At 65.0% G+C, this 213,213-nt stretch carries 194 protein-coding genes, 2 tRNA genes and 3 pseudogenes; 105 read left to right on the forward strand and 94 right to left on the reverse strand.

What is annotated here, in order from left to right:
* Positions 1–102: 102 nt before the first annotated feature.
* Positions 103–1,728 (reverse strand): glycosyltransferase family 39 protein, encoded by a 1,626-nt coding sequence (locus EDE08_RS29920; protein ID WP_131872439.1) that lies wholly within the window; start codon positions 1,726–1,728, stop codon positions 103–105.
* Between the two features lie 114 nt (positions 1,729–1,842).
* On the opposite strand from EDE08_RS29920, the gene lepA reads away from it, so the two are divergent.
* Positions 1,843–3,654 (forward strand): translation elongation factor 4, encoded by a 1,812-nt coding sequence (lepA, locus tag EDE08_RS29925; protein ID WP_061882520.1) that lies wholly within the window; start codon positions 1,843–1,845, stop codon positions 3,652–3,654.
* 220 nt (positions 3,655–3,874) lie between these two features.
* Here lepA and EDE08_RS29930 read toward each other — a convergent pair whose 3' ends face one another.
* Entirely contained in the window at positions 3,875–4,285 is a 411-nt protein-coding gene (locus tag EDE08_RS29930) for an SRPBCC family protein (protein ID WP_131872441.1), read from the reverse strand.
* A gap of 164 nt (positions 4,286–4,449) precedes the next feature.
* Positions 4,450–5,742 carry a serine hydrolase domain-containing protein gene (locus EDE08_RS29935; protein ID WP_165936276.1) on the reverse strand — a complete coding sequence of 431 codons (1,293 nt, stop codon included), beginning with the start codon at positions 5,740–5,742 and terminating at the stop codon, positions 4,450–4,452.
* A gap of 415 nt (positions 5,743–6,157) precedes the next feature.
* Here EDE08_RS29935 and EDE08_RS29940 point away from each other — a divergent pair, with 415 nt between their 5' ends.
* Together EDE08_RS29940 and EDE08_RS29945 are read left to right on the forward strand one after the other, a co-directional pair.
* Positions 6,158–7,696: an FAD-dependent monooxygenase gene (locus EDE08_RS29940; protein ID WP_131872443.1), complete on the forward strand. Its 1,539-nt coding sequence runs from the start codon at positions 6,158–6,160 to the stop codon at positions 7,694–7,696.
* A 138-nt stretch (positions 7,697–7,834) separates the two neighbouring features.
* Positions 7,835–9,055 carry an MFS transporter gene (locus EDE08_RS29945; RefSeq protein ID WP_131872445.1) on the forward strand — a complete coding sequence of 407 codons (1,221 nt, stop codon included), beginning with the start codon at positions 7,835–7,837 and terminating at the stop codon, positions 9,053–9,055.
* A gap of 35 nt (positions 9,056–9,090) precedes the next feature.
* Here EDE08_RS29945 and EDE08_RS29950 read toward each other — a convergent pair whose 3' ends face one another.
* Positions 9,091–10,344 carry an OpgC domain-containing protein gene (locus tag EDE08_RS29950; RefSeq protein ID WP_245524924.1) on the reverse strand — a complete coding sequence of 418 codons (1,254 nt, stop codon included), beginning with the start codon at positions 10,342–10,344 and terminating at the stop codon, positions 9,091–9,093.
* Positions 10,345–10,540: 196 nt separating this feature from the next.
* Between EDE08_RS29950 and EDE08_RS29955 the strand changes: the two genes are divergently transcribed.
* Together EDE08_RS29955 and EDE08_RS29960 are read left to right on the forward strand one after the other, a co-directional pair.
* Positions 10,541–11,695, forward strand: a complete 1,155-nt coding sequence (locus tag EDE08_RS29955; RefSeq protein ID WP_131872447.1) for an acyl-CoA dehydrogenase family protein — start codon at positions 10,541–10,543, stop codon at positions 11,693–11,695.
* Between the two features lie 197 nt (positions 11,696–11,892).
* Complete coding sequence (locus tag EDE08_RS29960; RefSeq protein ID WP_131872449.1) at positions 11,893–13,857, forward strand: methyl-accepting chemotaxis protein; 1,965 nt, start codon at positions 11,893–11,895, stop codon at positions 13,855–13,857.
* 68 nt (positions 13,858–13,925) lie between these two features.
* Here the strand turns inward: EDE08_RS29960 and EDE08_RS29965 are convergent, their stop codons facing one another.
* Positions 13,926–16,091, reverse strand: a complete 2,166-nt coding sequence (locus EDE08_RS29965) for an EAL domain-containing protein (protein WP_131872451.1) — start codon at positions 16,089–16,091, stop codon at positions 13,926–13,928.
* 452 nt (positions 16,092–16,543) lie between these two features.
* Between EDE08_RS29965 and mepA the strand changes: the two genes are divergently transcribed.
* The 5 genes from mepA (at position 16,544) to modC (ending at position 20,642) form a co-directional block, all read left to right on the forward strand.
* Entirely contained in the window at positions 16,544–17,488 is a 945-nt protein-coding gene (gene mepA, locus EDE08_RS29970) for a penicillin-insensitive murein endopeptidase (RefSeq protein ID WP_131872453.1), read from the forward strand.
* Positions 17,489–17,731: 243 nt separating this feature from the next.
* On the forward strand, positions 17,732–18,232 hold the full coding sequence (locus EDE08_RS29975; protein ID WP_165936275.1) for a hypothetical protein: 501 nt from the start codon (positions 17,732–17,734) through the stop codon (positions 18,230–18,232).
* A gap of 250 nt (positions 18,233–18,482) precedes the next feature.
* On the forward strand, positions 18,483–19,268 hold the full coding sequence (gene modA / locus EDE08_RS29980) for a molybdate ABC transporter substrate-binding protein (protein ID WP_131872457.1): 786 nt from the start codon (positions 18,483–18,485) through the stop codon (positions 19,266–19,268).
* Between the two features lie 13 nt (positions 19,269–19,281).
* A complete protein-coding gene (modB, locus tag EDE08_RS29985) occupies positions 19,282–19,977 on the forward strand; it encodes a molybdate ABC transporter permease subunit (protein ID WP_131872459.1) in 696 nt (231 codons plus the stop codon).
* A 2-nt stretch (positions 19,978–19,979) separates the two neighbouring features.
* Positions 19,980–20,642 (forward strand): molybdenum ABC transporter ATP-binding protein, encoded by a 663-nt coding sequence (gene modC, locus EDE08_RS29990; protein ID WP_131872461.1) that lies wholly within the window; start codon positions 19,980–19,982, stop codon positions 20,640–20,642.
* Positions 20,643–20,702: 60 nt separating this feature from the next.
* Here modC and EDE08_RS29995 read toward each other — a convergent pair whose 3' ends face one another.
* Both EDE08_RS29995 and EDE08_RS30000 read right to left on the reverse strand, forming a co-directional pair.
* Positions 20,703–20,963 carry a PepSY domain-containing protein gene (locus tag EDE08_RS29995; protein WP_131872463.1) on the reverse strand — a complete coding sequence of 87 codons (261 nt, stop codon included), beginning with the start codon at positions 20,961–20,963 and terminating at the stop codon, positions 20,703–20,705.
* 245 nt (positions 20,964–21,208) lie between these two features.
* Positions 21,209–23,002, reverse strand: coding sequence for a potassium/proton antiporter (locus EDE08_RS30000; protein WP_131872465.1), 1,794 nt, complete (start codon positions 23,000–23,002; stop codon positions 21,209–21,211).
* Positions 23,003–23,434: 432 nt separating this feature from the next.
* On the opposite strand from EDE08_RS30000, the gene EDE08_RS30010 reads away from it, so the two are divergent.
* Together EDE08_RS30010 and map are read left to right on the forward strand one after the other, a co-directional pair.
* The gene (locus EDE08_RS30010; protein ID WP_165936274.1) at positions 23,435–24,751 is read left to right on the forward strand and encodes a mechanosensitive ion channel family protein; all 1,317 of its coding nucleotides are present in this window, start codon (positions 23,435–23,437) and stop codon (positions 24,749–24,751) included.
* A 111-nt stretch (positions 24,752–24,862) separates the two neighbouring features.
* Entirely contained in the window at positions 24,863–25,681 is an 819-nt protein-coding gene (gene map / locus EDE08_RS30015; RefSeq protein WP_131872471.1) for a type I methionyl aminopeptidase, read from the forward strand.
* A gap of 313 nt (positions 25,682–25,994) precedes the next feature.
* Here the strand turns inward: map and EDE08_RS30020 are convergent, their stop codons facing one another.
* On the reverse strand, positions 25,995–26,588 hold the full coding sequence (locus EDE08_RS30020) for a bifunctional transcriptional activator/DNA repair enzyme AdaA (protein WP_131872473.1): 594 nt from the start codon (positions 26,586–26,588) through the stop codon (positions 25,995–25,997).
* Positions 26,589–26,719: 131 nt separating this feature from the next.
* Here EDE08_RS30020 and EDE08_RS30025 point away from each other — a divergent pair, with 131 nt between their 5' ends.
* Both EDE08_RS30025 and radC read left to right on the forward strand, forming a co-directional pair.
* Positions 26,720–27,640 (forward strand): DMT family transporter, encoded by a 921-nt coding sequence (locus EDE08_RS30025; protein WP_131872475.1) that lies wholly within the window; start codon positions 26,720–26,722, stop codon positions 27,638–27,640.
* A gap of 55 nt (positions 27,641–27,695) precedes the next feature.
* A complete protein-coding gene (radC, locus tag EDE08_RS30030) occupies positions 27,696–28,409 on the forward strand; it encodes a RadC family protein (protein ID WP_131872477.1) in 714 nt (237 codons plus the stop codon).
* A gap of 90 nt (positions 28,410–28,499) precedes the next feature.
* Here the strand turns inward: radC and EDE08_RS30035 are convergent, their stop codons facing one another.
* Entirely contained in the window at positions 28,500–28,874 is a 375-nt protein-coding gene (locus tag EDE08_RS30035; protein ID WP_131872479.1) for a hypothetical protein, read from the reverse strand.
* A 250-nt stretch (positions 28,875–29,124) separates the two neighbouring features.
* On the opposite strand from EDE08_RS30035, the gene EDE08_RS30040 reads away from it, so the two are divergent.
* Complete coding sequence (locus tag EDE08_RS30040) at positions 29,125–30,516, forward strand: peptidoglycan-binding protein (protein WP_131872481.1); 1,392 nt, start codon at positions 29,125–29,127, stop codon at positions 30,514–30,516.
* Between the two features lie 201 nt (positions 30,517–30,717).
* Here EDE08_RS30040 and EDE08_RS30045 read toward each other — a convergent pair whose 3' ends face one another.
* From EDE08_RS30045 to EDE08_RS30065, 5 genes are all read right to left on the reverse strand, one after another.
* Positions 30,718–31,440 carry an AprI/Inh family metalloprotease inhibitor gene (locus EDE08_RS30045; RefSeq protein ID WP_131872483.1) on the reverse strand — a complete coding sequence of 241 codons (723 nt, stop codon included), beginning with the start codon at positions 31,438–31,440 and terminating at the stop codon, positions 30,718–30,720.
* Positions 31,440–32,429, reverse strand: a complete 990-nt coding sequence (locus tag EDE08_RS30050) for a 2-hydroxyacid dehydrogenase (RefSeq protein WP_131872485.1) — start codon at positions 32,427–32,429, stop codon at positions 31,440–31,442. The genes EDE08_RS30045 and EDE08_RS30050 overlap by 1 nt, the downstream gene beginning before the upstream one ends.
* Positions 32,429–33,247 (reverse strand): ABC transporter permease, encoded by an 819-nt coding sequence (locus EDE08_RS30055; protein WP_131872487.1) that lies wholly within the window; start codon positions 33,245–33,247, stop codon positions 32,429–32,431. Before EDE08_RS30055 ends, EDE08_RS30050 begins: the two co-directional genes overlap by 1 nt.
* Entirely contained in the window at positions 33,244–34,074 is an 831-nt protein-coding gene (locus EDE08_RS30060; RefSeq protein ID WP_131872489.1) for an ABC transporter ATP-binding protein, read from the reverse strand. Before EDE08_RS30060 ends, EDE08_RS30055 begins: the two co-directional genes overlap by 4 nt.
* A gap of 209 nt (positions 34,075–34,283) precedes the next feature.
* The gene (locus tag EDE08_RS30065) at positions 34,284–35,306 is read right to left on the reverse strand and encodes an ABC transporter substrate-binding protein (protein ID WP_131872491.1); all 1,023 of its coding nucleotides are present in this window, start codon (positions 35,304–35,306) and stop codon (positions 34,284–34,286) included.
* Positions 35,307–35,456: 150 nt separating this feature from the next.
* Between EDE08_RS30065 and EDE08_RS30070 the strand changes: the two genes are divergently transcribed.
* From EDE08_RS30070 to EDE08_RS30085, 4 genes and pseudogenes are all read left to right on the forward strand, one after another.
* Complete coding sequence (locus EDE08_RS30070; RefSeq protein WP_245524925.1) at positions 35,457–36,266, forward strand: creatininase family protein; 810 nt, start codon at positions 35,457–35,459, stop codon at positions 36,264–36,266.
* 139 nt (positions 36,267–36,405) lie between these two features.
* Entirely contained in the window at positions 36,406–36,669 is a 264-nt protein-coding gene (locus EDE08_RS30075) for a hypothetical protein (protein ID WP_165936273.1), read from the forward strand.
* A 189-nt stretch (positions 36,670–36,858) separates the two neighbouring features.
* Positions 36,859–37,695, forward strand: a pseudogene (locus EDE08_RS30080) (DUF1194 domain-containing protein); the annotation flags it as partial.
* A gap of 548 nt (positions 37,696–38,243) precedes the next feature.
* Positions 38,244–40,166 (forward strand): carbohydrate porin, encoded by a 1,923-nt coding sequence (locus tag EDE08_RS30085; RefSeq protein WP_245524927.1) that lies wholly within the window; start codon positions 38,244–38,246, stop codon positions 40,164–40,166.
* A 183-nt stretch (positions 40,167–40,349) separates the two neighbouring features.
* On the opposite strand, the gene EDE08_RS30090 is transcribed toward EDE08_RS30085, so the two are convergent.
* Entirely contained in the window at positions 40,350–42,425 is a 2,076-nt protein-coding gene (locus EDE08_RS30090; RefSeq protein ID WP_131872500.1) for a methyl-accepting chemotaxis protein, read from the reverse strand.
* 246 nt (positions 42,426–42,671) lie between these two features.
* On the opposite strand from EDE08_RS30090, the gene EDE08_RS30095 reads away from it, so the two are divergent.
* Positions 42,672–43,967: a hemolysin family protein gene (locus EDE08_RS30095; protein WP_131872502.1), complete on the forward strand. Its 1,296-nt coding sequence runs from the start codon at positions 42,672–42,674 to the stop codon at positions 43,965–43,967.
* Positions 43,968–44,247: 280 nt separating this feature from the next.
* On the opposite strand, the gene EDE08_RS30100 is transcribed toward EDE08_RS30095, so the two are convergent.
* Positions 44,248–45,960 (reverse strand): FMN-binding glutamate synthase family protein, encoded by a 1,713-nt coding sequence (locus EDE08_RS30100; RefSeq protein WP_207913138.1) that lies wholly within the window; start codon positions 45,958–45,960, stop codon positions 44,248–44,250.
* A gap of 415 nt (positions 45,961–46,375) precedes the next feature.
* Positions 46,376–47,149 (reverse strand): ferredoxin--NADP reductase, encoded by a 774-nt coding sequence (locus tag EDE08_RS30105; protein ID WP_131872504.1) that lies wholly within the window; start codon positions 47,147–47,149, stop codon positions 46,376–46,378.
* A gap of 385 nt (positions 47,150–47,534) precedes the next feature.
* On the opposite strand from EDE08_RS30105, the gene EDE08_RS30110 reads away from it, so the two are divergent.
* The 6 genes from EDE08_RS30110 to EDE08_RS30135 all read left to right on the forward strand — a co-directional run bounded on the left by EDE08_RS30110 (position 47,535) and on the right by EDE08_RS30135 (position 53,724).
* Entirely contained in the window at positions 47,535–48,353 is an 819-nt protein-coding gene (locus tag EDE08_RS30110) for an ATP-grasp domain-containing protein (RefSeq protein WP_131872506.1), read from the forward strand.
* Positions 48,354–48,463: 110 nt separating this feature from the next.
* Entirely contained in the window at positions 48,464–49,465 is a 1,002-nt protein-coding gene (locus tag EDE08_RS30115; RefSeq protein WP_131872508.1) for an NADP-dependent oxidoreductase, read from the forward strand.
* 145 nt (positions 49,466–49,610) lie between these two features.
* Positions 49,611–50,456 (forward strand): hypothetical protein, encoded by an 846-nt coding sequence (locus EDE08_RS30120; protein ID WP_131872510.1) that lies wholly within the window; start codon positions 49,611–49,613, stop codon positions 50,454–50,456.
* A gap of 113 nt (positions 50,457–50,569) precedes the next feature.
* Positions 50,570–50,785 carry a hypothetical protein gene (locus EDE08_RS30125; RefSeq protein WP_131872512.1) on the forward strand — a complete coding sequence of 72 codons (216 nt, stop codon included), beginning with the start codon at positions 50,570–50,572 and terminating at the stop codon, positions 50,783–50,785.
* A gap of 189 nt (positions 50,786–50,974) precedes the next feature.
* Positions 50,975–52,114 carry an FAD-dependent monooxygenase gene (locus tag EDE08_RS30130; protein WP_165936272.1) on the forward strand — a complete coding sequence of 380 codons (1,140 nt, stop codon included), beginning with the start codon at positions 50,975–50,977 and terminating at the stop codon, positions 52,112–52,114.
* On the forward strand, positions 52,111–53,724 hold the full coding sequence (locus EDE08_RS30135) for a benzoate-CoA ligase family protein (RefSeq protein WP_131872514.1): 1,614 nt from the start codon (positions 52,111–52,113) through the stop codon (positions 53,722–53,724). Before EDE08_RS30130 ends, EDE08_RS30135 begins: the two co-directional genes overlap by 4 nt.
* A 224-nt stretch (positions 53,725–53,948) precedes the next feature.
* Here EDE08_RS30135 and EDE08_RS30140 read toward each other — a convergent pair whose 3' ends face one another.
* Together EDE08_RS30140 and maiA are read right to left on the reverse strand one after the other, a co-directional pair.
* On the reverse strand, positions 53,949–54,461 hold the full coding sequence (locus tag EDE08_RS30140; RefSeq protein ID WP_131872516.1) for a MarR family winged helix-turn-helix transcriptional regulator: 513 nt from the start codon (positions 54,459–54,461) through the stop codon (positions 53,949–53,951).
* Positions 54,451–55,083, reverse strand: a complete 633-nt coding sequence (gene maiA, locus EDE08_RS30145) for a maleylacetoacetate isomerase (RefSeq protein WP_131872518.1) — start codon at positions 55,081–55,083, stop codon at positions 54,451–54,453. The genes EDE08_RS30140 and maiA overlap by 11 nt, the downstream gene beginning before the upstream one ends.
* 206 nt (positions 55,084–55,289) lie before the next feature.
* Here maiA and gtdA point away from each other — a divergent pair, with 206 nt between their 5' ends.
* Complete coding sequence (gtdA, locus tag EDE08_RS30150) at positions 55,290–56,330, forward strand: gentisate 1,2-dioxygenase (RefSeq protein WP_131872519.1); 1,041 nt, start codon at positions 55,290–55,292, stop codon at positions 56,328–56,330.
* 197 nt (positions 56,331–56,527) lie between these two features.
* On the opposite strand, the gene EDE08_RS30155 is transcribed toward gtdA, so the two are convergent.
* The 4 genes from EDE08_RS30155 to EDE08_RS30170 all read right to left on the reverse strand — a co-directional run bounded on the left by EDE08_RS30155 (position 56,528) and on the right by EDE08_RS30170 (position 60,710).
* The gene (locus tag EDE08_RS30155; RefSeq protein ID WP_165936271.1) at positions 56,528–57,352 is read right to left on the reverse strand and encodes an ABC transporter permease; all 825 of its coding nucleotides are present in this window, start codon (positions 57,350–57,352) and stop codon (positions 56,528–56,530) included.
* Positions 57,345–58,118: an ABC transporter ATP-binding protein gene (locus tag EDE08_RS30160; RefSeq protein ID WP_131872523.1), complete on the reverse strand. Its 774-nt coding sequence runs from the start codon at positions 58,116–58,118 to the stop codon at positions 57,345–57,347. Before EDE08_RS30160 ends, EDE08_RS30155 begins: the two co-directional genes overlap by 8 nt.
* 185 nt (positions 58,119–58,303) lie before the next feature.
* The gene (locus tag EDE08_RS30165) at positions 58,304–59,308 is read right to left on the reverse strand and encodes an ABC transporter substrate-binding protein (RefSeq protein ID WP_131872525.1); all 1,005 of its coding nucleotides are present in this window, start codon (positions 59,306–59,308) and stop codon (positions 58,304–58,306) included.
* A 34-nt stretch (positions 59,309–59,342) separates the two neighbouring features.
* Positions 59,343–60,710, reverse strand: a complete 1,368-nt coding sequence (locus EDE08_RS30170) for an FAD-dependent oxidoreductase (protein ID WP_131872527.1) — start codon at positions 60,708–60,710, stop codon at positions 59,343–59,345.
* A 111-nt stretch (positions 60,711–60,821) separates the two neighbouring features.
* Here EDE08_RS30170 and EDE08_RS30175 point away from each other — a divergent pair, with 111 nt between their 5' ends.
* The 3 genes from EDE08_RS30175 (at position 60,822) to ybiA (ending at position 62,753) form a co-directional block, all read left to right on the forward strand.
* On the forward strand, positions 60,822–61,706 hold the full coding sequence (locus EDE08_RS30175) for a LysR family transcriptional regulator (protein ID WP_131872529.1): 885 nt from the start codon (positions 60,822–60,824) through the stop codon (positions 61,704–61,706).
* 189 nt (positions 61,707–61,895) lie between these two features.
* Positions 61,896–62,159 (forward strand): hypothetical protein, encoded by a 264-nt coding sequence (locus EDE08_RS30180; protein WP_131872531.1) that lies wholly within the window; start codon positions 61,896–61,898, stop codon positions 62,157–62,159.
* Between the two features lie 30 nt (positions 62,160–62,189).
* Positions 62,190–62,753 carry a riboflavin biosynthesis intermediates N-glycosidase gene (gene ybiA, locus EDE08_RS30185; RefSeq protein WP_131872533.1) on the forward strand — a complete coding sequence of 188 codons (564 nt, stop codon included), beginning with the start codon at positions 62,190–62,192 and terminating at the stop codon, positions 62,751–62,753.
* Here ybiA and EDE08_RS30190 read toward each other — a convergent pair.
* Entirely contained in the window at positions 62,750–63,544 is a 795-nt protein-coding gene (locus EDE08_RS30190; RefSeq protein WP_131872536.1) for an enoyl-CoA hydratase-related protein, read from the reverse strand. The two genes, ybiA and EDE08_RS30190, sit on opposite strands and share 4 nt — an antisense overlap.
* Before the next feature lie 152 nt (positions 63,545–63,696).
* On the opposite strand from EDE08_RS30190, the gene EDE08_RS30195 reads away from it, so the two are divergent.
* A complete protein-coding gene (locus EDE08_RS30195; RefSeq protein ID WP_131872538.1) occupies positions 63,697–64,671 on the forward strand; it encodes a ketopantoate reductase family protein in 975 nt (324 codons plus the stop codon).
* A 3-nt stretch (positions 64,672–64,674) separates the two neighbouring features.
* On the opposite strand, the gene EDE08_RS30200 is transcribed toward EDE08_RS30195, so the two are convergent.
* From EDE08_RS30200 to EDE08_RS30210, 3 genes are all read right to left on the reverse strand, one after another.
* Positions 64,675–65,349: an alpha/beta hydrolase family protein gene (locus EDE08_RS30200; RefSeq protein ID WP_502700650.1), complete on the reverse strand. Its 675-nt coding sequence runs from the start codon at positions 65,347–65,349 to the stop codon at positions 64,675–64,677.
* A 113-nt stretch (positions 65,350–65,462) separates the two neighbouring features.
* On the reverse strand, positions 65,463–67,019 hold the full coding sequence (locus EDE08_RS30205) for an acyl-CoA synthetase (RefSeq protein WP_131872542.1): 1,557 nt from the start codon (positions 67,017–67,019) through the stop codon (positions 65,463–65,465).
* The gene (locus tag EDE08_RS30210) at positions 67,016–67,759 is read right to left on the reverse strand and encodes a TetR/AcrR family transcriptional regulator (RefSeq protein WP_131872544.1); all 744 of its coding nucleotides are present in this window, start codon (positions 67,757–67,759) and stop codon (positions 67,016–67,018) included. The genes EDE08_RS30205 and EDE08_RS30210 overlap by 4 nt, the downstream gene beginning before the upstream one ends.
* Positions 67,760–67,847: 88 nt before the next feature.
* On the opposite strand from EDE08_RS30210, the gene EDE08_RS30215 reads away from it, so the two are divergent.
* Genes EDE08_RS30215 through EDE08_RS30235 form a run of 5 tightly spaced genes read left to right on the forward strand, consistent with a single transcriptional unit; the run spans position 67,848 to position 71,906 of the window.
* On the forward strand, positions 67,848–69,029 hold the full coding sequence (locus tag EDE08_RS30215; protein ID WP_131872546.1) for a lipid-transfer protein: 1,182 nt from the start codon (positions 67,848–67,850) through the stop codon (positions 69,027–69,029).
* Between the two features lie 7 nt (positions 69,030–69,036).
* Positions 69,037–69,492, forward strand: a complete 456-nt coding sequence (locus EDE08_RS30220; protein WP_131872548.1) for a MaoC family dehydratase N-terminal domain-containing protein — start codon at positions 69,037–69,039, stop codon at positions 69,490–69,492.
* Positions 69,489–69,899 carry a MaoC family dehydratase gene (locus tag EDE08_RS30225; RefSeq protein WP_131872550.1) on the forward strand — a complete coding sequence of 137 codons (411 nt, stop codon included), beginning with the start codon at positions 69,489–69,491 and terminating at the stop codon, positions 69,897–69,899. The genes EDE08_RS30220 and EDE08_RS30225 overlap by 4 nt, the downstream gene beginning before the upstream one ends.
* 20 nt (positions 69,900–69,919) lie before the next feature.
* Positions 69,920–70,747, forward strand: a complete 828-nt coding sequence (locus EDE08_RS30230; RefSeq protein WP_131872552.1) for an SDR family NAD(P)-dependent oxidoreductase — start codon at positions 69,920–69,922, stop codon at positions 70,745–70,747.
* Positions 70,748–70,760: 13 nt separating this feature from the next.
* A complete protein-coding gene (locus tag EDE08_RS30235; protein ID WP_131872554.1) occupies positions 70,761–71,906 on the forward strand; it encodes an acyl-CoA dehydrogenase family protein in 1,146 nt (381 codons plus the stop codon).
* Between the two features lie 269 nt (positions 71,907–72,175).
* On the opposite strand, the gene EDE08_RS30245 is transcribed toward EDE08_RS30235, so the two are convergent.
* Positions 72,176–73,156: a helix-turn-helix domain-containing protein gene (locus EDE08_RS30245; protein WP_131872558.1), complete on the reverse strand. Its 981-nt coding sequence runs from the start codon at positions 73,154–73,156 to the stop codon at positions 72,176–72,178.
* A 140-nt stretch (positions 73,157–73,296) separates the two neighbouring features.
* On the opposite strand from EDE08_RS30245, the gene EDE08_RS30250 reads away from it, so the two are divergent.
* A complete protein-coding gene (locus EDE08_RS30250; protein WP_131872560.1) occupies positions 73,297–74,022 on the forward strand; it encodes an alpha/beta fold hydrolase in 726 nt (241 codons plus the stop codon).
* Between the two features lie 36 nt (positions 74,023–74,058).
* Here EDE08_RS30250 and EDE08_RS30255 read toward each other — a convergent pair whose 3' ends face one another.
* The 3 genes from EDE08_RS30255 to EDE08_RS30265 form a co-directional block, all read right to left on the reverse strand.
* A complete protein-coding gene (locus EDE08_RS30255) occupies positions 74,059–75,198 on the reverse strand; it encodes an amidohydrolase/deacetylase family metallohydrolase (RefSeq protein ID WP_131872562.1) in 1,140 nt (379 codons plus the stop codon).
* A 151-nt stretch (positions 75,199–75,349) separates the two neighbouring features.
* Positions 75,350–76,810: a catalase gene (locus tag EDE08_RS30260; RefSeq protein ID WP_131872564.1), complete on the reverse strand. Its 1,461-nt coding sequence runs from the start codon at positions 76,808–76,810 to the stop codon at positions 75,350–75,352.
* Between the two features lie 67 nt (positions 76,811–76,877).
* On the reverse strand, positions 76,878–77,519 hold the full coding sequence (locus tag EDE08_RS30265) for an HD domain-containing protein (RefSeq protein ID WP_131872566.1): 642 nt from the start codon (positions 77,517–77,519) through the stop codon (positions 76,878–76,880).
* 105 nt (positions 77,520–77,624) lie between these two features.
* On the opposite strand from EDE08_RS30265, the gene EDE08_RS30270 reads away from it, so the two are divergent.
* Positions 77,625–78,608, forward strand: a complete 984-nt coding sequence (locus EDE08_RS30270) for a GlxA family transcriptional regulator (RefSeq protein ID WP_131872567.1) — start codon at positions 77,625–77,627, stop codon at positions 78,606–78,608.
* 429 nt (positions 78,609–79,037) lie between these two features.
* Positions 79,038–79,637: a hypothetical protein gene (locus EDE08_RS30275; RefSeq protein ID WP_131872569.1), complete on the forward strand. Its 600-nt coding sequence runs from the start codon at positions 79,038–79,040 to the stop codon at positions 79,635–79,637.
* Between the two features lie 472 nt (positions 79,638–80,109).
* Here EDE08_RS30275 and EDE08_RS30280 read toward each other — a convergent pair.
* Positions 80,110–80,186 (reverse strand) — tRNA-Arg (locus tag EDE08_RS30280).
* 142 nt (positions 80,187–80,328) lie between these two features.
* Here EDE08_RS30280 and EDE08_RS30285 point away from each other — a divergent pair.
* Entirely contained in the window at positions 80,329–80,682 is a 354-nt protein-coding gene (locus EDE08_RS30285; RefSeq protein ID WP_131872571.1) for a VOC family protein, read from the forward strand.
* Between the two features lie 106 nt (positions 80,683–80,788).
* Complete coding sequence (locus tag EDE08_RS30290; RefSeq protein WP_131872573.1) at positions 80,789–81,082, forward strand: GYD domain-containing protein; 294 nt, start codon at positions 80,789–80,791, stop codon at positions 81,080–81,082.
* A gap of 68 nt (positions 81,083–81,150) precedes the next feature.
* On the opposite strand, the gene EDE08_RS38665 is transcribed toward EDE08_RS30290, so the two are convergent.
* Genes EDE08_RS38665 through EDE08_RS30305 form a run of 4 tightly spaced genes read right to left on the reverse strand, consistent with a single transcriptional unit; the run spans position 81,151 to position 83,922 of the window.
* Positions 81,151–81,321 carry a hypothetical protein gene (locus tag EDE08_RS38665; protein ID WP_245524928.1) on the reverse strand — a complete coding sequence of 57 codons (171 nt, stop codon included), beginning with the start codon at positions 81,319–81,321 and terminating at the stop codon, positions 81,151–81,153.
* Between the two features lie 24 nt (positions 81,322–81,345).
* Entirely contained in the window at positions 81,346–81,717 is a 372-nt protein-coding gene (locus EDE08_RS30295; RefSeq protein WP_131872575.1) for a cupin domain-containing protein, read from the reverse strand.
* 27 nt (positions 81,718–81,744) lie between these two features.
* Positions 81,745–82,383, reverse strand: coding sequence for an RraA family protein (locus tag EDE08_RS30300; protein WP_131872577.1), 639 nt, complete (start codon positions 82,381–82,383; stop codon positions 81,745–81,747).
* A 21-nt stretch (positions 82,384–82,404) separates the two neighbouring features.
* Complete coding sequence (locus EDE08_RS30305) at positions 82,405–83,922, reverse strand: AMP-binding protein (RefSeq protein ID WP_131872579.1); 1,518 nt, start codon at positions 83,920–83,922, stop codon at positions 82,405–82,407.
* A 231-nt stretch (positions 83,923–84,153) separates the two neighbouring features.
* Between EDE08_RS30305 and EDE08_RS30310 the strand changes: the two genes are divergently transcribed.
* Positions 84,154–84,777 (forward strand): hypothetical protein, encoded by a 624-nt coding sequence (locus EDE08_RS30310; protein ID WP_131872581.1) that lies wholly within the window; start codon positions 84,154–84,156, stop codon positions 84,775–84,777.
* Between the two features lie 189 nt (positions 84,778–84,966).
* Here EDE08_RS30310 and EDE08_RS30315 read toward each other — a convergent pair whose 3' ends face one another.
* Together EDE08_RS30315 and EDE08_RS30320 are read right to left on the reverse strand one after the other, a co-directional pair.
* Complete coding sequence (locus EDE08_RS30315) at positions 84,967–85,182, reverse strand: hypothetical protein (protein WP_131872583.1); 216 nt, start codon at positions 85,180–85,182, stop codon at positions 84,967–84,969.
* Positions 85,183–85,201: 19 nt separating this feature from the next.
* Positions 85,202–86,200, reverse strand: a complete 999-nt coding sequence (locus EDE08_RS30320; protein ID WP_131872585.1) for a 2-dehydropantoate 2-reductase — start codon at positions 86,198–86,200, stop codon at positions 85,202–85,204.
* A 166-nt stretch (positions 86,201–86,366) separates the two neighbouring features.
* Between EDE08_RS30320 and EDE08_RS30325 the strand changes: the two genes are divergently transcribed.
* On the forward strand, positions 86,367–86,945 hold the full coding sequence (locus EDE08_RS30325; protein WP_131872587.1) for a YidB family protein: 579 nt from the start codon (positions 86,367–86,369) through the stop codon (positions 86,943–86,945).
* Between the two features lie 90 nt (positions 86,946–87,035).
* Entirely contained in the window at positions 87,036–87,308 is a 273-nt protein-coding gene (locus EDE08_RS30330; protein ID WP_007599301.1) for a GlsB/YeaQ/YmgE family stress response membrane protein, read from the forward strand.
* Positions 87,309–87,510: 202 nt separating this feature from the next.
* Here EDE08_RS30330 and EDE08_RS30335 read toward each other — a convergent pair whose 3' ends face one another.
* Positions 87,511–88,296, reverse strand: a complete 786-nt coding sequence (locus tag EDE08_RS30335; RefSeq protein ID WP_131872589.1) for an SDR family NAD(P)-dependent oxidoreductase — start codon at positions 88,294–88,296, stop codon at positions 87,511–87,513.
* Between the two features lie 247 nt (positions 88,297–88,543).
* Between EDE08_RS30335 and EDE08_RS30340 the strand changes: the two genes are divergently transcribed.
* The 3 genes from EDE08_RS30340 to EDE08_RS30350 all read left to right on the forward strand — a co-directional run bounded on the left by EDE08_RS30340 (position 88,544) and on the right by EDE08_RS30350 (position 91,796).
* Complete coding sequence (locus tag EDE08_RS30340) at positions 88,544–89,608, forward strand: acyl-CoA dehydrogenase family protein (protein ID WP_131872591.1); 1,065 nt, start codon at positions 88,544–88,546, stop codon at positions 89,606–89,608.
* Positions 89,609–89,626: 18 nt separating this feature from the next.
* Positions 89,627–90,787: an acyl-CoA dehydrogenase family protein gene (locus EDE08_RS30345; protein WP_131872593.1), complete on the forward strand. Its 1,161-nt coding sequence runs from the start codon at positions 89,627–89,629 to the stop codon at positions 90,785–90,787.
* A gap of 196 nt (positions 90,788–90,983) precedes the next feature.
* Complete coding sequence (locus EDE08_RS30350) at positions 90,984–91,796, forward strand: enoyl-CoA hydratase/isomerase family protein (protein ID WP_131872595.1); 813 nt, start codon at positions 90,984–90,986, stop codon at positions 91,794–91,796.
* Between the two features lie 199 nt (positions 91,797–91,995).
* Here EDE08_RS30350 and EDE08_RS30355 read toward each other — a convergent pair whose 3' ends face one another.
* The 3 genes from EDE08_RS30355 to EDE08_RS30365 form a co-directional block, all read right to left on the reverse strand.
* Positions 91,996–92,748, reverse strand: coding sequence for a VOC family protein (locus EDE08_RS30355; RefSeq protein ID WP_165936270.1), 753 nt, complete (start codon positions 92,746–92,748; stop codon positions 91,996–91,998).
* A gap of 2 nt (positions 92,749–92,750) precedes the next feature.
* On the reverse strand, positions 92,751–93,542 hold the full coding sequence (locus EDE08_RS30360; protein WP_131872599.1) for an enoyl-CoA hydratase: 792 nt from the start codon (positions 93,540–93,542) through the stop codon (positions 92,751–92,753).
* Positions 93,543–93,738: 196 nt separating this feature from the next.
* On the reverse strand, positions 93,739–94,944 hold the full coding sequence (locus EDE08_RS30365) for an ABC transporter substrate-binding protein (RefSeq protein WP_131872601.1): 1,206 nt from the start codon (positions 94,942–94,944) through the stop codon (positions 93,739–93,741).
* A 279-nt stretch (positions 94,945–95,223) separates the two neighbouring features.
* Between EDE08_RS30365 and EDE08_RS30370 the strand changes: the two genes are divergently transcribed.
* Together EDE08_RS30370 and EDE08_RS30375 are read left to right on the forward strand one after the other, a co-directional pair.
* On the forward strand, positions 95,224–95,994 hold the full coding sequence (locus EDE08_RS30370; protein ID WP_502700651.1) for a thermonuclease family protein: 771 nt from the start codon (positions 95,224–95,226) through the stop codon (positions 95,992–95,994).
* Between the two features lie 138 nt (positions 95,995–96,132).
* Complete coding sequence (locus EDE08_RS30375; RefSeq protein ID WP_245524929.1) at positions 96,133–97,524, forward strand: M48 family metalloprotease; 1,392 nt, start codon at positions 96,133–96,135, stop codon at positions 97,522–97,524.
* Positions 97,525–97,803: 279 nt separating this feature from the next.
* On the opposite strand, the gene EDE08_RS30380 is transcribed toward EDE08_RS30375, so the two are convergent.
* The gene (locus EDE08_RS30380; protein WP_061882597.1) at positions 97,804–99,132 is read right to left on the reverse strand and encodes an MFS transporter; all 1,329 of its coding nucleotides are present in this window, start codon (positions 99,130–99,132) and stop codon (positions 97,804–97,806) included.
* Between the two features lie 181 nt (positions 99,133–99,313).
* Here EDE08_RS30380 and cyoA point away from each other — a divergent pair, with 181 nt between their 5' ends.
* The 7 genes from cyoA to EDE08_RS30415 are packed head-to-tail and all read left to right on the forward strand — an operon-like array spanning position 99,314 to position 106,254.
* The gene (gene cyoA / locus EDE08_RS30385) at positions 99,314–100,474 is read left to right on the forward strand and encodes a ubiquinol oxidase subunit II (RefSeq protein WP_131872603.1); all 1,161 of its coding nucleotides are present in this window, start codon (positions 99,314–99,316) and stop codon (positions 100,472–100,474) included.
* Between the two features lie 12 nt (positions 100,475–100,486).
* On the forward strand, positions 100,487–102,484 hold the full coding sequence (gene cyoB / locus EDE08_RS30390) for a cytochrome o ubiquinol oxidase subunit I (RefSeq protein ID WP_131872605.1): 1,998 nt from the start codon (positions 100,487–100,489) through the stop codon (positions 102,482–102,484).
* Entirely contained in the window at positions 102,485–103,114 is a 630-nt protein-coding gene (cyoC, locus tag EDE08_RS30395) for a cytochrome o ubiquinol oxidase subunit III (protein WP_131872607.1), read from the forward strand.
* Entirely contained in the window at positions 103,111–103,491 is a 381-nt protein-coding gene (cyoD, locus tag EDE08_RS30400; RefSeq protein WP_131872609.1) for a cytochrome o ubiquinol oxidase subunit IV, read from the forward strand. Before cyoC ends, cyoD begins: the two co-directional genes overlap by 4 nt.
* Positions 103,492–103,504: 13 nt before the next feature.
* Complete coding sequence (locus EDE08_RS30405) at positions 103,505–104,356, forward strand: SURF1 family protein (protein WP_131872611.1); 852 nt, start codon at positions 103,505–103,507, stop codon at positions 104,354–104,356.
* Positions 104,328–105,731, forward strand: a complete 1,404-nt coding sequence (locus EDE08_RS30410) for an ATP-binding protein (RefSeq protein WP_165936269.1) — start codon at positions 104,328–104,330, stop codon at positions 105,729–105,731. Before EDE08_RS30405 ends, EDE08_RS30410 begins: the two co-directional genes overlap by 29 nt.
* On the forward strand, positions 105,721–106,254 hold the full coding sequence (locus EDE08_RS30415) for a response regulator transcription factor (protein ID WP_124162758.1): 534 nt from the start codon (positions 105,721–105,723) through the stop codon (positions 106,252–106,254). Before EDE08_RS30410 ends, EDE08_RS30415 begins: the two co-directional genes overlap by 11 nt.
* Positions 106,255–106,536: 282 nt before the next feature.
* Here EDE08_RS30415 and EDE08_RS30425 read toward each other — a convergent pair whose 3' ends face one another.
* From EDE08_RS30425 to EDE08_RS30450, 5 genes and pseudogenes are all read right to left on the reverse strand, one after another.
* On the reverse strand, positions 106,537–107,343 hold the full coding sequence (locus EDE08_RS30425; RefSeq protein ID WP_165936268.1) for a CarD family transcriptional regulator: 807 nt from the start codon (positions 107,341–107,343) through the stop codon (positions 106,537–106,539).
* Positions 107,344–107,687: 344 nt separating this feature from the next.
* Positions 107,688–108,026, reverse strand: a complete 339-nt coding sequence (gene fdxA / locus EDE08_RS30430; RefSeq protein WP_018643465.1) for a ferredoxin FdxA — start codon at positions 108,024–108,026, stop codon at positions 107,688–107,690.
* 131 nt (positions 108,027–108,157) lie between these two features.
* Positions 108,158–108,421 (reverse strand): annotated as a pseudogene (locus tag EDE08_RS30435) (RNA-binding S4 domain-containing protein); the annotation flags it as partial.
* Positions 108,422–108,431: 10 nt separating this feature from the next.
* Positions 108,432–111,866, reverse strand: coding sequence for a helicase-related protein (locus tag EDE08_RS30440; protein WP_131872629.1), 3,435 nt, complete (start codon positions 111,864–111,866; stop codon positions 108,432–108,434).
* Between the two features lie 815 nt (positions 111,867–112,681).
* The gene (locus EDE08_RS30450; RefSeq protein ID WP_131872797.1) at positions 112,682–113,491 is read right to left on the reverse strand and encodes a DUF3108 domain-containing protein; all 810 of its coding nucleotides are present in this window, start codon (positions 113,489–113,491) and stop codon (positions 112,682–112,684) included.
* A gap of 548 nt (positions 113,492–114,039) precedes the next feature.
* On the opposite strand from EDE08_RS30450, the gene rpmB reads away from it, so the two are divergent.
* The 4 genes from rpmB (at position 114,040) to EDE08_RS30470 (ending at position 117,020) form a co-directional block, all read left to right on the forward strand.
* Positions 114,040–114,348 carry a 50S ribosomal protein L28 gene (gene rpmB / locus EDE08_RS30455; protein ID WP_131872631.1) on the forward strand — a complete coding sequence of 103 codons (309 nt, stop codon included), beginning with the start codon at positions 114,040–114,042 and terminating at the stop codon, positions 114,346–114,348.
* A 171-nt stretch (positions 114,349–114,519) separates the two neighbouring features.
* Positions 114,520–115,041 (forward strand): Hachiman antiphage defense system protein HamA, encoded by a 522-nt coding sequence (locus EDE08_RS30460; RefSeq protein ID WP_131872633.1) that lies wholly within the window; start codon positions 114,520–114,522, stop codon positions 115,039–115,041.
* 21 nt (positions 115,042–115,062) lie between these two features.
* Positions 115,063–115,584 carry a DUF3800 domain-containing protein gene (locus EDE08_RS30465; RefSeq protein WP_131872635.1) on the forward strand — a complete coding sequence of 174 codons (522 nt, stop codon included), beginning with the start codon at positions 115,063–115,065 and terminating at the stop codon, positions 115,582–115,584.
* Positions 115,585–115,655: 71 nt separating this feature from the next.
* Positions 115,656–117,020, forward strand: coding sequence for a T6SS phospholipase effector Tle1-like catalytic domain-containing protein (locus EDE08_RS30470; RefSeq protein WP_131872637.1), 1,365 nt, complete (start codon positions 115,656–115,658; stop codon positions 117,018–117,020).
* Between the two features lie 197 nt (positions 117,021–117,217).
* Here the strand turns inward: EDE08_RS30470 and EDE08_RS30475 are convergent, their stop codons facing one another.
* Complete coding sequence (locus tag EDE08_RS30475) at positions 117,218–118,015, reverse strand: helix-turn-helix transcriptional regulator (RefSeq protein ID WP_131872639.1); 798 nt, start codon at positions 118,013–118,015, stop codon at positions 117,218–117,220.
* 323 nt (positions 118,016–118,338) lie between these two features.
* On the opposite strand from EDE08_RS30475, the gene EDE08_RS30480 reads away from it, so the two are divergent.
* The 4 genes and pseudogenes from EDE08_RS30480 to EDE08_RS30495 all read left to right on the forward strand — a co-directional run bounded on the left by EDE08_RS30480 (position 118,339) and on the right by EDE08_RS30495 (position 120,229).
* Entirely contained in the window at positions 118,339–118,653 is a 315-nt protein-coding gene (locus tag EDE08_RS30480) for a hypothetical protein (protein ID WP_131872640.1), read from the forward strand.
* A 269-nt stretch (positions 118,654–118,922) separates the two neighbouring features.
* On the forward strand, positions 118,923–119,342 hold the full coding sequence (locus EDE08_RS30485; protein ID WP_131872642.1) for a DUF6647 family protein: 420 nt from the start codon (positions 118,923–118,925) through the stop codon (positions 119,340–119,342).
* Between the two features lie 130 nt (positions 119,343–119,472).
* Positions 119,473–119,707 (forward strand): annotated as a pseudogene (locus EDE08_RS30490) (caspase family protein); the annotation flags it as partial.
* Positions 119,708–119,983: 276 nt separating this feature from the next.
* The gene (locus tag EDE08_RS30495) at positions 119,984–120,229 is read left to right on the forward strand and encodes a PilZ domain-containing protein (protein WP_165936267.1); all 246 of its coding nucleotides are present in this window, start codon (positions 119,984–119,986) and stop codon (positions 120,227–120,229) included.
* Positions 120,230–120,489: 260 nt separating this feature from the next.
* Here EDE08_RS30495 and EDE08_RS30500 read toward each other — a convergent pair whose 3' ends face one another.
* The 5 genes from EDE08_RS30500 to cobS all read right to left on the reverse strand — a co-directional run bounded on the left by EDE08_RS30500 (position 120,490) and on the right by cobS (position 126,898).
* Positions 120,490–120,897 carry a hypothetical protein gene (locus tag EDE08_RS30500; RefSeq protein WP_131872646.1) on the reverse strand — a complete coding sequence of 136 codons (408 nt, stop codon included), beginning with the start codon at positions 120,895–120,897 and terminating at the stop codon, positions 120,490–120,492.
* Positions 120,898–121,251: 354 nt separating this feature from the next.
* Positions 121,252–122,364, reverse strand: a complete 1,113-nt coding sequence (locus tag EDE08_RS30505; RefSeq protein ID WP_131872648.1) for an NADH:flavin oxidoreductase/NADH oxidase — start codon at positions 122,362–122,364, stop codon at positions 121,252–121,254.
* A 360-nt stretch (positions 122,365–122,724) separates the two neighbouring features.
* Positions 122,725–123,816, reverse strand: a complete 1,092-nt coding sequence (locus EDE08_RS30510) for an esterase-like activity of phytase family protein (RefSeq protein WP_131872650.1) — start codon at positions 123,814–123,816, stop codon at positions 122,725–122,727.
* Positions 123,813–125,717 carry a cobaltochelatase subunit CobT gene (gene cobT, locus EDE08_RS30515; RefSeq protein WP_131872652.1) on the reverse strand — a complete coding sequence of 635 codons (1,905 nt, stop codon included), beginning with the start codon at positions 125,715–125,717 and terminating at the stop codon, positions 123,813–123,815. The genes EDE08_RS30510 and cobT overlap by 4 nt, the downstream gene beginning before the upstream one ends.
* 182 nt (positions 125,718–125,899) lie before the next feature.
* The gene (cobS, locus tag EDE08_RS30520) at positions 125,900–126,898 is read right to left on the reverse strand and encodes a cobaltochelatase subunit CobS (protein ID WP_061882621.1); all 999 of its coding nucleotides are present in this window, start codon (positions 126,896–126,898) and stop codon (positions 125,900–125,902) included.
* Positions 126,899–127,196: 298 nt separating this feature from the next.
* On the opposite strand from cobS, the gene EDE08_RS30525 reads away from it, so the two are divergent.
* From EDE08_RS30525 to EDE08_RS30540, 4 genes are all read left to right on the forward strand, one after another.
* Positions 127,197–127,856, forward strand: a complete 660-nt coding sequence (locus EDE08_RS30525) for a DedA family protein (protein WP_131872654.1) — start codon at positions 127,197–127,199, stop codon at positions 127,854–127,856.
* A 160-nt stretch (positions 127,857–128,016) separates the two neighbouring features.
* A complete protein-coding gene (locus EDE08_RS30530) occupies positions 128,017–129,027 on the forward strand; it encodes an aldo/keto reductase (RefSeq protein ID WP_131872656.1) in 1,011 nt (336 codons plus the stop codon).
* A gap of 109 nt (positions 129,028–129,136) precedes the next feature.
* The gene (locus EDE08_RS30535; protein WP_131872658.1) at positions 129,137–129,997 is read left to right on the forward strand and encodes a VOC family protein; all 861 of its coding nucleotides are present in this window, start codon (positions 129,137–129,139) and stop codon (positions 129,995–129,997) included.
* A 57-nt stretch (positions 129,998–130,054) separates the two neighbouring features.
* Positions 130,055–130,480, forward strand: coding sequence for a putative quinol monooxygenase (locus tag EDE08_RS30540; RefSeq protein ID WP_131872660.1), 426 nt, complete (start codon positions 130,055–130,057; stop codon positions 130,478–130,480).
* Between the two features lie 46 nt (positions 130,481–130,526).
* On the opposite strand, the gene EDE08_RS30545 is transcribed toward EDE08_RS30540, so the two are convergent.
* Positions 130,527–131,432 (reverse strand): LysR substrate-binding domain-containing protein, encoded by a 906-nt coding sequence (locus EDE08_RS30545; RefSeq protein WP_131872662.1) that lies wholly within the window; start codon positions 131,430–131,432, stop codon positions 130,527–130,529.
* A 105-nt stretch (positions 131,433–131,537) separates the two neighbouring features.
* Entirely contained in the window at positions 131,538–132,767 is a 1,230-nt protein-coding gene (locus tag EDE08_RS30550) for a citrate/2-methylcitrate synthase (RefSeq protein ID WP_131872664.1), read from the reverse strand.
* Positions 132,768–132,844: 77 nt separating this feature from the next.
* Here EDE08_RS30550 and EDE08_RS30555 point away from each other — a divergent pair, with 77 nt between their 5' ends.
* Both EDE08_RS30555 and EDE08_RS30560 read left to right on the forward strand, forming a co-directional pair.
* Positions 132,845–133,939: a citrate synthase/methylcitrate synthase gene (locus EDE08_RS30555; protein WP_131872666.1), complete on the forward strand. Its 1,095-nt coding sequence runs from the start codon at positions 132,845–132,847 to the stop codon at positions 133,937–133,939.
* A 160-nt stretch (positions 133,940–134,099) separates the two neighbouring features.
* The gene (locus EDE08_RS30560) at positions 134,100–134,336 is read left to right on the forward strand and encodes a hypothetical protein (RefSeq protein WP_131872668.1); all 237 of its coding nucleotides are present in this window, start codon (positions 134,100–134,102) and stop codon (positions 134,334–134,336) included.
* A gap of 56 nt (positions 134,337–134,392) precedes the next feature.
* Here EDE08_RS30560 and EDE08_RS30565 read toward each other — a convergent pair whose 3' ends face one another.
* Positions 134,393–135,025, reverse strand: coding sequence for a J domain-containing protein (locus tag EDE08_RS30565; protein ID WP_131872670.1), 633 nt, complete (start codon positions 135,023–135,025; stop codon positions 134,393–134,395).
* A gap of 104 nt (positions 135,026–135,129) precedes the next feature.
* Between EDE08_RS30565 and EDE08_RS30570 the strand changes: the two genes are divergently transcribed.
* Positions 135,130–135,399 (forward strand): BolA family protein, encoded by a 270-nt coding sequence (locus EDE08_RS30570; protein ID WP_131872799.1) that lies wholly within the window; start codon positions 135,130–135,132, stop codon positions 135,397–135,399.
* A gap of 106 nt (positions 135,400–135,505) precedes the next feature.
* Here the strand turns inward: EDE08_RS30570 and EDE08_RS30575 are convergent, their stop codons facing one another.
* The 3 genes from EDE08_RS30575 to EDE08_RS30585 form a co-directional block, all read right to left on the reverse strand.
* Positions 135,506–136,858, reverse strand: a complete 1,353-nt coding sequence (locus EDE08_RS30575) for a hemolysin family protein (RefSeq protein ID WP_131872672.1) — start codon at positions 136,856–136,858, stop codon at positions 135,506–135,508.
* A gap of 67 nt (positions 136,859–136,925) precedes the next feature.
* Complete coding sequence (gene aroB, locus EDE08_RS30580) at positions 136,926–138,068, reverse strand: 3-dehydroquinate synthase (RefSeq protein WP_131872674.1); 1,143 nt, start codon at positions 138,066–138,068, stop codon at positions 136,926–136,928.
* Entirely contained in the window at positions 138,065–138,691 is a 627-nt protein-coding gene (locus EDE08_RS30585) for a shikimate kinase (protein WP_131872676.1), read from the reverse strand. Before EDE08_RS30585 ends, aroB begins: the two co-directional genes overlap by 4 nt.
* Positions 138,692–138,927: 236 nt before the next feature.
* Here EDE08_RS30585 and EDE08_RS30590 point away from each other — a divergent pair, with 236 nt between their 5' ends.
* From EDE08_RS30590 to EDE08_RS30610, 5 genes are all read left to right on the forward strand, one after another.
* On the forward strand, positions 138,928–139,074 hold the full coding sequence (locus EDE08_RS30590; protein WP_035669499.1) for a hypothetical protein: 147 nt from the start codon (positions 138,928–138,930) through the stop codon (positions 139,072–139,074).
* Positions 139,075–139,091: 17 nt separating this feature from the next.
* Positions 139,092–140,051 (forward strand): site-specific tyrosine recombinase XerD, encoded by a 960-nt coding sequence (gene xerD, locus EDE08_RS30595; RefSeq protein WP_131872678.1) that lies wholly within the window; start codon positions 139,092–139,094, stop codon positions 140,049–140,051.
* A 327-nt stretch (positions 140,052–140,378) separates the two neighbouring features.
* Positions 140,379–141,341 (forward strand): acetyl-CoA carboxylase carboxyltransferase subunit alpha, encoded by a 963-nt coding sequence (locus EDE08_RS30600; protein ID WP_131872680.1) that lies wholly within the window; start codon positions 140,379–140,381, stop codon positions 141,339–141,341.
* 457 nt (positions 141,342–141,798) lie between these two features.
* Positions 141,799–143,382, forward strand: a complete 1,584-nt coding sequence (locus tag EDE08_RS30605; protein WP_165936266.1) for a L,D-transpeptidase family protein — start codon at positions 141,799–141,801, stop codon at positions 143,380–143,382.
* A gap of 322 nt (positions 143,383–143,704) precedes the next feature.
* On the forward strand, positions 143,705–144,802 hold the full coding sequence (locus EDE08_RS30610) for a helix-turn-helix transcriptional regulator (protein ID WP_131872681.1): 1,098 nt from the start codon (positions 143,705–143,707) through the stop codon (positions 144,800–144,802).
* A 491-nt stretch (positions 144,803–145,293) separates the two neighbouring features.
* Here the strand turns inward: EDE08_RS30610 and EDE08_RS30620 are convergent, their stop codons facing one another.
* The 7 genes from EDE08_RS30620 to EDE08_RS30655 all read right to left on the reverse strand — a co-directional run bounded on the left by EDE08_RS30620 (position 145,294) and on the right by EDE08_RS30655 (position 153,066).
* On the reverse strand, positions 145,294–145,989 hold the full coding sequence (locus EDE08_RS30620; protein WP_131872685.1) for a branched-chain amino acid ABC transporter ATP-binding protein: 696 nt from the start codon (positions 145,987–145,989) through the stop codon (positions 145,294–145,296).
* Complete coding sequence (locus tag EDE08_RS30625) at positions 145,982–146,716, reverse strand: ABC transporter ATP-binding protein (RefSeq protein ID WP_131872687.1); 735 nt, start codon at positions 146,714–146,716, stop codon at positions 145,982–145,984. Before EDE08_RS30625 ends, EDE08_RS30620 begins: the two co-directional genes overlap by 8 nt.
* Positions 146,703–147,794 carry a branched-chain amino acid ABC transporter permease gene (locus EDE08_RS30630; protein WP_131872689.1) on the reverse strand — a complete coding sequence of 364 codons (1,092 nt, stop codon included), beginning with the start codon at positions 147,792–147,794 and terminating at the stop codon, positions 146,703–146,705. Before EDE08_RS30630 ends, EDE08_RS30625 begins: the two co-directional genes overlap by 14 nt.
* Positions 147,795–147,983: 189 nt before the next feature.
* Positions 147,984–149,201, reverse strand: a complete 1,218-nt coding sequence (locus EDE08_RS30635; RefSeq protein WP_131872691.1) for a substrate-binding protein — start codon at positions 149,199–149,201, stop codon at positions 147,984–147,986.
* Between the two features lie 4 nt (positions 149,202–149,205).
* Positions 149,206–150,063, reverse strand: coding sequence for a branched-chain amino acid ABC transporter permease (locus EDE08_RS30640; protein WP_131872693.1), 858 nt, complete (start codon positions 150,061–150,063; stop codon positions 149,206–149,208).
* 138 nt (positions 150,064–150,201) lie between these two features.
* Positions 150,202–151,716 (reverse strand): amidase, encoded by a 1,515-nt coding sequence (locus EDE08_RS30650; RefSeq protein WP_131872695.1) that lies wholly within the window; start codon positions 151,714–151,716, stop codon positions 150,202–150,204.
* Between the two features lie 165 nt (positions 151,717–151,881).
* The gene (locus tag EDE08_RS30655; RefSeq protein WP_165936265.1) at positions 151,882–153,066 is read right to left on the reverse strand and encodes a substrate-binding domain-containing protein; all 1,185 of its coding nucleotides are present in this window, start codon (positions 153,064–153,066) and stop codon (positions 151,882–151,884) included.
* A gap of 179 nt (positions 153,067–153,245) precedes the next feature.
* Between EDE08_RS30655 and EDE08_RS30660 the strand changes: the two genes are divergently transcribed.
* Complete coding sequence (locus EDE08_RS30660) at positions 153,246–153,689, forward strand: MarR family winged helix-turn-helix transcriptional regulator (RefSeq protein WP_061882645.1); 444 nt, start codon at positions 153,246–153,248, stop codon at positions 153,687–153,689.
* Between the two features lie 401 nt (positions 153,690–154,090).
* On the opposite strand, the gene secA is transcribed toward EDE08_RS30660, so the two are convergent.
* Entirely contained in the window at positions 154,091–156,931 is a 2,841-nt protein-coding gene (gene secA / locus EDE08_RS30665) for a preprotein translocase subunit SecA (protein WP_131872699.1), read from the reverse strand.
* Between the two features lie 352 nt (positions 156,932–157,283).
* Here secA and EDE08_RS30670 point away from each other — a divergent pair, with 352 nt between their 5' ends.
* From EDE08_RS30670 to EDE08_RS30680, 3 genes are all read left to right on the forward strand, one after another.
* Positions 157,284–158,237, forward strand: coding sequence for a peptidylprolyl isomerase (locus EDE08_RS30670; protein ID WP_131872701.1), 954 nt, complete (start codon positions 157,284–157,286; stop codon positions 158,235–158,237).
* A 117-nt stretch (positions 158,238–158,354) separates the two neighbouring features.
* The gene (gene argJ / locus EDE08_RS30675; protein WP_131872703.1) at positions 158,355–159,596 is read left to right on the forward strand and encodes a bifunctional glutamate N-acetyltransferase/amino-acid acetyltransferase ArgJ; all 1,242 of its coding nucleotides are present in this window, start codon (positions 158,355–158,357) and stop codon (positions 159,594–159,596) included.
* Between the two features lie 4 nt (positions 159,597–159,600).
* Positions 159,601–160,011: a (deoxy)nucleoside triphosphate pyrophosphohydrolase gene (locus EDE08_RS30680; RefSeq protein ID WP_131872705.1), complete on the forward strand. Its 411-nt coding sequence runs from the start codon at positions 159,601–159,603 to the stop codon at positions 160,009–160,011.
* Between the two features lie 263 nt (positions 160,012–160,274).
* Here EDE08_RS30680 and EDE08_RS30685 read toward each other — a convergent pair whose 3' ends face one another.
* Positions 160,275–161,123 (reverse strand): methyltransferase domain-containing protein, encoded by an 849-nt coding sequence (locus EDE08_RS30685; RefSeq protein ID WP_131872803.1) that lies wholly within the window; start codon positions 161,121–161,123, stop codon positions 160,275–160,277.
* A gap of 211 nt (positions 161,124–161,334) precedes the next feature.
* On the opposite strand from EDE08_RS30685, the gene EDE08_RS30690 reads away from it, so the two are divergent.
* The 4 genes from EDE08_RS30690 to EDE08_RS30705 are packed head-to-tail and all read left to right on the forward strand — an operon-like array spanning position 161,335 to position 163,809.
* Complete coding sequence (locus EDE08_RS30690) at positions 161,335–162,144, forward strand: ComF family protein (RefSeq protein WP_131872707.1); 810 nt, start codon at positions 161,335–161,337, stop codon at positions 162,142–162,144.
* Positions 162,145–162,179: 35 nt separating this feature from the next.
* The gene (gene grxC, locus EDE08_RS30695; protein ID WP_131872709.1) at positions 162,180–162,455 is read left to right on the forward strand and encodes a glutaredoxin 3; all 276 of its coding nucleotides are present in this window, start codon (positions 162,180–162,182) and stop codon (positions 162,453–162,455) included.
* Positions 162,452–163,330 (forward strand): carbon-nitrogen hydrolase family protein, encoded by an 879-nt coding sequence (locus EDE08_RS30700; protein WP_131872711.1) that lies wholly within the window; start codon positions 162,452–162,454, stop codon positions 163,328–163,330. Before grxC ends, EDE08_RS30700 begins: the two co-directional genes overlap by 4 nt.
* Positions 163,327–163,809, forward strand: a complete 483-nt coding sequence (locus tag EDE08_RS30705; RefSeq protein ID WP_131872713.1) for a DUF1178 family protein — start codon at positions 163,327–163,329, stop codon at positions 163,807–163,809. Before EDE08_RS30700 ends, EDE08_RS30705 begins: the two co-directional genes overlap by 4 nt.
* Before the next feature lie 96 nt (positions 163,810–163,905).
* Here EDE08_RS30705 and EDE08_RS30710 read toward each other — a convergent pair whose 3' ends face one another.
* From EDE08_RS30710 to EDE08_RS30720, 3 genes are all read right to left on the reverse strand, one after another.
* Positions 163,906–164,805 (reverse strand): EamA family transporter, encoded by a 900-nt coding sequence (locus EDE08_RS30710; RefSeq protein ID WP_131872715.1) that lies wholly within the window; start codon positions 164,803–164,805, stop codon positions 163,906–163,908.
* Between the two features lie 202 nt (positions 164,806–165,007).
* The gene (gene ubiG / locus EDE08_RS30715; RefSeq protein ID WP_165936264.1) at positions 165,008–165,775 is read right to left on the reverse strand and encodes a bifunctional 2-polyprenyl-6-hydroxyphenol methylase/3-demethylubiquinol 3-O-methyltransferase UbiG; all 768 of its coding nucleotides are present in this window, start codon (positions 165,773–165,775) and stop codon (positions 165,008–165,010) included.
* A 14-nt stretch (positions 165,776–165,789) separates the two neighbouring features.
* A complete protein-coding gene (locus tag EDE08_RS30720) occupies positions 165,790–166,257 on the reverse strand; it encodes a PH domain-containing protein (RefSeq protein WP_131872717.1) in 468 nt (155 codons plus the stop codon).
* A 153-nt stretch (positions 166,258–166,410) separates the two neighbouring features.
* Here EDE08_RS30720 and EDE08_RS30725 point away from each other — a divergent pair, with 153 nt between their 5' ends.
* The 5 genes from EDE08_RS30725 (at position 166,411) to EDE08_RS30745 (ending at position 173,568) form a co-directional block, all read left to right on the forward strand.
* Positions 166,411–167,667, forward strand: a complete 1,257-nt coding sequence (locus EDE08_RS30725; protein ID WP_028177450.1) for an aspartate kinase — start codon at positions 166,411–166,413, stop codon at positions 167,665–167,667.
* 373 nt (positions 167,668–168,040) lie between these two features.
* On the forward strand, positions 168,041–170,308 hold the full coding sequence (gene ptsP, locus EDE08_RS30730) for a phosphoenolpyruvate--protein phosphotransferase (RefSeq protein ID WP_131872718.1): 2,268 nt from the start codon (positions 168,041–168,043) through the stop codon (positions 170,306–170,308).
* Between the two features lie 56 nt (positions 170,309–170,364).
* Positions 170,365–171,450, forward strand: coding sequence for a peptide chain release factor 1 (gene prfA / locus EDE08_RS30735; RefSeq protein ID WP_131872720.1), 1,086 nt, complete (start codon positions 170,365–170,367; stop codon positions 171,448–171,450).
* Positions 171,451–171,453: 3 nt separating this feature from the next.
* Complete coding sequence (gene prmC / locus EDE08_RS30740) at positions 171,454–172,335, forward strand: peptide chain release factor N(5)-glutamine methyltransferase (RefSeq protein ID WP_131872722.1); 882 nt, start codon at positions 171,454–171,456, stop codon at positions 172,333–172,335.
* Positions 172,336–172,797: 462 nt separating this feature from the next.
* A complete protein-coding gene (locus EDE08_RS30745) occupies positions 172,798–173,568 on the forward strand; it encodes a DUF4167 domain-containing protein (protein ID WP_131872724.1) in 771 nt (256 codons plus the stop codon).
* A 144-nt stretch (positions 173,569–173,712) separates the two neighbouring features.
* On the opposite strand, the gene EDE08_RS30750 is transcribed toward EDE08_RS30745, so the two are convergent.
* Positions 173,713–174,459, reverse strand: coding sequence for a class I SAM-dependent methyltransferase (locus EDE08_RS30750; protein ID WP_061882663.1), 747 nt, complete (start codon positions 174,457–174,459; stop codon positions 173,713–173,715).
* A 108-nt stretch (positions 174,460–174,567) separates the two neighbouring features.
* Between EDE08_RS30750 and gloB the strand changes: the two genes are divergently transcribed.
* Together gloB and EDE08_RS30760 are read left to right on the forward strand one after the other, a co-directional pair.
* The gene (gene gloB, locus EDE08_RS30755; RefSeq protein WP_131872726.1) at positions 174,568–175,335 is read left to right on the forward strand and encodes a hydroxyacylglutathione hydrolase; all 768 of its coding nucleotides are present in this window, start codon (positions 174,568–174,570) and stop codon (positions 175,333–175,335) included.
* Positions 175,336–175,372: 37 nt separating this feature from the next.
* A complete protein-coding gene (locus EDE08_RS30760; RefSeq protein ID WP_061882665.1) occupies positions 175,373–175,795 on the forward strand; it encodes a cupin domain-containing protein in 423 nt (140 codons plus the stop codon).
* A 112-nt stretch (positions 175,796–175,907) separates the two neighbouring features.
* On the opposite strand, the gene yddG is transcribed toward EDE08_RS30760, so the two are convergent.
* The 3 genes from yddG to EDE08_RS30775 form a co-directional block, all read right to left on the reverse strand.
* Positions 175,908–176,777 carry an aromatic amino acid exporter YddG gene (gene yddG, locus EDE08_RS30765; RefSeq protein ID WP_131872728.1) on the reverse strand — a complete coding sequence of 290 codons (870 nt, stop codon included), beginning with the start codon at positions 176,775–176,777 and terminating at the stop codon, positions 175,908–175,910.
* A gap of 184 nt (positions 176,778–176,961) precedes the next feature.
* A complete protein-coding gene (phbB, locus tag EDE08_RS30770) occupies positions 176,962–177,687 on the reverse strand; it encodes an acetoacetyl-CoA reductase (protein WP_131872730.1) in 726 nt (241 codons plus the stop codon).
* Between the two features lie 241 nt (positions 177,688–177,928).
* The gene (locus EDE08_RS30775; RefSeq protein ID WP_131872732.1) at positions 177,929–179,107 is read right to left on the reverse strand and encodes an acetyl-CoA C-acetyltransferase; all 1,179 of its coding nucleotides are present in this window, start codon (positions 179,105–179,107) and stop codon (positions 177,929–177,931) included.
* A gap of 306 nt (positions 179,108–179,413) precedes the next feature.
* Between EDE08_RS30775 and phaR the strand changes: the two genes are divergently transcribed.
* Together phaR and EDE08_RS30785 are read left to right on the forward strand one after the other, a co-directional pair.
* Positions 179,414–180,004, forward strand: coding sequence for a polyhydroxyalkanoate synthesis repressor PhaR (phaR, locus tag EDE08_RS30780; protein WP_131872734.1), 591 nt, complete (start codon positions 179,414–179,416; stop codon positions 180,002–180,004).
* Positions 180,005–180,109: 105 nt separating this feature from the next.
* Positions 180,110–180,730 carry a class I SAM-dependent methyltransferase gene (locus EDE08_RS30785; RefSeq protein ID WP_131872736.1) on the forward strand — a complete coding sequence of 207 codons (621 nt, stop codon included), beginning with the start codon at positions 180,110–180,112 and terminating at the stop codon, positions 180,728–180,730.
* Between the two features lie 16 nt (positions 180,731–180,746).
* Here the strand turns inward: EDE08_RS30785 and EDE08_RS30790 are convergent, their stop codons facing one another.
* Complete coding sequence (locus tag EDE08_RS30790) at positions 180,747–181,634, reverse strand: branched-chain amino acid aminotransferase (protein ID WP_131872738.1); 888 nt, start codon at positions 181,632–181,634, stop codon at positions 180,747–180,749.
* Positions 181,635–181,742: 108 nt separating this feature from the next.
* Here EDE08_RS30790 and EDE08_RS30795 point away from each other — a divergent pair, with 108 nt between their 5' ends.
* Positions 181,743–182,678: an alpha/beta hydrolase gene (locus tag EDE08_RS30795; protein ID WP_131872740.1), complete on the forward strand. Its 936-nt coding sequence runs from the start codon at positions 181,743–181,745 to the stop codon at positions 182,676–182,678.
* A 13-nt stretch (positions 182,679–182,691) separates the two neighbouring features.
* On the opposite strand, the gene EDE08_RS30800 is transcribed toward EDE08_RS30795, so the two are convergent.
* Positions 182,692–182,937, reverse strand: coding sequence for a hypothetical protein (locus EDE08_RS30800; RefSeq protein ID WP_131872742.1), 246 nt, complete (start codon positions 182,935–182,937; stop codon positions 182,692–182,694).
* Between the two features lie 214 nt (positions 182,938–183,151).
* Here EDE08_RS30800 and EDE08_RS30805 point away from each other — a divergent pair, with 214 nt between their 5' ends.
* The gene (locus EDE08_RS30805) at positions 183,152–184,024 is read left to right on the forward strand and encodes a hypothetical protein (RefSeq protein WP_131872807.1); all 873 of its coding nucleotides are present in this window, start codon (positions 183,152–183,154) and stop codon (positions 184,022–184,024) included.
* A 65-nt stretch (positions 184,025–184,089) separates the two neighbouring features.
* On the opposite strand, the gene EDE08_RS30810 is transcribed toward EDE08_RS30805, so the two are convergent.
* The 3 genes from EDE08_RS30810 to EDE08_RS30820 all read right to left on the reverse strand — a co-directional run bounded on the left by EDE08_RS30810 (position 184,090) and on the right by EDE08_RS30820 (position 186,491).
* Entirely contained in the window at positions 184,090–184,650 is a 561-nt protein-coding gene (locus tag EDE08_RS30810) for a carboxymuconolactone decarboxylase family protein (protein WP_131872744.1), read from the reverse strand.
* A gap of 107 nt (positions 184,651–184,757) precedes the next feature.
* Positions 184,758–185,921, reverse strand: coding sequence for a PLP-dependent cysteine synthase family protein (locus EDE08_RS30815; protein WP_131872746.1), 1,164 nt, complete (start codon positions 185,919–185,921; stop codon positions 184,758–184,760).
* Positions 185,922–186,026: 105 nt separating this feature from the next.
* Entirely contained in the window at positions 186,027–186,491 is a 465-nt protein-coding gene (locus EDE08_RS30820; RefSeq protein WP_131872748.1) for an Lrp/AsnC family transcriptional regulator, read from the reverse strand.
* Positions 186,492–186,649: 158 nt separating this feature from the next.
* Here EDE08_RS30820 and EDE08_RS30825 point away from each other — a divergent pair, with 158 nt between their 5' ends.
* Positions 186,650–187,666: a 1-aminocyclopropane-1-carboxylate deaminase gene (locus EDE08_RS30825; RefSeq protein ID WP_131872750.1), complete on the forward strand. Its 1,017-nt coding sequence runs from the start codon at positions 186,650–186,652 to the stop codon at positions 187,664–187,666.
* A 224-nt stretch (positions 187,667–187,890) separates the two neighbouring features.
* Here the strand turns inward: EDE08_RS30825 and recQ are convergent, their stop codons facing one another.
* The 6 genes from recQ to EDE08_RS30855 all read right to left on the reverse strand — a co-directional run bounded on the left by recQ (position 187,891) and on the right by EDE08_RS30855 (position 197,699).
* Positions 187,891–189,756, reverse strand: coding sequence for a DNA helicase RecQ (recQ, locus tag EDE08_RS30830; protein ID WP_131872752.1), 1,866 nt, complete (start codon positions 189,754–189,756; stop codon positions 187,891–187,893).
* Between the two features lie 243 nt (positions 189,757–189,999).
* Positions 190,000–190,743 carry a polysaccharide deacetylase family protein gene (locus EDE08_RS30835; protein ID WP_131872753.1) on the reverse strand — a complete coding sequence of 248 codons (744 nt, stop codon included), beginning with the start codon at positions 190,741–190,743 and terminating at the stop codon, positions 190,000–190,002.
* 105 nt (positions 190,744–190,848) lie between these two features.
* A complete protein-coding gene (metA, locus tag EDE08_RS30840; protein ID WP_131872755.1) occupies positions 190,849–191,850 on the reverse strand; it encodes a homoserine O-succinyltransferase MetA in 1,002 nt (333 codons plus the stop codon).
* A gap of 12 nt (positions 191,851–191,862) precedes the next feature.
* The gene (locus EDE08_RS30845) at positions 191,863–193,164 is read right to left on the reverse strand and encodes an O-acetylhomoserine aminocarboxypropyltransferase/cysteine synthase family protein (RefSeq protein WP_131872757.1); all 1,302 of its coding nucleotides are present in this window, start codon (positions 193,162–193,164) and stop codon (positions 191,863–191,865) included.
* Between the two features lie 321 nt (positions 193,165–193,485).
* Positions 193,486–196,596 carry an efflux RND transporter permease subunit gene (locus EDE08_RS30850; RefSeq protein ID WP_131872759.1) on the reverse strand — a complete coding sequence of 1,037 codons (3,111 nt, stop codon included), beginning with the start codon at positions 196,594–196,596 and terminating at the stop codon, positions 193,486–193,488.
* The gene (locus EDE08_RS30855; protein WP_131872761.1) at positions 196,596–197,699 is read right to left on the reverse strand and encodes an efflux RND transporter periplasmic adaptor subunit; all 1,104 of its coding nucleotides are present in this window, start codon (positions 197,697–197,699) and stop codon (positions 196,596–196,598) included. Before EDE08_RS30855 ends, EDE08_RS30850 begins: the two co-directional genes overlap by 1 nt.
* Before the next feature lie 215 nt (positions 197,700–197,914).
* Between EDE08_RS30855 and EDE08_RS30860 the strand changes: the two genes are divergently transcribed.
* Together EDE08_RS30860 and EDE08_RS30865 are read left to right on the forward strand one after the other, a co-directional pair.
* Positions 197,915–198,493 carry a TetR/AcrR family transcriptional regulator gene (locus EDE08_RS30860; protein WP_131872763.1) on the forward strand — a complete coding sequence of 193 codons (579 nt, stop codon included), beginning with the start codon at positions 197,915–197,917 and terminating at the stop codon, positions 198,491–198,493.
* Between the two features lie 28 nt (positions 198,494–198,521).
* Positions 198,522–199,367 carry an alpha/beta fold hydrolase gene (locus EDE08_RS30865; protein ID WP_131872765.1) on the forward strand — a complete coding sequence of 282 codons (846 nt, stop codon included), beginning with the start codon at positions 198,522–198,524 and terminating at the stop codon, positions 199,365–199,367.
* Between the two features lie 145 nt (positions 199,368–199,512).
* Here EDE08_RS30865 and EDE08_RS30870 read toward each other — a convergent pair whose 3' ends face one another.
* From EDE08_RS30870 to EDE08_RS30880, 3 genes are all read right to left on the reverse strand, one after another.
* Entirely contained in the window at positions 199,513–201,099 is a 1,587-nt protein-coding gene (locus EDE08_RS30870; RefSeq protein WP_131872767.1) for an amidase family protein, read from the reverse strand.
* A 121-nt stretch (positions 201,100–201,220) separates the two neighbouring features.
* On the reverse strand, positions 201,221–202,255 hold the full coding sequence (locus EDE08_RS30875; protein ID WP_131872769.1) for an aldo/keto reductase: 1,035 nt from the start codon (positions 202,253–202,255) through the stop codon (positions 201,221–201,223).
* Positions 202,256–202,270: 15 nt separating this feature from the next.
* Positions 202,271–203,452, reverse strand: a complete 1,182-nt coding sequence (locus EDE08_RS30880; RefSeq protein WP_131872771.1) for an MFS transporter — start codon at positions 203,450–203,452, stop codon at positions 202,271–202,273.
* 99 nt (positions 203,453–203,551) lie between these two features.
* Between EDE08_RS30880 and EDE08_RS30885 the strand changes: the two genes are divergently transcribed.
* The 5 genes from EDE08_RS30885 (at position 203,552) to EDE08_RS30905 (ending at position 207,635) form a co-directional block, all read left to right on the forward strand.
* Positions 203,552–204,505 (forward strand): LysR family transcriptional regulator, encoded by a 954-nt coding sequence (locus EDE08_RS30885; RefSeq protein WP_131872772.1) that lies wholly within the window; start codon positions 203,552–203,554, stop codon positions 204,503–204,505.
* Positions 204,506–204,603: 98 nt separating this feature from the next.
* The gene (locus EDE08_RS30890; protein ID WP_131872809.1) at positions 204,604–205,281 is read left to right on the forward strand and encodes a nitroreductase; all 678 of its coding nucleotides are present in this window, start codon (positions 204,604–204,606) and stop codon (positions 205,279–205,281) included.
* 33 nt (positions 205,282–205,314) lie between these two features.
* A complete protein-coding gene (locus EDE08_RS30895; RefSeq protein WP_245524931.1) occupies positions 205,315–206,430 on the forward strand; it encodes a L,D-transpeptidase family protein in 1,116 nt (371 codons plus the stop codon).
* 158 nt (positions 206,431–206,588) lie between these two features.
* Positions 206,589–207,029: an SMI1/KNR4 family protein gene (locus EDE08_RS30900; RefSeq protein WP_131872774.1), complete on the forward strand. Its 441-nt coding sequence runs from the start codon at positions 206,589–206,591 to the stop codon at positions 207,027–207,029.
* A 3-nt stretch (positions 207,030–207,032) separates the two neighbouring features.
* Complete coding sequence (locus tag EDE08_RS30905; protein WP_131872776.1) at positions 207,033–207,635, forward strand: hypothetical protein; 603 nt, start codon at positions 207,033–207,035, stop codon at positions 207,633–207,635.
* A 24-nt stretch (positions 207,636–207,659) separates the two neighbouring features.
* Here the strand turns inward: EDE08_RS30905 and EDE08_RS30910 are convergent.
* Positions 207,660–207,749, reverse strand: a tRNA-Ser gene (locus EDE08_RS30910).
* Positions 207,750–207,943: 194 nt separating this feature from the next.
* Between EDE08_RS30910 and EDE08_RS30915 the strand changes: the two genes are divergently transcribed.
* Entirely contained in the window at positions 207,944–208,279 is a 336-nt protein-coding gene (locus tag EDE08_RS30915) for a hypothetical protein (protein WP_131872778.1), read from the forward strand.
* A gap of 47 nt (positions 208,280–208,326) precedes the next feature.
* On the opposite strand, the gene EDE08_RS30920 is transcribed toward EDE08_RS30915, so the two are convergent.
* The 3 genes from EDE08_RS30920 to EDE08_RS30930 form a co-directional block, all read right to left on the reverse strand.
* The gene (locus tag EDE08_RS30920; protein WP_165936263.1) at positions 208,327–209,790 is read right to left on the reverse strand and encodes a trehalose-6-phosphate synthase; all 1,464 of its coding nucleotides are present in this window, start codon (positions 209,788–209,790) and stop codon (positions 208,327–208,329) included.
* Positions 209,791–210,031: 241 nt separating this feature from the next.
* Positions 210,032–210,850 (reverse strand): trehalose-phosphatase, encoded by an 819-nt coding sequence (otsB, locus tag EDE08_RS30925; RefSeq protein ID WP_131872781.1) that lies wholly within the window; start codon positions 210,848–210,850, stop codon positions 210,032–210,034.
* A 4-nt stretch (positions 210,851–210,854) separates the two neighbouring features.
* Positions 210,855–212,342, reverse strand: a complete 1,488-nt coding sequence (locus EDE08_RS30930; RefSeq protein ID WP_131872813.1) for an MFS transporter — start codon at positions 212,340–212,342, stop codon at positions 210,855–210,857.
* A gap of 180 nt (positions 212,343–212,522) precedes the next feature.
* On the opposite strand from EDE08_RS30930, the gene EDE08_RS30935 reads away from it, so the two are divergent.
* A complete protein-coding gene (locus tag EDE08_RS30935) occupies positions 212,523–212,897 on the forward strand; it encodes a DUF3175 domain-containing protein (RefSeq protein ID WP_131872783.1) in 375 nt (124 codons plus the stop codon).
* Positions 212,898–213,213 lie beyond the last annotated feature (316 nt).

Consider the following 213,213-nt stretch of genomic DNA (forward strand, 5'->3'; position numbering starts at 1 on the left):
TGTGCCGGCCTCCTCGTCCAGCACACAGGGTGAATCAGATTTTGACTCCCATGGGAATCCCTCCCGATCCAAGTCGGTCAGATTTTGCTCTAGGTTGAACCACTACTTTGCCGGCGCTGCGATATAGACGTTCCAGGTCATCGACGGGCCTGCCTTGCCGTGGGTGAAGCGGCGCGTCGTCATCACGATGCGCTCGGCGTTCGGCGCGGTCTCGGACACCCATTTCTCGAACTTGGGCAGGCGTTCGTCGGTCGCATCGACCACGCCGATGAAGCCGTATCTCTTGACGTCGTCGAGCGAGGTCAGCCCGGAAGCCCAGGCTTCGTTCGGCGTGAACGGGCTGGGGTGATCGGGGCTGTAGAACACCATCGGCTGAATCGTTTCCATCGTTCCCGCGACGACGGCCCAGCGCGAGGCGAAGCGCGCGTGCCAGGCCTGGGTCAGCTCGCGCGCCAGCTCCGAGCGCGCGCCATAGGTCGCGGTGTTGCCGCCATTGGCCGCCATCTCGCGCGCGGCGATCCAGGGCGAAGCGGCGAGCGTGGCAGCGCTGAGCACGAGCCAGATCGCGGCGATGTTGAACAGCACCGCGCTCTGCACCCGCAACGCAGGAATCGCGACCAGCGCGAGCGGAACCAGGAAGAACAGCGAGATGCCCCAATCGGTCTTCATGTAGATGCTGAAGACCAGCGCGCCGAGCGGCGGGCCGAAGGCGACGATGATCTGGATCATCCAGACGTTCAGCGCCTGCGAAAGATTGACGCCGGCATTGCCGCCGCGCGCCCAGGCGCGCGTGACGATGCGTGAGGGCGCGCGCAGCAGCAACTTGATCCACGGCGGCACCAGCGCCATGGCCAGCGCCGCGAGCGCGACCGGCAATGCCAGCAACCCGAAATTATGCAGCACATAGCCGGCGACGAGCCGATGCACCTGACCGCTGTCCTGGAGGCTGTAGGTGTCGCCGGCATAGGTCAGCGGCACGAAATGCGCATCCGCCAGCCAGACGATGTGCGGGATCATCGCCGCGACCATCGTCGCGATCGCCACCCACGGCGCGGGCGACGACAGGAATCGCAACCGGTCGGGATGGATCAGCGCGGCGAGGCCGATGGCGCCGATCATGGTCAGCACCCAATATTTGGTCATCAGCGCCAGTGCGCCGGCGAGGCCGAGCAGGAGTCCGGATTGCCAGGTCCGCTTCTCGAATGCGTTGAGATAAGCGAGCACCAGGAGCGGCAGCGTGACGAGCTGGAGCAGGTCCGGGTTGTACTTGAAGCCCTTGAAATTGAAGATCGGGTAGAGTGCGATCATCACCACGACGAGGAACGCGCGTCGCGCATCCACCACGCGCAAGCTCACGAACCAGCAGATCACCATGCCGACGCTCACCGTCGCCATCGCCAGCGCATAGGTCGCCCAGTCCGCCGCCGGGAACACCTTGAACCACAGGCCGGCCACCCAGCCCGACAGCGGCGGGTGCTTGCCATAACCCCAGAGGAATTTCTGGCCCCAGCCATAGGCTTCTGCGACGTCCATGTGAACGTCCTGCGTCGCCTTGATATTGATCAGGATGAAGGTCCAGAGCACGGCATGCAGGATGGCGAGCTGGATCACCAGCCACAGGCGCGCCTCGGGACGGACCGCGCAGGCAACCAGCCAGGCCCGGAAGCGGTTGGTACTCAAGCGGGTCTTCGCCCGCACTCCGGCGGATGGGATCGAGGTGGTGGACATGAGCCGTTGCGTAGCGCGTTTTGGCCTGCCGTGGAATCAGCTTGGCGTGAAGAAAGGCCCTGAAAATACAGCAATATGGTTGCCGCACGGGGATGTGAGTGGTATCCCGCGCCCATGACGACCGTCCCCATTTCCAACATCCGCAATTTCTCCATCGTCGCCCATATCGACCATGGCAAATCGACGCTGGCCGACCGCCTGATCCAGATGACGGGCGGCCTCTCCGACCGCGAGATGGCGGGCAAGGAGCAGGTGCTCGATTCCATGGACATCGAGCGCGAGCGCGGCATCACCATCAAGGCGCAGACGGTGCGCCTGCAGTACCGGGCCAAGGACGGCAAGGATTACATCTTCAACCTGATGGACACGCCCGGCCATGTCGACTTCGCCTACGAAGTCTCGCGGTCGCTGGCGGCGTGCGAAGGTTCCCTGCTGGTGGTCGACGCCAGCCAGGGCGTCGAGGCGCAAACGCTCGCCAACGTCTACCAGGCGCTCGACAACAATCACGAGATCGTCCCGGTCCTGAACAAGGTCGATTTGCCCGCCGCCGAGCCCGACAAGGTCAAGCAGCAGATCGAGGACGTCATCGGCATCGACGCCTCCGACGCGGTGATGATCTCGGCCAAGACCGGCCTCGGCGTCCCCGACGTGCTGGAGGCCATCGTCACCCGTCTGCCGCCGCCGAAGGGCGATCGCGACGCCACGCTGAAGGCGCTGCTGGTCGACAGCTGGTACGACGTCTATCTCGGCGTCGTCGTCCTGGTGCGCATCGTCGACGGCACCATGAAGAAGGGCCAGCGCGTGCGCATGATGGGCACGGGCGCGGCCTACGACGTCGAGCGCGTCGGCTTCTTCACGCCGAAGATGCAGCAGGTCGACGAACTCGGCCCCGGCGAGATCGGCTTCATCACCGCCGCGATCAAGGAAGTCGCCGACACCCGTGTCGGCGACACCATCACCGACGACAGGAAGCCTGTTACGGAAATGCTGCCGGGCTTCAAGCCGGCGATCCCCGTGGTGTTCTGCGGCCTGTTCCCGGTCGATGCCGACGACTTCGAAACGCTGCGCGCGGCGATGGGCAAGCTGCGTCTGAACGATGCCAGCTTCTCCTTCGAGATGGAAACCTCGGCCGCGCTCGGCTTCGGCTTCCGCTGCGGCTTCCTCGGCCTGCTGCATCTCGAGATCATCCAGGAGCGGCTGTCGCGCGAATTCGACCTGAACCTGATCGCGACCGCGCCGAGCGTCATCTACAAGATGAAGCTCACCGACGGCAGCGAGCTCGAGATCCACAATCCCGTCGACATGCCCGACGTGGTCAAGATCGCCGAGATCCAGGAGCCCTGGATCGAGGCCACGATCATGACGCCCGACGAATATCTCGGCAGTGTCTTGAAGCTGTGCCAGGACCGCCGCGGCGCGCAGAAGGAGCTCACCTACGTCGGCTCCCGCGCGATGGTGAAATACGACCTGCCGCTCAACGAGGTCGTGTTCGACTTCTACGACCGCCTGAAGTCGGTCTCGAAGGGCTACGCCTCGTTCGACTATCACCTCACCGACTACAAGCCGGCCGATCTCGTCAAGATGCAGATCCTGGTCAATGCCGAGCCGGTTGATGCGCTCTCGATGCTGGTCCATCGCACCCGCGCCGAGGGGCGCGGCCGCGCCATGGTCGAGAAGATGAAGGAACTGATTCCGCCGCACATGTTCCAGATCCCGATCCAGGCGGCGATCGGCGGCAAGGTGATCGCCCGCGAGACCGTGCGCGCGCTGCGCAAGGACGTCACCGCAAAATGCTACGGCGGCGACATCACGCGTAAACGAAAACTTCTGGAGAAGCAGAAGGAAGGCAAGAAGAAGATGCGGCAGTTCGGCAAGGTCGACATTCCGCAGGAGGCTTTCATTGCCGCGCTGAAGGTGGACAGCTGAGGCGGGGCTGGGGACTCGCCGGCCCGGTCGCCGGGGCCGGCAGACGGCCGATCTCCGGGCGGCAAACAAGAAGTGCGAAAACAACCCCATGCACAGTAGCCGCCCCCTTGGCGGCATTGTGCTTTTTTGATTTTACGAAATCGATTTGCTTCGTCGGGCAAAACAGGGGTATGGTGGCATGATCGCAGGGTGTGTCAGGTGTCCGTCGGCACCCGATTGATCACACCTTCTTCGCCTCGACATACCGTGCAAAATTGTCGAGGATCGCTTGCCAGCCGCCCTGCTGCTGCTCGACCGAGTGCGTGGTTTCGGCGTCGAAGACGACACGAACGAGAACGCCCTTCGCGCCCGGCAGGAACTCGACCTCCGCCTTCCGATCGCCGAACGCATATTCGATCCGCTCGTGCGCGACGATCCTGGTGTAGGTGCCGGCAAAGTCGAAACCCATGCTGCCGTCCTTGGCTTCCATCCGGGACGAGAAGGCGCCGCCTTCCCGCAGGTCGACCGTCGCCCTGGTCGTATGCCAGTCGTCGGAGGCGGCGTTCCACTTCACGATGTCGGCAGGCGTCGTATAGGCCTGCCAGACCTGATCGATCGGGGCGGCTACGCTGGTTTCGACGGTGATCCTCATGGCATTGCTCCAGTTCGATTCTTGCAGTCGAGATGCGGCATCACGTCCCTGTGTGCCGAGCCGTCCGCTGCACCTTTCGACATTTGTAGACCAAGGACGATCGAACCCCGTCGGCGCCGACATGGTCATCGCGAATATCTGCGGTTCAAGACACGATCAGGTCGTCACTGCCCGAGCTGTTGAAGCACGGCGGACCACAATGCGAGCGGCTCCCGGAGTGCGCCCGGCTCGGTCGGCTTTTTCCGAACGGCCGTGTGCACCATGACGAGCTTGGTGGCTGGATCGACCAGGATGAACTGACCGCGGATGCCGAGCAGGGCAAATCGTCGCTGCTCGCCCGGAAGGAGCCACACCTGATAGCCGTAGCCGAAATAAGGCGTGGCCACGCGCGGCGCGAGATGGCCATCAGCCGGCCTGACGGTCGTGGCATCCAGCAGCCACTGCCGCGGGATCAGCTGCCGACCCTCCCAGGCGCCGTCATGGGCGAGCAACCGGGCCAGGCGCGCGTAGTCGCGCAAGGTCGCGTTGAAGCAGCAGAACGCAATCTCTTGCCCGCTGCCGTCGATCGCCCACGATGCATCCGCTTCGGTGCCGATGGGCTCCCATATCCGGTCGTGGAGATAGTCGGCGACCGGCGTGCCCGTGGCGGCGCGCAGGACGAGGCCCAGTATCTCGGTCTCGACGCTGGCATAGTGCCATTTCGTCCCCGGCGGTGCGGTCCTGGTGTTGAACTGCGCGACGACCGCCGCGGGGTCTTTCGGCTCCCCGGTGAAGAGCGCTCGCGCGAGCCGGGCGATGTCGTCCTTCCCGTCATAGACTTCCGAGAATTCGACGCCCGACGACATGTTCAGCAAGGCGCGGATGGATGTGTTGCCATATTCCGTGCCTGCAAGGCCGGGCACGTAGATCGAGACGAGGTCGTCGATCGACTTGATCCGTCCCTCCGAGACCGCGATCCCGACCAGCATGGCCACCAGCGTCTTCGCCATGGACTGCGAGACAAAGCGGTGACGATCGGTCCGCGCATATTGATAGTGCTCGTAGAGGATGGTGTCGTCCCTGGCGATCAGGAGCCCCGTCGCCGGGTTGCGCTTGAGGTAGTCCGCGATACCCAGCTTTTCGGTACCAAAACTGTAGACGATCGACGGCTCCGGCGCGCGCTTGAATTGCCACAGCGCCGTTGCGCGACGAACCGTGCGCGAGGGGTTGATGTCGTCGAAATGGCTGTAGCTCCCGACGAGCCTGTCGAGCTGAGGGGGCGCGCCCCGCTTGCCAACCGGATAGCCTTCAGCCGCGCCGTAGAGTTCGGCATCGGGGCCGCTATCCGAAAAGACCGGCCCCGGCTCGCCGCGGAGGTCCTGTGCGCAGGCCAGAGGCGCCCAGAGCGCGGAGACGAAAATGACGGGCAAGAACAACTGGCGGCACACGCGTAGCCTGCACAAGGCTCTCGATTTCATGGCGCTTGCCTCCTCGCACGCTCGTGTCTGCGTGCGCTTGCGAGAACGACACCGAGCGGCATGCTACCACTCCAGGCCGACGGCGTCAGCAAGCGCTGACCCATGCTTGCAATTTGAGGTAGATCACGCCCGAGCGATTTCGGCTCGCCCTATCGATCCGACGAGCGGCGACCGACAGCCCGTTGACGAGGCCGCGCTCCCAACGCTAAATGACCACGTCGGAAAAGGCAGACTTGGTCTGGTGAGCCCAAGTCCTTTCGGTAACGAAAGCTCTGGTCTTTGGCCTCGTGCCCGGGATCCCCACGACGAACAACGGTCGCCGTTCAGGCGGCTCATGGTTCGTCCGTGAGGTCCTAAAGGTTCGGGAAACGCTCCGGTCGAACATCGACAGTCGAAGATCGACAACGGAGCATTTATGCAAAGTCCCGACACTGCTCTTTATGACGTCATCATCGCCGGCGCCGGTCCCGTCGGCTTGTTCCTGGCCTGCGAGCTGCGGCTTGCGGGCTCTTCGGTGCTGGTGCTGGAAAAAGCGCCGGAGCCGCATTCGCCGCTGAAGGGCTTGCCGTTCGGGCTGCGCGGACTTTCGGTGCCGACCATCGAGAGCCTGGATCGCCGCGACCTGCTGAACGAGCTCTCGCGCCGGGCGGTCGGCCGCGACACGCCGGCTGCCGCGCACTGGATGCAGCAGCAGCGCCGCCCAGGCGGTCATTTCGCCGGAATCCAGTTCTTCCACGATCAGATCGACAGCACGCGATGGCCCTATCGCCTGCCCGGTCCCATCGGCAGCATCGCGGCCGATATGGCAAGCATCGAGGCTGTCCTCGCGATCCGCGCGGAGACGCTGGGCGTCGAGATCCGGCGCGGGTGTGGCGTCCAGTCTCTCACGCAATCAGACGACAGCGTCACCGTTGAAACAGCTGACGGAATGGCCCGGGGCCGCTGGCTGGTCGGCTGCGACGGCGGACGCAGCACCGTGCGAAAGGCGGCGGGCATCGGTTTTGTCGGCACCGATCCTGAGTTCACCGGCTATTCCGTGCAGGCCGAACTCGCCGATCCGGCCGCGCTCGAGCCCGGTCGCCATTACACGGCGTCGGGCATGTACACCTATGCGGCGCCCGGCACGATCGCGATGGTCGATTTCGATGGCGGCATGGCTCATCGCACCGAGCCGAAACGCGACCAGATCGAGGTCGTGCTGCGCAAGGTCTCGGGCCTGGATGTGACCTTGACGAGCCTTCTGCTCGCCACCACCTGGACCGACCGCGCCTGTCAGGCGACCGGCTATCGCAAGGGCCGTGTGTTGCTGGCGGGTGATGCCGCGCATATCCATTCGCCGCTGGGAGGCCAGGGACTCAACCTCGGCCTCGGGGATGCGATGAACCTCGGCTGGAAGCTCGCGGCGACCATTCGCGGCGACGCGCCGGCCGGCTTGCTCGACACTTATTCTGCCGAGCGGCATCCTGTGGGAGCACAGATCCTCGACTGGTCGCGCGCCCAAGTCGCGCTCATGCGTCCCAGCAGGAGCTCGCGCGCGCTCGAGGCGATCATCCGCGATCTCATCGACACGCGCGACGGCGCGACCTATTTCGCCGGACGCGTGTGGGGCATCTCTCTCCGCTACGATCTCGGCGATACACATCCGCTTGTCGGCCGCGGCGTGCCGGAGTTCACGTTCGCCGATGGCACACGTCCCGCCGAGCTGCTCCGGACTGGACAAGGCCTGTTGCTGGACTTCGACGTCCGGCCATCGCTCGAGGCGCTTGCACGCCGCTGGACCGGCCGGATCAACTATGTCGCAGGCGACGTCGGGAATCGATTCGGCGTGACCGCCTTGCTCGTGCGGCCGGACGGCATCGTGGCGTGGGTCAGCGAGCAGGCGCCTCACCTCGATGACGCAGCTCGAGCCGCGATGCGATGGTTCGGTGCACCTGAAGCGAGCGATTGTCGTTGACCCATCCGTTGCGAGGATGAGTCTGGCGGACCTTCGCCTGGACGAGCGAACAACGCATGGCACCTTGCCCTCCGCCACCCAATGGGTCACCATCCCTCCAGCGCACCGTCAACAAAACCAAGATCGCCGAGGAAACGCATGAGCAAGGCATCACGCTTCGACTATGGCTGGGTCGTCGTCGCCGCGGGTGCGCTGATGACCTGCGTCGGGTTCGGCACGATGCTGTCGCTCGCGGTGTTCCTGCAGCCGATCTCGGAAGCGATGGGCTGGTCGCGCGCCGGGGTATCGGCGGCGGCGACGCTGGATTTCCTCTGTATGGGCGTGGCCGCTTTCCTCTGGGGCGCGCTGTCGGACCGGTTCGGCACCCGCATCGTGGTGCTCGCGGGAAGCCTGCTGCTGGGGCTCGGCCTCGTCACCGCGAGCCAGGCCACACATCTGTGGCAATTCCAGCTGAGCTTCGGCGTCCTGATCGGCATTGCCGCCGGCAGTTTCTATGCACCGATGATGGCGCTCGCGAGCGCCTGGATCGAGAAGAACCGCAGCCTTGCGGTAGCTCTCGTCTCCGCCGGCATGGGCGTGTCGCCGGTGACGATCGCGCCGGCCGCGAGCTGGCTGATCACGACGTATGACTGGCGCACCGCGATGCTGGTGATCGGCTGTGCTGCCTGGGCGCTGCTGATCCCCGCCTGCTTCCTGGTGCGTCCGGCGCCGGCAGCGCCAGGCAACACGAATGCGGACGCCGCTCCTGACGTCGAGCTGAGCGCGGCGCAGGCGCTGCGCACGCCGCAGTTCATCGCGCTCGCAGCGGCGCATTTCGCCTGCTGCGCCGCGCATTCCGGCCCGATCTTCCACATGGTGTCCTACGCGATGGTCTGCGGCATCGCTCCCCTCACGGCGGTGACCGTCTACAGCGTGGCCGGCGTCTCCGGGCTCGGCGGGCGCCTGCTGCTGGGCGCGGCCGCCGATCGCATCGGTGCCAAGCCCGTGCTGGTCGGCGGCCTGTTGGTGCAGGCGCTGTGCATCGCGGCCTATCTCGCGGTGGGGCAGCTCGGCGAATTCTACGCGCTCTCGGTGGTGTTCGGTCTCGCCTATGGCGGGGTGATGCCGCTCTATGCGGTGCTGGTCCGCGAATTCTTCGGCGCGCGCATCATGGGCACGGTGTTCGGCGCGGTATCGGCCTTCGCCAGCCTCGGCATGGCGCTCGGTCCCTGGGCCGGCGGGCTCGTGTTCGACAATTTCCAGCGCTACACGTGGCTGCACGCCGGCTCGTTCGCGATCGGGCTCGCCGCCGTCGCGGTGGCGCTGAGCTTCCCGACCAGGCGCCGGCCATCGCTCGATCTCGGCCGCATCGCGGCCTGACGGCGGAACAATGCGCCTGCACATTCGTGTTCGAGTTACAACGGCCTGAGATTGGGAAACATGCCGCGATCGATGGCGGCGAGCACCATCGCCATGGCGCTCATCAGGCCCAGGCCCAGGAGAGTGATCAGCGTCTGCCATGCCAGGCTGTTCCAGCCCAGGCTGAGCAGTGCATGAGCTGCAAAAGACAGCAGAACACTAGCGCAATAGATCGCGAGCGAATACTCGCCGCATCGTATCAGCGGCAGCAGCGCCCTGGCTTTCAGGATGCTGGCATTGCTCGGAAGAAGGCGCCAGCAGAGCAGCGCGAGCGCGGCAAAATGCAACAATCGCAGGATATCGAGATTGGTCTTGTCTACCGGATAGATCAGGCGCGACAGCCATCCCGGCACATAGGCCTCGATCGCGTGGATCTGCCAGCCCAGGGTGATCACGAACGAGAAAAGCAGGTAGGCCACCGCCAGAACGGCAAGAGCCCCGGAGTTGAGAATGGCCAGCTGCCAATCGCCGCGATTTGCACCCCACCAGATCCCGATCACGAACAGCAGCTGCCAGTTCAGCGGATTGAAATAGAGTTGCCCCCTCGGATAGGCCGGGATGTACCAGTCGAACAGATGGGCGAGAACATAGAGAGCAACGGATCCGGTCAGGGCCAGCGGCCAGGCGCGTATCGTCAGCGGCACGATGAGGATGAGCGCGAAGTGGAGTATGACCATCAGGAGCAGAGGGTCGAGATTGACCGGGGAATAGCGCAGCAGTGCCACCTGAACCAGTGTCTCTGCGGGCTCCTGTAGCAGGATGGCCAGGTTGGCGTGATCGAACATTTCGGGCTGCCATGCCGCGATGTACGCCACCTCCGCCAGCAACAGGACGACAGTCATGATCTGCGCGACGTAGATTTCGAACGAACGCCGCAACATGCGCCAGCTCGCGGCCGCAAAGCCGGACTGACGCATCAGGTCGCCGTATACGATGCCGGACGCAAGGCCCGACAGGAATACGAGAATCTCCGCCGCATCGCTGAAGCCGAAATTCTTGGGCGTGAACCGGTTCAGATAGCTTTCCGGGATGTGATTGATATAGATCCACCATAGGGAAAGGCCCCGAAAGAGATCGATCCGAAGATCGCGCTCCTTCAGGGGGGCCGGTATGCCCGACATCCATTTCACTTCCGCGTACTGCATTTCGTCATCGGAGCGTCTCGCCGCGTCGGCGCTTGCTGGCCCGATCGGCCCGGGTGACCGTGGTCGCCGCCGTATTGTCAATTCAAGCAGCCGATGAAGGTACATTGCGGCGCTGCGATGGTCCAGAACGCCATCGCCGCGGCGCCATCGTCGTCGGGGGACCCACCAGGAATAGCGGCGAAGCCCTCATTCCCGAACGATGGTCTCGGCGGTCAACCGACCGCATCGCCTTGATCCCGTCAGCCAGATGGATCAACATCTGGCTTCTACCGCTCACGGCAGAAGGAGCGAAGAAGCGCGAATGTCCGAGCTTTCCGGATTTGGCCTGGTCGAGCGGGCGCGCGCGATCGCCCCTTTGGTGGCTCGCGAAGCCGACGCGATCGAGCGGAGCCGTCGGCTGACGCCTGCGGTCGTCAATGCCCTGATCGAGAACGGGCTCTACCGCGCGCTGCTGCCGCACAGCCTCGGCGGCGCCGAGGCCCCCATCGAAGCCTTCATGCAGATGCTGGAGGAGATCGCCAAGGCGGATGCCTCGACGGCCTGGTGTCTCGGCCAGTGCGGTGTCTGCGCGATGATCGCGGCCTGGCTCGATCACGACACCGCGCAGGAAATCTTCAACACGCCGCCCGGCATCCTCGCCTGGGGCGCGATCGCGCATGAGGCGCGCATCGTCGAGGGCGGCTATCGCGTCAGCGCGCGCTGGGACTTCGCCTCGGGCTCGCGGCAGGCGAGCTGGCTCGGCGCGCATGTCCGCATCGTCGGGGCTGACGGCGTGCCGCGCAAGAATGCCGACGGGTCGCCGGAGGTGCGCACCATCCTGTTTCCGGTTGCGCGCGCGACCCTGCACGACGTCTGGCAGGCGATCGGGCTCGCCGGCACCGGCACGGACTCCTACGAGGTCAACGAGCTCTTCATCCCCGAGCGCTTCACGACGTTTCGCGACGTGCCGTCGGCGCTGCGTGAGCCGGGCCCGCTCTACAAGATCGGCACCGGCGCGACCTTCAGCCTCGGCTTTGCCGCGGTGTCGCTGGGCGTCGCGCGCGCCACGCTGGATGCCGCCATCACGCTGGCACGGGAGAAGCACCAATCGCTGGCGGCCGGCGCCATGCGCGACAACGGGACGGTCCAGGGGCTGATCGGCCGCACCGAGGGTGATTTGCGTGCCGCGCGCGCCTATCTCTATGCGGCTGCGAACGCGATGTGGCGCGACCTCGCTGCGACCGGCGAATTCAGCGCGGCGCATCGCAGCGCGGTCCGCCTCGCCGCGACCTGGACCATCCATCAATCCGCACGTGTGGTCGACACGGCCTATCACATGGCCGGCGCGACCGCGGTGTTCCGCAGCAATCCGTTCGAGCGCCGGTTCCGCGACATGCACGCCATCGCGCAGCAGATCCAGGCGCGCGACACGCACTATGAGGATGTGGGGAAGACGATCCTCGCCGGAAGCCGGTAGGCGTCGGCAGGAATGACTGCGTCGCGTTGTCTCTGTTCGCAACGAAAAACCAGCTTTCCATGCGCCCACTGCATCGAGTCATGCAAAAGGATGACAGCCGACTCCGTTTAAACACGGAGGCCACCCGCCCTTGTTGTTAAGCAATTTCTGCGACTATTCCACAAAAGATGGAATTTGGAATTGCCCGGGAATTCTTCATGTTCAAGATCAAGTCGATTGCCGCCCGCCTGATCCTCGCCATCGCACTCACCGTGGCGGTGGCCTGCGCCATTCTCTCCGGCTTCTCGATCACCCAGCAGCGGGCGCTGACGCGGATGGCGCTCGATCAGCAGCTCAAGCTGCAATATGAGAGCGTGATCGCGGCGATCGAGTATGAAGGCCGTTCGGCACTGGCGGTCTCCGCCGTGATCGCGGCGCTGCCGCCGGTCGGCGATGCCATAGCCAAGGGCGACCGCGACGGCCTGGCCGCCCTGCTTGGCGAGGCCAACAAATCGCTGAAGGCGCAGGGTATCCCGCTCATCACCTTCCAGGTTCCACCCGCGGTCGCGTTCTATCGCGTGCATGCTCCCAAGGTGTTCGGCGATGACGTCTCCACGCGCCGCGAGACCGTGGTCGAGGCGATCAGGGGCGGCCGGCAGATCGTCGGCGTCGAGCCGGGCCGCGAGGCGCTTGGCATCTTCGGCATGACACCGATCATGCGCGACGGCAAAAGTCTTGCCAACGTTGATATTGGCGCCGCCTTCGGCAAGGAATTCGTGGACCGCGCCAAGAAGCGCTTTGGCATCGACCTCGCGGTCTACTCGCTCGACGGCAAGAACCTGAACAAGCTGTCTTCAACGTTCGGCAGCACGGTCGTCACTCCGCCGGATCAATTGAAGAGCGCAATCGACGGTTCGGCGATACGGCATGAGGCTGAGCTCGACGGTCATCCGGTCGAGGTCTATGCCGGGCCGATCAAGAACTATGCGGGAGCGCCGGTCGGCGTGATCGAGATCATCAAGGACACGACCGAGTATGAGGCCGCGTTCGCCACAGCCGAGCGCAACCTGATCCTCGGCACGGTTGCGATCCTTGCCGTCGCGATCGTGCTGGCGCTGCTGCTCGGGCGCGGCCTGTCGCGGCCGCTCACCGCGATCACTGCGGTCATGAACCGGCTGTCGAGCGGCGATACCAGCGTCACCATCCCCGGAAGTGAACGCCGGGACGAGCTCGGCACCATGGCCAAGGCGGTGGACGTGTTCCGCCGCAACATGCTCGAAGCGGGCGCCCTGCGCGAGGCGCAGGAGGCGGACAAGGCTAACGCCGAGGTGGAGAAGCAAGCACTGCAGCGCCAGATGGCCGACCGCTTCGAGGCCGACGTCAAGGGCGTAGTGGCCGCCGTGGCAAAGGCGACCGAGGGCATGCAGAGCGTCGCCGGCGAGATCACCATCAGCGTCAACGGCACCTCGCAGCGCGCTTCCGCCGCAGCGACGGCGTCCGAGGAAGCCTCGGCCAGCGTCAACGCCGTCGCGGCGGCGACCGAGGAGCTGGCGTCATCTGTCAACGAGATCGGCCGTCAGGTCACCCATTCCAGCGAGGTTGCGAGCGGCGCCGTGGTCAAGGCCGCGGAAACGACCGAGATGGTCACGAGCCTTGCCACCGCCGCCGAGCGTATTGGCGACGTGCTACGGCTGATCAGCGAGATCGCCAGCCAAACCAACCTGCTCGCGCTCAACGCCACGATCGAGGCAGCCCGCGCGGGCGAAGCTGGCCGCGGCTTTGCCGTGGTCGCCGCCGAAGTGAAGGAGCTGGCGAGCCAGACCGCGAAGGCGACCGACGAGATCGCGAGCCAGGTCACCGCAATCCAGGCCGCCACCGGCAATTGCGTCGTCGCGATCTCCGGGATCACCGACACCATCCGCGAGATCAGCGGCATTGCCAACACGATTGCCGCCGCGGTCGAGGAGCAGGGTTCGGCAACGCGGGAGATCGCCCGCAGCGTGCAGCAGGCCTCGGCCGGCACCACGGACGTCTCGGCCAATGTCACCGGCGCCAGCCAGTCCGCCGACCAGTCGCGGACACTGGCCGGCAACGTCATGGTCGCCACGGACGAGCTCGGGCAACATGCCTCGGCGCTGATGCGAAGCGTGGATACGTTTTTGGCCGGACTGCGGGCGGCTTAAGATCTTGAGCTCTCCCCGTAAGAACGGGGCGAGGGAACGCAGCACCTTTGCGGGCGCATGCTGCTGCCTCACGCCACCAACGCCGCGTCCTCGTCGCCATCGATGCCGCGCTGCGCCTGCAAGAGGCCGATGATCTCCGCATTGGGCCGGGCCTTGCTGAACAGAAAGCCCTGGCCCTCGTGGCAGCCTTCGGCGCGAAGACAGCTCAGCTCGGCCTCGGTCTCGACGCCTTCGGCGGTGATGGTGACGCCGAGAGCCTTGCCGAGGCTGACGATGGAGCGGATGATCGCCTGCGCCTCGCGGTTGGCCCCGAGATCGCGCACGAAGGACTGGTCGATCTTGATCTTGTCGAACGGGAAGCTGCGCAAATAGCTGAGGCTGGAATAGCCGGTGCCGAAATCGTCCATCGAGATGCGCACTCCGAGCGCGCGCAGCGCGTGCAGCGTCGCCAGCACCTGTGCGCTCTTCTCCAGGAGCAGCGTCTCGGTGATCTCGAGCTCGAGCCGGCGCGGCGGCAGGCCGGAATGTTTCAGTGCGTCCGTCACCACCGAGAGCAGATTGCCGCTGCGGAACTGGAGCGGCGACAGGTTGACGGCGACGCGAACGTCGTCGGGCCAGGCCGCGGCGTCCAGGCAGGCGCGGCGCAGCATCTGCCCGCCGAGCGGATTGATCAGGCCGGTGTCCTCGGCGACCGGAATGAATTCGGCCGGCGAGACCATGCCCCGCTCGGCATGCGGCCAGCGCACCAGCGCCTCGAAGCCGGTGATGCGGCCGCTCTGGAGATCGATCAGCGGCTGGTAATAGGGACGGAGCACGTCGTTCTGGATCGCGTCGCGCAGCTCGACTTCGGTCTTGCGGCGGCCCTGCGCCTTCGCATCCAGCGCGGCCTCGAAGAAGGCGAAGGTGCCGCGCGCGTCCAGCTTGGCGCGCGACAGCGCCATGTCGGCGCTCTTGAGCAGCTTCTCGGAATCGTCGCCGTCGCCGGGCGACATGGCGATGCCGATCGAGGCGCCGATCACCACGGAATGGCCGTCGAGCAGATAGGGATCGGCGATGGCTTCCAGCAGGCGCTTGGCCAGCATCACCGCGTCCTCGGGACGGGTCAGTCCGCCTTGCACGATCGCGAACTCGTCGGAATTGAGCCGCGCCAGCGCGTCCTCTTCGCGCAGAGTCGAGCGCAGCCGCTTGGCGACACCGCGCAGGAGCTTGTCGCCGACCGCATGCCCCAGCGTGTCGTTGACCGCCTTGAAATTGTCGAGCCCCAGCATCAGGAGCGCGACCTTCTCGGCGCTGCGCCGCGTGTGCAGCAGCATTTCATCCATCTGCTGCCGCAGCAGGCTGCGATTGGGCAGGCCGGTCAACCCGTCATGCTGGGCCATGAAGGCGAGCCGCGCCTCGGCGCGCTTGCGCTCGGTGATGTCCATCAGCGCAAGCAGCACCGCGGGCCGCTCGGCATAGGTCAGTTCGCGGGAGTAGATCGCAAGGTCGATCAGCGTCCCATCGGCCTTGACATGCTTCCAGGTGCGGCCGGCCTGTTCCTCGCTGGAGTGGTCGGCGGTCCAGGGCGGCTCGCTGTCGAAGGCCTGCAGCGAGCGGATCTTCAGCCGCTCGAACTCGGCCCGGCTGTAGCCGTAATGCGCGACCGCGGCGTCGTTGACGGCGATGATGCGCTCGTCATCCAGCGCGCAGACGATCATGGGCACGGGATTGCCGTCGAACAGCAGGCGGAAAGAGGCCTCGCGCTGCTTCAATTCGGTGATGTCGACGCGCAGGCCGACGACGCCGCCGTCCTCGGTCAGGCGCTCGTCGATCAGGATGACGCGACCGTCCGACAGCTTCTGCTCGTGGCGCGCACCGGGCTGATAGAGCTTTTGCAGACGTTCGGCGATCCACTCGTCCTCATGACCGATGGCCTCGGGATAGTCGCCGCGGGCGACGCCGATGCGCAGCGTGTCTTCGAGGCGTGCGCCTTCCTCGAACAGATCGGCGGTCTTGCTGTAGATCTCGGCGTATTTCTTGTTCCAGAGGACGTAACGGCCTTCGGCATCGAGGAACACGATGCCCTGCGGCAGGATGTCGATGGCCTGGCGCAGGCGTTCATGGGATTTGCGCGCTTCCGCAATCGCGGCTTCCGCCTCGGCGCGACTGCGCAGGACTTCGTCGCGCTCGACAAGGTCTCGCGGCGCACACGCGAAACGCGGCTTACGCGCCTTCCTGCCGGTGCGGGCAAGCACGTCTTGCTTTCGCTTTTTCGTCTTTCGAGACCCCAAACTCAACTTCACTCGTCCCAGTCGCGCGCCCGGCGGCCGCAAGTCTTGAGGCAAGTGTCTGAAAAAAAAGTAATCTTGCCCGACCGCGGTCCGCGCGAAGCACACCCTGCTGCCTGTTTGCGCGGCGCGGCCGCGGCGGCAAGCGCCTTCGAACTCGGTCCGGCACCGCAATCAATGGACGATCCGGCGCAAAATTGCGCGCGCGCTTGAATCCGTTCCGAAATCGTGCGCGATTGCATGCGGTCCCCAGATATTCCTCCCTCCGCGCACGAATTTTGGTCAATGCGGGATACGGTTATTGCGGCGTTAAAAAGCGGCCATTTGAGACGCGATTTGGGCCCGTGCGCCGTGATGTGCGGTCCGCTCAATGCCTCGTTGTTAACCCCGATGCCGCATTGGGCTATAAGGACGTCAGCATGAGTCGCCGCAGCATCACACTCCTCCTGCTCTCGCTTGCTCTGCCGGCTGCCGGCGGTGCGCTGGGCCAGGACAAGGGCAGCATCAACCCGAAGCCGCTGCCGCCGCTCGCCAATCCGAACGACCCCGATCTCCCCGCCAAGGAGCTGTTCGCGCGAAAGCTGCTGCCGTCGAAGGGGCCGGCCCATGTCATCGGCTCCTACGCCAGGGGCTGCATCGGCGGCGCGGTGCAGATTCCGGTCAACGGCGACCATTGGCAGGTGATGCGGCTGTCGCGCAATCGCAGCTACGGCCACCCCGACATGATCGCGCTGATCAAGCGGCTCGCAGCGAAGGCGCACGAGGATGCAGGCTGGCCCGGCATCCTGGTCGGCGACATCGCCCAGCCGCGCGGCGGTCCGGCGCTGTCAGGCCATGCCAGCCACCAGATCGGCCTCGACGCCGACATCTGGCTGACGCCGATGCCGAACCGCCGGCTCTCGCGCGAGGAGCGCGAGGACATGTCGGCGGTGATGATGGTGCGGCCGGACCGGCTCGACATCGACCCCAAGGTGTTCACGCCGGGCCACGTGCTGGTGCTGCGCGATGCGGCGCGGGAGCCCGCCGTGCAACGTATCTTCGTCAACGCCGCGATCAAGAAGGCACTGTGCCGCGAGGCCAAGGGCGATCGCACCTGGCTGTCGAAGATCCGGCCGTGGTGGGGCCACGACTACCACTTCCACATCCGCATGCGCTGCCCGCCGGGGGCCGGCGAATGCGAGGGCCAGCCGTCACAGGCCGACGGCGAAGGCTGCAAACCCGCCGACCTCGCCTACTGGTTCTCCGACGCGGTGCTGCATCCCAAGCCGCCGCCGGAGCCGCCAAAACCGAAGCCGCCGATGACGCTGGCGCAGATGCCCGCGGCCTGCAGGGCGGTGCTGCACGCAGGCGACGCGAAACCGTAGCGTAAGCTGCCGCCTCACCTACCGCTGTCGTCCCGGGGCGCGAAGCGAACCCGGGACGACAGCGGTGATTGCGGCGCGCTTGTCTGGGACGGCGAACGAGTTGATTGGTTCGCAACGCCTAAATGCGCTACGATCGCTTTCCCGCCGAGCCGTAAGCCCGCGGCATCCCGGGATGTGATCCCATCTGCCAACAAGCCTGACCGCAAGCCTCGCGCTATCGCGTGGCCAACGATGGGATTTCACATGCGCGCCGTCACCTTCCTCGCTGCGCTCACGATCAGCGCGACTTCCGCCTTCGCCGAGGAGCCCAGCGGCTGCGACAAATTCAAATGGCCGATCGAGCGCGAGCGCGCCGCGCTGACCGCACCCGATCGCGCCAAGCTCGCCTCGGGAAGCGAGCAGACCGCCCTGCCCGCATCGGCCATCACGCTGGGGCTGGTCGCCCCGAGCGAAGCGAAATTGCCCTCGCCGCCGGAGCGGGCGCCGAAGGACGGCACTTTTGCCGGCTTCACCAGCATCAAGACGCCAAAGGCCGGGCTCTACACGATCAGCCTGTCGGCCGGCGCCTGGGTCGACGTGGTCCAGGACGGGCATGTCCTCAAGCCCATGGACTTCAGCGGCGCGACCGATTGCGATGGCATCCGCAAGACCATGAAATACGAGCTGTCGGCACAACCTTTCGTCCTGCAGGTCAGCGGTGCCAAGGAAAATTCGGTCTCCATTGCGATCCTGCCGGCGCAATAGACGGGTACGTTGTTGTTTGCGCATGACCTTTCCGGAAAACCGCTGCGCGTCTTCCGGGTCATGCGGTCAGACCAACGGTCGCCTTTGACCGGAGGCGCAAGCCTGCTATCTTCGCAATTGCGATATCCCTGCCGGTCGTAAGCCGCTGCCGGGCCCCGTGGAGCAGCGCTTCCACCCATCGCATCAACCCACCCAACGCCAGACTTGCGCGTGCATCTTGCCGCGCGCGGACTTGCACGGAGCGCTCCCAATGTTACGCATTTCAGGACTTTTCACCGCCTTCATGATCCTCGCGGGCGCGGCCCTCTCGCCCGCCGCTGCCGAGGACAAGACCATCACCGTATTCGCCGCCGCCTCGATGAAGAACGCGCTGGACGAGATCGACGCCGCCTACACCGCCAAGACCGGCGTCAAGTTCAGCGTCAGCTATGCGGCGAGCTCGGTGCTGGCCAAGCAGATCGAGCAGGGCGCGCCGGCCGACGTGTTCGTCTCGGCCGACACCGACTGGATGGACTACGCGATCGCCAAGAAGACCATCAATGAACCTTCCAGAGTCAACCTGCTCGGCAACAGCATCGTGCTGATCGCGCCGAAGGATGCCAGGATCGACAACGTCGACATCGCGCAAGGCTTCGACCTCGCCAGGCTCGCCGGCGACGGCAGGATCGCGACCGGCGACGTCAAGTCCGTGCCAGTCGGCAAATATGCCAAGGCCGCGCTGGAGAAGCTCGGCGCCTGGCAGGCCGCGGAGCCGAAATTCGCCATGGCCGAGAGCGTCCGCGCCGCGCTGACGCTGGTCGCCCGCGGCGAAGCCAGTCTCGGCATCGTCTACTCGACCGATGCAAAGGTCGAGCCCGGCGTGAAAACCATCGGCACCTTCCCGGCAGCTTCGCATCCCGCGATCGTCTATCCCGTCGCCGCGACCACGACCGCCAAGGGCGAGACCGGCGGCTATCTGGCCTTCCTGCGCTCCTCGGCGGCCAAGTCCATTTTTGAAAAGTACGGCTTCAGGTTCCTGGTCAGTCCCACGACTTGATGCCTGCGGCTTGATGTCCGACATCTCTCCCGCCGAATGGACGGCGATCCTGCTCTCGCTCAGGGTCGCCATCATCGCAACGCTGGTGGCGACGCCATTCGGCATCGCGCTGGCGTGGCTGCTCGCGCGGCGTGATTTCTGGGGCAAGTCGCTGCTCGACGCCATTGTGCATCTGCCCCTGGTGCTGCCGCCTGTCGTCACCGGCTATCTGCTCCTGCTGACGTTCGGCCGCCGCGGCCTCGTCGGCGGCTTCCTCGCCGACCATCTCGGCATCGTCTTTGCGTTCCGCTGGACCGGCGCGGCGCTGGCCTGCGGCGTGATGTCGTTCCCGCTCCTGGTGCGGCCGATGCGGCTGTCGATCGAGGCGATCGACCGCCGGCTCGAGCAGGCGGCCGAGACGCTCGGCGCTGCGCCGTGGAAAGTGTTCTTCACGGTGACGCTGCCGCTGGCGCTGCCCGGCGTGCTCGCCGGCATGGTGCTGGGCTTCGCCAAGGCGATCGGCGAGTTCGGCGCGACGATCACCTTCGTCTCCAACATTCCCGGCGAGACCCAGACGATATCCTCGGCGATCTATTCGCTGATCCAGACCCCGGACGGCGATGCCGCGGCGGGACGGCTGGTGATCGTCTCGATCGTGCTGGCGCTGGGCGCGTTGATCGCCGCCGAATGGTTCGCCCGCCGCGCCACCGCGCGGCTGCACGGAAACTGACCATGCTGCGCGTCGACATCGAAAAGCAGCTCGGCGAATTCTCGCTGCATGCATCCTTCGCCAGCGAAGGCCGTGCCATCGGCCTGTTCGGCGCCTCGGGCGCCGGCAAGACGTCACTGGTCAACATGATCGCAGGGCTGTTGCGGCCGGACCGCGGCACCATCGTGATCGATGGCGAAACCGTCGACGACACCGCGGCCGGCATCCATGTCCCGACCTGGCGCCGCCGCATCGGCTATGTGTTCCAGGACGCGCGGCTGTTTCCGCATCTCAACGTCGCGCAGAATCTCGACTATGGACGGCGGATGAACCGCCTGCCGCCCGATGCCTCACAGCACAAGCGCATCGTCGACCTGCTCGACATCGGTGCGCTGCTCGATCGCCGTCCCGGAAAGCTCTCCGGCGGCGAGCGCCAGCGCGTCGCGCTCGGACGCGCGCTGCTGTCCAGGCCGCGGCTCTTGCTGCTCGACGAGCCGCTCGGCGCGCTCGACGAGGGCCGCAAGCTCGAGATCCTGCCCTACCTGGTGCGGCTGCGGGATGAAGCCAACGTGCCGATGGTCTATGTCAGCCACGACGCCGCCGAGCTGCGCCAGCTCGCGACGCAGATCGTTTTGCTGAAGCAGGGCCGCGTGACGTCGTTCGGCGGGGTCAAGGTGCTGACATGAGGCGGCGGTAGCCCGGATTTCGCTGCTGCGCTCCATCCGGGCCACAGTGCTCCTTTTCAGCTACCAGCCGCGGTCGACATTGCGAACCTCGCCCGTTCGGGCATCGACGTCGACCTCCATCCAGCGGCCGGCGCGGTCGCGCCCTTCGATCTCCCATTCGTCGCCAAGGAAGTTCGTGTGCGAGACCGTCACAACACCGAGATCGCTCGCGACGTCGAGCGCGACCTGCATCGAGATCTGATCCCCGGTGTCATAGGCCATTGCCGGCGCCGCTGCGCCGAGGCCGATGGCGAGAATCGCGGGCAAGATGAACTTGCGCATGGAAATGCTCCTGTCAAAGACGGTGAATGTCACGCGAAAAACGAGCGGCGCCGCGGAGCGTTCCGGGTTCCACGGTCACGAGGCTGCGCGAATCTTCAGCGGTTGCGGCGATTTGGTGGCGGTTGTCCCGTCACATCATTCCGGGGCGCCCGAAGGGCGAGCCCGGAATCCATCTCGCCGCTCGTTCAGAGGATAAATGGATTCCGGGTTCGCGCCGACGCGCGCCCCGGAATGACGAGAGGAGGCTAGACCCCCGCTACCGAGGTCCACAGCTCCGCGAGCTTCTTCCGCAGCGCCTGCGCGCGCGTCAGCGGCTCGGACGCCTCGTCTTCTTCCGGCAGACGCAAGCCGACGAGATTGACGCGACCGCCGGAGATCGAGCGCGCGACAAGGACGATCTCGTCCAGGGCGAGCTCGGCGCCCTCCTTCGGCGCGCGGTCGAGATGGACGTCGAAATAGTCCGCCAAGGTCAGCTTGCCTTCGTCGTCACCGACCTTGATGCCGTAGATCTCGGCAAGCTCGGCGAGCGTGTGGTCGCCGGAGACCATGAAGTCGCCGAGCAGATGCGGATCGGGCGCCGTGCTCGGCTGCATGTCGACGAAGAAGCGGTCGAGCGACTCGGCCTTTTCCGGCGGGGCCAGCAGATAGATGTAGTCGCCGGGCGCGATCGGATCGGCTTCCGCCGGCGTCAGGATGTTCTGGTTGCGGATCACCAGCGTCGGCTTGGACCAGGACGGGATCAGGCCGCGGCGGAAATACAGGCTCTTGGGCCGCACCGGGTAGCCGACCAGCTGCTGCTCGAGCTGGCCGGGCAGATCCAGTTCGACGCGCCGCGGGCCGCGCTCGGCGCGCGGCAGCGCCACGTGCAGCTTGCGTGCGGCGGGCGCCAGCGTCCAGCCCTGCAGCAGGAGCGAGATGATGACGACGACGAAGGCGACGTCGAAATAGAGATAGGCCTTGGACAGCCCGACCAGCATCGGGATCGAGGCCAGGAAGATCGCGACCGCGCCGCGCAGGCCGGTCCAGGCGATGAAGATCTTCTCGCGCCAGTTGAAGCGGAACGGAGAAAGGCACACGAACACCGCGAGCGGCCGCGCCACCAGCATCAGCACGAGCGCGACGGCGACGGCCGGCAGCACGCTGGTGCCGAGCCGGCTCGGCGAGACCAGAAGGCCGAGCAGCACGAACATCACGATCTGCGCCAGCCAGGTCGCCGCGTCGAGGAACGTCACCACCGAATTATGCGCGCGCGTCGGCCGGTTGCCGATGATGATGCCGGCGAGATAGACCGCGAGGAAGCCGGATGCGTGCAGGATCTGCGAGCCGCCGAAGATCACGAGCGCAGCTGTGGTCACGAACGGGGCATGCAGGCCCTGCGGCAGCGCCACCTTGTTGAGGGCGATCACGACCAGGCGTCCGCCGATGACGCCGACGATGGCACCCAGGACCGCCTCCTGAATGAACTCCATCAGCACATGGCCTGGCGAGCTCGAGCCGACCGAGATGTATTCCACCAGCATGAGCGTGAGGAAGATCGCGAACGGATCGTTGGTGCCGGATTCCGCCTCCAGCGTCGCGCCGACGCGTGGGCGCAGGCGCAGGCCCTGGGTGTGCACCAGCAGGAACACCGCGGCCGCATCGGTCGAAGCCACCACGGCGCCGACCAGCAGCGATTCCGACCAGTTGAGATCGAGCGCGTATTTTGCGAACGGCGCCGTGACAAGCGCGGTCAGCAGCACGCCGACGGTCGCGAGCATCACGGACGGGGCCAGCACAGTGCGGATGCTGGCAAAGCGCGTCCGCAGGCCACCGTCGAACAGAATCAGGGCGAGCGCGACGGAGCCGACCAGATAGGTGGTGCGGACGTCGTCGAACTGGAGCTGGCCAGGACCGGAATCGCCGGCGAGCATGCCGATCACAAGGAAGACGAGCAGCAAGGGTGCGCCGAAGCGCAACGCGAGCAGGCTCGAGAGGATGCCGGCCATGACGAGGACGGCGCCGAGCAGTATGGCGATGCTGACGGAGTCGAGGGAAGCCATGCGGTGCTGGGGTTACTCCGAGTGATCGACGAATTCGGGTCGGCGGCCACCGGCCGGGCACTCCCTCGCCCCGCTTGCGGGGAGAGGGTGGGGTGAGGGGGAGTCTCCGCGAGGGTGGTGGGAGTCGGTCTCGTGGAGAGTCCCCCTCACCCGAAATTCAAGCTGCGCTCGAATTTCGGCCTCTCCCCGCAAGCAGGGAGAGGCGAAGCGCGCCGCCCTCGGCGAAATTTCCCATCTCAAAAACATGTGCTTATTCATCCTTATCGTCGGCGGACTCGCGCGCCAACCCATTTTCCATGGTTCGCGGCAATCTGCCTGCATTTTGCGGCCTTAACGCGCTTCACTTGACGGTGTATCGATGGTCCGGCCGCACCCCTTGCGGGATTCAGCGGCTCCCTCGAATCAATTCCTCCCCGCTTGCCGACGAGACCGATGGACATGGACCTCAAAGATTTCACGGAGTTCGTGCAGACGACCGCACGCAGCGTCGGGGCGGAAATCTCCTCACCCTGGTTCTACCTGCAATTCGGTCTCATCCTGGCGGCCGCCGGCATCGCCTATGCCGCGGAGACCGCGATTCGCAGCCGCATCGACATGACCTCGCTGGCGATGCGCTTGCCGCTGCCGCTCCGGCATTTCGTCCGGGTGATGGTCTCCAGCGCCTCGACGGCGGTGTTCACGCTGCTCGTGATCATCTCGCGCGTGGTGATGTACCACGCGACCTGGCCGAGCCGCAGCTATCTCCTGATGGTCGCCGCCAAGCTGGGCTTCGCCTGGCTGGTGATCCGGCTGGTGACCTCGGTGCTGCGCAACGCCTTCATCGTCAGGGTGGTGTCGATCACGGCGTGGCTGGTCGCGGCGCTCTCCATCCTCGGCCAGCTCGATGCGACGGTCGAGCTGCTGGATTCCTTCGCGATCGTGCTCGGCGGCCTCAGGCTGACCCCGCTCCTGGCGCTCAAGGCCGGCGCGCTGCTGCTGATCGCGCTCTGGCTCACCAACATCGCCAGCAATTTCGCCGAGAGCCGCATCAACGCGACCACCGACCTGACGCCGTCGGTGCAGGTGCTGCTGATGAAGATCATCCGCATCGGGCTTCTTACCGTCGCCATCGTGATTGCGCTCGGCTCCGTCGGGATCGACCTGTCGGCGCTCGCGGTGTTCTCCGGCGCCGTCGGCGTCGGCATCGGTATCGGCCTGCAGAAAATCGTGGCCAATTTCATCTCGGGCATCATCCTGCTCGCCGACAAGTCGGTGAAGCCCGGCGATCTCGTCACCATCGGCGACAATACCGGTCGCATCAGCGCGATGAAGACGCGCTATATTTCCGTCGCCGCCGGCGACGGCCGCGAATTCCTGGTGCCGAACGAGGATCTGGTGACGCAGAAGGTCGTCAACTGGACCTATACCGACAAGAACACGCTGGTGAAGATCGCCTTCGGCACCAATTACGATGCCGATCCCCGCCTGGTCTGCACGCTCGCCGCCGAGACCGCCGCCGCCCATCCGCGCGCGCAGAAGGGCAAGCCGCCGACCTGCATCCTGACCGAGTTCGCGGAAGCCGGCATGAAGTTCTCGCTGACCTTCTGGATCGCCGACCCCGACGGCATGGACAAGGTCAAGAGCGACGTGATGCTGGAGCTGTGGGAGGCGTTCAAGCGCGAGGGCATCCGAGTTCCCTATCCGGTCCGCGAAATCCGCATCCGCGGCGGCGCCCTGCCGGTGGAAACCACCGTGGAAGTCCCGAATTAGGACGCTTTCGCACCCAAGGCCGGTAGGCTCGGCTTGCATGAAGGCCGCCAATCATTAAATTGGGGCCTGAAATCAAGCCTTTCCACCGACATCGAGGAAGACCGCATCCGCATGAGCTACGTCGAAGCCACCGAGACCTCCCTGCGCAAGACCGGACAGATCAAGCTGCATGGGCCGAGCGCCTTTGCCGGTATGCGCAAGGCGGGCGCGCTGGTGGCAAAATGCCTCGACGAACTCACCGACATCGTCGGGCCGGGCGTGCCGACCTCCAGAATCGACGAATTCGTCCGCGACTTCGCGTTCAGCAATGGCGCCTATCCGGCGACGCTGATGTATCGCGGCTACCGCTACTCGACCTGCACCTCGCTCAACCATGTGGTCTGCCACGGCATGCCCGGCGACCGGCCGCTGAAGGAAGGCGACATCGTCAACATCGACGTCACCTTCATCGTCGACGGCTGGTACGGCGATTCCAGCCGGATGTATGCGATCGGCCCGATCGCGCGCAAGGCCGAGCGGCTGATCGAGGTCACCTATGAAGCGATGATGCGCGGCATCGCCGCCGTGAAGCCCGGCGCCACCACCGGCGACATCGGCCACGCCATCCAGAGCTTCGTCGAGCCGCAGGGCATGAGCGTGGTGCGCGATTTCTGCGGCCACGGCTTGGGGCGCATGTTCCACGACGAGCCGAACATCATCCATGTCGGCCGACCCGGCGAGGGTGTCCAGCTCAAGCCCGGCATGTTCTTCACCATCGAGCCGATGATCAATCTCGGCAAGCCGCATGTGAAGATCCTCTCCGACGGCTGGACCGCGGTCACCCGCGACCGCTCGCTGTCGGCGCAGTTCGAGCACTCCGTCGGCGTCACCGCTGATGGCGTCGAGATCTTCACGCTGTCGGAGCGGCACGGCGAGAAGCAGATCGGGTGATTCCGATCGCCAGAATTCCCCTGGCGCTGTTGCGATATCATTGATCAAGCGCATGCCGCGCGCCACGGTGGTGGCCGTTCCCGTCCCTCCGCTGTCGTCCCGGACAAGCGCGCTCTTAAGCGCGCGCAGATCCGGGACCCATAGCCACAGGAGCGGGTTTGGCGAAAACTCGTGGTTGTCAGCTCGCTCGAACAATTTTCTCCTGAGGATATGGGTCCCGGATCTGCGCTTACGCTTGTCCGGGACGACACCGGAGTGTGTCGCGATGCCTCTGCCCGCGCTAGCATCGATTCAACCAAGACTCATCGCGCCCCTACCGGCGGCGGAAGGATGATGGCGTCCTCTTGTAGGTCGCGACGAACGCGTCGTTGAAGCGCCGAACGCTGCCGAATCCCGCGGCGAAGGCGATCTCCGCCAAAGTCATGTCAGTCCGGTCGATCAGGCGCTTGGCTTCCTGCACGCGCCGCGTTGCCGCGATCTCGCTGGGGCTCGCCCCGGCATGGCGCATAAAGAGACGCAGGAGATGGCGCGGCCCGACGCCAAGCGCGTCCGCGAGATCCGTCATGGACGCCCGATCCAGAAAACCGTCGTGGATCAGCCGCATGCCGCGCGCAACGGTGGTGGCCGTTCCCATCCAGGCCGGAGAGCCCGGCGCGGCTTCCGGCCGGCAGCGCAGGCACGGGCGAAAGCCGGCCCGCTCGGCGGCCGCCGCGGTCGCATAGAAGGTAACGTTCTCGGAGCGGGCGGGCCGAACCGGACACACCGGCCGGCAATAGATCCGCGTCGAGCGGACGCCGGAGAAGAACAGGCCGTCGAAGGCGCGCGCCCGTGCGAGCCGCGCCCGGTCGCAGGTTGCCCAATCGAGATGCGGTGGCAGCGTTTGCCGATGCGCAGAGCCTGTCGTCATGCCGAAAATATAGTTTCAAGGCGCGCCACCGAGTAGCTGAAATCGGACTCGACCGGGCGATGAGGTCCGAATTCAGCCAGCCTGCATCGCCGCTCCCGATCATGGTGTCGACAGATCCCGGAGCAGATCGCATGAGCATACAGGCGCAACAGACGGCGTCAGGGCAAACCCGTCTCGCATTCGAGATCGGGCTCCTACTGCTGCTGTCCCTGATCTGGGGCAGCTCGTTCACGCTGATTAAGGTCGCGATCCCGACAATTCCGCCTTTCACCATGGTCGCCGTACGGGTGACGATCGCGGCTGTTCTCTTGATCATGATCGCTCTCGCACAGGGGCACGCCCTGCCGCGCCAAGGGCCGGTGTGGGCGGCTTTCGTCGTGCAAGGGCTGCTGCAAAGCGCGCTGCCCTTCACCCTGATCAGTTGGGGCGAGACGCACATCACCAGCGGTCTAGCCGGCGTGCTCAACGCGACCCCGCCGATGTTCGTGCTTGCAATCGCGATGACGACCGGACGCGGACGACAGGCGATCAGCGGCCGCAAGATCATCGGTGTTGCGCTGGGCCTCGCGGGCGTCGCCCTGACCGTGGGGGGTGACGCGTTCTCAGGGATCGGCGCCACCGCGCCGCTGGCGCAGGCCGCCGTCCTGGCTGCGAGCTTCTGCTATGCGCTCGCACCGATCTGGGGGCAGCGGTTCGCGAGCCTTCCCACGGTCGTCACGGCAGCCGGAGCGATGAGCTGCGCCGCCGCCCTGATGCTGCCCATCGCCACCGTCCTCGACCGGCCCTGGACGCTGGCACCGACGAGCCAAGCGATCGCAGCCGTGCTCGGCCTTGCCATCGTCTGCACCGCGCTCGCAATGGTGATCTATTTCCGCCTGATCCGCACGCTCGGCCCGCTCGGCACGACGAGCGGCAGTTATCTGCGCGCGGGCTTCGCCGTGGCACTCGGGACCACGCTCCTTGGCGAGAGCTTCACCTGGTCAATGCTGGCCGGCATGTTGCTCATCGTCATCGGGGTCATAGCGGTGACTGCCCCCATGCGGAAGCCATGAGGCGACTACAATTGCCGATTGAAAAATTCCTCCGACAGGGCAATGCTGGCGGCCGATGCCCGCCAAGTCCGACCACGACAAGAGCAAGCCTGAGGACGCGCCGCACTATCACGGCCATCGCGAGCGGCTGCGCGAGCGCTTCTATAGCGCAGGCGCGGATGCGCTGAGCGATTACGAGCTGCTGGAGATGGCGCTGTTTCCGGCGCTGCCGCGGCGGGACACCAAGCCGCTGGCGAAGGCGCTGATCAAGTCGTTCGGCTCGTTCGCCGAGGTCGTCCATGCCCCGGTTGCGCGGCTGCGCGAGGTCGACGGCATCGGCGAATCCGCGATCAACCAGCTCAAGCTGATCGCCGCGGCGGCGCATCGCGTCGCCAAGGGCGGGGTCAACAGCCGCAACGCGCTGTCATCCTGGAACGAGGTGATCGACTATTGCCGCTCCAGCATGGCGTTCGCCGAGAAGGAGCAATTCCGCCTGCTCTTCCTCGACAAGCGCAACCAGCTGATCGCCGACGAGGTGCAGCAGACCGGCACGGTCGACCACACCCCGGTCTATCCGCGCGAGGTGATCAAGCGCGCGCTCGAACTCTCCGCGACCGCGCTGATCCTGGTGCATAATCACCCCTCGGGTGATCCCTCGCCATCGCAAGCCGACATCCAGATGACGAAGGCGATCATCGACATCGCCAAGCCGCTGGGGATTGCCGTGCACGACCACATCATCGTCGGCAAGAACGGGCACGCCAGCCTGCGCGGAATGCGGTTGATCTAGACACGAGATTCAATGCCCATCACCGGCTGCACCGGCGACGAACAAGGTCCTCGGGACCCCTTTGCGAAACAGAGATGCCACGCCTCCCTCTCACGGCTCGACCCAGCGCTGCACCGCCTCCGCGGTGTCTGCCGGCGTGGTGTTGAAGCAGATCGCGGCGTTCGGCGCCATGCGATGGACGAGGTTGAGCACCTTCTCGAACAGCAGCAGGCGCTCCTTCGGCTCGCGCAGGCCGGCGCCGATGACGATGCAGTCGAAGCGCTCATCCTGCAGCGCCGCCGTGACGGCGGCCTCGGCTGTCGCATCGAGATCGATCAGGCAGCTCGTGACATCAAAGCCGAGATCGCGCAGGCGCAAAAGCTGCGCCTCGATATGGCCGCGCACGAGCGCCGGCGTGATCTGCGGAAACGCGCTGTAGTCCGCATTGCCGGGTTCGATGCCGATCGCGAGGACGCGCTTGGCCATGCAGGATTCCTTGCCGCACCGTCTCATCGCTAACGGTGGGGGGCCGAGCCGGTTCCCCCGAAAGGCGGTCCGCACGCGCTTCCGGTTCTACCGATGATTTCCCGCCGAAGCTGTAAGCCATTTCACATGCGCCGGGCCGGCGACCTGCCAGATTTCGCCAGATCACGGAGGAGTCACGCTGATCACGGCACCTGGTTCACTTTGGCTTGCACGGAGAGGCGATCATTCAGTCAATTTGCGGGAGCGGAAAATGATCTCATTCGAAAGATTGAAAAACGAGTATGAGCGGAATTGGGCCGGTCTCGAGATCCGGGCCGGACGCCTGGCCGAGGCGAATGCAGTCGCCCGCAAGGCCCTCAACGGCAAGGCGACGTATCAGCAGATCGAGCGGTTGACGGGCGTCCCCTGGTTCTTCACCGCGCTCTGCCACTACCGCGAGTCCAACTTCGATTTCGACACGTATCTCGGCAACGGCGAGTCGCTTCATCGCGTGACGAAGCTCGTTCCGAAGGGGCGCGGCCCCTTTGCCACGTTCGTGGACGGCGCCGTGGACGCTTTCAGAATCCAGAACTTCATTGGCGCGAACGATTGGAGCATCGCGCGGATGATGTTCCGGCTCGAGGCGTTCAACGGCTTCGGCTATCACGCCAAGGGCGTCAACTCGCCGTATCTCTATGGCGGCTCGACGCTGTACGGCCCGCCGGAGGCGAGGGCGGGAAAATTCGTTCGCGACCATGTGTTCGACTCCGATCACGTCGATTCGCAGCTCGGCACGGCGGTGATCCTGCATGCGATGATGTCGCTCGACTCCTCGATCACGCTCGACGGCAGCCCGCAATTCGCCGGCCGCGGCGAGCCCGAGGACGACGTGGCCTCGACGGTCATTCTCATGCAGCAGGCGCTCAACAGGCTCGGCGCCAATCCGCCGCTCGCCGAGGACGGCATCAGCGGACCAAAGACCAGGGCCGCCGTCTCGCAGTTTCAGGAACAGAACGGCCTGAGGGATACCGGGCTTCTCGATGCGGCCACGGTCGCCGCGATCACGCGCGCGACGCAGCCTGGAGGCCCGGTGCAGGCGGTCGACCTGTCGCAGATCCTGAAGCGGCTGGAGGACCTCGCGCAATTGCTGCGACCGTCGGCCGGCGGCACGACGCTGCCGGCGACCGTGCCGAGCAGGACATTGCCTGCCACGAATGACCCGATCAGCCTGTTCGAGCGGCTTTTCTCGCTCATCAACCGGACGGCACCCGTGCCGGGACCGGTCGCCCCGGCGAGCCCCGCCCCCGTCGATCAGCTGAAGCAGGTCGTCGACCTGCTCAGCACCCTTCTCAACACGAGCAGCGGCAAGCCCATGCTGGGCCAGGTCAACGGCGCGCTCGGCGAGACCGTCGGCAAGCTGCTCGACGGCAAGAAGACCGCGCTCGGCATCGGCGGCTCGCTGCTCACCGCGCTGCTCTCGTCGGTGACGGCGAGTCCCAGCGCCGGCGGCCTTGCCGGACTGCTCGGAACGATCGTGACCGCCGTGCCCGGCATCAGCCAGTTCGCGATGCCGATCTCGCTCGCGCTCACCGTCTGGGGCGTGCTCGGCAAGATGGAGAAGTGGTCGCAAGGCACCGCACCGCCACCGAGGGTGACGACGTAGAACACGGATGAGGCGCGAGGGACGTCGACAGTTTCCACAGCGTCATGGCCGGGCCTGTCCCGGCCATCCACGCCTGGCTGCACGGCACAAAGAACGTGGATGCCCGGGACAAGCCCGGGCATGACGACCTCTTGTAAGTCTTCATATGCGATTGCCCTGCGCTTGCGGGGGAAGGCCGGAGAGCCTGCGGCTTGCCCGCGCCTACTGACGCAGCATGATGAGGGGATCGGCGGTGTCGGGGACGCGCCGCCACTGCGCGTGGTCGTCGGCCTCGAACTGCCAGGCCTCGCCTGATTTCGACATCAGGATGATCTGGCCGCGTTCGAGGCGCCATTGCGTCGGGTTGAACTGCGCAATCGTCGCGTCGCATCTCGGCTTGAGGAAGACCTGGAAATTGTCCGAGTCCGCTTCGGTGTTGGTCAGCGTCAGCCCGCAGACCGGCTGGCCGTTGCCGCGCACCATCGACCAGTCGCCGATCATCTGGTCCATCGACTTGGCCATCGAACGCGCGGCGGCGAGATCCTGCAGGATATAGACGCCCTCGCCCTGGCGCAGGCCCTCGAAGATGCCGGCCTCGACCTCGGTGAAGTCGATCACGGCTTCGCCGGTCGCGTCCTGCAAGCGGACGATGTCGAGGCCCCTGACGTTCCAGGCGACGATGTCTTTCGTGAAAGGCAGCGCGGTCTTGCAGGCCGGCTCCAGCTCCAGCTTGAAGCCCTGCGCCGCCGCATCGCTCTTGAGCGTGACGACGCAGGTCTTGCTGCGCTCGGTGGTCGAGAGCTCCCATTGTCCGGGCATCTGCTTCTTCAGGCTCGTCGCATCCTGTGCATGCGCTAGGCCGATCGCTGCCAAAAAGGCCGCGACGGCGCCGATCGCGGCCAAGGTGGCCGCGACGGCGAATGCAACGACCCGAAGAGCTCTCATCAACGCCCCTTGACCGGCGTTTCCGCAACCGGCGTCAGCGGCGCCTTGCCGGCAAACCAGGCCTTGAGATTGTCGACCACGAGCTGGTCCATCGCGTTGCGCGTCACCACCGAGGCCGAACCGATATGCGGCAGCAGCACGACGTTCTGCATGGTCTTGAGCTCGTCCGGCACGCTGGGCTCGGCCGCGAACACGTCGAGGCCGGCGGCGAGGATGGTGCCTGATTTCAGCGCCTGGATCAGCGCAGGCTCGTCGACCACCGAACCGCGGGCGACGTTGACCAAAACGCCGCGCGGCCCGAGCGCCTTCAGCACCTCGGCATTGATCATCTTGTTCGTGGCGGCGCCGCCGGGCACGATCACCATCAGCGTGTCCACCGCCTTCGCCATCTCGAGCAGGTCAGGGTAGTGCTTGTAGGAGACGTCCTTGGACGGATTGCGCGAGTGGTAGACCACCGGCACCAGCGAGGCGTCGAGCCGGCGCGCGATGGCCTGGCCGATCCGGCCCATGCCGACGATGCCGACCTTGCGGTCACGCAGCGAGCCGACGCTGAGCGGATAGTTCTGCGTCTGCCAGAGGCCGGAGCGGACGTAACGGTCGGCCTTGATGAACTCGCGCAAGGTGGAGATCAGAAGACCCATGGCGACGTCGGCGACCTCCTCGGTCAGCACGTCGGGCGTGTTGGTGACGACGATATTGTTCTCGGCGGCGTATTTGGCGTCGACATGGTCGTAGCCGACGCCGAAGCTCGCCACCATCTCCAGCTTCGGCAGCTGCGACAGCGAATCCCTGTCCGCGCGCACGGTGTGATAGGTCACCGCGACGCCGCGGATCTTGTCGCGGACCGCCGGCGTCAGGCGCTCGAGATCGCCGCGTGTCTCCGCCTTGTGCACGACGAAATGATCGGAAAAGCCGTTCTCGAGGATCGGCCGCACCGGCCCATAGATCAGAAGGTCGATCTTTTCGGACGAAATCGAACCGGCAGCCATCAGTTTTCCTTTCCAAGCGCGCTCTCGTGCCAGCGCCGTAAAACGAGGTGGGAAACTAGCGCCAGCACCCCATAGATGACAATCCCGGCCAGCGACAACAGAAGCAGCGCCGCGAACATGCGGGGTATGTTCAGGCGATAGCCGGACTCGGCGATTCTGTAGGCGAGGCCGGAGCCGGCGCCCGCTGTTCCCGCCGCGATCTCGGCCACGACCGCGCCGATCAGCGACAGGCCGCCGGCAATGCGCAGGCCTCCGAGAATGTAGGGCAGCGCCGCGGGCAGCTTGAGAAAGCGCAGCGTCTGCTGTGGCGAGGCACCATAGAGCTGGAACAGGCCGGCGAGATTGCGATCCACCGAATTCAGCCCGAGCGTGGTGTTGGACAGCACCGGAAAGAACGCGACGATGAAGGCGCAGACCACGACCGCGGTCTGCTGCTCCAGATAGATCAGCAGCAGCGGCGCGATCGCGATGACGGGCGTCACCTGCAGGACCACGGCATAGGGGAACAGCGAATATTCGACCCATTTCGACTGGTTGAACAGCAGCGCCAGCGCGACGCCGCCGATGCTCGCCGCGAGGAACCCCTCGAGCGTGGTCAGCAGCGTGGTGGCGAGCGATTGTGACAGAACCGCCCAGTCCCTGATCAGCGTCAGGACGATGACGGACGGCGCCGGCAGCACGTAAGGCGGGATCCCTTTGAGGCGGACCACGAGTTCCCAGGCGACGAGGCCGGCCGCGAACACGATGACGGGAAGCACGAAGCGCATCGCGCGCTGCGCGCGGGACGATCCCGCGGTGATGGGAGCTTGCGCGCTCACAGCGTCGACTGTCCCGAATACGACGGCGCCAGCGCGGCCGACACTCTTCGGCAGTAATCGGAATAGGCGGCCGAGGTCCGAAACTCCTCCCCGCGCGGCTCGACCGTCTCGATGCGGATGTCAGCCTGGATGCGGCCGGGCCGGGCCGTCATCACCACGACGCGCTGCGACAGATAGACGGACTCGAACACCGAATGGGTGACGAAGATGACGGTCTTGCGAAGGCGGCGCCACAGGGCGAGCAGATCGTTGTTGAGGCGGAAGCGCGTGATCTCGTCGAGGGCTGCGAACGGCTCGTCCATCAGGAGGATCTCGGGGTCGGTGACGAGCGCACGCGCCAGCGATACCCGCATCTTCATGCCGCCGGAGAGCTCGCGCGGATAGGCATCGGCGAAATCGGCGAGCCCGACGCTCGCCAGCGCCTCGTCGGCGCGCGCGCGCGCGTCTGCCTTCGGCACGCGTGCGAGCCTCAAGGGCAGCCGCACGTTCTCGCGGACGCTGGTCCAGGGCATCAGGGTCGGTTCCTGAAACACGAAGCCGATGCCGTGACCTGGTTGAACATGGCCGGGCTGCGGCACGCCCTCGTGCCGTGCCACCCGCACAGTGCCCGATGACGGCGCACTGAGCCCCGCGATGATGCGCAGCGCCGTCGACTTGCCGCAGCCGGACGGGCCGAGCAGCGAGATGAACTCGCCCTTGCGGACAGCGAGGTCGAACGGGCCGAGTGCCATGACGCCATTGTCATAGGTCTTCGTCACGCCGCGCAGGCTGACGGCGAGATGCGTCAGGCTGGCCTCGACGGCGGATGACGATGAGCTGGCTACCATTGATCACTGGTTGTTGTGAGGCTCGGTCGCGCCGCGTCTTTCACCTCTCCCCAGCGGGGAGAGGTCGGCGCGTAGCGCCGGGTGAGGGGGCGCAGGTCCCACGAGGGAGCGTACCCCCTCACCCGCACCGCATCTGACGATGCGATGCGACCTCTCCCTTCGGGAGAGGTGAGCCCCAGCCGCACCGGCGTGCCTGATCGCAGCATGCGCTACGGCTTGTTCGGGCGCAGCTCGACGCCGACGCCCTTGTTGATGAAGCGCAGCGTATAGGACTTGCGGAAGTCGAGATCCGCCTTCACCACGCCGGCCTTCACCATCTTGTTGAAGAAGGAAGCATAGCGCTCGTCGCTCATCGCACCGATTCCATTCTTGAGCGAGTCGCCGGAATCGACGATGCCGTGTTCCTTCATCTTGGCGACGGAATAGGCGAGCAGATCGTCGGTCATCTCCGGATTGAGCTTCTTGATCAGGGCGTTGCCGGCGGAATTGTCGTGGTAGATGTAATTGTACCACCCGATCATGGAGGCATCGACGAAGCGCTGGACCAGGTCGGGCTTCTTCTCGACGATGTCGCGGCGCGTCTCGATCAGGGTCGAATAGGTGTTGAAGCCGTAATCGGCGAGCAGCAGCACGTTGGGCTTGAAGCCGGCGGCCTTCTCCACCGCGAAAGGCTCGGAGGTGACGTAGCCCTGCATGGCGCTCTTCGGGTTCGCGATGAAGGGCTGCGGATTGAAATTGTAGGGACGGACGTTCTTCTCGCTGAAACCATATTCGGACTTCAGCCACTGGAAGTAGGAGGTCATGCCCTCCTTGGAGACGAACAGCGTCAGCGGCTTGAGATCCTCGATCTTCGTGACCTTGGCGTCGGGATGCGTCAGCATCACCTGCGGATCCTTCTGGAAGATCGCGGCGATGGTCACGACAGGGACGTTGTTGGCGACGGCGTCGAACGACATCAGCGTGTTCGCGGCCATGAAGAAATCGATCTTGCCGGCGATCAGCAGCATGCGGTTGTTCTCGTTGGGGCCGCCGGGGACGATGGTCACGTCGAGCCCGTATTTCCTGTAGGTGCCGTCGGCGACCGCCTGAAAGAAGCCACCATGCTCGGCCTCGGCGACCCAGTTGGTGCCGAAGGTGACCTTGTCGAGCGTTTCGGCGCGCGCCGGTGCAAGGGAGGCGATAGCGGCCAGCAAGCCCGCAATTAACGCTCGCCGCAGATGAGAGGGGGTCATGATGGCACTCCGTGGATCGTGGCTGGCCCAATCGTGTCTGGCTCAAGTGAAGGCAACGCGATAGAAACGCATGACATGAGGGGACGCGAACCGGCCAGGCCCGCGTCCCCTCATACCCCAAATTACGTGACAAATTCGGGCAAAGAAACCTTGAAGACGCCCTCCCGCGACTGGATCGATATCGACTGGGCCGATGCGGGTCCTGCGGAGGTGTCGCGCTGGATCGCGGTGCTGCCGCTGGCGGCGACCGAGCAGCACGGTCCGCATCTGCCGCTCACGACCGACGTGCTGATCGCGGAGGCCTATCTCGCGCGCGTGCGCGAGCTGCTGCCTGAGAGCGTTCCCGCCGGATTTCTGCCGGTTGAGCCGGTCGGGATTTCCACCGAGCATATCGACTATCCGGGCACGCAGACGCTGCCGACCGAAATTGCGCTGAAGAAATGGACGGGGATCGGCGAGGACGTTGCACGCCGCGGCGTGAAGAAGCTCGTCATCGTCACCAGCCATGGCGGCAACAGCGCGGCCATGATGCTGGTCGCGCAAGACCTGCGCGCGCATCACAAGCTTTTCGTGGTGACGACGTCATGGTCGCGGCTCTCGGGCGCGGACAGACTGTTCCCGGCCGAGGAAGTACGCCACGGCATTCACGGCGGCGCGGTCGAGACCTCGATCATGCTGGCGCGCTATCCCGATCAGGTGCGCATGGATGCGATCGCGGATTTCCCTGCGAGCAGCGTCGCGATGGAGCAGCAGTATCGCTGGCTCTCGACGCAGCGGCCCGCGCCGTTCGCCTGGCAGGCGCAGGATCTCAACCCCAGCGGCGCGGTCGGCAATGCGACGCTGGCCGTGGCCGAGAAGGGCGAGCGGCTGATCGACCAGGGTGCGCGCGCCTTCTGCGAGTTGCTCAGTGAAGTCGATAACTTCGACGTGAACAGGCTCGCCAAGGGCCCCCTCGGCTAGCCGGCATCCTCCTGGATTCATTCGGGAAAGGCCTAGTCTTCGCGGCCACATCTGCGATCTTCGAACCGGATGCGAAGAGCCTCCGTCCAACTGGGCATGCGGGCCACAACGGACCGCCTCAACCCGGATGGAGTTTCACATGTCGATCAAGACCAGGATTGCCGCCGCAGCTCTCGCTGCCCTCGCCGTCACCGGCAGCATCGTGTCCACCACCTCTTCCGCCGAAGCCAAGCAACCCGGCTGGGTCTGGGGCGTCGGCGCCGGCATCGCCACCGCCGCCGTCGTCGGCTCCGCGATCGCCGCCACGAACGACCCCTATTACCACGGCTATCACCGCTGCGGCTGGGTCGCCCAGTACAACGCCTTCGGCCAGTACGTCGGCCGCGTTCGTACCTGCTACTGATCTGGGTATCTGAGGCCGATCTCCCGTGGCTCCTGCGTCCGACACGGGCGCCTCATCCACCCCGTGTCGTGCCCCCGACCCCGCCCGGCTGTCCCCCCGGGCGGGGTCATCTGTTTTTGCGCCGCCAATATGCCCTTCCGATTGCACGTTCCGCGTGTCAAGATTCGTATGGGCAGCAGGAGGGCGAGGATGAATTGGCGGGTTTCGATTGGATCGATCCTGATTGCTATACTGGCATCGACGCAGGCGTTTTCCGAGTCAGAGCGGCGGCCGCCAGCGGTGATCCAGGACGAAAATCGCCCCGCCGTGGATGTCGAACTTGTGATCGCGGTCGATATTTCCTACTCGATCGAAATGGAGGATCTGGCAGCTCAACGCGAAGGCTTCGCCAAGGCCATCGTCTCGCAGGAATTTCTTCAGGCCTTGCGGGCCGGTCCGATCGGCAAGATCGCCCTTACCTATTTCGAATGGTCAGCCACGAGGGATCAGAAGATCGTCGTCCCCTGGCGGCAGATCGACGGACCGGAAGCGGCCAAAGCTGTCGCAGATGAACTCATGACGGCACCAATCCTCCGCGGTTCGCGCACGTCGATTTCGAGAGCGATCAAGTTTGCCATGCCGCTGTTCGAGCAGAACCCATACCGTGGCTCACGCCAAATTATCGACATTTCGGGCGACGGGCCCAACAACACCGGCGACCCTGTCGCCACCGCGCGCGACGCAGCGGTGCAGCAGGGCATCGTCATCACCGGCCTGCCGCTGATGATCAATGCAACGCCGAACGGGACGACGGATATCAGCCATATCGACCACATCGACTGGTACTATGAGGATTGCGTCATCGGCGGGCCAGGCTCCTTTGTCGTGCCGATCACCGATCGCGGAAGCTTCACGGAGGCGATCCGGACCAAGCTTGCTTTGGAGGTCGCAGGCCGCACGCCGAAAGGATCAATGGCTCGCTCTGTCGACAAGGAGCCTCGGGTGTCCTGCACGATCGGCGAGAAACTCTGGCAGCAACGGTGGGGCTCGGCCAGTCCAGCGACCAAGGCCACGAACGGTCCAGGCTCGGATACGAACACTCCAGCCAAGGACAAGAGCAGTGCGGCCAGCAATGATGACGCGTTGCTCAACAAGAAGATCAAGGGCATCTGCCACGGCTGCTAAGGTGCTTCCGCTAGCCGGCAACCGACCGTCGATTTACGCGATTCCGCCGCCTCCCGCGCTCGTCCCTGCCTTGGATCGGTCCCAAGCGTCCGCTCGGCTGCCCCGGATTCCAGACGTCCCTGCCATGTAACAGTCCCGTCACAGAGCAGTGCCAACTATTCTCAACGACAGCGCGCTAGTTGCTATTGCGAATTAATTGCAATAAGGAAGAGGTCACGCGGGATCGAGATCATCTTCCGCGGGAGCAGGCGAGACCTGAGACAAAGCCGTTGCGAATCGGCAGGGATCGTGCGGCGAGTTGGACATTCGCGTTTGGGGGCGTGCGTTTGACGTTGAGGGGTTACCGACACCGGTACTTGCGGACGGCCGCGGCAATTGCCACGGGCGTACTGGCTCTGCCGTGTGCAAGCTTGGCAGCCGACCTGCCGCTGAAGGCGCGCGCGGCGAAAACCGTCTATGACTGGACCGGGTTCTATGTGGGCGGTCATTTCGGCTATGGCGACGCCGGCTTCGGACCTGGCACCAACCCGCTTCCCTTGCAGGGCGCGGGCCTGCCGCACAGCGCCACCGGCCTGACCGGCGGCTACCAGCTCGGCTACAACCGCCAGCTTGCGAACCGCGTCGTTCTCGGCGTCGAAGCGGACGCCACGTTCACCAGTCCGCTCGACGTTCCCGCGCACGAGCGCGCACCGGCTCCGTTCAACACCACCATCGACTATGTCGGCACCGTGCGCGGCCGCCTGGGCTATGCCTTCGATCGCTTCATGCCCTTCGTCACAGGCGGCTTCGCCTGGGGGCACACGCATATCAACGTCAACGACGCCGATGGCATCACCGAGCTTTCTCCGGTCGGCCACTACCAGACCGGATGGACGGCGGGACTTGGCCTCGAATTCGCCGTCAGCGGCAATTGGAGCGCGAAGGCCGAATACGACTACGTCGCACTGTCGCGCCGGACCTACGATCTCGGCGGCTTCGGCATGGCCAATGTCAACGTCGATCCGCGCATCCATCTGTTCAAGCTCGGCCTCAACTACAATTTCGGCGACACGCCCTGGATGGCGCCGGTCAACGGCAAGACGAAGCTGCCGGAGTCCGGGGACTGGAACGTCCACGCCCAGACCACCGTGCTGCCGCAAGGCTATGGCCCGATCCACTCGCCCTATGCGAGCCCGCTCAGTCTTCCCGGCGGCGGCCAGTTTCAGGCGACATGGACGACGACGGCCTTCCTGGGCGCGCGGCTTTGGGATGGCGGCGAGTTCTATTTCAATCCCGAGCTCGCGCAGGGCTTCGGCATCAACGGCACGCTCGGCCTCGCCGGCTTCTCCAACGGCGAGGCGCAGAAGGCCGGCGCGCCATTCCCGAAAATCCGCGCGCAACGCTACTATCTCAGGCAGACCTTTGGCCTCGGCGGCGAGCAGGAGGAAGTGCCCGACGCTCCGAACCAGCTTGCCGGCAAGCGTGATGTCGACCGGGTCACTCTGATCGTCGGCCGCTTCGCGGTCGGTGATTTCTTCGACGGCAATGCCTACGCCAAGGACCCGCGCGCCGACTTCATGAACTGGGCGATGTGGTCGTCGGCCGCTTACGACTTCCCCGCCGATCTGCCCGGCTACACCCGTGGCGCCGTGGTCGAGCTCAACCGCAAGGACTGGGCGGTGCGCGCCGGTCTGTTCCAGGTGCCCGATGCGCCCAACAGCGACGTGCTGGTCTTCAAGACCGGCGGCGCCGTCGTCGAGTTCGAAGAGCGCCATTCGATCTTCGACCAACCCGGCAAGCTGCGGGTCGGTACGTTCTACAACAGCGGCAATACCGCCAACTACCGCCAGGTGGTCGCGATCGCCGCTGCCAACCCTGCGCTCGACATCAACGACATCACGATCGCCAACCAGCGCGACCGTTCGAAATACGGCTTCTACGTCAACCTCGAGCAGCAGATCGTCAAGGACGTCGGGCTGTTCGCGCGCGCAAGCTGGAATGACGGCCAGAACCAGATTCTGTCCTTCACCGACATCGACCGCAGCGTATCGGGCGGCCTGTCGATCAAGGGCAGCCATTGGGGGCGGCCGGACGATACGATCGGCATCGGCGGCGCCGTCAACGGGCTTTCCGACGCGCATCGCGACTTTCTCGCCGCAGGCGGCACCGGCCTGCTGATCGGTGACGGGCGGCTCAACTACAGTCCGGAACGCATCCTCGAAGCCTACTATGCCTGGAAGCTCAATTCCTGGACCACGATGACGTTCGATTACCAGTTCATCACGAACCCGGCCTATAACGCCGACCGCGGCCCGGTCTCGATCTTCTCGGGCCGCCTGCACGCCGAGTTCTAAAGCGCGATGCGATTAGGATGAATCGTCATCGCGCTTTAGGTTGTTGTTTAAGCATGAGCTTTTCGGAAAACCGCTGCACACTTTTCTGGATCATGCTTTAGCCCAGCGCGCGAGCTGTTCGCCTACGACGAGCAGTCCGAAACGTTCAGCCTGGAGAATCCGGGCGAAGGCGTCTGATACCGCCTACGCCGCGCGGATCGCGTCGAGGAATTTTCCGACCTCGACCTTGAGACGGCTGCTCTCGCCGGACAGCGATCTGGCCGATGCGAGCACGTTGGAGGAAGCCGATCCGGTCTGGCTCGCGCCGCGCTGCACGTCGACGATGCTGGCGGAGACCTGCTGGGTGCCGCGCGCGGCCTGCTGCACGTTGCGGGAGATCTCCCGCGTCGCCGCGCCCTGCTCCTCGACCGCCGCGGCGATGGCGGAGGCAATCTCGGACATGCGGGAGATGGTGTCGCTGATCGACTTGATGGCGCCGACGGAGTCCTCGGTGGCGGCCTGGATGCCGGAGATCTGCTGGCTGATCTCGCCGGTGGCCTTGGCGGTCTGCTCGGCCAGCGCCTTGACCTCGGAGGCGACGACGGCAAAGCCGCGTCCGGCCTCGCCGGCACGCGCCGCCTCGATGGTGGCGTTGAGCGCCAGAAGGTTGGTCTGGCCCGCGATCTGGCTGATGAGCTCGACGACGTCGCCGATCCGCCCCGCGGCCCTGGCGAGCTCGCCGACGTGATCGTTGGTCCGCACCGCCTGCTGCACCGCCTCGCCAGCGATGCGCGCGGAATCCTGGACCTGGCGGCCGATCTCGTCGACCGACGAAGCCATCTCCTCGGCCGCGGCGGCGACGGTCTGGACGTTGGTGGAGGCCTGCTCGGAGGCGGCCGCGACGGTCGCGGTGACCTTTTCGGACTGGTCGGCCGTGCTCGTCAGCGTTCCCGCCGAGGCTTCCAGTTCGGAGGACGCCGACGAGACGGTGTTGACGACGTCACCGATCAGGGCCTCGAATTCGCGCGCGATCTGGTCCATGCGCTGGCTGCGCTTCAGCTTCGCGTCGGCTTCGGCCGCGGCGGCCTCGTCGGCAGCTTTCTTGGCGAGCAGCGAATCCTTGAAGTGCTGGAGCGAGCCCGCGACCTGGCCGATCTCGTCGTTGCGGCCCGTCGCCGGGATCTCGACCTCGTGCTGTCCGGCGGCGAGGGCGCCGATCACGTCGGCGATCCTGCCGAGCGGCGTCACCACGCGCCTGCGCAGCATCATGGTCACGCCAGCCAGCGTGCCGAGCAGGGCCAACACGGCGACGCCGGCGAGCGCGAGCATCGCCAGCGCGCCGTCGCGCGCGGCCGAGGCACGCTCGGCGGCTTCCGCAAGCGCGGCATCGCGCACGCCGTAGAACATCTGGATGGCCGGCACGATGACCTTCGCCAGTTCTTCGGCGGTGGCAACGTATTTGCCGTCGCTCCGGGCCGCAGGAAGCTCCTTGTCCACGGCAACCGCTGCTTGCCCAAAATAGGAGTCCATTGCCGCCTTGAACGCGGCAGCGATACGGGCGGGCTTTCCGAGCTGGTCGATCCCGGCCTCGATACGCTCGCGGTCGGCCTCCACGCGTCCCTGCATCCGGTCCATCAGCGTCAGTTCAGCAGCGGTGAGCGGGCGGCGCGCGGAGAGCGCAGGCGACAGCGTTGCCGCGCGGCTACCGGCCGACACGCGCAGATCCTGCGCCGTCCGCGCCAGGTTGAGCAGCGCCGCAAGCGAGGAATCGGCGTTGATCACCTTTGCCTCGAGCCGGTTCATGACGGGTTCGAGATTGGCGAGGACCTCGGCAACACCTGGGAGGAAGCCCTTTGTCGCGGCGCTGTCACGCGTGGCGAGGGGAACGTTCATCGCACGATCCGCCGCGGCGGTGATGTCTTTCAGCCGCCGCGCCGCACGGTCGAGATTTTCGGCAATTGCGCTGCCGTCATCCAGCACCATCACCGCCCGCCTTGCGGCCTCGAAGCCCGCCTCGGCCGTTTTCGTAGCCTTCGTGGCAGCTTCGAGCTGCGCCTGCGTCGCAGCGCCTTCCTGGAAGATCGGTCCGATGTAGGGAGCGCGAAGGCTGGCGACGTGCTGGCTGGCCATCAGGGTCGCACCAAAGGCATCGACGGTCTTGATCGCGTCGGAGCGGTTCGCGAAGATGCGCGTCTGGGGTATCAGCACTTCGGCGCCAAGGATGACCGCAAATACCGTCACCGTCAGCATCGACAGCGCAAAGAGCTTCCCGATCCGCATCCTGATTTCCCCGAATTGATTTCTGCAATGTCGAAAATCTAGCGGGCGGCCACTAAGGGGGCGTTAAGCAACGATCCGTAGTTCCGCGGAGCGTCACGTCGTCGCGGACGGGCTCGGGAACACTGCCGGACGCCGGCCCCCTTCGGTGCTCGAATGCCTGGGAATCGCCAGCATCTCCTCACCGAATACCTATATCAATGGCTTGCGCTGTCATCTGCGCCACACTTGCTTACCTCCGGAAGGTCAATGCTCTCGCTCGAACTCGTCATCGTCGTCATCCTGATCGTCATCAACGGCCTGCTCTCCATGTCCGAGCTGGCCGTGGTCTCGTCGCGTCCGGCGCGGCTGTCGCTGCTCGCGGCCAGGGGCGTACGCGGCGCGGAGCGGGCGCTGACGCTGGCCGCCGATCCCGGCAAGTTCCTGTCGACGGTGCAGATCGGCATCACGCTGGTCGGTGTGCTCTCCGGCGCGTTCTCGGGCGCGACGCTCGGGCAGCGGCTGACGCAATGGCTGCTCGAGCTCGGCCTCTCCAAGGGCATTGCCGACATCGTCGGGGTCGGGCTCGTGGTCACGCTCATCACCTACGCCACCCTCATCGTCGGCGAGCTGGTGCCGAAGCAGGTGGCGCTGCGCGATCCCGAAAGCATCGCGGTCCGCGTCGCGCCCGCGATGCATGTGCTGGCGAAGATATCGCTGCCGCTCGTCTTCCTGCTCGACATCTCCGGAAAGTTGATCCTCACGCTGCTCGGCCGCGGCGGCAGAACCGAGGAAAAGGTCTCGGAGGACGAGATCCATCACCTCGTCCGCGAGGCCGAGAGCGCGGGCGTGCTCGAGCCGGGCGAGAAGGAGATGATCGCGGGCGTGATGCGGCTCGGCGATCGCCCTGTCGGCGCCGTCATGACGCCGCGCACGGAGGTCGACGAGATCGACCTGAACGACGATCCGGCCGCCATCCGGGAGATCATCGCCAAGAGCCCGCATTCGCGCTTTCCCGTCTGCGACGGCGACCGCGACAAGCCGATCGGCGTGCTCCAGGCCAAGGACCTGCTGGTTGCCTATATGGACGAACGCACGCCGGACCTGCGCGCGCTCGTGCGCGAGGCGCCGGGCATTCCGGTGTCGGCCGATGCGCGCGACGTGCTGACCATCCTGAAAGCGGCGCCGGTTCACGTCGGCTTCGTCTACGACGAATACGGTGGCTTCGAAGGCATGGTGACCGCCACCGACATCCTCGAGTCGATCGTCGGCGCCTTCCATTCCGAGGCGGGACCGCCGGAGCCGGCCTATGTCAGGCGCGCCGACGACTCGCTCCTGATCTCCGGCTGGATGCCGGTCGACGAATTCGGCGAGCTGCTCGGCGTCGAACTGCCGCCGCACCGCTACAACACGGTGGCGGGCCTGGTGCTGCAACAGTTCAACGCGCTCCCCAGCGCCGGCGATGCCTTCGATTTCCGCGGCTGGCATATCGAGGTGGTCGATCTCGACGGACGGAGGATCGACAAGATCCTGGCGAGCCGGTTGAGTGAGGTCGAGACGGGGTGAATTGAGCGATAGCAAGCTGTCGTCCCGGACAAGCGCGCCTCAAGCGCGCGCCGATCCGGGATCCATAACCACAGGGAGGAGTTTGGCGAAGACTCGCAGTTCGGTACTGCGACCAGCCGCACTCGCTAGATCACGCGGTATGGGTCCCGGATCGGCGCTTACGCTTGTCCGGGACGACAGGTGAGTTGTGGCTCGAACGCGCGTCACACAGCGAGCGTCACCCGAACCTCACCCCGATCCGCACCAGCCGCGATCGCGATGAAATTACGCGACCAGAATCCTACAGCGCCGGCTGGAACGTGTCGGCGCGCGCCATGCGCCAGGCGTCGCGGAAGCGCGGGTCTTCCGTACCTTCGAGCAGCTCGCCCGGGCGCAGTGCCGGATAGAGCTGCGCGAAGGATTGCACCAGGGTCGTCGACGTCCGCTGGCTGAAGTGAATCGGGCGCAATTGCTGCGGATGTTCGAGGCCGGCGGCGGCAATGAGCTCCGTCAGCGAGTGCAGCGTCGCATGATGGTAATTTTGTACGCGGTCGATCTTGAGCGGCACGTAGAGCGCGCGCGCCCGCGTCGGGTCTTGCGTCGCGACACCGGTCGGGCAGCGGTCGGTGTGGCAGCTCAGCGACTGGATGCAGCCGAGCGAGAACATGAAGCCGCGCGCCGAATTGCACCAGTCGGCGCCGATCGCCATGGCGCGCGCCATGTCGAAGGCGGTCGCGATCTTGCCGGAGGCGCCGATCTTGATGCGGTCGCGCGCATTGATGCCGACCAGCGCGTTATGGACGAAATTGACGCCCTCGCGCATCGGCATACCCAGATGATCCATGAACTCCAGCGGGGCCGCGCCCGTACCACCCTCATTGCCGTCGACGACGATGAAATCAGGGTAGATGCCGGTCTCGATCATCGCCTTGCAGATCGCCAGAAACTCCCAGGGATGGCCGATGCACAGCTTGAAGCCGGCCGGCTTGCCGCCGGACAGGCGGCGCATCTCGGCGATGAACTGCATCATGCCTGTTGGCGTGGAGAAGACGCGGTGCGAGGCCGGCGAGATGCAATCCTCGCCCATGGCGACGCCGCGGATCTTGGAGATCTCCTCAGAGACCTTGGCCGCCGGCAGCACGCCGCCATGGCCAGGCTTGGCGCCCTGGCTGACCTTGAGCTCGACCATCTTGATCTGGTCGTCGCCGGCGACGCGCGCGAACGCCTCGGGATCAAACGTGCCATCGAGATGACGGCAGCCGAAATAGCCGGAGCCGATCTCCCAGATGATGTCGCCGCCCATCTCGCGGTGATAGGGGCTGACGCCGCCCTCGCCGGTGTCGTGCGCGAAGCCGCCCTTCCTGGCGCCGGCATTCAGCGCCCGCACCGCGTTCGGGCTGAGCGCGCCGAAGCTCATCGCGGAGATGTTGAACACCGAGGCCGAATAAGGCTTGGTGCAATCGGGGCCGCCGATGCTGATGCGGAATTTCTCCGTGGCATGCGTCTTCGGCGCGACCGAGTGATGCATCCACTCGTAGCCGTCGCGGTAGACGTCCTCCTGCGTGCCGAAGGGACGCTTGTCGAGCTCCATCTTGGCGCGCTGATAGACCACCGCGCGGGTGTCGCGCGAGAACGGCATGCCGTCCTTCTCGCTCTCGAAGAAATATTGCCGCATCTCGGGCCGGATTTCTTCGAGCAGGAAGCGGATATGCGCGGAGATCGGGTAGTTGCGCAGCACCGCGTGGCTCTTCTGCAGGAGATCGCGGATGCCGAGCAGCGTCAGCGCGCCGAAGATCAGGATCGGGACCAGCATGATGTCGAAGATCTTGCGATCCGCGAGGCCGATGCCGATCAGGAGAGCGGTGACCACCGCGCAGATCGTCAGCACGATGTAGCGCGGCGAGAACGGCAGCAGCAGGGTTTCCATGATCCCCTCTTCCGCCAGCGGCAGGCGTTTGGGGGATGAGTGTTCGGGCGATTCTCGCGTCTTGTTGTCGTCGGCCACGATTCCCATCCTCTCGCCCGCATGAGGCGGTACGATACGCCTGCGCCTGTCATACGGATATGACGTGGCCCTTGTTTCAGGCTAGCGAATTCGGCGGAGACAAATCAATCAGCCCGATGGGCGGTTTTGCGGTGCAGCAGAGGGGGGATGGAGGCGGCAGTCGATCCTGAGCAGACGCCGCGATGGGTCGCCAGTGGGACGCACACGCACTTCCACATATTCAGTTGTCGTCCCGGGCAAGCGTAAGCGCAGACCCGGGACCCATAACCACAGGGAGGGATGTTGGGCAAAGCTGGTGATTACCAGCCTTCGCAAAACGGCTCCCTGTGGTTATGGGTCCCGGATCGGCGCGCGCTTTGGGCGCGCTTGTCCGGGACGACAGCTGAGTGGATAATTAAGCGTTCGGCACGATGGCGAACGGCGCTTACCGCTCGACGAAGGCCTTCTCGATCACGAAATGGCCAGGCTTGTTGCCGCTTCCCTCGACGAAGTCGCGGCTCTCGAACATCACCTTCAGCTCTTCCAGCATCGCCGGGCTGCCGCACATCATGATGCGGTCGGTTGCGATGTCGAGCGGGCCCTGGCCGATGTCGTTGAAGATCTGCTCGGAGCTGATGAGGTCGGTGATGCGGCCGCGGTTCCTGAACGGCTCGCGGGTCACGGTCGGATAATAGACGAGCTTGTCCGCGAGCAGCTCGCCGAACAGCTCATCCTCGCGCAAGGTCGCGACCAGCTTCTCGCCATAGGCGAGCTCGGAGACCTGGCGGCAGCCATGCACCAGGACGATCGATTCGAACTGGTCGTAGACCTCGGGATCCTTGATCAGGCTCGCAAAGGGCGCGAGGCCCGTGCCGGTCGAGAGCAGCATCAGCCGCTTGCCGGGAAGCAAATTGTCGGTGATCAGAGTGCCGGTCGCCTTGCGGCCGACCAGGATGGTGTCGCCTTCCTTGATCTTCTGGAGGCGCGAGGTGAGCGGGCCGTCCTGAACCTTGATCGAGAAGAACTCGAGCTCTTCCTCGTGATTGGCGCTCGCCATGCTGTAGGCGCGAAGCAGCGGACGGCCGTCGACCTCGAGGCCGATCATGGCGAACTGGCCGTTCTGGAAGCGGAAGCCGGTATCGCGGGTGGCGCGGAAGCTGAACAGCGTGTCGGTCCAGTGGTGGACGGAAAGAACCTTCTCTCGGTAAAACGCGCTCATGATTTTCGATATTCCGAATAACTGCGGTTTTAGGGCAAAAGCGCTGCCCGGCCCCTGACACGGGGCGGGCACCATCTGCCATGGCGGAGGATTTCGCGTGTGTGATCTACGCCATTGAGACCAATAATCAACCTCGTTCCGGATGCAATTGATGCCGGTCAAATCGGCATTTGCGGCAGAACTGGTCAGATCATCAATGAATCTGCTGCCGGCTGCGGGAGGTGGGCAATTTCTTTTCCCTGCTGGGCTTGATTGCAGCACTTAATTTCCGTCGCGCTCGCGAGAATTTCATTAAGAATAGCTCTGATTTTCACCCGGTCTGGCGCCGATTCCCGCATTCTTGCGGCTTTTGGCGCCAGGGACGACTGAAGAGCGACGGGAGCAGATGGCAGACGGCGAGCGGATCTTCGTCCAGGCGATCAGGCGCTATTGCGCCCGGCATGGGATCACGGTCGATGTCCGCCCCGGCGGCTGGCTGATCGCGATGCGCCGGGACGACAGGCGCCACTTCGCCTTCGGCTATGACATCGGCCTCAACAGCGCCATCGCCCACCGCCTCGCCAACGACAAATCGGCAACTGCCGAGGCGCTGGAGATGGCCGGTGTGCCATGCGTTCCCCATCGGCTGTTCCTCAACCCGAGGCTCGGCAGGAATGTCGTTGGCCCCACCTGGCACGATGCCATGCTCGAACTGCTTCGCGACCATCCGCAAGGCGTGGTGGTGAAGCCGAACGAGGGAACGTCGGGACGGTCGGTGTTCAAGGTGTCGACCGAGGCGGAACTCGATCACGCGGTTGACGACGTTTTCTCGATCAGCGCCGGACTCGCGATCTCGCCCTATCTGGCGATCGAAGACGAGGTCCGTGTCGTGCAACTCGGCGATCTGCCGCTCGTCGTCTACAGCAAGCAGCGTGGCTCGGATTGGCGGCACAATCTCGATGCCACCGCGAAGCCCGTGCTGCTGGAGGACGGCAAGGTTCGGACGGCTTGCGTGAAGCTCGCGGCCGATGCCGCGAGCGCCATCGGCATCGTCTTCGCGTCGATCGACGTGGTGCGTGTCGACGGCGAATGGAAAGTGCTCGAGATCAATTCCGGCGTGATGATGGAAGCGTTGGGCAAGCTGCATCCGGAATTGGTGCAGGCAACATATGAAGCGGCGCTGGACCGGGTGTTCGGGGAAGATGAGCGGATGTTCCAGTTGTGAAATGGAACGCAGCGCTCTAGCCTTGAGCCGCGCACAGCAAATGCGGCCTGCGGGTCTTGTTCGCGGCGGCTGCATCAATGGTCGTCAAAGAAATCAAAGAGGGGAACGCCATGAACGGCAACGTCAATCGCCAGATTCTGCTGGTGGAGAAACCCAGCGGCAAGCTCGGCCCCGAGCATTTCAAGATGGTGGAGGGGACAGTGCCGGAGCCGAAGGACGGCGAGGCGCTGCTGCGCGTGCGATACATCTCGCTCGATGCCGCCAACCGCGCCTGGATGCACGGCGCGACCTATCGTTCCGCGGTCGAAGCCAACAGCGTGATGGCCGGCGGCGCCATCGCCGAGGTCGTCAGCTCGAAGGCCGAGGGGCTTGCGCCCGGCGACATCGTGTTCGGCGACACCGGCTGGCAGGAATTTGCCGCGGTGCCGGCCAAGCATCTCACCAAGATGCCCAAGCTCGAACCGATGACGCACCTGCTCAGCGTGTTCGGCATCGCCGGCCTCACCGCCTATTTCGGCCTGCTGGAGATCGGCAAGCCCAGGGAGGGCGAGACGGTCGTGGTCTCTGCGGCTGCGGGCTCGGTCGGCTCGATCGTCGGGCAGATCGCGAAGATCAAGGGATGCCGCGTCATCGGCATCGCCGGCGGTGCGGACAAGTGCAGGTGGCTGACCTCCGAGCTCGGCTTCGACGCGACGGTGGACTACAAGGACGGCGCGGTGTTCAAGGCGCTGCGCGCAGCGGCGCCGAAGGGCATCGACGTCTATTTCGACAATGTCGGCGGCGACATCCTCGAAGCCTGCCTGCCACAGATGAACAATTATGGCCGCATCGCCTGCTGCGGCGCGATCTCGCAATATGACGGCGCTCCTGCCGCGCACGGCCCGCGCGGCGTGCCCGGGCTGATCGTGGTGAAGCGGCTCGTCATGCAGGGCTTCATCGTGATGGACTACATGAAGGAGAGCCCGCGTGCGCTCGCTGACCTGCAGGCCTGGGTGAAGTCCGGCAAGCTAAGGGTGCAGGAGGATATTATCGACGGCTTCGAGAACACACCGAAGGCGCTGATCGGGCTGCTCGCGGGCGAGAACCGCGGCAAGCGAATGGTCAGGCTCTGAGACGCGGTCGGCGCTGGCACAATTGACTTGCGGGTGAGGTCAAAGCGGCGAATGATGCCGCCTTGCGAGGCGTCACTCGCGACGATTGCGATTACATTACATTTCAAGAATCCTCGGCTCACCCGACGGGCAGGAAATCATTCAGATGTTCAACACGTTGAAGCATGCATCGCGGCGCAAGGCGCTGCTGGCGGCGGCACTCTTTGCAGCCGCGACATCGGCAGCCGCGCAAGCGCCGACCGAGGCCCAGAAGAGCGCCATTCGCTCCGCTTGCCGCTCGGATTTCATCGCGCACTGCGCGAGCGTGACGCCCGGCGGCACGGAAGCGTTTCAATGCCTGGCGAAGAACATGTCCAGCCTGTCATCGGGATGCCAGACCGCGGTTCGCGCCGTCGAGCCCGCTGCGGCTCCGAAGACCGAAGCCGCGCCCGCCGCGCCGAAGACCGAGGCTGCGCCCAAGGAAGCCGCTCCCAAGGTGGAATCGACGCCGCCTGGTACGTCCAGGGCTGAGCCCGCGCCCGCAGCGCAGCCCGCCGCTGCACCGACGCCGAAGTCCGCTGCCGCCAAGCAGCCGAGCAGCGCGCAGGTGGCGGCCGTCAAGAGCGCGTGCCGCGCCGACTATCCCAAGGTCTGCGCCAGCGTGACGCCGGGCGGCGCGGCGGCGCTCGAATGCCTGGAGAAGAACAAGGCCAAGGTCTCGCCGGCCTGCGAGAAAGCCGTGAGCGCTGCAACCGGCGGCGGCGCAGCAGCGGCAGCGCCTGCGGGCGCAGCGCCGGCGGCGGCAGCAGCCGCGCCAGCCGTGATCGTCTTGCGTCCCTTGCTGCCGCGAGAGGAGCTGTTCATCGTGAGGTCGGCCTGCGGCGCCGACATCCGCACGCTCTGCGCCGGTGTCGCGCCCGGCGGCGGCCGCATCATTCAATGCATTTCCAACAGGGCGGCCTCGCTGTCGCCCGCGTGCAAGGACGTGCTCGCCCCGTTCGCGGCACGATGAGGCGGCGCATCGCGCGGCAATGATGGTCGGCGTGGGAAAACGAACTGCCGCGCGCCTGCAACGACAAGCCTTTTGCAAGCATCATTTCGATAACGACAAATCGGGAGAACAACTTGCGTTCATTGCTGCTCGTTGGTTCTGCTCTCTTCGCCTTCGCCGCGACCATGACGTTCGAGGCCACCGATGCCAATGCGGTGGTGTGCGCCCGCGGCGTGTATCGCGCCGGCTGCGCCGGTCCGAACGCGGCCGTCGTGGTCCGCAAGCCCGTGCCCGCGGTCCGTTGCACCAGGGTGCTGGTGAACGGGGTCTATGTGAAGCGCTGCGTCTGACACCCCCGGTGGCCAATTCGACCCGGTTTGGCTATGGTTCGGACCTGAGGTTTCGGACACCGGCGAAAGGGGTGTTCGAAGGCGGACTTTGGCGTGCCGGCCTTGCCGATATTTCCGCTGGCGCCGGGCGCCGGAGCACATTAGTCTACCCCTAGATAGTAAGTATACTGTCAATTAGGGAGGCAGACGTTGCGGATCGCCGTGATTGGCGGAGGGCCCGGTGGGCTCTACTTCGCCTATCTTTGGAAGAAGCGTCATCCCGAGGATCAGGTCGACCTGTTCGAGCAGAACCCGGCCGACGCGACCTGGGGCTTTGGCGTCGTGTTCTCCGACCAGGCGCTGGAATTCCTGCGAGCCGACGACCCCGAGACGGTCGATGCGATCGCCCCGCATATGGAGAGCTGGGAGAACATCACGCTGAACCTGCACGGCGACAGCGTCGCCATCGACGGGGTCGGCTTCTCCTCGATCGGGCGCCTCGAGCTGCTCAGGTTCCTGCAGCAGCGCGCGCTCGAGGTCGGCGCCACGCCGCGCTTCGACACGCAGATCCAGGCGATCGACCAGCTCAATGGCCATGATCTGATCGTCGCCGCCGACGGGCTGAACTCGCTGGTGCGCCGCGCCTTCGAAGGCGATTTCGGGACGTCGCTGTCCTACTCCTCCAACAAGTTCGTCTGGTACGGCACCTCGAAGCGCTTCGACACGCTGTCGCAGACCTTCGTGAAGACCGACCGCGGCGCCTTCAACGCCCATCACTACCGCTATTCGCCGGGCATGAGCACGTTCCTGGTCGAATGCGATCACGCAACATGGCAGGCCTACGGCTTCGCCTACAAGGACGTCGAGCAGTCCAAGGGTGTCTGCGAGGAAGTGTTCGCCGACACGCTTGGCGGCCACTGCCTCGTCTCGAACAAATCGGTCTGGCGCAACTTCCCCTGGGTCTGGAACGAGCACTGGTCGTTCAAGAACATGGTGCTGCTCGGCGACGCCCTGCATTCGGCACATTTCTCGATCGGCTCGGGCACGCGGCTCGCGATCGAGGACGCGATCGCGCTGGTCAAGGCGCTGGAGTCGGATGCGCATCTTGCGACCGCGCTGCATCGCTATCAGGCCGCGCGCAAGCCCATCGTGCAGAAGCTCGTCGATGCCGCGCGCACGAGCGCGTTCTGGTACGAGCACTTCGCCGAGCACATGAAGCTTCCCCTGATGGACTTCGCCTACAGCTATATCACCCGCTCCGGCCGCATCGACGATTCGCGGCTGCGCGCGATGTCGCCGGCCTTCATGGCGCGCTACGAGGCCGCCAAGAACGGCGGAGATGCCGCATGAGCGACGAGATCCGCGACCAGGTGCCCGCGGACAGCCCGGGCGCACGCGAAATCGGCTTTGCCGTTCCTGAAACTTACAATGCCAGCCGCGTGCTGTTCGACAATTTGGCCAAAGACCGCGACGACAAGATCGCGCTCGTGGGCCCGGCAGGCACGCAGACCTATGCCGAGCTCTGCGGCGAAGCCTGCCGCTGGGGCAACGGATTCGCCTCGCTCGGCCTCAAGCGCGGCGATCGCGTGCTCCTGTTCCTCGACGACACGCCGGCCTACCCGGCCGCCTTCTTCGGCGCGGTGCGGGCCGGCTTCGTGCCGCTCCTGATCAACACGTTGACGCCGCCGGACCTCCTGCAATTCTATCTCGCCGATTCCGGCGCGACTGTCGCGGTCGTCGAGTCGGAATTCTGCACGCGCTTCAATGCGGAGGCCTGCAAGGACACGGAGCTGCGGATGCTGATCGTCGTCAATGGCGAGGCGGGCGATCACGCGGCGCCGCGGGCGGTCGCGGCGGCAGACTGGCTCGCGCAATTCCCGGCCGATCTCGCCGAAGCCGACACAGGTCGCGACGAGATGGCGTTCTGGATGTATTCCTCCGGCTCGACCGGACGGCCCAAGGGCATCGTGCATCTGCAGCACGACATGGCCTATAGCGATGCCGCCTTTGCGCAGAACGTGCTGAAGCTGACGCCTGACGACATCTGCTTCTCGGTGCCGAAGATCTTCTTTGCCTACGGCTTCGGCAACTCCGTCACCTTCCCGTTCTCGGCCGGCGCCGCGACGCTGCTGCTGCCGGGCCAGCCCAAGCCTGCATCGATCTTCGCGGCGATCGCGCAATACAAGCCGACGCTCTTCTTCGGGCTGCCGACGCTTTATACATCGCTGACAAAGGCCGGCGGCGCGGACAAGACGGACTTCTCTTCGCTGCGCATGGCGCTCTCCGCCGCCGAGGTGCTCTCGGCCGAGGTCTTCAACGGCTGGAAGGCGCTCACGGGACTCGAAATCGTCGAAGGCCTCGGCTCGACCGAGGTGCTGCACATCTATCTCTCCAACCGGCCCGAGCAGAAGAAGCTCGGCGCCGCCGGCCTGCGCGTGCCCGGCTACGAGGTGGCGCTCCGCGACAAGGACGGAAACGACGTCGGCGACGGCGAGGAAGGCATCCTGTGGGTGCGCGGCGATTCCAACACGCCGCTGTACTGGAACCGGCCGGACAAGTCCGCGGAAACGATTCGCGAGGGCGGCTGGATCTACACCGGCGACCGCTTCGTGAGGGATGCCGATGGCTTCCACTTCTTCCGCGGCCGCGCCGACGATCTCATCAAGATTTCCGGCCAATGGGTCTATCCGCTCGAGGTCGAGCTGTGCCTCGCCGATCACCCCGACATCCGCGAATGCGCGGTGTTTGCCGCCGAACTGCCGGACCGGCGGATGACGCTGAAGGCGGTGGTGGTGATGAACAACCGCGCCGCCGACCAGGGCGAAGCGACGCGCAGGCTGCAGGACTACGTCAAGGGCAGGCTCTTGCCCTACAAATATCCGCGCGAGGTGATCTTCATCGACGAGCTGCCGAAGACGGGCACGGGCAAGATCGACCGGCAGGCGTTGCTGAGGATGTGAGGCGACGGCGCCGCCACACATTCGCTGTCGTCCCGGACAAGCGCGCCTTAAGCGCGCGCCGATCCGGGACCCATAGCCACAGGCGAACGTGGTTACGGGGACGCGGAGTTATCTGCTCGCGCCCAACTCCTTCCTGTGGTTATGGGTCCCGGATCTGCGCTCCGCTTGTCCGGGACGACGGCGATGAATGAGGCGCGAGCGGAGACCCGCTCACTCACATCCCCTCAGCCGCTCTTCCCCAGATGCTCCAGCGCGTCCTCCGCCCGCAGCGGCACGCGCGAGGCCTCGTTGTTGAGATCGACCAGCTGCACCAACAGCCCCATCAGCGTCTTGCGGTCGGCGGGCTTCAGAGGCTCCAGCATCCGCGCCTGGGCGCGTTCGACGGCGGGAATGATGTCGCGCAGGATCGCGGCGCCTGATTTGGTCAGGTGAAGCAGCTTGATCCGCCTGTCTTCCGGCGCCGGCTTGCGTTCGATATAGCCCTTGGCCTGGAGCCGCTCGATCACGCTGCCGAGCGTGGAGCGGTCGAAGGCGATCACCGCCGACAGCCGCGTCGCGTCGATGCCGGGATGGGTATGGATCGCGACCAGCGCGGCATATTGCACCGGGGTGAGATCGAACGACTTGCACTCCTCCATGAAGATCGAGACCGCGATCTGCTGCATGCGCCGGAACAGATAGCCCGGCGCGGCATAGACCGCGTCCATGGTGATCGGAGCGGCAGGCTTACTCGGCATCGGGCTGCTTCTCCGGTGCGGCGTCGGCGAAGGCGGGCAGCGCCTTGGCGGCAGCCTCGGCTTCGAGCAGGCGCGGATAGGCGGAGACGTCGACGCCGAAGCGGCGCGCATTGGTAAGCTGCGGCACGAGGCAGAGATCGGCCAGCGTCGGCGCATCGCCGAAGCAGAACGGCCCCTTCTCGTCTCGGATCAGGGTCTCGCAGGCCGACAGGCCCTCGCGATTGACCCACGCCGCCCACTCCTGGACCTTCTCCTCGGGCAGCCCGAGCTCGCGCAGCCGCGCCAGCACTTTCAGGTTCTGCACCGGATGAGTGTCGCAGGCGATCGCCAGCGCAAACGCCCTCACCTTGGCGCGCTGCAGCGGATCCTTGGGCAGCAGCGGCGGATTGGGGTGGGTCTCGTCGAGCCATTCGATGATAGCCACCGATTGTGTCAGCACTACACCTGCATCGTCCTCCAGCGCCGGCACCAGGCCCTGCGGGTTGATGGCCAGATAAGCGGGCGCGCATTGTTCGCCCTTGCGAAGATGATGCGGCAGATGCTCGGCGCCGAGCCCCTTGAGGTTCAGCGCGATCCGCACCCGATAGGCGGCGCTGGAGCGGAAATAGCCGTGCAGCTTCATTGGGACCCTCCCTCGTGATTTTCTGTCATTCCGGGGCTCGCGAAGCGAGAGCCCGGAATCCATACTCCCGATCGTGGTTATGGATTCCGGGCTCGACGCTGGCGCGTCGCCCCGGAATGACAGCGACCTTGTAGGCCCTTAGCCACGTTGACGCTACCTAGATCGTCAGTATACTGTCAATCAACAAACGATCGGGAGCAGCAACCATGGAAGCCGTGACCAAGACGCCGGAACGCGAGGCGTTCTACAAGAAGATCGACGGCGAGAATCTCACCGCGCTGTGGACGGTGATGAGCGACCTTATCACGCCGGAGCCGAAGAGCGCCTGCCGGCCGCACCTTTGGAAGTTTGACGTCATCCGCGATTACATGACGGAGGCCGGCAGGCTGATCACAGCCAAGGAAGCCGAGCGGCGTGTGCTGGTGCTGGAGAACCCGGGGCTGCGCGGCCAGTCCAAGATCACGACCTCGCTCTACGCGGGGGTGCAGATGGTGGTGCCCGGCGACGTCGCCCCTGCGCACCGGCACAGCCAGTCCGCACTGCGTTTCGTGCTCGAAGGCAAGGGCGCTCACACCGCCGTCGATGGTGAGCGCACCGCGATGGAGCCCGGCGATTTCATCATCACGCCGTCCATGACCTGGCACGATCATTCCAACGAGACCGACCAGCCGATGTTCTGGCTCGACGGTCTCGATATCCCCTTGGTGCAGTTCTTCGACTGCTCCTTTGCGGAGGGATCGAAGGAAGACCAGCAGAAGATCACGAAACCTGCCGGCGACAGCTTTGCGCGCTACGGCCACAATCTCTTGCCGGTCGATGTGAAGCGGAGCTCGAAGACCTCGCCGATCTTCAGCTATCCCTATGCCTACACCCGCGAGGCGCTGGACAAGGCCCGCGCGAGCCAGGAGTGGGACGCCTGTCACGGGCTCAAGCTGAAGTTCAGCAACCCCGAGACCGGCGATTTCGCCATGCCGACGATCGGCACCTTCATCCAGCTGTTGCCCAGGGGATTCAAGACCGCGCGCTATCGCGCGACCGACGCGACGGTGTTCTGCCCGATCGAAGGCAAGGGCCGCAGCCGGATTGGCGATGCCGTGTTCGAGTGGGGCCCGCGCGATCTGTTCGTGGTGCCGAGCTGGCACTGGGTGACGCACGAGGCCGACGACGACGCCGTGCTGTTCAGCTTCTCGGACCGGCCCGTGCAGCAGAAGCTGGATTTGTTCAGGGAAGATCGCGGGAACGCGTGAGGACGAGGCATTGGCCCAATACCCGGTGTCGTCCCGGACAAGCGCGCCCTAAGCGCGCGCCGATCCGGGATCCATAGCCACAGGGAGTAATGAGGGCGCCAAGCGAATAACTCCGAGTCCCCTTAATCACGATTGCCTGTGGTTATGGGTCCCGGGTCTGCGCTTGCGCTTGCCCGGGACGACGGTTGTGACGGTAGCTACCGCCAGTGCAACAGCCGCGTCTCCAGCCAGCCGATCACCTTGCCGACTGCGAGCCCGAACACCGACAGGATCACCACGCCCGCGAGCAGCTGATCGGTCTGCATCAGATTGCCGGCCTGCAGCACGAAGGCGCCGATGCCGTATTGCGCGCCGATCATCTCGGCGCTGACGACGAGCAGCAGCGCCACGGAGGCGGTGATGCGGAAGCCGGCGAGGATCGCGGGCAGCGCGCCCGGCCAGATCACCTTGCGCACGATGGTGGCAAACGGAACGTTGAAGCTCTGCGCCATGCGGATCAGGTTGCGCGGCACCGCATCGACACCGCTATAAACCGAGATCGCGGTCGAGAAGAAGACGCCGAGCGCAATGGTCGCGATCTTCGGCTCTTCGCCGATGCCGAGCCAGAGGATCAACAGCGGCAGCAGCGCGATCTTCGGAATCGGGAACAGCGCCGAGATGAAGGTGATGCCGACGCCGCGTGCCAGCCGCGACAGGCCGATGGCAAAGCCGACGGCGACACCGGCCGCGGTGCCGAGCAGCCAGCCGACGCCGATGCGCAGCAGCGAGGCCGAGACGTGCTGCCAGAGCGCGCCTGAGATCGCGAGCTGGTAGATCGCGTGCGCGATCGCCGAGGGCGCCGGCAGGAACAGCGGATTGACGAGGCCGGCGCTGCCGGCGGCCTGCCAGATGGCGATGACGAGCGCGAGCGCGACCCAGCCGCCGTGGCGGCTCGAGTCCGGCACGAAGCCCGCGCCGCGGAAGCGGACGCGGCGCGTCGTTTCATCCTTCACTGATGTTTCCGCCGGCGCGCGGTCAAGCATGCTGGACCTCGCGCTCGGCATCGATCGCCTCGTTGCGGATCAGCGACCAGATCTGGTTCTGGAGCGCAAGCAGCTTCTCGCCCGCCGCCGCTTCGCCGCGGGCTGCGCGCGTCATCGGCACGGTTACGACCTCGCGGATGCGTCCCGGCCGCCGCGACAACACCACGATGCGGTCGGCAAGCCGTGCGGCTTCTTCGAGATTGTGGGTGACGTAGACCGCGCCCATGCCGCCATCGGCGAGCAGGCGGACAAAGTCTTCCATCAGGAGTTCGCGGGTCTGCGAATCCAGCGCCGAGAGCGGCTCGTCCATCAGCAGGATCGCAGGTCTCACCGCAAGCGCGCGCGAGATACCGACGCGCTGGCGCATGCCGCCGGACAGCTGCTTGGGATAGGTCTGACGGAAATCGGTCAGGCCGGTGCGGCGCAGCGCGTCCTCGACCAGCGCACGGCGTTGCGCAGCGCTAAGCTGGGCGTGCAGCAGCGGGAATTCGACATTCTCCTCCACCGTGGCCCAGGGCAGCAGCGCAAAATCCTGGAACACGAAGGTCAGCGGATTGAGACTGTCCGCCGGCGGCGCGCCACGCAGCTCCGCCGCGCCGGAGGTCGGCTGCAGCAACCCGCCCAGGATCGACAGCAGCGTGCTCTTGCCGCAACCCGAGGGCCCCACGATCGCCACCACCTCGCCGGCGCTGACGGTGAAGGAGACATCGTCGAGCACGGCGAGATCGCCGAAGCGATGGGAGATGTGGCTGGCGATCAGGTCCATTCGATCGCCCTTCCCGATCCGTCATCCTGAGGTGCTCTCATTGCGATGCGAACGCATCGCAATGAGAGCCTCGAAGGATGAGCGGCCTCGCTGCATCCGGGCCGTGCGCCCTTCGAGGCCCACCTTGCGGCACGCCGCAAGGTGGGCACCTCAGGGTGACGGGGATGGTTGGGAAAGCGCATCGATCAATCCGCCTTCACATAGTCCTTGGCGATGATCGCATTGGCATCAAAACCCTTGTCGGCAAAGCCCTGCTCCTGGAGCCATTTGATCTGGTTGTCGACGTTCTTGACGTCGAGCTTGCCGTCGGGATCGACATAGGCGCAATTGCCGACCACCTGCTCGACCGGCAAATTGGTGTACTTGGCGATGATCTCCAGCAGCGGCTTTGTCTGCTCGTTGATCGGGGCGACACCGTCCTTCATCGCGGCAAGGATGACATCGTGATATTCGCGATCGGCCTTGGCGAGCGCGCCGAGCAGCTTCGTCACCAGTGTCTTGTTGGCCAGCGTCTTCGGCGAGGCGAACACCGCCCCCAGCTGCCACGGCGTCTCGTCGCCGACCCACCCCAGGAACTTCGCGCCGCCTTCGTCCATCAGCTTTCGCGCCGTGGAGATCGGCAGCAGCGCGGCATCGACGGTCTCGCCCTTGAGCGCCGCCGCCGCATTCGACAGCGATTGCAGCGGCACGATCTTCACCTCAGAGAGCTTGAAGCCGTATTTATCGGCGAGCAGGCCGAGCGAATAGTGAAAGCTCGATCCGACCTGCGTCACCGCCACGCGCTTGCCGGCGAGATCCTTCGGGGTCTTCAGGCCGGCGGCATAGGCGTTGTTGCTGGCGAAATAGCCGATCAGCGGATAGCCGGGCCTCTCGCGGCTCATGCCGCCGATCACCTTCAATACGCCCTTGCCGGCGAGATTGTAGAGGCCCGCGGTAAAGGCGGTGACGCCGAAATCGACATCGCCTGAAGTCGTCGCCACCGCGATCGGCTGCGCCGCGTCGAAGAATTTCAGCTCGACCTCCAGGCCGGCCTCGCGGAAATAGCCCTTGTCCTGCGCGATGAAAACGGGCGCGGAGGACGACAGGCGGAGCACGCCGATCCTGGCCTTCAGCACATCCTCGGCCCGCGCCGTGCCCATCGCCATGATCGCCACCAGGCCCGCTATCGCGAGCCGCGCCATCCCGATCATTCCAATTCCTCCGCCGTCGTTGTCTTGCAGTCCGCTACAGCCCTTCGGGGACGGCCTGGTCCCGCCCGATGAAGGCGCCCTGTTGCTTCAACGTTTCCTGCAGCTTTTCAATGGGGATGTCACGCGGGATTCGGTTTCCGGAGAGCGCCAGCGCAGCTGCGGAACCGGCAGCCTCGCCCATCACGAAACAGGCACCGGAGACCCGCGCCGCCGACTGGCCTTCGTGTGTCATCGAGGCACAGCGGCCGGCGACCAGGAGATTTTCGACGCCTTGGGGCACCAGCATCCGGTAGGGCAGCTCGTTGTAGCCGCGGGATTCCGGAATTGGCGGAAATGTGAAGACGACGTCGCCGGGAACATGGGCCTCGATCGGCCAGCCATTGACGCCGATCGAGTCCTCGAACGAAGCGCAGCCGAGCACGTCCTCGCCGCTGAGCTGATAGCCGCCCTCGATGCGGCGGGTCTCGCGGATACCAAGCTGCGGCGGCAGGTCGACGATGTAGGAATTTTCAAAGCCCGGCACGGCACTGCGCAGGAATTCGAACGCGGCGAGCGCCTGCTTGCGGCCCTCGATCTCGCCGCGGGTGAGATCGTCGGGCTCGATGCCGTTGATGGCGTGGCCGTCCTCGCGCGCGATTTGCGTAAAGTTCACGCGCCATTCGATGCCGGATTTTTGCGGCCGCACGATGGCGCTCTTGCGTGGGAATGTGTGCGTGCCGGCCGCGAGCGCCGTCTCCATCAGCTGCGGGATGGTCCGCCAGGCCTCGCCCGCCTTCCCGGGATCGATGCCGTTGAGGCGGAGCATCATCGAGGGATAGAGCGGATGGCCGTGTTCGTCGCCGATCTCGAACGGCGCGCCGGCCCACACGGCGAGATCGCCATCGCCCGAGCAGTCGATGAAGATTTCCGATCGCACCGCCTGCCGGCCGGCCTTGGTCTCGACCAGCAGCGCGTCGATGCGGCGGTCATCGCCCATCACGACGCCGGCACCGAGCGCATGGAAGAGGATATGCACCTTGTGACTGGCGAGAAGCTGGTCAGCGGCGATCTTGTACGCGGCGGTGTCATAGGCCTGCGCGAAGACCTTGCCGAGGATCAGATGCGGCGTGTTGAGGCCGTTCAGCCGCTCGATCCGCGCCAGCAGATCCGACGCCAGGCCCTGCACCAGCCGCCGGTGCTCGCCGTGGACATTGCCGTGCAGGCCGCAGAAATTGGTGACGCCGGCCGCGGTGCCCATGCCGCCGAGGAAGCCGTAACGCTCGATCAGCAGCGTCTTCCGTCCCGCGCGCGCCGCTGACGCTGCCGCCACGATGCCGGCCGGTCCGCCGCCGAGCACGACAACTTCGTATTCGCCATAGAGCGGCACTTGTCGTGCCGGCTCTTCGATCATCGTGGCCCGCATGGCGCGTCCGCTCCCGAAATCTCTTGCTTGAGGGCGACTATGAATTAACGCGCAGCAAGCTACAATCCACCAAAATACGCGATCAGCTTTCGCGAATCGAGAAAGGTGGACATGGACATCCTGGTGAACCTTCAGGCCTTCCTCGCCACCGCGGATGCGGCCGGTTTCTCCGCCGCTGCACGAAAGCTCAATGTTTCGACCTCGGTCGTCGCCAAGCGCGTCACGCAACTGGAGGCCCGAATCGGCACGCCGCTGTTTCATCGTTCGACGCGGCAATTGCGGCTCACCGAAGCCGGGCAGCGCTATGTGCATCGCGCGCGTGGTGTCGTGGCCGACGCCACCGACCTGCTCTCGCGCATGGGCGAGAAGGGCCACGACCTCGTCGATCACCTGCGCATCAAGGCGCCGACCTCGCTGACGGTGGCGCGCCTCGCCGATGCCTTCAGCGCCTTCCAGACCCAGAACCCGCGGCTAAAACTCGAGATCGTGCTGATCGATCGTCCGGTCGATCCTGTGGCCGAAGGTTTTGACATCGCCATCGGCGCCTTCCCGCATTCCTTCGGCGGCGTCATCGACGAGCCATTGTGCCCGCTGAAGCGGCTGCTCTGCGCCTCGCCGGCTTACCTGAAGAAGCACGGCACACCAAAACATCCGCGCGACCTCGTCGAGCATCGCTGCCTCAGTTTCATGCCGACCGGCCCCGAATGGGTCTTCGACGGACCGCGCGGCCGCATCAGCGTCCAGGTCAGCCCGCTGCTGTCGTCCAACGAGGGCCATGTATTGGCGCACAGCGCCATCGCTGGCAACGGGATCGCGCTGCTCTCGCATTATCTCGTCGCGGACTCATTACGCGACGGCACGCTCAAGCCGGTGCTGCGCGACTTTCCGATTCCCGAATTGTGGGTGAAGGCCGCGATTCCCGAGCGGCGGCGCAATGCCGCCGCGGTGCAGGCGCTGCTCACCCTACTGAAAACGTTACTGGCGCGGTCGCTGTAGGCTGCGTCGCGAAGGTGTCACAAGATGGCGGTTGCTCTCGCAGAATGGACCTGAGAGAAGGTACACCATGTAGGCGGAGGCCGTAGCCCGCATGAGCGAAGCGATATGCGGGACCGCCCGCTGCATTCCCGGATGTCGCTTCGCTCATCCGGGCTACATGTGCCGCGCTCATCTCAACGAACGGATTCGATGCTCTTGAAACATGCCCTGCCCGCCGTCGTCGTCCTCGCGCTCTCAACCACGCCCGCCGCAGCCCTCGAGCAGAACTGCCGCTTCATCCAGGCCAAGCCTGATCGCGAGGCCTGCTACAAGCGTCAGGAGGAAGAGCTGGCTACAAAGCGCAAACCTGCACCTGCGGCGGACGAGAGCAAGACACTCGAAACGATGCGCCAGCTGCGGCAGGATGACGACGCAGTCTACCGCAGCATCAACAACATCTGCCGCGGCTGCTGAGCGTACCATGATGATGGAAGGAGAGGATGGATGCAAATCGACGGGTTGGACGCACTGAAGAGTGCCGTCAGCTCTGGATGGGTTGCGGAGTTTCTTTTCTTCTGGGGACACACGCCCAAGGATCACAGGGTCGACAAGCACGTGCTCAGCCAGTGGTGGCCAGCGACGTTCATCATTGATGGCCAGGCCTATGCAACGGCCGAACACTACATGATGGCGCAGAAAGCCGAACTCTTTGGGGATCGAGACACCCTCGACGCCATCCTTGCTGCACCTGCTCCATCGCAGGCGAAAAAGCTCGGTCGATTGGTGAAAAACTACGACGATGAGCGCTGGATCGCTCATCGCTTCGATGTGGCAGTGCGCGGCAATCTGGCAAAGTTCGGTCAAAATCCCGAGCTCAGAGACTGGCTGCTCGCGACCGGCGAGACCGTCCTTGTGGAAGCCAGTCCCGTCGACAGCATTTGGGGAATCGGTCTTGCCGCCGACGACAAGCGAGCCGGAGACCCGCATGCTTGGCCCGGGCTCAATCTGCTGGGTTTTGCGCTCATGAAAACTCGTCAATCGCTGCGGACGAAAGAGCGGGCGGCCTAGCCGCCCCAGTTCGCCGCCCGCTTCTCCGCGAACGAAGCCAGCCCTTCCGCCGCCTCGGCGCTCTGGCGCTTGAGCGAATGCAGGTGCACGAGCCGGGTGTAAGCGGCATCGTCCACCGCCATGCCGCCGAACGAGCTTTCCAGCGCGAGCTTCTTGGTTTCAGCCATTGCGTCGGGCCCGTTGGCGAGCAGTTGCTCGACCGCCTTGCTGCCGGCGGCCTCCAGCTCGGCGAGCGGCACCACCTCGTGCACGAGGCCGATGCGGCGGGCGTCCTCTGCGCCGAAACGTTCGCCGGTCAGTGCGTAGCGGCGGACTTGTCGTACACTAATGGCGTCGCAGAGCTGCGGGATGATGATCGCGGCGGTCAGACCCCAGCGCACCTCCGTGATCGAAAACAGGGCGTTGTCGGCGGCGATCACGACATCGCAGGCCGCGATCACGCCGGTACCGCCGCCAAAGCAGCCGCCCTGCACCAGCGCGACGGTCGGGATCGGCAGCGTGTTGAGCCGCTGCACCGCCTCGAAAGTGGCCCGCGACGCCGCTTCGTTCGCTTCAACCGATTGCGGCCGCACGCCGTTGATCCATTTGAGGTCAGCGCCGGCCTGGAAATGCCTGCCGTTGCCCCTGAGCACGACGACGCGCAGGTTCGGCTTTCTGCCGAGATCGTCCATGGCCGCGAGCACGCCTGATATCAGCGCGCCGTCATAGGCGTTGTTCACTTCCGGCCGGTTCAACGTGACGGTCGCAACCCCACGCTCGTCGAGAGTCCACAGGACGAGGCTGGCAGTCATCGGCGATCCTCCGGTCGGTCTGTTTGCCGCGCACTATGACCGAGACGGCGCATCCTGATCCATATCTTTCCGGCGTGGGGCGGCCGCGCCCATCGCATGGCGGCTTGTGTCATGCTGGCGCCGGGGCGGCATCACAGGTACGGGACATCATCATGCGCATCTGCATTTTCGGCGCGGGCGCCGTCGGCAGCCACATTGCGGTCCGGCTGGCGCGCGCCGGCCACGAGGTCAGCTGCGTGATGCGGGGGGCGCATCTGGAGGCGGCTCGCGCCAATGGGCTCAAGCTGCGCGTCGGCGATTCCGAGGTCGGCGCCAAGGTGAACGCAACAGGCGATCCGGCCCAGCTCGGCCCGCAGGATGTCGTGATCTCGACGCTGAAGGCCACCGCGCTTCCGGGGCTGGTCGGCAGCATCAAGCCGTTGCTCCAGGACGACACCGCGATCGTGTTCGCGCAGAACGGCATTCCCTGGTGGTACGGCATCGGCCTGCCGCCGCGGCACCCGACGCCGCCGGACATTTCCTTCCTCGATCCCGGCGGGCGGTTGCGCGCCTGCATCCCGGAGGAGCGCATCATCGGCGGCGTGATCTTCTCCTCGAACGAGGTGACCGCGCCGGGCGTGGTGCAGAACCTGACGCCGGACCGCAATCGCGTCTTGATCGGCGAATGCGACGATCGCCATTGCGAGCGCATCACGATGCTCCGCAACGTCCTCAACGATGCCCGGCTGGAATCGCCGCCGGTGGCCGAGATCCGCGAGGCGATCTGGTCAAAGCTGCTGACCAACATGTCGCTGTCGGTGCTGTGCCTGCTCACCGGCCAGACCGCGCGTGGCGTGCGCGACGACCCGGCCTTTGCCGAGGTGATTCCACGCATGCTGAGCGAGGCCAACGAGATCGCCCAGCACTTCATTCCCGAGGTCAAGCGCGTGACCCGCAGCGGCTCCGCCCCCAATCACAAGCCGTCGCTGCTCCAGGATTACGAGCTTGGCCGCGCCATGGAGATCGACGTGCTGGTGAAGGCGCCCCAAGCCTTCGCGCGCACTGCCGGCCTGTCGACGCCGACGCTCGACCTGATCGCCGCGCTGGCGATCCAGAAGGCGCGCGACAAGGGGCTTTATGCGGCGTGAAGTTCAGGCGAGTTCGTCGATCCAGGCGGCCAGCGTATCGAGCACTTCCGCAAGCGCCTCCTCATTGCTGCGGCCGGACTTTTTCAGCACCGCGAAGGAGTGGTCGCCGCCCGCGATTTCATGCAGCGTTGCCCTCGCGCCGAGCCTCTCGACGACAGGCTTGAGGTAGCTCAGATCGGCAAGGCCATCGCGCGTACCTTGCAGGAACAGCATGGGGATTGCGACGCCGGCGAGGTGCTCGGCGCGCTCGCTCGACGGCTTCTTGTCGGCATGCAGGGGAAAGCCCAGGAAAGCGAGCCCTTTGACACCGGGCAGCGGTGCCTTCGACTGCGCCTGCGAGGTCATGCGCCCGCCGAACGACTTGCCGCCGGCAACGAGCTTCGATCCGGGACAGAGCCGCGCCGCCTCCTCCGCAGCCGCGCGGATGGCGGCGTGCGCGACCGCCGGCTGGTCGGGACGCCCCAGCTTCTTCTCCATGTAAGGGAAATTGAAGCGGAACGTCGCGATGCCGCGGCTCGCGAGGCCTGCTGCGACCTTCTCCATGAAGACATGCCGCATGTCCGCACCGGCGCCGTGCGCCAGCACGTAGCAGGCGCGCGCCCGGTCCGGCTGCGTCAGGATCGCCGAGACCGTCCCGATACGCTCGATGTCGAGCTTGAGCTCGCGCGTCTCGACCAAGACTGAATGTTCCCGATGAATCGCGCCAATGGTACCCGCGCGACCGCGATCTGAAAACATGAAACTCCGCGCGCTTGTCGCAGGCATCAGCGCCCCAACGTGAGCGGGAACCGTCAGCTGACCCGCCGTTCCCTCCCCTCCCAGAACGGCCTGCGCAGCTCGCGCTTCAGCACCTTGCCCGCGCCCGACAGCGGCAGCGGTGTCTCCGTGATCTCGATGCTGCGGGGACATTTGTAGCCGGCAATCAACGTCTTCGTGAACTCGATGAGCTCGCCGGCCGAAACTTCCACGCCGCTGCGTCTGACCACGACGGCATGGACCTGCTCTCCCCATTGCTCATTGGGAATCCCGATGACCGCGCATTGCAGCACCGACGGATGCTGCGCCAGCGCGTTCTCGACCTCGACCGAGTACACGTTCTCGCCGCCCGAGATGATCATGTCCTTGACGCGGTCGACGACATAGATGAAGCCGTCCTCGTCCATGTAGCCGCCGTCGCCGGTATGCATCCAGCCGTCGACGACGGCGCGCGCGGTCTCCTCGGGACGCTCCCAATAGCCCATCATCACGGTGTCACCGCGCACCACGATCTCGCCGACGGTGCCCGTCGGCACGGGTTGATCGTTCTCGTCGACGATCCGCACCTCGCAGCCGAGCGTGGCGCGGCCGGCGCCGCGATGTCGCCCCTTTCTGCGTCCCTCCCCGACATGCTCGCCGGAATGCAGCAGCGTCGCGATCGGCGACAATTCGGTCATGCCGTAAGCCTGGGTGAAACGCACATGCGGCAGCGCGCGCGCGGCACGGTCGAGCACCGCCTCGCTGATCGGCGAGGCCCCGTAGATGATGTGCTTGAGCGACGACAGGTCGTAGTTTCCGATCGCGGGGTGATCGACGAACATCTGGATCATCGTGGGCACCAGCAGCACGTCGGTGACCCGCTCGTTCTGCATCGCAGACATCACGCCTTCGGGCGTAAAACCCTGAACGATCACGTTCGAGCCGCCGGAGAGCAGCAGCGAATACATCGCCGCGCCGTTGGCGAGATGAAACATCGGCGCCGCATGCAGATAGGTCGTGCTCGCTGGAAACAGTCCTTCGCCGAGAGCATTGAGCGCGTTGGCCATCAGGTTCTGGTGGCTGAGCATCACGCCCTTGGAACGCCCGGTAGTGCCGCCGGTGTAGAAGATGCCGGCGAGATCCTCGCCCTTGCGCATGGCATCGGCGACCGGAGCGTTGCCCGCGACCAGATCCTCATAGCCCTCCATCCCGGCCGGCACCTCGCCGTCGTCGGCATAGACCAGCTTCAGCCCCGGAATGGCGCCGGCGAGCTGCGCGCCGACCTGCGCAAACGCCTTGTCGACCAGCAGCACGGAGGCACGGCAGTCGCGCAGCGCATCCTCGTTTTCGAGGGCGCTCCAGCGGATGTTGAGCGGCACGATCACGCCGCCCGCCCAGCCGGTCGCCAGATAGAGTTCGAGATAGCGGTCCGAGTTGAAGGACAGCACGGCGACGCGATCGCCGTCCCGGACGCCGCGCGTGCGCAGGCCGCCGGCCAGCCTGGCAACGCGTTCGCCGAGTTCGCCCCAACTGCGGCGCCGCTGGCCATAGACGGTGGCCGGCCCGTTCGGATTGATCTGCAGCGCGCGCCGCAACCCATGTGTGATGTTCATCGCGTTCCTCCTCCTGTGCGCTTCTTCCCAGTCGTGGCGCGCCCTGAGTTACGCCGTTGCGGCGTCCTCGGCGTCTTCTTTGTCATCTGCTGCCGGCCCGCGGTCGCAAGGCCATCCGTCAGCCGAACCGTGAACTCGTCGGCGATTTCGCTCGGCGTCAGCCCGCCGTCACGGCGATACCAATGGCCGATCCAGTTGAGCGCGCCCGCGATCGCGAACGTTGCAAGCTTGGGGTCGCAAGGCCTGATCGAGCCGTCGTCGATGCCCCCGGCGATGTATTGCCGAAACGTGGCGTCGATGCGCTTCTTGGCGGCGCGCGCGACACCCGCGTTGCGCTCGGTCAGGTCGCGCAGGTCGAAACGCACCAGGCTCGCGCCGAAGTCGGTCGCCATCAGCCCGGCATAGGCGTGCACCAGCTTGCGCAGCTTGGCGAGGCCCGAACCGCCGCCGGCGTTGATCTCCGTGATGACGCTGTCGACGAGCTCGGCGCCCATCGACCAGCATTCGAACAGGATCTCGTCCTTGCCCCGGAAGTAATTATAGAGCGCGGGCTTGGTGATGTTCAGCCGTTCGGCGACCTCGTTCAGCGTCACGCGATGATAGCCCTGCTCCAGGAACAGCTGCACGGCGGCGCGCAGCACCGCCTCGCGCTTCTCGTCGCGGGCGCGGCGGCGACTCTCGAACGGCAGCCAGGGCGACGGCGGCGGCGATGAGGGCGGAGCGGGCGGCGCTGAATCCATGCTTGATCGGTTGACTCCGGAGGACATCGGCCGATATGTTACCCACGGGTAAGAAAAAGTCCAATGGGTAATTTACTAGGAGGAAGCGATGTCTGACGTCGTCGTCGCGGGGGTTGGCATGATCCCCTTCGCCAAGCCGGGCGCCAGCGCGCCCTATCACGAGATGGGGACGGAAGCGGCCAAGCTCGCGCTCGCCGACGCAGGGCTCGGCTACGAGAAGGTCGAGCAGGCCTATGTCGGCTACGTCTACGGCGATTCCACCTGCGGGCAGCGCGCGCTCTACCATGTCGGGATGACCGGCATCCCCATCGTCAACGTCAACAACAATTGCTCGACCGGCTCGACCGCGCTGTTCATGGCGCGGCAGATGATCGCGAGCGGGGCGCTCGACTGCGTGCTGGCGGTCGGCTTCGAGCAGATGAAGCCCGGCGCGCTCGGCAGCGTCTACACCGATCGCCCGAGCGCGTTCGAGGAATTCGACGCGGCTGCCGACCAGCTGATCGACGCCCCCGGCATTCCGCTGGCGCTGCGCTATTTCGGCGGCGCCGGGCTGAGCCACATGAAGAAATACGGCACCCCGCTCGACGCCTTCGCCAAGGTGCGCGCCAAGGCGAGCCGGCACGCCAGGAACAATCCGCTCGCGCTCTTCCGCAAGGAGGTCACCGCGGACGACGTGATGAACGACCAGGTGATCTGGCCGGGCGTGATGACGCGCATGATGGCGTGCCCGCCGACCTGCGGCGGCGCCGCGGCCGTGCTGGTGTCCGAGCGGTTTGCGGACAAGCATGGCATCGGCAAGGAGGTGCGCATCGCGGCGCAGGCCATGACCACCGACACCCCCTCGACCTTCAAGGCCGGCGACATGATGCAGTTGGTCGGCTACGACATGGCGAAGGAGGCGGCAAGCCGGGTCTATGAGAGCGCCGGCATCGGGCCGAACGATCTCGACGTCGTCGAGCTGCACGACTGCTTTGCCCACAACGAGCTCATCACCTACGAGGCCCTGGGTCTCTGTGGCGAGGGCGAGGCCGGCAAGTTCATCAATGACGGCGACAACACCTATGGCGGCCGGATCGTGACCAATCCGTCCGGCGGATTGCTGTCGAAGGGACATCCGCTCGGCGCCACCGGGCTTGCGCAGTGCTACGAATTGACGCGGCAGCTACGCGGCACGGCCGGTTCCACGCAGGTCGAGGGTGCCAAAGTCGCGCTCCAGCACAATCTGGGCCTCGGCGGCGCCTGCGTCGTCACGCTCTACAAGCGCCATTGATATCGGCATGGTCGATCAGTCCGCCGTAGGGCGCAGCTTCACGCCCGTCACCGCGCGCGTGGAGCCCGGTCGTCTCCGTTACTTCCTCAACACGCTGGGTGAACAAAATCCGGTCTACCGCAACTCGGATGCGGCGCGCGCGGCCGGATTCACTGGCATGCCGGTGCCGCCGACCTATTTGTTCTGCCTCGAAATGATGGACGTCGACGATCCCTTCGAGATGTTCACTGCGCTCGGCATCGACCTCGCCCGCGTGCTGCACGGCGAGCAGAGCTTCGCCTATCACGCGCCGGTTCTGGTCGGCGACACCCTGACGTTCCGGCCACGCGTCGCGAGCGTGACGGACAAGAAGGGCGGCGCAATGACGCTGATCGGCATCCGGTGCGAGGTGACCAACCAGGACGGCGTGCATGTCGCCGATACCGCGCGCACCATCGTCGTCCGCAACGAGGTGGCGTCATGACGGCGTCCGCAGAGATCAAGGCCGGCGACCGCATCGCCCACAAGGTCTTTCCGCCGATTACCCGCCACACCCTCGCGCTCTATTGCGGCGCATCGGGCGATCATAATCCGATCCACGTCGATATCGACTTTGCCAGGGCGGCCGGATTTCCCGACGTGTTCGCCCACGGCATGCTGGTGATGGCCTGTCTCGGGCAGGCGCTGACGGATGCGGTGCCGCCCTCGAAGCTCCGCAGCTTTGCGACCCGGTTCGTCTCGATCACCCAGCTCGGCGCCAGGCTGACTTGCGAAGGCACGGTGACCGAGCTGTTCGCCGAGAACGGCGAGAATCGCGCGCGGCTCGCGCTCACCACCAGGGATGATCGCGGCGAGGTCAAGCTCGAAGGCAGCGCCATTATCGCGCTGTGACAGCAAGAGGACTCATTGGAATGGCAAAACTGCAGGGAAAGGTCGCGCTCGTCACCGGCTCGGGCCGCGGTATCGGACGTGCGATCGCACTCAAGCTCGCGCGCGAAGGCGCCAGGGTCGTCGTCAATGACCTCGATGCCGAACCGGGCAACGCCGTGGTGGCGGAGATCAAGGCGCTCGGCGGCGACGCCGTCGCCGTGAACGGCAGCGTCTCGGAGGCGGGTTTCGCCGACCGCTTCGTCGGCGTCGCGCTGGACAAGTTCGGCGGGCTCGACATCATCGTCAACAATGCCGGCTACACTTGGGACTCCACCATTCAGAAGATGACGGACGAGCAGTTCCAGGCCATGCTCGACGTCCATCTGGTCGCCCCGTTCCGCGTCCTGCGCGCGGCCGCCGAGCCGATCCGCGTCTTTGCCAGGAAGGAGGCCGAGGAAGGACGCGAGGTGTTCCGCAAGGTCGTGAACATCTCCTCGATCGCAGGCCTCTACGGCAATGCCGGCCAGGCGAGCTACTCCTCGGCCAAGGCCTCGCTGATAGGGCTGACCCGAACCATGTGCAAGGAGTGGGGGCGCTACAAGGTCAACGTCAATTGCGTCGCCTTCGGCCTCATCAACACTCGCCTGACCCAGCCGATCGAGGCGCAGCAGAAAACCATCGACGTCGCCGGCCGCGACATCAAGGTGGGCGTGCAGCCGCAGATGCTGGAGGCCATGTCGCGGATGATCCCGCTCGGCCGCGGCGGCACGCCGGAAGAGGCAGCCGATGCCGTCTATCTGTTCTGCAGCCCGGAATCCAACTATATCAGCGGCCAGGTGGTCGTCGCCGGCGGCGGCCTGATTGTCTGAGAGCGAGGCGCTGATGCAATACCGATCGTCGTGGATGACCGAAGAGCTGGACACGTTCCGCGACCAGTTCCGGAAATATCTCGCCAAGGACCTGGCGCCGCATGCCGAGAAATGGCGCGAGCAGAAGATGGTCGACCGCTTCGCCTGGCGCGGGCTCGGCGAGATGGGCGCGCTGCTCGCGAGCGTGCCGGAGGAATATGGCGGCCTGGGTGCCACCTTCGCCTATGACGCAGCGGTACTGGAAGACCTCGAAAGCACGGTCCCGGAAATGACGACCGGCGTCTCCGTGCACAGCGCCATCGTCGCGCATTACATCCTCAACTACGGCTCGGAGGAGCAGAAGAAGCGCTGGCTGCCGAAGATGGCCTCCGGCGAAATGGTCGGCGCCATCGCCATGACCGAGCCCGGCACCGGCTCGGACCTCCAGGCGATCAAGACCACGGCGAAGAAGCAGGGCAATTCCTACGTCATCAACGGCCAGAAGACGTTCATCACCAACGGTCAGGCCGCCGATCTCGTCATCGTGGTCGCGCGCACCGGCGAAGCCGGCGCGAAAGGCATTTCGCTGATCGTGGTCGAGACCGCGGGCGCGGACGGCTACAAGCGCGGGCGCAACCTCGACAAGATCGGCCTGCATGCGTCCGATACGTCGGAGCTGTTCTTCGACAACGTGACCGTGCCGCCGGAGAACCTGCTCGGCAAGGAAGAGGGTCAGGGCTTCGTCCAGCTGATGCAGCAGCTGCCGCAGGAGCGCCTCGCGCTCGCGGTCGGCGCCGTCGCCTCGATGGAGCGCGCGGTCAAGCTCACCACCGATTACACCAAGGAGCGGAAGGCGTTCGGCAAGCCGCTGATGGACTTCCAGAACACCGCCTTTACGCTCGCCGAGCGCAAGACCGAGGCGATGATCGCGCGCGTGTTCGTGGACTGGTGCATCGAGCGCCTGGTCGCCAAGGACCTCGACACGGTCACGGCGTCGATGGCGAAATACTGGTGCTCGGAGAAGCAGGTCGAGACCGCCGACGAATGCCTCCAGCTGTTCGGCGGCTACGGCTACATGCAGGAATATCCGATCTCGCGCATCTTCATCGATTCCCGCATCCAGAAGATCTATGGCGGCACCAACGAGATCATGAAGCTGCTGATCGCCAGGTCGCTGTAATCAGGTCGCTGTCGGGGAGGGGCACCCACGCTTGCACAGCAATCCCAACTCGTCGTCCCGGACAAGCGAAGCGGAGCGGAGCGCCGATCCGGGACCCATAACCACAGGGAGAAGTTGTGACGAAGACTAGGAGTTGCGACTTCGCGTGACAACCAGATCCTGTGGTTATGGGTCCCGGATCTGCGCGCGCTTGAAGCGCGCTTGTCCGGGACGACGAGCGGAGATCGGGGCTACGGCGTTGCAATAAGCGGCCCGCAGGCAAACTCCCCTCACCGCGCGCGCCAGTCGCGCGGCCGGCAGCCGAAGCGCTGCTTGAAACGCCGCGTGAAGTGGGAGAGGTCCGAAAAGCCCCAGTCGAACGCGATGGCGCCGATCGCACGGTCCGCCATCGCGGAATCCGCGAGATCCCTCGCTGCGCCGTCGAGCCGGTGGTCGATGACGTAGTCGGTGAAGCTGGAGCCTGATCGCGCCAGCAGCTTGTGGACGTAGCGCTCACTGATGCCGACGGCTTCAGCGACATCGGCAACCGCAAGGCCGGGCTCGCGGAGCCGCCGGTGAATGGCGCGCTTCAGCGCCAGCGCGGTTGCATCGGCAAGACTCTCGGACTCCGCAGCGCCTGCCCGGCCGCGCCGCGACAGGCTCACGGCGACCAACTCGATCAGAACCCGGAACAGCCGCACGCCTTCGTCTTCGGACATGCGCAGCGCCCCGTCGCTGAGCGTGCGGGCGGTCTCGACGATGAGATGGCCGACGAAGGGATCGTCGGAGACGCGCGCTGCTCCGACGTCGAAGGAGGCCGGCAGGCGCTCGCGCAAGACTTCTGCCGGCACCCAGAACGAGGCAACGCGCAATTGTGGTCCGCGGTCGTGCAGAAGCGCGAACTGCCGATCGCTGTCGAAGATGCCGACCTGTCCCGACGAAAGGCTGATCTCGCGATCATCTTGCTGGATGCGACAGCGGCCCCCCAGCTTCAAATTGAGATAGAAGCAACTGCGGTCCGATGCCGCGATGTCGGCCGCAGAGCGCCGCACCAAATGTTCGGGAAAGCTGACGCGGTTGATCGCAGCATTGCCGAGGCGGACGTGCTCGACGCTGGCCGGAAAGCCGGTTGCGGCCGCCGGCTCCGGCGTCAGATTCATGAAGGCCTGGCAGATCGCCTCGCGATAATAGGCGAATTGCTCGGTCGGCCGCACGCCCGCAGTATTCCAGGCCGATTGACGTGACGGAACGGCGCGCTCGATCTGCTGCATCGGTTCACTCCGAGACCAATCCGGTTCACTCCCAGCCAAGCGGCAAACCAGCCGCCGGTCCACACTTGACGCACGGCAGCGCCGCACCGAACAAGGCCGCGCGGCCTCGATCTAACCACACCCTTGGGAGGAGCCACAACATGTCGACCTACGTTCTCGTCCACGGCGCCTGGCACACCGGTGCCGAGTTCGAGCCCGTCGCCGCACCGATCCGCGCGGCCGGCCATCAGGTCCATACCCCCACCATCAAGGGCAACCGCCCGGGCGACCCCAAGACGACCGGGCTGAAGGCGGCGATTCAGTCGATCGCCGACTATCTCGCCGAGAACGATCTGAAGGACGTCATCCTGCTCGGCCATTCCTATGGCGGCATGGTCATCACCGGCGTCGCGGACCTCGCGCCGGAGCGCATCCGCCGCCTGGTCTACTGGAATGCTTTCGTGCCCAACAATGGCGAATGCCTCAACGACATGGTGCCGCCGCACTATATCGGTCTGTTCGATGCGATCGCGGCCGAGCGAGGCGACGGCTCGGTGGTGCTGCCCTTCCCGATCTGGCGCGAAGCCTTCATCAACGATGCCGATCTGGAGACGGCGCAGCGCGCCTACGACGTCCTCAATCCGCATCCGCTGGCGACCTTCACCGACAGGATCGCGCTCAAGACCAATCCGGCGGAGATGCCGCTGGCCAAATCCTACATCAACTGCACCGAAGACGTCGCGATGCCGCACAGCCATCCCTGGCATCCGCGGCTGTCGGAAAAGCTCGGCCTGTTCCGCCTGGTGCAGGTGCCGGGAAGCCATGAGCTGTGCTTCTCCGATCCGGCACGGCTCGCCAAGGCGATCATGGAAGCGGGACGCGACTGACAGCGCGCCCTGATGCACCTCTCGATCCCTGGGCGCTCAATTCGGATGCCACCAGCGGCCGCCGATGACGACGCCCTCGGAGACGATCTTGCGATCACCGATCAGGTGCTCGCCGACAACGTCCTCGTAGTCGAACTGACCTTGCTTCACCGTAACAAGCGTGGCGTCGCCGACGCTGCCCGGCTTGAGGCTGCCGAGCTCGGGGCGGCGCAGCGCCATCGCCGCATTAACCGTCGAAGCCGCGATCACGTCCGGCAGCTCCATGCCCATGCACAGGAATTTCGACATGGTCGTGACCTGGTCGTAGGCCGGGCCGTCGATGCAGAGCTGATGGATGTCGGAGGAGATGGTGTCGGGATAGAAGCCGTTGGCGAGCATCGCGCGCGCGGTCTTGAAGGCGAACGAGCCCTTGCCGTGGCCGATGTCGAACAGCACGCCGCGCTCGCGCGCATCCAGCACCGCCTTCTTCACCGTGCCCTGCGCGGTCGCGGGCGTGTTGGGGAAGGGACGGAACGCGTGGGTCAGCACGTCGCCGGGCCGCAGGCGGGCCAGCACGTCCTCATAGCTCGGCGGCGGGTGGTCGATATGCGCCATCAGGGGCATGCCGACCTCGTTCGCAACCTCCAGCGCAATGTCGAGCGGCACGGCCCCCGACGTGCCCGAGGAGTGCAAGCCCACGCGCACCTTGATGCCGACGATGAGGTCGCGATTGGCATCGGCCACCCTGGCCGCCTCGATCGGATTCATCAGCCGCAGCTCCTCGCTCTCGCCGACCATGATCCGGTGCGAGAAGCCGAAGATCCCGGCATGCGAGACGTGCAGGTAAGCGAGGATGCGAACCTGGCTCGGCTCGATGACATGCTTGCGGAAGCCGGCGAAATTGCCCGGACCGGCGCTGCCGGTATCGACCGCCGTGGTGACGCCGGAGAGACGGCAGAATTCCTCGGCATCGATGCCGAGCGAAGTGCCGCCCCAGTAGACATGGGTGTGCAGGTCGATCAGCCCCGGCGTCACGATGAGCTGCGAGACGTCGCGCACTTCCGTGCCCGGATCAGCCTTGAGCCCACCGCCGATCGCAGCGACCTTGCCGCCGGCAAAGGCGACGTCGGTCACGGCATCGAGCTTCTGGGACGGGTCGATCACCCGCCCCCCGCGCAGGATCAAGTCGAAAGGCATCGTGGTCTCCGGATCTAGCTATGAGGCGGCCGACTGGTCAGCCAAAGGGAGGGAATCCCCACGCTTCTAGCAATTTTTGCGCCGGAGTCCCTGGCAAACCGAGACGAAGACCCATGACAAATCAGCAGCCCCGGGGATGCTGTCGATGCGCCTATTCCGAGCGAACCGTGGCAAGACGTATCAGCGCTTTGCGGACGCCGGCGCCATAGGCTGGATCGGCCTTCATGCAGTTCGCGATGTGGCGCTCCTGGATGTGGACGGCTGCACCGCCGACGGCGCGTGCCGTATTGTCGAACAGGACCTGCCGCTGCGCCGCGTTCATCTTACGGAACAGGTCTCCGGGCTGCTGATAGTGGTCGTCGTCGACACGATGATCCCAGTGGGCGGCGGCGCCGTCTATCTCCAGCGGTGGCTCGTTGAGATCGGGCTGATCGGTCCACTCGCCGTGACTGTTGGGGAAATAGGTCGGCGTTCTCCCCAGATTGCCGTCCGTCCGCATTGCACCGTCGCGATGGTAGCTGTGATACGGACATTTCGGGGCATTGACTGGAATCAGGTGATGGTTGACGCCGAGGCGATAGCGCGCCGCGTCTCCATATGAGAACAGACGAGCCTGCAGCATCTTGTCGGGCGAGAAGCCGATGCCGGGGACGATATGGGCCGGCGAGAAGGACGCCTGCTCGACCTCGGCGAAGACGTTTTCCGGATTCCGGTTCAACTCGAAATAACCGACCTCGATCAGCGGAAAGTCCGCCTTGGGCCAGACCTTGGTCAGATCGAACGGATTGAACGGAAACGCTTTGGCTTCATCATCGGTCATGACCTGCACGAACAGGGTCCAGCGTGGAAATTCACCGCGCTCGATGCTTCCGAACAAATCGCGCTGATGAGACTCGCGGTCCTTGCCGACGAGCGCCTCGGCATCAGTGTCCGTCAGGTTCTCGATGCCCTGCTGCGTGCGGAAGTGAAACTTCACCCAGGTCCGTTCGTTGGCAGCGTTGAGGAAACTGTAGGTATGGCTGCCGAACCCGTGCATGTGACGATAGCTCTTGGGAATGCCGCGCTCGCTCATGACGATGGTGACCTGATGCAGCGCCTCCGGCAGCAGCGTCCAGAAATCCCAATTGTTGTCGGCGCTGCGCATCCCCGTCCGCGGGTCGCGCTTGATCGCGTGATTGAGGTCGGGGAAACGCAGGGGATCGCGGAAGAAGAACACGGGGGTGTTGTTGCCCACCATGTCCCAGTTGCCTTCCTCGGTGTAGAACTTGAGCGCAAAGCCGCGGATGTCGCGCTCGGCGTCGGCCGCGCCGCGTTCACCGGCGACGGTCGAGAAGCGTGCAAACATCGGCGTCTGCTTTCCGATCTGCGAGAAGATCTTCGCCTTGGTATAGCGGGTGATGTCATGGGTTACGGTGAAGCTGCCGAAGGCACCCGATCCCTTGGCATGCATCCGCCGCTCGGGGATCACTTCGCGGTCGAAATGAGCCAGCTTCTCGATCAGCCAGATGTCCTGGAGAAGAGCGGGACCACGACGGCCCGCGGTCATGATGTTCAGGTTGTCGCTGACGGGAGCGCCGGTCGCGTGCGTGAGATGGGGTGGCTTGTCGCTCATGTGATGATTCCCGATCGGTGATTTGGAGAAAGAGGCGGTGGGGCCGCGCAGCAGCGCCGGGCCCTGCTCAGCCGTGCCAATGCGAGCCGCGGATGACGCTGCAGAAGTTGCCGCGATGGAAATGCGGCTCCTTGTCGGCGATGACGTCGGCCTTGACGTTGCCGAAGGTGGTATCCGGCCTGTACTTGATGCCGTCGTAGAACGCCTGGATGATGTCTTCCTTGAAGTGCGGCGTTCGCGGAAACGCCTCCACCACCGCCTCGCGTTCGTCGTCGGAATAATCCTCGTAGCTGAGGCCGAGAACGTCCATCTCGACGCCGGCGGTCACCAGAGCGACGACGGGATGCATATACTGCGGCACGCCCGGCGTCGTGTGCAACGCGATCGCGGTCCAGACCGTGTAGGCGTCGGCTTCGGAGATGCCATGGCTGCGCAGGAAGTCACGAGCGGCGTGCGCGCCGTCCACCTCGAACCGTTCGTGCTTGCTGCCATGGCCCGGCACCAGGCCGATGTCGTGAAACATCGCGCCCGCATACAGCAGCTCGCGGTCGAATTTCAGCCCGCGGCGAATGCCGGCCAGCGCGCCGAAATGATAGACGCGGCTGGAATGATTGAAGAGCAGGTCCGACTCGGTGTCACGGATGTAGTCGGCGATGGCGCGCGCGAGCTTGCTGTCGGGAATGGCGGCGGCTTTGGCAATCTGCGGCATGAGGGTCTCCTGAAAATCTCTGGTCGCCCGCAAGCTAAATCCGCGCTATTCTGTCTTCAATTGACGTAATACGTCTAAAACAGACAAATACCGACCGAGGCGGACATGAGCGGAAAGCCGAAACCGAGGACAGTTGTGATCGTGGCGTTGCCCGGGGTGCAGCTTCTCGACGTGGCGGGGCCGCTCGACGTTTTCGCCGAGGCCAATGTGCAGGCCGGCCATCAGGCCTATGTGCTTTTGGTGGCTGGGGCGGCGCCCGGCCCGATCCACAGCTCTTCAGGCGTGCGACTGATGCCGGACCGGATCATCGATCGCGGCTTCCAGGAGAGCATCGACACATTGCTGATCGCGGGATGCCCGCATGCCGGCGACGTGCCGGCTGACGGCGTCGTGACCGATTGGCTCCGCCGGCGGGCGACCAGGACCCGGCGCTTCGGGTCGGTTTGCAGCGGCGCCTTCTTCCTTGCAGCGGCGGGCCTCCTCGACGGCAGACGAGTCACGACACACTGGGCCGTCGCCGACCGACTTGCCGAAAAATACCCGTCAGTCACCGTGGACAGGGACGCGATCTACGTCACCGACGGCAAGCTTCGCACGGCTGCCGGTGTCACTGCGGGGCTCGATCTCGCGCTCGCTCTCGTCGAGGAGGATCTCGGGCGCGAGACGGCGATGAAGGTTGCGAGCCAGCTGGTCATGTTCTTCAAGCGCCCGGGCGGACAGATGCAATTCAGCCGCAAGGGCGAGACCGTCCCCGCCGGCCGTGCCGCACTGCAGGAACTGCAGCGCTGGGTCGCCGCCAATCCTGGACTGGACCACAGCGTCGCGAGCCTCGCAGCGCGCATGGACATCAGCCCGCGTCACTTTGCGCGCCTATTCCGTGCCGAAGTCGGAATCACCCCCGCAACCTGGGTCGAGGAGGCCCGCGTCAACGCGGCGAGGCGCCTGCTGGAACTCGGAAACGAAGCGCCCAAGCAAGTGGCCCTGCATTGCGGTTTTGCCGACGCGGACACGTTGCGCCGCGCATTCGCCCGCCATGTCGGCGTGACGCCCGCCGAATATCGCAAGCGCTTTGCTCGGATCTCGGCCTGATACGAAGGGATCGATGGCCGCGTTACGCGACTCGGCGATAAAACGGGAATCGCGATCCCGGCATGACTCGAACATTCGACCTATGGTTTAGGAAACCGCCGACTTAAGAGTCGGAAGGAAAAGCAAATTCAAGATTCGAATCCGGCCATCTGCGACCCACTCGCTGCCGGTGGCGCTAACCATAATTGTAAGTGTGGAGATCGTTGATGTTTCGGCGAAGGCCATCTGCCTTTCGATAGAAGCATTCTCGGGACAGGAGCCGACGGCGACTTGCGCAAAACCAGAAATATTCTTCAAGGGGTTGTTTTCGTCAAGTTCGATACACGCGGCACTCGAGGATTGTCTATACCAAGTTATTGAGGCCGCTCAGCAGCAGCAATTGGCCGATGCGTGGCTTGTATTATCGAATTGTTCGTTTTCTGGAGCGACATGATGGGCTCGACCTGGTGGACCAAGCCTGAGGAGCTTGATAAGAAGCAGCAGACCGTGATCTCCCTTCCGAAGGAAGGCAATCACCTTGTGACTGGGCCCGCGGGATGCGGAAAAACAAACCTTCTTTTGCTGCGCGCGGCGTATCTGCAAAAGTCGAAGATAACAAACGTAGCAATCTTTACGTTCGGAAGGGTGCTGAGAGAATTTTTGGTCTCGGGCTCCGCGAACTATCCCTTCACGGGCGATAAGATCCAAACCTATTTGCGTTGGGGGGCCGGTCTCCTCGCCACCAGCGGCATTCCGTTTAACTCAAATGGAGAGTTTGCTGAAGTTCGTGCCAACCTGCTTGCGGGACTCAAGATACTGTCAGATCATAACCGTCACCAGAACATGTTCGATTGCATACACCCAGTTCAATCCAAACAAGCGAGTCATCGTGACAAGCGTTCATGGAGCGAATCGCACTCCACCGTCGTTCTCTATATATTCCGTATTCTTAGTCTGGCAACTTCCGACGTGCAGCCGAAAGGATCGCTATCAGATCTGGGTTTGGGTGAGGCAGTACGAGGTTCTCGCTCGCGAAAGCGAACTCGATAACTTCATCGTCTACAGCACTCGAATGACCCGATCTGTTAGATCGCGAGGCTTGTCGCGACGTCCAAAGGCGGAAAGAATTCGTTGTCTTGCCGCGCCTGGTGAGTCGATGTTTTCAACAGCTCGATGGTTTCCGAGACCAAGCCAGCCTCGTCCACGGAGCCGGAGGGTATTGATTGGCTGTCTTCAGCTTGTGTCAGCAGCGCCCTGTTCGTCACGCGTTCCCGCCAGCTTCTCGAAAAGAATTTGAGCCTTTACATCGTCCATACGAGCCCTGCACCAACACCGTTCGTCGCGAGAACCGCACAACCCTCATGAGCATAATCGTGGTTCAACGCGCAGACGACGTCAAGTACGACTCTGGGTCGTACGACTCACTCCAAATCGCGCACAGGCATTTTACGGCTACGAAGATTGGCGACTGCGACCGCAGGCCGATCCACCATCTTCAAGGTCAAGGGCATTAAAAGAGGAATGGCGATCCCGGGAAGACTCGAACTTCCGACCTACGGTTTAGGAAACCGCCGCTCTATCCGGCTGAGCTACGGGACCGCGGAACCCGTGGGTACGGATTCGATCCCGTCATAGCAGAGCAAAATGCGGTTCGCCAGCCGTCAGGCGGGCCAAGCCATCGTCAAGCTGAACAAGGCGGCTATACAATCGCTTCCAGGTCCCTCTCGGCGGAGCAGCCCACATGATCGAGAGCATCAGCGCCATCACGCTCGGCACCCATGACATGGCGTGCGCCGTGCGCTTCTACCGCTCGCTGGGCTTCGAGCTTCTCTATGGCGGCGAGGCCGCGGCATTCACGAGCTTTCGCGCCGGCAGCGGCTATCTCAACCTGACGGCGCAGCCGGACGACAAGCGCTGGTCCTGGTGGGGCCGCGTCATCTTCTACGTGGCCGATGTCGACGAGACCTACGCACAGGCGCGCGCTGCCGGGTGGCAGCCGTCGACCATCCCCCGTGATGCCGAATGGGGTGAGCGCTACTTCCATCTCACCGACCCAGACGGCCATGAGCTCAGTTTCGCACGGCCATTGTCCTGACCGAATAAGTCGCATCTGCTGACGTTCCAACGCGCAGGTAGCGCCGTCTCAGCCGGCGTGGCAAGCTCCGCGCGGCTTCCTCAAGCTCTAACCAGGGAGGACGACCATGGTAACCTATGTTGTGCTGGGAAACTTCACGGATCAGGGAGCCCGCAACGTCAAGGACTCGCCGAAGCGGGCCGACGCCTTCAAGGAGATGGCCAAAACGTTCGGCGTGACTGTGAAGGAGATCGTCTGGACGCAGGGACGATATGACGTTGTGACCGTTCTCGAGGCTCCAGATGAAGCTGCCGCGATGTCGCTCAGCCTTAGTATCAGCGCACTCGGCAATGTCCGCACTGAAACGCTGCGCGCGTTTTCGGCAGCGGATATGACAAAGATCGTCGGCAAGATGCTCTGACGCTCAGGCCCGCGCGAGCGCACCGGACCTGACATCGGGCCCGGGATGGCAATCCCGGGCACGGTCTCTCATGCCCTGATATTGTTGTCCCGCACCACCTTGCCCCAGTAGGCGACCTGCTTGTCGAAGAAGGACTTGAAGGCAGCGCCGTCCTGGAGCAGCAGCGTCATATGCTGGGTGTCCTTGAGCTGGGCGGCGGTCGCGGGCTCGCTCAGGATCTCCCTGGACGCCGTCGCCAACAAATACCTGAAGCGCCAAGCGCTTCAGGTCGTTCCGAAACCCGACCCTGCTTTTCTGTATTCTGGCCGAGGCGGACTGAAGATGTCCAGCACCCGAGCGCCTTCGGGGCCGGCGCGCATGGTGTGCGGCACGTTGCCGGGCGTGCGCCAGAAGTCGCCCTTCTTCACCGGGATCTCCTCATCGCCCTGGACGCGGATGGCCGAGCCGTCGAGCAGCACGCCCCATTGCTCCTCGGGATGGTGATGCAGCGTGCCCTGCGCATGCGGCGCCAGCGTCACCACCGAGAGCATCGCCTGCTCGCCGGAGAAGATGCGCGTCGTCACTCCGCTTGCGAGCTCGCGGAACAGCCCATCGCTGGCATCGTCGACGTTGTGGAATTCGTCCTTCTGGCTCACGCCATCCTCCCCTTCGTTCTCGTCCGATCAGGACTTTCCGTACGAGCCCTGGTAGCGGCCCTCGCGGATCGCCTTCAGCGTCTCCTCCTCGCGGGCGACCTGGGCGCGGACCGCGTCCAGCAGCGCGGCGGCACCGGCGGCGGGAAACGACACCACGCCGTCCTCGTCGCCGACGACGATGTCGCCGGGCGAGATCACGCTGCCGCCGACGGTGACAGGCACGTTGATCTCGCCGGGGCCGTTCTTGTAGGGACCGCGGTGGATCACCGCGCGCGCATAGCAGGGAAAGTCGTCGGCCGCGAAAGCCGCGACGTCGCGGATCGCGCCGTCGATCACATAGCCTTCGGCTTTGCGCCATTGCGCGATGTTCTTCATGATCTCGCCGACCAGCGCCCGCGTCTCGTCGCCGCCGCCGTCGACCACGATGACGTCACCCGGGCCGACCAGGTCGAGCGCGCGGTGGATGGCGAGATTGTCGCCGGGCCGGGTGCGCACAGTGAAGGCCGTTCCCACCAGCTTGCCGCCGCGATGATAGGGCCTCAGCCCCACCGCGCCCGGCAGCCGGGCGAGATTGTCCGAGATCACCGAGGTCGGCGCGCCCCTGAAACCTTCGATGATATCGGCCGGCGGCCTCGGCACGCTGCTCGCTGCAATGGTGATCGTCATGTCAGTCCTTCCGTGTTTGTCTTACTCGACCTGCGCCCGCGCCTTCGAAGGCCAGATCCGGAAGGCGCGCCCCTCCTTCATCCACGCCGCGCGCTCATCGCGCAACAGCGTGCGGCGGACTTTACCGGAATCATCGCGCGGCGGAGCGCCGACGAACTCGAAGCTTTCAGGATGCTTGTAGCGGCTGAGCCGGTCTTTCAGGAAGTCGGCCATGCCGTCGGCGATGACCTGGCCGTCGGCATCGGGCTCCGGCTCGATGATGGCGTGAACACGCTGGCCCAACTCCGGATCGGGCAAGCCCACCACGACGCAGGAGCGCACGCCGGGGCAGGCAGAGACCGCGGCCTCGACCTCGGCCGGATAGATGTTGGCGCCGCCGCGCAAGACCATGTCGGCGAGGCGGTCGCCGAGATAGAGATAGCCTTCCGCATCCAGCCGGCCAATATCGCCGAGCGACTCCCAGCCGTCGGCACGGCGTTTCGGCTCGGCACCGAGGTAGTGATAGGTGGCGTCCTTGCCGTCATTGTTGAGGAAGTAGATCTCGCCGGTTTCCCCCGGCGCAACATCGTTGCCGTCCTCGCCGATGATGCGCAGCTTCGCCATGTCGCCGATCTTGCCGACCGAGCCCTTGTGCGTCAGCCATTCCGCGCCGGAGATGATGCAGGCGCCCTGCCGCTCGGTGCCGCCATAGAGCTCCCAGACCCGCTCGGGCCCGAGCCAGGCGATCCAGTTCTCCTTCAGCCAGGGCGGCATCGGCGCGGCCATGTGGAAGACCGTCTGCAGGCTTGACACATCGTAGGCGTTGCGCACGTTCTCCGGCAGCGCCCAGATCCGGTGCATCATGGTCGGCACGAAATTGACCCATTGCACGCGCTCGCGTTCGATCTGGCGCAGCGTCTCCTCGGCATCGAACTTGGTAAGGCCGGTGAGCTTGCCGCCGACGAACAGGGCGTAATGCGACACGATGAACGGTGCATTGTGGTAGAGCGGGCCGGGATTGAGCAGCGAAACCCCGAAGGGGATGTTGAGCGGCGGCGCGGCGACCGTGTCGGTCACCGCTGGCTGATGATCGAGGATCACCTTGGGACGGCCGGTCGAGCCGCCTGAGGTCATCGCTTTCCAGTAGCGCGCCACCGGCGCATTGAGCGGCTCGTCCGAGAAACCTTCCGGCACGAAGTCCGCAGGCAGCCGGTTCGGCGCATTCCAGTCGGCCTCGCCGCCGACCACAAGCGCCGGCTTCAGAATGTCAAGCACCGCGGCGGCTTCGCCGCGCGGCAGTCGCCATGACAGCGAGGTTGGCGTCGCCCCGCACTTCCATACCGCAAAGGAGGTCTCGAAGAACGTGTTGCCGTTCGGCAAGCCGATCGCCACGAAATCGCCGGGCTTGACGCCCCTGGCCGCGAACGCCCGGGCGCGCCGGTTGGCGCCGCGCTCGAGTTCGTCCCAGGTCAGCGTGTCCTGCCCGTGACGGATGGCGATCGTGCCATGCGGTTTGCGTTCAGCGTACCAGCGCGGCACGTCGGACAGAGGCAGCAGCATCAGGCGTTTCCACTTCGTCTTCTTGGCGACGCCTCGGGAGTGACGCGCTCACGGCATGAGTGTAACAGTCTGCCGGGAGGGCGCTGTGACTCCGGCGCCACGTCAAGTACAAAATGTCAGCATTGCAGCCATGAAATTCCCGAGTTCCATGGGTGACAAGGCGGCGATAAAGGGGCAAAAATCAGTCTCGACTCAGTTCGGGTTGAGTCCTGCAAGGAATGCTCTCGTAGAATGTCGGCCGTAGCTACATCGCGTCGTGCGGCGCTGCTTCTTGTGACCGCAGCAGGGTCTCTCCTGCTGACGCATGCGCATGTCGAGGCGCAATGGTGGAAACGCGCGCCGGTCGATTTCGAGGAATGCGCGGACGTCGCCGAGAAGGCCGCAACCAAGTCCGAGAAGACCGCCGCGCTGGCCGATTGCAACGCCAAGTTTGCCGGCCGCCGCAAGCCGGGCGGGGGCTATTCCTATTACGACTTCCTTCAGGATCGCACCTTCGACATCGCCGGCCCCAATCCGACGCCGGAGGAACAGAAGAAGATCGACGAAGCCTACACCGCCTATCTCGCCAGCCAGCGCCGCAGCAATGAAGCGGCCCAGGCTACCGCTCGCCAGCAGCGCGAGCAGCAGGAACAGCAGTTGCAGCAGCTTCAACAGGTCGCGCTGCGTACCGAGACCGCGCGCGTGCCGATCCCCGTCGAGCGGCCGAAGGTCCAGCAGGCAGCAGGCCCGAGGCCGAAGGGCGCGCCCTGCACCAAGGGCTCGTTCTCCTGCGAATGGCCGCGGCTATCGGAAAGCTTGAACGATCTGAAGAAGCTGTTCAACCCGCCCCCGAGCAAGCCCGCGAAGAAAGGGTGAGGCAGCGACCAAACACTCCGCTGTCATCCCGGACAAGCGTAAGCGCAGATCCGGGATCCATAACCACAGGAAGTGGTCGTAGGGCGAGCCGCTAACTCCGAGTCTTGGTCAAACTCCTCCCTTTGGCTGGGTCCCGGATCTGCGCGCGCTTTGGCGCGCTTGTCCGGGACGACAGCGGGGAATGCAGCGTCAGTTCGAGCGCTTCTTCTTGACCTGCTTCGGTTTCGCCACCGGTGCCGGCGCTGGCTCCGCCACCGTCGGCGAACTCCCCAGCTGCGACCTGCTCTCCTGCAATCGGCGGTCATAGCCAGGTGAATTCATCACCGTCGGCGGCCTTGCATAGGCAAGCGTCGACGAACCGCAGAGCGCGGTCAACGCGATCCCGATCACAAAACGACGATTCATCGTGCTCCTCCTTCGGGCGCTACCCGCGAATCTGCTGCGGCGTCAGCCGCAGCGGGCCGTTGCCGGCCGCCTCGGCGTCCTTGATCAGCGCAACAATGCGGCGCATCAGCGGCACGCTGACATTGTTCCGCTCGGCGAGCGCGATGACCGCGCCCTGGAGATAGTCGATCTCGGTCCTGCGGCCCTGCTTCAGATCCTGCCACATCGAGGAGCGCGCCTCGGGATCGATCTTCATCGTGCGTCCCAGGATCGCTTTGAAGATCGCATCGGGCAGCCGCAGCAAGGCCGGAGACCACCTCATCGGGATCGGCGTCGCCGAGACCGGCGTGATGCCGGCCGCCTTCAGCGCGGCGAGCCCCTCGGCCATCTGGTCGGCGAACAATCTGCGCCAGTCGCGGTTCGCCAGTTGCGCGGCGAGCGGCAAGTCCGACAACGCGCTGAGCGCGTTGTTCAGGTTGATGATCAGCTTGCCCCATTGCACCCCGGTGATGTCAGCGCTCGCGCGCATCGTGAGGCCGGCGACCGAGAGCTTCCCGGCCGTGTTCTCCGCATCCTCTCCAATATGGATGTCGCCGGAGGTCGAGCGGTGGAAGCGGCCCTCGCCCATCGCGATCACGTTGAACGGCACCATGCCGGCCAGCACGCGGCGGCCGCCGAGCCGCTCGCGCAGCACAGCGACATTGCCGACGCCGTTCTGAAGCGAGACGATGACGGCATCCTCAGGCGCATGCTGCGCGATCTGCTCGGCGACAGCGGCGGTGTCGGCGCTCTTCACCGTCACCAGCACGATGCCGGCGCTGTGGAAGATCGAGGGATCCTCCGACAGTGCCAGTTGCCCCGCGCCGAGCCTCTTCTCGGAGCCGTCGAAATCGGTCAGAAGCAGGCCGAACCGTTCGATCTCGGTCTTCACCCGCGGCCGCACCAGGAGCGCGACGCGGCGGCCGGCGGCCGCCAGCATGCCGCCGACGAAACAGCCGATGGCGCCCGCGCCGGCGACTACGATCGGTCGATTTGTCATACCTCGCCTTGATTAACCTGAACGGCCCGCCTTCGATAGCAGAGGCCAGGCCGGCAACCAATCGCGGTGCATCCGACTTGTAACGGTCATGCGTGCCCCATATGTTTTCGCCCCGGGGGCAGTCAGCGGCGAGCGCTCGCCGAACCAGACGCCAAAGGAGAGCACCATGGGTCTACTCGACGTCCTCAATGGCATGCAGAACGGCCCGCGCGGCCCGAGCACACCGAGCTCCGAGAAATCCTCCGGCGGCATGTCGCCGATGACCATGGCGCTGCTCGGCCTGCTCGCCTGGAAGGCATTCAAGCATTTGACGGCAGGCCAGCCCGGCGCGGCGCCTGCCCCGCAGCCGCGGTCGCCGCTGCCGCCTCCGACGCAGGCGAATGCGGGCGGCCCCGGCGGCGGTCTCAGCGATCTGCTCAAGGGCGGCCTCGGCGGCCTGCTTGCGGGCGGGGCGGCGGGGACCGTGCTCAGCGGTGGGCTCGGCGATCTCCTCAACCAGCTCCAGCAGGGCGGCCAGGGCGAAGCCGCCAATTCCTGGGTCGGCAGGGGCGAGAACAAGCCGATTGCGCCCGGCGATCTCGCCAGCGCGCTCGGCGCCGACCAGATCGAGAGCCTGTCCGCCCAGAGCGGCCTGTCACGCGAGGAACTGCTCTCCGGCCTCAGCCAATATCTGCCGCAGGTAGTCGACCATCTGACGCCCGACGGACGGCTGCCGACCGAGAACGAAATCTCGGGCCGAATCTGAAGTTCCTGGTCTGAGCATGATCTATTCGGAGAACCGCGACACACTTCTCCGGATCATGCTCGAAGCGTTCTCGGGAAGGGGAGCACACTCATGAGCATGGGCGGCCTGTTGTGGATCATCGTCGTCGGCTTCGTCGCCGGCCTCATCGCGCGCTGGCTGGCGCCGGGACCGAACAACCCGAGCGGCTTCATCCTCACAACCATCCTCGGCATCGCCGGCGCATTTCTGGCGACTTTCATCGGCCAGGCCATCGGCCATTACAGCCCCGACCAGGGCGCCGGCTTCATCATGGCCACGGTCGGCGCGGTGGTGGTGCTGTTCATCTGGCACCGGCTGGTGGCGAGCGGCGTGATCAAGGGGTGATCACACTCGGTGTCGTCCCGGACAAGCGCGCCCTAAGCGCGCGCCGATCCGGGACCCATAGCCACAGGGAGCAGTTTGGCGAAGACTCGGAGTGACCAGAGTCGCGCAGCAACTCCTCCCCGTGGTTAGGGATCCCCGCGTTCGCGGGGATGACACCCGTGTTGGCCGCACCATTAGAGCGTCACAGCGACAAGACACCCAATCACGCAATCAAGTGCATCCCCGCATCCATGCGCACGACCTCGCCGGTCATGTTGCTGGAGGCCGGCATCGCCAGGAAGCAGACGAGTTGCGCGATGTCTTCTGCGCGCGAGGCGACCTTCAGCGGCACCTTTGCGACAACGCTGTCGCGCACCTGCTTGGCCCCTGCCTCGCCGCGGCCCTTGGTGAACCAGGGCGTGTCGATATAGCCGGGGCATACCGTGTTGACGCGGATCAGCGGCGCCAGCGCACGCGACAGCGACAACGTCATGGTGTTGAGCGCGCCCTTGCTCGCGGCGTACGCGATCGACGAGCCGACACCGCTGATGCCGGCGACCGAGGACACGTTGACCACCGCGGACGGCCGGCCCGAAGCCTTCGCACCGGCCTCGAGCAGGCTGCGCGCGGCGCGCACCATCTGGAACGGGCCGATGGTGTTGACGCCGTAGACCCGCTGGAAATCCTCCGCCGACAAGCCGTCGAGATCGGCATGGGCGACATGCTTGGTGGTGCCGGCATTGTTGACGAGGATGTCGAGCCGGCCCCAGGGCGCAGCGGCTGCGACGATCCTGCGGCAATCATCATCCTTTGAGACGTCGCCCTGCACGACAAGGACCTCCGCCGCGCCGGCCTTGCGGCAGAGCTCGGCCGTGGCCTCGGCGTCCTTCTGGCTCGACGAATAGTTGATGACGAGCCGCGCCCCGCTCCGCGCGAAAATCTCCGCGGTCGCCGCGCCGAGGCCGGATGCCGATCCTGTCACGATTGCGCACAGACTGTCCTCTGCCATCCCGAATTCCTTCCCCTGTTCTGACGTTGGCGTCCTCTTTAGCGAGTTTGCCGCGCCCTGCAAATCGAGCAAACTCCGCTAAGCGGAATTAGCCTCCTGTTGGCCCTTGCGCCCATGCCCGCGCCGCAGGTTGACCTGCGGTCAACGCTTGTCAGGGCCATGGCTTTTTCCGATCATCGGGCGCAAGAAGAGACCGCGCACCCGCCTACGGAACGGGATGCGCCAATGGCAAGACACGGGGAACGCTGTGGCGGAGAGTGATAATATCGTCGTCGAGACTGCGGAGAAAATCTTCGCCGATCTCGCCGATCCGCAAACCATCAACAACGACAAGAAGGATTCGTGGCAGGCGCCGCTGTGGCGGGCGCTGGGCGAGGCGGGCCTTCCATTGTCCTGGGTGCCCGATGATCTCGGCGGCTCCGGCGCGAGCCTCGCCGACGGCTTTGCGTTGCTGAACGCCGCCGGCCGTTTCGCGGTCGCGGTGCCTCTGGCCGAGACCATGCTGGCGGGGTGGCTGCTGGCGCAGGCCAGGATCTCATCGCCCGAAGGCGAGATGACCGTGCTGCCGGCTTCGCCGAAGGACCGCATCAGCCTCGATGCCGACGGCGCGCTCTCCGGCCGTGCCCGCGGCGTGCCGTTCGCGAAGACAGCGAAGCACTTCGCGGTGCTGGCGCACGGCAAGGACGGTGTTTCCATCGCGCTGGTCGATGCGGCCAAGGCACGGATCGAGGCCGGCCTCAATGTCGGCTACGACCACAGCGATACCGTGACGCTCGACAAGGTCCAGCCCATCATCATCAAACCCGCGCCGAAGGGCTGCGACCAGACCACCCTGATGCTGATGGGCGGCGTCGCGCGCAGCCTGCAGATCGCCGGCGCGCTGGAATCCATGCTCGACATCTCCGTGCGCTATTCCAACGAGCGCGTCGCCTTCGAGAAGAAGATCTCGAAATTCCAGGCCGTGCAGCACAATCTCGCGCGACTCGCCGGCGAATCCGCCGCGGCGCTTGCGGCGGCGACGTCGGCCGCCGACGCGATCGCCAACGCAAGATCCTTCAACGACGAGGTCTATCTCGAAGCCGCCTCCGCCAAGATCCGCTGCGCGGAAGCCGCCGAGAAAGGCGGCGGCATCGCCCATCAGGTCCACGGCGCAATCGGCTTCACCATGGAGCACATCCTGCACCGCTATTCGCTGCGGGCGCTGGCCTGGCGCGACGATTTCGGCTCGGAGAGCTACTGGGCCGTCGAGCTCGGCAAACTCGTCGCAAACCGCGGCGCCGACGAATTGTGGCCGCTCGTGGCATCGCGCTGATCAGGAGACGAGACGACAATGACCGCTGCCCTTCGTTTCGATCCGATCCGCCTGCCCGAGAAGTGCGAGCAGCTGCGCAAGGAAGTGCGCGCCTTCCTCGCCGAGGAAATCGCCGCCGGCACCTTCGATCCGCACAAGCCCAACCGCGAGGATGCCGACGCGCCGGAATTCTCCCGCAGGGTCGGCGCCAAGGGCTGGCTGGGGATGACCTGGCCGAAGAAATATGGCGGCCAGGAACGCTCCTTCCTCGAACGCTACGTCGTGACCGAGGAGATGCGCGTCGCCAACGCGCCGACGCGACGCTTCTTCGTCGCCGATCGCCAGAGCGGGCCGGTGCTTCTGAAATACGCGCCCGAGCATATCAAGATGGAGATCCTGCCGCGCATCTGCCGCGGCGAGGTCTGCTTCGCCATCGGCATGAGCGAGCCGAACTCCGGCTCCGACCTGTTTGCGGCGAAGACGCGCGCGACCAAGACCGACGGCGGCTATCTCATCAACGGCACCAAGATCTGGACCTCGTCGGCGCACATCGCCGACTACATGATCGCGATCTTCCGCACCTCGCCGCCGACCAAGGAAAACCGCCGCCACGGCCTGACGCAGTTCCTGGTCAAGATGAAGCAGCCGGGCATCAAGGTGAACCCGATTGGCCAGATCACCGGCCAGTACGAGTTCAACGAGGTCGTCTTCACCGACCATTTCATCCCTGATGATCACGTGCTCGGCGAGGTCGACGGCGCCTGGAAGCAGGCGACCTCGGAGCTCGCCTACGAGCGCTCGGGCCCCGAGCGCTTCCTTGAAACCTATTACGTACTGACCGAGCTCGTCCGCGCAGTCGGTCCCAATCCGGACACGCGCAGCGCCGAGGGCATCGGCCGGCTGGTGGCGCAACTCCACACCATGCGGCGCATGTCGGTCTCGGTTGCCGGCATGCTGGAAGCCGGCAAGGAGCCGGTGGTCGAAGCGTCCATCGTCAAGGACATCGGCACGGTCTGGGAGCAGCAGCTTCCGCACCGCGTGCGCGACCTCGCCGCCTTCGTCGAGGAGACCGCGAGCAACCGCGAGACGCTGGAGCGACAGCTCGACTTCGCCATCAAGACCGCGCCGAAACTCACCATCCAGGGCGGCACCACGGAGGTCCTGCGCGGCATCATCGCCCGCGGACTTGGCTTGCGCTAGCGCGCATGGACGACGTTATCGCGGCTCGCTCCGATCACCTCTCCCATAGGGAGAGGTCGATTTGCGCCAGCAAATCGGGTGAGGGGCTGGGCTTCACCGAGGGAGTGAAACCCCTCACCCGGCGCTGCGCGCCGACCTCTCCCCTTGGGAGAGGTGGTTCTTCGCTACGGATACATCGAGTTACGGGAGGCAAAGAATGAGCACCTACAAAGATATCGGCGTCGAGAAGGTCGGGCATGTCGGCACCATCGAGATCCGCCGGCCGCCGCTCAACTTCTTCGACATCTCGCTGATCAACCAGATCGCGGATGCGCTGGAAGAGTTCGACCGCGACATCGAGATCCGTGCTTCCGTTCTTTCCGCGCAGGGCAAGGCGTTCTGCGCCGGCGCGAATTTCGGCGATCCAGCCCGGCAGGAACAGGAGGCGCGCGAGGCTGAGAAGAAAGGCGACCCGGCCGACAGCCTCGGCCCGATCAACCATCTCTACATCCAGGCGGTGCGCATCTTCCGCGCCAGGAAGCCGATCGTCGCCGCGGTGCAAGGCGCGGCCATTGGCGGCGGACTCGGTCTAGCGGTCTCCGCCGATTTCCGCGTCACCTGCCCCGAAGCGCGCTTCTCCGCGAACTTCACCAAGCTCGGCTTCCATCCCGGCTTCGGCCTGACCGTGACGCTGCCGGAGCTGATCGGCAAGAACAACGCCGAGCTGATGTTCTACACCAGCCGCCGCTTCACCGGCGAGGAGGCCTACAAGTGGGGCCTCGCCAATGAGCTGGTGCCGCAGGACCAGGTGAAACCGGCCGCGATGAAGCTCGCCGGCGAGATCGCCGAATGCTCCCCGCTCGGCCTGCTCTCGACCCGCGCCACGATGCGCAATGGCCTTGCCGACCGCGTCATGGCCGCGACCAACCACGAGCTCGCCGAGCAGACCAGACTGCGCGCGACGGAGGATTTTAAGGAAGGCGTGAAGGCGACGGAAGAGCGGCGCGCGGCGAATTTCAAAGGGCGGTGATTGCGGCGGCGTTCCGTATCACTTTGACATCGCCACAACCTCCCCTGTCGTTCCTGCGAAAGCAGGGCCCCATAACCACAGGGAGTAGTTGTAGCGCGAGTTGACAACTCCGAGTCTTCGCCAAACCACTCCCTGTGGCTATGGATCCCGGATCTGCGCTTCGCTTGTCCGGGACGACAGCGGTATGTGTGGCAACCGTTCAAGCTACAACCCGGAACGTCACGCCACCCAGCAGGAATTCATTCCCCGCGACCGCGTGCCCTTTCGCCCGCGCCGCATGCAGCACACGCGCAGCATCAGCCACACGAAACTCCAGCGCGCTCATGATCTCGCTGGCGCCCTTGACGAAGCGGAAGGTTGCGTTGGGCAGCTTCAGTTCGGCATCGCTCGTCGGCGCGATCCCGATGATCCTGCCCCAATGCTCCGCCAGCCCTTCCGGGTCCGGGCTCTGCATCTCCACCGCGGTCAGCGCCTGCGTCACATCCTTGCGGATGAATTTTTGCCAGTCGGGTCCCGCCGGCGGATAGGGGCCCAGACTATCGTCGCTGCCTTCGGTGTGGTTGAACTCGATGAAGGCGGCGCGGCAGTCGCGCGGGTGGAGCTGCACGCCGTGATAGGGCGCATGGTCGATGACGTTGGCGGTGCGCACGCCGAGCGCGTTGGCGGTGCGGGCGCGCTCGTCCGGATCGTTGCAGCAGAAGATCGCCATGTAGCCGCCGCGGCCGCCGGTCTTCTCGATGAAGCGGCCGGCCGTGGTGCCGTCCTTGAAGGGCGCCACCACCTCGAGCAGAATCGTGTCGACCGGGAGCAGCGCGTTCTCCAGGCCATATTTGGCGACATTGCCGTCGCGATAGCAGACGGCAAGGCCCATGATCTCCGCGATGTCGGAAACGACGGGCGCGAGCTGCGGCGCGACCAGGCAGATCTGCCGCAGCCGCATATAGGGCGCCATCGTCATGCGCCCTTGAATGTGGGTTTGCGCTTCTCGACGAAGGCCCTGGCGGCCTCCTTGTGGTCCTCAGTGTCGCCGCAGCGGGTATGATGGATCGCCTCGCCGTCGAAACAGTCCTCAAGCGCCAGATGCTCGGCATTGTTGATGTTGCGCTTGATGAAGCCGAGCGCGATCGAGGGGCCCTGCGCCAGCGACAGCGCCAGCTCGTGCGCCGCCGCGTCGATCTCGGCGTCGGGCACGACCTTCGTCACCATACCGATCGCATGTGCCTCCTTCGCGGTGAGCACCGGCGACATCAGATAGAGCTCGCGTGCCCGCGCGCTGCCGAGCAGTTGCGTCAGGAAATAGGTCCCACCATAATCGCCGGAGAATCCGACCTTAGCAAAGGCGGTGGTGATCTTGCAGGATTCGGAGGCGATGCGCAGATCGCAGGATAGCGCCATCGACAGGCCCGCGCCGGCCGCGGCGCCATCGAGCTGCGCCACCACGGGCTTCGGCATCTGATGCAGGATGCGCGAGACCTCCATGCCGCGGCGCAGATTCGCAAGCTTCTGCTCGAACGGCAGCGGTGCGCGCCCTGCTGCCATCGACTTGACGTCGCCGCCGACACAGAAGGAGCCGCCCGCGCCCTTGAACAGCACCGCCCGCACCTCCGGATCATCAGCCGCGCGCCGCGCCGCTTCGACCAGCCCGGCGACCATGTCAGGGTTGAGCGCGTTCTTCCGCTCCGGCCGGTTCATCGTGATGGTGAGCAGCCCGCCTTCGAGCTTCTGCAGGACCATGTCGTTGCTCATGCGGCGTCTCCCGTTGTTTGTTCTTCTCCGTCATTCCGGGGCGGTCCGCAGGACCGAACCCGGAATCCATTCCTCAACCGTCATTGCTGCCCGATGGATCCTCAGGTGCGCAATTGCGCACCATAGCTCGCGCTACGCGCGCCCCGGGATGACCACCTATTGTTCAGGGCGCTCGTCGTCACGAGGACTCACGCCGTCACTTCTTCACCAGCGGGCAGCGCGACTGCTCCAGCGGCTGGAACGCCTCGGCGCCGGGCACCGTGGCGAGCAGCTTGTAATCGTCCCAGCGGCCCTTGGACTCCGACGGCTTCTTCACCTCGAACAGGTACATGTCGTGGATCATGCGGCCGTCCTCGCGAATCTTGCCATTCTTGGCGAAGAAGTCGTTGATCGGCGTCTCCTTCATCACCTTGATCACCGTCGCGGCGTCGGTCGTGCCGGCCGCCTTCACGGCTTTCAGGTAATGGGTGACGGAAGAATAGACACCGGCCTGCGCCGAGGTCGGCACCCGCTTGGTGCGCTCCATGAAGCGCTTCGAGAAGGCGCGCGTGTCGTCGTTGAGATCCCAGTAGAACGCTTCGGCCAGCAGCAGGCCCTGCGCGGTCTCGAGCCCGATCGAGTCGATATCGGTGACGAAGGCGAGCAGCGGCGAGACCTTCTGGCCGCCCTTGGTGATACCGAACTCCGCCGCCTGCTTGATGGCGTTGATGGTGTCGCCGCCAGCATTCGCGAGCCCGATCACCTTGGCCTTGGAGGCCTGGGCCTGCAGCAGGAAGGACGAGAAATCCGACGTGTTGAGCGGATGGCGCACGCTGCCGAGCACCTTGCCGCCGGTCTTGGTGACGACGGCGCTGGTATCCTTCTCCAGATCCTGGCCGAAAGCGTAATCGGCGGTGAGAAAGTACCAGCTGTCGAGACCCGACTTCACCGCCGCAAGGCCGGTCACATTGGCCTGGCCGTAAGTGTCGAACACGTAGTGAATGGTATAGGGGCCGCAGGCCTCGTTGGTGAGACGGATCGAGCCGGGGCCGTTGAACATGATGATCTTGTTGCGCGCTTTCGCGATCTCACCGGCGGCAAGTGCGGTCGCGGAGGCCGCGACGTCGTAGATCATCTCGACGCCCTGGTTGTCGAGCATGTCGCGGGCGATGTTGGCGGAGAGATCGGCTTTATTCTGATGGTCGGCCGCCAGCACCTGGATCTTGCGTCCCAGCACCTCGCCGCCAAAGTCCTCCACCGCCATCTTGGCCGCGGTCTCGCTGCCGGAGCCGGTGATGTCGGCGTAGAGGCTCGACATGTCGAGGATGCCGCCGATCTTCAGCGGCGGCTTGTCCTGAGCCTGCGCTGCGCTTGCACTCAAGGCAATAGCGGCGGCAAAAATGCCAGGCAAAAGTCTCTTCATCGAAAACGATCTCCCTTTATCGCGCCGTACTCTGATGGCGGCTTGGTTATTGCTCTTGGTTATGGCTGTTCGCTATCGCTATTGCCGCAATCCTGCCGCATGCGCAACAGCGCAGCACGCATGCAGGTGTTGAGAGCACACGATTGCCGCACACGTTTTCCGCAAAGCGGAATGGTGAGACGCGGAAATGCGCCTCCGCGCCGTCCTTGCGAGGAAGACTCTTCGCGGCTCACGACGCTTGAGTTATGATCCGCCCGCAACGCAACCTCTCCGGGTCACGTGACGCGACTGTTTCATCTCATCGTCACATGTCTTCTCGTCGCGAGAAGTACCGCGCTCGCCAATCCGTGCCAGTTCGAATCCCAGGACGAAGGCCGCGTTGCCGCGATCGTCGATGCGCGCAGCGTGCGTCTCGACGACGGCCGCGAAATTCGCCTTAGCGGGATCGAGCCGACAGCGGCGACGAAGCAGGCGCTGGCATCGCTGCTCTCCGGCCGCGACGTGACGCTGCGAAGCGCTGACGACACGCCCGATCGCTATGGCCGCCAGGGCGCGCTGCTCTTCGTCGGCGGAAGCGATACCCCGGTGCAGGCGACGCTGCTCGGCCGGGGCGACGCCATGGTCTCGGCCGAGATCGCGGACAAGGACTGCGCGGCCTCCCTGATGGCGTCAGAAGCCGCGGCACGGCGGCAAAAAATGGGCAGCTGGGCTGACCCGTCGGCCATAAAAAACGCGGAAAGTCCGGACGATATTTTGGCCGAGATCGGGCGTTTTACGGTGGTCGAGGGCAAAGTCCTGTCGGTCCGGCAAGCTGGGGCAACGACCTACCTCAACTTCGGACGGAGCTGGACACGTGGCTTTGCCGTGACTATTTCAAAGCGCACGCTACCGGCGTTCGAAGGTGCCGGCATCAGCCTTAAGTCCTTGGAGAATCGGCGTATTCGAGTTCGGGGCTGGGTTGAGGGGAGTACGGGGCCGCGCATCGATGTGCGCCTCGTGGGGCAGGTCGAGTTGCTGGGCGCAAACGAGCCGACAGGGGTAAGGCCTTAAGGTCAGGCCAGGCACGGGTTAAGCGACGTGGATGGGGTGCTAGAACGGCACGTACGGGTTGAACGCCGCCGCCTGCGGGCGGCGCCGGCCGCGCTGTGCCTTGTTCTGGGCACGGCTGCTCTCGCCGGTTGTGGCGATATGGGCCGGTTCCAGACCGCGGCGACCCCGGCGACCGTCGTGCTGCCGAAGCCGAAGCCCGCCGTGGCGCAAACCCCCGCTACCGAGAAGGAGCACGAGCGCATCCTGGCGAGCTATGGCGGCACCTATGACGATCCCAGGCTCGAGGCGCTGGTCAGCAAGACCGTCGACCGGCTGGTCGCGGCTTCCGACCGCCCCGACCAGGGCTACAAGGTCACCATCCTCAATTCCGGCGCGGTGAACGCGTTCGCACTGCCGAACGGCCAGCTCTATGTCACGCGCGGCCTGCTCGCGCTCGCCAGCGACACCTCCGAATTGTCTTCCGTGCTCAGCCACGAGATGGCGCATGTGCTGTCCAAGCACGCCGCGATGCGCGAGGACCAGGCCCGCCAGGCCGCGATCGTCACCCGCGTCGTCACCGACATGAGCAACGATCCCGATCTCACTGCGCTCGCGCTGGCCAAGACCAAGCTCACCATGGCGAGTTTCTCGCGCAAGCAGGAGATCGAGGCCGACGGCATCGGGGTCGGCATTTCCGCCAAGGCACATTTCGATCCCTATGGCGCGGCGCGCTTCCTCTCGGCGATGGAGCGCAATGCCGAGCTGAAGGCCGGCAAGAGCTCGCTCGATCCGCGCGCGCAGGATTTCACCTCGTCGCACCCGGCAACCCCGGAACGCGTGCAGAACGCGCAGAATATCGCGCGGCAATACACGGCGCCTGAAGGCGCCGAGCGCGACCGCGAAAGCTATCTCGCCGCGATCGACAACCTCGTCTATGGCGAAGATCCCAGCGAAGGTTTCGTCCGCGGCCGGCGTTTCCTGCATCCGAAGCTCGGCTTCACCTTCCAGGCGCCGGAGAATTTCACGCTCGACAACACCGCGCAGGCCGTGATCGGCGTGCGCGAGGGCGGCGCGCAGGCGATGCGCTTCGACGTGGTGCGCGTGCCGGCCGAACAATCGCTCGGCGACTACCTGAATTCGGGCTGGATGGAAGGCGTCGAGAAGGCGTCGACCGAGGATATCACGATCAACGGGTTTCCGGCAGCGTCCGCGACCGCCAAGGGCGATCAGTGGCAGTTCAAGGTCTATGCGCTGCGCTTCGGCAGCGACGTCTACCGCTTCATCTTCGCGACACGGCAGAGGTCGACTGAGAGCGATCGCAACGCGCGCGAGACCGTCAACTCGTTCCGTCGCCTGACACTCGAAGAGATCCAGGCTGCGCGCCCGCTGCGCATCAAGGTCATCACCGTGCAGCCCGGCGATACCGTGGAATCGCTCTCCCACCGCATGGCCGGCGTCGATCATCCCGCCGAGCGCTTCCGCGTGCTGAACGGCCTCGATCGCACCGCCCAGGTGAAGGTGCGCGATCGCGTGAAGATCGTGGCGGATTGACGTGCGCCAAGCGCACGTCATCCCGGAGTGCGCTTGGCGCGGACCCGGGATCCGGAGCAACACATTCCGCTGTCGTCCCGGACAAGCGTCAGCGCAGATCCGGCACCCAGCCACAGGATTTGGTTTGGCGAAGACTCGGAGTGCTCAGCCAGCTCCATAACCCCTCGCCGGGATTATGGGTCCCGGATCGGCGCTCAGCTCCAGACATCGCTACGCGTTGTCTGGAGCTGCGCTTGTCCGGGACGACGAGCTGAGTAGGAGGAGCCGTCCGCGCCCCAATCAGCGCCCCGCGTCCATGTCGCCGGCCTCGCGCTGGCCGCTGAGCCAGAGCGCGAGCAGGGTCCAGAACGCGCCCGAGAGCAGATACGCACCCGAGGCGATGACGCCGAGATTGGTGGCGAGCAGCAGCGCCACCAGCGGGGCAAAGCCGGCGCCGAACAGCCATGCCATATCCGAGGTCAATGCCGAAGCCGTGTAGCGATATGTCTGCCGGAAGTTCGAGGCGATCGCGCCGGAGGACTGGCCGAAGGACAGGCCGAGCAGGATGAAGCCGATCACCATGTAGATGGTCTCTCCGAACGCGCCGGCATCGAGCAGCTGCGGGGCAAAGCCGCTATAGATCGCGATCGCGATCGCCGATCCCATCAGCAGCGATTTGCGGCCGACGCGGTCGGCGATGATGCCGGAGATCACGATCGCGGCGACACCGAACATGGCGGCGACGATCTCGATGATCAGGAAGCGCACCGGGCTCTCGCGGGTGAACAGGAACACCCAGGACAGCGGAAACACCGTGACCATGTGGAACAGCGCAAAGCTCGCCAGCGGCGCGAACGCACCGAGCATGATGTTCTGGCCTTCGCGCGCGACCGTCTCGGAGATGCGCGAGGGCTGCAATTCGCGGCTCTCGAACAGCGAGGCGTATTCTTCCGTCGTCACCATGCGCAGGCGCGCGAACAGCGCCACGACGTTGATGGCGAAGGCGACGAAGAACGGGTAGCGCCAGCCCCAGTCGAAGAAATCATCGGCCGAGAGGAGGCCGGCGAAATAGGCGAACAGCGCGCTCGCCACGATCAGGCCCAGCGGTGCGCCGAGCTGCGGCACCATCGCGTACCAGCCGCGCTGGGAAGCCGGTGCATTCAGCGCCAGCAGCGAAGCCATGCCGTCCCAGGCGCCGCCCCAGGCCAGACCCTGCGCGATGCGCGCCAGCGCCAGCAGCCAGATCGCGGCAACGCCGATCTCGTGATAGCCGGGCAGGAACGCGAGCGCGACGGTGGCGGTGCCGAGCAGGAACAGCGCCGAGATCAGCTTGGCCGTCTTGCCGTATTCCCGGTCGATCGTCATGAAAATGACGGTGCCGATCGGCCGGGCCATGAACGCCAGCGCGAAGATCATGAACGAATAAAGGGTGCCGGTCAGTTCGCTCGCGAACGGAAACACCAGGCGCGGGAACACGATCACCGAGGCGATCGCGAAGACGAAGAAGTCGAAGAATTCCGAGGTGCGGCCGATGATGACGCCAATAGCGATCTCGCCTGGACTGGCCTGGTCGTGGCCATGCTCGCCCGTGTGGAGGTCTGCCATTGCGGGGGTCTGTGCCGTCGCCATTCGTGCGCCCTTAACGTCCTGAAAACCAAAGCCGACCGCCCGGCTGAAGGCCAGGCAATCCGGTTCTGTCTGTCCCAACATTCCGCACTGCAACATTGGACAAATTGTCCAATGTCCGGATTGTTGCATCGCAGCTACCCGTTGCCCCCGCAAAGGAAACTCATTCTCAAAGGCTCGGCCCGTGTCTCGTCTCAAGATCCTGGCGCTACTACCCCTGGCAGTTGCACTCAGCGGCTGCAACTACGTCGTGCTGGCGCCAGCCGGCGACATCGCTGCCCAGCAGCGCGACCTCGTCATCATCTCCACCGTCCTGATGCTCCTGATCGTCCTCCCCGTGATGGCGCTGACGGCGCTGTTCGCCTGGCGCTACCGCCAGTCCAACACGGCCGCTCGCTACGAGCCGGAATGGGACCACTCGACCAAGCTCGAGCTGGTGATCTGGTCGGCGCCGCTGCTGATCATCGTCTGCCTGGGCGCGCTGACCTGGATGGGCACGCATCTGCTCGACCCGTACCGCACGCTCGGCCGCATTCATGCCGACCGCGCCGTGGACCAGTCCAAGGCCCCGCTCGAGGTCGATGTCGTCGCGCTCGACTGGAAGTGGCTCTTCATCTATCCGGGCTACGGCGTTGCGACCGTCAACGAGTTGGCCGCGCCGGTCGATCGTCCGATCAACTTCCGCATCACGGCGTCCTCGGTGATGAACTCGTTCTACATCCCCGCGCTCGCCGGCCAGATCTACGCAATGCCGGGCATGGAGACCAAGCTCCACGCCGTCGTCAACCACCCCGGCACCTACAAGGGGTTCTCGGCAAATTACAGCGGCGCCGGCTTCTCCGGCATGCACTTCAACTTCAAGGGCCTCGACGACACGGGCTTTGACGCCTGGATCGCCAGCGCCAAGTCGGCCGGCGGCTCGCTCGGCCGCGCCGAATATCTCCAGCTCGAAAAGCCCAGCCAGAACGAGCCGGTGCGCCGCTGGGGCACCGTCGATGCCGATCTCTACCGCCTAATCCTCAACATGTGCGTCGAGACCGGCAAGATGTGCCAGAGCGAGATGATGGCGATCGACGCCAAGGGCGGCGCCGGCCATCAGGGCCTGAACAACACGCTGCCGCTGGCCTACGACAAATACGCCCGCCGCGGCACCGCGTTTGGGCCGGAGCCGAGCTTCGTCGCCGGCACCTGCACGCCGGATGCGCCGCAGGGCAAGACCACCGCCTCGATCGCGGCCCCGACCGACACCATGCCGCTCATCGGCGCCGGCCTGAAGCGGCCGTCGTTCACGCCGCTCAAGTCCTCGTCGTTCTTCCTCGGACAGCGTCCGAAGTCAGACTCCTAGTAGAGATCCAGCATGTCTCCTGATTTTCTCAAGCTCATCTTCGGCCGGCTCACCTTCGAGTCACTGCCGCTGCACGAGCCGATCGTCGTCGGCACTTTCGTGGTGGTCGCGCTCGGCGGCGTCGCGCTGCTCGGTGGCCTCACCTATTTCCGCCTCTGGGGCTATCTCTGGCGCGAGTGGTTCACCACGGTGGACCACAAACGCATCGGCATCATGTACATGATCCTCGGCATCGTGATGCTGCTGCGCGGCTTCGCCGACGCGCTGATGATGCGCGGCCAGCAGATGCTCGCCTTTGGCGGCTCCGAAGGCTATCTCAACGCCCATCACTACGACCAGGTCTTCACCGCCCACGGCGTGATCATGATCTTCTTCGTGGCGATGCCGCTGGTCACCGGCCTGATGAACTATGTCGTGCCGCTCCAGATCGGCGCACGCGACGTGTCGTTCCCGTTCCTGAACAATTTCAGCTTCTGGATGACGGTCGGCGGCGCGGTGCTGGTGATGGCCTCGCTGTTCATCGGCGAATTCGCCCGCACCGGCTGGCTGGCGTATCCGCCGCTCTCGAACATCGGCTACAGTCCCGATGTCGGCGTCGACTATTACATCTGGGCGCTGCAGGTCGCCGGCGTCGGAACGACGCTATCCGGCATCAACCTGATCTGTACCATCGTCAAGCTGCGCTGCCCCGGCATGACGATGATGAAGATGCCGGTGTTCACCTGGACCTCGCTCTGCACCAACGTCCTGATCGTCGCCTCCTTCCCCGTCCTGACCGTCGTGCTCGCGCTGCTCTCGCTCGACCGCTACGTCGGCACCAACTTCTTCACGAACGATTTCGGCGGCAGCCCGATGATGTACGTGAACCTGATCTGGATCTGGGGCCATCCCGAGGTCTACATCCTGGTTCTCCCGGCGTTCGGCATCTTCTCCGAGGTCACCTCGACCTTCTCGGGCAAGCGGCTGTTCGGCTACACCTCCATGGTCTACGCCACGGTCGTCATCACCATCCTGTCGTACCTGGTGTGGTTGCACCATTTCTTCACGATGGGTTCGGGCGCCAGCGTCAATTCGTTCTTCGGCATCACCACGATGATCATCTCGATCCCGACGGGCGCGAAGATGTTCAACTGGCTGTTCACGATGTATCGCGGCCGCATCCGCTACGAACTGCCGATGATGTGGACGATCGCCTTCATGCTGACCTTCGTGATCGGCGGCATGACCGGCGTTCTGCTCGCGGTGCCGCCGGCCGACTTCGTCCTGCACAACAGCCTGTTCCTGATCGCGCACTTCCACAACGTGATCATCGGCGGCGTGGTATTCGGCGCGTTCGCCGGTATCAACTACTGGTTCCCGAAGGCGTTCGGCTTCAAGCTCGATCCGTTCTGGGGCAAGATGTCGTTCTGGTTCTGGGTCACCGGCTTCTATCTCGCCTTCATGCCGCTCTACGTGCTCGGCCTGATGGGCGTGACCCGCCGCCTGCGCGTGTTCGAAGATCCCTCGCTTCAGATCTGGTTCGTCATCGCCGCGATCGGTGCCCTCTTCATCTTCATCGGCATCCTCTCGATGCTGATGCAGTTCGCGGTCAGCCTGCTCAAGCGCGAACAGCTCAAGGACGTCACCGGCGATCCCTGGGACGCGCGTACGCTGGAGTGGGCGACCTCCTCGCCCCCGCCGGACTACAACTTCGCCTTCACCCCCGTCGTTCACGACAATGACGCGTGGTGGGACATGAAGAAGCGCGGTTATCAGCGTCCGCTCACCGGGTTCAAGCCGATCCACATGCCCAGCAGCACCGGCACCGGCATCATCCTCGCCGGCCTCGCCACCGCGATGGGTTTCGGCCTGATCTGGTACATGTGGTGGCTGGCGGCTGCGAGCTTCATCGCGATGCTCGCCGTCGGGATCGGCCATACCTTCAACTATCACCGCGACTTCGACATTCCGGCTGAAGACATCATCCGGACGGAGGACGCGCGCACCAAACTGCTCGCCGGAGCCAAGTAAATGACTGTCGCTGTCAACCCCGCGCAAACCGGCGAGCCGCTCTTCTATCTCGCCGACGAACATCCGCATCCGGAAGGCTGGAGCACCTCGCTCGGCTTCTGGATCTACCTGATGAGCGACTGTCTCATCTTCGCGATCCTGTTCGCCACCTACGGCGTGCTCGGCGGCAATTATGCCGCCGGCCCCGCCCCGAAGGACCTGTTCGACCTGAACCTGGTCGCGGTGAACACCTCGATGCTGCTGCTGTCGTCGATCACCTATGGCTTTGCCATGCTGACGATGCAGCAGAACAAGGTCGCGCAGACGCAAGTCTGGCTGGCGATCACCGGCCTGTTCGGCCTCGCCTTCATCGGCATCGAGCTCTTCGAGTTCGCCCACATGATCCACGAGGGTGCCACACCGCAGCGCAGCGCCTTCCTCTCCGCCTTCTTCACCCTGGTCGGCACCCACGGCCTGCACGTCACCTGCGGCCTGATCTGGCTGGTGACGCTGATGGTGCAGGTGCAAAGGTTCGGCCTGATCGAGGCCAACCGCCGCCGCCTGATGTGCCTGTCGATGTTCTGGCACTTCCTCGACGTGGTCTGGATCGGCGTCTTCACCTTCGTTTATCTCCTGGGAGTTCTGCGATGAACACCGATACCCACGCCGCCCACGCGGACCATCATCACCACGGCGACGGCCACGCCCATGGCACGTTCTCGACCTATCTGCTCGGCTTCGTGCTCTCGGTGGTGCTCACCGCGATCCCGTTCTGGCTGGTGATGAGCGGGGCGCTTCCGAGCAAGCAGATCACCGCGCTGGTCATCATGGCCTTCGCGGTCGTTCAGATCGTCGTGCACATGATCTACTTCCTGCACATGAACACGACCTCCGAGAACGGCTGGAGCATGATGGCGCTGATCTTCACCATTGTAATGGTGGTGATCGCGCTGTCCGGTTCGCTGTGGGTGATGAGCCACCTCAACAGCAACATGATGCCGGTGCACCAGATGCCGGGAATGAACTGAGCGAGGCTCCGAAGTGAGCAAGACCCGGACCGTGACGAACAAGCCAGGGGAGGAGCGCAGCGAGGCTGTGCGCGCCCCTTCCTTGTGGCTCACGGCCCTCTTGCTCATCGCCTTTGCAATTCTCGTCGCGCTCGGAGTTTGGCAGATCGAACGCCGGGCCTGGAAGCTGGCGCTGATCGACCGTGTCGAGCAGCGCGTTCATGCCCCGGCGCAGCCGGTTCCCTCGCCCGCGTCATGGCCCGCCATCAGCGCCGCGAACGACGAATACAGGCACGTCAGCGTCAGCGGCCGCTTCCTGCATGACCGCGAGACTCTGGTTCAGGCCGTCACCGAGGAAGGCCCGGGCTATTGGGTGCTGACGCCGCTGAAGCGCAGCGACGGCACGCTGGTGCTGATCAATCGCGGCTTCGTGCCGTCCGAGCGGCGCGCCGCATCGACGCGCAGGGGCGGCAATCCCGACGGCCAGGTCGAGATCACCGGCCTGATCCGCATGACGGAGCCGAAGGGCGGATTTCTCCGGGACAACGCGCCCCAGCACAACCGCTGGTACTCGCGCGACGTCGCCGCGATTGCGGCGGCACGCGGCCTTCACGACGTCGCGCCCTTCTTCGTCGATGCCGACGCCGGATCACAAATCGCCGGCGGTCCGATCGGCGGATTGACCGTGATCCGCTTTCCCAATAACCACCTGATCTACGCGCTGACGTGGTTTGCCCTGGCTTTCATGCTGGCCGGTAAACTCTTCGTCACGTTCGGCGGCGGGCTGTTCCGCCGCAAGCGCTTCGTCCACGAAAGGGCGGGCGGCTCGGATGCCGTCGCCCGCAGGACGGGATCAGATGCTGGAACGATCGTCGAGCCGACCTGACGACGGGAAAATGCTTTCCCAGACGCTTGCGCGTGACGGGCTCGCCGTCACGCTGCAGTCGCAGGCCGATGCGCGCAGCGAGCTGATCGGCACCGCTCCGACCGACGACGAGACCAACCGCAAGAACATGGCGCTGTTGATCCAGCTGCGCTGGACCGCGGTGGTCGGCCAGATCGTGACCATCGGCGCCGTGCATTTTGGTCTCGGCATCCCCCTGCCGTTGGAGCGGATGGGTGCGGTCATCGGCGCGCTGGTGCTGCTCAACGTGTCCAGCCTGGTCTGGGTGCGCCATCGCGCCGCGATCACCAATAACGAGCTCCTGGTCGCCCTGATGCTGGACGTCGCCGCGCTGACCGCGCAGCTCTATCTGTCCGGCGGCGCCACCAATCCCTTCACCTCGCTGTTCCTGCTCCAGGTGACGCTGGGCGCGGTGCTGCTCGATGCCCGCTCGACATGGTCGCTGGTCGCACTGAGCTGCGCGAGCTTCGTCTGGCTGACATTGGCCCACCGGCCGCTCGACCTGCCGCCCAACCCGTTGAGCGAGACCTATACCCTCACCGTAACAGGCATGCTGCTCGGCTTCGTACTCAACGCCGTGCTGCTGGTGGTGTTCGTCACCCGCATCAACAGGAATTTGCGCGAGCGCGATGCGCATCTGGCGGCGCTGCGTCAGCATGCCGCCGAGCAGGACCACATCGTGCGCATGGGCCTGCTCGCCTCCGGCGCGGCACATGAGCTCGGCACGCCGCTGGCCTCGCTCTCGGTGATCCTCAGCGACTGGCGTCGCATGCCGGATCTCGCCGCCGATCAGGAGCTTGCGGAGGATCTTGCGGAGATGGAGACCTCGCTGCAGCGCTGCAAATCGATCGTCACGGGCATCCTGGTGTCGGCCGGCGAAGCACGCGGCGAAGGCTCCTCGCCGACGACGGTGACGGCCTTCGTCACGGCACTGGTCGAGGAGTGGCGCAACGCGCGCTCGGCCCGCACGCTCTACTTCGTCAACACGTTCGGCGAGGACGTCGCGATCGTCTCCGACGTCGCGTTGAAGCAGGTGATCTTCAACGTGCTCGACAATGCCTATGAGGTCTCGCGCGACTGGGTCGAGCTCGTGGCCGAGCGCGAAGGCGACAATCTGGTGCTGTCGATCAGCGACCGCGGCCCGGGTTTTGCGCCGGAGATGCTGGCGCAGCTCGGCAAGCCCTACCACTCGAGCAAGGGGCGCGCCGGCGGCGGGCTCGGCCTGTTCCTGGTGGTGAACGTCGTGCGCAAATTGGGGGGCACCGTGACCGCCGAGAACCACAGGAAGCGCGGCGCCACGGTGCGCCTGACGTTGCCGCTCGCAACGCTCGCGATCGGAGGGAATTTTGACGCCTGACCGTTCGCTCATCGTCGTCGAGGACGATGCCGGCTTCGCGCGCACGCTGAAGCGCTCGTTCGAGCGCCGCGGCTACGAGGTCGTGCTCGCCGCCTCGATCGAGGAGGTGCGCCAGGTGCTGGAGCAACGCTCATTCGGCCACGCCGTGGTCGACCTCAAGCTCGGCGGCGCCTCGGGCCTCGCCTGCGTCGAGCTCTTGCACACGCACGATCCGGACATGCTGATCGTGGTTTTGACCGGCTTTGCCAGCATCTCCACCGCCGTCGAAGCGATCAAGCTGGGCGCATGCCATTACCTGGCAAAGCCGTCGAACACCGATGACATCGAAGCCGCCTTCAACAAGGCCGAAGGCAACGCCGAGGTCGCGCTCGATGCGCGGCCGACTTCGATCAAGACGCTGGAATGGGAGCGCATCCACCAGACCCTGATCGAAACGGAGTTCAACATCTCGGAAGCGGCACGACGGCTGGGCATGCACCGCCGGACGCTGGCAAGGAAGCTCGAGAAGCGGCCGGTGAAGTGATGAAAGCGTCGCGCGTCGTTTGACGAAGACTCTCTCCTCTCGTCGTCCCGGCGATCGCCGGGACCCATACCGCGGAATCTATCGTTGCGATCGGTAGGCGTACCGAACGACTAATCTTCTTCAAATTTCTCCCTGGGGTTATGGGTCCCGGCGTTCGCCGGGACGACATCGAATTTGTTGAGATGCCTTTGCGCAAAGCTCCGGTCGTTCCAGATGACGGTCCCCAAACAAAAAGCCCGGCCGAACGGCCGGGCTTTTGATCTCTTGCGTTCGACGCGGGGCTTACGCCGCCTCGTCGGCGACGGTGGTGTCGTCGCCATCGGTATCGTCGGTCTCACCCTCGGCATCCGCGTCGGCTTCGCCCTCGGCGGCTTCCGCCTTGGCGTTGCGGCGCGGGCTCTTGGCGAGCTGGGCTTCGATCTCCTTGACCGCTTCGGTCTCGGTCGAGTGCTGCACCACCGCGATCTCGCGGGAGAGACGGTCGAGCGCCGCTTCATAGAGCTGGCGTTCGCTGTAGGACTGCTCCGGCTGCGACTCCGAGCGATAGAGGTCGCGCACGACTTCCGCGATCGCGACGATGTCGCCCGAATTGATCTTCGCTTCGTATTCCTGGGCGCGGCGCGACCACATGGTGCGCTTGACGCGGGCGCGGCCCTTGAGCGTCTCCAGCGCCTTCTTGACCAGCGCCGGATCGGACAGCTTGCGCATGCCGACATTGGCGACCTTGGCGGTGGGCACGCGCAGCGTCATCTTGTCCTTGATGAAGTTGATGACGAACAGCTCGAGCTTCGCACCGGCGATCTCCTGCTCCTCGATGGCCAGGATCTGGCCGACGCCGTGAGCGGGATAGACGACGAACTCGTTGGCCTTGAAGCCCTGACGCTGGGTCACGACCTTCTTTTCCTCGACCTTCGGCGCGGCAGCGGGCTTGGCAGCCGGCTTCACCGCAGCGGGAGCCTTGGCAGGCGCAGCAGCAACAGGAGCCTTCGTCGCGGGCTTGGCAGCGGGAGCCTTGGCCGTTACCGGCTTTGCAGTCACAGGCTTGGCAGCGGTCGCTTTCGCGGCCGGTTTGGCAGTCTTGTTAGGCATTGCGCTTCTTTTGTTCTTCGAGGACTTTGCAGCCGGCGCCTTCGTCGCGGTCCGACCCTTGGATGCGCTACGGCTGGCCGCGGCGACTTTTTTGGCCTCCTTATGGGAAGCCCTCGCTGAAGTACTCTTTTTACGCGTTTTCTGTGACACAGCCTGCGCGCGGAAACTGCCACGCCCCTGTTCGACATTTGGTTTCACGGGAACCCAGAAGGGCCAAACGGGCTGACGGGGTTCGGCTTAATGTGCCCAATATAGCACATTTCCCGCAAAAATCAATGATTTAGGGGTCTTCAGGGCTGGTTTTCGATGGCAGCGCCGCTATTAGGGTTAAGTTTGGGGCCGAATTAGTCCCCCGAGCCCGGGTTCGGAGAAAAATATTTCTCGAACTTGCCTTCCATGCCGTCGAATTCCTTGGCGTCGGCGGGTGATTCTTTCTTCTGGGTGATGTTGGGCCAGCTCTTGGCGTAGTCGGCATTGACCTGGAGCCACTTTTCCAGGCCCGGTTCCGTGTCCGGCTTGATGGCGTCGGCGGGGCATTCCGGCTCGCACACGCCGCAATCGATGCACTCGTCGGGGTGGATGACGAGCATGTTGTCGCCTTCGTAGAAGCAGTCGACCGGGCAGACCTCGACGCAGTCGGTGTACTTGCACTTGATGCAGTTTTCAGTGACGACGTAAGTCATCCAACGCTCCGAAAAGCTCTTTTAAAAGTCGTGGCTTGCGTAGCGCGGATGGCCCGGCGCCGCAAGATCGGGAAGGCCGATCATGACGGCTTTGCGCGTTTGATCGACCAAGAAATGAATACAATGCGCAATTAATTACGCGTCCCGAGCTCCTGATAGAGCACCCGTGTCGAGGCGGCATCGCCGCGGCGTTCGTTGAAGCCCGTCACCTTCAGGACGCGCACGGTGCGATCGAGCGCGATGGTGAGGACGTCACCCGCCTTGACCGCATGTCCCGGCGAGGTCTCGCGCACGCCGTTGACGCGGACGTGGCCGGTGACGACGAGCTCAGCGGCCGAACTGCGCGCCTTCACCACCCGCGCATGCCACAGCCATTTGTCGAGGCGCTGCCGCTCGGTCGTGGGCTTACTCCTTCCGGCCCGACAGCTGCTCCTTCAACGCGGCGAGCTTGGCGAAGGGCGAGTTCGGATCGGCCGGACGGTCGCGCTCGCGCGGGCTTGCGCTCGAGGCGTAGGGACGGAGCGACGGTCCACCCTGGCGGTCGCGGCCCTTGTCGCGGTCACGGCCACGGTTGTCGCGGCCCTTGTCGCGGTCTCCACCGAACTTGCCCTTGTCGCGGTTGCGATCCTTGTCGCCGCCCTTGCCCTCGAAACGACGATTCCTGTCGTCGCGGCCCTCGGGACGCGGCGCGCCGTCCGCACCGCCTTCGCGCGGCTTGCGGAAGTCCCTGCCGCCATCGCGGCGACCGCCGCCGTGACGATGGCCCGGCTTCGCGCCGTCGGCTGCTTCGCCGGGCGCGGCGCTCGCTGCATCGGGCGCAGCGCCAGCCTCAGCGCCGGGCCGCGAACGCTGGTTGTTGTGACGCTGATGGCGATGGCGCTCGTGGCGCGGCTTGCGGTCTTCGTGGCGGCCGGCGGGACGCCAGACCTCGACGAGCACGGGCTCGGCGGCTGTCGCCGCGGCCTCGACCGGCGCAGCAGCATCGGGCGAGGCAGCGGCTTCGATGGCGGCGGTCTCGGCCGGAGCGGCTTCGGGCCCCTCAGCCTCGGGGGACGTCGCAGCATCGGGGGACGGCGCAGCCTCTTCTGCCGGCGGCACAATGCCGGGGGCGTCTTCGGGCGTGACAGGGGTCTCGGGAGCGGCTTCGAGCGCCGGCTCCTCATGAGCGGGCTCGTCGTGCGGCTCCATGCCGGGCGCGTCTTCGACCGTGACGGCCTGGTCAGAGGCTTCGGTGGCGACTGTCGTCTCCGCCGGCAGGCCGGCAACGGCCTCCGCCGCGGTCTCGGTCGGGGTCTCCGCGCTGCCCTCGGCGGGCGGCGTTTCGGCCGCAACCGTTTCGACAACGACCGGCTTTGGCGGCAGCGGCGGACGCTTCTCCATGCGATAGCCGAGCGCGCGCAGCACGGAGGCGAAGTCCTCGCCGGCCGAGCCCGTGAGCGAGGTCATCGCCTGCGTGACCACGAAACTGCGGCCGTCGAAGGCGCCGGCAGGCTTCTCGCCCGGCGAGTTGTCGCGCCAGGCCAGCGCCGGGCGGATCAGGTCGGCGAGGCGTTCCAGGATGTCGACGCGCACGGCGCGCTCGCCGGCCTGCTTGTAGCCGAGCACGCGATAGGCATCGCGCGGCAGCTGCTTGTCGACCGGGAACGAGGTGCGGCCCGACGACGCCAGATGCTGCGCGCCCGAGAGCGCGGAAAGATCGACATTGTCCTGCTTCAGGGCCCAGAGCAGCGCGGCGAGTGCACGCGCGGCGGGCTTGAGCAGGCCGGGGAAATAGATGTGGTAGGCGCCGAAGCGGACGCCGTATTTCCGCAAGGTCGCGCGCGAGGATTGGTCGAGATCCTTCAGCTCGCTGGCGATCTTCGGACGCTCGAGCACGCCGAGCGCCTCGACCAGCTGATAGGCGATGCCGCGGGCAATGCCGGTGACGTCCTCGGCCTTCGACAGCTCGAACATCGGGCCGAGCAGTTTCTCGATATGGGTCTTGACCCAGAGCTCGAGCCGCGCCTGCACCTTGTCGCGCGGGCCGCCGGTCAGGCGCTCGTCGGAGATGATGCGGATGCGCGGATGCAGCGCGTCGTCTGCGGCAGACAGCCGCGCCACGGCATCGCCGGTCCAGCGGATGATGCCTTCGGAGGTCAGCACGAACTGCTCGTCCGGCGCGTTGCCGAGCTTCTCGGCGCGCGCGTTGATCTCGCCGGCGAGCACCGCTTGCGCTGCGGCCTGCAAGGCTTTCGCATCGGAGCCGGCTTCCGCCGCATCCGGTGCAAAGGTGAAGCCGTCGAGGCGGCCGATGACATGGCCTTCGACGATGACTTCGCCGGTCTTGCCGATTTCAGTATTCAAGCTCGTGTTCTCCCGCAGGCGGCGCATCAATACACTGGTCCGGCGATCAACGAAACGCTCAGTCAAGCGTTCATGGAGCGCATCCGATAATTTATTTTCGACCTCCCGCGCGATCCCCTGCCAGCGTTCGGGGTCTCTCAGCCAGTCCGGGCGGTTGGCGACGAAGGTCCAGGTGCGGATCTGGGCGATTCGGGCCGACAGCGTGTCGATGTCGCCGTCGATGCGGTCGGCCTGGGTGACCTGGGACTCGAACCAGGAATCGGGAATGCAGCCCTTCCGCATCAGGAAGCCGTACAGCGTCGTCACCAGCTCGGCATGGGCGGCGGGCGACAGTTTTCTGTAGTCCGGGACCTGGCAGGCTTCCCAGAGCCGTTCCACGGCGGCCTTGCCATGCGCGATATCGCGCACCTCGCCGTCGCGGGCGGCGTGGTCGAGCACGCGCATGTCCTCGGCAACAGGCGCGCGCGTCAGCGCCTCATGGCCGGGGGCGAGGTTCAGCGATACCTGGAGCGCGCCGAGCGAGGAGAAGTCCAGCTTCGAATTGCGCCATTGCAGCACCTTCACGGGATCGAAGGTGTGGTTCTGCAGCGCGTTGACGAGCTCGGGCTCGAACGGCGCGCAGCGGCCCGTGGTGCCGAAGGTGCCGTTGCGGGTGGCGCGGCCGGCGCGGCCGGCGATCTGCGCGAATTCGGACGGGGTCAGGCGGCGGAACTGGTAGCCGTCGAACTTGCGGTCGGAGGCGAAGGCGACGTGGTCGACGTCGAGATTGAGGCCCATGCCGACGGCGTCGGTGGCGACGAGGTAGTCGACGTCGCCGTTCTGGAACATTGCCACCTGCGCATTGCGCGTGCGCGGCGACAGCGATCCCAGCACCACGGCGGCGCCGCCGTGCTGGCGGCGGATCAGCTCGGCGATGGCGTAGACTTCATCGGCGGAGAACGCGACGATGGCGGTGCGGCGCGGCTGGCGCGTGATCTTGCGGTCGCCGGCGAATTCGAGCTGCGACAGGCGCGGACGCGTGATCATGGACACGCCCGGCAACAGGCGCTCGATGATCGGGCGCATCGTCGCAGCCCCGAGCAGCAGCGTCTCGTCGCGGCCGCGGCGGTTGAGGATGCGATCGGTGAAGACATGGCCGCGCTCGAGATCGCTGGCGATCTGCACCTCGTCGACGGCGAGGAAGGAGACATCCAAGTCGCGCGGCATCGCCTCGACGGTCGAGACCCAATAGCGCGGGTTCTTCGGCTTGATCTTCTCCTCGCCGGTGACGAGCGCGACGCTGGCCTCGCCGGCCCTGGCGGCGATCTTGTTGTAGACCTCGCGCGCGAGCAGGCGCAGCGGCAGGCCGATCATGCCCGAGGGATGCGCGAGCATCCGCTCGATGGCGAGATGGGTCTTGCCGGTGTTGGTGGGACCGAGCACCGCGGTGACGCCGGCGCCGGGCACGCGATCGGACGGTGCGCGCTCGGAGGCGAAGGGGGAGGAGGAAAAAGCCATGTCTGGGGGATTAGGTAGTGGCGATTGGGGCGAATGTCAGTGCTGGATGGGGCGGGCGGGGGGCTGGGTCTTTCTCCTCATCCTGAGGAGCGCGTCAGCGCGTCTCGAAGGATGAAGGCCCGGCTGGTGCTATTGAGCAAGCCAAGCCCCTCGCCCTTCGAGACGGCCGCTTGCGCGGCCTCCTCAGGGTGAGGGGCACACCTTGGGTGTGGGAACGCCCTCGCCGAATCCTCCGCAACTGTCTCACTTTGCGACGCTTTTCCCGTTCGCCTTAAGCTTCGGAACGACTCTAGAACGAATCGCGGCCGAATCGCTGACTCCCCGTTGAGTCCCGTTCCGTTCTCGCAACATCTCGCGGGACTCGTGCTGGTTGTGCACTAGATGGAGTTTTGCCCAGCCGCACAAGCGACTGGATTCGTTAAAGCTGGGGACGGCGCGGAGTCGAATCAGAATCGGGGAGGAGTCAAATGGATTCCCGTTTGTCTCGCTCTGCCGTCATGCCCAGGCTCGTCCCGGGCATCCACGTTCTCGACCCCGCGCAGCAAGGACGTGGATGGCCGGGACAAGCCCGGCCATGACGCGGGTGCTGAGGCCGGGCGCCTTTTTCGCGAAAACAACCCCATGCACAGTAGGTAAGTGATTGAAATAATTGAAGTCTATTTTTGGACCCGAATTCTTTCGTCATTCCGGGGCGCGCCCCTTGGCGCGAGCCCGGAATCCATCGGGCCGCAGCGACTGTCTCGCGATGGATTCCGGACTCGCGCCTGCGGCGCGCTCCGGAATGACGACGGAGAGAGAAGGGACTCCGTCCTCGCCTACTGCGTCTTGGCCACGCGCGGCGGCTGGGCCGTGGTGATGAAGCTGGTGGCTTCCAGCAAGGCGGGCCCGAGCGGCGTCGGCACTTTCAGCCAGAACGGGACCAGGATGCGGGTGCCGGCGACGGGGGCGAAGGCGATCTCGATGTTGCGCTGGGCGGCGAGGTATTTGATCACGGGACGATCGGGGATGTAGCCGGCGACGGGCACGAAATAGAGCGAGCACACGACGACCGGGCCCTTGTACCCCTTCTCCGCCTTCACGGTCTCCATGCGCTTGAAATCGAGCTTGAGGTCGTAGCGCATGCGGCCGTCGAACACCGGCGCGCTGTTGTGGCAGGCTGCCGGCGTAACGGGATCGCCGGTGCCGGGCACGCGCAGGAGCGAGGCCGTCATGGGGTCCCAGACGCCGCGGCGATGCGCCTCGGTGACGACGATGCGATCGGGATCGACCGGCGGCTCGGGGAGAATCGCAAAGTCCTTCACATTGCCCTTGTCGAGGGTGATGCGGATCTCTTCGGTCTTCTTCTGGGTGGTGGTGGAGGCCTGGTAGCCGGTCGCCACCAGCGCGCCGTTGACGATGCGCCCCTGGCTGGCGCCGGTGCCGGAGCCGCCCGTGAACGTCTTCAGCAGCCCCGCGGTGCCGCCCGCAGCCGCGGCGGAAAACACGTCGTCCTGGATGTCGATGTTCCAGCCGCCCTTGCCGACGGGAATGCCCGCCAGCGAGGCCTCATATTGCGCCTCGAGCTTGCCTTGCGCCGCGGCCGGCACCGCGCCCCACGCCAGGGCCAGCGCGCAAAGCGCGATCAGCCAGCCGGCCAGGCGCGGGCGGGCTGGGCGCAAATCTTGCGCAAAAGGGGACGTTGCAAGCACGAAACAATCCAATCGGGGCGCGATGCGCTGTTACTTAAACCAAAAACCGCGGCAAACAATGTGTCCGGACGTATCCGCCCCGGAACTCCCCCTGATATTTCGGCGGCGAATACGCCCTTTATGTGATGTTAAGGCGCGATAATCATTGCCGTTTTGGTGATCGGGAGGTAACCGCGGGCTCCCACACCTCTCCCGCTTGCGGGAGAGGTCGCGCGAAGCGCGGGTGAGGGTTTTCTCCTCTTGGGGGCACCATCCGCAATGACGTCCGGGCCCCCAAGAGGAGAGAGCCCTCTCCCCACCCCTCTCCCGCAAGCGGGAGAGGGAGCGCACCACCCGGGCGGCCGAATCCCCGCCCAAAAACTTGACGTCCCGCCCCTTCCCCCCTATACGTCCGCCCGCTCCCTGCAAGGACAAAAGAATTTGCCCCCGTGGCGCCCCGAATGGCGGCCGCAGATCGTTGGGGGTTCAGGATAAGGATTTTTGCCATGTCTCGCCGCTGCGAACTGACGGCCAAGGGCCCCCTCGTCGGCCACAAGGTCAGCCACTCCAACATCAAGACCAAGCGCCGCTTCCTGCCGAACCTCGTCAACGTGACGTTCCAGTCGGAAGCCCTCGGCCGCAACGTGCGCCTGCGCGTCTCCACCAATGCGGTCAAGAGCGTCGACCACAATGGCGGCCTCGACCCCTTCCTGCTCAAGGCCAACGCCGACAATCTGTCGCCGCGCGCCCTCGAACTGAAGCGCGCCATCCAGAAGAAGGTCGGCGACACCGCGCCGGCGAAGCAGGCGAGCTGAGATTTTCGGAAATCGGGCGGGGGCTAGGTTGCGTCGCGTGGCGTAGGCTTAGCCGAGTAGAGTTTGTGTAGCGGCCGGATCGGAAGATCCGGCCGTTTTTGTTTTGGGGATGTTGGATCTAATTAGCTCGAAAGTAGCACTTGTTGCACCAACCCTCGATGCTATCTTTGATTGCATATTTATAGCAGATTCGAAGTCGGCATTGCCGTTGGGGGGAACATTACGTACTCGGTAAATCTAAAATCTCAGCTTGATGATCTGCTCGGCGACTTTTCGCAACTTGGAGCGCGGATAAAGCATCTAAGTTTTGATACTGCTTCATGCGGCAGCCGAATCGATGTTCGCTGCAGTTACATTGCCTTTCGCGATGGACAACCGACCTTTCCAGAATTCATCGAGACCATCGCCGATCACATCATTCCATTTTGTCTGCCGCGAAGCGAAATTCGGAAAGCTCGAGATCTACTGCTTGGTGGCGACCATGTTGCGGCCGGACGAATCATGCGTCAGCTCACCGATCGGGCTCGCGCCCTGTTCATTAAAGCGAAGAAAGGAAGTTTCCGCTCGGGAGAAGCCGGCGAGATCGTTCTCTACATCTTCAACGAATGGGTTTTAGCCGCGCCCCAAATTGTATCGAAGATGTATCTTAACGCGTCAATCCAAGAAGTACGCAGGACAGTCCTTTCAAGCTGATGACACTCTTTGGATCGTGATATGAAATTCGCATACTTGGATGAAACGGGTAGCGCTGATCAGAGCGATACTTTTGTAATGACGGCAGTTCTGGTCGATGCTTATCGATTGCGGAAGTACACTTCCGAATTTGACCGAATGATCGACGCAATATTGGCTCAACATCCAGGCTTGCGGAAAGAGCTAAAAACAAAACGCATGATCAACGGGGAGGGAGGCTGGAGCAAGATCGACGCCGAAGAACGAAAGAAGTTCCTCGCTCAGATTTGTGATCTAGCTAACGAATGCTCTAGAATCTTTGCGATAGCCTTCTCGCTTAGAGGCTTCAACGCCGCTGTTGATGGCTCTTATGGCCACCCCTTCGCGAAGAGCTATCGGAGACGAATTGAGTTAATGACTGAGAATGAGCGATGGAAGGGGGAAAGGGACTATTTTGAATCGCTTGGAGCACGACTGCCAACACACGAGCGCGTAGGCCGCAACCCGGGAGGCCTTTGCATCGATTTCTACAAGGCGGCGCAGAGTAAATACTGGACACTCTGAATATTCATCCGGTCCCCACGTCTAATTTTCCGCTATACTCGCCCCGGTAGCATCACCCGGAGGCGCATTCCATGGAGCCCGCGCACGACACCGACCGCAAGCCCGAGCCGAAACACCTCGTCATCTGCTGTGACGGCACCGGCAACGAGATCAGCGAGAACATCTCCAACGTCCTGAAGCTCTATCGCTGCCTGCGCAAGACGGACAGGACGTCGCCGCGGCAGATGGTCTATTACGATCCCGGGGTCGGCACGGTGACGGAGCCTTCGACGTGGCACCGCTGGAAGACCAACATCAACCTGGTGCTGGGGCTCGCCACCGGCTACGGGCTCGATGACAACGTGCTGTCAGCCTATTGCTTCCTGGTCGAGCATTACGCGCCGGGCGACAGGATCTATTTGTTCGGCTTCTCGCGCGGGGCCTACACCGTGCGGGTGCTGGCGGGGCTCATTCATAAAATTGGCCTGATCTCGCCGGAGCAGGCGAACCTCGCAGGCTCGGGCCTCATCGCCTACAAGCAATATTCCGGCACCGGACGCGGCAACGCTCTGGAAGACGTCGAGGGCGTCGCAACCGACGAGAGCGGGCCGCTGCCGAAGGACGCATTCGACCTCGCCGCGCAGTTCGCACGCATCACCTCGACGCGCTGGCCGACCATCCACTTCATCGGCGTCTGGGACACGGTGGCGAGCGTGATCGTGCCGCGCCCCGACCGGCTGTTCTGGCCGAGCCTGGAGGAGCTCGCCTTCACGCGGCGCGATCCCAGCGTCAGGATCTTCCGGCAGGCGATCGCGATCGACGAGCGGCGGCGCATGTTCCGGCTGAACAGATACGAGGAGCCGCAGGACTTCTGGAGCAACCGCTATGTGCCCGACGAGAAGAAGGTGCCGCAGGACATTCTCCAGGTGTGGTTCGCCGGCGTGCATGGCGACATCGGCGGCGGCTATCCGGAAGCCGAAAGCGGCGATTCGAAATATCCGCTGATCTGGATGATCGAGGAAGCCGCCAAGGCCGGGCTGAAGTTCAACCCGAGCACGGTGAACCAGCTCGCCTTCGGCGTTCCGCGCAAGAACTCGCCGTTCCACTATGTCGCGCCGGCCTACACCGGCAAGACGGGCCAATTGCACGATTCGATGACGCCGGCCTGGCGCGTGCTGGAGTATCTGCCGAAGAAGGCCAAGTACAGGGAATGGCCGGCGCGGAAGGTCCATTTCGGCTTCTACATCCCCGACTGCGAGCCGCGCGTCATTCCCGAAGGCGCGCATGTGCATGAGAGCGTGCTGAAGCGGATGGCGGTGGAACCGGACTACCGGCCGGTGAACATGCCGAAGGACTACGTGACGGTGCCGATGCCGGCGGAGCCGGGACAGGCGGAGACGGCCGGAGGGACGGAGGGCGCGGCTTCGCCGGCGCCCGGAGTGCCGACGACGGACTAGGGCGCGGAAACATCAACGTCAGCTTGCCGGGGCACGGTGGAGGTCTTGCACCTCGGGCGTGACGCTGCCACCCGGCGGCTGCGAGCGAGCGTCAGGTCCGGAGGGGACAGCTTGTCCTTGGCGTGCGCCCTGCGCAGAGTCCCTGGCGTGCGCATTGCGCCGAGATTGACGTATGGCTGACGCTCGGGCTCAACGCATCATCGCAGCTTGCCGAGCCAGAGCGCGGCGAGCGCCGCGCGGTTGCGCACGCCGAACTTGGCGTAGATCGACTTGACGTGGAAGTGCGTGGTGTTCGCACTTTGGCCAAGCTTCTGCGCAATCTCCTTTTCCGCGTGACCGTCGAGCAGCGAGAGCAAGACCCTGCGCTCGGCGGCTGTCAGGGCCGCGTTGGCGATGAGCAGACCGTGACTGAGCAGCTGTTGGCGGTGAAACCATCTCAACCCCCGCATCGTGAAGCCCAGAAGCTGGCCGTCCTGCGCCGAGAAGCGGGGTGCCTGCGCATCGCGAAATACGAACAGGCGGATTCTCACGTCCTCATTGAGCGCAATGCGCACTGAAATGCTGTCGGCGAATCCGACATCCAGATAGTGCCGGCGATAATGCTCGCCCTCGAACCATTCCGGCGGCAGCGTTTCGAACAACAGGCGGACGCGGAACGGCTCATCTCCCGACATGGACAGAATCTGAGACAGGTCGACGTTGGCGGACCAGAGCGTATCGTACTGCTTCTGCACGGATGCCGCCACGGCCGGTATCGGGTCCAGCACCCGGACAAGGCGCGGACGCCAGCCAAGCAGGGGATCGGTCCGCTTGCGTGACGGCAATCGCACGACCGCCCCCCACAGAACATTGCGTGCCGACAACATGGTCCGCAGTGCGGACAGCAGGTGCGTCAGCGCGGCGTCACAGTCGGAGACCGAGAAGTCGGCCAGCTGATCCCAGAGTGCATAGATTTCTTGGTTTTGCGGATCGACAGGACCCGTGGAGAGATGCATGTCATTCCCGAAGCGTGTGCAGGCCGCCGACCGCGCGTGTATCCGTAAAGCACAACGAACCACCTTTCCAGGTAGTTCTCAGACCCATCAATCGGCGCGATAGTCGGCACGGTTGTCGGGAAGCGGGTCCTCCCACAGTAATGACATTGGGAGGCCCGCCGGAGAGCGAACCGAGAACCGAATGGCTTCCCGGCTCTTTCACCATCCCGTCATGCGCCGCTCCGCTGCAAAAGCGAGCATCGAGCGGTGAATTTCCACGCGCTTTCTTTTCAGAAACGTCATCGCGGACCACACTGCCTCGGGAGGTTTTCCTGCAGATCTACATGATTGAACGCGGCCACGCCGACCATCCGCTTGCGCGACTGCCTTTCACATGGTGGGAGCGCGCCTGCTTCCGGTCAGAGCTGCGCGCGGATATCAGGGACAGATCCGAGTTTCTACGCGATATCGGCGTCGACGCGTTCGAAGCGCATGCCGAGGCGCGTCGCTTTTTCTGGCAACCGATCACGCTGAAGCGCCCGGCGATGCTGGATTGCGCCCCTGCAACCGCCGCCGTCGCGCGGCCAGCCGTCGATGCCAACGGTTCCAGATATCGCGCTGACAGCGCTCCACGTCATCAACCGACCCTGGCGTCCTGATCATGAAAAACACTTCGCAGCCTTCGTCCGCACTGCCGACTTCTGCGTCGTTTCCAATCGCGAATGAAGGGCGGCGCTTCCTTGCTTCCATCGCGTCGGCGCTGCGAAGCTCGCGACGCCTTCAGGCTGATCGGATCCTGCGTCAGTACGCACATCTGATCGCGCATCCCAGGCAATCCGCCGCGGGGCCAACCTAGCAGAATAGGAAACTCGAAAATCCTCGTCACCAGCAGGCCGCGCTGCGCATCTTACTGCAGGAAGCCGTTTCCTTGGAAAATCTGATCGCAATCTACATCGCATGGATCGTTGCCAAGACCGGCTTGTCGGCTCCTGATCATCCGCGGATCCATTTCGTGACAGTGGCGGACATGGCAATGCGACATGGCTCGCCGGAGGACCGCGGGCTGGAGTTGCAGGCGCTCTACAATCGCGACGAGGGGGCGATCTACCTGCCTCAGGGCTGGCGACCCGATGATCTGCGACAGAAAAGCACTCTGTTGCACGAAGTGGTGCACCACGTGCAGAGGGCAAACAACATCGTCCTTCCCTGTATTGCTGCCTACGAACGCCAGGCCTACGAATTGCAGATTGAATGGCTGCGGGAAGAAGGAGTGGCCGATCCGTACGCACTCATCAAGACCAACGAGCTGGGCATCTACATCGCGAGCGCATGCCGCGACGGATCATAGGCGCCAGGTGTCAGAGGGGCCCGTATGACGGGATGGGATGACGGTCCCTCGCGTTGAGCACGGCCCCTGCCGGGACATCACCCGCCCCACACACGCGCCCCACGGGCGAGCTTCGCTCTGCGGGCGGGCGCGGTGGGCGCTGCGCGATTTCATCGAACGGTCCCGCGATGCCGAGGTTGCGGTCGTCTACTATGCGAGTCATGGCATCGAGGTCGATGGGGTCCAACTATCTCGTTCCGATCGATGCCGCTCTCGAACGCGACACCGACATCTATGACGAAGCATTGTCGCTGGATCGGGTGCTGATCGCCATCGAGCCCGCGACAAAGTTGCGGCTGGTGGTTCTCGACGCATGCCGTGACAGCCAAGATGAGCACTGACAACGGACAATGTCCCTCCGGCAGTTGCGCTATGGACGGATCGGCTTTCGCAAAGCACCGAAAGTATTGTTCGTCGGCCAATTGTCTGAAGAACCGTTTCGGCAAGAAGCAGACGCAGGGGTAGAATCCGCATGCCGCTTGCAGCCTTCGCCGGCACTTTTCGTTAAAATTCTCCTGCCGGCCTTAGCTGCTTCGCATCAACTCCCCGGCATTATCGTCACCCGAACCCGCCGCTAGATGCGGAATTGGAGGAGAGTGCCAATGCATCCGCGCCGCCATGTCCGCGTCAAGCCCGCAGGGCTGGTGTCGCGCCAGGCCAAGATCATCACCGACCCGCGCGCGCCGGTGATCCCCTGCACGCTGATCGACTATTCGCCCGGCGGGGCCTGTGTCGATCTCGGCGGCCAGGTGACGATCCCCGATCGCTTCGAGCTGCTGCACGTCAACACCAAGAAGCGCTGCCGCATCGCCTGGAAGCGCGGCACGCGCGTGGGCGTGGTGTTCTAGGACGCGCTGCTGCTGACCCTCCCCTGGAGGGAGGGCCATCGCATGTGAGTTCCTGGCGGCGCCTGAGTGAGCGCCTCGTCCTTCGAGACGACCGCTCCGCGGTCTCCTCAGGATGAGGCTAAGTAGCATCGGTGCCCGCTGAAACCGCTGCCGCGCACTCGGTCCTCATCCTGAGGGCCCGCCAAAGGCGGGCGTCTCGAAGGATGGCCGCAGGGAAAGTTTCTCAAATGCGATAGCCCTGCCCTGGAGGGGTCAGACGGCTACTTCCGCATCCTCGCCTTGGCGCCCGCGACGATCTGCATGACGACGCCGGCGAGCCAGCCGGCGAGGACGAGCCAGGTCCAGAGCATGTGCGGGTCGATCCGCAGCACGATGACGAAGACGGAGACGAAGGCGGTGAGCGTCGCAAGCAGCGTGCCGGCGGAGCTCATGAATTCGGCGGCGTCGATCTGGCTGTGCGCATCGTCGAACGGCAGCTGCGGCGTGTCGATGCCGAGATAGAAGCCGATGCCGCCGAGCACCATCATCAGCAGCAGGAAGCCCTGCGTGGTGAGCACGGGAATGGCCGATCCGACATAGGCGCCGACGAACAGCCCGCACGCCGCACCGGCCATCGCAAGGCCGACGCGCTCGAAGATGTGAGCCGCTTTGCGGACAGGATAACGCATGGGCAGCCCTCCATTGCCTCGCCTGCGCGGAAGGTTAGGCCAGTTTCGGGGGGCGTGGAAGGTGGGGACAGTTACGGAGGTGAGGTAGGACGGCGCCTCCAACACCCCGCTGTCGTCCCGGACAAGCGCGCCTAAAAGCACACGCCGATCCGGGACCTCCGCGCGAGCGCTTGCGCTCGTCGCCATAACCACAGGGAGGGGTTTGGCGAAGACTCCAGGTTGCTTGTCGACGTACACCCCGCACCATCGAGGAATCCACGCGGTATGGGTCCCGGATCTGCGCTGACGCTTGTCCGGGACGACACCGTTGATTTGGCGCGGTCGTCGCGCCTCGCATGCAGCAGGCGCTCGTCCTCACCGCGCGCCGAACGTGGTCTTGCCGAACAGCAATTTCTGCGTCGAGGGCTGCGAGCGCCAATATTGCGGCGGCGCTTCGACCTCGCCGCCGAGCTCGGCGGCGGCGTGCCAGGCCCAGCGCGGATCGTAGAGCATGCCGCGGGCGAGCGCGACCATGTCGGCCTTGCCGGATGCGACGATCTCTTCCGCCTGCTTCGCGTCCGTGATCAGGCCGACGGCGATGGTGGGCAGGCCGGACTCGCGCTTGATGGCGTCTGCGAACTGCACCTGGTAGCCGGGGCCGAGCGCGATCTTCTGCAGCGGCGAGACGCCGCCGGAGGAGGCATCGATCCAGTCGACGCCGCGCGTCTTCAGCGCTCGCGCAAATTCTATGGTCTGCGCCAGGTCCCAGCCGCCTTCGACCCAGTCGGTCGACGACACCCGCATGCCGACTGGCTTGTCGGCGGGGAATGCGGCACGGACCGCGTCGAACACTTCGAGCGGATAGCGCATGCGGTTCTCGAGGCTGCCGCCATATTCGTCGGTGCGCCTGTTGGAGATCGGCGACAGGAACTGATGCAGGAGATAGCCGTGCGCGCCGTGCACCTCGATGGCGTCGATGCCGAGCCGCGCGGCGCGCTTCGCTGAATCGACGAAGGCCTCGCGGATGCGCTTCAGGCCTGCCGCATCCAGCGCCAGCGGCGCGGCCTCGCCCTCCTTGTGCGGCACCGCGCTCGGGCCGACCGTCTGCCAGCCGCCCTGCTCCACCGGAATCAGCTGGCCGCCGTCCCAGGGCCGCGCGCTCGAGGCCTTGCGGCCGGCATGGGCGAGCTGCATCGCGACCGCGGTGGAGGAATGCCTGCGCACCGAATTGAGGATCGGCTTCAAGGCGGCCTCGCAGGCATCGCTGTAGAGCCCGAGGCAGCCCGGCGTGATGCGGCCGATCGCCTCCACATGCGTCGCCTCGATGCAGAACATCGCCGCGCCCGACAGGCTGAGATTGTTGATGTGGGTGAAGTGCCAGTCGGTGGCGACGCCGTCATCGGCCGAATACTGGCACATCGGCGACACCACGATGCGGTTCTTCAAGGTCAGGCCGCGCAGCTTGATCGGGGAAAACAGGGCGCTCATGCGGGGAGTTCCGGAAGGTGGGAGGGGCAATGTGAGGGGGAGTGTAATGGGGGACGCGCGGATTGCTAGGCGCGCGGGGGAATGGCGGGTAGCCCCGGCGTGCATTTCCGCAATCGCGGTCCGGCGCGAGATGACGCCACACATTCCGCTGTCATCCCGGACAAGCGTCAGCGCAGATCCGGGACCCATACCCACAGGGAGAAATTTGGCGACAACTCGGAGTGGGAGCTTTGCCTTACACTCCTCCCTGGGGATATGGGTCCCGGATCTGCGCGCGCTTGAGGCGCGCTTGTCCGGGACGACAGGTGAGACTCGAGACGCGTCGGGGACGACAACGGAGTCTGCCGAACGACGCCCGCCCTACTCCGCCAGCGTGAATTGCAGCAGCAGGGTCCGCTGCAGCATCGAGAAATTGTCGTCGGAGATCAGCGTCAGCACCGTCTCGCCTTCGCTCGTGACGTGGGCGTCGATGGCTTCCATGTTGTCGATCTCGTGGCCGAGATCGGCGGCGAACAGCGCGGGGCCATCGACCAGCGCGCCCGGGACGATCGACTTCAGGGGGATCGAGCGGATGCGGATGTTGACGCCGGTGAACCAGGAGAATTTGCGTTCGAGGATGAGCAGCTCGCCGGAGGGCAGCAGCACGGCATCGCTGATGTCGTATTTCTCGGTGCGCCGCACGCTGAACTGGCCAGGCGTGGGGCCGCCGATCAGAAAGGCGACGAGGTTGCCATCGGCGTCGAGCCCACGCTCGGAGAAGGCGATCAGGCTGCCCGCGAGCGGCTGGCCCTGGCCCTTGGGCACGACGACCATCGCCTCGAGGCCCTTGTTGTAGGGCAGCTTGCGCAGGGACGGCGGGACGCTGATCACCTCGCCGTGGGCTCGCGTGCCGCCCTTGGCAAAATCGTAGCGCAGGATCTGGTTGACGCGCTCGAGCCCGACATAGACGAGGTTGCCGTCGCGCGCGAGCGACTCGGTGTCGTACCAGAGCTTCTTCTCGGTGATCGGCCGGCCGTCGGCGCCCAGCACCGGCGCGGCCTCGACGTCGGCGAGGCCAACCATCTCGCGGCCGGCATAGCGGATGGTGCCGGTGAACCAGCCGCCCTGGTCGGAGATCGCGAGGAAGCGCTCGCCCTTGCCGTCGAGGAAGCGAAGGCCGGACAAGCCGCCGAAGCCGCGATAGGGCGAAGTCAGCACCAGGCCGCTGCGATAGTCCAGCGAACCGAAGCGCGTGCGCGAGCGGTCGCGCGGCTCGAAATTGGGAATGCTGCGCGCGTTGACCTCGACGTTGACGGGCGCGGCGACGGCATGCTCGACCTGGAGCGGGACTTGAGGTGTTCTTGGCTGCGGCTCGGCCGCGGCTTGCGCCTGCGCGAGGCGGGAGACTGCGAGAGTGGAGAATCCCGCCGCCGCGTGGCCGAGAAAGCTGCGGCGGGATGAACGCGTGCTCACGAATGCAATTTGCGTCGCGGGCGACCGGGTGCTTGCGTGGGCGCCGTGTTGGTCTCGCTGAAGAGTTCGGCGAGCTTCTCGGTGATGGCGCCGCCGAGCTCCTCGGCGTCCACGATCGTCACCGCGCGGCGATAGTAGCGCGTCACGTCATGGCCGATGCCGATCGCGATCAGCTCGACGGGCGAGCGGGTCTCGATCTCCTCGATGATGTGGCGCAGGTGCCGCTCGAGATAATTGCCGGGATTGACCGACAGCGTGGAATCGTCGACCGGCGCGCCGTCCGAGATCATCATCAGGATCTTGCGCTGCTCGGGACGGCCGAGCAGGCGCTTGTGCGCCCAGTCCAGCGCCTCGCCGTCGATGTTCTCCTTCAGCAGCCCCTCGCGCATCATCAGGCCGAGATTCTTTCGCGCGCGCCGCCAGGGGGCATCCGCCGACTTGTAGATGATGTGGCGGAGATCGTTGAGGCGGCCGGGATTGGCCGGCTTGCCGGCGGCAAGCCAGGCCTCGCGGGACTGGCCACCTTTCCAGGCACGCGTGGTAAATCCCAAAATCTCGACCTTGACGCCGCAACGCTCCAGCGTGCGCGCGAGAATGTCGGCGCAGGTCGCCGCGACCGTGATCGGGCGGCCGCGCATCGAGCCGGAATTGTCGAGCAGCAGTGTCACCACGGTGTCCCGGAACGTCGCCTCCTTCTCGTGCATGAAGGACAGCGGGTGATAGGGATCGGTGACGACGCGCGACAGCCGCGCGGGATCCAGGATGCCCTCTTCGAGATCGAACTCCCAGGCGCGGTTCTGCTGCGCCATCAGCTTGCGCTGCAGCCGGTTGGCGAGGCGGGCGACGATGCCCTGCAGATGCGCGAGCTGCTTGTCGAGATAGGCGCGCAGCCGCTCCAGCTCGTCATGATCGCAGAGGTCCTCGGCCGCGATCACCTCGTCGAACTTGGGCGCGAAGGCGTGATATTCCGGCCCGCGCGGCTCGTTCTTGCCGTGCGCGTTCGGGCGCGTCGCCTCGCCGGGCGTCTCGTCGTCGCCGAGCTCGCCGTCGTCGAACGTATCCGAGGTCGAGGCCTGCGCGCTTTCCATCGCGCTCTCGCTCATCTCCTCCGAGCTCGCCTGCGCCTGGTCGGCGCTCATCTCCTGCGCGGCGTCGGAATCGGGCGAGCCTTCGGCGCCGGACTGGTCGTTGTCGCCGTCCCGGTTCTCGTCGTTCTCGTCATTGTCTTCGCTGTCGGCGTTGCGTTCGTCGCCGAGCTCGAGCGCCGACAACAGATCATGCACGGCGTCGCCGAACCTGGTCTGGTCCTCGACCACGCCGTCGAGCCGGTCGAGCCGCTTGCCGATCTTGTCTTCGAGGATAGGCCGCCAGAGGTCGACCATCTTCTTCGCCGCCGCCGGCGGCGCGAGGCCGGTCAGGCGCTCGCGCACCAGCATCGCCAGCGCATCGGCGAGCGGCGCATCGGCGCGGTCGGTGATCTCGTCGAACTTGCCGCGATGGAAGTGGTCGTCGAGCATCGCGGTGAGGTTCTTGGCAACGCCGGCCATGCGGCGCGCGCCGATCGCCTCGACGCGGGCCTGCTCGACCGCCTCGAACACGCCGCGGGCCTGCGGATTGCCGGGCATCAGCTTGCGATGAACCTTGGGATCGTGACAGGCGAGCTTGAGCGCGATGGAATCGGCATGGCCGCGCACGATCGCGGCATCGCGCTTGGTCATTTTGCGCGCCGGCTCGGGCAGCCGCGCCTTGCCCGGCGCAAGCCCGGGCCGCTCGGCCGCGAAGGAGACGTCGAGCTCGGGCGATTTCGCGATCGCCTTGAGGCAGGAGGCGACCGAGCGCTTGAACGGCTCGGTCGGCGCCTCCTTGTTGCTGCGGAATTTGGAGTTGGAGGTGGTGCTCATCTCGATCTCACCGTCGTCCCGGGCTCAGCTTGATCCGTCGTCCCCGCGAACGCGGGGACCCATAGCCACGGGGAAAGGTTGTGGGCGAAGCTGGTAACTCCGAGTCTTCGCAAAACCACTCCCTGTGGGTATGGGTCCCGGATCTGCGCTTCGCTTGTCCGGGACGACACACCGAGAGAACTTCAGCTCAGCGCCACGTTCACCGCCGATTCCGGCAGCTCCGCGTTGAAGCAGCGCTGGTAGAACTCGGCGACCAGGGGCCGTTCGAGCTCGTCGCACTTGTTGAGGAAGGTGACCCGGAAGGCGAAGCCGATATCGCCGAAGATGTCGGCGTTCTCCGCCCAGGTGATCACCGTGCGCGGGCTCATCACCGTCGACAGGTCGCCATTGGCGAAGGCGTTGCGGGTCAGGTCGGCGAGGCGGACCATCTTGTTGACGATGTCGCGGCCTTCCTGGGTGCGATAGTGCTTGGCCTTGGCCAGCACGATCTCCACCTCCTCGTCATGGCTGAGATAGTTCAGCGTGGTGACGATCGACCAGCGGTCCATCTGGCCCTGGTTGATCTGCTGGGTGCCGTGGTAGAGGCCCGAGGTGTCGCCGAGGCCCACCGTATTCGCTGTGGCGAAAAGCCGGAACGCCGGGTGCGGCTTGATGACCTTGTTCTGGTCGAGCAGCGTCAGGCGTCCCGAGACTTCCAGCACGCGCTGGATCACGAACATCACGTCCGGGCGGCCGGCGTCGTATTCGTCGAACACCAGCGCAACGTTGTGCTGCAGCGCCCAGGGCAGGATGCCGTCGCGGAATTCGGTGACCTGCTTGCCGTCACGGACCACGATCGAATCCTTGCCGACGAGATCGATACGGCTGATGTGGCTGTCGAGGTTGACGCGCACGCAGGGCCAGTTCAGGCGGGCGGCGACCTGCTCGATATGAGTGGATTTGCCGGTGCCGTGATAGCCGGTCACCATGACGCGGCGGTTGCGCGCAAAGCCCGCGAGAATGGCGAGCGTGGTGGCGCGGTCGAAGCGGTAATCGGCATCGACTTCGGGCACGTGAGGGTCGACTTCGGAATAGGCGGGGACTTCGAGATCGCTGTCGATCCCGAACACCTGGCGCACCGACACCTTCATGTCGGGCAGACCGGAAACTTCCTCAACTTTGGACAGGGCGGCGGTCGTCATCAATCCTCCGAGGTCCCGGGCGGTCCCGAAACCGGTTATTCGCACGTTGGCTGCGGCTGGGTGCTGCAAAGCAACCTATCAGAGACACGGGGCCGGCAGAAGCCCGCCCTCCAATCAAAGTTCCGTCGTGTTTTCATCTAGATAGGCAAGGAACGCAGTTTTTGGAGGGCTGCCTTGCGAATCACGCTCGAATTTCGGGCGGGGTAAGGCCTCTGCCTGCCTAAATGGCACTTTTGCCGCACGTGCTTACTTAGGTAGGGTCCGAACTCCAAATGCTCCAGCCCGCCACAGAGACGACGTGACGTCCTTCCTCGATCCGCTCATCGCCTTCGTCTCGGCCCATCCATGGCTGGGCTATCTGGTCCTGTTCCTGGCGGCGCTGCTCGAAGCCGTGCCGGTGGTGGGATCGGTGATCCCGGGCTCGACCATCATCCTGGCGCTGAGCGCCCTGGTCCCGGGCGGCGAACTCGAGCTGCAATGGGTGCTGCTGGCGGCCGCGCTCGGCGCCGTGCTCGGCGACGGTTCGGCCTACTGGATCGGGCACCGGCGCCAGCGCGAGATCCTCAACACCTGGCCGCTGACCAATTATCCGCGCGTGGTCGCCGAGAGCGAGAGCTTCTTCAACCGCTTCGGCACCTGGGCCGTGTTCTTCGCCCGCTTCGTGCCGCCGGTCCGGGCCTTCGTCCCCGTGACCGCCGGCGCGCTGGGCATGGCGCCGGCGAAATTCTACGCGGTGAACATCCCGGCCATCCTGGCCTGGGCGCCCGCGCATGTGCTGCCCGGCGTGCTGGCGGTCTCGGCCCTGCACGAATATGCCGGGCTGCATTATCATGGGCATGTCGGCAAGCACATCTGGATCTTGACGGTGGTCGGGGTCGCGATCCTGCTGGGTTTGGCGGGATGGATCTATCGCCGCCGAAATGGCGGCGGCGTTGCTACTGCAAAGCCGCGGGCTTAGGCGCCAGCTCAGAGCCCTGACCGACCACAGGCAGCTCAATCTGTGAATTCAAATCCAAGGTGCTGAGATCAGCGCCCGGCTACCGTGCGTGCGGGCCCGAATGTATTTCAGCCATCGACACCGGAGATGGGTCCGGTGGTCTGACTGAAAGGTCCGTACGATGGCGTTGAACAACATCCTGCCCGGCAAACTTGGCTTCGGTGCGGCACCGCTCGGCAACATGTTCCGCGACATTCCCGAGGCTGAAGCGCTGGCGACAGTCGACGCCGCCTGGAACGATGACATTCGCTATTTTGACAATGCTCCTTTCTATGGCGCCGGCCTCGCCGAGATCCGCATGGGTCGTGCGCTTGCCGGCAAGCCGCGCCAGAACTACGTCATCAGCACCAAGGTCGGCCGCATCGTTCTCGACGAGATCGAGGGAGGCCCGCGCGACTATGGCGAAAAGGGCGGCGTGTTCGCGCATGGCCGCCCCAACAAGGTGGTCAACGACTATAGCGAAGACGCAACATACCGTTCGATTGAAGACAGCCTGAAGCGGCTCAAGACCGATCATATCGACATCGCCTTCGTCCACGACGTCGCGCAGGACTTCTACGGCGACGAATGGCTGAGCGTGTTTGAAAGCGCCCGAAAAGGCGCCTTCCGGGCCCTGCAAAGGATGCGCGACGAAGGTGTCATCAAGGCCTGGGGTCTGGGCGTGAACCGGGTCGAACCGATCGAACTGCTGCTCGATCTCGATGAGCCGCGCCCCGACGCCTTCCTGCTTGCCGGCCGCTATACGCTGCTCGACCACGGCCGGGCGCTCCAGCGCGTCATGCCGGTGGTGGCGGAGCGCAAGCTCGAGATTATCGTCGGCGGCCCCTACAGCTCGGGCGCGCTCGTCGGAGGCCCGAACTTCGAATATGCCCCCGCGACACCGGCGATCATCGCTAGGGTCGCAGCGATCAAGGCGATCGCTGATCGCCACAAGATCAGCATGAAGGCAGCCGGCCTCCAATTCGCTCTGGCGAACCCTGCTGTAGCGGCCGTGATCCCGGGCGCCAGCCGGCCCAGCCGGATCGCCGAAGACCGCGCAGCGCTCGAGGAGACGATCCCCGCCGACTTCTGGCGCGAATTACGCGCCGCGGATCTGGTCAACCCGGCCGCACCGCTTCCCATCGCGGTCTAACCCACAAGCTCAACACCGACGACGCTCACCGGTCGAAGCCCGCTTCGCCCGGCTGGCCCCCCGCGTCCCGAATCGACGCATCTCAACTGAACGAAAAAGGAGAAAAACCATGCATGACCTTGAAACGGACAAAGCAGCCGATCCCAGCCGCCGCGACATGCTGCTGACGGCCGGCGCTGCGATGATCGCGGGGGCCGCGACAGCGGGCCCGGCGCTCGCCGCCACGACCTCGGCTCGCGGCATCGACGGAATGTCCGCAGTCGAACGCAATGCCGGTCCGCTTGCGGTCCGCCTGCAGGGGGTGCAGCATTTCGGCTTGACGGTGCAGAACATGGAGCGCGCCTTCGAATTCTACACCGAGGTGCTGGGCGGCACGGAGGTGTTTCGCCACGGCGACTTCCCGGGCGATCCCGTACAGAACACATTGCTCGCCGATCAGGAAATCCGCGCCGGCGAACTCCACGTCGATCCGCAGACGATCGGTGTGCCGAACCTTCGGGACGGCGATCAGCGGCTCGACGTACGCTTCGTCCAGTTCGACAATGTCGTGATCGAGCTGCTGCAATATCGCAACGCGCAGGAGCCGATGGGCAGCGCCAACAGCTTCGCGCCACCGGTGCAGAACATGAGCCCTGCCTATCCGCGCATGATGCACATCTGCTTCTACGTGCGCGACGATGTCGACTTCAACAAGTTCATCGCCGACCTCGAAGCAGAATCCGCGCGGCGCGGCATGACGCAAGTGCGGGCCAACCGCATCATCCGCGTGCGAACCGAGGCGGAGCGCAAGGCCGCCCCCGAGAACACCAACACCAACAAGGTGACGGTGGCTCCGTCGGATGGCTGGGAGTTGATCTACTGCAAGGGCCCGGAGGGCGAGCAGCTCGAATTCGTGAAGGCGCTCGGACCGGTGAAGCAGCGCTTCGCCAGCGCGCACGCCGCACGGCAGCGCACTCTGACCGGACAGTGATTGGGTCGAACGCAACTGAAGCTCCCGTTTGTTGCTCTCGAAAATGGAAACTGGAAAATGAAACTCCGATTCGTAGAATCATTTGCGCTCGCCATCCTGCTCGGAGCCGGCGTGATTGGTGCATCCATCCCGGCCTCAGCTAAGGAAGCCAGCGGTATCCGCTACGCCCAGATCCCGGCCAGCGCTTATTCGATCATCGCCGAAGTGCGCGCCAAGCCCGGCAAGGAGGCCGAGCTGCGTGCGGCCACGCTGCCGCTGATCGCACAGGTGCGCAGCGATCCCAAGAACCTTGTCTATTTCCTCCAGCAGGACCGCGAGCGTCCCGGCCACTTCGTCTTCTACGAGGTCTTCGCCACGAAGGACGATTTCGAGGCACACAACGCCATGCCCTACGTCAAGGACTGGCTCGCCAAGCTTCCGGCGCTTGCCGAGGGCGGAGTCCAGTTGATGCGCATGGAAATCCTGGAACGCGACCGACGCTGAGACGTTGCGCGGCCGGGGCAAACGCTACGCCTCGGCCGTCGTCTGCCTATCCTTCGGCAAGGAAGCGCTGCATGCGCGGCACCGTGAAATCGAGAAAGGCCCGCACCCGCGCCGGCAGGAGCTGCGCGCCGCGGAACAAGGCGTGGATCTCGTCGGTCACACCGATATCGCTGTCGGCGAGGAGCTCGACAAGCTCGCCGCGCGCGATGGGCTGGCGCAGATGATAGTCGGCTGCCCGAACGATGCCGACTCCGGCGATCGCCATACGGCGAAGCGTCTCGGCGTTGTTGGCGAGCAATGACCCGCTGAGCATGCGCTCGACGATGCGTCCGCCTTCTCGCATCGGCCACACCGGCATCGCGCGTCGGAAGTTGAAACCCAGGCAGTTGTGATGGACCAGGTCTTCCGGCGTTTGTGGCGTTCCGTGACGCGCGAGATAGGAGGGCGAGGCGACGATGCGCCGCCGGGTCTCGCCGATCCTGCGCGCCATCAGGTGGGAATCCGCTAGCTTGCCGACGCGTATCGCGACGTCGGTGCGGTCGAGATAGAGATCGACCACCTCGTCCGACAACGACAGATCGACGACGATCCGGGGGTAGGCCTGAAAGAATGCGGGCAGGATCGGCTCGAGCGCCGCCGTGCCAAACGTCACCGAGGCGTTGACACGAATAACCCCTTCGGCTTCCGCGCCGCCCTGCGCGATCAGCTGCTCGGTCTCATCCAGCGAAGCGAGCAGCGCCTGGCTGCGCTCGAAATAGAACTGCCCCTCGCCCGTGAGCGCGAGCCGGCGCGTCGACCGCTCGATCAGGCGTACGCCGAGCCGGACCTCCAGCCGGGCGATCAACTTCGAGACCGTGGACGGCGTCATCAGCATGAGACGGGCAGCTTCGGAGAAACTGCCCGTCTCCACCACACGTACGAACACCAACATCTCGCCTGCACGATTGTCCATATTGCTCCTGCGCCCGGATTTCAGAATTACGCCAGAACCTAACAAAACGAGGCGACAAAGTCGCTTTGGCTTCGCCGCAGGACGTCGTGCATCCGAGTAGGCACCCTAGGACTTCGCTTCCGTAGCCCCCATTCTCCGCCCCGGCGCCGGTCCCACATACCTCGCCCGCGGCCGGATCAGCTTGCCGAACTGCAATTGCTCGCTGGCGTGCGCAATCCAGCCGACGCTGCGGGCCATGGCGAACAGAGCGAGCTCGCTGCCCGCGGGCAGGCGCAGCGCGTGCACGAGGACGGCGAGCGCATAGTCGATGTTGACGAATTCGCCGGTGGCTTCCGCGATGCGCTCCGGCACCTCGCGGGTGAATTTGCGCGGCGCGCCGGCGCGCGACAATGCGTTCAGCAGCGATTGCGCGCGGGGATCGCCGCGCTTGTAGACGCCATGGCCGAAGCCGGCAAAACGCTCGCCGAGCGCGACGCGCTCGCGCACCATCGGCTCGACGTCGCGGTCGACCAGCGCTTTCACGAGCTGCGAGGCCAGCACGCCGGCCCCGCCATGCTTCGGCCCTTTCAGCGCGGCGAGGCCGGCGATGACGGAATCGTAGAGATTGAGACCGGTCGAGGCCGCGCAACGGGCTGTGAAGGTCGAGGCGTTCAGCTCATGATCGGCCAGCAGCACCAGCGCCCGGCGGATCAGGTCGGGCGCATGCTTGTTGTCCGCCGTCCACGCCTTCGCGATTTGCCGGTGCAGCGGCTCGGCCGAGGGCTCGGCGTTGAGCATGGTCGCAACCAGCAGACGGACGATGCGCGCGCCGACCATGGCGCGGCCATCGGGCGCACGGGTGAAGGCGCGGGGATCGGCGCTGGCGGCCAGCGCCAGCACGGCGATGGCCCGGTCGATCGGCGCCGCCCGGCGCGCGGCCTGCCCGATCGTGCGCATCTCCTCGGATATCTCCGGCTGATTGTCCGGAGCGAACGGATCGACGCCGGAGACGTCCCAGAGCAGCGTCGCCGTGTGCTCCAGCGTGTCGCTTTCGGAAAGATCGACGCAATTGACGCCGCGATAGATCGCGCCCTCCTCGGTGATGGTCGAGATCTCCGTGTCCATCACCGGCAGGTCCGCGTCGAAGCTGCGCAGCCCGCGCGGCTCCGGCGACGGCACCCGGCGCTCCTTCAGCGCCCGGACATCCTCGGCCCGGTAGCGGTTCTTGCGCGAATCCGGCGTCGGCTCGGAGCGGATCAGGCCACGGCTGACATAGGCGTAGAGGGTGGCCGGGGAGATCGCGAGCTCGGCGGCCGCCTCCCGGGCAGAGAGATACAGCCCATCGGAATTTTTCATATTGATTTACGTAATCAAGATTGATCAATCTGTCGAGAGGCCTGACCTTTCTCGCGTGAAATGAAAGGAGACAGGCCATGAACATTCATCTGACCAAGAGCCAGATCGGGCTGGACGGCGTCACCGCGGCCGAAACCGTGCTGAGCCATGTCGACGGCGAACGCGGCGAGCTGATCATCGCCGGCGAGCATGTCGGCAAGCTCGCCGCCAAATCGAGTTTCGAAGGCGTCACCGCCCGGCTCTGGAATGGCGCCAGCAAGACCAGCCTGAGCGAAGCCAATGTGCGGGCGAGCCTGGGCGCGGCGCGCGAGCGCGCCTTCACGCGGCTGCCCGACCTGCTGGCGGCGACGCGCGGCATGGGCATCGTCGACGGGTTTCGCGCAGCCGTCGCCGGGCTTCGCGCCGAGCACGGGCTCGAACATGAAGCGACCATCGTCGGCGCATTCCCGGTGATCGCAGGCGCACTGGTCCGCCGCACCAAGGGGCTGGAGCCGGTCGCGCCCGATCCCGGCGTGAGCCACGCGGCCGACACGCTGCGCATGCTGCACGGGCGCGCGCCGGCAGCGCGCGAGGTCACCGCGCTCGATGCGTATCTCGTCACGGTTTGCGACCACGGCATGAATGCCTCGACCTTCACGACGCGCGTGGTGGCCTCGACGCAAGCCGATCTGTTCGCCGCCGTGACCGCGGGCTATTGCGCGCTCACCGGTCCCCTGCATGGCGGCGCGCCGGAGCCGGTGCTGGAAATGCTGGATGCGATCGGCTCGCGTGAACGGATCAAGCCGTGGGTCGACGCGGCGCTTTCGCGCGGCGAGCGGATGATGGGCTTCGGCCACCGCGTCTATCGCGTGCGCGACCCCCGCGCCGACGTGCTGAAGACCGCGATCGAGGCGCTGGCTTCCAACGGCGCCGACCTGCCCTTCGCCGGCGAGGTTGAAGCCTATATCCGCGCCGCGCTGCGCAAGAAGAATCCGGAGCGGCCGCTGGAGACGAATGTGGAGTTCTTCACTGCGATCCTGCTCGATGCGCTTGCTATTCCAAGGCAGGCCTTCACGCCGATCTTCGCGGTGGCACGCGCCGCGGGATGGACCGCCCACGCGCGCGAGCAGCAGCGGACGGGACGGTTGATCCGGCCAAGCTCGTCCTACGTCGGGACGATGCCTGCAGATTAGACGCAAGCACGATATCCGGGCTCGTCAGGATTGACCTTGTTCGGGCCTTTTCGAGCACGCGACGGAAGGACTCCGCGGCCAGCTGGAACAAAGACGCTGGCCGCGCATTCATGATCGCCCCTACGAATGTCTTCAGGGGCAGTCACGAAAAGGAATTGTAATGAAGAAGCTCTCCTACGCCCTCGCTGCCGGAACGCTGTTCGCTCTGTCGTCGCTCGCGGTGCCAGCCCATGCGCTGCCGGCGCATCCCATCGCAAACGCTTCAGTGCCGGGGGACGTCGTGAACGCACGCTATCATTACGTTCCGCGAAAGGTCTGCACCGTACGCACCGTGGTCACGCGCGGCTATCATGGACGCCGCGTCGTCAAGCGCGTCCGTGTCTGTCGGACAAGGTAACGACGAAGGTGCCGTCCGCTTCCGGGCGGGCGGCATCCAAACCAGGCGCGGAGGCCTTACGCCTCCCGCACGACCGTCTTCAGATAATTATACGCCTTGATGATCTCGATCAGGCGATCTTCGGTGGAGCGGTCGCCGCCATTGGCATCGGGGTGATGCTGCTTGACCAGCGCCTTGTACTTGGTCTTGACGTCGGCGAGCGTGGCGCTGGGGCCGAGGCCCATGACCTGGAGCGCCTTGCGCTCGGCGTTCATCACCTTGCGCGTCTCGGCCTTCGGCTGGGCGTCCGGGCCCTTCCGCCAGTTCGCGCGGCCGTTGATCTCGCTGAACATGCTGAACGGGTCAGACGCCATGTCGATCTCGGCTTCCGCACCCTTCTTGCCGCCATTGGCGCCCATCTTCCAGGTCGGACGATGGCCGGTCAGCGCATCCTTCTGGTAGCGCGCGACGGCGTCGGCGTTCATGCCGGAGAAGAAATTGTAGTTCTGGTTGTACTCGCGCACGTGGTCGAGACAGAAGTGCCAGTATTCGCGCTGGTTCTCGCGACCCTTCGGCGCGCGGTGGCTGCCCTTGTTCTGGCAGCCGGTCCATTCGCAGGCGACCACGCTGTCGCGCGGCTTCGCTTCCGCCTGCTTGCCGCGCGGCTTGACGCGGATGGAGTCGAAGAACTTTGATGAATCGATCGGCATGGCTGACTTTGACTACGCAATGCAAAAACCTTCAAGTCTTGACATTGCAATTAGCGTGAGGCCCGGGAGTTGACGGGCCGCGATCGCGTCCCTTAATGGCACTCATGGTCATGAAAGACACTATCAGCAACAAGTTGCAGGAAGCTTTCACGCCGGAAAGCCTGCAGGTCGTCGACGAGTCACATTTGCATGAGGGCCACGCCGGCCATCAGCCGGGCGGCGAGACGCACTTTCGGGTGTATATCGTGTCTGCCGCCTTCAAAGGGAAGAGCCGGGTCGACCGCCATCGCATGATAAATTCGGCGCTCGCCGCGGAACTGTCCGGCGGCGTGCACGCGCTCGCGATCCAGGCGCAGGCGCCGGGGGAAGGCTAGCTCCGTCATTCCGGGGCGGCTCAAAGAGCCGAACCCGGAATCTCGATTCCGGGTTCGATGCCCCGCATCGCCCCGGAATGACGATGCTGGTGCAACGTGAGCAAAACTAAAACGACGTTCCGGCCCGTCTCGGCTTGGTCTCCTCCAGCTCACCCTCGCGTGCCACCGGTGAAATACGGAGCGCGGTGATGCGGTTGCGCTCGCGGCGGAGGACGCGGAAGCGGAAGCCGTGGAAGGTAAAACTCTGACCGCGGTCGGGGATCGAGCGCGCTTCGTGAATGACGAGGCCGGCGACCGTCGTTGCCTCTTCATCGGGCAGGTGCCAGTCCAGCGCGCGGTTGAGATCGCGAATCGGGACCGAACCGTCGACCACGACGGAGCCGTCGGGCTGACGGCGGACGCCGGCGACGACCACGTCGTGCTCGTCGGAGATATCGCCGACGATCTCCTCCAGAATGTCTTCCAGCGTCACGAGGCCTTCGACCTCGCCATACTCGTCGACGACGAGCGCGAAATGGGTCTTGCGACGGCGGAACGCCTTGAGCTGCTGGGATATCGGCCGCATTTCCGGCACGAACCAGGGCGGCAGCATGATGGTGGTGACGTCGATGCGCGACGTATCGCCCTCCGCGGCGCGGATGGCCCGCAACAGATCCTTGGCGTGCAGGATGCCGATGATGTTCTCCGACTTGTCGCGCCACAGCGGAATGCGGGTGTATTCGGTGGCCAGCACCTCACGCACCAGCTCCTCCGGCGGCAGGTCGGCATTGATCATCACCATGGCGGTGCGATGAACCATCACGTCGGACACGGTCAGCTCGCCGAGGCGGAAGACGTTGTGAATGTATTCGGCCTCGCCGCTCTCGATCTTGCCGTGCACGGCCGATTCCTCGACCAGGCCCTCGATCTCGGAATCCGTCAGGATCTCGTGCTGCGAAAACTCCTGGACCCCGATCAGACGCAGGATCCCGCTCGAAGCCGCGTTGAGACACCAGCTCAATGGATAGAACACCAGGTAGGAAAAATACAGCGGATAGGCGATCCACTGCGACACCGGCATCGGCTCCCTGATCGCAAGCGTTTTCGGCACCTGCTCGCCGATGATGATATGCAGCGAGGAGAAGACCAGGAAACCCGCCACGAACGAGACGAAGTGCAGCGTGGCATCCGACAAACCGAGCGGCTGGAGGATCGGACTCAGCAGCGCCGACACGGTCGGCTCACCGATCCAACCAAGACCGAGGGACGCCATGGTGATGCCGAGCTGGCAGCAGGCGAGATAGGATTCGATGTTTCCCATCATCGTCTGCAGCAGGCGCGCGCCGAAGCGGTTCTGCTCGACCATGGCCTTGACGCGAAAGCCGCGGCTCTTCACGAGCGCGAATTCCGCAGCCACGTAAAACGCGTTGGCGGCGAGCAAGAGGACCGCCAGCAGCAGATTGATCGAGATCGAACTCATGTTTGCCTCGCGACCGCCTCGGCATTCCCCGCCGTTGCGCGGGCGGCCGGCCTGAACGGTCCCGCCATCACTGCGACAGTTTCGACTGCAGGAAATCACGCACCAAGGTCGGCTCGACGTCCTTGGCGATCACCGCGCGTCCCACGGCCTCCAGCAGGATGAAAGTGAGCTTGCCGCGCTTGACCTTCTTGTCCTGCGCCATCAGCGCCATCAGCGCATCGGCATCGGCAAGTCCTTCCTGCGCGAAACCGGCGATGTCCTGCAGGCGCGTCGGCAGGCCGGCTTCGATCAGGTGCCGTTCGACGCGCATCGCATCGGTCTCGCCGATCATGCCGAGCCTGGCCGAGAACTGCGCCGCCAGCGTCATGCCGATCGCGACGCCCTCGCCGTGGAACAGGCGGTCGGAGAAGCCGGTCGCCGCTTCCAGCGCATGGCCGAAGGTGTGGCCGAGATTGAGCAGCGCGCGCTCGCCGGTCTCGCGCTCGTCGCGGGAGACGACGCCCGCCTTGGCGCGGCACGAGGTCGCGATCGCGTGCTCGCGCGCGGAGCCGCCCGTGAAGATGTCGGAATGGTTCTTTTCCAGCCAGGTGAAGAAGGCCTCGTCGCCGAGCACGCCGTATTTGGCGACCTCGGCATAGCCGGCGCGGAACTGGCGCGGCGACAGCGTGTCGAGCACGGCGGTGTCGGCGATGACCAGCACCGGCTGGTGGAAGGCCCCTAACAGGTTCTTGCCCTGCGGCGAGTTGATGCCGGTCTTGCCGCCCACGGATGAATCGACCTGCGCGAGAAGCGAGGTCGGCACCTGCACGAAATCGACGCCGCGGCGCAGGATCGCCGCGGCAAAGCCGGCGAGATCGCCGACGACGCCGCCGCCGAGTGCGATGACGAGATCGTTGCGCTCGATCCTGGCGGCGATCAGGGCTTCGCTGACTTTTTCGAGGCCCGCATAGGTCTTGGAGATCTCGCCTTCCTCGACGACGATGCGCGAGGTCGGAATACCGCTGGCTGCGAGCGACGCCTCAGTGGGCTCGAGCCAGTATTTCGCGACGGTGCGGTCGGTCACGATGGCCGTGCGCACGCCCGGCCGCAAGGCTGCGACCCGTTCTCCAAGCGAAGACAGCACGCCGCGGCCGATGACGATGTCATAGGCGCGGTCGCCGAGCGCGACGTCGACCTTGACTGGATCGGAATGTTTCAACGGCGCAGTCATCGTACGGCACTCGCAACGTCGGCAGGTGGTTGGGCGGCCTGTCCGCCGCAGAGATGGGCGTGCAGCGCCCCGATGCACTCCTCGACGATCCGGTCGTGCGGCACGTCGCGCGAGGCGATGGTGAGGTCGGCACTGGCATAGACCGGCTCGCGCTGGGCGAGAAGGCGCGTCACGGTTCCTTCGGGATCGGCGGTCTGAAGCAGCGGACGATCGGCACGGCGCCGCACCCGGCGCATGATGACGTCATGGTCCGCCCTCAGCCAGATCGAGATGGCCTTCGCCGCGATGCGCGTGCGCGTCTCCTCGCGCATGAAAGCGCCGCCACCGGTCGCCAGCACGATCGGCCCGCCCTCGAGCAGGCGCGCGATCACGCGGGCCTCGCCGTCGCGGAAATAGGGCTCGCCATGGGTCGCAAAGATTTCCGGGATGGTCATGCCGGCGTGGGCCACCTCGATTTCGACATCGGCATCGAGAAATCGCAGGCCAAGCCGCGCCGCCAACCGCCGGCCGATGGTGGACTTGCCCACCCCCATCATGCCGACCAGCACGATCGAGCGCGCGCCGAGCGCCGACAGGATGTCGGCCTCAGGGGTCGCTTGTGCTGGCACCGCGGCGTCGGACATTGTCTCGCTCGATTGGATCTCGCTCGATCTGCCGCCGGGGGCGGCATGCTTTGGCCACCTATACGATCCCATGGGGGCCCTCGCCAGAGGACTCTTGCCACGAAACGGCGAACATGTTGGATGATTTCATTGGTTAATTTGGCTGCCAAGACCGACCAAGAGCCCTACGCAAGACCCCTATCCAAGACCCCTATCCAAGACCCCTATCCAAGTCCTCTGCCCGAGACCCCAGAACGATGCCCAGCCTCTTCCGCTTCCTGACGGTCGTCGCCGTGATCGCCGGCATCGTCTATGGCGTGGTCTTCGCGCTGGCGAACTTCGTCAATCCCAAGCCACGGGAAATGACGGTGACGATCCCGCCGGATAAATTTCTCAAGAAATAGGCGCTAGCCTCAGAGGCATGCCCACCAAGCCCTCAGACGCCAAGCTCATCGGCCTGTTCCTCGACATGCTCGCGGCGGAACAGGGCGCGGGGCCCAATACGCTCGATGCCTATCGCCGCGACCTCACCGACTTCTCGGATTTCCTGGGCCGCGTCGGCCACAATTTCGTGGACGCGGAAACGCAGACGCTGCGCGACTATCTCGCCGATCTCGACATCCGCGGCTTCAAATCCACCAGCGTCGCCCGCCGCCTGTCGGCGATGCGGCATCTCTACCGCTTCCTCCTCAATGAGCGCATCCGCGGCGACGATCCGGCCGCGATCCTGTCCGGTCCCAAGCGCGGCCGCGGCCTGCCCAAGGTGCTGTCGATCGCGGATGTCGACCGCATGCTCCGCCGCGCCAAGGAGTTGAGCGAGGCGGAAGAGGCCTCGCCGACGAAGCGGCTGCGCGCTCTCAGGCTCTATTGCCTGCTCGAGGTGCTCTACGCCACGGGCCTGCGCGTCTCCGAGCTGGTGGCGCTGCCGCGCTCGGCGGCCAAGCGCGACGCGCGCATGATCGTGGTGCGCGGCAAGGGCAACAAGGAGCGCCTGGTGCCGCTCAACGAGGCCTCGCGGCAGGCGATGGCCGACTACCTCGCCGCGACGGAGGCGGCAAAGACCGAGAAGAAGAAAGACAGCCTCGCCGCCTCGAAATGGCTATTCCCCTCCTTCGGCGAGAGCGGACATCTGACGCGGCAGCATTTCGCCCGCGATTTGAAGGAGCTCGCGGTCGCCTCCGGGCTGCAGGCCCGGCTGGTCTCCCCGCACGTGCTGCGCCACGCCTTTGCCAGCCACCTGCTGCACAACGGCGCCGATCTGCGCATCGTGCAGACGCTGCTCGGCCACACCGACATCTCCACGACGCAGATCTACACCCATGTGGTCGAGGAGCGGCTGAAGAGCCTGGTGCGCGACCTGCACCCACTGGCGGAGAAGTAGGGTAGGTGAGAGGTCTCGTGCCCCGGACGTAGCGCAGCATGTAAGTGATACGCTGCTGAGCCGGGGCCATGCCGCTTGCTGGGTCCCGGCTCTGCGCAGCAGCGCTCAAGAAGCGCTGCAGCGCGTCCGGGACGCGACATCGGGGTCGGGAGGACAACCGAAACCGCCTTGACTTCGGCCGCATCTCCGCAGAAAGAGCCGGGGCCTCACCGATTGATTTGGCTGGCGCCACACGAGCGCACAAGCCAAACCATTGAAGACACTACACTTCTTTCCGCAGCCCTAACCTCGCTTCGCTCCAAGGCCCCGCCCCCCTATATTGAGTTGATGCAAGACCAGATGCGCAGCTATCTCGACTTCGAAAAGCCCGTCGCCGAGCTCGACTCCAAGGTCGATGAATTGCGGGCGCTCGCGGCGTCCGGCACCGACATCAGCGACGAGATCGGGCGGATCGAGGACAAGGCGGCGCAGGCGCTGGCCGACCTCTATCAGAACCTGACGCCGTGGCAGAAGACGCTGGTCGCGCGGCATCCGCAGCGGCCGCATTTCAACGACTTCATCAAGGGCCTGATCACCGAATTCACCCCGCTCGCCGGCGACCGCAAGTTCGGCGAGGACGAGGCGCTGGTCGCCGGCTTCGGCCGCTTCCGCGGCGAACCGATCTGCGTGATGGGCCAGGAGAAGGGCGATTCCACCGACAGCCGCATCAGGCATAATTTCGGCATGGCGCGGCCCGAAGGCTATCGCAAATGCGTGCGGCTGATGGAGATGGCCGAGCGCTTCGGCCTGCCCGTGCTGTCGCTCGCCGATTCCGCGGGCGCCTATCCCGGCATCGGCGCCGAGGAGCGCGGCCAGGCCGAGGCGATCGCGCGCTCGACTGACGCCTGCCTGGCGCTGACCGTGCCAAACGTCGCCATCATCACCGGCGAGGGCATGTCGGGCGGCGCCATCGCCATCACCACCGCCAACAAGGTGCTGATGCTGGAGCACGCGATCTACAGCGTGATCTCGCCGGAGGCGGCGTCCTCCATCCTCTGGCGCGACGGCACCAAGGCGCAGGAAGCCGCCAACAACATGAAGATCACCGCCCAGGACATGCTCCGCTTCGGCGTGATCGACCAGATCCTGAAGGAGCCGGTCGGCGGCGCCCATCGCGACCCCGCGGCCATGATCGCCACCACGGGCGAAGCCATCGCCAAGGCCTTCGACGAGCTCCGGGACCTCGACGCCGAGGCCATCCGCAAGCAGCGGCGGCAGAAATTCCTCGATATCGGCCGGAAACTGGGCTGATTCGCCCGTTTTAGCGCCGCAACGGCGGTGCGCTCCCTCCCCCGCCTGCGGGGGAGGGTTGGGGAGAGGGTGTCTCCTCTCGCGACATTCCCAATGCGGCGCGAGCCCCCTCCCGGCCTCCCCCGCAAGCGGGGGAGGTGAAGAGCGAGACGGTAACCCCGCATTAACCCTTTTTTTGCCCAAATCGGCGATCTCAGTGGCGGTGGGGCCGCGTGGTCCAAGTTCCGGCCCAGTTTAAGTCTCTGTTGACTACAGCTTTGGGCCAACGCCCTCGTGATCCCCGTTCGGGTTGCGACCACATGACCCAGAGGTTAGAATTTTAATCAATGGCTTCAGGGCACAGGCGCTGGGGCGTGAGCTGAAAAAGCCCGTCCATCGGGTCCGGTTCGCCGGTCGGATCATGCTCCAGAAGAATTGGGGTTCGCGCTTCATAGCCCGGCACGGTGTGGGGTCCATCTTGATTTCTCGTTCGCTTGCTCGCGCGCTCTTGGCTTCGGTTGCGCTGATGACGGCCGGCGGCCTGCTGGCCGGCTGCAACACCGACCAGGTCTCGCTCGCGACCAACGCCAAGGCCAACCAGCCGGTGCCGCCGAAGCTGATCGCTGCGATGGCCGAGAAGGACATGGATCTGCAATCGCCGATCCTGGTCCGCCTGTTCAAGCAGGAGGCCGAGCTCGAGATCTGGAAGCAGACCCGGTCAGGCAAGTTCGCCCTGCTCAAGACCTATCCGATCTGCCGCTGGTCCGGCGACCTCGGCCCCAAGGTGCGCGAAGGCGACCGCCAGGCGCCGGAGGGATTCTACTCGATCAACCCGAGCCAGATGAATCCGCAATCGGCCTATTACCTGTCCTTCAACACGGGATATCCGAACGCATTCGACAAGGCTTTGGGGCGGACCGGCTCGCAGCTGATGGTGCATGGCGATTGCTCCTCGCGCGGCTGCTACGCGATGACGGACGAGCAGATCGCGGAGATCTATTCGCTCGGGCGGGAATCCTTCTTCGGCGGCCAGAAGGCGTTCCAGCTGCAAGCCTATCCGTTCAAGATGACGCCGGTGAACATGGCCAGGCACCGGAACAATCCGAACATGCCATTCTGGAAGATGATCAAGGAAGGCTATGATCATTTCGAGGTGACGCGGCAGGAGCCGAAGGTCGATTTCTGCGAGAAGAAATACGTGTTCGACGCCGCGAAGCCGGCGGACGCCAAGCGCGACCTGGTGTTCGACGCCTCGGCGAAATGCCCGGCCTATGTGATCCCCGAGGAGATCGCCGAGGCCGTGCGCGGGAAGCAGGCCAGGGACGAAACCGAATACGCCAGGCTCGTCGCCAAGGGCACGCCGGTGGCGCGCATGAACACCGGCATCGACGGCGGCATGAACAAGGTGTTCGCGGCCAAGATTCCGGAAGGCTCGACCGGCCTGTCCGAGGGTGCCGAAGGCACCACGCTGCAGATGCTGGCGATGGCGAAGGCGCCCGGCACGATCCCCGGCCACGTCAATCCGCCCAAGCCGAATCTCGACGCGGCAGCATCCGCGCCAGCGCCGCAGGAAGAGCCGGTTGTCGCCGTTAGTGCGCCCGCGACCACGCGTGTCGCCGCAGCTGCGCCGGCGGAGAGAGCTCAAGAGAAATCCCAGGAGAAATCCTCGGGCGGCGGCTTCTTCTCGAACCTCGGCCGCAAGATGGGCCTCGGCACCGCCGACACCACGGCGACCACGCCGCCGCCGCAGGCCACTGCGTCCGTGGCGCCGGCCCAGACCTCCGTGACGCCGCCCACGGCAGCATCGAGGCTCAAGGCCGCAGTAACCCGCTTCGTGCCGGGGCATGACAAGTCCAAGGATGCCGCAAAGGACGCGCCGAAGCCGGCTGTTGCCGCCGCCAAGCCCGCCGAACCGGCGAAGCCGGACACGCGCCTTGCCGCGACGCGTCCGGCGCTGAAGCCCTCGCTCTCGGATGGCGTGGGCGAAGCGACGCAGATCATGGGCGCCGCACCGGTGGTGCAGTCGAACTCGTTCGACAGCCGCTTTGGGGCGGTGAAGTAGGCGGGCGCCGCGCCTTCCGGAGCAAGCCAAGCACAACCTGCTGATTGCCCTTCCCCGCGCATGGCTCGCCGCCGCAATAGCCGCGTGCGATCCGCCAGCTTGTCGCGAAGCTTGATCCCGCAGGCGGGATGCAAGAAATCGCGACTTGGGAAAGGCCGGAGAAAGTTTGTCGTAGAGTTCGAACGCTCCGACAAGGCCGCCACGGCGAGGATTGAGGAGCCCGACTGGTTCCCTCCAAGGATCCGGGGCGCCTCTCGATGTGCCGGATTGCGTCGCCCGGTCACCCGGCTATAGTTACGGCGTTTGCTCTCTCGCGCTGCGCATGAGTGGATTTGGGCATCTCGATCATCTGATTGACCGCATCTACGAGGCCGGGCTCATACCGTCATTGTGGCCCGCGGTTCTCGATGAAATCGGTAACGCTATCGGCGGCAATGGCGGACTGCTTTTCGCGGTACGCGACGGCTATGTCAGCGGGGTCAATTCCGTCAATCACGACCAGACCATGCCTCTTTTCTTGCAAGAGGGATGGAGTGAGCGCGATCCGTTGCTGCCGCGTGCCGCCGCCCTCAACTACGCCGGCTTCCTCAATGATGGAGACCTTCTATCGGAGGAGGAGATCGCGACCAATGACGTGTACTGCAATTTCTACCGCAGGCACGGAATCGGCTACAGAGCCGGGACCCTCATTTCAATACCGAGCGGCGATTCGATTGCGATCGTCATGCCGCGACACCAAGATAACGGCCCGGTGCCGCGCGACGTCGTCTCGTTCCTTGATGGCCTGAGGCCTCATCTGGCTCGGGCGTCCCTGACTGCAAACCGCCTTGGCTTCGAGCGCGCGCGCGCGCAAGCCGACGCACTGCAGGCCATTGGGCTGCCCGGAGCAATATTGCGCGAACGAGGCAAATTACTTGCGGCGAACGGGCTGTTCGAAGCGCTGATGCCGTCGCTGTTCCAGGACCGCGCAGAGCGGCTGACCCTGACCGATGTCACTGCGGACGGATTGTTCTCGGCGGCGCTGGGGACCTCGTTCGTCCGCGACAGCCGGGGCGTCAAGTCCCTCGCCATCGCAGCGGCCATGGATCGCGTACCGATGGTCCTGCATGTCGTCCCGGTGCGCGGATTCGCACGCGATATCTTCACGCAAGCCACCTTCATGCTCATCGTAACGCCCGTCGATCGCGGCGCGGTACCGAGTGCGGAAGTCCTGCAAGGACTGTTCGACCTGACGCCGGCAGAAGCCCAGGTCGCACGTGGAGTTGCTCAGGCCGGATCGGTCGATGCACTCGCATCAAAAATCGGCGTGACGCGAGAGACGGTGCGCACGCAGCTCAAAGCCGTGCTTTCAAAGACCGGCCTTTCCCGTCAGCAGGAGCTCGTCAGCCTGCTCGCTGGCAAGGCATTGCGCGGCGGCTAGACCCCTATCCCGCAGACACATCCCTCATCGCCCTTCCGCCCGACGGCCCAGACCAGACTTTGCCCTGGCATGGGCAAGCCCTGTTTCACCCAAATGGGTGAAGACAGGGATCGGACCTCCGGGTTCAAGTTTGTCCGGTTGGTTGCAGGGTGAGAAGCGGCGACTATGGTCAGATCGGAGTTTTCGACATTCGAAGTGACTTTGGTGCAGCGCAAGCGAAAAAGATGGGTCTGGAGCGTCTGCACCAGCGGAGGAGCGGTCGTGGTGCGAGGGCGGGAATCAAGTCGATATGCCGCAAAGTACCAGGCCGAACGCGCGCTGTTCATGCTGCTTCTAACCGCGCCCTACTGGTCGCGACTTCCCGCATAACGAGGCTTTCAGTGAGGTTCCGTCTGGACCTGGCCTGAGACGGAGCACCATACCGGATGCCTCGCTTTCGCGGAGCATGACAGCGGTGGTCGGTGTGGGCTCGGCGCGCTTCACGAGCATCCCTACGGCGCCAGATACCGCACCAGCTCCGGATTGTCCCTGACCTCGCCCGCCTCGCCTTGCAGCGCGACCCTGCCGCGGTCGAGGACGTAGGCGTAGTCGGCGACGCGCAAAGCGAGGTCGAGGTGTTGCTCGACGATGATGACGGCGATCTCCTTGGCGAGATCGATCAGGCGTTCGGTGATCTCCTCGATCACGCCGATCCAGACGCCTTCGGTCGGCTCGTCCAGCAGCAGCAGTTTCGGATCGCCCAGCATGGCGCGGCCGATCGCGAGCATCTTGCGCTCGCCGCCGGAGAGGGTGCCGGCGGGCTGGTCGAGGCGCTGGCCGAGTTTTGGGAAGATGGTCAGCACGTGATCGACCGCGTCGGCCTTCTTGCTCGCGAGCGAGCCGACCGCGAGATTGTCGCGCACCGACAGGCGCGCGAACACCGAATGCTCCTGCGGCACGTAGCCGATGCCGGCGCGGACGCGCTCCTGGGTGGCGCGGCGGCTGATGTCGCGGCCGTCGAAGCCGATCTCGCCCCTCCACGCCGGCAACTCGCCGACGATGGTCTTCATCAGCGTGGTCTTGCCGGCGCCGTTGCGGCCGAGCACGGCGACACCGCCGCGCCAGGGAATGCCGAGGCTGACGTCGAACAGGACCTGGCTGCGGCCATAGCCGGCGTCGAGATTCTTGATGTCCAAAAATTCAGGCACGGCGCAGATAGATCTCCTGGACGGCCTTGTTGGCCTGGATCTCGGACACCGTGCCCGACGCCAGCACCTTGCCTTGGTCGAGCACGGTGAGACGATCGCAGATGTCGCGGATGAAATCGAGGTCGTGCTCGACGATGACGAGCGAGCAATGCTGCTTGATCGGCTGCAGCAATTCGCCGGTGACGCGGCGCTCCTCCAGGCTCATGCCGCCGGTCGGCTCGTCGAGCAGCAACAGCTTCGGCTTGCCGGCGAGCGCCATCGCGATCTCCAGCCATTGCTGCTGGCCATGCGACAGCGCCGCGGCCGCATCGAAGGCGCGGTCGGCGAGGCGGAACTGCGTCAGCATGGTCATGACCTGGTCGTGCAGCGCACCGCGCGTGCGCGAGAACACGAGGTCGAGCAGCGAGCACTGCGCCTGCAGCGCGAGCAGGATGTTGTCGTAGAGCGTCAGCGTCGGCAGCACGCTGGTGATCTGGAATTTCAGGCTCATGCCGGCCCGCGCCCGCTCGGTCGGCGTGAACGCGGTGATGTCGGTATTGACGAAGCTCACCTTGCCCTCCGTCGGCACCTCGGCGCCGGCGATGCACTTCATCAGCGTGCTCTTGCCGGAGCCGTTCGGGCCGATCAGGCCGTGGAATTCGTTCTCGCCGACGGTGAGCGCCGCGCCGTCGAGCGCCGTGAGCTTGCCGAAGACCTTCTTGATGTCGGCGGCCTCAAGGAGCGGCATTGCGCTTCTCCTTTGGTTTCGCACCGAAGCTGCCGACCCGCTCGCGCTCGCCGAGCACGAAGCTGATCAGGCCGAGCGGCCGGAACAGGATCACGAGCAGCAGCAGCAGGCCCAGGATGATCGGCCAGACGTCACGGTAATTGTCCGACAGCCAGAAGCTGACGCCCTCGACGATGACGGTGCCGATGACGGCGCCGATCAGCGTCCCCGAGCCGCCGAACAGCACGTAGAGCACGACTTGGGTCGAGACCACGACGCCGACCATGTTGGGCCAGACGAAGCCCTCGTGGAAGGCGTAGAGGCTGCCGGCAAGGCCCGCAATGGCGCCGCCGATGGTGAAGATGATGGCTTTCAGATGCTGCACCTTGTAGCCGAAGAAGGCGATGCGCTGCTCGTTCTCGCGGAGGCCCGCGAGCGCCAGGCCGAACTGCGAACGCACCAGGAAGCGGCAGAGCAGATAGACGACGACGAGGATCCCGAGCACGAGATAGTAGAAGGCCGGGCCTTCCGTGAACTCGTAGCCGCCGAGCGACATCGGCGCGATCGAGGGAATGCCGTTCTGGCCGCCGAGATAATACCAGCCGCGGGCCAGGCGATCGGCGGCGTAGGAGCCGGTGAGCGTGCCCAGCGACACGAAGATCACGCTCGAGGGATGCCGTCCCAGCAGCAGGAAGCCGCCGAGCAGGAGCGCGAAGGCGAGTCCGATGATGGTCCCCGCCGGCAGCACCAGGAGGATGTTGGTGATGTCGAGGTCGCGCGCGAGCAGCGCGACGCCGTAGCCGGCCGAGCCGAAGAACAAGGCCTGGCCGAAGCTCATGATGCCGGCATAGCCCCAGACCAGGTCGAACGACAGCGCGAACAGCGCCAGGATGATCACCCGCGTCGCGAACACCGTGAGATAGTCCTGCAACACCAGCGGCGCGAGCAGCGCCGCGACCAGCACGATGCCCTCCACGATCGGCAAGATTTTTCGCGTCGACGCTTGCTTCGCTGGCACGCTTTCGGCCACCAAAGCGTCTGTCTCGTCCCCGACGTCGGCGTGGACCGCCTGCTTAGCTGCACCCATGGACTTCAGCATTCCGAATTTGGCGTTTCGCGGAGGCCAACACCTCTCTCCGTAGGGGAGAGGTCGGATTGCGCCTGGCGATGCGCAGCATCGTCCAGAGCAATCCGGGTGAGGGGCCGCGGCATCCAGCGAGACCTGATCCCCTCACCCGGATCGCATCTTGCGATGCGACCCGACCTCTCCCTGCGGGAGAGGTGAAGATCAGCATTCCTTGGGATCGACGAGGCCGTTGCTGCGGGCGACGATCTCGTAGTTCCCGCCCTTGGCGACCGCGGTGTACATCTTCATCTTGCAGTGCCGCTTGCCCGGCACCATCTCGGCGGGCCCGCCTGGACCTTCCGCGATCTTGGCGTGGTCGAGCGCGGCGGCAACCGACTCACGGTCGATCTTGCCCGCTTCCTTGACCGCGGCCTCCCACAGCTTCAGGCCGCGATAGGTGCCGGTGGCGGCGCTGCCGGCGGCGAACAGGAAGTTGCCGGGGAAATCCTTCTCGTACGCGGCCTGGATCTTGGCGTCGAACGGGTTTTCCTTGGTCAGCACCTTGAAATAGTCGAGGCAGCTCGCGAGGCCCTCGATCTCCGCGGCCTGGTTGATGTTGAGCGTGTTCTCGTCATAGTAGACGCAGGCGAGCCGCCCGCCGTTCTTGAGGAAGCCCGCTTCATAGAGCTGCTTGAAGAACGGACCGACGCCCGGCGGGATGACGGTGTTGAAGACGACATCGACCTTGTTGGAGATGATGCGGTTGACGGTCGAGGAGAAGTCGACCTGGTCGAGCGGGTAATATTCCTCGAACACGACCTCGCCGCCATTGGCTTCGATCACCTTGCGGGCGTAGACGTTGAGCGTGTGCGGCCAGACGTAGTTGGCGCTGGGCAGCGCGAACTTCTTGCCGCCGTTCTTGATCAGCCAGGGGATGAACTCGTCGCACTGCTGCGCCGGCGTCGGGCCGGTGCAGAACAGGTAGGGCGTGCACTCCTTGCCTTCGTAGAGCTGCGGATAGATGTAGAGCGTCTTGCCGCGAGCGACGATCGGATCCTTGATCGCATTGCGCATCGACGAGGTGATGCCGCCGAGCACCATGTCGACCTTGTCGCGCTGGATCAGCTTTCGCACGTTGCCGACGGCGACGGATTCGTTGGACGCGGTGTCCTCGATGTAGAGCTCGAGCGGACGGCCGAGCAGGCCGCCGGCCGAGTTGATCTCCTTGATCACCATCTTGGCGACGTTGGCGTCGGCGTTGCCGGCATAGGCGATCGGGCCGGTGAGGTCGGTGGCGATGCCGACCTTGATCGGGCCTTCCGCCGCATTGGCCCAGGGCGCCGGGATCACCCAGCTGCCGACACCGGTTGCGACCGCGCCGGACGCAAAGGCTAAATTGGAGAGGAAACGACGCCGCGTGAGGTGAGTACGATCGAGCATGTGATTAAACCCCTTTTCCAGCGATGAGGCCCTGCGGGCGGAATTTGATGAAGACAATGGCGAGCACGAAGACGAGGACATCGGCGACGACGGGCGCCATCACCCAGGGCAGAGCGGCGCTGAGCGTGCCGATGACGCCGGCGCCGGCGACCGGACCGATGAAGGAGCCGACGCCGCCGACCATGACCGCGACAAAGCCCTGGATCAGGAAGCGCAGCCCGAGATCGGCGTAGAGGCTGAACACCGGCACGATCAGCGCGCCAGCGAGCCCGGCGAGCGCCGAGCCGAATGCGAAGGTGGCGCCGTACATCAAGGGCGTGGAGATGCCGGAGGCGCGCGCCAGCGACGGGTTCTCCAGCGTGGCGCGCATGCGCAGGCCGAAGCTGGTGCGCGAGAGCAGCAGGTAACAGCCGGCCATCACCAGCAGCGTGATGACGATGATGGTGAAGCGCCAGGCCGAGATGTGGACGGAGCCGATGTCGATCGAGCCGCCGATCGGCTCCGGCACGGTGAGATAGAAGCCGCCGATCAGGCCGCGCACGGATTCGCGGATGATCAGGCCGAGCGCATAGGTGCCGAGCATGGCGACGATGGGTGCGGCGTAGAAGCGGCGGATGATCAGCGCTTCCAGCACGAAGCCGAGCGCGCCGACGACGAAGGGCGCCGCGACCATGCCCGCCCAGATCGGCAGGCCCCTGGCATAGGCGAGATAGGTGATGTAGGCCCCGAGCAGGACGAACTCGCCTTGCGCGAAGTTGAAGATGCCCATCATGCTGGCAATGATCCCGAGCCCCAGCACGATCAAGACGATGATCGCCCCGAAGCTCAGGATCTCGAACGCCGCGACGAACGCATTAGCCATGCGCCGGAGCCTTTCCCGTTCCGATGGAATCGGAACGGGCCTCTGGAATCCAGTTTTGACAGGTTTTCCTGGCGCGAACCGGGGTCCGGTCCGCGCGAAAACGCCCTGGCGTTCCGCCCACCTGCATCAACACCTCGTTCACATCTTCTTCCAGTCGCCGATCTGCTCGAAGGCATGGGCGGCGCGGTAGATCGTGGATTCCTCGAACATGCGGCCGACCAGCATCAGGCCGGCGGGCAGGCCATCGACCATGCCGCAAGGCAGCGACATCGCGGGATGATGCGTGATGTCGAACGGCGCGGTGTTGGAGATCATCTCGAGCGCGCGGGCGACGTACTCCTCGCGGCTGGCATTGGGCTCCGGCAGCTTGGTCGCCTTCATCGGCGTGGTCGGCATCAGCAGGAGATCGTAATCCCCAAACGCCTTGTCGTAGGCCGCGGTCAGGCGGCGCGAGATGTTGAGTGCCTTGCCGTAGAAGCGTGGGCCGAAATTGTTGTTGATGTAGGTGCCAAGCATCATGAACAGCTTCGTGGTCTCCGACAGCGAATCGGCCTGCCGGCGCCAGCCGCGGTGGAAATCCATCAGCGAGGTCGAATAGAGGTCGCCGCGGCTGAGGCCATAGCCGTCGCCGAACATCATGGTTTGGGTCAGGCCTTCGGTACCGATCGGGGTCCAGATCGCGCCGCCCAGGAGGTGCATCGGGATCGACACCGTCTCGACGCTGGCTCCGAGATCCTTGAAGCGCTTCGCCGCCTCGCGCACGCTTTCATTCACCGCAGCCTCTGCGCCCGGCTGCTCGAAACCTTCCTTGACGATGCCGATCTTCATGCCCTTGACGCCCTGGCCGAGCGCCTTGGTGTATTCCTCGACCTTCGGAGCCTTGATGCGAGGATCGTAGCCGTCGTCGCCGGCGAGCACCTCGAGCAGCAGCGCGTTGTCGGCGACCGTCGCGGTCATCGGGCCGGTATGGTCGACATAGATCTCGATCGGCATGATCCCGGTGTAGGGCACGAGGCCCCAGGTCGGCTTCATGCCGTAGATGCCGCAGAACGAGGATGGCATGCGGATCGAGCCGCCCTGATCGCCCCCGATCGCCATGTCAACCTCGCCGAGCGCGACCACGACGCCCGAGCCCGACGACGAGCCGCCGGCCGAGTAGCCCATCTTGTGCGGATTGTGCACCGGCCCGTAGGAGCCGGTGTGGCTGCCGCCGGACAGGCAGAAGTGCTCGCAATGCACCTTGCCCTTGATCTCGGCGCCGGCATCCAGCATGCGCGTGACGATGGTGGCGTCGAAATCGGGCACATAGCCTTCCAGCGTCGACGACCCGTTGGTCATGGGAACGCCGGCCAGCATGATGTTGTCCTTCAGCGCGACGGTCTTGCCCTTCAGCTTGCCGCTGGCGGCACCTTTCACGGTCGACTTGCGATACCAGGCATTGCGCGGGTTCTCCTCGGCCGAGGGCCGGTAGCCGGGCGTCCGCGGGTACTTCACCTCCGGCACCTCGTCCGGCATCGCGGCAACGAGATTGTAGGCCTCGATCGAGCCCTGCATCAGGCCGCGGAACGAGGCGACGTCGTCGTCGGTCAGCGAAAGGCCGCACTGCTCGGCGACGCTGCGAAGTTGGTCGGGCGTGGGAAGGACAACTGTCACGGCGCTCTCCTTGAAGGCTTCTTGTTTCCTGGCGTTGAACGGAAGCCTTCCGCCCGCGCCTGCACGACGCGGGCCAATCCGGCTTCGCGGCGATATTACAGACGGAAATATTTTCCTTTTCAAGTATTATTTCACGCGACGGCTGCGACGTATCGGCGGCCGCCTTCAGAACGTCTTGATGATCCTGAAGTCGAGACCGTCGGCTTCAGCGAAGTACATCGGCATCTCGGCGCGGCCGTCGCGAAGAGTCACGGGACCGCGGCCGGCCGAGTAGACGGTGTTGCGCGCGGCCTTCAGCAGCGGACGAAACGCCAGCGAGCCGGCGCGGTTGGCCACGGACTCCAGGAAGCGCAACCCTTCATAATTCGACTGGCCGACGGAACCGACCGGCGGCGCATTGGCGCCGAACATGGCTTCGTATTTGCCGAGGAACTCGTCGTTGGCGCGTGACGCCATGCAGTTGAAATAGCCGGAGGCGCAGAACAGATTCTCGGTGTTGTCGGCGCCGATGCCGAGCAGCACGGTCTCGTCCATCGCGCCCCCGAGCCGCAGCGTGGAGGTGGCAAGGCCCGCTTCGGCGAAGGCGCGGTTGAAGGTGATGCTGTCGGTGCCGATCAGGGAGATCAGCACCACGTCCGGCCTGGCGGCGCGGATGCGCGCCAGATGCGGCTCGTGATTGTCCTCGCCGACCGGAACGAACTCCTCGCCGACGACCTGGCCGCCCGCTTCCTTGATGTAGCGCTTCACCGCGCGATGCGACTGCCAGGGCCAGACGTAGTCGCTGCCGATCAGGTACCAGCGCGACGCCTTCTTGACCTCCGCGAGCCAATGGATCGAGGGCCGGCTCTGCCAGCGCGGCGTCTCGCCGATCGCCATGACCCCCGGCGTGCGCTCGCCGCCTTCATAGACCGGGGTGTAGATATAGGGGATGCGGTCGCCGGTGACCCTGCGCAGCGCTACGCGGACGGCACTGATATGCGAGCCCATGATCAGATCGACCTCGTCGAAGGCGATCGCCTGCTCGGCGCGGCGAACCACCTCGTCGATCGGGCCGCCGGAATCGTAGATCGACAGCTCCAGCTCGCGGCCCAGAATGCCGCCGCGCTTGTTGATCTCGGCGACCGCCAGCATCGCGCTGTTGGTGGAACTCGGGCCCCAGATCCCTGGCGAGCCGGTGAAGGTGAGGAAGTTGCCGATGCGCAGCTTGTTGCGGGCGCCGCGCCGCTTCATGAAATGCGCATCGACCGGGGACAGGTCGAAATCCGCCGCCGATGACGACAAATTCCTGAACAGCAGGGACGGCGGCAACGCCGGTCCGCCGTGAGCCGGGAAGTTCACCGTCGCGCGCACGCCAACTCCTGTCTGGGACCAGACCTGAAAGCACATTGATCAGGCGGCCGCGGCTTCCGCCCTTTTGTTGGGCAATGATCCTATTTTGAAAATATTGAATGTTCAAGAATTGAAGTGCATATAGATGCAGCATTGATTGCAAGACATTCACTCATCTGGGTCAAGACGAAGTCTTAGCCGTGGCAAAACCGCCGAAAGAAAACTCCCCGATCACCGAACACCTCGCCTACCTGCTCGCGCAAGCCAACCGGGAAATCAACCGGCAGCTCGAACTGCGGTTGAGCAAGGAAGGCGTTCCCGTCGAGCAATGGCGCATCCTGAAAGTGCTGTCGGATGGCAACGGCCACTCGATGGGCGAGCTTGCGGATGCGGTGCTGCTCAACCATCCGACATTGACCAAGATGATCGACCGCATGGTCTCCGACACGCTGGTCTATCGCGTGCAGGACCCGAACGACCGCCGCAAAGTCCTGATGTTCATCTCCGACCGCGGCAAGGTGCTGTGCAGGAAGCTCAACTCGCTGGCGGTGGACCAGGAGGAGCACATCCTGGAAAGCTACGGCGGCAAGTCGACGAGCGAATTGAAGCGGCTGCTCGAGAGCCTGATCGACAGCTCGAATTGATCTGCGCGTGAATCGAAACGTTAGCTTGGCGAGTTCTCAACGCTTGTCGTCCCGGACAAGCGCAGCGAAGCGGAGCGCAGATCCGGGATCCATAGCCACAGGCCGTGGTCGTTTCAAAGATTAGCAGTTGCGCTTTCTCGCGCGGTACGAGCACCGCGCGCCACCTATGGATTCCGCGGTATGGGTCCCTGCGTTCCGCAGGGACGACAGCGTGGTGAGAGCTGAGCGCCACATGGTCAACCGTCATCGCCCGATTTAATCGGGCGATCCAGTATTCCAGAGACGGATGTGATTGAGCCGAGAGGCCGCGGCGTACCGGGTCGCCCGGTCGAGCCGCGCGACGACAGCGGAGGATGAGGCGCGAGTATCGCCTTACGCGCGCACGGCGGCGAAGTTAGCCGCTAAGCATACCGCCCGTGGCAGTGCTTGTACTTCTTGCCCGAGCCGCACGGGCAGTCCTCGTTGCGGCCGATCTTGCCCCAGCTGGCTGGGTTCTTCGGATCGCGTAGCGACGCATCCGTGGCCGGGGCGCCGAGGGTGACGCTGGCGAGCGCCATCTCGTCCTCGCCGGTGTTGGGGTCGAGCTTGTGCGCCTCCATCGGCGGCAGCATGGGGGCTTCCTGCTCGGGCGGGACGATCTCGACCCGCATCAGCTGCGCCGTGACCGCCTCGCGCAAGTGAGCGCTCATCTCCTGGAAGAGATTGAAGGCTTCGGTCTTGTATTCCTGCAACGGATCACGCTGGCCGTAGCCGCGGAGGCCAATGACCTGGCGCAGATGATCGAGCATGATCAGGTGCTCGCGCCAGAGATGGTCGAGGGTCTGGAGCAGGATGGTCTTCTCGACGTAACGCATGACGTCGGGACCCCATTGCCCGACCTTGGCCGCCATGTGCTCGTCGGCCTTGGTCTCGATCCGATTCAGCAGTTCCTCGTCGGCGATGCCTTCTTCCTTCGCCCATTCGTCGACCGGCAGGTCGAGATCGAGCACGCGCTTCAGTTCGTCCTTCAGACCCGCGACGTCCCACTGCTCGGCATAGGCATGCTCGGGCACGTGCTTGGCGACGAGGTCGTCGATGAAGGCGTGGCGCATGTCGGTGACGGTCTCGGCGACGCTCTCGTCCTTCATCAGCTCGACGCGCTGATCGAAGATCACCTTGCGCTGGTCGTTCTGGACGTTGTCGAACTTGAGGAGGTTCTTGCGGATGTCGAAGTTGCGCGCCTCGACCTTCTGCTGCGCCTTCTCCAGGGCCTTGTTGATCCAGGGATGGATGATGGCCTCGCCCTCTTGCAGGCCGAGACGCTGAAGCATGCTGTCGAGACGGTCCGAGCCGAAGATCCGCATCAAATCGTCTTCGAGCGACAGGAAGAACTTCGAGCGGCCGGGATCGCCCTGACGGCCGGAACGGCCGCGCAGCTGGTTGTCGATGCGGCGGGATTCGTGGCGCTCGGAGCCGATGATGTAGAGGCCGCCGGGCTTCTTCACGGTCTTGGCGGGCTTGGATCCCTTCGCCGGCTCGATCTCGACGGTCTCCTCGGCCTTCAGCACGATTTCGCGGAAGCGCTCGATGTCGGCCTTGATCTGCTCGATCTTCTTCGCCTTCTCGGCCTCGTCGGTGATAGCAGCGGTCTCCTGCTGGATACGCATCTCCAGCGAGCCGCCGAGCTTGATGTCGGTGCCGCGGCCGGCCATGTTGGTGGCGATCGTGATCGCGCCGGGCACGCCGGCTTCCGCGACGATGTAGGCCTCCTGCTCGTGGAAGCGCGCGTTCAGCACCGCGAACAGCTTCGCCTGCTTGCCGGCGCGGGCCGCGGCATAGAGCTTGTCGAGCGCGCCCTCCTTGCCGAAATCGATCTGCTTGTAGCCGTTCTTCTTCAGGAACTCGGCAAGCACCTCAGATTTCTCGATCGACGCCGTGCCGACCAGCACGGGCTGGAGCCGCGAATTGGCGCGCTCGATCTCGGCAAGAATGGCTGCGTATTTCTCCTGCTGGGTACGATAGACCTCGTCGTCCTCGTCGAGGCGCGCAACCGCCAGATTGGTCGGGATCTCCACGACCTCGAGCTTGTAGATGTCGAACAATTCGTCCGCTTCGGTCGCGGCCGTGCCGGTCATGCCCGCGAGCTTCTCGTACATGCGGAAGTAGTTCTGGAAGGTGATCGAGGCCAGCGTCTGGTTCTCGGGCTGGACCTGGACGTGCTCCTTGGCCTCCAGCGCCTGGTGCAGGCCTTCCGAATAGCGGCGGCCCGGCATCATGCGCCCGGTGAACTCGTCGATGATGACGACCTCGTTGTCGCGGACGATGTAGTCCTTGTCGCGCGTGAACAGCGTGTGGGCGCGCAGGGCCTGGTTGATGTGGTGCACGACGGAGACGTTCTCGACGTCGTAGAGCGACTCGCCCTTGAGCTGGCCGGCGTCGCGCAGCAGGGTCTCGATCTTCTCCATGCCGGCTTCGGTCAGCGTCACCGTGCGCTGCTTCTCGTCGACCTCGTAATCGGTCTTGTCGAGCCTGGGCAGGAAGCCGTCGATGGTGTTGTAGAAATCCGAGCGGTCGTCGAGCGGACCGGAGATGATCAACGGCGTGCGCGCCTCGTCGATCAGGATGGAGTCGACCTCGTCGACGATGGCGAAGAAGTGCGGGCGCTGGACCATGTCCTCGAGCCGGTACTTCATGTTGTCGCGCAGATAGTCGAAGCCGTATTCGTTGTTGGTGCCGTAGGTGATGTCGCAGGCATAGGCCGCCTTGCGCTCGGCATCGTCGAGGCCGTGCACGATCACGCCGGTGGTCATGCCGAGGAAGCCGTAGATCTGGCCCATCCAGCCGGAGTCGCGGCGGGCGAGGTAGTCGTTGACGGTGACGACATGGACGCCCTTGCCGGCGAGCGCATTGAGGTAGACCGCGAGCGTCGCGACCAGCGTCTTGCCTTCGCCGGTCTTCATCTCGGCGATGTCGCCCTCGTGCAGCACCATGCCGCCGATCAGCTGGACGTCGAAATGACGCTGGCCGAGCGTGCGCTTGGCCGCCTCGCGCACGGTAGCGAAGGCCGGCACCAGGAGATCGTCGAGCGTCTTGCCTTCGGCGAGCTGCTTCTTGAAGTCGGCGGTGCGCGCTTTCAGCGCCTCGTCGGAGAGTTTCGAGACCTCGGGCTCCAGCGCGTTGATCGCGTTGACGCGGGACTGATATCCCTTCACCCGCCGGTCGTTGGCGGAGCCGAAAAACTTGCGGGCGAGCGCGCCGATCATGCCTAGTTCCTGTGTTCGCGATTCAACCGCGTTGCAGCCAAGAAGTTGTCACCCGCCTGCCTATCAACTCACCGTGACGCCTCGCGGCATCAGAGCCCGGACTGCGGGTTCATCCGCCATATGGGTGGGAATTGGGCAAGTCTGGGTTCAACGGCCAAAAACGCAGCAAAATAAACGCCATCGCCATGGTCGCGACCGGGCAGAGATATGGCCCGGTCAGGGCCTTGTCAACGGCGGGCGCATTGCGGCTAATTCATCATTTTGACAGACTTTTCGCGTTGCCAAGCCCCCCTGAATTGGGCGAGTGTCCGCCCCGCTCGAGCAGCCCCCTGCTTCAACATAAGGATTTTCCATGACCACCTCGTTCCCGGTAACCACCGGCCAGCGCTTCCGGCATGCGTCGGCCCTGGCTGGCAGCCTCGGCTTGACAGCCTGCTTGGCGCTGTCCCTGGCGTTCGCGGGCCCGCTCCGGGCCGCCGACGATCCGGTGCTGGCGAAGGTCAATGGCGCGGAAATCAAGAAGAGCGACGTCACCATGGCCGAGGAGGAACTCGGGCCGAGCCTCGCCCAGATGGACCCGGCGACCAAGGACGAGAACGTCCTGTCCTTCCTGATCGACATGAAGATCGTCAGCAAGGCTGCCGAAGACAAGAAGATCGCCGACAGCGAGGAGTTCAAGAAGCGCCTGGCATTCGCCCGCAACCGGCTCCTGATGGACAGCCTGCTCGCCAATGAGGGCAAGGCCGCCACCACGCCGGACGCCATGAAGAAGGTCTACGAGGAAGCCGCCAAGCAGATCACCGGCGAGCAGGAGGTGCGCGCCCGCCACATCCTGGTCGAGACCGAGGACGAGGCCAAGGCGGTGAAGGCCGAGCTCGACAAGGGCGCCGATTTCGCCGAGCTCGCCAAGAAGAAGTCCAAGGACCCGGGCTCCGCCGATGGCGGCGACCTCGGCTTCTTCACCAAGGAGCAGATGGTGCCGGAGTTCTCGGCCGTGGCGTTCTCGCTCGAGCCCGGCAAGATCTCCGACCCCGTGAAGTCGCAGTTCGGCTGGCACATCATCAAGGTCGAGGAAAAGCGCAACCGCAAGGCGCCCGATTTCGAGCAGGTCAAGGCCCAGATCGAGCAGTACGTGACCCGCAAGGCTCAGGCCGAGTATGTCGCCAAGCTGCGCACCGAAGCCAAGGTCGAGCGGCTCGACCAGCCGGCGGCGGATGCGTCCAAGGACGCCAAGTCGTCCGATGCGAAGCCGGCGGACCCTGCCAAGCCGTCCGACAGCAAGATGGCGCCCCCGGCGAAGAAGTAAGACCGCGAAGAAGTAAGAATTCGCTGTCACTTCGCTGACGCCGAGAGTATCTAAGCATCGCAATGGCCGGGCATCCCCCGGCCATCTGCATGTCCAGACCTACCAAGGCGCCCCACGATGTCCTCTGCCGTCTCTCCCCTCGTCCCCAAAACCGTCCCTGATATGCCCGTGATCGCGGGCATCCGTCTTGCGACGGCCGAAGCCGGCATCCGCTACAAGAACCGCACCGACGTGCTGCTGGCGGTGATGGACAAGGGCACCGCCGTCGCCGGCGTTTTCACCAAGTCGAAGTGCCCCTCCGCCCCGGTGGAATGGTGCCGCGCCAAGCTGAAGGGCGGCAAGGCGCGCGCGCTCGTGGTCAATTCCGGCAATGCCAATGCCTTCACCGGCAAGACCGGCCGCGCCTCCACCGCGCTGACCGCGAAGATCGCCGCCAAGGCGGTCGGGTGCAGCGAGGGCGAGATCTTCCTCGCCTCGACCGGCGTGATCGGCGAGCCGCTGGATGCGACCAAGTTCGACGGCGTGCTCGGCCGCCTCGCCGAGACCGCCGAGCCCGGCGACTATCTCGCCGCGGCCAAGGCGATCATGACCACCGACACCTTTCCGAAGGTCGCGACCGCGACGGTCAAGCTCGGCAAGGCCAGGGTCACCATCAACGGCATGGCCAAGGGCGCCGGCATGATCGCGCCCGACATGGCAACGATGCTGTCGTTCATCTTCACCGACGCCCCGATCGCGCCGGCCGCGCTGCAGACGCTGCTCAAGAGCGGCGTCGAGGACACTTTCAATGCGGTGACGATCGACGGCGACACGTCGACGTCGGACACGCTGCTGGCCTTTGCGACCGGCGCCGCCGCCGGGCACGGCGCACCGAAGATCAGCCGCGCCAGCGATCCGCGCCTGAAGGCCTTCGTCAAGGCCTTCAACCAGGTGCTTGCCAACCTCGCCGAGCAGGTGGCGCGCGACGGCGAAGGCGCGCGCAAGCTGGTCGAGATCACGGTCGAGGGCGCCAAGACCAAGGCCTCGGCGCGCAGAATCGCGATGTCGATCGCCAACTCGCCGCTGGTGAAGACCGCGATCGCGGGCGAGGACGCCAATTGGGGCCGCGTGGTGATGGCGGTCGGCAAGGCCGGCGAGCCGGCCGATCGCGACAAGCTCTCGATCTCGTTCAACGGCATCCGCGTCGCCAAGAGCGGCGCCCGCGATCCCGACTATGACGAAGCGCAGGTGTCGGAAGCGATGAAGGCGCCGGAGATCGCGATTCTGGTCTCGCTCGGCCTCGGCAAGGGCCGCGACCGCGTGCTGACCTGCGACCTCACCAAGGAATACGTCGCGATCAACGGGGATTACAGGTCCTGACCGGATGGCCGAACTGAAGCTCACCCTCGTCGTGGCCTGCGCGCTGGTCGATGCCGACAAGCGCATCCTGATCGCGCAACGTCCCGAGGGCAAGCAGCTGGCCGGCCTCTGGGAATTTCCCGGCGGCAAGCTCGAGCCGGGCGAGCGGCCGGAGCAGAGCCTGATCCGCGAGCTCCATGAGGAGCTCGGCATCACCGTCGCCGAGCCATGCCTCGCGCCGCTGACCTTCGCCAGCTACGGCTACGAGACCTTTCACCTCCTGATGCCGCTCTACATCTGCCGGCGCTGGGAGGGCGTGGTGACGCCGCGCGAAGGGCAAAACCTCGCCTGGGTCCGCGCCAACAAGCTGCGTGACTATCCGATGCCGCCGGCGGACATTCCGCTGATCCCGCATCTGATCGATCTGCTGATGTGAGGTCGCAGTCGCCACGCCTCAATCTCTATCGTCGTCCCGGACAAGCGCGCCCAAAGCGCGCGCAGATCCGGGACCCATAACCACGGAGCCATGTTGTAGAGGAAGTGGTCACTCCGAATCCTCGCCAAACGACTTCCTGTGGTTATGGGTCCCGGATCGGCGCTGCGCTCTGGACAACGCTGCGCGTTGCCAGGCTACGCTTGTCCGGGACGACATCCAATTCTTGGACGACGATCTCGGCCACGACGGAGAGAGAGAGCGACTCAGCGTTCCCCCATCTTCTTCACCGCTTCCGCCAGGCTCGCCTTGGCCGATCCCGGCTTCAGCGGCTGCTGCTGGCTCGCATGCGGGGCCCAGCCGGACAGCCAGATGACGTCGAACGTCGCACGGATGCGGCCGTCGGCATCGGCAAAGCGCTCGGCGTAGATCTCGGCCATCCGCAGCAGCGTCGCGCGCCGGCTCGGCGTGCGCCGCCGCTCGATCATCACGTTGGCCGCGCCCATGCGGCGGAGATCCTGCATCAGCGCGAACGCATTGGCATAGCGCACCACGACGCGGTCGACGTCGGTGACCGGCAGCGCGAAGCCCGCCCGCTGCAACAGAGCGCCGATGTCGCGCAGGTCGGCGAACGGCGCCACGCGCGGCGACACGCCGCCCTCGCATTCGGCTTCCGCCGCGGCGAAGGCCTGCCGCAACTCGGTCAGGCTGTCGCCGCCGATCATCGCGGCGAGCAGCAGGCCGTCCGGCTTCAGCGCCCGGCGAACCTGCGCAAGCACACCCGGCAGGTCGTTGACGAATTGCAGCGCCAGCGCCGAGACGACGAGATCGAGGCTTTCCGGCGCGAAGGGCAGTGTCTCCGCGCCCGTCGCATCGGGTGCAATCCGCGCGATGGTCGGAAGCCGCGTGCGCAACGCCGCGAGCCCCTCGCCGGGCGTCCAGAGATCGGCCGGAGCGTGAAATTCGCGCATCACGGCAGCCAGCCGGTCGGACATGTCCTCGGCCACGCGATCGAGCAGAAATGTCACCTCGCCCAGCGCCTGCGCGCGCAGCTGCCGCGCGTTCAGCAAGGCGCGATCGAACAAGGCGGGCGGGGTTTGCGGGGTCTGAGCCATGCCGCTGGTTACGCCGATCGCCACGGTTCTGGCAACGCTCTCGTGTCCCGGACGCGCTGCGCTGCTGCGCAGAGCCGGGACCCATGCATCTGCACGTGCGGCTCGCTGGGCCCCGGCTCAGTAGCGCACCACTGCGCGGTGCGCTGCGTCCGGGGCACGAGACCGGTACAGCCCGCTTGAGCCCTCGCAAGCGGAACGCTAGCCTTGTCTCATGGAAGCCGACGCCGCCCCCACCCGCTCGATCGCCGCGCCGCTGCGGGCCGCGTGGACGGCTGGCCGCCACGTGGTGTCGCGCGCGGCGCGGCTCGCGCTCGACATCGCCCTGCCGACGCAGTGCGTATCCTGCCACGAGCCGGTCGACGGCGAGGGCGTTTGCGCTTCGTGCTGGGCGCGGCTGTCGTTCATCGAACGGCCCTACTGCCCACGGCTGGGCATTCCCTTCGTTTATGACCCCGGCCCCGACATGCTGTCGATGGAGGCGATCGCGAGCCCACCGGCCTACCAGCGCGCGCGGGCGGCGGTGCGTTACGACGACGTCGCGCGCACGCTGGTGCATGCGCTGAAATACCAGGACCGTACCGATCTGGCGCCCGCCATGGGCCGCTGGATGGCCCGCGCGGGCGGCGAGCTGCTCGCCGGCGCCGACATGCTGGTGTCGGTGCCCCTGCATTGGCGGCGGGCCTGGCGGCGCCGCTACAACCAGTCCGGGGCGCTGGCGCGCGTGATCGCGCGGCAGAGCGGCGTCAATGTGCAGAGCGAGGTGCTGCGCCGGGTGCGCGCCACCGAGCAGCAGATCGGCCTGTCGCGCGCCCAGCGCGCCACCAATGTGCAGGGCGCATTTCAGGTATCCCCCGACCGTCAGGCCGAGATCCAGGGCCGCCGCATTGTCCTGGTCGACGATGTCCTGACGTCAGGGGCGACGCTGGATGCCTGCGCGCGGGTCCTGCTGCGCGCCAAAGCGGCCCAGGTCGACGTGCTGGTCTTCGCCCGGGTTGTCGAAAGCGGCCCCCGTCCCATATAGTTCAATGAATTCATGACATGAGAGCGCCAGACGAAATGACTGCTGCTGTCGAGATCTACACCCGGCCGGGCTGCGGCTATTGTTCCGCCGCCAAGTCGCTGCTGACCCGCAAGAAGGCGACCTTCACCGAATTCGACGTCGCCAAGAACCCGTCCTGGCGCCAGGAAATGTACGGCCGCGCCGGCCAAGGTTCGACTTTCCCGCAGATCTGGATCGGCGGCACCCATGTCGGCGGCTGCGACGAGCTCTATGCACTCGACCGCGACGGCAAGCTCGACGGCATGCTCGAGAGCGTCAAGGCGGTGTCATGAGCGAGAATCGCACCTTCACCGCGGCCATGGTGCAGATGCGCACCGGCCTGATGCCCGAGCCGAGCCTCGAACAGGCAACGAAACTGATCCGGCAGGCTGCGGCCAACGGCGCCGACTACGTGCAGACGCCCGAAGTCAGCAACATGATGCAGCTGAACCGCAAGGCATTGTTCGAGCATCTGCAGAGTGAAGAGGACGACGCTTCGCTGAAGGCCTACCGCGCGCTTGCGGCGGAATTGAAGATTCATCTCCATGTCGGCTCGCTGGCGCTGCGCTTCTCGCCGGAGAAGGCGGTCAACCGCTCCTTCCTGATCGGGCCCGAGGGCGATGTGCTCGCGAGCTACGACAAGATCCACATGTTCGACATCGAGCTGCCGGACGGCGAGAGCTATCGCGAATCCGCCAATTACCAGCCCGGCGAGAGCGCCGTGATCTCGGATCTGCCCTGGGGCCGCGTGGGCTTGACGATCTGCTACGATGTGCGCTTCCCCGCGCTCTACCGCGCGCTCGCCGAGAGCGGCGCGTATTTCATCACGGTGCCGTCGGCCTTCACCCGCAAGACCGGCGAAGCGCATTGGCACGTGCTGCTGCGCGCACGCGCGATCGAGACCGGGTGCTTCATCTTCGCTGCGGCCCAGGCCGGCCTGCACGAGAACAAGCGCGAGACTTACGGCCATTCGCTGATCATCGATCCCTGGGGCGAGATCCTCGCCGAGGGCGACGTCGAGCCCGGCATCATCATGGCCAGGATCGATCCGGCCAAGGTCGAGACCGCCCGCCGGGCGATTCCATCGCTCCAGCACGGCCGCCGCTTCGGCGTCTCCGATCCCAAGGCTGGGCCGGACCATTTGCACCTCGTGCGGGGATCGGCATGATCCGCTACGCCCTTCGCTGCGACCGGGACCACGCCTTCGAGAGCTGGTTCCAGAGCTCGTCGGCCTATGATTCGCAGGTGAAGCGGAAGCTCGTGACCTGCCCGATCTGCGGCTCGGCCAAGGTCGACAAGGCGATCATGGCGCCACGCATCGTCGGCAAGAAGGGCCGCGGTCCCGCAGTGCCGCCGCCGGAGCCCACTGCTGCGGCCACGCCCGAGGCTGCACCGTCAGGACCGACCTCGCTGCTGATGGCGCAGGAGCGCGAGCTGCGCGCCAAGCTCAAGGAGCTGCGCGATCATATCGTCAAGAACGCCGACAATGTCGGCGAGCGTTTTGCCAACGAGGCTCGCGCCATGCACTACGGCGACAAGGAGCACCGTCCGATCTATGGCGAAGCCTCGCCGGAAGAGGCGAAGTCGCTGATCGACGAAGGCATCGAGGTCTCGCCGCTGCCGACGCTCCCGGAAGACCGGAACTGACGCGCGGAGCGCGTCATCCCGGGACGGTCCGAAGGACCGGACCCGGGATCTCGAGATTCCGGGTTCGCCCGTCGGGCGGCCCGGAATGACGCCCAGCTACACCGCCACCAGCACCGCCACACCGACCACGATCAGCGCGATGCCTGCAAGCTCGCGCGGCGCAATCGGCTGCTTGAACGAGTAGTAGGCGACGCCTTGCGCGAACAGCACCTCGATCAAGGCGAGCGTGCGGACATTGGCGGCCGCCGTCAACGCGAACGCCAGGAACCAGAATTGCGAGGCGAAGGCGCCCGTGAAGCCGGCGAGCATCGACGGCCGCCATAATCCGAGGATTCCCCGCAATACGTCTGGCGCGCGTAGAAGCAGATAGATCGTCAGCACCAGCGTCTGCACGAACAGGCCGAGCACCAGCGTGAACGAGGAAGCGGTCACGAACGACACGTCGGGCACCGTGATGATCGCGCCGCGAAAACCGACCGCGGACAGCGCGAATGCCGCAGCGGCAACGAGGCCGGTGATGGTCGGCTTCAGTTCGGCAAAGCTCTTCTCGCCGCCCGGCCGCAGCGCAGTGATGACGACGCCGATGGTCGCGATCACGATCGCGAGCACCTTGAGCCAGGTGAGGTGATCGCCGAGGAAGACGAAGCCAAAGATCGCGGTCTGGATCGCTTCGGTCTTGAGATAGGCCGTGGTCACCACGAAGGAGCGGTCGTTCATCGCGAGCAGCATCAGGCCGGTCGCGACGATCTGGCTGAGCGCCCCTAACAGCAGCCAGGGCCAGAACACGGTCGGCGGCAGGCTCAGATGATCGCCGGTCGCGAGCAGCACTACGGCGAGGAACAGCACCGAGAATGGAAAGCCGAACAGGAAGCGGATGTTGGTCGCGCCCCAGGTCCCCAGCGGCTTCGTCAACGACCGCTGCATCGCATTGCGGGCGACCTGCCCGAGCGCGGCAACGATGGTGAAGGGAATCCAGAGACTGGCGATGGTGAGCATCGGGGTGGGTCATAAGAGAGGAATGGTGATCAGCGTGACGGGAACAGATTCGCTGGTCAACCGCATGGGTGTCATGGGTGCGATGCGCTCGCAACAAATTCGGTGTCGTCCCTGCGCACGCACTAGGGCATGCACGTATCTAGTGCGTTCGCAGGGACGACACCGCCCGGGGCGTTGGACTTCGCATCTCGCTCACGCCCCCTCACACCATGGCTTCCGCCACCACCATGTAGTTCACGTCCATATCGGACGAGAGGGTCCATTTGTCGGCGAAGGGGCTGTAGACCACGCCGGTCTGCTCGGTGATGACGAGGCGGGTGTCGAGCAGGTGTTTTGCGAGCTCGTCGGGGGTGACGAACTTGCTCCACTCGTGGGTGCCGCGCGGCAGCCAGCGCAGCACGTATTCGGCCCCGACGATCGCGAGCGCGAAGCTCTTCCAGTTGCGGTTCAGCGTCGAGACCACCATCAGGCCGTTCGGCTTCAGCATCGCGGCGCAGCGCTTCAGGAAGACGCCGACATCGGTGACGTGCTCGACCACCTCCATCGCCAGCACGATGTCGAAGCGCTCGCGCGGATCGATCTCCTCCACCGTGGTGCAGCGATAGTCGATCGCCAGATGGCTCTTGTCGGCGTGCAGCTTCGCCGCTGCGATGTTGCTCTGGGAAGGATCGATGCCGATGACCTGTGCGCCCAGCCGCGACAACGGCTCGCACAGCAGACCGGCGCCGCAGCCGATGTCGAGCACGCGCAGGGACCCGAGGCAGTTGAGGCTGCGCACGTTGCGCTCGAACTTGCGGCAGGCGGCGTCGCGGATATAGCCGAGCCGCAGCGGGTTGATCCGGTGCAGCGGCGCCATCTTGCCCTTGGGGTCCCACCACTCCGCGGAGAGTTTTGAGAATTTCACGATCTCGGCGGCGTCGACGGTCGAGCCCGGCTGGGCGGAAAGGGAAGTATTTTGCTGCATGCTCATGGTTGCGCGCGGTCCTACCGCGTGGTGATCGAACTACGGAAGGCGAGCGGCGAGGCGATCGTCCTGATCGTCTCGATGCCCTCGCCGACGCCGCGAATCGTCACGTCGCCGTAGTTGAGAATACGTCCAAGAATGGACTGGTCGACGTCGACGCTCTCGACCTTGTCCAGCGCCATCTCGAAGGTTCGGCGCTTGATGAAGCCGGTCTTGTGCACGACCCTGAGATTGGTGACGTCGGTCTCGGTGGTGAAGCGATGGAACCAGCCCTTGACGGTCCAATACAAGGCCGCGAGAGCCACGAGCCCCGAGGCGACCAGGCAAAACAGGACGAGCCAGTCGGCGGTGGCCTGCCGGGACAGCACGAACAGGGCCATCGCCACGATCCAGGCCACGATGGCCGGAAAGTAGAAGATCCAGTGCGCATTGGTCGAATACAGCACCCGCTCGCCCGGTTGCAGGATCTCGTCGATATAGCGCGCCATGATCTCGGTTAACCCACTTCCCCCACGCCCTGCCCCCGCAGGAACCCGCTTGCCCCCGGCCCCGCCGCTATGTATACGCGCGTCGGTGTCCGCGAGGCACCCGTCCAGTGCGGGTCACCATACTGATCCTTATGAAGGAATGCACGCGTCGTCATGAGCCGCCTCGTGATGAAATTCGGCGGCACGTCCGTCGCCAACATCGAACGTATCCGCAACGTCGCACGCCATGTGAAGCGTGAGGTCGATGCCGGCCATGAAGTGGCCGTGGTCGTCTCGGCGATGGCGGGCAAGACCAACGAGCTCGTCGCCTGGTGCACCGAGGCCTCGCCGATGCACGACGCGCGCGAATACGACGCCGTGGTCGCCTCGGGCGAACAGGTGACGTCGGGTCTTCTTGCCATCGTGCTCCAGGGCATGGGCATCCAGGCCCGCTCCTGGCAGGGCTGGCAGATCCCCATCAAGACCAGCGACGCCCATGCCTCGGCCCGGATCGAGGACATCGACGGCAGCGAGATCATCAAGCGCTTTAGGGAGCGCAAAGAGGTCGCGGTCATCGCCGGCTTCCAGGGCATCAACCCCGAGACCAACCGCATCACCACGCTCGGCCGCGGCGGCTCCGACACCTCGGCCGTGGCGATCGCCGCCGCCGTCAAGGCGGACCGCTGCGACATCTACACCGACGTCGATGGCGTCTACACCACCGACCCGCGGATTGTGCCGAAGGCCAAGAGGCTCGACAAGATCGCGTTCGAAGACATGCTGGAACTGGCCTCGCAGGGCGCAAAAGTGCTTCAGGTCCGCTCGGTGGAACTCGGCATGGTCCACAACATGCCGATCTTCGTCCGCTCGAGCTTCGACAAGCCCGAGGATATCGACCCGCATGCCAACCAGCCGCCCGGCACGCTGATCTGCAGCGAGGAGGAGATCATGGAAAGCCACGTCGTCACCGGCATCGCCTTTTCGAAGGACGAGGCTCAGATCTCGGTGCGCCAGATCGAGGACAAGCCCGGCGTCGCGGCCTCGATCTTCGGCCCGCTGGCGGATGCCAACATCAACGTCGACATGATCGTGCAGAATGTGTCCGAGGACGGCAAGACCACCGACCTCACCTTCACGGTGCCCGCCGCCGACTATACCCGCGCCAAGGATACGATTACCGCCGCCAAGGCCAAGATCGGCTATGCGCGGCTCGATACCGCCACCGACGTCGCCAAGATCTCGGTAATCGGCAGCGGCATGCGCAGCCATGCCGGCGTCGCCGCCCAGGCGTTCTCGGCCCTCGCCGGGCGGAACATCAACATCCGGGCCATTACAACCTCCGAGATCAAATTCTCGGTTCTGATCGATGCCGCTTATACCGAGCTGGCGGTGCGCACCCTGCATACGCTCTACGGCCTCGATCAGGCCTGAAGCGCGACCACCGTTGCGCTTCAGGTTGTTGTCAGAGCATGGTCTTTCCGGAAAACCGCCTCGCACTTTTCCGGACCATGCCTAGGCTAATTTTCTCTTAGCGGTCGCAGCAAACGGGAAGGTGTACACACCTTCGCGTTTGGCAGGCGTTTTGCTTGGCAAAACAAGCCTCAATTCGCTATACGGCGAACAGGGTGGGCTGCCGCAGACTGTGTCCCAGTTCAGGCGGCGCTGATTCGGTACAAGCGCTAAATCTCAGGTAGATTTGGGCTTGTGCCTGCGCCGGACAAACAATTTGGTTGTTTTTCTGGAATTTTGAGCCAGCCGCCGGCTGATACCGCCGGGCCCGGCAGACGGAGGAGATTGACGGTTCATGCGGAGCGCGTCGGGAGGTCCCCGCGTCTTGTTGAGACGGCTCCGCGAAACCATGGCGGAGCAGGTCTCGGCCCAGGAGCGGCTGGACAAGATCGTGGTGCTGATCGCCGCCAACATGGTGGCCGAGGTGTGTTCGGTCTATGTGCTGCGCATCGACAACACGCTCGAGCTCTACGCCACCGAAGGTCTCAACCGCGAGGCGGTGCACCATACCGTGCTCAGCGCCCATGAAGGCCTGGTCGGCCTGGTCGCCAGCGAGGCGACGCCGCTCAATCTGAGCGATGCGCAGAGCCACCCGGCCTTCTCGTTCCGCCCCGAGACCGGCGAAGAGATCTACCACTCCTTCCTCGGCGTGCCGATCCTGCGCGCCGGCAACACGCTCGGCGTGCTGGTGGTGCAGAACCGCGCCAAGCGCAACTATGTCGAGGAGGAGCTCGAGGCGCTCCAGACCACCGCGATGGTGCTGGCCGAGCTGATTGCCTCGGGCGAGCTGTCCGCGCTGGCCCAGCCGGGCCAGGAGCCGGCGGCGCGCCATTCCGCGCAGAAGGCCGGCGCGATCCTGTCCGAGGGTATCGCGCTCGGCCATGTCGTGCTGCACGAACCCCGCGTCGTCATCAAGGACTACATCGCCGAGGACCTGCCGAAGGAGATCAAGCGGCTGGACACCGCGCTCGCCAAGCTGCGCGCCGACCTCGACCGCATGCTGGAGCGCGGCGACGTCGCCGACGGCGGCGAGCATCGCGAGGTGCTGGAAGCCTACCGCATGTTCGCCAACGACCAGGGCTGGTCGCACAAGCTGCACGAGGCGGTCGCCACCGGCCTCACCGCGGAAGCCGCCGTCGAGCGCGTGCAATCCGACACCCGCGCGCGCATGCTGCGCTCGACCGATCCATACTTGCGCGACCGCCTGCACGACCTCGAGGACCTCGGCTACCGCCTGATGCGGCAGCTGGTCGGCCAGGATCACGCGCCTTCGCGCGAGCAATTGCCCGACAATGCCATCGTCATCGCCCGCGCGATGGGCCCGGCGGCGCTGCTCGACTACGACCGCAAGCGCCTGCGCGGCATCGTGCTGGAGGAAGGCACTGCCAATTCGCACGTCTCGATCGTGGCGCGCGCGCTCGGCATTCCCGCGGTCGGCGAAGTACCGAACGCGCCCGGCATCGCCGACCCCGGCGACGCCATCATCGTCGACGGCACCTCGGGCTCGATCTATGTGCGCCCGTCGCAGGAAATCGAGGCGGCCTTCGCCGAGCGCGTGCGCTTCCGCGCCCGCCGCCAGGCCCAGTATCTGGCGCTGCGCGACCGGCCCTGCGTCACCAAGGACGGCCAGAAGGTCGAGCTGATGATCAACGCAGGGCTCGCCATCGACCTGCCGCATATCGAGGACACCGGCAGCGCCGGCATCGGCCTGTTCCGCACCGAGCTGCAATTCATGGTCGGCCAGAGCCTGCCGCGCACCAGCGACCAGCTCGCGCTCTATCGCACCGTGCTGGATGCCGCCGGCAGCAAGCCCGTCACCTTCCGCACCCTCGACATCGGCGGCGACAAGGCGCTGCCCTATATGGAAGCCGTGATCGAGGAAAATCCCGCGCTCGGCTGGCGCGCGATCCGGCTCGGACTGGATCGTCCCGGCCTGCTGCGCGGCCAGATCCGCGCGCTGCTGCGCGCCGGCGGCGGCCGCGCGCTGCGCATCATGTTCCCGATGATCTCGGAGGTCGCCGAGTTCGATTCGGCCAAGGCGCTGGTCGAGCGCGAGCTGACATATCTGCGCCAGCACGGCCACACGCTGCCTGAAAGAATCGACATCGGCACCATGGTCGAGGTGCCGGCGCTGCTGTACCAGCTCGACGAGCTCCTGAAGAAGGTCGACTTCATCTCGGTCGGCTCCAACGATCTGTTTCAATTCCTGTTCGCGGTCGACCGCGGCAATGCCAAGGTCTCCGAGCGTTTCGACACCATGTCGGCGCCGATCCTGCGTGCGCTGCGCGACATCGCAAGCAAGGCGCACGCGGCGAAGAAATCGCTCTCGCTGTGCGGCGAGATGGCGTCGAAGCCGATCGGCGCGCTGGCGCTGATCGGGCTGGGCTACCGCTCGCTGTCGCTCTCGGCGACTGCGCTCGGCCCGGTCAAGGCGATGGTGCTCGACCTCGACGCCAAGAAGGCCGAGGCGGTGCTTGGCCCACTGCTGGACGCGCCGGCCGGCAGCGTCTCGATCCGGCAGAAGCTGACGGAATTTGCCGAGACCGAAGGCCTGGCCTTGTAGCGGGTCTGTCGCCGCGTCCCGCCGCCTCGCCCTTTGCCGCTATTGAGACTGAACCGATGTCGTCACTCCCCGAAGCCAAACTGGACGTCCTGCTCGCGCATCACGCCTCGCTCGAGGCCGAATCGCTCGGACAGCTCACCTCCGAGCGTTACGTGCAGATCACGCGCGAGCTCGCCGAGATCACCCCGCTGGTCGAGGCGGTGAAGGCCTATCGCTCCGCCGTCAAGGAGCTGGCGGACGCCGAGGCGCTGATCGCCGATCCCGCGACCGATGCCGAGATGCGCGGCATGGCGGAGGCCGAACGGGACGAGCTGACGCGACAAATCGAGGAGCTGGTTCAGAAGATCCGCGTCGCGCTGTTGCCGAAGGACGCCATGGACGACCGCAACGTGGTGCTGGAAATCCGCGCCGGCACCGGCGGCGACGAGGCCTCGCTGTTCGCCGGCGACCTGTTCCGAATGTACGAGCGCTTTGCCAGCCTTCAGGGCTGGAAGGTCGAGGTGATCTCGGCCAGCGAAGGTACCGTCGGCGGCTACAAGGAAATCATCGCCGAGGTGCAGGGCCGCGGCGCGTTCTCGAAGCTGAAGTTCGAATCCGGCGTGCACCGCGTGCAGCGCGTGCCCGACACCGAGACGCAGGGACGCATCCACACCTCCGCCGCGACGGTGGCCGTGCTACCGGAGGTCGAGGACGTCGACGTCGACATCAAGAACGACGACCTGCGGATCGAGACCATGCGCGCGCAAGGAGCGGGCGGCCAGCACGTCAACAAGACCGAATCGGCGATCCGCATCACCCACATCCCGACCGGCATCGTGGTGATGATGCAGGACAGCCGCTCGCAGCACAAGAACCGCGCCTCCGCCATGAACATCCTGCGCTCGCGCATCTACGACGCCGAGCGGCAACGCGTCGACGCCGCACGCTCCGCCGAGCGCAAGGAGAAGGTCGGCTCCGGGGACCGCTCCGAGCGCATCCGCACCTATAATTTTCCGCAAGGGCGCGTCACCGATCACCGCATCAACCTCACGCTCTACAAGCTGCCGCAGGTGATCGCGGGTGAAGCGCTGGGCGAATTGATCGACGCACTGACGACGGAGCACCAGGCCGCACAGCTCGCTGCGCAAGGCGCGGCGGCCTGAGGCGTGAGCAACCCCTTCACCGGACAATCCATCGAGGGTGCGCGGCGCACGCTCGCCGCGCTGTTGAGATCGGCACAACTCGACGAAGCCGAGCTCGACGCCCGCATCCTGATCGGTGCGGTGCTCGGCCTCGACCTCACCGGCCTGGTCACGCAGGCTGCCCGTCCCCTCACCGCGGCCGAAGCATCGCGGCTCATGCAGCATGCGCAGCGCCGCATCGCCGGCGAGCCGGTGGCGCGCATCCTCGGAACACGCGAATTCTGGGGCCTGCCATTTCGCTTGTCGGAAGCAACCCTGGTCCCGCGCCCCGATACAGAGACCGTGGTCGAGCTTGCACTCGAGATATTTCGCGAGCGGCAGGCGTCTTATCCGCCGCGTATCGCCGACATCGGCACCGGATCCGGCGCGATCCTGCTCGCGCTGCTGCACGAAATTCCGGATGCATTCGGCGTCGGCACCGATCTCAGCCAGAACGCGCTCAGAACCGCCAGGGACAATGCCGCCGCGCTCGGCCTCGCCGACCGCGCCGCCTTCGTCGCCTGCTCCTACGCCGCTGCGCTCCGCGGCCCGTTCGATCTCATCGTCTCGAACCCGCCCTATATTCCCTCGGCCGAGATTCCGAAACTGAGCATCGAGGTGCGCGGGCACGATCCGCATCTGGCGCTCGACGGGGGCAATGACGGATACGACGCCTACCGCGCGCTGATCCCCCAGGCGGCCGAACGGCTCGCGCCCGGCGGAGCGGTGATCGTCGAGGCCGGACAGGGTCAGGCCGAAAATATTGAAACCTTGATGAGGGGCGCTGCGTTATCGCTGGACCGGCCGCCCAAGGCCGACCTGGCGGGCATTCCGCGGGCCGTTTCGGCCCGAAAAATGCCCCCATAAAAGCCGGATTGGGCTGCAAAAACCTCTTGGAATATCGCCTGGGAACGACTACGTTCCGTCCAACACATCGGTGCCGGCCCCGTATACCTACGGGTGAAAGCCGGGCTCTCGGGCGAGAGCTTTACTGATTTAAAGGTTCCAAGCCGCAGGTCCTGTTGAGCGCGATGGCCAGTGGAGCTGCGCTGCTCTCCGACCGCAACGTGAACGAAAGCCTGATATTGCGCTTGAAGACTTACGCAAGAAAGCTGGGCTTGTTTCGGCAGGCGAAATGAATGGGTTCGCTGGCAATGAATGCTGGCGAGTGGGGAACGCGTCTTTGTTGAACGCGACGGTCGACGAACATTGGCAGGGCTCGATCCGGCTTGCGCGCGGTGCGTGCGAGAGATGTGAGCCGCTGTCACCAGGTCACTCCTAGCAATCAGTAATGCGTGCAACCTTTAGGGCTGGAATCGAAGGCAGGACATGAGAAACGGTCAGAACAAGCAGCGGATGCGCAACCGCAACAACAATAACAACAACCGGCGTGGCCAGAACCCGATGACCCGGGTCTACGAGTCCAACGGACCCGACATCAAGATTCGCGGCACCGCTTCGCACATCGCTGAAAAGTATCTCCAGCTTGCGCGTGATGCGCGCTCCTCCGGAGACCCCGTTGCAGCCGAGAACTACTACCAGCATGCCGAGCATTACTTCCGCCTGATCGCGGCGGCCCAGGAGCAGTTCCGCCAGAACCAGCAGCCGCGCGGCGATGAGCCCGTCAGCAGCAGCGACGACGGCGAGGATGACGGTGAGAATTTCTCGGCTTTCGGCCAGGAGCCGGGTTTCGTCCCGCAGCCCCCGCAGCAGCCCTTCATGCGCGACCGCGATGGCCAGCGCGATCACCACCAGCGTGATCATCAGCAGCGCGACGGCCAGCAGCCCTATCAGCGCGACAACCAGCAGCCGCGCGAGCACCGCGAACGCGATCATCGTGCTCAGCCGCAATATCAGCCGCAACCCGCCAACCAGCCGCAGCCCGTCATCGCCGATGCCGGCAGCGTCGACCGCCTGCCCTCCTTCATCACCGGCGCGCAGCCGCAAGTGAATGTCGCAGCGAATGGCGGCCAGGGCGGGTTCGAGGGCGCCGGTGGCGGCGAGCGCTATCCGCGGCGGCGGCGCCGGCCGCATGGCCCGCGCCCCGAGCGCGAGGCCGCCCCAGTCGCGTCCAGCGACGAGGTCGCCCCTGGCGAGTAGCGATTTCTGATCTGAAGTCCTGAACTGAAATCGTCCCGGCCTTGCGTCGGGACGATTTGTTTTTGACGGTGTGCGTCGGTTCAATCTGTGGGAGCCGCAAGCACGGACCACCTCTCCCATAGGGACCCATAGGGAGAGGTTAAGCTAGCCGCGCGTCGCCGTCGTCTGGGACGGCACCAGCACCGGCTTCGCGAGCGAGGGAATGAGCCGCGCGCGCTCGCGCTTGGCGGGGATCGCGCGGTAGACCTGCTTGGTCGCCTCCACGATATGGACGCCGGCAAAGGGCAGCGACAACGCTGCGCCGGCGCGCTCCCACATCTGCGCCGATTTCAGCACCCAGCCTCCGGCATAGGGCGGCATGAACAACGCCTCGCCCCAGGCGGTCGGCGTGAACCAGGTCTGGCGCAGCAGCTCGGTGATCTGCGAGCGCGAATAGGGCCGGCCGTGACCGAAGGGCGTGCTGTCGGTGCGGGTCCACACCCCGCGCCGGTTCGGGATCACGGCGATCACGCGCCCGGACGGCGACAGCACGCGCCACACCTCGCGCAGCAGCGCGGCCGGATCGTCCGACATCTCCAGCGCGTGGACCAGGAGGATGCGGTCGACCGCGGCGTCAGGAAGCGGCAGCGAGTATTCGTCGACCAGCGAGGCCAGCGCCGGTCGTCCCGTCGGCCATTTCAGGACACCCTGGGCCGCCGGCATGAAGGCGATGCAGCGCTCGGCGTCCTCGCGGAACAATCCCAGATAGGGCGTGGGATAGCCGATGCCGAGCACGCGCTGGCCCTCGGCGCTTGGCCAGCGCTCCCTGATGCCGCGATTGATCATTTGCCGCGCCACGATCCCGAGGCGGCGGGAATAGAACTCGCGGAGGTCGACGACGTCGATGGTCATGACGGCAATGTAACATGCGCCAGGCCGCCGCTGCGCGCGGAATATTGCATTGCCTGCGCAACGTTAACGCCATATTTGTCTGGCGGGGCTGAGCCCGATGGAGATGACATGGCCGCCGAAATTCGTACTTTCACCTGTTTAAACGACAATTTCGGTTATCTGATCCACGATGTGGAAACCAAGGCGACGGCATCGATCGACGCGCCCGAGGCTGGTCCCATCCTCCAGGCCCTGGAGCGCGAGGGCTGGCAGCTCACCGACATCCTGATCACCCATCATCACGGCGATCATGTCGGCGGGGTTGCCGAACTCAAGCAGAAATACAATTGCCGCGTCGTGGCGCCGCACGAAAAGACGACTGAGATCGCGAATGTCGACCTGCGTGTCGCCAACGCCGACGTGGTGAAGATCGGCAATTTGCTGGCGCGTGTCGTGGAGACGCCCGGCCACACGCTCGACCACATCTCCTACGTGTTCGACACCGAGAAGACGGTTTTCGCCGCCGACACGCTGTTCTCGATCGGCTGCGGCCGCGTTTTTGAGGGCACCTATCCGATGATGTGGGATTCGCTTCTGAAGCTGCGGGCGCTGCCCGACGACTTCAAGCTCTATTGCGGCCACGAATACACGGCGTCCAACGTCAAGTTCGCACTCACCATCGAGCCGGACAATGCGGCGCTCCAGGCGCGCGCCGCGGAAGTGGCGAAGCTGCGGGCCGAGAACAAGCCGACCATTCCCTCGCTGCTTGGTGAGGAGAAGCGCGCCAACGTCTTCCTGCGCGCCGATGAGCCGGCGGTCGCGGCGAAGCTGCACATGAAGGGCGCGGATGCCGCCGCGGTGTTCGGCGAACTGCGCGAGCGCAAGAACAAGTCCTGAAGCACAAGTCCTGAAGAACAAATCCTGACGGGGATCAATGCCGACCGCAGCCGAGATCATCGCGCGCCTTGAACTGCGGCCGCATCCCGAGGGCGGCCATTATCGCGAGACGTTTCGCGATCTGGCCACGGACGCCAACGGGCGTTCGCGCTCGACATTGATCTATTTCCTGCTCGCCCGCGGCGAGCGTTCGCACTGGCATCGCGTCGATGCGGTCGAGACGTGGCACTATTACGCCGGCAGTCCCTTGATGCTGCGCATCGCCCATGACGGCTGCTCCCAGCATGAGGTGCGGCTGGGCACCGACCTCGCCAATGGCGAGCGGCCGCAGGCGATCGTGCCAGCGCAGGCCTGGCAGATGGCGGAAACCACGGGCGAGTGGACGCTGGTCGGCTGCACCGTGGCGCCCGCATTCGAGTTCGCTAAGTTCGAGCTCGCGCCGAAGGGCTGGGAGCCGTAGCTCCACTGTCATTCCGGGGCGCCGCGCAGCGGCGAGCCCGGAATCCATTTCACCACCATTGACGCGGACAGATGGATTCCGGGCTCGCGCTTCGCGCGCCCCGGAATGACGATTACCTTTTCCTGAGCACCATGTCCTTCGCCGCGATCAGGCCGCCGCCGGCAATGAGGATCGCAGCAATCGCGATGTTGGTGCTGGCCTTGGCAAAACCGGCGGCGATGAGGAAGCCGGTCGAGAGCAGCGGCGTCGCGTAGGAGGCGGCGCCGAGCACGCGGATGTCGCCGCGCTTCATGCCGATGTCCCAGGCGTAGAAGGCAGCGCCGACGGGCCCGATGCCGAGCGCGATCACGGAAAGCCATTGTAGCGTGGTCTCCGGCCACACGGTGGTCTCCAGCGCGACATGCATCACTGCGGCGAGCACGGCGGTGGCGAGACAGAAGCCCGCGACCGCGTCGGTCGGCACCGCCTTCAAACGGCGCGACAGCACCGAATAGGTCGCCCAGACGAAAGCGGCGATGAAGGCCGCGATCAATCCCGGCACCGCCCCCGGCGCGAAGCCGGAGGTATTGCCGGCAAACAGCAGCACGGTGCCGACGAGGCCGAGGACCGCGCCGATGATGTGATGCGCGGCCAGCCGCTCGCCCGGCAGGAATGACGAGAACAGCACGATGAGCAGCGGCCACAGGTAATTCAGAAGGCCCGCTTCGGCCGGCGGCGCAAAGCGCAGCGCGAGAAAATACAGCGCATGATAGCCGAACAGGCCACCGACGCCGACGACCCAGACGGCGAGCGGCTGACGCAGGCTTTTCGCCGCCTCGCTCCGCCCGATCCAGGTGAGCAGCCCCACGACACCGCCGATCGCGAAGGTCATCGCGGCGAGCTGGAACGCCGGGATCTTTCCGGTCGCCACCGTCATCACTGACAGCAGCGACCACATCAGGATCGCGGTCAATCCGATCAGCGTTGCGGTGCGGGGAGTCATTCCAGGGCCTCGTCGTTCCGGGGCGGTTCGAAGAGCCGAACCCGGAACCTCGAAATTCTCAGGTGCGCAATGGCGCACCATAGTTCGCCGCTGGCGCGGCGCCCCGGAATGACAGGGCAGAATGCCCGGGACAAGCCCGGGCATGACTGGGTCACCAAATATGATCGCACGTGATGCGATCGCATCACACCATGTACTGGCCGCCGTTGATCGTCAGCGTCGAGCCGGTGATGAAGCCGGACTCGTCGGCCGCGAGGAACACGACCGCGCGCGCAATCTCTTCGGGCTCGCCAAGCCGGTTGGCCGGGATCTGCGGGATCACGTTCTTCTCCAGGACGTCCTTCGGCACCGCCTGCACCATTTCGGTGTTGATGTAGCCCGGGCAGATCGCATTGACGGTGATGCCGCCCTTGGCGTTCTCGAGCGCGAGCGCCTTGGTGAAGCCGACGTCGCCGGCCTTCGCCGCGGAATAGTTAACCTGACCGAACTGCCCCTTCTGGCCGTTGATCGACGAGATCGAGATGATGCGGCCGAACTTGCGCGCGCGCATGCCCTCGATGACCTGGCGCGTCATGTTGAACAGCGAGCCCAGATTGGTGTTGATGACGGCGGTCCACTGCTCGAGCGTCATCTTGTGGAAAGCGGTATCGCGGGTAATGCCGGCATTGTTGACGAGCACCTCGATCGGCCCGAGATCGGCTTCGACCTTCTTCACGCCCTCCGCACAGGCGTCGAAGCTGCTGACGTCCCATTTGTAGGTCGCGATGCCGGTCTCGGCCTTGAACTTCTCCGCCGCCGCATCGTTGCCGGCATAGTTCGCCGCGACCTTGTAGCCGGCCGCCTTCAGCGCCTTGCTGATTGCCCCTCCGATGCCCCGCGTACCACCCGTCACCAGTGCAACACGTGCCATATCGTATTCCTTCCCTTGGACTCTTCGGACGCTTCTGACGTGATCGTTTTTAGCTGCGGATTATGCGGGACGTTTGACGGACATCAAGAACAAAACGCCCGGCGTGAGCCGGGCGTTTTTCTTTAGTCGAGGCCTGCGTGGTTGCGAAGAATATTTGATTTGCAACCGCTGCCTTTTTAGTCGCGTGCGCCGCACGCGCTGACGTGTGCGGCGCACGCGTCAGCTCCGTGCAAGGTCCTCGTCAGTCGCGCGCCACACACATGGCGATGCCCATACCGCCGCCGATGCACAGCGTCGCCAGGCCCTTCTTCGAATCGCGCTTCTGCATTTCGTGCAGCAGCGTCACCAGCACGCGTGCGCCGGATGCGCCGACCGGATGGCCGATCGCGATCGCCCCGCCATTGACGTTGACCTTGGAGGTGTCCCAGCCGAGATCCTTGTTGACGGCGCAGGCCTGCGCCGCGAAGGCTTCGTTGGCCTCGATCAGGTCGAGATCGCCGACGCTCCAGCCGGCCTTCTTCAGCGCGGCGCGCGAAGCCGGGATCGGGCCCGAGCCCATGATCTTAGGATCGACGCCGGCCTGAGCCCAGGACACGATGCGCGCGATCGGCTTCTTGCCTTCCTTGGCCGCCTGCTTGGCGGTCATCAGCACCACCGCGGCGGCGCCGTCGTTGATCCCGGAGGCCGAGCCCGCAGTGACCGTGCCATCCTTCTCGAAGGCCGGCTTGAGCTTGGCCATCGCGTCGAGCGTGGCGCCATGACGCGGATATTCGTCGGCGCTTACGACCACGTCGCCCTTGCGGGTCTTGATGGTGACGGGGACGATCTCGTCGTTGAACCTGCCGGCCTTCTGCGCGGCCTCCGCCTTCTGCTGCGAAGCAACGGCGAACTCGTCCTGCTGGGCGCGGGTGATCTGCCACTGCCGTGCGACGTTCTCGGCGGTGTTACCCATGTGGTAGCCGTTGAAGGCATCCCACAGGCCGTCCTTGATCATGGTGTCGACGAACTCGACGGGGCCCATCTTGACGCCACCACGCAGGTACTGGGCGTGCGGGGCCATGCTCATGGATTCCTGGCCGCCCGCGACCACAATCTCGGAATCACCATTGAGCAGCGCCTGATAGCCGAGCGCAACCGTGCGCAGGCCCGAGCCGCAAAGCTGGTTCACGCCCCAGGCCGGGCTCTCCACCGGAATGCCGGCGGCGATCGAAGCCTGGCGGGCCGGGTTCTGGCCCTGGGCGGCGGTCAGGATCTGACCCATGATGACCTCGGAGACCCGGCCGGGCTCGATGCCACCGCGCTCCAGCGCGGCCTTGATGGCGATGGCGCCGAGATCATGGGCGGGAAGGGTCGCGAACGCTCCGTTGAAGCTACCGACCGGGGTGCGGGCGGCGCTGACGATGACGACATCGTCTGACATGGGCATCTCCTGGGTTTGAAGGGGGCAGGCGGGGCTGGGGAAAAGACGGCTCGCCAGTCTCGACCGGCATCCTGTTAACGTCGTTGAGGCATGTCAATCGGACGGTCTCCGAATTCATGCCGCAACGCATTCAAAATAGCGTTCTTGGCGCTTTCGCAAGCACGATTTTGCTCTGCAATTAACCGTGCCGCACAAAACGGTAGCGTGAGCCCTTTGAAAATGCTTATTTTGTTGCGTTGCGTACTCTTCCCGCCCTGCGGCATTGCCCGACAGGTTCCCGTTCTCCGCGTTTGCAAGTGAGAGCCCATGGCGAAATCAGACCAACCCACCACCATCAAGAAATACGCGAACCGCCGGCTCTATAACACCGGAACGAGTACCTACGTGACGCTGGAAGACCTCGCCGCGATGGTCAAGGACGGCGAAGATTTCCTGGTCTACGACGCCAAGACCGGCGACGACATCACCCGCTCCGTGCTCGCCCAGATCATCTTCGAGCAGGAGAACAAGGCCGGCCAGAACCTGTTGCCGACCACCTTCCTGCGCCAACTCATTCGCTTCTATGGCGACAGCATGCAGATGGTGGTGCCGAAATATCTGGAGCAGTCGATCGCGACGCTGACGCAGGAGCAGGAGAAGTTCCGCAAGCAGATCGCCAATACGCTGTCCGGCACTCCTTTCGCTCCGCTGGAGGAGCAGGTCCGCCGCAACATGGAGCTGTTCCAGCAGACCTTCTCGATGTTCAAGCCGTTTGCGGCGCCCCGTCCGACCGCCACTGCCGAGCCGGAGCCCGGTGCGAGTACCGAGGCGCCGAAGGACACCAATATCGACGATCTGCGCCAGCAGATGAAAGAGATGCAGGAACGCCTCGAGCGGATGTCGAAGAAGGACGAGTAGTCTTGGTTGGCGTCGGCGCGTCCGCATGCGGCGGGCGCGCGAATTCCCGATGGATTGCGGCATCGCCATTTGCGCGTTGCCGCCCCGGCTGGGGCCGGAGCCGCTATGCCTGACCGTACCACGCACTGGCAGAACGTCTACGCCACCAAGGGCGAGGCCGAGGTCAGCTGGTTTCAGGACAGCCCCACAATTTCGTTCGAGATGATCCGCGCGGCCAATCCGGATCATGGCGCAGCCATCATCGATATCGGCGGCGGCGCCTCGCGGCTGGTCGATGCGCTGCTGCAGGACGGATATCGCGACGTCGCCGTGCTGGACCTCTCCGCCAACGCGCTTGATGCGGCGAAGAAGCGAATGGGTGGAGCCGGTTCGATCGTCGACTGGATCGTTGCCGACGCCACGACGTGGCAGCCGGCGAAGACCTACGACGTCTGGCACGATCGCGCCGCGTTTCATTTCCTGACCGAGCCGCGCGACAGGGCGGCCTATGTCGAGCGCCTGCGGGCAGCGCTTACCCCCGGCGGACAAGTCATCATCGGCACGTTCGCGCCCGATGGTCCGGAGAAATGCAGCGGCCTGCCGGTTCAGCGACACGACAGCGCGAGCCTTGCGGCGGAGCTCGGGCCTGAGTTTGAGCTCGTCGAGACGCGCAGCGAGACGCATCACACGCCGTGGGATTCAACGCAGGCGTTTCAGTTCAGCCGGTTCCGGAGACGCGGCTCATAAGCGCGCGACAGCCGGCTCAAGCCGCCAGCTTCACCGCATGCGCGAAATCCCAATAGAGCTTTCGCGCACGCATATAGAACGGGCCCGGCTTCAGCTCGCGCTCGTCGATGCGGATCACGGGAGCGACCTTGGCGAAATTGCCGGATGAAAAGATCTCGTCGGCGGCAAGGAAATCGGCATAGCGCAGCGTCTTCTCGACCACGGTGACTCCGTCGGCACGAAGCAGGCTGATGACACGCTGGCGCGTGATGCCGTTCAGGAAAGTGCCGTTCGGCACCGGCGTAAAGACCACGCCGTCCTTCGCCATGAACACGTTCGAATTGCCGAACTCGGCGACGTTGCCGAGCATGTCGAGCATCAGCGCGTTGTTGAAGCCGCGCGCGGCGGCCTCGGCGAGCGCGCGCGAATTGTTCGGATAGAGGCAGGCCGCCTTGGCCTCGACCGGCGCGCATTCGGCCGTGGGCCTGCGGAACGGCGACAGCGTGATCGCGTTGCCGACGGGCTTTGGCATCGGCGCCACGTAGATGCACAGGCACCAATTGGTGGTCTCGGGGTCGAACAGCACGCCGCCGCCGCTCCCGTTCTGCGCCCAGTACATCGGACGGATATAGAGTTCGGCATCCGCTGCAAATCGCGCAATGCCTTCCTGCGCGAGCGTCAACCAGGCGCCGGTATCGAGCATCGGCTTCAGGCCAAAATGGATCGCCGATTGATTGACGCGGGCGACGTGCCGGTCGAGATCGGGCGCAACACCCTCGAACGCGCGCGCGCCGTCGAACACGATCGAGCCGAGCCAGGCCGCATGCGTGCGCGAGCCCATGATCGGCACATTGCCCTCGTGCCATTCGCCCTCGAAGAAGGTCCAGCTCGGCGAATAGTCGATGGGCTTCTTGATCTCGGCCATGACCGGCCTCCCCTTAGAAATATCCGGCACTATTGCCCCCAATTTCTAAAAGATTCCCTGCGGGGACTTGGTGAGCTACCCTCCCCTCGTGGGAGAAAGGAGAGATCCATGCCGCTCGATCCGCTCGCCAAGCGTCTGTTGACCATGATGGCTGCGGCTGCGCCGCAGGCGCGGAGCCGGCCCAGCGTGGAAGCGCGGCGGCAATCGCTGGCAAAGTTGATGCAGTTCGCGCGTGCCGAGGCGCCGGATGTGGCGACGTCCGACGGCGTGCTGACCGGCCGCGCCGGCGAATTGCCCTATCGCCTCTACACGCCGGCAAGCGCCGGGGAGCTCGCATCGGGCTTCGTGTTCTTTCACGGCGGCGGGCTCGTCGCCGGCAGCATTGCCACGCACGACCGCATCGCGGCCGCGCTGGCGCATGCCACCGGCTGCCGCCTCGTGTCGGTCGACTACCGGCTCGCGCCCGAGCACAGATTCCCCGCCGCCGTCGATGACGCGATCGCGGCCACCGAATGGGTGGCGCGCGAGGCGGCATCGCTCGGTATCGACGCGGACCGTCTGGTGATCGGTGGCGATTCCGCCGGCGCCACGCTCGCTGCGATCGTGTGCCAGGAGGCAGCGCAGACCGCCGGCCTCTCCATTGCCGCGCAATGTCTGATCTGCCCGGTGCTGGATTTCGAGGAGACCTCGCCCTCGCGCGAGGCCTTTGCCGAGGGCCACCTGATCGACCGTGTCACCATCGAAGCCGACCTTTCCGATTATCTGCCCGAGGGCATCGACGCCGCCGACCCCCGCGTCTCTCCGCTGCGTGCGACACGGCTGACGGGCCTGCCGACCGCGATCATCCATACCGCCGAGTACGACCCGATGCGCGACGAAGGCAATGCCTATGCTCGCAAGCTGCTCGCCGCGGGCGTCGCCGTCGAGCATGTCTGCCACGACGGCATGGTCCACAATTTCCACGCCATGGGCGCGATCCTGCCGCAGGCCCAGCTCGTGCTGTCGCAGATCGGCGAACAGGTGCGGAGGGCGGTGGAAAAGTGAGTAAGCGTGAGAATCACACGCGTGCGTCGAGAACGGCTCTGGCTGCCACGAGATATTCAGGCCAATGCGCGTCCGCATAGCGCTCCGCCTGCTGTGCGCAATTGACGTCGGGCGCATGCGCGGCAGCGATCATGCGCGCAAAGCGTTCTTCGGCAACCGTCACATCATCGACCACTGGCGCCGGTGCGGCCGCCACGGCGGTCGGAGCGAGGGCGAGCCCCGCCATTCCGGCGAGCAGGATGCGGCGTGACGTGTTCATGGCTGTCGTCCTCCGTTGTCCGGCCTGCACTCCGGCCGGCGAGAGTGTCGGTGCAGTCACGACAGGGTAGCCGCGCGCGTCGATACAGTCCATCGTTGCGGATAGCGCTTGACCACGGGAACGATCACGTTCCATCTAGCACGAGATTCCGCCACCAGAGCCCCACGCGCCGGATTGTCACGTGTCAAACCGCAGCCCATCGCATCGTCCGGCTTTGCGCGCTGTCGCGGTGGGACTGGCCTGCCTGGCGGTTTCAGCAAGCGCTGTCTTCGCCACCGAGGCGGAGGAGGACGCACCGGCACAGCCGACTGTCCCGAACATCTACCTCGACCTCCGCACCAGCTACGCGACGATCCCCGCAGGCACGCTCGGGCTCGGCTTCGGCACAACCTCGCTGTCGGCCGCGTTCCAGGCCCTGGCGGCGCGACGAGGCACAACGCTGCCGCACGGCTTGCCGGCGGCGAAGTCGATTGCCGTTGACCTGCCGCTGACCGTCGACGTCACCGACCGCGTCTCGCTCTATGGCGGCGTGTCCGGATCGACGACGGATATCGGCGGCGGCTGGTCGTCCTTCGACATCACCAGTTGGAACATCGGCGTGCAGGCCGACCTTTACCAGCAGAACGGCGGCAAGATCCCGACGATCACGCTGCAATCCACGCTGACGCAGTCGGTGCCGAACGAGCAGGGCATGGTGAATTCCTTCAACAACATCCTGGAATTCGACTACGCGCTCGACGAGGACGAGACGCGGGGCTGGTTGGCCGGCATGCAATACACCACCGCCACCATTGCCAGTGCGTTCGCCAGCATCCGGCCGAACACGGTCCTCTATGCCGGCGGCTATTATCAATGGCCGAGCAACTGGAAGTTCACCGGCCGCCTCGGCATGCAGTCCTTCGGTGGCGCACAGTTCGCGGGACGGACGCTCGCGGAGTCCTTCACCCAGCCGATCCTGCGGCTCGACCTCGACCGCATGGACGACAACGACAACCGCCTGTTCGGCATCACCGCGCTGATCGCGTGGACGCCGAAGCCGTCCTATCAGGTGACATTGCGAACGCCGCTCTACGCCGTGCGCAACTAGGCGCGATCCCGGAACACTGCAGCGGTCTTCCGAGAAGATCATGCTCATAAGAAACAAAGCCGTTGCTACTCCGGCACCGGCACGTCGAACGTATTGAGCGTGACCGAGACCATGCAGTAGACGCCGACCAGATAGGACAGTTCGGCCGCGCCGTGCTCGCCGAACTCCTTCACGGCCGCGCGATAGGTCAGCTCCGGCAGCACGCCACCGCAGACAAGTGCCGAGGCCATGTCATAGGCGACCGCCTCCTGCCTGGTGAGGTCCACAGGCCGCTGTCCGGCGACGATGGTCGCCAGCTTCTCGTCGGACAGACCGCGCTGCTCGGCGACCAGAACGTGGGCATAGAGTTCGTAACCGGACCGGAAATGCGAGCCGGTGACGAGGATCGCGACCTCGCGCACCGGCGCGGGCAGCAGCGGGTTCGACGCGACCGCCTTGACCAGCTCCCACACCGGCTTGCCGAAGCGCGGCTCGCGGATCCAGGGGTTCCAGGGCCCGAGCAGCGCGCCGTCGTCGCGCATGTTCACAAAACCCTTGAAATGGTCGGTGATGCCGGCTCGCATGTCGTCATAGAGCGGCTTCTGTTCGTCAGTCAGATCCTTGGGATCGAGAATGGGAAGGCGCACGGCAGGATCTCCTCGTTGAGACCGCAACCGTCACCTGCATGCGTGCGCAGGGCAAGTGAAGTTGGCGTGACGGTCGTGCCAATTTGAAAAACGGCAGGAAGGCGCTGCTATGACGCGGCGGGGCTTCGTGCGCCCTGCGGATTGAAGACGTCGTCGACATCGAGCCTCAGCGGCTCGCCTGTCGCGAGGAACGACGACAAGGCCGCCTCGTAAGGCGCCGGATCGAGGCCGCGCTCCTTCAACCATGCGGGCTCGTAACAGGTCTGCCGGTAGCGCTCGCCGGAATCGCAGATCAGCGTCACCAGCGACCCTGTCGCGTTCGCCTGACGCATCTCCGAGGCGAGCCGGCACAGCGCCAGGAAGTTGGTGCCGGTGGAGCCGCCGACCGCGCGGCGCAGCCGGCGCGACAGCACGTTCATCGCCGCGATCGTCGCAGCATCCGGGATCTTCATCATGCGATCGACCACACCCGGCACGAAGGACGGCTCGCAGCGCGGCCGGCCCACACCCTCGATCAGCGACGGGCGGTCGCAGACATGGGAGCGGTCCTGCGAGCGGAAGCAGTCGAAGAAGGCGGAATGTTCGACATCGGCGACGCATAGCCGCGTCGGATATTGCCGATAGCGCAGATAGCGCCCGATGGTGGCCGAGGTGCCGCCGGTGCCGGCACCCATCACGATCCAGTCCGGCAGCGGGCGCGGCTCGCCCTGCAATTGCGTGAAGATGGACTCGGCGATGTTGTTGTTGCCGCGCCAGTCGGTGGCACGCTCGGCGAAGGTGAACTGATCCATGTAGTGGCCGTTCAGACGGGCGGCGAGCGCCGCGGCGTCCGCATAGAGCGCGCGACCGTCGTCGATCAAATGGCAGTTGCCGCCATAATGCTCGATCGCGGCGATCTTCTCCGCCGAGGTCGTCCGCGGCATCACGGCATAGAAGGGCACGCCGATCATCTGCGCGAAATAGGCTTCCGACACCGCCGTCGATCCCGACGATGCCTCGACGACCGGCGTGCCTTCGCCAATGTGGCCGTTGCAGAGCGCATAGAGGAACAGCGAACGCGCGAGGCGATGCTTCAGGCTGCCGGTCGGATGCGTAGACTCGTCCTTGAGATAGATGTCGATGCCGGAGAGCGCCGGCACGATCAGCCGGATCAGATGCGTGTCGGCGGTGCGGCACTGGTCGGCCTCGATCGCAGCCACGGCCTCGTCGACCCAGCCGCGCCGATAGCTCGGCCCGGCCGGATTGAACTGGCGGAAGGGGAATGTCTGCATCGGTCGAACCTCTCATGATGCGGATCGCGCATCAAGTGCGCTGGATTCTGATTTGACGCGATTATGACGCGGACCGGCTTCCACTTCGCTGGAAAACGCTTTCGCTCAAAACTCCAGAGGCGCGTTGTCGACGACTTCCTTCATCACGAAGAAGGTTCGGGTCTGGCGCACGCCGGGCAGCGCGATGAGCTGCTCGCCATGGATGCGGTTGAAATCCTCCATGTCGCCGACGCGGATCTTGAGGAAGTAGTCGAAGTCGCCGGCGACCAGGTGGCAATCGAGCACGAACTTCAGCTTCGCGATGGCCTTTTCGAAGGTGGCAAAGCTCTCGGGCGTCGAGCGGTCGAGCACGACGCCGACCATCACCAGCGTGCCCTTCGCCACCTTCTTCGGCGCGACCATGGCGCGCACGGTGGCGATGAAGCCGTCCTCGAACAGTCGCTGGGTGCGGCGATGGCAGGTGGCGGGGCTGATGGCGACGGTCTCGGCCAGCTCGGCATTGCTGAGCCGGCCGTTATTTTGCAGCAATCTCAACATCTTGAGATCAATTCGATCGAGTCGCCCGGACATGAAAGTTTCTTCCGTATTAGCTGCACAAAGCGAAAGAAATAATAACTCGCTACGACATTGTCGCAAGATATAGCGCAATTTTGGCGCCATATTCGAGAGCACATTTTTCCGCGCAAATGCTAGCGACATCCCAGACCCACGCACCCACGGGATGACCTATGAAGCTCGACCAATTTGCACGCTATCCGCTGACCTTCGGCCCGACGCCGATCGAGAAGCTGGAGCGACTGTCAAAACACCTCGGCGGCAATGTCGAGATCTATGCCAAGCGCGAGGACTGCAATTCCGGCCTCGCCTATGGCGGCAACAAGCTGCGCAAGCTCGAATACATCATTCCCGATGCGATCGCCTCCAACGCCGATACGCTGGTCTCGATCGGCGGCGTGCAGTCGAACCACACCCGCATGATCGCCGCGGTCGCCGCGAAGATCGGCATGAAGTGCCGCCTCGTGCAGGAAGCCTGGGTGCCGCACGAGGACGCGGTCTATGACCGCGTCGGCAACATCATGCTCTCGCGCATCATGGGTGCCGACGTCCGCCTGGTCGACGAAGGCTTCGATATCGGCATCCGCAAGAGCTGGGAACAGGCGATCGAGGAGGTGAAGGCGGCGGGCGGCAAGCCCTACGCGATTCCCGCCGGCGCCTCTGTGCACAAGTTTGGCGGCCTCGGCTATGTCGGCTTCGCGGAGGAGGTGCGCAAGCAGGAAGCCGAGCTCGGCTTCAAGTTCGACTACATCATCGTCTGCACCGTCACCGGCTCCACCCATGCCGGTATGCTGGTCGGCTTCGCCGCCGATGGCCGCGCCCGCAAGGTGATCGGCATCGACGCCTCTTTCACGCCTGATCAGACCAAGGCGCAGGTGCTCGAGATCGCGCAGAACACCGCTGAGCTCGTCGAGCTCGGCAAGGACCTCGTCGCCGACGACGTCGTGCTGATCGAGGACTACGCCTATCCCGCCTATGGCGTGCCGTCGGAAGAGACCAAGGAGGCGATCCGCCTGACCGCGCGTCTCGAAGGCATGATCACCGACCCCGTCTACGAGGGCAAGTCGATGCAGGGCCTGATCGACCTCGCGAAGAAGGGCTATTTCGAGAAGGGTGCGAAGATCCTCTACGCCCATCTCGGTGGCGCCCCCGCGCTGAACGGATATGCGTATGCGTTCAGGAACGGGTGAGAGGCTCAGCTCTCGCCTCATACACAGCTGTCGTCCCGGACAAGCGTCAGCGCAGATCCGGGACCCATAGCCACAAGATCGCGTTTGGCGAAGATTCGTGGTTGACAGCTTGCCCCAACCACATCGGCCTGTGGTTATGGATCCCGGATCTGCGCGCGCTCGAGGCGCGCTTGTCCGGGATGACGTGTGGAGGGAGTTGAGCGCTCCAACAAGCTTGGCGCGCCCTACCGCGTCCTGATGATCTGCAGCAGCTCGTCGCCGTAGTGCTCGAGCTTCTTGTCGCCAATCCCCGGCACGTTGCGGAGTTCGTCCAGCGTCGTCGGCCAGGCCCGGACGATGCCGTCGATCGTTGCGTCGTGCAGCACCACGTAGGCCGGCACTCCACGTTCGCGCGCCACGTCGGAACGCCATGAGCGCAGGCGCGCGCGCAGTTCGGGATCGACATCGCCCTGCGGCGCGCTGGCCGTGGGCGCGAGGTCGCCGCGACGGGATTTGGCGCGGCTCGAACGCAGCCGGATGCCCGGCGCCTCCTCGCGGAGCCAGACCTCGGTCTCGCCGCGCAGCACCCCGCGCGAAGACTCCGTCAGCTTGAGCGCGCCGTAGGCTTCGCTGTCACTTCGCAAATGGCCCATCGCCACCAATTGCCGGAGCACGGTGCGCCATTGCTTCTCGTTGAGCTCGCGGCCAATGCCGAACACCGACAGCTTGTCGTGGCCGAACTGCGTCACCTTCTCGGTCAGGCGCCCCACCAGCACGTCGATCAGATGCATTGCGCCAAAGCGCTGGCCGGTGCGGTAGACGCAGGACAGCAGCTTCTGCGCCAGCACCTTGCCATCGCGCATCTTGGGCGGCGTCAGGCAATTGTCGCAATTGCCGCAGCTCTCGCCCATCGCGATCTCGCCGAAATAGGCGAGCAGACGCCGGCGCCGGCAATGCGGCGTCTCGGCAAGGCCGACCAGCGCATCGAGCTTGCCGATCGAAACCCGCTTGAAGTCGTCGGAGGCGTTGGACTCGTCGATCATGCGGCGCTGCTGCACGATGTCCGAGAGGCCATAGGCCATCCAGGCCGTCGACGGCTTGCCGTCGCGGCCGGCGCGCCCCGTCTCCTGATAATAAGCCTCGATGCTCTTGGGCAGATCGAGATGGGCGACGAAACGCACATCGGGCTTGTCGATGCCCATGCCGAACGCCACGGTCGCGACGATGACGATGCCGTCCTCGTTGAGAAAGCGGTCCTGGTTGCGCGAGCGCACGCCGCCGTCGAGACCGGCGTGGTAGGGCAACGCCGCAATGCCGGCGTCTTGAAGCGCGGCAGCGACCTCCTCGACCCGGTTGCGCGACAGGCAATAGACCACGCCCGCGTCGCCCATGTGGCGCTCGCGGATCAGTTCCTTCAATTGCGACACCGCGTTGAGCTTGTCGACGATCTCGTAGCGGATGTTGGGCCGGTCGAAGCTCGAGACGAATTGCGGCGCACCCGTGAGCTGAAGCCGATCGATGATCTCCTTGCGCGTCAGCTCGTCGGCCGTCGCGGTCAGCGCGATGCGCGGCACGTCGGGAAAACGCTCGGCGATGATGGAGAGGCCGACATACTCGGGTCGGAAGTCATGCCCCCATTGCGAGACGCAATGCGCCTCGTCGATCGCAAACAGCGCCACCTTCGCCTGCGCCAGCAGCGACAGGCAGCGCGGCGTGACCAGCCGTTCCGGCGCGACATAGAGCAGGTCGAGATCGCCCGCGAGAAGGCGTCGCTCGATGTCGGATGCCTCCTGCTGCGTCAACGACGAGTTCAGCGCGGCGGCATTGACTCCGGCCTCGATCAGCCCGGCGACCTGGTCGCGCATCAAGGCGATCAACGGCGACACCACGATGCCGCAGCCTTCGCGCAGCAGGGACGGAAGCTGATAGCACAGCGACTTGCCACCGCCGGTCGGCATCAGCACGAGGCAATTGCCGCCCTCGGTGACATGCCGGATGATCTCGCCCTGCGCTCCACGAAAACCCGGCAGGCCGAACACCGAATGCAGCACCGACAGCGCGTCGCGACCGTTGGCCGGCGCAGAGAGCGGAGCGGTGGAGGGAGCGGACATGGGCGGAACAGATCAGGCCGTGAGATTCGTCACAACGCCAGTCGCATGCCGGCGTGGGCGTGGCAAGACTGTTTGGAGGCGAGGCACGGCTGTTCCCCTCTCCCCTTGTGGAGGAGGGTGGCTCGCCGCGTGAGCGGCGAGACGGGTGAGGGGTTCTATCCGCGAATTCGATTTTGCGGAGACCTACCCCTCATCCGGCGCTTCGCGCCACCTTCTCCCGCAAGGGGAGAAGGGAAGAAGCAGCTACGCCCCGATCCGTCGCAGCGCCTCTGCAACGGTCACGATCGGCATGTTGCGCTTACCAGCGGCCTCCAGCGCATGACGCATCAGGCGCGGCGTGCAGCCATAGGGGCTTGGCGCATCGGCGACGTCGTGGCCGTAGAAGATCAGCCAGCCGCCGCTTGCGACCGCCTCGTCGAAATAGCGATCGATGCCTGCCGGATCGATCTCGCAATCCACAAGCGGCGAGGCGCGCAGGAACTGGAGATCGATGACGTCGCTGTTGACGCCGGGAAGAATGCCGCGCGCGGATCGGAAGGCTTTCGCGAGTTGCGGCTTGCGCCAGACCGAGGCGAGCCCATAGGGGTAGGCGAAGTTCTCCAGCGTGATCGAGGAATCGATACCGCGGAAATGACTGCGGTTCCGCTCGATCTCGCGAGCCATCGCGGTCTCATCGAGAGTGGCCGAACTCCGGTGCGAGAAGGTGTGGCAGGCAATCTCGTGACCGGTCCTGTGAAGCCGCACGATCGCATCGTTCGACAGACCGTGCCAATGGTCCGACGGCTGATCGATCAAGCTGCCGGCGAGATAGAATGTCCCCCGACCGCCATGCTGCTCCAGAAGCTCGGCACCCTCGCCTGCAGCGCTATCGGGTGCATCGTCGAAGGTGAAGCTCACCATCGGCGCATGCGCGGGCAATCGGTGCGGCGCGGCATGGAAATGCCGGGCCAGCCGATTGTTCACGCGTCCCTGGAGTGCCGACCACACGCTGCGCTTCCCGTGATACCCTATTCCTCTACTGAAACATTCGTGCGCAGGTTGAGGCAAGCCTAACGCCTGGGTAATCCTAACGTGAGGCCAATGCCGCTTGGACTAGCGCGCCGCTACCGATGCGTCGGCGTCCGCGCCGAGATAGCGCAACCAGTTTCGGAATAGCATTGCCGCCGCGTTGCCAGCGCCGATATCGGCGCGCAAGCTCAGCCCGGGCAGCTCGTTGGCGAGTGCCGGATGGCGCTGATGCGCCGCCTTCCTCTCGAAGCGAGCCAGTTTCTCTTCCGTCGCTGCGTCAAAATAGCTCACCGGCAGGCACGGGTAGATCTCGCGCTCCCGCGCGAGATAGCGGCCGATGTCGCGCAGATATTCGCGCTGGAGCGACAGCGCGTCATATTCCGGGTGGCCCTGGAAGAACACGAAGCGGCTGGCATATTGGCGGACGAAGACGTCGACGCCGGCTTGGGCCGAGCGTGTCAGCACCTGATAGCCGGCCTGCACGAGGTCGCTCTCGGCGATCTCGTTCAGACGTGAATGCGAGACCTTGAGCGGCGCAGGCGCAGCACGGGTCAACCCATCGCGCGTCACGACGTCGCAATCGAAAATGCCGTGACATTTGGCCGGCAGCCGCCGCCGTTCAATGCCGTCGAGGTGCAGCACCGCAGCATGCGCGGCAAGGCACGACCAGATCGTCGAGCGCGTGTTGGTCTTGGCCCAGTCGATGAGGTTCGTGAGGTCCTGCCAGTATGGCTCCTGGTCGAGCTCGGGCGCGATCGGTTCTGCGCCGGTCACGATCAGTCCGTCGAACTTGCCGCGCTCGAGATCGGAAAGGTCGGAATACTCGCTCTCGACATGCCACTTCGCTTCGGGCGACCGCTTCACGCTGGGAAGCGAGAAGCAGTGGAAGCGGATGCGGTGCGGGCCCGCGGCGGCCTGGAGCAGCTTCATGAACTGCCGCTCGGTCGCCTTCAGCGCCGGGTCCGGCATGTTGTTGATCAGCCCGATCGTGAGGTCGGCGCCGGCATGATCGCGCACGAGATCGCCCTCGCCCGGCACCAGGGCCGGGCTCGATACGACTTGATCCCTGTCGATCAGGATCGTCATGGGCGACGCCGCCTACTCCGCGGCCTCGAGCCGCGCCGACGGGCAGGCCTTTTCCAGCGCCTGGTCGATGTCCTCAATGATGTCTGAGGCATGCTCGATGCCGATCGACAGACGGATGGTCTCCGGCAGCACGCCGGCGACGCGCTGCTGCTCCGCCGACATCTGCCGATGGGTGGTCGAGGCCGGATGGCAGGCCAGCGACTTGGCATCGCCGATATTGACAAGCCGCGTGATCAGCTTCAGCGCATCATAGAAGGTCTTGCCGGCCTCCATGCCCCCCTTGATGCCGAAGGTGAAGAGTGAGGAGGCGTTACCATTCAGGTACTTCTGCACCAGCGGATAATAGGGACTGTCCGGAAAGCCGGTGTAATTGACCCAGGCGACGCGCGGATCGCCGCGGAGGAATTCGGCGACCTTGCGCGCATTCTCGACATGGCGCTCCATGCGCAGCGCGACGGTCTCGATGCCCTGGAGCAGCAGGAAGGCGTTGAACGGTGACAGCACCGAGCCCATGGTGCGCTGATAAACGCTGCGCGCCCGCTCGATGAAGGCGGTGCGGCCGAACCGCTCGGCATAGACCAGACCGTGATAGGAGGCATCCGGCTTGTTGTAGGCCGGGAAGCGCTCGGCGTGCTTGGCCCAGGGGAAATTTCCGGAATCGACGATGGCGCCGCCGAGCGTGGTGCCGTGACCGCCCAGGAACTTGGTGAGCGAATGCACCGCGATGTCCGCGCCATAGTCGAACGGCTTGAGCAGGATCGGCGTGGCCACGGTGTTGTCGACGATCAGCGGCACGCCATGCGCATGCGCGATTCTAGCCAACGCCTCGATGTCGCAGACATTGCCGGCGGGATTACCGATGGTCTCGGCGAAAACGGCGCGGGTGTTCTCGTCGATCAGCCTCGCGATCGCCTCGGGATGGTCGCTCTCGGCGAAGCGGCCGGTGATGCCCTGCCGCGGCAGGATGTGCGAGAGCAGCGTGTGCGTGGTGCCGTAAAGCTGCGGCACGGAAACGATGTTGCCGCCGTGATCGGCGACGTTGACGAAGGCGAAATGCAGCGCGGCCTGTCCGGTCGCGACCGCAAGCGCGCCGACGCCGCCTTCGAGCTGGGCGATGCGCTTCTCCAGCACCGCACTGGTCGGATTGGCGATACGGCTGTAGCGAAAGCCGTCGGTCTCGAGATTGAACAGGGCGGCACCGTGATCGGCGCTGTCGAAGGCGTAGGCCGCGGTCTGGTAGATCGGCACGGCAACCGCGTGCGTGGTCGCTTCGGGCTCGTAGCCGGCGTGAATAGCGATCGTCTCGTTGCGCATCGTGCCACCTCCGCGTGGGGCGGGCCGCACTTATTGGCCTAGAATGAGGCATGTGCGTTGTCCGCCGTCCTCGTGTTAGAGGCGGGTGGTAAAGCGGACAATAATTCGTATAGAGATCGAGGAAGTAACCCTAACCGCCGTTGGCAAATTGGCTAAAGTTCGAGTTAAATTGGATTAATCAATTAGCGGCGGCGATGTCGGCTACCGACGCCCTGTGGTGATCCCCAGCGAAAGCGTACTTCCGCCACTTCCCGGATGTGGGCGCGGGCCTTGTCCTTTTCCCGTTCGGACCGGACGATCCTCCATGGGATCAACGGAGCCTTACTCGGCAGCCATTGCCGCTTGCAATTCCGGCTTCTCGCGTGAAGCCTCATGCATATCATCTGCGGTCGGCTTGATCCGGAACCACGCTGCATAGAGCGCTGGGAGGAACAGCAGGATCAGCACCGTTCCGACCGCGGTGCCGCCGATCAACGTGTAGGCCATCGATCCCCAAAAGACGGAGTGCGTGAGCGGGATGAAGGCAAGCACCGCAGCAAGCGCCGTGAGGATCACGGGCCTGGTGCGTTGGACTGTGGCTTCGATGACAGCGTGATAGTCGTCAAGTCCGGCGGCGAGGTTCTCCTTGATCTGTTCGGTCAGAATCAGAGTGTTGCGCATTAGAATGCCCGCCAGTCCGATCAGGCCCAGGATCGCGTTGAACCCGAACGGCTGGTTGAAGAGGAGCAGTGCCGGCACGACGCCGACGAGGCCGAGCGGTCCGGTTAGCACGACCATCGCCATCGTCGAGAAGGACCTCACCTGTAGCATGACGACGATCAGCATCGCGGCAATCATGGCGGGGAAGATCGTCGCCAGCGCGTCGTTTGCCTTGGTAGCTTCCTCGATCGATCCGCCGAGCTCGATACGATAGCCGGCCGGAAGGGAGGCGATCAGCGGCTGCAGGGCCGTCTTGATCTCCTTGGAGACCTCCGGAGGTTGGTTCGCCTCATTGATATCAGAGCGAATGGTGACGACCGGCGTGCGATCGCGGCGCTTCATGATCGGCTCTTCGAGTCGGATTTCCGAATGACCGACCTGGTCGAGCGGAATCGAGCGGCCGTCCCTGCTCATCAATGAGAAATCCGCCAGACGCGATGGATCCAGCCGCTCGCCGCCGGCGCTGCGCGCCACGATGGGGACATTGCGGATGTCCTCGCGAACCTGGGTCACGGCAATGCCAGTGAGCAGGAATTGGAGCTGGCGGCCCACCTCGGCCGGCGAAAGGCCGATCAGGTTCAGCCGATCCTGATCTGGGATGAAGCGGAGCACTGGCGTGCGATCGCCCCAATCCCGATTTGCCTGCCGCGCGTCATGAACGTCACGCATGACTTCGAGAGCCTTCTGAGAGATGGCATACAATTGAGCGGGATCCGGCCCCATGATCCGGAACTCCACCGGGAAGGGCGTATAAGGTCCGAACACGAGTTGGGTGACGCGCACATTGGCCTCGGGTGCCAGGCCCTGTGACACGGTCTGCCGGAGCCGGTGCTTCAAAGCCTCCCGCGCCTCTGCGTCAGGCGTCAGGACGACGATCTTTGCGAAGGCCGGATCGGGCAGCTCCGGCGCCATCGCGAAGAAGAAGCGCGGCGCACCCTGACCGACATAGCTGGTAATGATTTTGGCCTCGGGTTGATCGTGCAGCCAACCCTCGAGCTTCTCGACGGTGGCCGTGGTCGTCTCGATGCTGGTGCCTTCCGGCAGACGGACCTCCACCAGCACTTCCGGGCGGTCGGATGTCGGGAAGAACTGCTGCTTGACTCCGCCCATGCCGACGACGGAAAGCGCGAAGGCGACGGCGACGATGCTGGAGGTCAGGAATTTGTGGCGCACGGCGAGGGTGATGAGGCTACGCAGGCGCTGATAGTTGGGCGTGCCGTAAATCGCGTGGTGACCGCCTTCGACCGGCTTGATCGCGGGCAGCATCTTGACGCCAAGATAGGGCGTGAAGATCACCGCGACGATCCAGGAGACGATGAGGGCGAAGCCCACGACCCAGAAGATGTTGCCGGCATATTCGCCGGCGGTCGAGCGGGCGAAGCCCACCGGCAGGAAGCCTGCGATCGTCACGAGCGTTCCGGACAGCATCGGCGCCGCGGTGTGGCTCCACGCGTAGGCTGCCGCGCTGATGCGGTCCATGCCCTCTTCCATCTTCACCACCATCACCTCGATGGCGATGATGGCGTCGTCGACGAGGAGACCGAGCGCCAGGATCAAAGCACCGAGCGTGATGCGGTCGAAGAACCGGCCGGTCTCCAGCATGATCAGGAACACGACGGCGAGCGTCAAAGGCACGGCAGCCGCCACGACGATGCCGACGCGCCAGCCGAGGCTGAGAAGGCTCACCAGCAACACCACGCCGAGCGCCATCGCGAACTTCATCATGAATTCGTCGACCGCCGAGGTGATGTTGACGGCCTGGTCGCTGACCTTGGCCAGGCTCATTCCGAGCGGCAGCGTCCCAGCGATCGCTGCGGACCTCTCCTCCAGCGCCTTGCCGAGCGCCAGACCATTCCAGCCCTCCTGCATCACCGCTGCGAGCATGATGGTGGGCTCGCCCTGGTGCCTGATGATGTAGGTGGGTGGATCCTCGTAGCCGCGGCGGACCTCGGCAATGTCGGACAGCTTCAGCGTCCGCCCGGCAGCGACGATCGGCGTGTCGGCGATCGCCTCGACGCTGTCATAGGCGCCGTCGACCCGGATGAAGACCTGCGGTCCCTTGGTGTCGATCGAGCCTGCCGGCGTGACGGTATTCTGCCGCTGCAAGGCGGCAACGATATCCGTTGCCGATACGCCGAGCGTTGCCAGCTTGGCATAGGAAAATTCGACGAAGATCTGTTCGGGACGCTCACCGAGGATGTTGATCTTCTTGACGCCGGGCACGTGCAAGAGGTCCTGACGGATGGTCTCGGCTTGCCTTGCGAGTTCGCGCATCGGCATGCCCTTGGCCTTGAGCGCATAAAGCGCGAAGCTCACGTCTGAATATTCGTCGTTGACGAAGGGGCCGAGCACGCCAGAGGGCAGCTTGCGCGCTTCGTCTCCGAGCTTCTTGCGGGCCTGATAGAACTCCTCCTGCACGCTCGACGGCGGCGTGCTGTCCTTCAGCGTCACGGTCATGTAGGCATAACCGGGCCGCGTCGTCGTCTCCACCCGGTCGTACCAGGTCAGCTCCTGAAGCCGCTTCTCCAGCGGTTCGGCGACCTGGTCCTGCATCTCGCGCGCGGTCGCGCCCGGCCAAACCGTCGTCACCGTCAGGGTCTTGATGGTGAAGGACGGATCCTCGGCCCGCCCAAGCATGAAGAAGGCGTAGGCGCCCGCAGCTGCCAGCAGGAGGATGAAGAACAGGGTGACGGCCCGTTCGCGAACGGCGAGGGCGGAGAGGTTGAAGCTCATCAGTTACTCCTGGTTTCCGACGCGGTCCTGACGCGAGCGCCCTCGTGCAGAAGATGAGCGCCCAGGGAGACAATCTGGTCACCGGACTTCGATCCGGAGATAACAGCCGTTTCGCTGGTCACGCGCAGAAGCTTGACGGGCTGCAAGCGCACGGTTGAGTTCGCGCTGTCGAAGACCCAAACGCCGGTCGTTCTGCCGTCATCGAGCACGGCTCCCAGCGGCACCTGGACTTCCGGCCGATGATCCTGGCTTGCAAGCCGAATGGTGACCGTCGCGCCAAGCGGCGCCGCCGCGGCGTCACCATCGAGCACGTATCGGGCCTCATAGGTGCGGGTCTGGGGATCGGCGGAATCCGACAACTGGCGCAGATGCGCGGTAAAGCGGCGCCCATCGCTCCCATACAGGCTCGCCTCGGCGAGCGATCCGATCGCCGGCCGGGTCGTTTCGGGAAGCGCCACCACAGCTTCGCGAGGACCGGACTGGGCCAGCCGAACCACCGCCTGGCCGGCGGCGACGACTTGGCCGGGCTCACCAAGCGTTTGGGTGACCGTTCCGTCAGCGTCCGCCACCAGCACGGAATAGGTCGCCTGGTTCTCGGCGACTCCTGCTTCGGCTTCGGCTGCCGCGAGCTGCGCCTTGGCGGTGTCCGATGCGGCCTTCGCCTGCTCGTAGCGTTGCTTTGACGTCCATCCGTCGTTCACCAGATTGGCGTAGCGCCGCTCGTCGGCGTCGGTCTGAACGACAACCGCACGCGCAGCGGCGACGGCGTTGCGCTTCGCTGTGACCGCCAGGCGTAGGTCGGTTTCGTCGATCCGCATCAGCGGCTGGCCGGATTTGACCTGCTCACCGACATTCACGAGTCGTTCGACGATCTTCCCGGCAACGCGGAAACCGAGATTGCTTTCCACGCGCGCGCCGACGGTCCCCGTGAAACCACGTTCAGATCCGCTGACAAGAGTGGGCGTCACCAGGCGGACCATAGGGGGCTCTTGCCTGGGGTCGATGACCGCGGAGGCTTCATGGCCGGGAATCGCAAGAGCAACGAAGGTAGCCACCCCCACCGGGATCAAAATACCGGCGAGCATCGCAACACCCCTTTTCATGACCGTCTCCTTTGAGATTTTAGGTTTCGATCTACCTCTATATGGAATTTAGAGGTCGATCGCAATCTAAAAATCAAGATGATCACGGGAGCGTGATCCCGAGAAGACGGGTTCTCGCCGCGCTGCGCTTAAGATCTACCCGCGCGGACTTATAGATTGCAGTTGAACTCTATATTGGCTATAGAGGTTGGACGAAATCCAAATGGAGATCCGCGATGCGAGTGAGTCGCACCCAGGCGGCCGAGAACCGCCAAACCGTGATCAATGTGGCCAGTCGCCTCTTCCGGGAGCGCGGCTTTGATGGCATCGGCCTCAAAGATCTAATGAAGGGGGCCGGGCTAACCCAAGGCGCCTTCTACAAGCAGTTCGCATCAAAAGAGGATCTGGCGGTGGAGGCGTCCAGGCGCGCATTGGAAAGCGCATCCGGGCGATGGTCAGACGCGGCCGCGACCCATCCCGACGATCCACTCGGCGCAGTGATTGGGTTCTACCTCAGCGGCGACCATCGCGGAGAGAGGATGGACGGCTGCCCGATCGTGGCGCTTGGCTCGGATGCCGCCCGACAGGGCCCCGAGGTGAAGGCGGAATTCGAAGCAGGAATCAAAGCGCATCTCGACGTGCTCGACCGCTTTCTCGCCGGAACTCGCGACGAGGCCTCCCGCAGCAAGGCCATGGCCATTCTCGCGACGATGGTTGGCGCGGTGACGCTATCGCGCGTAATCAATGACCCTGAGCTGGCTCAGGCCGTTCTGGATGCAGCGGCCGAACAGGTTCGCGCTGCCGCAGCCGCTTGAACGCCCCCCGAAGCACGGAGACAGTCCAATGCTCAGCATCGCCGAAGCCAAACCCAGTTTGTTGGAGATATCGGGCAAGTTAAGCGTACGTTTTCTAAAGACTGGCAGCGGGCCTCCTCTGCTCCTCTTGCATACGATCCGGACCCAGCTGGAATACTTTCGTGCTCTTGCTCCCATCCTCGCGAGATCGCACACAGTGTACGCCATTGACCTTCCCGGTCACGGACACTCGGCAATCGACCCAAGCGCAAGCTTCGATGAACCCTACTTCAGACGGGGCGTGATACGCTTCATCGAAGAGCTAAACCTCTCGGACGTGACGCTCGTTGGTGAATCGATTGGCGGAACACTGGCCCTTACGGTTGCGGCGTCGCTTCCGCAGCGGGTGAAGCGGGTCGTTGCGATCAATCCCTACGACTACGACACCCGTTACGGCGACGGCATTCGGCGCGGCAACTGGTTCGCGAATTTCATCATCGGAAGCTTGCAGATCCCGGTGCTCGGCGCCATCAATGCTTGGCTCGAAAACAAGCTCGTCCTCGGCAAGATCATGGGCGGCGGATATCACGACCCGCGCAAACTGCCGGCCGATCTGCTCGCCGAATTCGGTGAAGTCGCCCGCCGCCCCGGATACAAGCGAGCGGCGCGGAAGGTGCTGGCTGGTTGGCGCTCCTGGAGCAAGGCACGCGACTACTATCAGCAGATCTCGGCGCCCGCGACGCTCGTCTATGGCGACAGCGACTGGTCTCGGCACGATGAGCGCGAACGCACAAGGTCGCTGATTCCCACTTCGCGGATGGTGACGCTCAAGAAGACAGGCCACTTCTCGGCTGTCGAAAATCCGGCGGAACTGGCTCGCGTGATCTTGGGATAGAATACCCGTCCATCAGCGGTGAACGCCGTTAATCCGACACAAGCGACTGTCTCGATCTGGCTCTTCAGCGCCGCAGAGCTCCGGCTGCCGAGACGCTATCCGCGAGCCCCCTCTTCCGCAAGGGGATAGGGATAAGACTATCGCCCTACCCCATCCTCTCCCAGAGCTGGCGCGTCAGCACGCCGGCCCGCTTCTCGATCGCGGCCGCGGCATCGAGCGCGAGATCCTCGCGGTAACGCCCGGCGATGAGCTGCACGCCGATCGGCTTGCCGTCATGCAGCGCCACCGGCACCACCGCACCGGGCAGGCCCAGCACGTTGATGGCGGAGATGAAGCGGATCTCGCCCCAGAAGATCTCGCGCACGCGCTCGGAACTGACGGTGTCGTCGCGCGGGCCCGGCGTCGGCTTCACCGTGGTCGGCGCCAGCACGACCGGATACTCCTCGAAGAACAATTGCCAGGCGCGGATGTGGCCGCTGCGCGCGGCAGTCGCCTGCATCCAGGCCTTGAGATCGAGCACGTTGGCCTTGGCCTTCATGCCGCCCCAGGCCTTGTGGAAATCCTCGGACGTGACCTTCAGCATGCCGGCCTCCTGCATCACCACGGTCTCGTTGGTGATGATGTCGCACCAGGTCTGCCAGACACCGTTGATGTCGGGCACCTCGACCTCGCTGACGCGATAGCCGGAACGGTCAAGATGGTCGGCGGCCTGGCGCAGCGCCGCGGCGACGGAGGGATCGACGTCCATGTCCTCGGGGATCTTCGCCAGCGCGACCTTGATCGGCCCCTTCGGCTTGGGTCCGATCAGCGGTGCCGGCACCCACCAGGGATCGCGCGGATCGCGCTGGCTCATCGCCTCCAGCGCGAGGCGGACGTCGGCGACATGACGGGCGAGCGGCCCCTGCGCCGACATCAGATGCGCCAGCATCGGCCGCTCCGCCGTTGCGCTTCCGTTGAAGGCGGGGATGCGGCCCTGCGTCGGCTTGATGGTGGCGACGCCGTTGCAATGCGCCGGCCAGCGCAGCGAGCCGCCGATGTCGTTGCCATGGGCGATGGTGCCGATGCCTGCCGCGACCGCCGAACCCGCACCGCCCGAGGAGCCACCGCAGGTGATATCAGGATCCCAGGGGTTCAGCGTCAGCCCATGCAGGGGATTATCGGTGAAGCCGCGGAAGGAGAATTCCGGAGTGTTGGTAAGACCAAGGACGATGGCGCCGGCCTTCCTGAGGTTGCGGACAACAGGTGCATCCGATGGCGCGATGAGATCCTTGTTGGCGGGAACGCCGTTGAAGTTGGGCCGGCCTTCATAGTCGACATTCTCCTTGATGGTGATGGGCACACCGTGCAGGAGGCCGAGCTCACCGCCCTTGGCGCGCTGCTTGTCGGCGGCGTGCGCGGCCGCGAGCGCTTCTTCCGAGAGATCCACGACGACCGCATTGAGTCCCGGATTGACGGTGCGCATCCGCTCGAGATGCGTTTCCACGACCTCGACCGCGGAGATTGCGCCGGAGCGGATCGCGGCCGCGGTATCGACCGCGGACCATTGCCAGGCCGGTCCCCTGGGCCGGCGCGCGGTGGCTGATTTGCGCGCGGCGACCTTCTTGGCGGGCTTGATCGTTTTCGCAGCGACGCCCTTTCGCGCTGAGGTCTTCTTGCTCGATGCCTTCTTGCTCGTCTTCGTTGCCGCTTTCCTGGAAGCACTTTTCTTCTTGGTTGCCGTTTTCTTCGCCACGTCGCATCTCCTGAAATTGTGCGGCGGAGGTTACGGACGACGATGAGGCGTGTACAGCCGCGTTTCTGCATGGCGCATTGCGACGGTACACCGATGCGACGAATTGCCTGCGTCTCCTGGACTACACCGGCGGCGGATTCAGCCGGGCAAAACTCTGCTGGATGCGATAGGGATAATAGGGATAGGGCGGCATCACCGTGCTGGCCTCGTCGAGACGCTTGATCTGATCCGCGCTCAGCGGCCAGCCTACTGCGCCGAGATTGTCGCGCAGCTGCGCTTCGTCGCGGGCGCCGATGATGACGGAGGCGATCGTGGGGCGGCTCAGCAGCCAGGCGATCGCGACCTGTGGCACGGTGCGGCCGGTCTCCATCGCGATCGCGTCCAGCACGTCGACGACGGCGTAGAGCGTCTCCTCGCGCACCGGCGGACCGAACTGTGCGGTCGCGTGCAGGCGGCTGTTCGGCGGCAGCGACTGGCCGCGCCGGATCTTTCCGGTAAGGCGGCCCCAGCCGAGCGGACTCCAGACCAGCGCGCCCACCCCCTGGTCGCGCGCGAGCGGCATCAGCTCCCACTCGTAGTCGCGGCCGAGCAACGAGTAGTAGACCTGATGCGCGACATAGCGCGGCCAGCCATGCCGGTCCGCAATGGCGAGCGACTTCATCAACTGCCAGCCGGCGAAATTGGAGACGCCGACATAGCGCAGCTTGCCCGCGCGCACGAGCATGTCGAGCGTCGACAGCACCTCCTCGATCGGGGTGAAGGCGTCGAAAGCATGGAGCTGGAGCAGGTCGATGTGGTCAGTGCCAAGCCGGCGGAGCGCCGCGTCGACCGAGGTCAGGAGCCGCTGCCGCGACGAGCCTGCATCGTGCGGCCCCTCGCCCGTCGGCAGGCTCGTCTTGGTGGAGATCAGCACCTTGTCACGCCGGCCCCTGATCGCAGCGCCGAGAATCTCCTCGGACGCGCCGTTCGAATAGACGTCGGCGCTGTCGAACAGGTTGACGCCGGCATCGAGGCAGATGTCGATCAGCCTGCGCGCCTCGTCCGCATCGCTGCGGCCCCAGGCCGAGAACAGGGGGCCCTGCCCGCCGAACGTGCCGGTCCCGAAGCTGAGGACGGGTACCCTGAGTCCGGAGGCACCGAGATTGCGGTATTCCATGACGGGTTTCCTCCGCTATTCCGCCGGACACGCCGCGGCGGCGACCGACGCGCGATCGAGCCGAAGGCTCCAGAGCGCCAGCGCGAGGCCGATCGCTGTGATGCCGGCCGCGACCAGCGGCAGCGCGGGAAGCCCGAACCCGCGGTCGATAGTGACGCCGCCGGCCCAGGCGCCGAGCGCGTTGCCGAGATTGAACGCGGCGATGTTGAGGCTGGAGGCGAGCGTGCGGCCGCTGGGGCCGGCTGCCTCCAGCACACGAAGCTGGAGCGGGGCGACGGTTGCGAAGGCGGCGATGCCGAGCAGCAGGATCAGCGCGATGGAAAGGATCTTGATCGATAGCACGGCTGCCAGCCCAAGCAGCACGATCGCAAGCGCGGCAAGCGTGCCGGTCAAGGCCCGTGCCAGGCCGCGGTCCGCAAGCTTGCCGCCGGCAACGTTGCCGATCGCAAGCCCGACGCCGAACACCAGCAGGATCGGCGAGACGGCAGCCTCCGAGAAACCGGTGAAACGCGTCAGGATCGGCTGGATATAGGTGAAGACGACGAACAGGCCGGCGAAGCCGAACACGGTCATGGCGAGGCCGAGCAGCACCTGCGGACGACCGAGCACTGCCACTTCTTCGGCAAGCGAGATCGGCTTGTCGCCATTGCCGACATGGCCAGGCACGAGCGCGGCGACCACCGCAAACGCGATCACGCCGATGACCGTCACGGCCCAGAACGCGGCGCGCCAGCCGAGCATCAGACCGAACCATGCGCCGAAGGGCACGCCCAGGAGCGTGGCGACCGTCAGGCCGATGAACATGGTGGCGATCGCGGAGGCGCGCTTGTCCTCCGCGACGAGGCTGGTGGCCACGACCGAGCCGACACCGAAGAACGTGCCGTGGGCGAGCGAGGTCAACACGCGCGCAGCCATCAGCAGTTCGTAATTCGGGGCCAGCGCGCAAGCCGCATTGCCCAGCGTGAAGATCGCCATCAGCGCGAGCAGCACTGTTTTCCGTGGCATCCGCCGCGTCGCCAGCGTCAACACCGGTGCGCCGACGAACACACCGAGCGCATAGCCCGATATCAGCAGGCCGGCGACCGGCACGGAAACATGCATGTCGGCGGCGACCTGGAGCAAGAGGCCCATGATGATGAATTCGGTGGTGCCGATGCCGAAGGCACCGGCGGTGAGCGCGAGGACGGCGGGAGGCATGCATGGCTCCGATGGATGAGACGAAGTCCCGCAGATAGCCGCATGGCCGCAAAACCATTAGAATGTCAGCAATCCAATCATTTGTGACGTGAATTCAACATGGCCCGTTTCGACACCAACCGCTCCGCCGAGATGGAGGTTTTCGTCCGCGTGGTCGATCTCGGCGGCTTCACCCAGGCCGCGCGAAAGCTGCGCCTGACGCCGTCGGGCGTCAGCAAACTGATGTCGCGGCTGGAGGCGCGGCTCGGCGCGCGACTCGTCAACCGCACCACGCGCAAGCTGACGCTGACCGAGGAGGGCCGGGCCTTCTACCAGCGCTCGTTGCGCATCCTCGCCGAAATGGAGGAGGCCGAGCGCGAGGCCGCCTCAGGCGCGGCGCCGCGCGGCCGCCTCACGGTCAATTGCAACATTCCCTTCGGCATGCTGCATGTGGTGCCGTTGGTCCCGCGCTTCCTGGAACGGCATCCCGACGTCACGCTCGATCTCGTGCTGACCGACACGCTGATCGACCTGATGCAGGAGCGCGCCGACGTCGCCATCCGCGTCGGCCCGCTGCGGGCCTCGCGTCTCGTCGCGCGAAAGCTCGGCAGCAGCCGCATGGTCGTGGTCGGCGCGCCGGACTACCTCACCCGTTGCGGCACGCCGAAAACGCCGGCTGACCTTGCCGACCACCGTGGCATCGGCTGGACCTTTCCGCGCAGCATCCGCGGTTGGCCGTTCAGGCGCGGGGATCACACCGAGGAGGCGGTGCCCACGCCGGTCGCGCGCGCCAGCGACGGCGAAGCCGCCCGCCGCCTTGCGCTGGGCGGCGTCGGGCTTGCCCGCCTCGCCCTCTTCCACATCGGCCCCGACATCGAATCCGGCCGCCTCGTCCCCGTGCTACAAGGCTACAATCCCGGTGACCGCGAAGACATCCACGCCGTCTATGTCGGCCACACCGCGCCACTGCCCACGCGCGTGCGCGCGTTCATCGATTTCCTGGCCGAGCACGTGCGGGTGAGCGACCCCGCGCTGAAGCGGGCGGGTGACGGAAGGTGGAGAGTCGTGGGGTGAGGCGCGATGGCGGAGAGAGCGTCAGCCAATCCGGATTGAAATGTCAGGATTTCTCAGCGAAAGTCCTAGCGAGAACTCGTCAGGGGAATTCCACACCAATGCAGTTTGATGACGTCATCCTCGGTCGCCGGAGCATCCGCGGCTACAAGCCCGATCCGGTCCCCAAGGAGCTGATTGCGGAAATCATTGGTTTGGCGATGCGCGCGCCGTCGTCGATGAACACCCAGCCCTGGAATTTCTATGTCATCACCGGCGAACCGCTGGATCGGATCCGCGCCGGCAACACCGAACGGATGCTGGCCGGCATCCCGCAGTCGCGCGAGTTCCGCACGGGCCAGGCCTTTGCAGGCAAGCACCGCGACAGGCAGGTCGGCGTCGCCAAGCAATTATTCTCCGCAATGGGAATCGAGCGCGACAACATGGAAAAGCGTCAGGATTGGGTCCTGCGCGGCTTTCGCCAGTTCGACGCGCCCGTCTGCGTGATCATCACCTATGACCGCGTGCTCGACGGTAGCGACGATACGCCCTTCGACTGCGGCGCCGTGGCGACCGCCCTGGTCAATGCCGCGTGGTCCCGCGGGCTCGGTGCCGTGATCAACAGCCAGGGCATCATGCAATCCCCTGTGGTGCGCGAGCACGCAGGGATCACCGACGATCAGGTCATCATGAAAAGCATCGCGCTGGGCTGGCCGGATGAAACTTTTCCGGCGAATGCCGTGGTGTCGGAACGGAAGTCCGTCGAGGAAGCGACGGTGTTCGTCGGGTTCGAGACGTAGCGCCGCGCGGTCGGAAGGGCTGGAGGCACAGCAGTGATCCGCGCCATGGTCCGACGTGTCCTTGTGCTAGCGGCGGCTTTTGCCGCTGCCTTGACGCCAGTCATGTGTCTTGGCGAAAGCAGCAAACCGTTGCCCGCGAAGGCGACGAGGGAACTACCTGATGAGCTGCTCGCGCTGCTCGAGCAGAAGAAGATGCCGAAATACTCACCTATCCTCGTGCGTCTTTTCAAGGAGGAGGCCGAGCTCGAGGTCTGGAAACAGGACGCGAGCGGCCGTTTCCAGATCCTCAAGACCTATCCGATCTGTCGGTGGTCGGGCGATCTCGGGCCGAAATTGTACGAGGGCGACCGACAGGCTCCGGAAGGGTTCTATACGATTACACCTGAGTTGATGAACCCCAACTCCAACTTCTATCTTTCGATCAACCTCGGCTTCCCCAACACGTTCGACAAGGCGCACAAGCGCAACGGCAGCTTCCTCATGATCCACGGCGACTGCTGGTCGAGCGGTTGCTATGCCATGACCGACGAACAGATCAGGGAAATCTATTCGCTGGCGCGCGACACATTCCTGGGCGGCCGCCTGTCGTTCCAGGTCCAAGCCTATCCGTTCCGCCTGACGCCGGCAAATCTGGCGCGGCATCGAAATAGTCCCAACCTGGCCTTCTGGAAAATGCTCAAGATCGGCAACGATCATTTCGAGACGACGCGACTCGAACCGAAGGTGGATGTATGCGACCGCCGGTATGTCTTCGACGCGCAACCACCCCCGAATTCGGCGAGCCCTCTTGCGTTCAGCCCTGCCGAAAAATGTCCCCCCTTTGTCGTCAATCCGGAAATCGCGCGACGGGCTCTGAAGAAGAGGCGCGCCGACGAGCTCGAATACGCGCGATTGCTTGAAGACAATCTGCCGGCCGCCCCGATCTACAGCGGACTGGACGGCGGAATGAACGAGGTGTTCCTCACACGGTTTCCGGGCAGAGTGACGCTTGCGAAAGTCATGCCGTATGCGTCCTACCTGCCGCAATTGCCACCGATCCCCTGGATCGACAGGGACGGCTCGTTGACGAGCAGATGGTTTGGCAGCTTGTTGGACATGCCGCTGGAGTGTCATCAGACGCGCACCGGCTTCCCGTCAGGTCGGTGCTGAACGCTAGTGCGGCGTCCGCGATGGATCATCAGCAGAAGATGGCTGGCATCGACATTCCGTCCCGGCGAATGCGGTGGCGTCGGAGCCGAGGTCTATCGAGAAAGCTACGGCGTTTGTCGGATCAGGGTTGGATGGGCCTCCCGTAGCACGATGGGGTCATGGGGATGACGACGAAACGGCCCTTTGACGGCTTCGATTTCGAAGGTTTCTGGAACGACTGTCCGTATTCCCTGGAGAACTATGTCGAGCCTCCGCCGACCGACGAGCTGATCGCCTCCATTGAGCATGAGATCGGTGGGTATCGGCTGCCGGCGGCCTATGTCGACCTCGCACGGCGCCACAATGGCGGAATGGTCAACCGCAACTGCCACCGCATGAGGGAGCGTACAGGCTGGGCGCAGGACCACGTGGCTATCGAGGGGCTCTTCGTTATTGGCCGCACGTCCACATATTCACTCGCCGGGAAGTTCGGCGCCAAGTTCATGATCGAGGAATGGGGCTACCCGCCGATTGGCGTCGGAATCGCCGACACGCCGGCCGGGGGCCACGAACTGATCATGCCGGACTACCGGACCTGCGGAAAGCGGGGCGAGCCCTAGGTCGTGTACGTCGACCAGGAGGATGACTACAGCATCGTCGTCATTGCGCCGGACTTCGAGACCTTCATTCGAGGCTTGGTCGAGGAATCCGAGTACGACACTGCCGAGGAGGATCGGGCTGCTGCGATCGCGACCGTCGAGCGGGGAACGTTATCGCCAACCGTGGTGCGAGCCTTGGCTGCCGTCGGCGACCGTCCACCGCACGGCGAACGAATGTTGCGCACCTTGGCCCGGCAGATCGTGGACGAGAAAGGTTTCTTTGCCCTGCACGACGACGAGCGCTCGCACCTGATGTATGGACTGACGTTCTGGCTTTATTCGAGCCTCTGTACGGCCAGATCCTTCGAAGCTTTCTTGGGCCGTCCCGAGACCGGCACCTCCTACGACTCGCCCTGCTTCGAGCTGATGATCGCTCTCGACTCGCCAGCGAAACCTTACGGCTTCAAGACGCGCGGGTACGCCGAGGGCTTTGTGAGGGACTGGTGGGACGCGTGCGTCGCCCGCGGCGACATCGTCGAGATGGCGGAAGGCTATTGTCTGACTTCCAAGGCCGAGGCAGCCCTCGTCGTTCGCTTGGCGACGATTGCTGGCCCCGAAGGCAAATAAGCCGGCGCTATTGATTTGAGCGGGTGGCGGAGAGAGTGGGATTCGAACCCACGGTACGGTTTCCCGCACACACGCTTTCCAAGCGTGCGCCTTAAGCCACTCGGCCATCTCTCCGGAGCGCCCTCTCTTGAAGGGGCGCCGATGATTTTGCAAGCGATCGCGGGGGCATCCGGCGATTTTTCCGCAACTTATTGTATTTAAAGGATAATATCTGGCCTCATGCGTGCCTTGACCCACCTGCCTGCTGAACCGCGGGCGGGTTTGGCGCGACGATTCACGGCAAGCCGCCAAACACGACCGGGGACGCCATGACCATCTGCAAGACCATCGCCGCCTTGAGCCTGATTTCGGCCCTCGGCTCCGCCGCCCCAGCCCTGGCCCAGGTCTGCACCCGGCAAGGCGTCGACGTCAGCTGTGACGATGGTCGGCGCGGGGTGCTTTCGGGCGATGCCATCCTCTGGCCGGACGGAACGCGATCGAGCTCGACGCCGCATCAGAGCGTCGTCATTGGCAACAAGAGCTCGGTCCATGTCGGGCCGGGCGTGTTCGTCGGCCAGGGCAAGGGCGTGGTGCCGCTGGACGATCCCAACGCGCGGAACAAGCGGCAATGCGCGATTCTGGACGGCGTGTCGTATTGCTATTGAGGCTGTCGTTCTCACCTCGCCCGCAAGAACGGGGAAAGGGAGAAGAACTAGATCAACCGCACGCCTGATATCGCCGACTTCAGCCAGCGCAGTGCCTGCGGCGGCTGGGCTGCGAGCGGCGCGACCGCCGCCTTCTCCGTCCGGCACTTCTCGAGTTCGGCGACGAAGTCGGCGGACCATTGCTGGATGGTGTGGCCGCGCAGCTTCTTCATCATCGCGTCCCAGCGCATCTTGCGCTCGGTGAGCGGCATGGAGGCCGCGACCGCGATCGCACGCGCCATACCGTCGACGTCGTGCGGATTGACCAGCAGTGCGGTGTCCAGCTCGTTGGCGGCACCCGCAAATTTCGACAGCACCAGCACGCCGGGATCGGCCGGGTTTTGCGCGGCGACATATTCCTTGGCGACGAGGTTCATGCCGTCGTGCAGCGGCGTCACCACGCCGATCTGCGCCGTGCGGTAGAGGCCGGCGAGCACAGCCTGGCTGAAGCCCTTGTTCAAATAGCGGATCGGCGTCCAGTCGACCTCGCCATGACGGCCGTTGACGTCGGTCACGAGGCGCGCGACGTCGTTCTGGAGAGTGCCATAAGCCTCGATGCCGCCGCGCGAGGGGTTCGCGATCTGGAGCAGCGAGATGCTGCGCGCAAACTGCGGCTGCTCGGTCCAGAGCCGGTCGAACGCGCTGATGCGGTTGACGAGGCCCTTCGAATAGTCGAGCCGGTCGACGCCGATCGCCAGACGCTCGCCGTTGAGGCTGCGCCGCAACCGCGACACATCGGGGTGCGAGGCCGATTTCGCAGCGTACTGCGCAAACTTCTCCGCATCGATTCCGATCGGAAACACTTCACAGCGCGTACGCCCATGTTGCGAGATCGCAACGCCGCCTTCGATGGCGAGGCCGAGCTCACCGCCGACATAACCGAGAAAGTTCTGGCGATCCTCCTCGGTCTGGAAGCCGAGCAGATCGTAGGCCAGCATCGCCGTGATCAGCTCGCGATGGTTGGGCACGCCTTGCACCACCGCGGCGACAGGCCACGGCGTATGCAGGAAGAAGCCGATGGGATCATCGACGCCGAGGTCGCGGAGCTCGGCGCCGAGCGCGAGGAAATGATAGTCCTGCACCCAGAACGCGGTCTTGGCTTTTCGGAAGCGCAGCAGCGCGCGCGCCATGAAGGCGTTGACCTCGCGATAGCTGACATAATCCTCTCGCGAGACGCGGATCAGATCGCTGCGCGAATGCAGCGCCGGCCACAGTGCCGAATTGGCAAAGCCTTCGTAGTAGCCGCCATAATGAGCCGCCGGCAGGTCCAGCGTCGCAATCGCGCCCGTCCCAAGCGCCTCTATCTCGGCGAAGGGTTCCTTCTGATGGCCATCACGCACCCGGCCGGAGGAACCGACCCAGATCGCACCAGAATGTTCCACCACGGGAAGCAGTGCCGCCGCAAGGCCGCCCGTCATGGGCTCATTGGGTTTGCCGCGCGCGACGCGATTTGAAACGACAACTAAGTTCACAGGTCGTCCCCTCCTGTTCATTCCACCTCGTTTAACTGCCGTTCATCAATATGGTTCCTGATCATCGTTTCAACCAATTGAAACCAAAATCAGGCGCGCGCGTTGGAACTGGTTTCGCTTGCGGAACCCTGGGATTTCGCTGCAAAGACGGCTTTTCCGGTCGTGGTGCGCAGCATGTATCGCGGCGCGCAGCGGCGCTGCACTCTGCGCTTTGTGTCTGCGAGGTGGCGCTGCCTTCGTTTCACCTCGGATCGAGCAGGCGCGCAAGGAACGCGCGCACATCCGCCGGCGCATCGAAGTGGCCATTCACGCCCATGGCGCGGCGGCCGACCGAGAAGGCGAGCCCGTCCACGTCGGGCATGATCGCGAATACCGTCTCGTCGGTGACGTCATCGCCGATGAACATCGGGCGCCGCCCCCTGAATGGCTCGTGCGTCATCAGTTCACGCACGCCGGTCGCCTTGGTGAAGCCGGAATGCTTGATCTCGCAGACGAACTTTCCGGGCAACACCTCGATGGGTGCATTGGGCAGGTCGGCGCGGATCAACGAGACGGATTCGTAGATCGCCTTCTCCGCATGCGGCGCCAGGCGGTAATGCAGCGCGAGCGAGTAGCCCTTGTCCTCGAGCAGAATGCCGGGGCTGAGCTTGGCGATGGCCGCCAGGCGCCGCTTCAGCTCCTTGTCGAGCGGGGGCGCATGCACAGCATCCACTTCGTTGTCCACCGACAGCCGCATCTCCGCGCCGTGGCCGGCGACGGCGCGGAACACGTCCGGCGCGAAGATCAGGTCGATGTCGTTGAGCGAGCGGCCGCTGACCAGCGCCAGCGCCCCGGACGTGCGCTCGGTCAGGTGCTTCAGTGTTTCCGACAGGCCCGGCGGCACCCACACCTCGCGCGGTGTCGGCATCAGGTCGAGCAAGGTGCCGTCGATGTCGAGCAAGATCGCGATCTCATCGAGATGCGGCACAAGCGCATGCGGCACCGGCACCGCTTCGGGCGCATCGTCATCCAGCATGGTGCGGTTCTGGTCCAATGCAATCTCCGCAAGTTCAGATTTCATCAGTCTACTCCATAAACGCGAGCGGCCGCGCGATTTGTTCGAGCGATTTGCGCTCCGCGGAGACGGCGTAGCGCCACGCCACGATCGCAGCCGCGATCATCAGGACCGCCCCCAGCAAATAGCCGGCGAACACGCTGTTGCGTGATCCCGTGTCGATCAGCGCGCCGAACAGCGCCGGCCCGATCACGCCGCCGATGCCGGTACCGACGGCGTAGAACACCGCGATCGCCAGCGCGCGAACCTCCAGGGGAAACGTCTCGCTGACGGTAAGATAGGCCGCGCTGGCCGCCGGTGAGGCAAAGAAGAAGATCACCATCCAGGCCACGGTCTGCCCTTGCGCGCTCAGCACGCCGATCGAGAACAAATAGCCCGATAGCGCCAGTAGCACGCCCGATGCGCCATAGGTGAACATGATCATGGCGCGGCGGCCGAGCGTATCGAACAAACGGCCGAGCAGCAGGGGCCCGAGGAAATTGCCGGCGGCAAAGGGCAACAGGTACCAGCCGACGTGATCGGCCCTGATGCCGTAGAAATCGGTCAGCACCAGCGCGAAGGTGAAGAAGATGGCGTTGTAGAAGAACGCCTGGGCGCTCATCAGGACGAGGCCGACCACCGCACGCTTGCGATAGGCCGAGAACAGCGTGTGAACGACCTCGGCGAGCGGCGTGTGATCGCGCATCCTCAGGCGGATCTTCGTGAAGCGCCCGTCCGTCAGATCCTGATCATGCCCGATCACCGAGCGCTCGATCCCGTCGACGATGGCATGGGCCTCGTCGGGACGGCCATGGATCATCAGCCAGCGCGGACTTTCCGGGATCCACATTCGCATCAACAGCACGACGAGGCCGAGGGTCGCGCCTATGAGAAAAGCCAGGCGCCAGCCGAGCTCGGGATCGATCACGGCAGGATCGAGCAGCACGATGGCCGCCACCGCACCCATCGCGGCGCCGATCCAGAAACTGCCGTTGATGACGAGATCGGTCCAGCCGCGATAGCGCGCCGGCACCAGCTCCTGGATGGTCGAATTGATCGCGGTGTACTCGCCGCCTATGCCGGCGCCGGTGAGGAAGCGAAACAGCGCGTAGCTCGCGACATCCCATGACAGCGCGGTCGCCGCCGTTGCCGAGAGATAGAGCGCAAGCGTGATGAAGAACAGCTTCTTGCGGCCGATGCGATCGGTCAGCCAGCCGAAGCCGAGCGCGCCGAGCACGGCGCCCGCCAGATAGGCGGAGTTGGCGATGCCGAGATCGAGATTGGAGAACTGCAGCGAGGGACTCTGCTTCAGCGCCCCCGAGAGCGCACCGGCCAGCGTCACCTCGAGCCCGTCGAGGATCCAGGTGATGCCCAGCGCGAGCACGACACGGGTGTGGAAGCCGCTCCACGGCAGCGCGTCCAGCCGCGAGGGAATGCTGGTCTCGACGATACGGTCGGTCGCGGTCGCCGCCGGGACTACGGGTGCATAGTTCAGCGCTGGGCTTTGCTGCAATTCCATCGGGCTGTTGCGTCTGATCAATGGAAAGGACCCCTCTCACGTGACGTGGACGGGTCGATCCGATCATCGGGGTGCGGCAATTCGCCTGCCACCTGCGACAACGCCTGCGGCGAGGCCAGGTTCCCATGGGAACGCCCGTTGGCACCGCTCGTTTCCAATGGAGCCGCAAGGAGTTGACGCATGGCTCACGTCAGAAAGACGACACATTCAAGGAAGACAGGCGCGCGCAACACCGCGCGTGGCAAGGCGAGCACGACGCGCAAGAGGTCAAATCGCCGAGCAACACCGAAGCGCTGGTCGCAACGGGTGACGCGGGAGAGCGACGCGCTCGATCTCGAGCACGGAGTGTTCAAGCTCAGGGATCCCCGGAAGATCGCAGCCTCCCTGAAGCGCTCGGCGGAGCACAGCTCGCGTCGCAAGACCGGCGCCTATCGCTCGGCGCTGTCGATGCTGACCTTCTACATCAACCGCGCCGGCAAGACGCTGCCGAAGACACAGCGAACGCGACTGGAGCGCGCGAAGGTGGAGCTGAAGCGGGCGTTCGGGAGGGAATAAGACTCACACGCTGCTTCCTCCGCCGTCGTCCCGGACAAGCGCGCCCAAAGCGCGCGCCGATCCGGGATCCATAGCCACAGGGAGTGGTTTGGCGAAGACTCGGAGTTGCCACCGTCCGTCCCAACGACGCCCAGGGAGTATGGGTCCCGGATCTACGCGCGCCTGAGGGGCGCGCTTGTCCGGAACGACGGCGGAGGGCGGTGCGACAGCAGCGCACCTACGCCGCGCGGATATTCCCCATGAAGCGGTCGAGCTCGGCGCGCAGGCGGGTGCTCTCGCTCGACAGGGTCTTGGCCGAATTCAGCACCTCTTCCGA

It is taken from the genome of Bradyrhizobium sp. R2.2-H (assembly GCF_004346455.1).
Classification (GTDB): domain Bacteria; phylum Pseudomonadota; class Alphaproteobacteria; order Rhizobiales; family Xanthobacteraceae; genus Bradyrhizobium; species Bradyrhizobium diversitatis.

Excerpts from the sequence above, each read along its gene's own strand:
- EDE08_RS29920 (WP_131872439.1), bottom strand. The coding sequence starts at position 1,728 with ATGTCCACCACCTCGATCCCATCCGCCGGAGTGCGGGCGAAGACCCGC.
- lepA (WP_061882520.1), top strand. The coding sequence starts at position 1,843 with ATGACGACCGTCCCCATTTCCAACATCCGCAATTTCTCCATCGTCGCC.
- EDE08_RS29930 (WP_131872441.1), bottom strand. The coding sequence starts at position 4,285 with ATGAGGATCACCGTCGAAACCAGCGTAGCCGCCCCGATCGATCAGGTC.
- EDE08_RS29935 (WP_165936276.1), bottom strand. The coding sequence starts at position 5,742 with ATGAAATCGAGAGCCTTGTGCAGGCTACGCGTGTGCCGCCAGTTGTTC.
- EDE08_RS29940 (WP_131872443.1), top strand. The coding sequence starts at position 6,158 with ATGCAAAGTCCCGACACTGCTCTTTATGACGTCATCATCGCCGGCGCC.
- EDE08_RS29945 (WP_131872445.1), top strand. The coding sequence starts at position 7,835 with ATGAGCAAGGCATCACGCTTCGACTATGGCTGGGTCGTCGTCGCCGCG.
- EDE08_RS29950 (WP_245524924.1), bottom strand. The coding sequence starts at position 10,344 with ATGTACCTTCATCGGCTGCTTGAATTGACAATACGGCGGCGACCACGG.
- EDE08_RS29955 (WP_131872447.1), top strand. The coding sequence starts at position 10,541 with ATGTCCGAGCTTTCCGGATTTGGCCTGGTCGAGCGGGCGCGCGCGATC.
- EDE08_RS29960 (WP_131872449.1), top strand. The coding sequence starts at position 11,893 with ATGTTCAAGATCAAGTCGATTGCCGCCCGCCTGATCCTCGCCATCGCA.
- mepA (WP_131872453.1), top strand. The coding sequence starts at position 16,544 with ATGAGTCGCCGCAGCATCACACTCCTCCTGCTCTCGCTTGCTCTGCCG.
- EDE08_RS29975 (WP_165936275.1), top strand. The coding sequence starts at position 17,732 with ATGCGCGCCGTCACCTTCCTCGCTGCGCTCACGATCAGCGCGACTTCC.
- modA (WP_131872457.1), top strand. The coding sequence starts at position 18,483 with ATGTTACGCATTTCAGGACTTTTCACCGCCTTCATGATCCTCGCGGGC.
- modB (WP_131872459.1), top strand. The coding sequence starts at position 19,282 with ATGTCCGACATCTCTCCCGCCGAATGGACGGCGATCCTGCTCTCGCTC.
- modC (WP_131872461.1), top strand. The coding sequence starts at position 19,980 with ATGCTGCGCGTCGACATCGAAAAGCAGCTCGGCGAATTCTCGCTGCAT.
- EDE08_RS29995 (WP_131872463.1), bottom strand. The coding sequence starts at position 20,963 with ATGCGCAAGTTCATCTTGCCCGCGATTCTCGCCATCGGCCTCGGCGCA.
- EDE08_RS30000 (WP_131872465.1), bottom strand. The coding sequence starts at position 23,002 with ATGGCTTCCCTCGACTCCGTCAGCATCGCCATACTGCTCGGCGCCGTC.
- EDE08_RS30010 (WP_165936274.1), top strand. The coding sequence starts at position 23,435 with ATGGACATGGACCTCAAAGATTTCACGGAGTTCGTGCAGACGACCGCA.
- map (WP_131872471.1), top strand. The coding sequence starts at position 24,863 with ATGAGCTACGTCGAAGCCACCGAGACCTCCCTGCGCAAGACCGGACAG.
- EDE08_RS30020 (WP_131872473.1), bottom strand. The coding sequence starts at position 26,588 with ATGACGACAGGCTCTGCGCATCGGCAAACGCTGCCACCGCATCTCGAT.
- EDE08_RS30025 (WP_131872475.1), top strand. The coding sequence starts at position 26,720 with ATGAGCATACAGGCGCAACAGACGGCGTCAGGGCAAACCCGTCTCGCA.
- radC (WP_131872477.1), top strand. The coding sequence starts at position 27,696 with ATGCCCGCCAAGTCCGACCACGACAAGAGCAAGCCTGAGGACGCGCCG.
- EDE08_RS30035 (WP_131872479.1), bottom strand. The coding sequence starts at position 28,874 with ATGGCCAAGCGCGTCCTCGCGATCGGCATCGAACCCGGCAATGCGGAC.
- EDE08_RS30040 (WP_131872481.1), top strand. The coding sequence starts at position 29,125 with ATGATCTCATTCGAAAGATTGAAAAACGAGTATGAGCGGAATTGGGCC.
- EDE08_RS30045 (WP_131872483.1), bottom strand. The coding sequence starts at position 31,440 with ATGAGAGCTCTTCGGGTCGTTGCATTCGCCGTCGCGGCCACCTTGGCC.
- EDE08_RS30050 (WP_131872485.1), bottom strand. The coding sequence starts at position 32,429 with ATGGCTGCCGGTTCGATTTCGTCCGAAAAGATCGACCTTCTGATCTAT.
- EDE08_RS30060 (WP_131872489.1), bottom strand. The coding sequence starts at position 34,074 with ATGGTAGCCAGCTCATCGTCATCCGCCGTCGAGGCCAGCCTGACGCAT.
- EDE08_RS30065 (WP_131872491.1), bottom strand. The coding sequence starts at position 35,306 with ATGACCCCCTCTCATCTGCGGCGAGCGTTAATTGCGGGCTTGCTGGCC.
- EDE08_RS30075 (WP_165936273.1), top strand. The coding sequence starts at position 36,406 with ATGTCGATCAAGACCAGGATTGCCGCCGCAGCTCTCGCTGCCCTCGCC.
- EDE08_RS30090 (WP_131872500.1), bottom strand. The coding sequence starts at position 42,425 with ATGCGGATCGGGAAGCTCTTTGCGCTGTCGATGCTGACGGTGACGGTA.
- EDE08_RS30095 (WP_131872502.1), top strand. The coding sequence starts at position 42,672 with ATGCTCTCGCTCGAACTCGTCATCGTCGTCATCCTGATCGTCATCAAC.
- EDE08_RS30100 (WP_207913138.1), bottom strand. The coding sequence starts at position 45,960 with ATGGGAATCGTGGCCGACGACAACAAGACGCGAGAATCGCCCGAACAC.
- EDE08_RS30105 (WP_131872504.1), bottom strand. The coding sequence starts at position 47,149 with ATGAGCGCGTTTTACCGAGAGAAGGTTCTTTCCGTCCACCACTGGACC.
- EDE08_RS30110 (WP_131872506.1), top strand. The coding sequence starts at position 47,535 with ATGGCAGACGGCGAGCGGATCTTCGTCCAGGCGATCAGGCGCTATTGC.
- EDE08_RS30115 (WP_131872508.1), top strand. The coding sequence starts at position 48,464 with ATGAACGGCAACGTCAATCGCCAGATTCTGCTGGTGGAGAAACCCAGC.
- EDE08_RS30120 (WP_131872510.1), top strand. The coding sequence starts at position 49,611 with ATGTTCAACACGTTGAAGCATGCATCGCGGCGCAAGGCGCTGCTGGCG.
- EDE08_RS30135 (WP_131872514.1), top strand. The coding sequence starts at position 52,111 with ATGAGCGACGAGATCCGCGACCAGGTGCCCGCGGACAGCCCGGGCGCA.
- EDE08_RS30140 (WP_131872516.1), bottom strand. The coding sequence starts at position 54,461 with ATGCCGAGTAAGCCTGCCGCTCCGATCACCATGGACGCGGTCTATGCC.
- maiA (WP_131872518.1), bottom strand. The coding sequence starts at position 55,083 with ATGAAGCTGCACGGCTATTTCCGCTCCAGCGCCGCCTATCGGGTGCGG.
- gtdA (WP_131872519.1), top strand. The coding sequence starts at position 55,290 with ATGGAAGCCGTGACCAAGACGCCGGAACGCGAGGCGTTCTACAAGAAG.
- EDE08_RS30155 (WP_165936271.1), bottom strand. The coding sequence starts at position 57,352 with ATGCTTGACCGCGCGCCGGCGGAAACATCAGTGAAGGATGAAACGACG.
- EDE08_RS30160 (WP_131872523.1), bottom strand. The coding sequence starts at position 58,118 with ATGGACCTGATCGCCAGCCACATCTCCCATCGCTTCGGCGATCTCGCC.
- EDE08_RS30165 (WP_131872525.1), bottom strand. The coding sequence starts at position 59,308 with ATGATCGGGATGGCGCGGCTCGCGATAGCGGGCCTGGTGGCGATCATG.
- EDE08_RS30170 (WP_131872527.1), bottom strand. The coding sequence starts at position 60,710 with ATGCGGGCCACGATGATCGAAGAGCCGGCACGACAAGTGCCGCTCTAT.
- EDE08_RS30175 (WP_131872529.1), top strand. The coding sequence starts at position 60,822 with ATGGACATCCTGGTGAACCTTCAGGCCTTCCTCGCCACCGCGGATGCG.
- EDE08_RS30180 (WP_131872531.1), top strand. The coding sequence starts at position 61,896 with ATGCTCTTGAAACATGCCCTGCCCGCCGTCGTCGTCCTCGCGCTCTCA.
- ybiA (WP_131872533.1), top strand. The coding sequence starts at position 62,190 with ATGCAAATCGACGGGTTGGACGCACTGAAGAGTGCCGTCAGCTCTGGA.
- EDE08_RS30190 (WP_131872536.1), bottom strand. The coding sequence starts at position 63,544 with ATGACTGCCAGCCTCGTCCTGTGGACTCTCGACGAGCGTGGGGTTGCG.
- EDE08_RS30195 (WP_131872538.1), top strand. The coding sequence starts at position 63,697 with ATGCGCATCTGCATTTTCGGCGCGGGCGCCGTCGGCAGCCACATTGCG.
- EDE08_RS30205 (WP_131872542.1), bottom strand. The coding sequence starts at position 67,019 with ATGAACATCACACATGGGTTGCGGCGCGCGCTGCAGATCAATCCGAAC.
- EDE08_RS30210 (WP_131872544.1), bottom strand. The coding sequence starts at position 67,759 with ATGGATTCAGCGCCGCCCGCTCCGCCCTCATCGCCGCCGCCGTCGCCC.
- EDE08_RS30215 (WP_131872546.1), top strand. The coding sequence starts at position 67,848 with ATGTCTGACGTCGTCGTCGCGGGGGTTGGCATGATCCCCTTCGCCAAG.
- EDE08_RS30220 (WP_131872548.1), top strand. The coding sequence starts at position 69,037 with ATGGTCGATCAGTCCGCCGTAGGGCGCAGCTTCACGCCCGTCACCGCG.
- EDE08_RS30225 (WP_131872550.1), top strand. The coding sequence starts at position 69,489 with ATGACGGCGTCCGCAGAGATCAAGGCCGGCGACCGCATCGCCCACAAG.
- EDE08_RS30230 (WP_131872552.1), top strand. The coding sequence starts at position 69,920 with ATGGCAAAACTGCAGGGAAAGGTCGCGCTCGTCACCGGCTCGGGCCGC.
- EDE08_RS30235 (WP_131872554.1), top strand. The coding sequence starts at position 70,761 with ATGCAATACCGATCGTCGTGGATGACCGAAGAGCTGGACACGTTCCGC.
- EDE08_RS30245 (WP_131872558.1), bottom strand. The coding sequence starts at position 73,156 with ATGCAGCAGATCGAGCGCGCCGTTCCGTCACGTCAATCGGCCTGGAAT.
- EDE08_RS30250 (WP_131872560.1), top strand. The coding sequence starts at position 73,297 with ATGTCGACCTACGTTCTCGTCCACGGCGCCTGGCACACCGGTGCCGAG.
- EDE08_RS30255 (WP_131872562.1), bottom strand. The coding sequence starts at position 75,198 with ATGCCTTTCGACTTGATCCTGCGCGGGGGGCGGGTGATCGACCCGTCC.
- EDE08_RS30260 (WP_131872564.1), bottom strand. The coding sequence starts at position 76,810 with ATGAGCGACAAGCCACCCCATCTCACGCACGCGACCGGCGCTCCCGTC.
- EDE08_RS30265 (WP_131872566.1), bottom strand. The coding sequence starts at position 77,519 with ATGCCGCAGATTGCCAAAGCCGCCGCCATTCCCGACAGCAAGCTCGCG.
- EDE08_RS30270 (WP_131872567.1), top strand. The coding sequence starts at position 77,625 with ATGAGCGGAAAGCCGAAACCGAGGACAGTTGTGATCGTGGCGTTGCCC.
- EDE08_RS30275 (WP_131872569.1), top strand. The coding sequence starts at position 79,038 with ATGATGGGCTCGACCTGGTGGACCAAGCCTGAGGAGCTTGATAAGAAG.
- EDE08_RS30285 (WP_131872571.1), top strand. The coding sequence starts at position 80,329 with ATGATCGAGAGCATCAGCGCCATCACGCTCGGCACCCATGACATGGCG.
- EDE08_RS30290 (WP_131872573.1), top strand. The coding sequence starts at position 80,789 with ATGGTAACCTATGTTGTGCTGGGAAACTTCACGGATCAGGGAGCCCGC.
- EDE08_RS30300 (WP_131872577.1), bottom strand. The coding sequence starts at position 82,383 with ATGACGATCACCATTGCAGCGAGCAGCGTGCCGAGGCCGCCGGCCGAT.
- EDE08_RS30305 (WP_131872579.1), bottom strand. The coding sequence starts at position 83,922 with ATGCTGCTGCCTCTGTCCGACGTGCCGCGCTGGTACGCTGAACGCAAA.
- EDE08_RS30310 (WP_131872581.1), top strand. The coding sequence starts at position 84,154 with ATGTCGGCCGTAGCTACATCGCGTCGTGCGGCGCTGCTTCTTGTGACC.
- EDE08_RS30315 (WP_131872583.1), bottom strand. The coding sequence starts at position 85,182 with ATGAATCGTCGTTTTGTGATCGGGATCGCGTTGACCGCGCTCTGCGGT.
- EDE08_RS30320 (WP_131872585.1), bottom strand. The coding sequence starts at position 86,200 with ATGACAAATCGACCGATCGTAGTCGCCGGCGCGGGCGCCATCGGCTGT.
- EDE08_RS30325 (WP_131872587.1), top strand. The coding sequence starts at position 86,367 with ATGGGTCTACTCGACGTCCTCAATGGCATGCAGAACGGCCCGCGCGGC.
- EDE08_RS30330 (WP_007599301.1), top strand. The coding sequence starts at position 87,036 with ATGAGCATGGGCGGCCTGTTGTGGATCATCGTCGTCGGCTTCGTCGCC.
- EDE08_RS30335 (WP_131872589.1), bottom strand. The coding sequence starts at position 88,296 with ATGGCAGAGGACAGTCTGTGCGCAATCGTGACAGGATCGGCATCCGGC.
- EDE08_RS30345 (WP_131872593.1), top strand. The coding sequence starts at position 89,627 with ATGACCGCTGCCCTTCGTTTCGATCCGATCCGCCTGCCCGAGAAGTGC.
- EDE08_RS30350 (WP_131872595.1), top strand. The coding sequence starts at position 90,984 with ATGAGCACCTACAAAGATATCGGCGTCGAGAAGGTCGGGCATGTCGGC.
- EDE08_RS30355 (WP_165936270.1), bottom strand. The coding sequence starts at position 92,748 with ATGGCGCCCTATATGCGGCTGCGGCAGATCTGCCTGGTCGCGCCGCAG.
- EDE08_RS30360 (WP_131872599.1), bottom strand. The coding sequence starts at position 93,542 with ATGAGCAACGACATGGTCCTGCAGAAGCTCGAAGGCGGGCTGCTCACC.
- EDE08_RS30365 (WP_131872601.1), bottom strand. The coding sequence starts at position 94,944 with ATGAAGAGACTTTTGCCTGGCATTTTTGCCGCCGCTATTGCCTTGAGT.
- EDE08_RS30375 (WP_245524929.1), top strand. The coding sequence starts at position 96,133 with ATGGGCCGGTTCCAGACCGCGGCGACCCCGGCGACCGTCGTGCTGCCG.
- EDE08_RS30380 (WP_061882597.1), bottom strand. The coding sequence starts at position 99,132 with ATGGCGACGGCACAGACCCCCGCAATGGCAGACCTCCACACGGGCGAG.
- cyoB (WP_131872605.1), top strand. The coding sequence starts at position 100,487 with ATGTCTCCTGATTTTCTCAAGCTCATCTTCGGCCGGCTCACCTTCGAG.
- cyoC (WP_131872607.1), top strand. The coding sequence starts at position 102,485 with ATGACTGTCGCTGTCAACCCCGCGCAAACCGGCGAGCCGCTCTTCTAT.
- cyoD (WP_131872609.1), top strand. The coding sequence starts at position 103,111 with ATGAACACCGATACCCACGCCGCCCACGCGGACCATCATCACCACGGC.
- EDE08_RS30410 (WP_165936269.1), top strand. The coding sequence starts at position 104,328 with ATGCTGGAACGATCGTCGAGCCGACCTGACGACGGGAAAATGCTTTCC.
- EDE08_RS30425 (WP_165936268.1), bottom strand. The coding sequence starts at position 107,343 with ATGCCTAACAAGACTGCCAAACCGGCCGCGAAAGCGACCGCTGCCAAG.
- fdxA (WP_018643465.1), bottom strand. The coding sequence starts at position 108,026 with ATGACTTACGTCGTCACTGAAAACTGCATCAAGTGCAAGTACACCGAC.
- EDE08_RS30440 (WP_131872629.1), bottom strand. The coding sequence starts at position 111,866 with ATGGCTTTTTCCTCCTCCCCCTTCGCCTCCGAGCGCGCACCGTCCGAT.
- rpmB (WP_131872631.1), top strand. The coding sequence starts at position 114,040 with ATGTCTCGCCGCTGCGAACTGACGGCCAAGGGCCCCCTCGTCGGCCAC.
- EDE08_RS30465 (WP_131872635.1), top strand. The coding sequence starts at position 115,063 with ATGAAATTCGCATACTTGGATGAAACGGGTAGCGCTGATCAGAGCGAT.
- EDE08_RS30470 (WP_131872637.1), top strand. The coding sequence starts at position 115,656 with ATGGAGCCCGCGCACGACACCGACCGCAAGCCCGAGCCGAAACACCTC.
- EDE08_RS30475 (WP_131872639.1), bottom strand. The coding sequence starts at position 118,015 with ATGCATCTCTCCACGGGTCCTGTCGATCCGCAAAACCAAGAAATCTAT.
- EDE08_RS30480 (WP_131872640.1), top strand. The coding sequence starts at position 118,339 with ATGATTGAACGCGGCCACGCCGACCATCCGCTTGCGCGACTGCCTTTC.
- EDE08_RS30495 (WP_165936267.1), top strand. The coding sequence starts at position 119,984 with ATGCATCCGCGCCGCCATGTCCGCGTCAAGCCCGCAGGGCTGGTGTCG.
- EDE08_RS30500 (WP_131872646.1), bottom strand. The coding sequence starts at position 120,897 with ATGCGTTATCCTGTCCGCAAAGCGGCTCACATCTTCGAGCGCGTCGGC.
- EDE08_RS30505 (WP_131872648.1), bottom strand. The coding sequence starts at position 122,364 with ATGAGCGCCCTGTTTTCCCCGATCAAGCTGCGCGGCCTGACCTTGAAG.
- cobT (WP_131872652.1), bottom strand. The coding sequence starts at position 125,717 with ATGAGCACCACCTCCAACTCCAAATTCCGCAGCAACAAGGAGGCGCCG.
- cobS (WP_061882621.1), bottom strand. The coding sequence starts at position 126,898 with ATGACGACCGCCGCCCTGTCCAAAGTTGAGGAAGTTTCCGGTCTGCCC.
- EDE08_RS30530 (WP_131872656.1), top strand. The coding sequence starts at position 128,017 with ATGGCGTTGAACAACATCCTGCCCGGCAAACTTGGCTTCGGTGCGGCA.
- EDE08_RS30535 (WP_131872658.1), top strand. The coding sequence starts at position 129,137 with ATGCATGACCTTGAAACGGACAAAGCAGCCGATCCCAGCCGCCGCGAC.
- EDE08_RS30540 (WP_131872660.1), top strand. The coding sequence starts at position 130,055 with ATGAAACTCCGATTCGTAGAATCATTTGCGCTCGCCATCCTGCTCGGA.
- EDE08_RS30545 (WP_131872662.1), bottom strand. The coding sequence starts at position 131,432 with ATGGACAATCGTGCAGGCGAGATGTTGGTGTTCGTACGTGTGGTGGAG.
- EDE08_RS30550 (WP_131872664.1), bottom strand. The coding sequence starts at position 132,767 with ATGAAAAATTCCGATGGGCTGTATCTCTCTGCCCGGGAGGCGGCCGCC.
- EDE08_RS30555 (WP_131872666.1), top strand. The coding sequence starts at position 132,845 with ATGAACATTCATCTGACCAAGAGCCAGATCGGGCTGGACGGCGTCACC.
- EDE08_RS30560 (WP_131872668.1), top strand. The coding sequence starts at position 134,100 with ATGAAGAAGCTCTCCTACGCCCTCGCTGCCGGAACGCTGTTCGCTCTG.
- EDE08_RS30565 (WP_131872670.1), bottom strand. The coding sequence starts at position 135,025 with ATGCCGATCGATTCATCAAAGTTCTTCGACTCCATCCGCGTCAAGCCG.
- EDE08_RS30570 (WP_131872799.1), top strand. The coding sequence starts at position 135,130 with ATGGTCATGAAAGACACTATCAGCAACAAGTTGCAGGAAGCTTTCACG.
- EDE08_RS30575 (WP_131872672.1), bottom strand. The coding sequence starts at position 136,858 with ATGAGTTCGATCTCGATCAATCTGCTGCTGGCGGTCCTCTTGCTCGCC.
- aroB (WP_131872674.1), bottom strand. The coding sequence starts at position 138,068 with ATGACTGCGCCGTTGAAACATTCCGATCCAGTCAAGGTCGACGTCGCG.
- EDE08_RS30585 (WP_131872676.1), bottom strand. The coding sequence starts at position 138,691 with ATGTCCGACGCCGCGGTGCCAGCACAAGCGACCCCTGAGGCCGACATC.
- EDE08_RS30590 (WP_035669499.1), top strand. The coding sequence starts at position 138,928 with ATGCCCAGCCTCTTCCGCTTCCTGACGGTCGTCGCCGTGATCGCCGGC.
- xerD (WP_131872678.1), top strand. The coding sequence starts at position 139,092 with ATGCCCACCAAGCCCTCAGACGCCAAGCTCATCGGCCTGTTCCTCGAC.
- EDE08_RS30600 (WP_131872680.1), top strand. The coding sequence starts at position 140,379 with ATGCAAGACCAGATGCGCAGCTATCTCGACTTCGAAAAGCCCGTCGCC.
- EDE08_RS30610 (WP_131872681.1), top strand. The coding sequence starts at position 143,705 with ATGAGTGGATTTGGGCATCTCGATCATCTGATTGACCGCATCTACGAG.
- EDE08_RS30625 (WP_131872687.1), bottom strand. The coding sequence starts at position 146,716 with ATGCCGCTCCTTGAGGCCGCCGACATCAAGAAGGTCTTCGGCAAGCTC.
- EDE08_RS30630 (WP_131872689.1), bottom strand. The coding sequence starts at position 147,794 with ATGCTGAAGTCCATGGGTGCAGCTAAGCAGGCGGTCCACGCCGACGTC.
- EDE08_RS30635 (WP_131872691.1), bottom strand. The coding sequence starts at position 149,201 with ATGCTCGATCGTACTCACCTCACGCGGCGTCGTTTCCTCTCCAATTTA.
- EDE08_RS30640 (WP_131872693.1), bottom strand. The coding sequence starts at position 150,063 with ATGGCTAATGCGTTCGTCGCGGCGTTCGAGATCCTGAGCTTCGGGGCG.
- secA (WP_131872699.1), bottom strand. The coding sequence starts at position 156,931 with ATGATCGGCGCGCTCGCCCGCAAGTTTTTCGGCTCCGCCAACGACCGG.
- EDE08_RS30670 (WP_131872701.1), top strand. The coding sequence starts at position 157,284 with ATGACCACCTCGTTCCCGGTAACCACCGGCCAGCGCTTCCGGCATGCG.
- argJ (WP_131872703.1), top strand. The coding sequence starts at position 158,355 with ATGTCCTCTGCCGTCTCTCCCCTCGTCCCCAAAACCGTCCCTGATATG.
- EDE08_RS30680 (WP_131872705.1), top strand. The coding sequence starts at position 159,601 with ATGGCCGAACTGAAGCTCACCCTCGTCGTGGCCTGCGCGCTGGTCGAT.
- EDE08_RS30685 (WP_131872803.1), bottom strand. The coding sequence starts at position 161,123 with ATGGCTCAGACCCCGCAAACCCCGCCCGCCTTGTTCGATCGCGCCTTG.
- EDE08_RS30690 (WP_131872707.1), top strand. The coding sequence starts at position 161,335 with ATGGAAGCCGACGCCGCCCCCACCCGCTCGATCGCCGCGCCGCTGCGG.
- grxC (WP_131872709.1), top strand. The coding sequence starts at position 162,180 with ATGACTGCTGCTGTCGAGATCTACACCCGGCCGGGCTGCGGCTATTGT.
- EDE08_RS30700 (WP_131872711.1), top strand. The coding sequence starts at position 162,452 with ATGAGCGAGAATCGCACCTTCACCGCGGCCATGGTGCAGATGCGCACC.
- EDE08_RS30705 (WP_131872713.1), top strand. The coding sequence starts at position 163,327 with ATGATCCGCTACGCCCTTCGCTGCGACCGGGACCACGCCTTCGAGAGC.
- EDE08_RS30710 (WP_131872715.1), bottom strand. The coding sequence starts at position 164,805 with ATGCTCACCATCGCCAGTCTCTGGATTCCCTTCACCATCGTTGCCGCG.
- ubiG (WP_165936264.1), bottom strand. The coding sequence starts at position 165,775 with ATGAGCATGCAGCAAAATACTTCCCTTTCCGCCCAGCCGGGCTCGACC.
- EDE08_RS30720 (WP_131872717.1), bottom strand. The coding sequence starts at position 166,257 with ATGGCGCGCTATATCGACGAGATCCTGCAACCGGGCGAGCGGGTGCTG.
- EDE08_RS30725 (WP_028177450.1), top strand. The coding sequence starts at position 166,411 with ATGAGCCGCCTCGTGATGAAATTCGGCGGCACGTCCGTCGCCAACATC.
- ptsP (WP_131872718.1), top strand. The coding sequence starts at position 168,041 with ATGCGGAGCGCGTCGGGAGGTCCCCGCGTCTTGTTGAGACGGCTCCGC.
- prfA (WP_131872720.1), top strand. The coding sequence starts at position 170,365 with ATGTCGTCACTCCCCGAAGCCAAACTGGACGTCCTGCTCGCGCATCAC.
- EDE08_RS30745 (WP_131872724.1), top strand. The coding sequence starts at position 172,798 with ATGAGAAACGGTCAGAACAAGCAGCGGATGCGCAACCGCAACAACAAT.
- EDE08_RS30750 (WP_061882663.1), bottom strand. The coding sequence starts at position 174,459 with ATGACCATCGACGTCGTCGACCTCCGCGAGTTCTATTCCCGCCGCCTC.
- gloB (WP_131872726.1), top strand. The coding sequence starts at position 174,568 with ATGGCCGCCGAAATTCGTACTTTCACCTGTTTAAACGACAATTTCGGT.
- EDE08_RS30760 (WP_061882665.1), top strand. The coding sequence starts at position 175,373 with ATGCCGACCGCAGCCGAGATCATCGCGCGCCTTGAACTGCGGCCGCAT.
- yddG (WP_131872728.1), bottom strand. The coding sequence starts at position 176,777 with ATGACTCCCCGCACCGCAACGCTGATCGGATTGACCGCGATCCTGATG.
- phbB (WP_131872730.1), bottom strand. The coding sequence starts at position 177,687 with ATGGCACGTGTTGCACTGGTGACGGGTGGTACGCGGGGCATCGGAGGG.
- EDE08_RS30775 (WP_131872732.1), bottom strand. The coding sequence starts at position 179,107 with ATGTCAGACGATGTCGTCATCGTCAGCGCCGCCCGCACCCCGGTCGGT.
- phaR (WP_131872734.1), top strand. The coding sequence starts at position 179,414 with ATGGCGAAATCAGACCAACCCACCACCATCAAGAAATACGCGAACCGC.
- EDE08_RS30785 (WP_131872736.1), top strand. The coding sequence starts at position 180,110 with ATGCCTGACCGTACCACGCACTGGCAGAACGTCTACGCCACCAAGGGC.
- EDE08_RS30790 (WP_131872738.1), bottom strand. The coding sequence starts at position 181,634 with ATGGCCGAGATCAAGAAGCCCATCGACTATTCGCCGAGCTGGACCTTC.
- EDE08_RS30795 (WP_131872740.1), top strand. The coding sequence starts at position 181,743 with ATGCCGCTCGATCCGCTCGCCAAGCGTCTGTTGACCATGATGGCTGCG.
- EDE08_RS30800 (WP_131872742.1), bottom strand. The coding sequence starts at position 182,937 with ATGAACACGTCACGCCGCATCCTGCTCGCCGGAATGGCGGGGCTCGCC.
- EDE08_RS30815 (WP_131872746.1), bottom strand. The coding sequence starts at position 185,921 with ATGCAGACATTCCCCTTCCGCCAGTTCAATCCGGCCGGGCCGAGCTAT.
- EDE08_RS30820 (WP_131872748.1), bottom strand. The coding sequence starts at position 186,491 with ATGTCCGGGCGACTCGATCGAATTGATCTCAAGATGTTGAGATTGCTG.
- EDE08_RS30825 (WP_131872750.1), top strand. The coding sequence starts at position 186,650 with ATGAAGCTCGACCAATTTGCACGCTATCCGCTGACCTTCGGCCCGACG.
- recQ (WP_131872752.1), bottom strand. The coding sequence starts at position 189,756 with ATGTCCGCTCCCTCCACCGCTCCGCTCTCTGCGCCGGCCAACGGTCGC.
- metA (WP_131872755.1), bottom strand. The coding sequence starts at position 191,850 with ATGACGATCCTGATCGACAGGGATCAAGTCGTATCGAGCCCGGCCCTG.
- EDE08_RS30845 (WP_131872757.1), bottom strand. The coding sequence starts at position 193,164 with ATGCGCAACGAGACGATCGCTATTCACGCCGGCTACGAGCCCGAAGCG.
- EDE08_RS30850 (WP_131872759.1), bottom strand. The coding sequence starts at position 196,596 with ATGAGCTTCAACCTCTCCGCCCTCGCCGTTCGCGAACGGGCCGTCACC.
- EDE08_RS30855 (WP_131872761.1), bottom strand. The coding sequence starts at position 197,699 with ATGAAAAGGGGTGTTGCGATGCTCGCCGGTATTTTGATCCCGGTGGGG.
- EDE08_RS30860 (WP_131872763.1), top strand. The coding sequence starts at position 197,915 with ATGCGAGTGAGTCGCACCCAGGCGGCCGAGAACCGCCAAACCGTGATC.
- EDE08_RS30865 (WP_131872765.1), top strand. The coding sequence starts at position 198,522 with ATGCTCAGCATCGCCGAAGCCAAACCCAGTTTGTTGGAGATATCGGGC.
- EDE08_RS30875 (WP_131872769.1), bottom strand. The coding sequence starts at position 202,255 with ATGGAATACCGCAATCTCGGTGCCTCCGGACTCAGGGTACCCGTCCTC.
- EDE08_RS30880 (WP_131872771.1), bottom strand. The coding sequence starts at position 203,452 with ATGCCTCCCGCCGTCCTCGCGCTCACCGCCGGTGCCTTCGGCATCGGC.
- EDE08_RS30885 (WP_131872772.1), top strand. The coding sequence starts at position 203,552 with ATGGCCCGTTTCGACACCAACCGCTCCGCCGAGATGGAGGTTTTCGTC.
- EDE08_RS30890 (WP_131872809.1), top strand. The coding sequence starts at position 204,604 with ATGCAGTTTGATGACGTCATCCTCGGTCGCCGGAGCATCCGCGGCTAC.
- EDE08_RS30900 (WP_131872774.1), top strand. The coding sequence starts at position 206,589 with ATGGGGATGACGACGAAACGGCCCTTTGACGGCTTCGATTTCGAAGGT.
- EDE08_RS30915 (WP_131872778.1), top strand. The coding sequence starts at position 207,944 with ATGACCATCTGCAAGACCATCGCCGCCTTGAGCCTGATTTCGGCCCTC.
- otsB (WP_131872781.1), bottom strand. The coding sequence starts at position 210,850 with ATGAAATCTGAACTTGCGGAGATTGCATTGGACCAGAACCGCACCATG.
- EDE08_RS30930 (WP_131872813.1), bottom strand. The coding sequence starts at position 212,342 with ATGGAATTGCAGCAAAGCCCAGCGCTGAACTATGCACCCGTAGTCCCG.
- EDE08_RS30935 (WP_131872783.1), top strand. The coding sequence starts at position 212,523 with ATGGCTCACGTCAGAAAGACGACACATTCAAGGAAGACAGGCGCGCGC.